Raw genomic sequence first — 226,893 nt, forward strand, 5'->3', positions numbered from 1 at the left:
GCACGATCGGGTAATCGCGCCAGCGGATCGCCTCGACCAGGAAGCGGGCGACGCCGGGGATGTTGAACACGGTTTCGGTGACGATCAGGCCGCCGATCAGGAACGCGGCCTCGATGCCGATCACGGTGATGACGGGCAGGATCGCGTTCTTCAGCGCGTGGTGATAGTTCACGGCAGCATCGGATGCGCCCTTGGCGCGGGCGGTGCGGATATAATCCTGCCGCAGCACCTCCAGCATCGAGGAGCGGGTGATGCGCATGGTCAGCGCGGCGCTGCGGAAGCCGACGGCGGCCGCGGGCACGGCATAGGTGGCAAACGCTTCGAGCCAGGTCTGCGGATTTGGATTGAAGATCGGCATCTGCCCGAACATCGCCACCGACGCGGTCAGGATCAAAAGGCCAAGCCAGAACGAGGGCAGCGACAATCCGCTGAGGCTGACGACACGCAGGGCATAGTCGAGTTTTGTGCCCTGCTTCACGGCGCTGATGACGCCGAGCGGGATGCCGATGGACGCCGAGAACAACAGCGCAAGGCCGGCAAGCCGCGCCGTGATAGGAATCCGCGGCAGGATCTCCTGCAGCGCCGGCTTCTCCGAGACGTAGGAATAACCAAAGTCGCCGCGCAGAAGACCGCCGATCCAGTGCCAATATTGCACGATCAGCGGTTGGTCGATGCCGAGCTCCTTCTCCAGATTGGCCTTGTCGGCGGGATCGACGTAGCCGGCCGCGGCGAACAGAATGTCGACGATGTTGCCGGGGACGATGCGCAGCAGGAAGAAGATGACGATCGAGATCCCGAACAGGGTCACGAGCATCAGGAAAAGGCGCCGCACCAGATAGGCAAACATGCACCGCCTCCTGTCGAACCCGTCAGCCGCCCGCGCTACTTGTCGATCCAGACGTCCTCGTAGCGAAAGCCGTTATAGGAGCTGTTCGACATGATCGTGATCCCCTTGACATAGGGCTGCCAGCAGGTGCCGGCCCGCGCATGGAAGATGATCGGCCGGGCGACGTCCTCCTGCAGCTTCTTGTCGATGTCCCAGACCAGTTGCTTGCGCTTGCCTATTTCGATCTCTTGAGACTGCACGTCGAACAGCTTCTCGATCTCCTTGTTGCAGTAATTGGTGTAGTTCCGCTCCGAACCACAGGAGTAGTTTTCGTAGAAAGACTGATCGGGATCGTCGACGGAATTGCCGGTCAAGTTCAGGCCGAGCATGTAATCCTTGCGTGCAACCTTCGGGAACCAGTTCGCCGTCTCCACGACGTCGAGCTCGCCGTCGATATAGATGCTCTTGAGCTGGTCGATCAGGATCACCGCGGGATCGCGATATTCCGCGAGATTGCGTGTCGAGACCTTCACCGCGAGGTGCTTGTCGGGGCCGTAGCCCGCCTTCTGCATCAACTTCTTGGCCTCCTCCCGGCTCGCGTTCACGTTCGGGCCATAGCCTGGAATGGTCTCCAGCTTGTCCTTGGGCATGCCCCAGATGCCCTGCGGCGGCGGGAGCATGGTGCCGCCGATATCGGCCTGGCCTTCGAACAGGATGTCGACGAAGGCTTTGCGGTCGAGCGCCATCGCCATCGCCCGGCGAATATCGATGTTGTCGAATGGCGGGGACGCCGAATTGACGATGATGTTGGTCGCAACGTTGGTCGGCTCGACGGCGCAGATCGCGTTCGGCGCCTGCGACTTGATGTCTTTGAGGAGCGGGATGGTAATGTGCGTCGGGAAGGTCATGTCGAACTTGCCGGCGACGAAGGCGAGGATGGCAGTCGAGCGGTTGGTGATGATCGTGTACTCGATGCCGTCGAGATAGGGCAGGCCCTTCTTCCAGTAGTCAGGGTTTCGCGTCAGCTTGATCGATTCATTGGCCTTGAACTCGACGAATTTGAACGGGCCGGTTCCGACCGGATGGGTGCGCATGTCGGCCGGCGAGACGTGACAGGGATAGATCGGCGTATAACCGGATGCGAGCATCGCCAGCAGCGACGGCTGTGGCCGCTTGAGGTCGAATGAGACCTCGAAATCGCCGTTCGGCGTGACGTCGTTGACCTCGTTGTACCAGGCCTTGCGCGGATTCTGCCGCAGCTTCTGCTGCGACTTGCCCATCAGGAGATCGAAGGTGCATTTGACGTCGGCCGACGTGAACGGCTTGCCGTCGTGCCACTTCACGCCCTGACGCAGCTTGAACGTCAGCTTTTTGTTGTCGCCGCTCCAGGACCAGCTCTCGGCGAGCTCTGGCCTGATGGTTTCAGGGCTGTTCTGCGCGATGTGCTGATCATAGATGACCAGATTGTTGAATACCCCCATGAACGGCACGTTGATCGAATAGGTCGCGCCCTCGAGGATGGACGCATTGGCCGGGCTATCGCGATGATACATCCGCAGAATACCGCCCTGCTTGGGCTCGCCGGCAAGCGCAATGGTCGAAAACGCCAGCAAAGATAGCGCCGCCGTCGCGGCGAGCGCCCGCACGGTCCGCATCCTCGTCCTCCCTGGACATCGGCCTTTGGCCTTTTGGCCTGTTTGAGGGGACGATAACGATGGGCGTGAAGAGAGGCAACCGGCAAGGCCGTCCACGCTCTCGACAATTCGGATGACGGATGCCGCGGCGCTGTTCTCTCATGAAGTCAGAGTGCAGTGCGAAGGGACGGTTCCTTTACCCTGGGGCAGCCAACAACCGCCGGTGTTGTCCCGGACAAGCGCGCCGAAGCGCGCGCCGGGTTTGCGACCTCGTCGCGCCCTGGGACAACAACGGAGTTTGTGGCTGCGCCTCACACGATACGCGACGCCTTGTTCCCCCAGTACCTATCCCGCAGCAGCCGCTTGTAGAGTTTCCCCGTCGGCAGCCGCGGCAATTCCTTTTCGAAATCGACCGAGCGCGGCACCTTCTGCCGCGATAGCGATTTTGCGCAGAACGCGATCAGCTCTTCCGCGAGCGCCGGGCCCGGCACCACGCCCGGCATCGGCTGCACCACCGCCTTCACCTCTTCGCCGAGATCGGCATTGGGCACGCCGAACACCGCGGCGTCGGCGACTTTCGGATGGGTGATCAGCAGATTCTCGCATTCCTGCGGGTAGATGTTCACGCCACCGGAGATGATCATGAAAGTCGCGCGATCGGTGAGGTAGAGGAAGCGGTCCTTGTCGACATAGCCAACGTCGCCGACCGTGCTCATGCTGCCGTCGGCAGAGCGCGCCTCCCGGGTCTTTTCGGGATCGTTGAAATATTCGAACGGCGAGGCCGTCTTGAACCAGATCTGCCCAGGCGTGCCGGTCGGGCACTCCCTCATGTTCTCGTCGAGAATGTGGAGGTCGCCGAGCAGCACCTTGCCAACCGTGCCGCGATGGGCGAGCCACTCCTCGCTGTTGCAGGCGGTGAAGCCGAGTCCTTCGGTGGCGCCGTAATATTCGTGGATAATCGGTCCCCACCATTTGATCATGTCGTCCTTGACCAGGGCCGGGCAGGGCGCCGCGGCATGGATCGCGATCTCCAGCGAGGATAGGTCATAGCGGGTGCGTACTTCCTCCGGCAGTTTCAGCATGCGCGAGAACATCGTCGGCACCAGCTGGGTGTGGGTGATGCCCCATCGTTCGACGAGCTGGAGGTAACGTTCCGGATCGAAACTCTCCATGATGACGACGGTCCCGCCCATGCGGATCGTGAGGTTCACGGCAGCTTGCGGCGCGGAGTGATACAGCGGTGCCGGCGATAGATAGACCATGCCCTCGCGGTAGTGCCAAAGTTTCGCCAGGAAATCGAATAGCGGCAGATTGTGCTTTGGCGGCTCCTCCGGCAGCGGTCGCAGGATGCCCTTGGGCCGTCCGGTCGTGCCCGACGAATACAGCATGGCGGTGCCGAGCCGCTCATCCGCGATCGGCGTTGTCGGCAGACCGGCGGTCACGTCGGCGAGGCCGACGATGCGCTCGCTCTCGCCAGGACCGTCGGCGACGACGCAGAGCCTGACGTCGGGGCAAGCCTGTATGGCTTCGCGCGCGATGTCGAGCTTCGCCATTGACGTGATCAGGATCTTGGACTGGCTGTTGACGAGGAGATAGGCGAGCTCGCCCGGCGTCAGGAAGGAGTTGATGCAGGTGTAGTAGAGGCCAGAGCGCTCGCCCGCGGCGCAGGCTTCGAGATAGCGCGAATTGTTCTCCATGAAGATCGAATAATGATCGAGCCGCTTCAGGCCGTGCCTACGAAACAGATGCGCGAGGCGGTTACTGCGCGCCTCCAGCTCGCGATAGGTGACAGTCTCGTCCGTCGCCGCCATGATGAAGGCAGGCTGAAGCGGGCGTAGGCGGGCATGCTGACCTGGATACATCAGTCCTCCGGCTTTGGATCATGCGGCAAGAAGCAGGATTTCGCGCACTTGCGCGGGGCTATCGATCTTGCGTGGATTGCGCGGGATCCAGTTCGTGCGCATCGCCTGTTCGGCGATGGCGTCGAAATGTTCCGGCGATACGCCCACCTCGGCGAGGCTGCGGGGCATGCCGAGCGAGCGGATGAAGGCATCGAGCACGTCGGCGGCATTTTGGCCGGGGAAGCCCATGGCGGCCGCGACGATCATCTGGCGCTCGGCATTGTCGGGCGCATTCCAGCGCATCACCGCCGGCAGCATCACGCAGGAGGTGTGGCCGTGCGGCACGTCGAAGGCTGCGCCCAGGACGTAACCGATGCCGTGGCTCGCGCCCATGGGAACGCCGGCCGAAAGCGCGCCCATCGACAGCCAGGTGCCGATCTGCGCATCCATCCGCGCGTCGAGATCGGCGGGATCGGCCTTTACCCGCGGCAGCGCATCGGCGAGCATGGCGAGCCCCTTCACCGATTGCGCATCGGCGTAAGGGTGCGTTTCGCGCGAGCAGATCGCCTCAACGCAATGGTCGACGGCGCGAATGCCGGTGGACAGAAACAGCCATTCCGGCGTGTGCACGGTGATAGCGGGATCGAGGATGGTTGCGCGCGGCACCGTGAGCGGATGCCGCAACATCTGTTTCACATGCGTGCTGCGGTCGGTCACGCCCGCGATGGCGCTGAACTCGCCGCCGGCAATCGTGGTCGGCACGCTGATCTGCCGTACGCTCGGGGCGGTCAGCTCGGGCGCAATGCCCTTGTGGACGCGGATGCGCTCGATGCCGCCGATATCATCGATGCCGTTGGCGAGGCAAAGCTGCACCGCCTTGGCGCCGTCGGTGATGGAGCCGCCGCCGACGGTGACGATCAGATCCGCGTTCACCTCGCGCGCCGCATGGGTGGCTGCGATCACAGCCTCGCGCGGCGTATGCGCCGGCATGGCGTCGAACAGGCCGGCGCAGCGCTCGCCGAGCGCCTGCCTAATCTTTTTGATTTCATCGGTCTGCCGGTTGAGCGTGCCCGAGACCATCAGGAAGGCGCGGCGCGTGCCCAGCCGGTCCATCTGCGCGACGATGGCTTCGGCCGCAGGATGACCGAACACGACCTCCTCGATCGCGCCGTAAACGACACGTCCCTGGTGCACGCCTGCCCTCCCTGGACAATTCGTCTTAGTTTTATGAGCATAATCTAGCCGAGCCGCTGGCGTCCGTCATGCGCGAAGACGCTGGCCGCTTGTCGCCGTCCAAGGGGAGGGTGGCGAGCATCGCTTTTCGTCACCCATTCGCACTGCGCGTGTGCGACCGTCTCGGTCTCTGTCAACCCACCATCCGGTCAGGGCCTCTTCCCCAGCCTTGCGTCCGCCGTCGTCTTGAAGAGTTCATCATCGCAACACATCTTGTGTCGCCCGCGGGTAGACGAGTACCCTGTCCTGCGGCTTTGATGCGAGGACCTGGGATGAGCGGACCGGACGGAAGCGAGCAGTTTGTCAAAAAGCACGATTTCGTTCAGCGCAGCGCAATCGCCGGGCTTCTCGCTGCGGCGTTCGCCCTTTCCGGCTGCGACAAGCCGGCGTCACAGGCCGCTGCCCCGCCGCCGGCGCCGGTGACAGTCGCTCAGCCGGTCAAGCGCACCGTCACCGATTGGGATGAGTTCACCGGTCGTTTCGAGGCGGTCGAGGAGGTGCAGGTGCGCCCCCGCGTCGGCGGCTTCGTCAACTCGGTCGAGTTCCAGGACGGCGCCATCGTGCGTCAGGGCGATCTGCTCTACGTGATCGATCCCCGTCCGTTCGAGGCGGTGGCCACGCAGGCGGAGGGGCAGCTGTCGGATGCGCGCGCCAGGGTGGAGCTTGCCAAGCGCGAGCTCGACCGTGGCCTCAATCTGGTGCAGACCAATGCGGTCTCGGAGCAGGTGGTCGATCAGCGTCGCCAAGCCCTGCAGGCCGCGCATGCGGCCGAGATGCAGGCCGAAGGCGCGCTGAAGGCCGCCAAGCTCAACATCGAGTTCACGCATGTGACGGCGCCGCTGACCGGTCGCGTCAGCCGCCATCTCGTCAGTCCCGGCAACCTCGTGCAGGGCAGCGACAACGGCGCTTCGACGCTGCTGACCTCGATCGTCACGCTGGATCCGATCTACATCTATTTCGACATGGATGAGGCGACCTTCATCAAATACAGCAAATTATGGTTCGAGGGGCGGCGCCCAAGCTCGCGCGACACTGCGAACCCGGTGCAGGTGACGCTGGCCGGTGAAACCAAGCCGTCGCATGAGGGCACCGTCAACTTCCTCGACAACCGCCTCGACGTCTCGACCGGTACGCTGCGCAGCCGCGCCGTGGTCAAGAACACCGACCTGTCGATCCTGCCCGGCCAGTTCGGGCGCGTCCGCCTGATTGGCAGTGCGCCCTATGATGCGCTGCTGATTCCGGACGTCGCTGTCGCAACCGACCAGTCCCGCAAGATCGTGTTCGTGGTGAAGCCCGATGACACGGTCGAGGCGCGTCCGGTGGTGCTCGGGCCGCTCGATGACGGCCTGCGCGTGATCCGCGAGGGGCTGAGGGCGGAGGATCGCGTCATCGTCAACGGCATCCAGCGCGCCCGGGTCGGCGCCAAGGTCGCCCCGCAGACGGCGCAAGCGCCGGCCGGTGGCAAGTCATGAATCTTGGCCGCCTCTCCATCAACCAGCCCATCCTGGCGATGGTGCTGTCGATCGTGCTGCTGATCGTCGGCGCGATCGCCTACACCACGTTGCCGGTCTCCGAATATCCGCAGGTGGTGCCGCCGACCGTGGTGGTCACCACGCAATATCCCGGCGCCTCCGCGCAAACCGTGTCCGACACGGTCGCAGCTCCCATCGAGCAGGAGATCAACGGCGTCGAGGACATGCTGTATCTCTACAGCCAGGCGACCTCGAACGGCCAGCTCACCATCACCGTCACCTTCAAGCTCGGCACCGATCTCGACAAGGCCCAGGTGCTGGTGCAGAACCGCGTCGCCATCGCGCAGCCGCGTCTGCCGGAGGAGGTCCAGCGCAACGGCGTCACCACGCGCAAGAACTCGCCCGACATCCTGATGGTCGTGTTCATGCTGTCGCCGGACGACACGTTCGACCAGCTCTACATCTCCAACTATGCCTTGCTCCAGGTCCGCGACCAGCTGCTGCGCCTCGACGGCGTCGGCGACATCCAGATCTTTGGCGCACGCGACTATTCGATGCGATTGTGGCTCGATCCCGACCGGATCGCCAATCTCGGCCTGACCTCGGCCGAGGTGCTGGCGGCGATCCGCGCCCAGAACGTTCAGATCGCCGGCGGCCAGATCGCCGAGCCGCCGATCGCCGACCGCGCTTTCCAGCCGAACCTCACCTTCACGGGGCGCCTGAAGGATCAGAAGCAGTTCGAGGACATCCTGATCAAGGCCGGCCCCGATGGCCGGATTGTCCGCCTGCGCGACGTCGCCCGCATCGAGCTGGGTGCCTTGTCCTACACCACCAACAGCTTCCTGCTGCGCAAATCCGCGGTCGCCATGCTGGTGACGCAGCGGCCCGGATCCAACGCGCTCGCGACGGCGAAAAACATTTCCGACACGATGACGAAGCTCAAGGAGAGCTTTCCGAGAGGTCTCGACTACAATATCGGCTACAACCCGACCGAGTTCATCGCGCAGTCCGTCCACGAGCTGATCAAGACCATCTACGAGGCGATGCTGCTCGTGGTCGTCGTGGTGCTGGTGTTCCTGCAAGGATGGCGGCCCGCGATCATTCCGATCATTGCTATTCCGGTGTCGCTGGTCGGCACTTTCGCGGTGATGGCGGCGCTGGGCTTCTCCATCAATAATCTCACGCTGTTCGGTCTCGTGCTCGCCGTCGGCATCGTGGTCGACGACGCCATCGTCGTGGTCGAGAATGTCGAGCGGCATCTCGAGCACGGCATGAGTCGGCGCGACGCCGCGCTGAAGACGATGGAAGAGGTCGGCGGCGCGCTGGTGTCGATCGCGCTGGTGCTTTGCGCGGTGTTCGTCCCGACCGCGTTCCTGGGCGGCATTTCTGGGCAATTTTTCCAGCAATTCGCCGTCACCATCGCGGTCGCGACCGCGATCTCCTGCTTCTGCTCGCTGACGCTATCGCCGGCGCTGGCTTCGCAGATCCTGGTGCCGCACGAGGAGAAGCGGCCGCCGGCCGCCTGGAACGTCATCGCGCGCGGCTGGAATGCTTTCACTGGCGTGTTCAACCGGGTGTTCGACCGGCTGGCGCACGGCTATGCGGGTCTTGCCAATTTCGTGATCCGGCATTCGGTCGTGATGCTTCTGGCGTACGTGGTGTTGATCGGCAGCGCCGGCTGGCTGATCGTGACGACGCCGCAGGGCTTCATTCCCGCGCAGGATCGCGGCTACGTCATCATATCCGTGCAATTGCCGGGCGCGGCGTCGCTGGCGCGCACCACGGAGGTCGTGCGTGAGATCGAGCGGATCTCGCTGGATACGCCGGGCATCGTCCGTGTTGCGGCATTCGCCGGCTTCTCCGGCGCCACGCGCACGCAGGCCGGCAACGCGGCGGCGCTCTTTCCGGTTTTCGATGAGCCCGAGGTGCGACTGAAAAAGGGGCTGTCCGCGAACGCCATCACGGCCGAGCTGCGCAAGCGCCTCACCGCAATTCAGGGTGCCTTCATTATCGTGATTCCGCCCCCGGCCGTGCCCGGCATCGGCACCGGCGGCGGTTTCACGATCCGCGTCCAGGATCGCCAGGGCCGCGGGCCCGAAATGCTCGCCGCTGCGACCGACGAGCTGGTCGCCGCCGCGCGCAAGGCACCCAGTCTCACCTCGGTGTTCTCGCCGTTCACGGCCAACACGCCGCAGCTCTTCGTGGACATCGACCGCACCAAGGCGCAGAAGCTCGGCGTTCCCATTTCCAACATCAACGACACGATCCAGTCCTATTTCGGCTCCACCTATGTCAACGACTTCAACCTGTTCGGCCGCACCTACCACGTCACCGCGCAGGCCGATTTCCCGTACCGCAAGGAGCCGAGCGACCTCGCGCGGCTGCGCACGCGCAACGCCTCCGGCGACATGGTGATGCTCGGCAGCGTCGTCGAGTTCAAGGATGTCTCGGGTCCCGATCGCGTCGCGCGCTATAATCTTTACGCAGCGTCCGAATTGCAGGGCGAGCCGGCGCCGGGCACCAGCTCGACCACCGCGCTCAACACCATCAAGCAGCTCGCCAACGATACCTTGCCGAGCGGCTTCACCTTCGAATGGACGGATCTGTCGTATCAGCAGGTCACAGGCGGCAATGCCGGCCTCTACGTGTTCCCGATCTGCGTGCTGTTCGTCTATCTCGTGCTCGCCGCGCAATATGGCAGCTGGACCTTGCCGTTTGCAGTGATCTTGATCGTGCCGATGTGCCTGCTCGCTGCCACCATCGGTGTGCGCATCATGGGCCAGGACGTCAACATCCTCACCCAGATCGGCTTCGTCGTGCTGGTGGGACTCGCAGCAAAGAACGCGATCCTGATCGTCGAGTTCGCGCGCGACATCGAGCTCGAGGGCAAGCCTCGGCTCGAGGCCGTCATCGAAGCCTGCCGCCTGCGCCTGCGCCCGATCCTGATGACCTCCTTCGCCTTCATCCTCGGCGTGCTGCCGCTGGTGATCTCGAGCGGCTCCGGCTCGGAGATGCGGCAGGCCGTCGGCGTTGCCGTGTTCTTCGGCATGATCGGCGTCACCCTGTTCGGCCTTCTGTTCACGCCGATCTTCTATGTGGTGGTGAGGAACCTGGCGGAGGGGCGGCGGGATAAGAAGCCAGGGGCCCCTGCGTAAGTCAGTGTCGCCACCGGCGTATCCACATCCGCGCCGTCGTCCCGGACAAGCCTAAGCGCAGATCCGGGACTCACCCCCAGTGACGCGCGCTGGCCCAAGGCGCGCTTGGTCCGGTGACGAAGCGGAGAATATAGCGCCCACCTCCATACTAACGGCCTACGCCGAAATGGATGGGCACGCGCGGGGTTCTTCACTACTATCCGCGCGATTTCACAACAGAAGACTGCTGGGAGTTAACATATGAAATCAGCATTTTTGGCCGCAGCGGCCTCGGCCGTATTGCTGGCGTCGCCGGCCGCCGCGCAGGGCGTCAAGATCGGCATCCTCAACGATCAGTCCGGCGTCTATGCCGATTACGGCGGCAAATGGTCGGTCGAAGCCGCGAAGATGGCGATCGAGGACTTTGGCGGCGAGGTGCTCGGCCAGAAGATCGAGCTCATCACGGCCGACCACCAGAACAAGCCGGATCTCGCCAGCTCGATCGCGCGGCGCTGGTATGACGTCGAGAATGTCGACATGATCACGGAGCTGACCACCTCCTCGGTCGCACTCGCGATCCACGAGCTCTCCAAGGAAAAGAAGAAGATCGACATCGTCGTCGGCGCCGCGACCTCGCGGCTGACCGGCGATGCCTGCCAGCCCTACGGCTTCCACTGGGCCTACGACACCCGCGCGCTCGCCGTCGGCACCGGCGGTGCGCTGACCAAGGCCGGCGGCGACACCTGGTTCTTCCTCACTGCCGACTACGCCTTCGGCTACGCGCTGGAGAAGGACACCAGCGAGATCGTCACCGCCAATGGCGGCAAGGTAGTCGGCTCGGTGCGCGTGCCGCTCAATTCCTCTGACTTCTCGTCCTTCCTGCTGCAGGCGCAGAGCTCCAAGGCGAAGATCGTCGGCCTCGCCAATGCCGGTCTTGACACCACCAACTCGATCAAGCAGGCGTCCGAGTTCGGCATCGTCTCCGGTGGCCAGAAGCTCGCAGGCCTTCTGATGACGCTCGCCGAGGTGAACGGCCTCGGCCTGCAGGCCGCGCAGGGCCTGGTGCTGACCGAAGGCTATTACTGGGATCTCAACGACAAGACGCGCCATCTCGGGGAACGCTTCTTCAAGCGGACGGGGCGGATGCCGAGCATGATCCACGCTGGCACCTATTCGGCGACGCTGAGCTATCTCAAGGCGGTCAAGGCCGCCGGCACCAAGGATCCGGACGCGGTTGCCAAGAAGCTGAAGGAGCTGCCGGTCGACGACGACTTCGCGCAAGGTGGCAAGGTGCTCGAGAACGGCCGCATGGTCCACGACATGTACCTGTTCGAGGTCAAGAAGCCCTCGGAATCGAAGAAGCCCTGGGATTATTACAAGCTGCTCGCTACCGTTCCCGGCGACAAGGCATTCTTCGCCGCCAAGGAAAGTGGCTGTCCGCTGACGAAGTGACGCGCAGCGTCATTCCGGGGCGATGCGAAGCATCGAACTATGGTGCGCAATTGCGCACCTGAGAATCTCGAGATTCCGGGTTCGGCGCCAATGCGCCGCCCCGGAATGACGGCGGAATTTGGAGCCGCAGATGGGCCCTCACACCAGCCGCAACGCCACCGCCCCTAACGCCCCCGCCCACAGCGCCACGGCGGCGAGGCTCTGGATCGCGAAACCCAGGCTGCGCTTTGCCGCCGCCTGGGAATAGCCGACGAAATAGAGGATGCGGCCGATGATCCAGACCACGCCGATGCTGGCTGCGATGGCGTCGCTGATATAGATGGCGAACAGCCAGAGCGCCGGCAGGAAGATCGGCATCCATTCCAGCGTGTTCATCTGGATGCGAAAGGCGCGCTCGAAATCCGGATGGCCGGACATCGCCGGCACCTTGACGCCGGTCTTGGTGCGCGAGCGCGAGACGTTGACGGCGGTGAAAAAGTAAAATGCGATCGCCAGCAGCGTGACGAGGGCGGTGAGATGATGCATCGTTATTTCCTTCGACGAGATCGCGCTTCAATAGCCCGTCAGCTCGAGATAGCCAACGCCATCATGCGTGCCGGCAAAGCTGATCGGCCCTTCCCAGTAGGAGAAGCCGGTCCCCATCCAGGCCCCTGGATTGAGCGGCTTGCACAGGATCGAGAACGATTGCGAGGGGATTGCGATCTGCCACTCCACCGGCAGCTTGCGTCCCGCAACATCCGCGGTCGCCTTCGGCATCATCTGGATGTCGCGACCTGCAATCATCCGCGTCTCGCCGGCGGCGCTGATCCAGTTGCCGAACGGATAGTTTTGGCCGTCCTTCTGCCGCAGCCGGTATAGCATCAGCTTGTCGCCGGATCCGAGATGCAGCGACAGCCAGTCCCAACCGGTCTGATCGGCATCCAGCGGCTGGCTGCTCCATTCGCGGTCCATCCAGGCCTGGCCCATCACCTCGGCCGGCTTATCGTCGATCGTGATGCTGCCGCGTGCGCGATAGAACGGCTGGCTGTAATAGTAAGATGCCTGCCCGCGCTCCGACTTGCGGCTGTAGCCGCGGTCGCCCTGCAATACCATCGGACGATCGGCCTCCAGCGTCAGTGTATAGCTGAAATCGGTCGCCGAGGCTTTGAGCGTCAGCGGCGCCAGCGTGCGATCGTCGGTGCGCTCAAGACCCTTCATTTCCCAATCGTCGATCCAGGCATCGAACGGCTTGGCCGTGACGCCGGCCTGCCCCACACCGCCGCGTGAAAACGTCTCGCTAAAGCGGTGGGTGTCGGCGCGCGTCACCGCCGCATGTCCCATCCATATCTGCTGATTGGCCCAGCCCTCGCGTTGCGGGCCTGGCTGCGCCGCCTGGCGGAACAGGGTCCATTGTAGGCCGCAAGCAGCGCCATTGGCATCGACGAGGTTGGCCGTGAGATACCACCACTCGATACGAAACTCCGGATGCGGCCCGTGATCGCCCGGAAAGGTGAAGACCTTGCCCGCCGTTACTTTGGCAAAGCCGTCCGCGGTTTCGCCGAGTCCGGCATAGCCCTGCGCCCCTGCGCGAGGTGTGAGTGCCAGCGCAGCAAAGCTGCCGACGACCGCGCGTCGTGAGATTTTCTCAGCGCTCATTGGCGAACACCTTGACGAGATTTGCCGGCTGCATGCGCGCCAGCCGTAGCATCGGCAGCAATGCGGCAAGCAGCGAGGCGAGCAGCGCGACCGCGACCAACTCGACCAATTGCAGCGGAAACACATGGAACGGCAGCCGCCAGCCGAATGCCTTCACATTGACGATCGCGATCAGGCACCACGCCACCAAGAGGCCGAGCGGCACGGCCAAGAGCGATGTGAACAGCGCCACCGATAGCGTCTTGGCCAGCTCGATCGCGGCAAGGCGCGGCCGGGTGAGGCCCATCGCCCACAGCGGCGCAAGCTGCGGCAGGCGTGAGTTGGCCAACGTCAGCAGGCTTGTGAGCAGCGCGATGCCGGCGACGCCAAGCGTAAAGGCATTCAGCGCGGACGTGACCGCAAAGGTGCGGTTGAAGATGCGGATCGATTCTGCTTTCACCGTCGCCTGGTCGGCGACGCTGCGATCGTCGAGCGCAAATTGCTTCTGCAACGCTGAGATCAGGCCGGGGATATCGTTCTTGTTGACGATCAGGCCGATCCGCGTCTGCGGCGTCTGTGGAAATTGCCGGATCAGCGCCGCGACATTGACCGCGAGCTGCCCCTTGGGATTGCCGTAATCAGCATAGATGCCGACAATGTCGAGCTCCCAGGTCCCGCCCGGCGCCGGCACCTCGACGACGTCGCCGACGCGGATGTTCAGCCGGCGGCTCAACTGCTCGCTGATGAAGGCAGCATTGCCGGGCACGAGCCGGGTCCAGGCGCGCGGCGCGGCTTCCAGCAGCGGCCAACGTTCGCGATAGAGCGCGTGGTCGGGAAGGCCGAGCAATTCCACCGGCTGGCCCTGAACTTGCGCCTCCGCGCGTGCGCCCGAGAGGATCGCCTGGACATCGCTGCGCTCGCGCAGCCAGTTCCGGATCGCAACACCTTGCGTGTTGTCGGACGCGCTGATGTAGACGTCGGCCGCCAGCCGTCCATTGAGCCAGCCGATGAAGGTGCGGCTGAAGGTCTCCACCATCGTGGACACCCCGACATTGACGGCGAGTGCAAGCAGCAGCGCCATCAGCGCCAGCGACAATCCGGAGAGTTGCTGCCGGCTGTCGGCCCAGAACCACAGCGCCAGCGGCCCTTTCGCCCAACGCTGGCCAACGAGCAGGATGAGTTCGAGAAATGCCGGAAGGATCAGGGCCGCACCGAACATCAGCGCGGCCAGCACGCCGAAGCCTGCGACCAGCGATTGCCCATAGTGAAGCAGCAGCAGCGCGACCATGAATACGGCGCAGGCGCCTGCACTTTGCAGGATCAGCCAGCGGCGCTGCGCCTGCTGCCAGGCGCGTGGTTGCGCGGTTGCCAGCACCGGCATCCTGATCGCCTTGATCAGGCTGGTTGCGGCCGCGACCAGCGCGCCGACAACGCTGATGCCGATACCGGCTAGCCACCATTCGGAACGCAGCGTGAGCTGCCCGGGGATCTGTGCGCCATAGAGCCCGCGCAGCGAGGCCGCGACGTCGGGCAACAGCGCTGCCGCGATGAAATAACCGCAGACGAGCCCGATCAGCCCGGCGATCAGCGCCAGCACCACCAGCTCCAGCACCAGCATCGTGTTGACCAGCCGCGCCGACGCGCCGCAGGCGCGCAACGTCCGCAGCATCGGCAGACGTTGCTCGAAGGCGAGGCCAACGGCTGAATTGACGATGAAGAGCCCGACGAAGAATGACAACAGCCCGAAGGCGGTGAGATTGAGATGAAAACTGTCGGTGAGACGTTCCAGCTCCGTCTCGGCATCCGGCTCGATCCGCTGCAGCTGATCGCCGACGACGCTTTGAAGCGGCGCGGGCTTGCCCTTCGCCTTGCCGATCAGCAACCGCGACACCTGGTCCGGCTTGTTGAGGAGCCGCTGCGCCACGCCGATATCGACCACCAGCACGCCGGGCACGAGCTGCGGCAGCACGCGCAGCGGCGGCAGTTTTGCGCCGCTGCTGATCGCCGGCACCGCACCCTCCTGCTCTTGCAAGTCACTCAGCGTCTCCCGCGCCACCAGCGTCTGGCCCGGCGGCGCGACGAAACTGCTGAGATCCGAGGCGCCAAGGCGCGGCGCATTGCCGACGTCGGTCGGCAGCGTCACCGGCTCGATGCCGAGCAGCCGCACCGAGCGTCCATTGATCTGGACGCGTCCCTCCAGTACCGGGGAGACCGGCCAGCCGGCGCGGCGCAATTTTATGAACAGCTCCTGGGAAAAGGTCGCGGAATCCAGCGCGACCAGCATCGCCGTACGTGCGCCGCCGAATGTCGCCGCGGCGCGGTCATAGGCGCTGCGGGCCTGCTGGTTGATCGCCTGCACGCCACTCCACAGCGCGGTCGCCGCGATCAGCCCGATCAGCAGCGTTGCGAACTGCATCTGGTGACGCCGCCAATGGCTGAGCAGCACGGCGAGGATCCACAGCGCGCGCCTCATGCGATGCGCCCGCCGTGCAAGGTAAGGTGGCGGTCGAGCGTCGCTGCCAGATGCAGGCTGTGCGTCGCCATCAGGAAGCCGCAGCCGGTGCGCGCCACGAGATCGCGCGTCAGCGCCAGCACGTCCTCGGCGGTGGCTTCGTCCAGATTGCCGGTCGGCTCATCCGCCAGCAGCAGCGAGGGCTTCGTCGCCAGCGCCCGGCCGATGGCGACCCGCTGCTGCTGTCCGCCCGACAATTGCTCGGGATAACGCTTGAGGAGAGTGCGGAGTCCGAGCCGTTCGATCAGCTCTTTGGTCCAGGCCGCATCATGCCGGCCGGCGATCCGGGCCTGGAAGGCGAGGTTGTCCGCGACCGACAGGCTCGGGATCAGATTGAACTGCTGAAAAACCAAGCCGACCCGGTCGCGTCGCAAGCTGGCGCGTCCCGCATCCGACAGCTTGGTGACCTCGATATCCGCCAGCCGGATCGAGCCGCTATCAGCCGCATCGAGCCCGGCGATCAGGTGCAGCAGCGTGCTCTTGCCGCTGCCGGATTCGCCCGTCAGCGCGACCCGCTCGCCGGCCGCGAGGTCGAGATCGACGCCGCGCAGCACGTGGACCGGCTCGCCGGCTGAGAAGAAGGTCTTCGAGAGATTTTTGATGTTCAGCACGATTAATGGCGCCGGACGGAATTAGCGGAATTGCTGCCTAGCACACTTGCTGCGGAAATGCCGGGGTTGCGTTGGCATCCACGCCGTTGTTAGCTCCAAGAAGGTCAAATCAAAAAAGTGCCAAAAAGATACATGGGGAAAATAGAAGCATGAGCGCTCAGGGAACGCCGTCCGCGGCGAGCAAGCCGACAGCGACGCCGAAGGGCGCCTGGACCATCACCTTTCTCCTGTTTCTGTTCATGCTGGTGAACTTCGCCGACAAGATCGTCGTCGGTCTTGCCGGCGTGCCGATCATGGCGGACCTCAAGCTCACGCCGGAGCAATTCGGCCTGCTCGGCTCCTCGTTCTTCTTCCTGTTCTCGATCTCGGCCATCGTGGTCGGCTTCATCGTCAACAAGGTGCCGACGCGCTGGGTGCTGCTGGCGCTCGCAGTGGTTTGGGCACTGGCGCAGTTTCCGATGGTCGGCACCGTCTCCTTCACCACGCTCCTGATCTGCCGCATCGTGCTGGGCGCCGGCGAAGGCCCGGCCTTCTCGGTCGCAGCGCACGCCATCTACAAATGGTTCCCTGACGAGAAGCGCACGCTGCCGACCGCGATCCTGTCGCAAGGCTCGGCCTTTGGCGTGATCATCGCGGTGCCGGCCTTGAACTGGATCATCGTCAACCATTCCTGGCACTATGCCTTCGGCGCGCTCGGCGTCGTCGGCCTGATCTGGGTCTGTGCCTGGCTCGCGCTCGGCAAGGAGGGGCCGTTGGAGGATGCGCAGGCCCTCGCCGCAACCGAGACGAAGATTCCCTATATTCAGCTTCTTACCTCGCGCACCTTTCTCGGCTGCGTCGCCGCGACCTTCGGCGCCTATTGGGCGCTGTCGCTCGGGCTGACTTGGTTCACGCCGTTCATCATCAAGGGCCTCGGTTTCTCGCAGAGCCAGGCCGGCTGGATTTCCACTCTGCCCTGGATCTTCGGCGCCACCATCGTGATCCTGACGGGCTGGATCTCGCAAATGATGATGGCGCGCGGCTCGACCACGCGCATCGCCCGCGGCGTGCTCGGCTCGGTGCCGCTGGTCGTCGGCGGCCTGATTCTGGCGACGATGCCGCATGTCCAGGGCGCCGGCCTTCAGCTGGCTTTGCTGGTGGTCGGAACGGGCCTGTGCGGCGCGATCTATGTCGTGTGCCCGCCCATGCTCGGCGAGTTCACGCCGACATCGCAGCGCGGCGCCATCCTCGCGATCTACGGCGCGCTTTATACGCTTTCGGGCATCATCGCACCCGCCGTGATGGGCACCGTGATCCAGCGCGCCGGCAGCATGCTCGACGGCTACATGACCGGCTTCACCATCAATGCGGCGATCATGGTCGGCTCCGGCCTGCTCGGCTTGCTGCTGCTCTGGCCGAACACCGAACGCGCCAGGTTGACGGGCGGTGCCGCCCCGCAGGCGGGCGCGCTGAAGAGTGCGGTGTCGCCGACGTAGGGGTGGCGGCGCACGCCCCAAGCAACAACCGTCGTTCCGGACAAGCGCCCCCCAAGGGCGCGCCGACCCGGGGTCATAACCGCGGGGCGATGCTTGGCGCGGGAACGGACGATTAACTTTGTGGTCGCCGCTTCCGCTCCGTGAACGGTGACAGCACCACCGTCGCCGCCATGAAGATCACGGAGGCGCCGAACACCCAATGCGGCGCGCTCTGGTCCATGATCCAGCCGAACAGCAGCGGGCTGACGATGCCGCCGAGATTGAATCCGGTGGAGACGACGCCGAAGGCACGCCCCGCAGCGCCGGGAGGAGCCGCGTTGCGCACCAGCATGTCGCGCGAGGGTGCGATCACGCCGCTGAGGAAGCCTGCGGCCGTCATCGCGGCGGTGAGAGCCCAGCCCGGCAGTGTGGCGAGTGCGATCAGCAGCACGATCGCCGCATTCGCGGCAAAGCAGGCTGCGGCGACCTGGCCGTGGCGCTCGGTCCGGTCGGCGAGCAAGCCGCCTGCGAGCACGCCGATGGCGCTGGCGCCAAGGAATGCCGTCAGCGCGATGTTGGCGGCGGAGTAGGTGGCGCCGTAGCCGCTCATCAGTGCCACCACGCCGAAATTGTTGATGCCGGCAACCGAGAGGCTCAGCAGCATGAACAGCGCGGTCAGCGTGATCAGCGCCGGCGTGATGACGGCCTGTTTTGGCGCGTTCGCGCTGCCGGGTTTGGTCTTGTGCGCACCGGCGTCGGGAATGTTCATGGCGATCAGCAGCAGCGCCACCGCGACACCGATCGCGCCGGAGGCGATCAGCGCTCCAGTGCCACCGGACAATGTGACGAGCGCAGCGACGATGGCAGGAGCGAGGGCGCCGCCGAGAAAGCCGGCAAAAGTGTGAATCGAGAAGGCGCGGCCCATCCGCGCCTCGTCCATGTGCGCGGCCAGGATCGCGTAATCGGCGGGATGGTAGACGCTGTTGGCGAGGCCCAGCAGCACGGCGCAGGCGATTAGCGAGGCGTAGCTGAGGTGCAAGCCGAGCAGGATCAGCGCGAAGCCGCCGAGCGCGAGCCCGGCCAGCAGAATTCGTCGCGCGCCAAAATGGTCGACGAGATAGCCGGTCGGCGCCTGCGTCAATCCCGACACCACCGCAAACACGGTGAGTGCGAAGCCGAGCTCGATATAGCCGACGCCGAGCTGGCTCTTGAGGAACGGGAACAGCATCGGAAGCACGAGCAGATGGAAATGGCTCACCCAATGCGCGATCGAAATCCCCGTCAGCGTGCGCAGCGCGCTGTCCGCCTTGCTTTGCTGCGGTGCGGCGAGAACGTCGACCATTGTAGTTCCGTCTTGCGTGCTAAAGGAGGCGCAAACTATCGGGCAGAGCGGTTATTTGTCCATGAACGCGGGCGCATGGCAGGTAGCGCGGGCGGCGGCACGAGGTGTGTCGCTAGCCTGCACTTCGCCGGGACGACTTTGGAGGATGTTGCGCCAGCGTGCGCTCAACCCGCGAGCACCGTCCTCACAACGGCTCGTCGTCCGGGCCGTAGCGGTCGCGCTTCGGGGTCGCGATGTCGCCGTCTTCGTAATCGTCATGGTCGATCTCGCGCGGAGGCTTGGGCTTTTTCGCCTTGTCTTGCGCTTGCTTATCGTCCGCGATCTTGTTGTCCGCGATCTTGGGCGGCTCGCTCGGCTTGCCGATCTTGGCCATGGCGGCTCCCGGATGGTGATGCTGCATCCGTCCTAGCCCGACATATGGGAACTTCCTGATCTATCTCAAGCACGGCACTCGGCCGTTCAGTGCACCACCGGCCCGCCTGCCTTCTTCCAGGCATCCAGGCCGCCGGCGATGTGCGCGCTGTTGGAGAGCCCCGCCTCCTTGGCGGCGGCCACCGCCATCGCCGAGCGTTCGCCGAAGGCGCAGAAGAACACGACGCGGCGGCCGGTCGCGGCTGCGACCTCGCGCAGCATGCCGCCGGGCTTCAGGCTCTCCTCCACGGATTGATAGGGCGTGTGCAGTGCTCCTTCGAGCATGCCGTGCTTCATCCGCTCGTTGCTCTCGCGCAGGTCAACCAGCAGGATGTCGGGCCGGCCGAGAATGCGGATCGCCTCGGCGGCACTGAGCGCGCGGCCCTCTTTCTCGAGCTCCTCCTGATGCAGGCCGACATGCATGTTGGCGGGGACCGCAACATCCATCATCTTCGGATTGGGCAGCTTCAGATTGGCCATCAGCTCGATATATTCGTCGACCGAGCGGACCTGGAGCCGCGGATTGTAGCGCTTCTCCTCGCCGATGGTGGAGACGGTATCGCCCTTGTAGTCATGCGCCGGAAACACCATCGTCTCGTCCGGCAGCTTGAGCAGGCGGTTGAAAATCGAATCGTATTGCGCGCGCGATGAGCCGTTCTGGAAATCGGTGCGGCCGGTGCCGCGGATCAGAAGCGTATCGCCGGTGAAGACACGGTCACCCATCAGATACGAATAGGAATCGTCGGTGTGGCCCGGCGTGTACATCACGTCGAGCGACAGGCCCTCGATCGTCACTTTATCGCCGTCGGCGACCCGCATCGCCACCACGTCGGCCTTGGTCTGATCGCCCATCACGGTCATGCAATGGGTGCGGTCGCGCAACTCGCCGAGACCGGTGACGTGATCGGCATGCAGATGGGTGTCGATCGCCTTGACCAGCTTGAGGTCGAGCTCGCGCAGCAACTGGCAGTAGCGGTCGACCTTCTCCAACACGGGATCGAGGATCAGCGCCTCGCCGCCTGGGCGGCTCGCAAGCAGATAGCTGTAGGTGCCCGAAACACTGTCGAAGAGCTGGCGGAAGATCATGGCAGGACCCGGCGTGTGGTGATTTCGAGGATTCTACTACGGGGCGGGCCCTAGAGAGAAGCAAATCACTGTGTAGAGAATGAACTTTAGAAGATCTTTATTGCGCGGGTGGCCGTCCCCACCCACCCCTGTCATCGCCCGCGCAGGCGGGCGATCCAGTATTCCAGAGGCGCTGAACGGGATGGAGGGGCCGCGGCGCACTAGATTCCCCCCTTCGCGGGGAATGACACCGATTGTGTTGCGCGGACGTGCGACAAGCTCGGACAGCTCCTACGGCCGCACCACCGTGTAGCCGTTCTCCGCCAGGAACAGGATCTGCCCGACGCCCACCTGCACCGGCGTTGCCGCGGGAATGAACTCCGGCCGCTTGCCTGTCTCGCGCTCGATCGTGTCCACCGTATTGAGGCAGATGTCGAAGCGCACGCCCTGTGCGATCAGGCTCTCGACCTGCTTGCGACGCTCGCTGCCGGACAGCAATAGATCGATACCGGGACCGAACGCCACCACTTCGACCGCGATCTTGTCGGGGTCGTAAGCCTTCAGCAGGTTGTTGGCGACGCTGAGCACCAGTGCCTGTTTCTTCGCATCGCCGTCGGAGAGCTGAAGTACGACCTTGTGCTCGGCGAACGGCTTGTCCTGCAGCGGCACCTGCTGCGCAAAGCCGGCGGGATCGCTGCCCAGACGAGCAATGCCAGCAGCATCGCGGATGAGATTTGCGACCGCATCATCCTTGTCCTGCAATGCCTGGATTGCCCTCGACCCCTTTCAGGGTGACGCCGGAGCCGAGCCGCTCCTGAAACATTCGTCCCGAGCGCAGATATTTGCCAACGACGTCCCACACCGGCGCGCCTTGCTGGCGGTTGACGGAGGCCCAGCCTGCGACCTTGTAGCGGTGGCTGGCGCCGAGCGCCTTGCCGCCATTGAGCTTCAGCTCGGAGATGCGGCTGCCGATCGCGGCGTCCGGCGTGCAGGTGTAGCTGAACCCGCCGGCGCGCACCATGTCGCCACCCTGCTGGTAATAGGGATCTGCGTTGAAGAGGTTGTCGCAGATGTCCTCCAGCACGTCCTTGATCTGTGCGCCGGTCATCTCCTGCACATAGGTCTCGGGATAGGTGATCGCGGTTTCCGCGAGCACATCCTCCATCGTCAGCGCCTGGCCCGACAGCGCGGTGACGCCCCAGCGGAAGCCCGGCGACAGCGCGATCTCGGCATCGAGCTCGCTGCGCAGCGCCGTGCAGATCAACTCGTCGACGGGACCGGAAAAATTGCCCCGGCGGTAGAGCAGGCGATCGGGCGTTGTGATCTTCTCCGACCAGTCGCTCACATGCGGCGCGCGCAGCCGGCCGATCAGCTCGGCCATCCCCGCATCCGGCTTCAGCAGCTCGGAAAAAACCGGCAGCAGATGATAACGAATGTCGCTGACCTTGCCCTTGCCGATTGCGAGATCGAGCACGGCCAGGAATTTTCCGTTGGAGCCGGCATTGGTGACGAGCGTGGTGCCTCCAGCGTTCTTCACGGCAATCGGCTGCGGCACGGCGTCGTGGGTATGGCCGCCGAGGATAACGTCGATGCCGGTGACGCGGCTCGCGAGTTTCAGGTCCACGTCCATGCCGTTGTGCGACAGCAGGATGACGGCATCGACCTTGTCGGTGGCGCGCAGAGCATCGACATGCTTCTGCAACTCCTCTTCGCGGATGCCAAAGGTCCAGTCCGGCGTGAACCGCTTGGGATGCGCGATCGGCACGTAAGGGAACGCCTGGCCGACGATTGCGACACGATGGCCGCCAAGCTCCTTGATGACAGACGGTTTGAACACGCGCCCGCTGGCTTTGTCGAAGGCGGGAGCATCGTTGAAGGCGGCCTCTTCGGTCAGGAAGACGTTCTGCGCCAGAAACTCGCCCTTGAAGCGCTCGAGATTGTCGCGCAGCACCTGCTCGCCATAGGTGAATTCCCAATGCCCGGTCATCGCCTCGATGCCGAGCAGGTTGGCGACCTCGACCATGTCGCGGCCCTGCATGACATTGGCAAGCCCGGTGCCCTGCCAGAGGTCGCCGCCATCGACGAGCAGCGAATGCTTTTCGCCGACGTCGCCGCGCAAGCGGTCGATCAGCGTCTTCAGATGGGCAAAGCCGCCGAGCTTGCCGAAACGGCCCGCAGATTTCTCGAATTCGAGGCAGGTGAAGGCATAGGCATCCGCGCTGTCGGACCGGATGCCGAACCGCTCCAGGAAGGCGCGGCCAACCAGGTGCGGCGGTCGTCCCGCCATCTCGCCGATGCCGATATTGACGCTGGGCTCGCGGAAATAGACCGGATTGAGCTGCGCATGCGTGTCGGTGATGTGCAGGATGCGCGCATTGCCGAAACGCTCGATGTCATAGATGCTCGCGGTGTCGGCACCGCGCGCGAGCCGCGGCAGTCCGAGCGATGCGGCGGCTAGGCCCGCGCTCTTCAGGAAATCGCGGCGGCGGATGGCCATCTTAACTTCTCCGCGCCCTCAACGCTGTCGACTGTTCCACAAGCATGATCCGGATCCGAAGGGGCCGCGTCAGCGCAAGGTGTGGTGCGGCTTTCCGACAAGATCATGCTCAAAGAATGATCTGGAGCACGATGTTCTCGCGCGCCAGGCCCAGTCTAGCGGATTTCCATCGCCTTCCAGGCCTGTTTTTCGGAATTAGCCTGGAAGATCGACGCCTTCGCCAGCGCCTCGGCCTCTTTCGCTGCGGCAAATGCGCGGTCGAAATCGCCGCCATCGGCCGCCTTCTTCGCCGCCGCCAGCGTCGCGACGGTCGTGGTCCATTGGTGGCGCAGGCTGGCCGCCTCCTTGGCTGCGGCTTCGGCGGCGGCATAGGCCGCCTTGTACTCCGCTTCCGTTGCCGCGCGTGCCGACGGTAGCGCGATGGTCAATGCAACCAGTGTGGCCAGGAGACATGCCCGCTTCATGGCCGCGCTCCCGGTCCCGAGATCGGCAGGCCGTTGGCGACGTAGGAGAGGAAATATTCGACGTCGCGATATTCGTCCGATTGCGGCTCCAGCGGAACCGCCCGGGTCTGGCTGTTGCAGGTGACGAAGCGGCGGCTGGTCGTGCCCATGCCGCTCCATTCGGAGCGGTAGATCGGCATCGCATTCAAAATGCCGAGCGCCGGCGCCAGAGTCTCGGCGCGGATGCGCTCGCCCGGGCTCTGCACGTGGCAGCTCGCGCAGGAGAAGTTCATCTGGCCGCGGCGGGTGTAGAAATACCGCTTGCCGTTCTCGAACGCTTCGAGCGCACGGGGATCATCGGGAATCTTGATGTCCATCGGCTTGCCGCGCGAGGTGTAGGCCATGTAGGCGGTGAGCGAGGCCATCTCGTCCTTGACGTAGGAATAGGGCGCCTCGCCATTGGCCTCGCGGCAGCGGTTCAGCGCGAGCTCCAGCGTGATGACCTTGCCTTCCTTGCTGTCGAAATAGGGATAGTTCTGGCGGATGCCGATGCCGCCGTTCGGGAAGCAATCGGCGTAAGTCTTGCCGTTCTTAAACGGGGTCGAAAACATTTCCTTGCCGGCGTCGAGCGCGAACTCGTAAGGCGGGAATTCTTCCTTCTCCTGCCACTGCCGCTTCATGTCCTCGTTCATGGAATAAGGACCGTTGACGAAATCCTCGCGCTTCACGTTCGGAAATTTCTGGAAGAAGAAATTCTGGAACGCCTTCGCATCAGCAACGGGATCGACCTTATCAGCCGCGACGGCTCGCGGCGAGGTGAGGGCGCACGCAACGAGCGCGGCGCTCACCGAGCCAAGCAGGAGGGAGAAGCGGGTCTTCATCACGCGATCTTCGCGGTGGTCGTATCCGACGCACCCTTGTTGTCGGTCCAGGAGATCTTGAGCTCGTCGCCCTTCTTGGCGCCCTTGAAGCTGAATTTGACGTAGGGGTCCTTGGAGACCGCCGTGCCCCAATTGGCGACAAAGACGTCCTTGCCGTTACATTCGAACTTCAGCTCCTGGATGAAGTGGGCCGGGATCAGCTCGCCCTTGGAATCCTTGACCAGGCCGGTGTCCATGGGATGTTGGATCAGCGCCTGCACCTCGGTGATGTCGCCATTGGATGTTGCGCGCACGCGAATGCTTGATGCCATCGGACCGATCCTCCTAGCCGCCGCAGCCGCCGACGGTGACCTTCACTTCCTTGGTCGCGCTGTAGAGCTTGCCGTCAGCCTCGACGATGGCGACCAATTTGGTGGTCTTGGCCATCTTCAGCCGGTTGGCAACGCCCGGAATCGTGCCGTCGGCGATCTTGTAGGACGCGGCGAGCGCGTACGGGTTCTCGGCCACGAAGAACGAGATCGAGGTCACCTTGTCGAGCGTCGTCGTCACTGAGACCGGCACCACGCCGCCGTTCTCGGCGATCTCCGGCGCATCCAGCTTGACCTTGTCGGAGGGCTCGGCGGTCCTGCCATAGAGCGCCTTGAGCGCGTCGGCCTCGCTCTTCTGCTTGAAGGCCTCTTCCGGATATTTATCGTTCGCCGCGGCGCTCGCTGGGCTGGCCGCGAACGGCAGGTTGCCGAGCCCGATCAGCGCGACAGAGGCAGCGCCCAGAAGGATCAGGCGCCGCGTCGGATGTGGGCCCGTGGTCGTGGTCATCGGAGGTCTCCTGGCGTGCCGGCCGTTTACAGCGTTTGCAGGAAGTCAACGATCGCGTTGATCTCCTGTTCGGTCAAAATCCGGTTCCGGCCGAACGGCGGCATCATGGTCTGCGGATTGCGTTTGGTCTCGTCGAAGATGATCGCGGCCAGCTCGTTGCGGTCGGGGTATCTGGCCTTGATGTCCTTCAGTTCCGGCCCGATCGTCCCCGGCAGGTCGCCCCCCTGGATGACGTGGCAGGTCAGGCAATTGCCCTTGCTGCGGTCGATGGCGAGCTTCCGGCCCTCGTTTGCCGCGGATTGGGCCTGCGCCGGGCTGGCGAGGCCGGCAGCGACGGCCAGCAGGAGGAACAGGATGGGCGTCCGGGACAAAGCAGGCAAGGCGTCATTCCGAGGCGTTATGGCGATGGTCGCGATCGCTGAAATAAAGGCGTTCCAAAGCATAAAGGACATCGCCTGACAATCGAGACTATGCACGGAGCAAAATGGAGTTAATATCTTCCGCATTGCAATTAAAGGCATTATTGGTTCGGCCGATCTGGCCCCGACAATCCCCAACAATAAGGACAATGGGCGCCGGCCGGCTGTTTCCAGGGCGTTTTCGCGCCCATCCTGTTTTCATCGCGTTCTCGTGTTTTCAAGGGGACCTCACTTGGCTGAATATGTCGTCGAATTTGGCGGGGATGGCGGACGGGTCGCGCCGGATGGGCGGCTCGATGCGCCGGCCTTCCATCGCAATCACGAGCCGATCTGGGCGGCGCTGGAAAAGCATCTCGCCGGCACGACCGGTGACGTGGTCGAGCTCGGCAGCGGAACCGGACAGCACGTGGTCCATTTCGCCCGTCATACCCCCGGCCTGATCTGGTGGCCGAGCGACCTCAACCAGCGCCATCTCAAGAGCATCGAGGCCTGGCGCGTTCATTCAGGCCTGCAAAACGTCCGCCCGCCCTTACGGATCGATCTCACCGATCCCGACTGGTGTCCGGAAATGAAAAGCGGGCAGGGGCCGACCAACCTTGCCGCATTGTTCTGCGCCAATGTCATTCACATCGCGCCATGGAACGTGGCCGAGGGTCTGTTCGCCGGCGCCGGGCGCTATTTGCGGGCAGACGGCAAGCTGTTTCTCTACGGCCCGTTCAAGCGCGGCGGCAAGCACACCGCGCTCAGCAACGCCGTGTTCGACACGTCCTTGCGCGAGGGCAATCCCGAATGGGGCGTGCGCGACATCGGCGATGTCGAGGCGCTGGCGCAAGGCATTGGCCTCCGGCTGATCGATACGATCGAGATGCCAGCGAACAATCTCACGCTCGTGTTTTCGCGCTAAGCCGCATCGGCAGTGCGCTCCCTCCCCCGCTTGCGGGGGAGGGCCGGGGAGAGGGTGTCTCGACCACGGGACAATCCCCTAGAGGAGAGAGCCCTCACCCGCCGTGCTTCGCACGTCGACCTCTCCCGCAAGCGGGCTACCAGATTCACACATCTCGAAAATGGAATCATCTTCAATGAGTTAGCAAAAGCCAGGTTTTGGACGCTCACGCGCTGCAGAATCGAGACAAGTGACTCGGATGACTCACTTTTTGGGCTTAATCGGCGAATGGCTCTGACAGAGATGTGTGAATACGGTAGCGCAAGCGGGAGAGGTGCACGGCGTCACGCGGCGCCATCTCTCCACCCGATCTTCTCCTTCAAGAAGCGATAGCCCAGCACCTCGAAGCCAGCGCGCTCCTTGTTGTCCTTGCCGTAGCCGTGGCCGCCGGCTGCCGGTTCGTAGAACCAGGCCTCGTAGCCCATCGCCTGGAGCTTGGCGGCCATCTTGCGCGCGTGGCCGGGATGCACGCGGTCGTCGCGCCGTGTGGTGGCGATCAGGATCGGCGGATAGGGCTGAGCGGCCTTGACGTTGTGATAGGCCGAGTAGGTCTTCAGCCAGTCCCATTCCTCCGGCTTGTCCGGGTCGCCATATTCCGCGATCCAGCTCGCGCCCGCGAGCAGCTTGGTGTAGCGGCGCATGTCGATCAGGGGGATGGTGCAGAACAGCGCGCCGAAACGCTCGGGGTATCGCACCAGCATGTTGGTGATGAGGATGCCGCCGTTTGATCCACCCTGTGCGGCGATGCGCTTTGACGTGGTCACGCCGCGGCGGACGAGATCGGCGGCGACGGCCGCGAAATCGTCATGCGACAGCCTCTTGCCGGCGAGCCGCCCGGCATCGTGCCAGCGCGTACCGAACTCGCCGCCGCCGCGCAAATTCGCCTGCACAATCGTGCCGCCGCGCTCCAGCCACAGCTTGCCGAGCGCGGCATTGTAATACGGCTTCACCGAATGGGCGAAGCCGCCATAGGCGCTCAGATAGACCGGCGCATCGCCGGTCTCGCCTGCAGGGCCGCTCTGGACATAGGGAATTCGCTCGCCGTCGATCGAGACGGCCTCGTGCTGCGTCACCACGAGACCATCGGCGGTGAACGTTTTCGGCGCCTGCTTCAGCACGGTCGGGCTGGCGACGCCGCGTTCGATCAGCAGCAGCGACGGCGGCGTGAGCGGATCCTGCACATTGGCGAGCAGATCGCCGTTGCTTTCGGACGGATGGCGATCGAGCGGCCAGATGTCGACAACGCCGATCTGCGGCAGGCCACCAAGCGTCTCGCGGCTCCAGCCCGCAGCGGATGGCGTGCAGATCTCGAAGCACGGACGCAGCTCGTCGAGGATCGACAGCATGAGCTTGCCCGCGGCCCAGAACAGACCTTGCAACGCGCGCCGCGGCGCTGGCTCGAACAGCACCGCGAAATTGCGGCTGCCGGCGAGGAACGCCGACAGCGCCATGCCGAGCACCGTGTCAGCGGTATAGGTCCGGCCTGCGATGGACCAGTCCTTGCGCAGCTTGATCGCGAACCAGTCGCCATGCGCCTGCATCCAGATGCCGGTCGGCAGGTCCAACTTCGTCATCGCGCCGGCCGCATCGCGCAGCCAGACGGCGTGATTGAAGAAGTCGATCTGGTCGACGATCCAGACACGCGGCGCCGCGCCGGTGTCGTCGGCCATGCCGTAGATCACCATGTGATCGGCGGTGGTCTCGATAATGATCTCTGCCTGATCGACAGGCTGGCCGCGCCGCCACAGCCGAACGGTACGTGCATATCCCGAGCTCGTGGCCATGCCCTCGCCATGCGCGCTCGACAGCAGCAGTGTGTCGGCATCGAGCCAATCCACGCCGCCCTTCGCTTCCGGCAGCGTGAACCCGCCGGCCACGAAGCTCTTGGTGTTGAGGTCGAACTCCCGCAACGTGACAGCATCGCTGCCGCCGCGCGACAGGCTCAGAATCGCGCGCGAACTTCCGGGCATCGTGGCGATCTGGCTCAGCAGCCAGTCCTCGCCTTCGCTTGCGGCGAGCTGGTCGATGTCGAGCATGGTCTCCCACGCCGGGTTGGCTTTGCGAAACTCCGCCAGCGTCGTCCGCCGCCACAGGCCCCGCGGATTGGCGGCGTCTTTCCAGAGATTGTGCAGATCGCTGCCGCGCCGGCTGACATAGGGAATGTTGTCGGGCCGGTCGTAGATCGCGGCGAGCGTGTCGCGGTCGCGCACGAACGCTGGGCCGCCGAACGCGGCGAGCGTCAGTTGATTCTGCCGCTCGACGAAATCGAGTGCCTGCTTGCCCTCGATCTCCTCCAGCCAGAGCCACGGATCATCGTCGGGAGCGCTGAGCGTAGGCCTGTCGTCGACGGTCATGAGCGAAACTCCAGGAAGACGCGGCGGATAGGATTCAATCGAGCGCAAGGCGTCAAGGACGCGGCCAGCTATCATCCGTCCGATTGCGTCAGAGGCATGGCCCGCGCCCGTTTGCGCCGGTTGCCCGCCCTCTCGCGCCCCTCCATAGTGCCGGAAATCAACGAGAGCCCCTTGAGCCCCCTTGGGGCGGAAATGCCGATGTTAGACGTGATCTCTACCGCCGAAATCGCCGACGACGCGCGCGTGCGTGCCAATGTGGTGCGCCTTGCCGCCGCGCAGGCGCTGACCGGCGCCAATTCGGCGGTGATCTTCGCCACCGGCTCGATCGTCGGCGCGACGCTCGCACCGGACATGTCGCTCGCGACCGTGCCGCTGTCGATGTACGTGCTGGGGCTCGCCGCCGGCACCTTGCCGACCGGCGCGATCTCGCGCCGCTTCGGCCGCCGCGCCGCCTTCGTCATCGGCACCGGCCTCGGCACGCTCACTGGCCTCACCGGCTCGTTCGCGATCCTGCACGCCTCCTTCGCGCTGTTCTGCGTCGCGACCTTCCTCGGCGGCCTCTATGGCGCGGTCGCGCAATCCTACCGCTTCGCCGCCGCCGATGGCGCCAGCGCGGCCTATCGCCCCAAGGCTGTGTCCTGGGTGATGGCGGGCGGCGTGTTCGCCGGCGTGCTCGGTCCGCAGCTCGTGCAATGGACCATGGACCTCTGGCAGCCTTATCTGTTCGCCTTCAGCTTCCTGGTGCAGGCGGCGGTGGCACTGGTCGCGATGGGCATCCTCGCCGGCGTCGACATGCCAAAGCCCGCGCCGGCCGATCTGCATGGCGGCCGGCCGCTGCTCGACATCGTGATCCAGCCGCGCTTCATCGCGGCCGCTTTGTGCGGCGTCATCTCCTATCCCATGATGAACCTGGTGATGACCTCGGCGCCGCTCGCCATGAAGATGTGCGGCCTCAGCGTTTCCGATTCCAATTTCGGCATTCAATGGCACATCGTCGCCATGTACGGGCCAAGCTTCTTCACGGGTGCGCTGATCGCGCGCTTCGGTGCCCCGAAGGTCGTTGCGGCCGGCCTGCTGCTGGAGGCCGGCGCCGCCGGCATCGGCCTTTCCGGAATCAGCGCGATGCATTTCTGGGCGACGCTGATCGTGCTCGGGGTCGGCTGGAATTTCTCCTTCATCGGCGCCTCCGCGCTGGTGTTGGAGACGCACCGTCCGCAGGAGCGCAACAAGGTGCAGGCCTTCAACGATTTCCTGGTGTTCGGCATGATGGCGATCGGCTCGTTCTCCTCTGGCCAGCTGCTTGCCAATTACGGCTGGTCTGCGGTGAACATGGTGGTGTTCCCGCCGGTGGTTCTGGGTCTTGTCGTGCTCTCGCTGGTCTCCTGGGCCCGCCGCCGCAAGGCGCGGCTGGACGCGGCGATGGGCGAGCTCCCGGATGCGATTTGACGCATGATCCGGAAATGTGCGCAGCGGCTTTCCGGACCTTGCTCAATAGGTGGCAGGAGGGTGTCAGCAGCGTTGATGCTTCGATCGCCGTCGAAGGATTTTCGGAGCTGATGTCGTTACATGATGCTCGTCATGAAGAGACGGGCGTGAAGCAAGGCGCTCGCGGGGGAAACAAAGGACAAGCGCAAATGCTCGACAATCCCCGGCCCGCTGCTCCAATCAACGAATCCTCCCTCCGCTACGAAGGCTGGCGCATCGTCGCGGTCTGCTTCCTGCTCGCGACCTTCGGCTGGGGGCTCGGCTTCTACGGCCAGAGCGTCTATGTCGCTGAGCTCCAGCGCGCGCATGGCTGGTCCGCGTCGCTGATCTCGTCGGGCACGACCTTCTTCTATCTGTTCGGTGCGCTGCTGGTCGTCTTCGTTGGCGAGGCCATCCAAAAGCATGGCGCGCGCCTCTGCCTGATCGCCGGCACGCTGGCGATGGCGGCGGCGGCAGTGGCGATCGGCGCGGTGCGCGAGCCCTGGCAGCTCTATCTCGCCAATGCCGTGCTCGCCTTCGGCTGGGCCGGAACCAGTCTCGCCATGATCACCAACACGATCAGCCTGTGGTTCGACCACAAGCGCGGTATGGCGATCAGTCTCGCGCTGAACGGCGCCAGCTTCGGCGGCATCGTCGGCGTTCCGCTGCTGGTGGCGCTGATCGGCCATGTCGGTTTTGCCAGCGCGATGTACGCCGCGGCCGGCGCCATGCTGGTGCTGCTCCTGCCGGTGATCCTCATTCTCGTCGGCCGGCCGCCCGATCACGGCTGGCATGCGACTGCGAAGCCGAAGCCGCAATCGTCGGCGCAGATCCGCGCGCAGGCCCTGCGCGACGTCGGCTTCCTCACCGTGACGATTGCGTTTGCATTGGTGCTGTTCGCCCAGGTCGGCTTCATCGTGCACCTGATCTCGTTCCTCGATCCCGTGATCGGGCGCGAGCGCGCCGCCGTCGCGGTCGCGGTGCTGACGGCGATGGCGGTGGTCGGCCGTGTGCTGTTCTCGCTGGTGATCGACCGCCTCGACCAGCGACTGGCGTCGGCGCTCTCGTTCCTGAGCCAGGCCGCCGCGCTCTTCGTCGTCATCAATTTGCACAATGATTACGCGCTGATCGCGGCCTGCGCGGTGTTCGGCTTCTCGGTCGGCAACCTCATCACGCTGCCGTCGCTGATCGTGCAGCAGGAGTTCGAGTCCGCCTCGTTCGGCGTGCTGATCAGCCTCAACACTGCGATCAACCAGGTCACCTACGCGTTCGGCCCCGGCGTCGTCGGCTTCCTCCGCGATCTCTCCGGCGGCTACTCGCTGCCGTTCTATCTCTGCATCGCGCTGGAGGTGATCGCCGCCGCACTGATCATGGTGCGCGGGAGGCGCGCGAACAAGTCATAGAGACGCGACGGCGTTTCCAAAAAATTCCGTCATTGCGAGGAGCACTTGCGACGAAGCAATCCAGAGCGTTTCCGCAGAGACAGCCTGGATTGCTTCGCGGAGCCTGTCATCGGGCCGCGCTGCGCGCGGACCCGTTGGCTCGCAACGACGAGGGGAGAGCGGGGGCTCACGCCTTGCGCTGCTTCAGCAAATCCTCGACATCCAACCGCTTCGTAAACATCGCCAGCTTTCCATCCGGCCCGAACGGCCATTGCTCCCTCGGCTTGTCCCAATAGAGCTCGACGCCATTCTGGTCGGGGTCGCGCAAGTAAAGCGCTTCGCTGACGCCATGGTCGCTGGCGCCGTCAAGCGCAATGCCCGCCGACAGCACCCGGTGCAGCGCGTCCGCCAGCGCCGGCCGCGTCGGATAGAGGATCGCGGTGTGATAGAGCCCGGTCGTGCCTGGCGGCGGCGGCGAGCCGCCCTTGCTTACCCAGGTGTTGAGGCCGATGTGATGATGATAGCCGCCGGCCGAAATGAAGGCCGCGCCGGAGCTCATCCGCTGCATCAGCTCGAAGCCGAGCACGCCGCAATAGAATCCGAGCGCACGATCGAGATCAGCGACCTTGAGATGGACGTGGCCGATCCGGGTGCCGGCGGCGACGGCTGAGCTTTGCGACATGTGAATGCTCCCTTGACGAACTCCACATAAGGCAGGCTTCGGGACAGTGCTATTGGCCCATCTCGAAACCCATCGTTTCCGAATGGGAAACTAGGCCAGCTCCGACACCTCGCCCTCCGGCAGGCCGAACTCGAACGTGTTCAGCGTCATCGACACCAGGGTGTAATAGCCGCACAGCCCGATCACCTCGACGACGCCGCGCTCACTGAGGAGCTTGACCGCCTCATCGTAGAGACCCTTCTCGACGCCGTGGCCTTCGTGCAGCGACTTCGCGAGGTCGTAGATCATCTTTCCCTTGGGATCGTCGAACTCAGGCGTGCGGCGGTCGCGGATCGCCTCGATGATCTCGAGCTTCATGCCGCCTGCGAGCGCGAGGCGCTTATGCGCATACCATTCGTAATGCGCGGTCCAGTGCCGTGCCGTCACCAGGATCGCGATCTCCGAAAGGCTTGCCGGAAATATGGTGTCGAAGCGGAGTACCTCGCCAAGTCGCGTGGCGTGGCGCGCCATCTCGGGGCTGCTCAGCCAGGCCATCATCGGCGCCGGCGGCTTGCCGCGCTTGCCGGCAATGGATTCATCATAGGTCTGGCGCTGGCTTTCGTTCATTTCGCCAGGCGAAAGAAGTTTCAGGCGCATCCTCGTTTCCTCTTTGTTTTCAAGCCGACATGCCCCCGATTATAGCCGAAGGCAGCGCGTCGTGCGCGGCACGGAAGTGGTTGAATTCCACGGTGCGATGGCTCAGAGTCGCGTCCAACAAGTCGATTTTGATTGATGGAAACGACCAATGGCTGAATCTAGGACCAGCGACGCTGAGAGCGCCGATCTCGAACAATTCCGCAACGAGACGCGCGCCTGGCTTGAAGCCAATTGCCCGCCGGAGATGCGCAAGCCGGTGACGTCGGATGCCGACGTGTTCTGGGGCGGGCGCAACGCAAAATTCTCGTCCGAGCCGCAGCGCATCTGGTTCGAGCGCATGCGCGACAAGGGCTGGACCGTGCCGGACTGGCCGAAGGAGTATGGCGGCGGCAGCTTGAGTGCTGCCGAACACAAGGTGCTGCGCGCCGAAATGGCAAAGATGGGCGCGCGCCCGCCGCTGTCGAGCTTCGGCATCTGGATGCTCGGGCCGGCACTGCTGAAATACGGCAACGACGCCCAGAAGAAGGAGCATCTGCCGAAGATCGCGGCGGGCGAGATTCGCTGGTGCCAAGGCTATTCCGAGCCGAACGCCGGCTCCGATCTCGCCTCGCTCCAGACCCGTGCCGAGAGCGACGGCGACGACTTCATCATCAACGGCCAGAAGATCTGGACGTCCTACGCCAACTACGCCGACTGGATCTTCTGCCTGGTCCGCACCGATCCGACCGCGAAGAAGCACGACGGCATCAGCTTCATCCTGTTCGACATGACCTCGAAGGGTGTCTCCACAAAGCCGATTCTCCTGATCTCCGGCTATTCGCCGTTCTGCGAGACCTTCTTCGACAACGTCCGCGTGCCGAAATCGAACGTGGTCGGCACCATCAACCGCGGCTGGGATGTCGCAAAGTATCTGCTTCAGCACGAGCGCGCGATGATCTCGGGGATGGGCGAGCGCGGCGTCGGCCGTCCGCTCGGCCAGATCGCCGCTGACACCGTCGGCACCGATGCGCTGGGGCGGCTCGATGATGCCATGCTGCGCGGCCAGATCGCGCGCTTCGACGTCGACGAAGCCGCGCTTGCCGCCTGTGCCGAGCGCGCGGTCGATCTCGCCAAGGCCGGGCAGGCGCATCCGGCGTTCTCGTCCGCGATGAAATATTACGGCACCGAGCTCAACAAGCGGCGCTACGAGATCCTGATGTCGGCCGGCGGCGTCGATGCGCTGGAATGGGAGAGCGAACGCTCGAAGCAGGGCGCCCGCCCGCGCGCCTGGCTGCGTACCAAGGCCAACTCGATCGAGGGCGGCACGTCCGAGGTCATGCTCGGCATCGTCGCCAAGCGCATCCTGGATCTGCCGGGGGCGTGAGGTTTTCCGTCATTCCGGGGCGCGCATAGCGCGAACCCGGAATCCGTTCATCCTCCAACTCTGCCGCCCGATGGATTCCGGGCCTGCGCCTGCGGCGCATCCCGGAATGACGAACCAAATCAGATTTTCGAATCGGAAACACGCCCATGGCCCTCGTCCTCACCGAAGAACAATCGATGCTCCGCGATTCCGCGCGCGGGCTGATCAGCGACAAGGCGCCGGTGTCGCACCTGCGCCATTTGCGCGACAGCAAGGACCCCACCGGCTTCTCCAAGGAGCTTTGGCATTCCTTCGCCGAGATGGGGTTTGCCGGCCTGCTGGTCCCTGAAGAGTTCGGCGGCTCTGGCCTCGGCTATGTCGAGGCCGGCGTCGTCATGGAGGAGATCGGCCGCACCTTGATGCCCTCGCCCTTCCTCGCCACCGGCGTGGTCGCGGCCTCGGCCCTAAATCGTGGCGGCAACGCCGCGCAGAAATCGGAATATTTGCCGAAAATCGCGAGCGGCTCTCTGCTTGCGGCGCTCGCCATCGATGAAGGCGCAAAGCATCGTCCGCTCCAGACCAGCCTCCGGGCCGTGCGCGCCGGTAACGGCTTCAAGCTCTCCGGCGCCAAGGCACTGGTCGTCGACGGGCACGTCGCCGACCTCCTCATCGTCGCCGCGCGCACCGCGGGTGCTGCCGGCGAGCGTGAAGGCCTGACGCTATTCCTGGTGGACCCCAAGGCGAAAGGGATCGCGGTCGAACGCACCATCATGGTCGATGCGCACAACGCGGCGCGGATCGAATTCGCCAATGTCGAGGTCAATGCCGACAGCATGCTCGGCGAGGTCGATCAGGCCGCCGGCCTGCTCGAGGGCGTGCTCGATATCGGCCGGGGCGCGGTCGCCTCCGAAATGGTGGGATTGAGCGAAGAGGTGTTCAATCGCACCGTCGAGTACCTGAAGAGCCGCAAGCAATTCGGCAAGCTGATCGGCGAATTCCAGGCGCTCCAGCACCGCGCCGCCGAACTCTATATCGACATCGAGATCACCCGCGCCGCCGTCATGAAGGCACTTCAAGCGCTGGATGTGGACGTCGCCAAGGCCGCATCGAGCGTCGCCGTGGCCAAGGCCCGCGCCGGCACCACCGCGACGCGCGCGGTGCAGGAAGGCGTGCAGATGCACGGCGGCATGGGCATGACCGACCAGTTCGACATCGGTTTCTTCATGAAGCGCGCAAGGGTGTGCGAGGAACTGTTCGGCGACGCCAACTACCACACTGAGCAACTGGCGCGGGCGCGGGGATATTAAGGCGCACCGTCATGTCACGCTCGGTGTCATCGCCCGCGAAGGCGGGCGACGACAGTTGAGAGTGTGGAGAGCGCTTGCCCAAAGCTCGTCATTGCGAGGGGCCCTTGCGACGAAGCAATCCAGACTGCGTCCGTGGAAAGAATCTGGATTGCTTCGCTTCGCTCGCAATGACGGCGGAGGGATCCCCTACCTCATCGGCGGTGCGTACTGCACGCCACCGGCATTCCACAGCTGGTTCATGCCGCGGGGGATCTTCAGCTTGGACTTCTCGCCGATGTTGCGGTCGTACATCTCGCCGTAATTGCCGACATGGCGGATGATGCGGGCGGCCCAGTCCTTGGTGAGGCCGAGCTGCTCGCCGTAATTGCCCTCGGTGCCGACGAGGCGCATCACTTCCGGCTTCTTCGACTTCAGGGCTTCGTCGATGTTCTCCGAGGTCACCCCCAACTCCTCGGCGTTGATCATCGCATAGAGCGTCCACTTCACGATCATCATCCAGTCGTCGTCGCGCTGGCGCACGACCGGGGCGAGCGGCTCCTTGGAGATCATGTCCGGCAGGATCATGTGGTCGCCGGGTTTTGAGAGGTTCAGCCTGAGTGCATAGAGCTGGGAGACATCGGCGCTCAGCGTGTCGCACTTACCGGTGTCATAGGCTTTCACGACGTCGTCGAGCTTGTCGAACTTCACCTCGTCATACTTCATGTTGTTGGCACGGAAGTAATCGACGACGTTGAGTGCCGTGGTGGTGCCGGACTGGACGCAGACCTTGCTGCCGGTCAGGTCGAGCGACGTCTCCTTGTTGCGCGAGCGCGGCAGCATGAAACCTGCGCCGTCATAATAGGCCACGGCCGGGAAATAGAGGTCGTAGTCGAGCTCGCGCGCCATGCTCCAGGTCGAGTTGCGGGAGAGGATGTCCACCTTCCGGCTCTGCAATTCCTTGAAGCGCTCGCTGGCATCGAGCGCGACGAACTTCGCCTTGCCCGGATCGTTGAAGATCGCCGCGGCCACCGCGCGGCAGAAATCGACGTCGAAGCCGGTCCAATTGCCCTTGTCGTCCGGGATTGAGAAGCCCGGCAGGCCCTTGTTGACGCCGCACAGCACCTCGCCACGGCGCACGGTCCGCTTCAGGGTGCGGGTGTCGTAGAATTCATAGATGATGGCCAGAACGGCGACCAGCACGGCGACCGCGAGCCCGATCAGCAGGCCGCCTCGAAAAGTGCGCATCATGTTGCTCTCTCGAAAAATCGGGAAAAGGAGTATTCGTTAAGGCGAGGAAGATCAGAGCTCAGGCTTCTGCCGGATGACAACCTTGGTCCCGACCGGGACGCGATCGTAGAGATCGGCGACGTCATTGTTGACCAGGCGGAAGCAACCCGAGGACACCTTGGTGCCGATCGTATCCGGACGGTTGGTGCCGTGGATGCGGTAGACCGTGGTGCCCAGATACATGGCGCGGGCGCCGAGCGGGTTGCCAGGGCCGCCAGCCATGAAGCGCGGCAGATAGGGCTGGCGCTGGATCATCTCTGGCGGCGGCGTCCAGTCCGGCCATTCCTTCTTGTTGGTGATGTTCACCAGCCCCTGCCACTGGAAACCGTCGCGGCCGACGCCGATGCCGTAGCGGATCGCGCGCCCGCCGGGCTGCACCAGATAAAGGTGCCGCTCGGCCGTCGAGATGATGATGGTGCCGGGCGCCTCGGTGGTGCGGAAGTAGACCACCTGCTTCTGCCATTCCGGGTCGAGCTGGTAGCCGTCATCGGCGATCAGGCCCGGCTCGTCGCCGCGATCAGGCTGCTGCGCGAAGACGTGGGGAGCCGACAGGATCAGGCCAATCGCAGCCACAAACATCCCGGTCAGGCGACGAAAATCCGTCATGTAAAAGCTCTCCCCGCTGCCACAGCGCAAATCATTTCAGAACCATCAAACCTGAGGGGCAGGTTCATGGCAAGTTGATGGCGCACCGCCCTGGTATGTCACGAGAATGCTTTGGTTTTTTGACGGACGGCGCAATCCCACAAACAGGGGATGGCGCGAAAAGCATAGGTTGTCGCCAAGGCCGCGCTGGGCTCCCTCCCCCGCTTGCGGGGCGCTTGCGGGGAGGGTTGGGGAGAGGGTGTCGCCGCGATGGGACCCTCCCTCAGAGGAGAGAACCCTCACCCGCCGCTGGGGCGGCGACCTCTCCCGCAAGCGGGAGAGGCTCGGACCGAACTCGCGGAAAGATCGCCTTCGACAAACTGACACTGATGCCAACTAAATCTTATTGCTCTCCGCCGCGATCCCCAGCCGCCGGACGATCTCGGCGCCCACGGCACGGGCCTCGAGCCGCGAGCCGATGCGGGGGCTACGAAAGCGCCGCCCGGAGTGCAACCGGATCACGACGATGCAGTGCTCGTCCTCGGATCGGCCGCGGCGCTCGACCGTGATCGCCTTCACGTCGCGGCCCTCGATATGGTCGGCGCGCGGCGTGCCGTCGCCCCACAGGCGTTCGACGCGAATATCCCCTTGCCGGATGATCCAGAAAGCGCCGGTCACGAGGTTGGCGTATCTGTGCACGGCGAACGCGGCGATCGCGCCAACCGGCAGCAGCATGATGTCGATCGGTCCGGGCGGCAGTCCGCGCCAGAGTTTGTAGGCGTAGGGAACGGCGCACAGTGCGACGGCGATCAACGCCACGATGCGGATGTCGCGCGCGGAAAACGGCTCGAGGGGTTCGCCGAGATGCATCTCGGGATTGCTGGCATCGAGCGGATTGCTAGGTGCCTCGACATTGGGAACGCCGAATTGCGCGGCGATCTGGGCCACGGTATCGCGCACATGCGTGACGTCGGAGATCGGTGGGGACGTCAGGCGTTCCCCGGAGGCCAGCGTGAAGGCCAGCTGGAAGCGGGCTTTCGCCCTCTTACTGCCGGGAACCTGCAATTCCCTGATGTGGTCCTTCGGGACGACCCGCGTTCGGAGCTTTCCGAAGGGACGCTGTCGCCCGATCAGGATCTCGTTCGGAGTGATGATCCACACCACCGCCGGCGCCAGCATGATCCCGCAGACGAATGCCGCGCCTAGGAGGAGAGCGGCCACCGAGATCGTCACTTCCAGTGCGTCGTGCGTGAACAGGCCGGGCGTGAAGCACAGCGCAACCGCGGCCGCAGAGCCGGCCATGATCAGCCGCTGCGCGATCGAGGAGCCTTCACGAAGGCGAATGTCGGTGCTGGTGGTCGCGTCGTCCATCGCGGGCGGCTGATTTCCGGGGCTGCGAAACTCCACGGACGGCTCCGTGGAGTCAAGCAACAAGGACGACAGATGAAGCCAGTGGGGCGATGCCGGCGCGGCATCAGCTGTTCACGTTCAGGAGCCGCGCCACCGTGCGGTCGATCTGGTCGTAGCTGCCTTCGCCTTCGTGCTGGAACACGATCTTGCCGGTCTTGTCGATGATGTACTGCGCCGGCCAATATCGGTTGCGGTAGGCGTTCCAGGTCTTGGAATCATTGTCCTGCGCCACCGGATAGGTGATGCCGTGGCGTTTCAGCGCAGCCTGCACGTTGGAGGCGGAACGCTCGAACGGGAATTCCGGCGTGTGTACGCCGACAACGACGAGACCTTTGTCCTTGTACTTGGCGTAGAGATCGGTGACGTGCGGCAGCGTGTTGACGCAGTTGACGCAGCCATAGGTCCAGAAGTCGACCAGCACGACCTTGCCGCGCAGCTCGGCCATGCTCAGCGGCTTCGAGTTGAACCAGGTGTTGATGCCGGTGAAGTCGGGCGCGGTCTGCTGGCTCGCGGCCGCGGTGACGAGGGGCGCAGCGCGTGCGGCCTCGTCGCAGATGCCGGGGATGACGGCGCCTGATACGGTCATGCTGATCAGGGCGGTGGCCACAGCGAGCAGTTTGAAAGCCATGGACGAGTCCTCCGGTTGAGATGCGCGATGATCACAGGCCGATCTGGCCAGTCGGGTAGAAGCCGGTGAGCCACGCCACGATCAGCGTGTCGTATTGAAAATAGGCCGCAACCGCGAAGGCGATCACAACGATGCCAAAGCCCTGCTGCAGCCGCGGCGAGATGCGGGCGAGGCTGCGCACCCGTGTGCTGGCGGCCTGCCCGCCATAGGCGATCGCCAGCATCGGGATCGCCGCGCCGATGGCGTAGGCGACCAGCAGCGTGCCGGCCCAGGTCAGATTTTTGGAGGTCGCAACCAGCGTCAGGATCGAGCCCAGCACCGGACCGGCGCAGGGCGTCCAGACCAGGCCGAGCGTGGTGCCGAGCATGAGCCCACCCAGTGCGCCCTCGCGCTGGGTGGCGCTGGAGCTGCCGAGATCGAGCCAGCCATTGAGCCGGATCGACAGCCATTCGAACGGTGCCGGCCACAGCATCAACAGGCCGAAGCCGAGCAGCAGGATGGACGCGGCCTCGCGCAACACGTTCGGATCGAAATCGAACAGCCGCGTGATTGCTCCGAGCAGCAGCGCGGTGGCCGAGAACGAGATGACGAAGCCGAGCGCGATCATCGCGGGGCGCACGTGCCCCGCGCGCCCGATCGAGGCGCCGAGCAGGATCGGCAGCATCGGCAGCGTGCACGGCGCGGCGATAGTCAGGATTCCGGCAAGGACGGCGAAGAGAAGTTCGAGCATGGAGGCACTCGTGCATGAGGTCACGAGGGCTGTTCGGGATGGATGTGTCAGACGTTACGCAGCGTCACGCCTTCGTGACGGGAGATGCCGGCCACGGCGATGGTGCGCCCTCTCCAGCGAGCGGGTGAGGCCGCCAGCCCGCGGCGATAGGCTTAACCCCAAACACAAAACGACCCGGAGGGGGGCATCCCGTCCGGGTCGCTGGAGGTCCTTGGGAGGTTTAAAGCGTATGTGAGTTTTATAGGAGGGAAGTTTTTCCGCCTGATGTTGTGCTTTGTTTCAATTGTTTCGTCGGCGGTAACACTTCCGTGTCCGGGGATGGGGCCACAGGAGCGGTCCTATCCCGTTGAATCCATCGAGCTTAGGCGGCGAAACGATCGACGCCGGCGCCCTTAAGCAAATCGGCCAGTTGTTTGCGGGCGTAGAACATCCGCGTCTTCACCGTGCTCTGGGGGATGCCGATGATCTGACCGACCTCCTCCACCGACTTCTCGTGGTAGTAGATGAGATTGATGATCTCGCGGTGGGCAGGCGACAGCTTCTGCACGCAGGCGCGGAGGATGGCGCTGGTATCGTTGCGATCGAGCGAGGTCTCGGGCGTCTCGGCATCGTCGGGGATCTGGCGCACGTCCTCCTGGTCGATGTCCTCGAAACGCCGCTGGCGCATCGCGGTCAGCGCCTTGAAGCGGGCGATCGAGAGCAGCCAGGTCGAAACCTGCGAGCGGCCTTGGAACTGGCCGGCGGTCCGCCACACGTCCAGAAACACCTGGCTGACCAGATCTTCCGCCGTGGTGGCATCGCGCACGATGCGCAGGATGAAGCGGTACACCCGAACGTTATGGCGGCAGTACAGCATGTGCATGGCCGTCCGGTTGCCGTCGGCGATGCTTTCGAGAAGCATATCGTCCGAAGTCGCCTGAACGGCAATGATGCTGTGGCTGGCTTGGGCGTTGATGGCAATGACGTTCGGCATGGACTTAGCTCCCCGTAGCGCCGCAACCGAGCGGCGTTTCCTTGAGCCGAGTGTTAATGAGCCAACGTTTCGGGACGTCTGCACGAAAAGGAGAAAATGGTTTCGTGCGTCGCCAAATTGTTTCTTCGGAAGGGGTGCGACGAAACATTCGGGGCAAAAAGTCGTGGAATTTCAATGTGCGGAAAATACGGGAATGGGGATTCGGGGCCGGACAGGCACGCCGCGGAACGAATTTCGGGGGATTGCGTTTGGTGGCGCCGTTACCCGTCATTCCGGGGCGATGCGTAGCATCGAACCCGGAATCTCGAGATTCCGGGTTCGCCCTTCGGGCGCCCCGGAATGACCAGAGCCCTTACGCCTTCTCGCCGGCCGGCGAGAACAGATAGCCGCCGCCGCGGATGGTGCGGATCACGGCGGGCTTGGCCGGGTCGGGCTCGATCTTGCGACGGATGCGCATGATGCGCAGGTCGACCGCGCGGTCGAAGGCCTCGGCGTCGCGCGCGTTGGCGAGCTCCAGCAGGCGCTCGCGCGACAGCACGCGTTTCGGATTGGCCGCGAACACTTTGAGCAGCCCGAACTCGGAGGCGGTCAGCGGATGCTCGTTGCCCTCGTCGTCGCGCAAGGCCTGCGCTTCGAGATCGAGCCATTTGGTGCCGAAGCGCACCAATTGATCCTTGTCCGACTTTGCGGCCGCGGCGTCAGGCGCCGCCGCCTTGGCCGGCCCGCTTCGCCGCAGCACCGAACGGATGCGCGCCATCAGCTCGCGCAGCTCGCACGGTTTTGCCACGTAATCATCGGCGCCGAGCTCGAGCCCGACGACGCGGTCGATCGGGCTCGCGGTTGCCGTCAGCATGATCACGGGCACGTTGATGCGGCTCTTGAGATCGCGGATGATCGAGAGCCCGTCTTCCTCGGGCATGTTGAGGTCGAGCACGACGAGATCGGGCATGCTGCCCTGGATCGCGGCGCGCAAGGACTTGCCGCCGTCGCACAGCGTCACGGTGAAGCCGTGCATCTTGAGGTAATCGCCGACCATCTCCCGGGCCGGGGCCTCGTCGTCGACGATCATGATGTGCTGGCTTTGAGTCATGGTCTTGAGATCACGGCATTTCGGTCGCGGGGAGGGTGATGGTGAAGGTCGAGCCCTTGCCAGGGCCGTCGCTGTTGGCGGTCACCTCGCCGCCATGCATGTCGATAATACGCTTGACGATGGACAACCCAAGCCCCGTCGAGCTCTCGCCGGCGGTCGGCTTTGCGGACAGGCGCTGGAACCGTCCGAACAGGCGGCCGAGATCCTCCGGCGACAGGCCGGCACCCTCGTCGCTGACGCGGACGGTGGTTTCGGTGCCCTCATGGGTCACGGCGACGGTGATCTTGCCGCCGATCGGCGAGTATTTGATGGCGTTGCTGATGAGGTTGTCGATCGCCTCGCGGATGCGGTCGGTATCGCACATGGTGACGATGTTGGGCGGTGCGGCGACGCTGATCGTCTGCTGCTTGTTGACGGCGAGCGGCTGGTTGGCATCGGCGACCTCCTTGACCAGGGCCGCGACGTCGACCGGCTCGCGGCGGATGGTGATGTCGAAAGCATCGGCCATCGCATCCGAAATCAGGTGATCGACCATCGTGGTCAGCCGCTTGGTGGCGTCGCGGATGTGATCGACTTGAGCAACCACGCCGCTTTCCGATGCGCCGGTCGAGATCAGCTCCTTCAGCATCTCGGTGCGGCCGAGGATGACGCCGAGCGGATTCTTCAGATCGTGCGCGACGGTGCCCAAAATCTCGTTCTTGAAGCCGTTGGCGCGCTGCAGCCGCAGCCATTGCGCGGACAGGCGGCGGTTGGCCTGCATCAGCGCGCGGGTGCGCTGGGCGACGCGATCCTCCAGCTGCGTATTGGCGTCCTGAAGCTGCTGATAGAGGATCACATTGTCGAAGGCGATCGAGAGCCGGCTGGAGAAGATCTCGACCAGCGAACGGTCGGTCTCCGACAGTTCGCGCTCGGCCTGGAGCAGCACCACCACCTCGCGGCCGCTTCCGGTGCGCAAGTAAATCACGCTGCGGTGGTCGGCGAATTCGTTCTTGCGGCGCTGGAACGCGGCTTCCACCATCTCGCGCAGATCGGGATCGAGCGCCTTCGATGTCGTGCTGCCGATGAAGCGGCTGTAGCAGCCGCTGCCGGCGAGCACCGAGAGCTCGGGATCGATGCCGCCATTGTCGCGCAAGACCAGGATGCCGGCGCAATCGACGTTGAGCAGCGAGGCGAGCTGGGTCAGCACGCCCTCGGCGAGCCGCTGCATCGACTTGAAGTCGTACAGCGTCGAGGCGGCGTCGATGATGATCTCGAGTCCGCGCCGCGTCTGCACCATGCGCTCGAGCTGCTGATAGGAGCGCAGCGCCGCGGTCAGCGAGGTGAACAGCTTGTCGGCGGTGAGCTCGGTCTTGGCCTTGTAGTCGTTGATGTCGTACTGCACGATCACGCGCCGCTCGGGCGCCTGGCCGGGCTGCCCGGTGCGCAGGATGATGCGGACGGTCTCGTTCTTGATCTCGTTGCGGATGAATTCGACGAGCTCGAGGCCTGCGACGTCGGTCTCCATGATGACGTCGAGCAGCACGGCGGCGATGTCGCCGTGCTCGGCCATCAGCTTGCGGCCTTCTGCCGCGGAATAGGCCGACAGGATCTCCAGGCTCTGGCCGTTGAGGCTGTAGTCGGACAGCGCGAAACGGGTGCCGTCATGCACGGCCGGATCGTCGTCGATGACGGCGATCTTCCATTTCCGGGTGTTGGCATCCTCCGACGCGGTACCGGTGTCGTCGATCAGGTGGAGGACATCGTCCTGTTCGGCCATTGAGAAGTCCCGTCACTTTCTGTGCTTTGCGCGCCGCCCTTGGCAATGCGCGGCATGATAATGCGAAAAGTAGTGCCTTGTCCCAGCTTGGATTCCAGCATCATGCGGCCGCCGAGCTGCTGGGTGACGAGGTTATAGACGATATGGAGGCCAAGTCCCGTGCCGCCTTCATTGCGCCGGGTGGTAAAGAAAGGGTCAAAGGCCTGGCGCTGCACGTCGGGGGTCATGCCGGCGCCGTCATCGGTGAAGCTGATCTCGATGTCGTCGGTCCCGCGCGGCCGCGCCGAGATGATGATGGTGCCGGCACGTCCGTCGGCGAAGGCGTGGTTGGCGGCATTGAGGAACAGGTTGGTCAGAATCTGGCCGTAGGAGCCGGGATAGCCGTCGAGCAGGAGCCCTTCGGGCACGTCGACCTGAAGCGTGATCGGCGAGCGCTTCAGCACCGGGCGCAGGCTGGCAATGATCTGCTCGGTGGCCTCGCTGAGCGAGAACTGCCGCCGCTCGGCATGGGAGCGGTCGACAGCGACCTGCTTGAACGACTGGATCAGCTCGCCGGCGCGCTGGAGGTTGGCCACCAGCTGCTGCGAGGCCTCGCGCGAGGACTGCACGAACTCTTCGAGCTGCGAGCGGCGCAGGCCCCCATCGCCCTTGAGCTGCGCCTCGAAGATCTCGCTTCGCCGGGCAAAGCTCGAGGCGACCGTCAGGCTGATGCCGATCGGATTGTTGACCTCGTGGGCGACGCCGGCAACCAAGCCGCCGAGCGCGGCGAGGCGCTCGGCGTCGATCAGATTCTGCTGTGCGGTGTTGAGCTCGAGCAGCGCACTCTCGGCTTTTTCCTTCGACGCGCGCAGCTCGTCCTCGGTCTGGCGCTTGGCAATCGCGTTCTCGCGGAACACTTCCACGGCGCGCGCCATCGCGCCGACCTCGTCGCGTGCCTTCGTGCCCTGCACCTCGCGGCCGAGGTCGCCGAGCGTGATCGCGCGCATCGCCGTCATGAGCTGCTGGAGCGGCAGGCGGATCGACAGCGCGATCAAGACGCCGGCGGCGAGGATGATGCCGAGGAAGATCACCGCAACGGAGAGCACGCGGCGAGAGATGTCGGCCAGCGTGCGGTCGAAAGTCTCCTGCGCCTTCTGCTCGCGGTGGCGCATCTTGGTCGAGAGGTCGTCGATGGCGCCGATCGCCTCGGCCTGGCTGGCGTCGATGGTGTTGCGCAACAGCTCGGTGCGGCTCGCGAGCTGCTCGGACAGTTTTGCAAAGCCCTCGCGCAAGGACGCGGTGCGGTCCGCGAGCCGCCGCAAGGCCATGCGCTGGAGGTCGTTGTCGGCGAGGTCGATCATGACCGGAATGGTCTTCTCGATCGTCTCGGTGTTGCGCCGCGCGTCGTCGGCCGCGCCTGACGACAGCGACAGATAGTAGGAATTGGCCGCGACCAGCATCGCGGTGAAAGCCTCGCGGGATTTTCCGAGCGAGGGCCAGATCAGCGCGTCGCGATGGCCGGTGGCGCCTTCGATAATGGAATACAGGCCGGCCATGTCCCTGGCCGGACCCTGCACCTGCTCCTCATAGGTCTTGGCGATGGTGGCCTGCACGCTGCGCAGCTCGCCAAAGCCGTTGAGGAAGCGGTCGGTGGTGCGCTCGAGCTCCTCGACCGAGCCTGACAGCATCGGGTCCTTGGTGGCGCGGCCCGTCAGCGTGCCCAGCACCGCCTCCCGCAGCAGCAGGATCTCGGCAAACAGGTCCGGGCTCGGCTGGTTGATGTAGCGGTGGATCAGGTTTTGCAGCCGCCCGGTCTCGCTTTCGAGCAGCGCCAGGATCCGGTCGGACTCGCGCACCTGGCGCACGTCGTCCCAGGCCGAGCCCAGCACTTGCACACCGTTCCAGATCATCGCGACCAGCACCACCACCACGGCGGAGTTCAGCGCCGCGATTGACAGGATGCGCCAGCGGATCGGCACTGCCCGGAGCGCGGCGACGATGCGCGCGCGCACCCGTCCGAGCGGGCCGGGCGGTCTTTCTGCGGTCTCGCTGTGTCCGAGCCCAGCCAAGAAGCTCTACTCCACCTTGCGAATGCGTTCGATCAGCGCGGCCGCGGCCGGATCACGCCCAGCCTTGGCATAGATTGGAGCCATCGCCTCCTCGAACGGCTTGCGGTCGACGTCCTTGATGACCGTGACGCCCGCGTCCTGGGCCTTGCGCTGCGACTGCTCCTCGAGGTCGCGCCATTTCTCGCGCATGAAGCGGCCAGAGCGCTGCGCGGCCTCCCTGAAGATCACCTGCTCCTCCGCCGAGAGGCTCTTCCAGGCCTTCAGCGAGATCACCAGCACTTCCGGGCTCATCGTGTGCTCGGTGAGCGCCAGATGGCCGGCGTGTTTGTAATGGTCTGTCGTCACGAAGGATGGCCAGTTGTTTTCGGCGCCGTCGATTAGGTGGTTGGCAAGCCCGGTGAGCACCTGCCCGTAAGGCAGCTCGACCGGTTCGGCGCCGAGCGCGCGCATCATCTGGCTCATCAACTCCGACTGCTGTACCCGGATCCGCATTCCCTTGAGATCGGCGACGCTGCGGACCGGGCGGAGAGCGTTGTAGATCGACCGCGCGCCGGAATCGTAGAAGGCGAGCCCGACGAACCCATAGGGCTCGAAGCTGCCGAGGATCTCGCTGCCGATCGGCCCGTCCAGCACCTTCTGCATGTGCTCGATGGACCGGAACAGGAACGGCATGGCCAGCACATTCATCGCCGGAACGAAATTGCCGATCAGCGCCACGTTGGTCCGGTTGAGGTCGATCGCGCCAGCGCGGGTCTGCTCGATGGTCTCCTTTTCCTCACCGAGCTGGCGGGAGTGGAACACCTTGATCTCGTGCCGGCCGCCGGTGTGCTCGGCGATCAGCGCCCCCATGTAGCGCAGCGCCTGGACGGTCGGGTAATCCTCGCTCTGGGTATCGGCGGCGCGAAATTCGCGCGCAACCGCGTCCGTCGCGCAGACGGCAAGCAGAAGCGCGACGAAGATCACCCCGGTCCGCGAGAGTTCGGCACGGCTCAGCACTGGCACACTCAACCCCTCAGTGGTGCAGTCTATGGCGGAAGGAAAAGGTTCAACGCAATCTAGCAGATGGTAAAGGGAAGGCCATCCCGCTCCGGACGGTGGCCGATTGTGCGGCGCGGCCGCCGCGCATTCCCGGTTGAAACTGCCAATGCCGCGCCTTAAGCAGGGCAGCCGCCTTTTGTCGCGCGCGCCGGGAAGAGCCATCGTGATTTCAGCATTGCGCTTTTTGCAGGTCGCCGCCGTCTTTGCGGCTGTCGCCTGGGCCACTCCAGTGCGTGCCGTCACGGACATCGCGCTGTGGCACGCGATGTCCGGCGAGCTCGGCCGGCAGCTCGACAAGCTCGCCGCTGACTTCAACGCTACGCAGTCCGATTACCGCATCGTGCCTGCGTACAAGGGCAATTACACCGAAACGGTGACGGCGGCGATCTTCGCCTTCCGCTCGCGCAGCCAGCCCGCGATCGTCCAGGTCAACGAGGTCGCCACCGCCACCATGACCGCGGCGAAGGGCGCGATCTATCCGGTGTTCAGCCTGATGCGGGACCAGGGCGAGCCGTTCTCGCTGAGCGATTACCTCCCCGCCGTCTCCGGCTATTACACCGATGCGGCCGGCAATCTGTTGTCATTCCCGTTCAATTCTTCGACGCCGATCCTCTACTACAACAAGACCATGTTCCGGGATGCGGGCCTCGATCCGGAGACGCCGCCGAAGACCTGGCCGGAATTGGGGCTGGCTGCAAAGCGCCTGCGCGAGCGCGGCGCTCCTTGCGGCTTCACCACGTCCTGGCCGTCCTGGATCCATGTCGAGAATTTCTCCGCCTTTCACAATCTGCCGCTGGCGACACGGGCGAACGGCTTTGCCGGGCTGGATGCGGAATTGACCATCAACAATCCGTCTCTCGTGCATCACATCGCAGTGCTCAGCGAGTGGCGGAAGACCAAGCTGTTCGACTACAGCGGCCGCGGACAAGCGGCCGAGCCGCGTTTCCAGAACGGCGAATGCGGCATCTTCATCGGCTCCTCGGCAACGCGGGCCGACATCAAGGCGAATTCGAAGTTCGAGATCGGCTACGGCATGATGCCGTACTGGCCCGACGTGAAGGGCGCGCCGCAGAATTCGATCATCGGCGGTGCCACGCTCTGGGTGCTGCGCGACCGGCCGCGCGAGGAATACAAGGGCGTGGCGCGGTTCTTCGCCTATCTGTCGCAGCCCGGCGTGCAGGCCGCCTGGCATCAGAACACCGGCTATCTGCCGATCACCCGCGCCGCCTTCGAGCTGACGCGGGCGCAGGGCTTCTATGAACGCAATCCCGGCTCGGCGATCTCGTTCGAGCAGATCACGCTGCATCCGCCGACGGAGAACTCCAAGGGCATCCGGCTTGGCTCCTTCATTCTGATCCGCGGCGCGATCGAGGACGAGCTGGAGCAGGCTTTTTCCGGCCACAAGAGTGCGCAAGCCGCGCTGGATTCCGCGGTCGAGCGCGGTAACAAACTCTTGCGCCAGTTCGAGCGTGCCAGCCCGGAGCGGTAGGCACCTCGGTGCCGTCGCAAAGGAGGTGCGCTCCCTCCCCCGCAGGCGGGGGAGGGCAGGGGAGAGGGTTGTCTCCGCAACGGGACAATCCCCTAGAGGAGAAAACCCTCACCCGACGCTTCGCGTCGACCTCTCCCGCAGGCGGGAGAGGTGCACGATCGCCGTGGCTTGCACCAATTCAACAAAAGAAGACTCTGCCTCTCATGAGTAAGCGCCAATGACGATCACGCAGTCGCAACAACTCCCTCACTTCACCGGCGCAGAAAGCTTCCGCGTCTATCGCGCTGATCCATCGCAATGGCTGGGAAACGCGCTCGACATCGCGCGCGGCCACGGTCTCGATGCCAGCGAGCCCCAGGTATTTTCCACCGGCACCAATCTCGTCATCGGCCTCGGTGAAAAACTCATCCTCAAAATCTTCCCGCCGCTGCTGCGCGCGCAATTCATCTCCGAGCGCGGCTCGCTGACGCAGCTTGCCGGCCGCTTGCATCTGCCAATTCCGGAGATCGTCGCGGAGGGGATGCGCGACGGCTGGCCATACCTGATCATCACGCGCCTTGCCGGCACGCTGGGCTCGGAGGCCTGGCCGCACTTGGCGGAAGACCAGAAGGAGCGCGTGCTGCACCAGATCGGCGAGACCATCGCCTCCGTGCAGCGCGCCCCGCTCGGAGAGCTCGCGCACATCGAGCCGCGCTGGGACGATTTCATGCGCCAGCAGATGCAGGGCTGTAAGGCGCGGCACTTGCGTCTTGGCCTTGCGCCGAAATTCCTCGGAGGTCTGGAAGATCTCCTGCGCGATGCGGCAAAACTCATTCCAATGGATGCGCCGCCGGTGATCTTGATCGGCGAATACATTCCGGAGAATTTTCTGCTCGCCTGTGATGACGGCCAATGGTCGCTCGCCGGCCTGTTCGACTTCGGCGACGTCCTCGCGGGATCGCGCGATTACGATCTGCTCGGGCCCAGCGCGTTCATGGCGGCGGGGCGGCCGGGCAGGGTGCGCAGCCTGCTCGACGGCTTTGGCTATGCAAAGCTCGATTTCGCGCTCAAGCGGCGCCTGATGGCCCTGATGCTGCTGCACCGCGCCAGCGACCTCAACAGCCATATCTGTGTCGAAGGCTGGCAGGAGAGGGCGAATGACCTGGTCGAATTGCAGGAGCTGATCTGGCCTGGGTGATCCCGCCCCACAGTCCGGGGCGCTGCGGAGCGGCAAGGCCGGAATCATTGTCCCGCGCATTCTGCGGCTGGATAGATTCCGGGCTCGATGCTGCGCATCGCCCCGGAATGACGGCCAATCCTCATCGCTTCAGCAGGTCGCCACGCTACCTGCTCAAGGGATTCTGCTATCGCCTTCTGAATGGGCCTCTGTATCGCCGGCCTAATATTTAGGCAATTTCCTGTCCTTGTATGCAGAAGAGGAGCGTGCCGCATCGGCTTTGAGAGGCCTCCTGTTTACATTCTCGTGGAATACCAATCTCTTAGGATCAGGCTAAGCCTCCATTAAGCCTTGGCACGAACCTTGCGAATCCGGCTCCAACCAAAAACGTTGTGTTGGAGCGATTTCATGAAGCGCCGCGATTTCCTCAAGTCCGTTTCCGGATTGGCCGCTGGCGCGGCGCTTCCGGCCATGCCCTCGATGATCTCCTCGGCCAAGGCCGATGCGCGCTCCGAGACGCTACTGATCGTCTCCGAGGGCGGCCCCAACAATCTCGACATCCACGGCGTCGGCACCAACGTGCCCGGCTATGAGGTGTCCTGGAATTGCTACGACCGCCTGATCAGCCACGAGATGAAAAGCGGACCCGGCGGCGTGCCTTATTACGACCGCGACAAGTTCAAGGGCGAGCTCGCCGAGGACTTGAAGATCGACGACATGTCGGTCACCTTCAAGCTGAAGAAGAACGCCAAATTCCACGACGGCGCGCCGGTCACCGCCAAGGACGTGAAATGGTCGCTCGACCGCGCTGTCAGCGTCGGCGGCTTCCCGACCTTTCAGATGAGCGCGGGCTCGCTGACCAAGCCGGAGCAGTTCGTCGTGCTCGACGACCATACGGTGCGCGTCGATTTCCTGAAGAAGGACAAGCTGACGATTCCCGATCTCGCGGTCATCGTGCCCTGCATCGTCAATTCCGAGCTGGTGAAGAAGAACGCCAGCGAGAAGGATCCCTGGGGCCTCGAATTCACCAAGCAGCAGACCGCGGGCTCCGGCGCCTACAAGGTGACGAAGTGGACCGCCGGCACCGAAGTCATCATGGAGCGCAACGAGGATTGGGTCGGCGGTCCCTTGCCCAAGATCAAGCGCGTGATCTGGCGCATGGTGCCGCAGGCCGGCAACCGCAGGGCCCTGCTCGAGCGCGGCGATGCCGACATCTCGTATGAGCTGCCGTTCAGGGATTTTCAGGAGATGAAGGCGAACGGCAAGCTCAATGTGGTGTCGCTGCCGTTCTCCAACGGCATCCAGTATATCGGCATGAACGTCACCAAGCCGCCGTTCGACAATCCCAAGGTGCGGCAGGCCATCGCCTATGCATTGCCGTATCAGAAGATCATGGACGCGGTGCTGTTCGGGCTCGGCAATCCCATGTTCGGCGCGCCCAAGGACAAGCCGACCGAAGTCGCCTGGCCGCAGCCGCACAAGTTCAACACCGACATGGACAAGGCGAAGGCGCTGCTCAGCGAGGCCGGCTACGCCAACGGTTTCGAGACCACGATCTCATTCGATCTCAACTTCGCCGGCGTCAACGAGCCGCTCTGCGTGCTGGTGCAGGAGAGCCTCGCCCAGCTGGGCATCAAGACCACCATCAACAAGGTGCCCGGCGCTAACTGGCGCACCGAATTGAACAAGAAGGAGATGCCGCTTTTCACCAACGTGTTCTCGGGCTGGCTCGATTACCCCGAGTACTTCTTCTACTGGTGCTATCACGGCAACAATTCCGTCTTCAACACGATGAGCTACAAGTCGGCGGAGATGGACAAGCTCATCGACGGCGCGCGCACGGCCGCAGCCACCGGCGACAAGGCAGCCTATGAGGCCGACGTAAAAGGCTTCGTCGATCTCGCCTATTCCGACCTTCCGCGCATCCCGCTGTACCAGCCCTTCGTCAACGTCGCGATGCAGAAGAACATCAGCGGCTACCAATACTGGTTCCACCGCCGCCTGGATTACCGCGCGATGGCGAAGGGGTGAGTAGGGTGAATGGCGAATAGCGAACAGTGAATAGCGTTCTGGCGAATGGCGAATAGGAGTAGCGAATGGTGTGCAACGAGGCGGACGTTCTGCTGCTCGCCACTCGCTATTCGCCATTCGCCCGAGAGCCGCGGAACGAGAGGCTTGCCGCATGTTAGCAATCATCGGCAAGCGGTTGATGTTCGCGATCCCCTCGCTGATCGGCGTCGTCATCGTCACCTTCCTGCTGACGCGCGCGCTGCCAGGCGATCCCGCCGCCTACTTCGCCGGCCCTGCCGCGACCAAGGAAGCCGTCGAGCAGATCCGCAAGAAGCTCGGTCTCGACAGGCCGCTGATCGAGCAATTCTTCCGCTACACGGGCGATCTCGCTCATGGCGATTTCGGCAACTCGCTGACCACCGGCCAGCCGGTCGCGGCCGAGATCCGCAACCGCCTGCCGGCGTCCGCCGAGCTGACGCTGCTCGGCCTCTTCGTCTCGATCGCCATCGCCATTCCGCTCGGCGTGCTGGCGGCAACGCGGCCGGGATCGTGGATCGATCATCTCTGCCGCGTCACGACGACGGCCGGCGTGTCGCTGCCGGTGTTCTTCACCGGCCTCGTGCTGGTCTATGTCTTCTATTTCCGCCTCGGCTGGTCGCCGGCGCCGCTCGGCCGGCTCGACGTGTTCTACAGCGCGCCGCCGACAGTAACCGGCTTCTACCTGATCGACACGCTGCTCGCGCGCGACATTGAGGCGTTTCGCTCCGCGCTGAGCCAGCTGATCTTGCCCGCGACGACGCTCGCGATCTTCTCGCTGGCGCCGATCGCGCGCATGACGCGCGCCTCGATGCTGGCGGTACTGGCTTCGGAGTTCGTGCGAACGGCCCGCGCCAGCGGCCTGTCGCCGGGGACCGTCATCGTCACCTACGCCTTCCGCAACGCCATGCTTCCGGTCATCACCACGTTGAGCATGGTGTTCTCGTTCCTCTTGGGCGCCAACGTGCTGGTGGAGAAAGTGTTCGCCTGGCCGGGCATCGGCTCCTATGCGGTGGAAGCGCTGATCTCGTCCGACTTCGCGCCGGTGCAGGGCTTCGTTCTGACCATGGCCGTCATGTACGTGCTGCTCAATCTCGTGATCGACATTTTGTACGGCGTGATCGATCCGCGCGTCAGGCTGGAGGGCTAGCGCATGAGGTTTGGTCGGTTGCGAGCCCCAAGGAAGGTGGGCTCCCTCCCCCGCTTGCGGGGGAGGGTTGGGGAGAGGGTGTCTCCACAATCGAGAACCCCCAAGAGGAGAGAACCCTCACCCGGCGCTCCGCGCCGACCTCTCCCGCAAGCGGGAGAGGTGAGGCACCTTCGCTACGCGTTAGCTCAATCAAGCGCTATCTGGACGACATCATGAGCACCGTTGCGCCTGCGGTCGAACCCGTCGGTCCTGCGCGGACCTCCGGCCTCGTCGCGATCCTCGATCAGACCCGGTACGTCCTTGGCGAGAACAAGGTCACGGGCTTCGCCTTCGCGCTGCTCATCCTGATCCTCCTGGCCGCGATCTTCGGCCCCTATGTCGTGCCGTATGATCCGCTCGCCTCCGATACCGCCGCCGCGCTGAATCCGCCGTCGGCGGCGCACTGGTTCGGCACCGACCAGCTCGGCCGCGACATTTTTAGCCGCGTCGTGGTGGCGACGCGGCTCGATGTTTTCATCGCGGTCGCCTCCGTCGCGCTGGTGTTCTTGATGGGCGGGCTCGCCGGCATCGCCGGCGGTTATTTCGGCGGCTGGACCGACCGCATCGTCGGCCGCATCGCCGACACCATCATGGCTTTCCCGCTGTTCGTGCTGGCGATGGGCATCGTCGCTGCGCTCGGCAACACCGTGCAGAACATCATCCTCGCAACCGCGATCGTGAACTTCCCACTCTACGCCCGCGTCGCTCGCGCCGAGGCCAATGTCCGCCGCAATGCCGGCTTCGTGCAGGCGGCACGTCTGTCCGGCAACGGCGAATTCCGCATCCTCCTGGTGCACATCCTGCCGAACATCATGCCGATCATGATCGTGCAGATGTCGCTGACCATGGGCTACGCCATCCTCAACGCCGCCGGCCTGTCCTTCATCGGGCTCGGCGTCCGCCCGCCGACCGCCGAATGGGGCATCATGGTCGCCGAAGGTGCGGGCTTCATGGTCTCGGGCGAGTGGTGGATCGCGCTATTCCCCGGCCTTGCTTTGATGATCGCTGTGTTCTGCTTCAACCTCCTCGGCGACGGCCTGCGCGACATCGTCGACCCGCAGCGGAGAACGTGATGGCTGTTGTGCGCGCGAATTTTCGACCGAAATTCTGCAATGAAATCAAGTGCCTTCTACTGTGCATGGGGTTGTTTTCGCCATTTTTGATTGGGAGGTCCTCGTGACCGCCCGGCCCCTGCTCGAGGTCCAGGACCTCACCGTCGAATTCACCACCCGTCGCGGCATCGTCAAGGCGGTGCAGCAGGTCAGCATCTGCCTCGCCAAGGGGGAGACGCTGGCGATCGTCGGCGAGTCCGGATCCGGCAAGTCGGTGACCTCCTATGCGGTGATGCGCATCCTCGATCGCGCGGGGCGGATCGCCGAAGGTTCGGTCATGTTCTCCGGCATCGACGTCAAGGCCGCGACCGAGGACCAGATGCGCGATCTGCGCGGCCGCGAGGTCTCGATGATCTTCCAGAATCCGCGCGCTGCCCTGAATCCGATCCGCAAGGTGGGCGATCAGATCGAGGACGTCTTGCGCACCCATGTGCAGCAGGCCCAGGTCGCCGATCACGGCGAGAAGGCGATCGAGGCGCTGGAGCAGGTCAAGATCGCCCGGCCGCGCGAGCGCTACCACGCCTATCCGTTCGAGCTGTCAGGCGGCATGTGCCAGCGCGTCGTCATCGCGCTTGCGCTGGCCTGCAATCCGCAGCTCCTGATCGCGGACGAGCCGACCACCGGCCTCGACGTCACCACACAGAAGGCGGTGATGGACCTGATCGTCGAGCTGACCAAACGACGTGCGATGTCGACCATCCTGATCACGCACGACCTCGGCCTCGCCGCCGCCTATTGCGATCGTGTGGTGGTGATGGAGAAGGGAAGAGTGGTCGAGACCGCGAAGGCTGCCGACATCTTCGCCAGCCCGCAGCACCCCTACACCAAGAAGCTGATGCGCGCGACGCCGCGGCTGGGTGTATCGTTGCGAGACTTGCTGCCGGAGGAGGGGGCTGGAGCGGCGCAATCCCCATTCGTCATGGCCGGGCTTGACCCGGCCATCCATCACACTTCGAAAGACCTCTCTCAGTCGATGGACCCCCGGGTCAAGCCCGGGGGTGACGAGAGTACAAAGCCCCTCCTCCTCGTCGAAAAGCTCGTCAAGGAATATTCCCGCCAGGGCGCGACCGCCGTGCTCGGCAAATTGTTCGGCCGCAAGCCGCCCGTCGAGCCGGAGGTGTTCCGCGCCGTCGACGGCATCAGCTTCTCGATTCGCGTCGGCGAGAGCGTCGGCCTGGTCGGCGAGTCCGGCTGCGGCAAATCGACGACGTCGATGATGGTGATGCGCCTGCTCGACCAGACCTCGGGCCTGATCCAGTTCGGCGGCGATGACATCGGCAGCATCGCGCCTGCCGCATTCGCCCGGCTGCCGCAGCGCAGCCGCATCCAGATGGTGTTCCAGGACCCGACCGACAGCCTCAACCCGCGCTTCACCGCCGCGCGCGCCATTGCGGACCCGATCATGCAGCTCGGCGACATCAGCGGGCGCGACGCGCTGCGCGCCCGTTGCGAGGAGCTGGCCACGATGGTCGGCCTGCCGCACAACTTGCTCGATCGCTTCCCGCATCAATTGTCCGGCGGCCAGAAGGCCCGCGTCGGCATCGCCCGCGCCATCGCCCTGCATCCAAAACTCGTGATCCTGGACGAGCCGACGGCGGCGCTTGACGTGTCGGTGCAGGCCGTTGTCCTCAATCTGCTTCAGGACCTGAAGCAGCGCCTAGGTATGAGTTATCTGTTCGTCTCGCATGATTTGAATGTGGTGCGCTTGTTGTGCGATCGTGTCATTGTGATGCGGACGGGACGGATCGTCGAAGAAGGCTCTTCCGAGAAGGTCTTGAGCGATCCGCAGGACGACTACACCAAGGAACTGCTGACGGCGATCCCGCATCCGCCGATGCAGGTTCACTGAGATAGTGTGGGAGCGTGATGGCCGAGCCGCAAGACAATCATATCGACGACTATATCGAAGCCGTATCGAAGGCGCTTGCGCTACCGGTCGAGGAGGCCTGGAGACCCGCCGTTCGCGCCAATCTCGAAGTCTCGCTGCGGCTTGGCCGCCTCGTCGACGAATTCGCGCTGCCGGACGAGACGGAGCCGGCGCCGATTTTCACGGCCTGATGTCGCCATGACCATCAAGCCAGAGATGACCGCTGCTGAGATCGCGAGCGCGGTTGCGGGCGGCAGGATGTCGGCGCTCGCTGCCACGGAAGCAGCTCTCGCGCGTATCAAGCAGCACGATACGATCCTCAATTCGTTCACCGACGTCACCGCCGACCGTGCCCGCGCCAAGGCGCGCGCGATCGATGCCGACATCGCGGCGGGAAAGAAAGTCGGTCCGCTCGCCGGCGTGCCCTTTGCAGTGAAGAACCTGTTCGACGTAGCTAACCTCGTGACGCGCGCGGGCTCGAAGATCAACCGCGACCTCGCGCCAGCCAGGCGCGACGCCACGTTGATCGAACGGATGGAAGCAGCCGGCGCCGTGCTGGTCGGCGCGCTCAATATGGGCGAATACGCCTACGACTTCACCGGCGAGAACATCCACGACGGTCCCTCGCGCAATCCACACGACACCACGCGGATGACCGGAGGCTCCTCGGGTGGATCGGGCAGCGCCGTTGGCGGCGCGCTGGTGCCGATCGCGCTCGGCTCGGACACCAATGGGTCGATCCGGGTGCCGTCCTCGTTCTGCGGCATCTTTGGTTTGAAGCCGACGTACGGTCGGCTGTCGCGGGCGCGCTCGTTCCCGTTCGTTGCGAGCCTCGATCATCTCGGCCCGCTGGCGCGCTCCGTCGCCGACCTCGCGCTCGCCTATGACGCGATGCAGGGACCGGATGCCGACGATGCCGCATGCAGCACGCGTGAGGTCGAACAGGTGGCGCCGCTGCTCGGCCAGTCCATCTCGGGCTTGCGCATCGCGATCGCCGGCGGTCACTTTCAGAAGAACGTGTTTCCGGAAGCGGTCGAAGCCGTCAGCCGCATTGCCAAGGCGCTTGGCGCGACTGAGATCGTCGACATTCCCGAAGCCTCGCGCGCCCGCGCGGCGGCTTATGTCATTACCACCACCGAAGGCGCCTCGCTGCATCTCGATCGCCTGCGCAAGCGCCCGAACGATTTTGATCCTGCCGTGCGCGACCGGCTGATTGCGGGCGCCATGGTGCCGGCGCCGCTGGTCGACCGCGCACAAAAATTCCGACGCTGGTATCGCGGCCAGCTCGCCGAAATCTTCAAGTCGGTCGACGTGTTGCTTGCGCCGGCAACGCCGTGCACTGCGCCGAAGCTTGGCCAGGTGAATTTTACGCTCGACGGCGTCGAGCTGCCGGTGCGCGCCAATATCGGCATCCACACCCAGCCGATCTCCTTTATCGGCCTTCCGGTCGTCGCCGTGCCGGTGCCGCTCGAGCCGCTGCCGATCGGCGTGCAGATCATCGCCGCGCCGTGGCGCGAGGACGTCGCGTTGCGCGTCGCGTACGCACTGGAGAAGATGGGCGTGGCATCGGCGCCGTCGCCAAGGGGACTTTGAGGATTTTGAGATGGAGATCGATCTTCCCGACGTGATCGCCGAAGTCAGAGCCGCGTTCGAGCGCTATGAGCAGGCCCTGGTCAGCAACGACGTCGCCGTGCTCGGTGAGCTTTTCCGCAACGACCCCCGCACGCTGCGCTACGGCATCGGCGAGAACCTCTACGGCTATGAGGCGATCTCCGGCTTCCGGGCCGGCCGCTCGCCGGTCGGCCTGAACCGGCGCACCGCGAAGACCGTGATTACGAGCTATGGCCGCGACACGGCCGTGGCCTCCACCTTGTTCTATCGCGACACCGTGCCCGGCAAGGTCGGCCGGCAGATGCAGACCTGGATTCGCTTTCCGGAGGGCTGGCGCGTCGTCGCCGCCCATGTCAGCATCATCGACGAGCCGAAAGAGACCGTATGACGCTTGACGACTTTCCGCACGGAGCGCTGCCGGTCGAGCCGGTGGTGCCGCGCGTCGACCGTCCCTCACAATCGCTGCACAAGGTCACGCGCGCCGAGGAGCTACGTCTTCAGCTCGCCGACGAGATCGTGCGTGGAACTTTGGCTCCCGGGGCGCCGCTCGACGAGACCGACATCGCGCGCCGCTTCAGCGTCTCGCGCACGCCGGTGCGCGAGGCGTTGCGCCAGCTGGTGGCGAGCGGTCTTGTCGAGGCGCGCGCCCATCGTGGGGCAGTGGTGGCGCAGCCCTCGATCGAGCGGCTGAAGAGCATGTTCGAGGCAATGGCGGAGCTCGAGGCATTGTGCGCCGGCCTTGCCGCAGAGCGCATGTCGGCCGCCGAGCGGCATGGTCTGGAGGCCATCCACGAGGAGCTACGGGTGCTGAGCTATGCCGGCAATCCCGAGCGTTTCCACGATGTCAACGAGCGCTTTCACAACGCGATCTATGCGGGATCGCAGAACGGCTACATCGCCGAGATCACGCTCGCCACCCGCGTGCGCGTTCAGCCGTTCCGCCGCGCCCAGTTCCGCAATCTCGGACGGCTCGCCAAGTCGCAAGCTGAGCACGACCGCGTCGTCGTCGCCATCATGCGCGGCGACAAGCAGGGGGCCGCGGCAGCCATGCGCGCGCATATCGAATTGGTGCGCGGGGAGTATGAGATCTATTCGGTGTCGGTGTAGGGCGACTCGCTCGGTGCGGTAGGGTGGGCAAAGCGAAGCGTGCCCACCATCCTAACATCCTTGCGGATGGATGGTGGGCACGGTGCTTCGCACCTTTGCCCACCCTACCGCACCTATGTCGTCGCGGCTTCCGCCATATACTTCCGCCAGCCGCCATACGCCGTGATGTCGCGTGCGTCTGGCAACGCCTCCGGCTCGACGAGAAACCCTTTCACGCTGCGGCCGTCGGTAAGCCTGATCGTGCCGATCGCCATCGGCGAAGGAATCGCATTGACGAACTTGCCGAAGGCAGAGGACGACAGGGACCAGATCTCCAGCTCGATTGCGGCGCCCTTGCCGGCTTCGACGCGCAGCATGCCCGGCTTGGGCGGCGTGGTCTTGAGTGCATAGAGCTGGTAGTCCGGCGCGGTCTTGGTCGCTTCGATCAGGCGTCCGTTCAGCGCCTTGAGCTCGCCATTCAGCGCCATGCCGGAGAGATGGGCGCCGACGACTGCGATCGGAATCTCCTCACCGCTGCTTGCGGGCAGCGGCGCGAGCGGTGCTTGCGCCACGCTCTTTGCGCCGAGACGGAGCTTCGTATCCGCATGGAACACACGGCCGATGCTGGCGAGCAACGCGTCGCATCCTGCGGGGGCGAGCAGCGTAATGCCGAACGGAATGCCGTCGGCGCGCATCGACGCCGGCACGGCAAGGCCGCAGAGGTCGAGCAGATTGACAAAGTTGGTGTAAGTACCGAGCCGGCTGTTGAGCTCGACCGGATTGGCCAGCACCTCCGCGCTCGTATAGGCGGTCGGCGCGGTCGGCAGCACCAGCGCGTCGATGTTCGCAAATGTGCGCTCGGCGATCTTGCGCAAGCCCTGCAGGCGGTAGAGCGCGGAGAAGGTCTCCTCCGCCGTCAACCGCGCGCCGGCCGCCGTGATCTCGCGCGTCACGGGGTGGATCGCATCGGGTGCGGACGCGAGCAGATCCTTGATCACGAGGTAGCGCTCGGCGACCCACGGCCCCTGGTAGAGCAGCCGCGCCGTCTCATAGAATGGCTCAAGGTCGAACTCGACGAGATCCGCGCCAAGCGCGGTCCAGCGCTTCAGCACATCGCCGTAAGCGGCTTCCGCCGCCTTGTCGCCGAAGAAGATCAGCTGCCCGTTGCGTGGCACGCCGAGGCGCAAATTCGCCGGGAACGACGTGAGCTGCTGAAGCGGCCGGTCGCGCGAGAACGGGTCGGCCTGATCCGGGCCGGCCATCACGGAGAGCGCCAGCGCAGCGTCGTCGACTGTCAGTGCGAACACCGAGATGCAGTCCAACGTGCGGCAGGCGGGCACGAGGCCCGCGGTCGAGATCATGCCGAGGCTCGGCTTCAGCCCGACGATGTTGTTGAGCATCGCCGGCACGCGGCCGCTGCCGGCGGTGTCGGTGCCGAGGGAGAGCGGCACGAGCCCGGCGCCGACGGCCACTGCCGAGCCCGAGCTCGAGCCGCCGGGAACGAGATCCTCATGGATCGAATTTTTGGGAATGCCGTAGGGCGAGCGCACGCCGACGAGGCCGGTCGCGAACTGATCGAGATTGGTCTTGCCGATGATAATGGCGCCCGCAGCGCGCAGGCGCTCCACGGCGGTGGAGTCGCGCGTTGGCGTATAGGCGAAGGCGGGACAGGCCGCGGTGGTCGGAAATCCCAGCGCGTCGATATTGTCCTTCACCGCAACCGGCACGCCGTAGAGCGGCAGGCTCGCGGCATCCTTCGTGGCAAGTCTCTCGGCCTCCGCGATCGCGTCCTCCTCGTCGCGCAGGCTGATGAAGACCGCGGGATCGTTGTGGTTGCGAATGCGCTGGTAGGTCCGTGCGACCGTCTGCGCCGGCGTCAGCGTGCCCGCGCGATGCGCGGCCACAATCGCGGCGATCGTTTCAGGCTGCTCAGCCCCCATGACGACAAAACTCCGGCAACTGGTTCACCCCGGCTCGAAGCAAGCGATGTGCCATTGTGTACAGTATAGAGGTTGGGCAAGTACCCGGATAATATCGTGAGATCAGGGCCTTGCCGCGAGCTGGGCGTCGAGCGCACGCGCTCGGTTAGGGGCATCTGCTTAAATTATGAGCAGCGGGGGTCAGGTGAAGTCGGCGAGAATCCGAAGCAGGTGCTGCCGGTTCTCCCTGCCGATCTTCGCCTCGACATGCCGCTCGTGCTCCGCGGCAAGTCGTTTGAACTTGGCCAGTTCCGTCGCGCCCTGTGCGGTGAGGTGCAACGCGTGCGAGCGCCGGTCCGTCTTCGACTTGACCCGCTTCACATATCTGCGCCTTTCGAGGCTGTCGAGCAGATGCACCAGCCGCGCGCGCTCGATGCCGAGGCGCTTGGCTACGGCCATCTGCGACAGGCCGGGATTGGCACCGATCACCGTCAGCACCGAATATTGCGTCGGCCTGATGTCGACCTCACCGAGCGTCCTGATGAAGTCCTGAAAGATCCATATTTGGAAGCGCCGCACCGCGTAGCCGGCGTGCCCGACCAGCGCATCGAGGCCGACCTCGTCGGAGTCACTCCGCTGCACTGCGCCGTTGCCGGCGCGTTTGCGTGGGGACGTCTGGGCTGCGCTGCTTGTCACATCGTGTCTCCCTCGGCGCGACCTTAGCGCCTCGACGGGCGGTGCGAAAGATTGTTGTTGACGACAACAATTGTCCCGCCCAACATTGCGGCCAAGCAGCCCGGAACGAGGCGGCCGCCGATCCCGAATCGGGGCGGAGGAGGAAACCCCATGATGACCGCCCCACGCGGTGACGCTGCAAGCCTGTTCGCAACGCCAAGGACGGTCGCAGAGCATCGCGCCGACGGCAGCATCGTGCTGCGCTCGCCCGAGCCACTTGGCGCGAGCGCGCGCTGCACCGGCGACTGGCTGGAGCAATGGGCGCGGCAAACACCCGATACGATCTTCCTCGCCGAGCACGGCAGTGCCGATGCGCCCTGGACTACCGTCACCTATGCGCAGGCGCTGCGGCAGGTGCGGGCGGCCGCGTCCTGGATCCTGGCGCAGGGCCTCAGCGCCGAGCGACCGCTCGCTATCCTCTCCGACAACAGCATCGATCACGCGCTGCTCGCGCTCGCGGCGCAGCATGTCGGCGTGCCCTCAGCGGCGGTTTCACCCGCCTATTCGCTGATGTCGAAAGATTTCGACAAGCTCAGGAGCATGATCGCGCTGCTCGCGCCGGGTGCGATCTATGTCTCCGCAACCAAGCCATTTGCGGCGGCCCTGGCCGCGATCAGGCCGTTGCACACGGCGCAGATCATCAGCGGTCATGCCGACGACGCCGATGCGCTGTCGTTCCGCACCATTGCGGAGACGCCAGAGACGCCCGACGTCGCCAAAGCCTTCGCCGCGGTGACGCCGGATACCATCGCGAAATTCCTGTTCACCTCGGGCTCGACCGGTACGCCCAAGGCGGTCATCAACACCCAGCGCATGCTGACCTCGAGCCAACAGGCCAAGGCGCAGGCCTGGACGTTTCTCGAACCGAGCCGCGGCGATCTCGTGATCCTCGATTGGCTGCCCTGGAGCCACACCTTCGGCGCCAACCACAATTTCAACCTCGTGCTGCGCAATGGCGGCTCGCTCTATATCGACGGCGGCAAGCCAGCGCCGGGTCTGTTTGCGATGTCGCTCGCCAATCTAAGAAGCGTGATGCCGACGGTCTATTTCAACGTGCCGCGCGGCTTCGACATGCTGATCGCGGCACTGCGCGGCGACGAGGAGCTGCGCCGCCGCTTCTTCAGCGAGGTGAAATTCGCTTTCTATGCCGGCGCGGCGCTGCCGCAGAATCTGTGGGATGCGCTCGAAGATCTCTCGATCAAGACCGTCGGCCGTGCGTTGCCGATGGTCTCGGCCTGGGGCTCAACCGAGACGTCCCCGCTCGCGACCGATTGCCATTTCCTCGCAGAACGCTCGGGCAATATCGGCGTGCCGATTCCCGGCACCGAGCTCAAGCTCGTCGCCGCCGGCGACAAGCTGGAAGTTCGCGTGCGCGGTCCCAACGTCACGCCGGGCTATTGGAAGGCGCCGGAGCTGACGAAGCAGGCGTTCGACGACGAAGGATTCTATCTCATCGGCGACGCCGTAAGGTTTGCCGATGCCAAGCGGCCTGAGCGCGGCCTGTTCTTCGATGGGCGCGTCGCGGAAGATTTCAAGCTAAATTCCGGAACTTGGGTCAGCGTCGGCACCTTGCGTGTCGCCGGCATTGCCGCATTGGCGCCGCTCGCGCAGGATATCGTCGTCACCGGCCATGGCGGCGACGAGGTGCGGTTCCTGGTGTTTCCGAATATCGCAGCCTGCCGCGCTCATGCCGGGCTGGGCGACGCGGCGGCTGTGAACGACGTGCTGGCGCATGACAAGGTCAGGACCGCGATCGCGCAGGGTCTGACGCGGCTGAAACAGCAGAGCAGCAACTCCTCCGGCCATGCCACGCGCGCGTTGCTGCTCGCCGAGCCGCCATTGGTCGACGGCGGCGAGATCACCGACAAAGGCTACATCAACCAGCGCGCCGTGCTGACGCGTCGTGCCGATGCGGTGGCACGGCTGAACGATGATGCGTCGCGCGAGTGGGTTGGCTTATAGCTATTAGCTAGCGAGACGAACAGGCACTCGCTTTCCACGTCGTCATTGCGAGGAGCCCTTGCGACGAAGCAAATCCAGACTGTTGCCGCGGAAGGATTCTGGATTTGCTTCGCTGCGCTCGCAAATGGCGGAGAGTGGGGCAGGAAGTGAAAGAGCTCGCCCAATACGCCAGTCACCCTGCCGCATTATCTTGTCGATTATTTTGTTGCCCAAGCAACTAATTTGTGCGAACCGTTCCAGAGAAGGATGACGGCGGACGAACCGCTGCGTCTGATCCTGGAGGAAACAATGCGCGGCCAGAATGGTGCCGTCGGCAAGTGCCGGCGCAAGCCTGGACACGAAAGGAGCAGACGGCCGGCGCGCGATCTGTCAGGCCTCAGTGCTGCCGGTGACCGCGCCGAGATTTTCGTGCAGCCGACGGAGCAGGTCGATCAGCACCTCGCGCTCGTCCTTGCTGAGGCAGGACAGGAGGCGCCGCTCGCGTTCGAGCGCCGCGATGATCACCTTGTCGTGGGTGGCGCGGCCCTTCGCCGTGAGCGAGATCGAATGGGTGCGGCCATCGTTCGGGTCGGTGCGGATCGACACCAGCCCACGCTTTTCGAGCCCCGCGAGCGTCCGGCTCACCGGGCCCTTGTCGAAGCCGATGACGTGGCAGATGCGCGAGGCCGGAATTCCGGGCTCGATCGCCAGCAGCGACATGATCCGCCATTCCGTGACGTTGACGCCGAACTGCCGCTGATAGAACGCGGTCGCGCTGTTCGAGAGCTTGTTGGCGATGAAGGTGATGAAGGCCGGGACGTAACGATCGAGATCGAGCGTCGGCCCGAATTCGGCGGGCGCAGGCTTTTGGCGGGCTCTATTCAAGGACGGCGGCATATCGGCGTTCTGAGTCGCGGCTTGTCCCATGACCTAAGGGTAAGCGCGGCCGTTTCACAAGTTCAAAATGAGGGAGGTCTTCCATGACTGCATCCGGCTCCCCTGTAGCAGCTGACGTCGCGGCCGTGCCGCATCTCGACGTCGATCCCTTCGCGATGAGTTTTTTTGCCGATCCCTATCCTACACATGAGCTGCTGCGGGAGGCAGGCCCGGTCGTCTATCTCGACAAATGGAGCGTGTACGGCGTGGCGCGTTATGCCGAGGTCCACGCCGTGCTGAACGATCCCGCGACCTTCTGCTCCAGCCGCGGTGTCGGCCTCAGTGATTTCAAGAAGGAGACGCCGTGGCGGCCGCCCAGCCTGATCCTGGAGGCCGATCCACCCGCGCACACCCGCACCCGCGCCGTGCTGTCAAAGGTGCTTTCCCCCACCGTGATGAAGCAGGTGCGCGACCGCTTTGCCGCAGCGGCCGAGGCGCGGGTCGATGCGCTGCTGGAGAAGCGCAGCTTCGATGCAATCGCGGATCTTGCCGAGGCCTATCCGCTCTCGATCTTTCCGGATGCGCTCGGGTTGAAGCCGGAAGGTCGCGAGCATCTGATTCCCTATGCGAGCGTCGTGTTCAACGCCTTCGGACCGCCGAACCAGTTGCGCCAGGAGGCGATCGAACGTTCGGCGCCGCACCAGGCTTATGTCGCCGAGCAGTGCCAGCGCGAGAATCTGGCACCCGGCGGATTCGGCGCCTGTATTCATGACCGCGTCGATGATGGCGAGATCACCGCGACCGAAGCGCCACTGCTGGTGCGCTCGCTGCTGTCGGCCGGGCTCGACACCACCGTCAACGGCATCGGCGCCGCGGTCTATTGCCTCGCGCGCTTCCCGGATCAATGGCAGCGCCTGCGCGAGGATATCTCGCTCGCGCGTGGCGCTTTCGAGGAGGCCGTGCGCTTCGAAAGCCCGGTGCAGACCTTCTTCCGCACCACCACGCGGGAGGTCGAGCTGTCCGGCGCGAAGATCGGCGAAGGCGAGAAGGTGCTGATGTTCCTCGCCGCCGCCAACCGCGATCCGCGGCGCTGGGACAAGCCCGACAGCTACGACATCACCCGCCGCACCTCGGGCCATGTCGGGTTCGGCTCCGGCATCCATATGTGCGTCGGTCAACTCGTCGCCCGCCTCGAAGGCGAGGTGATGCTGGCGGCTCTGGCGCGCCGTATCGCGAAAATCGAGATCGCGGGTGAGCCGAAGCGCCGCTTCAACAACACGCTGCGCGGGCTCGACAGCCTGCCTGTCACCATTATCCCGGCCTGACGAGGAGCTTCATGCCCGCCATCACCTTCATCCATCCCAACGGCAGGTCTGATCGTGTCGAGACCAGTGATGGCGAAAGCGCCATGCAGGCCGCGACCCGCCACGGCGTCGACGGCATTCTGGCCGAATGCGGCGGCAATGCCATGTGTGCGACCTGTCACGTCTATGTCGACGAGAGCTGGCTCGCGCGCCTGCCAGCAATGGCCGACGAGGAGGATGCGCTGCTCGAGGGCACCGCAAGCGAGCGGCTTCCGAACAGCCGGCTGTCCTGCCAGATCCACCTCACGCCCGCGCTCGACGGGCTCGTCGTGAGGCTGCCGGCGCGGCAGGTCTAAAATCTGAACCGCGACGGCAACAATCGGCGTGGCAACACATTCAACAGGGGAGGGAACGATGAAGCATCTGAAGTGGACGCTCGCACTGGCTGCGAGCCTGATGGTCGGTGCGGCAAGCGCCGAGATATCCGACAATGTCGTGCGCGTCGGCGTGCTCAACGACATCTCCGGCATCTTCCAGGACACCAACGGCATGGGCTCAGTCGAGGCGGCACGCATGGCGGCCGAGGATTTCAACGGTGGCGGCAAAGGCATCAAGGTCGAGATCGTCTATGCCGACCATCAGAACAAGGCCGATGTCGGCAGCGCCATCGCGCGCAAATGGCTCGACGTCGAAGGCGTTGATGCCATCGTTGACGTGCCGAACTCGGCGGTCGGCCTCTCCATCAACTCGCTCTTGCGCGATAGCCGCATGACGTTCCTGGCGTCCTCGACGGCAAGCTCCGATCTCACCGGCAAGGCCTGCTCGCCCAACACCATTCAATGGGTCAACGACACCTGGGCGACCGGAAACACCACGGCGGCCGCGATGATGTCACGTGGCGGCAAGGAGTGGTATTTCCTCACGGTCGACTACGCGCTCGGCAAGGGAATCGAGGCCGAGGCACAGAAATACATCGAGGCGCATGGCGGCAAGGTGTTGGGTTCGTCCAAGCATCCGCTCGGGACCTCCGATTTCGCGTCCTTCCTGTTGCAGGCGCAAAGCTCGAAAGCGCAGGTTATCGGCCTTGCCAATGCCGGCGGCGATACCATCAACGCAGTGAAACAGGCCGCCGAATTCGGCATCCAGCAGAGCGGCCAGAAGCTGGTTGCCTTCCTGCTCTTCATCAACGACGTCCACGGCATGGGCATCAAGGTCGCGCAGGGACTCCAGCTGATGGAAGCCTTCTACTGGGACATGAACGACGACACCCGCGCTTTCGCCAAGCGCTTCGCCGCGCGGCCCGGCATGAACGGAAAAATGCCGAGCGGCAATCAGGCCGGCGTCTATGCCTCCACGCTCGCCTATCTCAACGCCGTCGCCGCCACGGGCAGCGATAATGCCAAGAGCGTCGTGCCCGAGATGAAGAAGTTCAGGGGCAAGGACAAGCTGTTCGGCGACACCACGATTCGTCAGGATGGCCGGGTCGTGCACCCAATGTACCTGTTCGAGGTGAAGAAGCCCGAGGAGTCGAAATACCCGTACGATTATTACAAGTTGGTCTCGACGATTCCGGCGGACCAGGCGTTCCGCCCGCTGGCGGAGGGCGGGTGTGAGTTGGTGAAGTAGCGCGAGCTGCGCGCGCTGCTGCACCCTCTCCCCTTGCGGGCCCCCTTGTGGGAGAGGGTGGCTTCGCAAAGCGGAGCCGGGTGAGGGGTTGTCTCCTCACGAACTCCCTTTCGAGTTGAGAGAACCCCTCATCCGGCGCTTCGCGCCACCTTCTCCCACAAGGGGAGAAGGAGAACTACACCACCTTGCTACTGCCCTGCGTGATCAGTCGCGCCGCCCGCTGGTCGCGGGCGTAGATCCAGAGCCAGCTCAGCGCGACGCTGAGGCGGTGGCGGAGGCCGATCAGAAAGTAGATGTGGGCGATGCCCCAGATCCACCACGCGATGGTGCCGCGCAGCTTGATGCGGCCGAAATCGATCACCGCGAGCCGCTTGCCGATCTGCGCGAGGCTGCCGGCGTGCTTGTAGCGGAACGCACCCTTCGTCTGCCCACGCAGCCGAGCCTTGATGGTCTCGGCGACATGGCGGCCCTGCTGCTTCGCCGCCGGCGCGATGCCGGGCACCGGCTTGCCCTCCCAGGCATCGATGCTGACGGTATCGCCGATCGCGAAGATCTCGGGATGCCCCGGAATGGTCAGGTCCGCCTCGACCTGCACGCGCCCGGCGCGATCGCTTGGTGCGCCCAGCCATTCGGCAGCGGGCGAAGCGCGCACGCCGGCGGCCCAGATCCTGGTCTTGGCGTTGAGCCGCGTGCCGCCGAACACCACGCCATCGCGGTCGATCTCGGTCACGGGTTGCCCCAGCACGACCTCGACCCCGATCTTTTCCAGCGACGCCTGCGCGTAAGCCGAGAGGTCGTCGGCAAAGCCCGCGAGCACGCGCGGGCCGGCCTCGATCAGCACGACACGCGCCTTGGTCGTGTCGATGTTGCGGAAATCGCCGGGCAGAGTGTGGTGCGCCATCTCGGCGATGGTGCCGGCAAGCTCGACGCCGGTCGGGCCGGCGCCGACGATGACGAAGGTCAGCCGCGCCGCGCGCCTCTCCGGATCCGTTTCGCGCTCGGCACGCTCGAATGCCACCAGGATGTGCCGGCGCAGCGTTGTCGCGTCCTCCAGCGTCTTCAGGCCGGGCGCGAATTGCTCCCATTCGTCGTGGCCGAAATAGGCGTGCCGCGCACCGGTGGCGAGCACCAGTGTGTCGTAGGGCACCTCGCTGCCGTCGTCGATCAGAACGCAGCGACGTGCCGTGTCGACGCCGCTCACTGTGGCAAACAGCGTTGTCACCTCACGGCGATCGCGCATGAGATGGCGAATTGGCCAGGCGATCTCGCTGGTCGCCAGCGAGGCGGTCGCGACCTGATAGAGCAGCGGCTGGAACAGATGATGGTTGCGGCGGTCGATCAGCGTGATCTCGACCGGCGCGCCCGCGAGCCGATAGGTCGTCTCCAGCCCGCCAAAGCCGGCTCCGACGATGACGACGCGGTGCGGTGTCGTGGTCATGATGCGTCCCTCGAATCGCGCTGCTCTATTTGTTCATTTAAGTGCGGTTCTGGGGCCGCGGTCCAATAGGCGTCATCAATCGTCGAATAGGCCAAGTGTATCGATGTGGCGCGAAAAAGCGCCGCAGCCTTGACCATGACTTGGCCGAAGTGAGTAGAACTATATTTCTTGCCATCTCCAATTGGGGCGAAATATGGTGCAGGGGCGGGCCCTGAGCCATTGGCGGCTCGACAGATTTTGCGTCAATAGAGACTGGCCCGAGGGGCGGCGATCACCCCGCCTCCGGGACCGATAATCAAGGAGGGGAGTGGCTATGAGGACGGCATTCTGGCTGGCGGGCGCAGCGGCGCTGGTGCTGGCAAATCCGGCGTGCGCCGGCGACACCATCAAGATCGGCTTCGTCTCGACCTTCAGCGGCCCGACCGCCGTGATCGGCAATGACATGCGCAATTCTTTCGAGCTCGCGCTCGATCATCTCGGCCGCAAGATGGACGGCAAGCCGGTCGAGGTGATCTACGAGGACGACGGGCAGAAGCCGGATGTCGGCAAGCAGAAGACCGAGAAGCTGGTGCAGTCCGACAAGGTCGATTTCATCGTCGGCTACATCTGGTCGAACGTGCTCCTGGCCTCGCTCAAGACCGCGGTGGACTCGCAGACCTTCCTGATCTCGGCCAATGCCGGTCCCTCGCAGCTCGCGGGCGAGCTGTGCTCGCCTTACGTGTTCTCGACCTCCTGGCAGAACGACCAGACGCCGCAGGCGATGGGCCTCTACATGAACCAGAAGGGCGTCAAGAGCGTGTTCCTGATCGGGCCGAACTACGCTGCCGGCAAGGACATGCTCGCCGGTTTGAAGAGCACGTTCAAGGGCGAGATCAAGGGCGAGGAGTACACGGTCTGGCCGAGCCAGCTCGACTTCTCCGCCGAGCTCTCCAAGGCGCGCGCCTCCGGCGCCGAGTCGATCTTCGTGTTCTACCCCGGTGCCGCCGGCGTGCAGTTCCTCAATCAATATGCCCAGGCCGGCCTCAAGAGCACCATGCCGCTCTACACCGTCTTCACCATCGACGAGCTGTCGCTGCCGCTCCAGAAGGAGAATGCGCTCGGAGTGCCCGGCGCGCAGGAATGGGTCAATGATCTCCCCAACGAGCAGAACAAGCGCTTCGTCGCCGATTATCGCAAGAAATATCCCGGCCTGCGGCCGACCTACTACGGCGCACAATCGTATGATGCCGCCCAGCTCATCAACAGCGCCGTGGTCGCGGTGAAGGGCGACACCAGCAAGAAGGATGCGATGAAGGCCGAGATGGAAAAGGCCAACTTCAAGTCGCTGCGCGGCTCCTTCAAGTACGGCAACAATCACATCCCGATCCAGAGCTTCTATCTCCAGGACGTGGTCAAGGACGCCGAAGGCCAGCTCGCGCTGAAGACCGTCGCCACCATCGTCGAGAACGACCAGGATCGTTTCCACGACAAGTGCAAGATGAAGTGAAGCCTCTACTCTCCTTCTCCCCGCCTGCGGGGAGAAGGTTGGGGTGAGGGGGAGTCTCCGCGAGTTGCATGAAAATTGGGAGAAGCGCTCTCTCAACACGTCATTGCGAGCGCAGCGAAGCAAATCCAGAATCCCTCCGCGGACAGATTCTGGATTGCTTCGTCGCAAGGGCTCCTCGCAATGACGTGGAGAGAGTTTTACAGTCTCGGCATGCTCGCAGGCCGTACCTCGCGGGCCTGCGCTGCGAGCCTGATGCCGGCATTGGCCGCGCCAAAGCCCTGATAGCGCCGCCGTTCGACGATCTCGAAGAAGAAGCGCTCGTCGAAGATGTGGGTGTAGACCTGGAAGAATTCGCCGTCACCCTCGCGGTCGTAGAGGATGTGGTTGGCGCGCAGTTGCGCCATAAGCTCGGGCGAAAGATCGTATTTGGCTTCGATGTCGTCGTAGTAATTATCAGGGATGTCGAGGAAATCCGCGCCGCGCTTGCGCATCTCCGCGACCGTCGCAAAGATGTTGCGGCACGAGAATGCGACGTGCTGCACGCCCGAGCCGAAGAACTCGGAGATGAAGCGCGACGGCAGCGTGCGGTTGGCGGAGGAGCCGTTGAGCACGAAGCACAGGCTCTGGTCTGCGTTGATGATGGCTTGGCTCTGCACCAGGCCTCTGGGGTCGACGATCTCCATCTGCGGCAGCCGCGTCAGGTCGAGAATGCCGGTGTAAAACAATAGCCAGGACAGCATCTCGTCATAGGGCATCGACTGCGCGATGTGATCGACCGCCAGCAGCGCGTCCGGGCTCGCCTCGCTCGGTACCGGCTCGAAATCGGTGTCCCAGTTCTTGCCGGCCTGATCCAGAAAATAGAGCAGGCTGCCGCCGACGCCGTGGATCGCTGGGATCTCGAGTTCGCCCGGCCCGACCGGCTGGTAGAAGGTGCGCGCCTTCAGCGCTTCGGCGCGCTGCATGGAAAGGCCCGCATTGTCGACGTCGAGTGCGATCGCACAGACGCCGGGGCCGTGGGTGACGTAATGCGAATGCGCAAAGCCGTCGGTCTCGCAATTGATGACGAGTTCGATCTTGCCTTGCGACCAACGCTCCACCGCCTTGCTGCGGTGCTTGCCGGTCTTGCGAAAACCGAGCTGCGCGAACAGGCGAGCAAGCTCGCCGGCCTTGGTCTCGTTGACGGCGAACTCGACGAAGCCGGTACCGTGGGTTCTGGATTTCGGCGCCAGCGGCTCGCGGACAAGCTTTGGCCAGTCCGGTGCGAGCTGGTCCTCCAGCAGGATCAGCGAGCGCAGGCCGTCGACCGCCGTCTGGGCCGCCGAGCCGGCGCGGAACTGGTCGTTGAAGATCTCCAGCGACAGCGGCCCGGCATAGCCGGTCGCCGCCACCGCCGCCATGAACTCGCGGACCGGGAGGTCACCCTGGCCCGGGAAAGAGCGGAAGTGCCGGCTCCAGGAGAGGATGTCGAGCTCGAGCTTCGGCGCGTCCGCAAGCTGCACCAGAAAGATCTTGTCGCCGGGGATCGAAGCCATCGCGCGGGTCGGAAAGCCGGGCGCCAGCGCATGAAAGCTGTCGAGGATGATGCCGATTGCCGGATGATCGGCGCGGCGCACGATCTCCCAGGCGTCGCGGTAGTCGTTGACGTGCCGTCCCCAGGCCAGCGCCTCGTAGCCGACGCGCAAACCACGTTTCACCGCACGTTCGCCGAGCTCGCGAAAATCGTCCGCGGCACGGTCGATGCCGCCAAGCGAGACGGGCGAAACGTTGGAGCAGATCAGCAAGAGATCGGTGCCGAGCTCTTGCATCAAGTCGAACTTGCGCATCGCGCGGGCAAAGTTGCGCGAACGCTGCGGCTCCGGCATGCCTTCGAAATCGCGGAACGGCTGGAACGCGCAGATCTCGAGATTGAGGTCCTTGCAGAGCTGTGCCACGTCGCGCGGGCCCGCGCCGAACGACAACAGATCGTTCTCGAAGATCTCGACTGCGTCGAAGCCGGCTGAGGCGATGGCGCGCAGCTTTTCGTCGAGGGCGCCGGAGAGAGACACGGTTGCGATCGAACGCTTGTTCATGCGGCGCTCTCCTCCATGGCGCCGCCCAGGAACAATTGCCCGATGCGGGGATCGTTCAGAATGCGCTTGGCGTCGTCGATCATCCGGGTCTGGCCGAGCTCGAGCACGATGCCGATGTCCGAGATCTCCAGCGCCGAACGAGCGTTTTGCTCGATCATCAGGATCGTGACGCCGCGTTCGCGCAAGCTTTTGAGGATATCGAAGGTCTGCTGCACCATCAACGGCGACAGGCCGATCGAGGGCTCGTCGATCAGCACCAGCTTGGGTTCGAGCAGCAGCGAGCGGGCGATCTCGAGCTGCTTCTGCTCGCCACCGGACAGCGTGGAAGCCTGCTGAATCGTTTTTTGCCGCAGCGCCGGAAACAGGTCGAGTGCCGCCTCGATCCGCTTGGGAAGATCGAGGCCCTTGTCCGCAGCGACGCCGCCGAGTTCGATGTTGTGGCGCACGGACAGCTCGGGAAAGATGTTGCGGCCCTGCGGCACGTAGCAGATGCCGGCATTGAGCAGCGCGCGCCGGCTCAGGTTCGTGACGTCGCGGCCGGCAAAGCTGATCTTGCCCTCGCGCAGCTTGAGCAGGCCGAAGATTGCCTTGAAGACGGTGGACTTGCCGGCGCCGTTCGGGCCGATGATCGTCGTGATCGTGGCTTGAGGCACGGCGAAGGTCGTGCCGTTCAAAATCGTCATCTTGCCGTAGCCGCCGACGAGATTGTGAACAGAGAGGATCGGGTCGCTCATGGCTCGCGCTCCCTAATGTCCGAGATAGGCTTCGATCACGGCGAGGTTTTTCCGCACCTCATCCGGCCGTCCCATCGCCAGCACCTTGCCTTCCGCCATCACCATCACCCGCGAGCACAGCGACATCACGAATTCCATGTTGTGCTCGATCACGACGAAGGTGGCGTTCTTCTCGCGGTTGATCGCAACCAGGCGGTCCTTGAGGTCCGCCAGCATCGACGGGTTGACGCCGCCGGCGGGCTCGTCGAGCAGCACCAGGCGCGGTCCGCCCATGAAGGCCATGGCGGCATCGAGCAGTTTTTGCTGGCCATAGGAGAGGCCGCCGGCCGGCTCGTCCGCGAGATGGTCGAGCTTGAAGAAGCCGATCATCTGGTTGGCGGCGTCGGTCAGCCCGGCATCGGAGCGGCCGACGAGGCGCGAGGCCATGTTGCCCTGGTGCTCCTGTCCGGCCAGAATCAGGTTCTCCCGCACCGAGAGCTTTGGAAAAACCTGCAGGAGCTGGAAGGTGCGGCTGACCCCCAGCTTGTTGAGTTCGGAGGGCCGCAGGCCCGTCACCACCTTGCCGTCCAGCCTGACCTCGCCGCCTGACGGCGTGAGCTGGCCGAGGATGCAGTTGAACAGCGTCGACTTGCCGCAGCCATTCGGTCCGATCAGGCCGAGGATCTCGCCCTCGCGCACGTCGAAGCTGACGCCATCGACGGCGCTGATGCCGCCAAAGTTCTTCTTGATATTGGTGACCTCGAGGACTGCGCTCATTGCACCGTCTCCAGGCGTGACTTTGCGACGGCGCGCAGCGCGGACGCCGCCTTGGTCCGTCGCGCTGCCATCGCGCGATCGAGGATTCCCAGAATGCCCGTCGGCGACCAGATCAAGAGCAGCATCACCGCAACCGCATAGAGCATGAGATAATAGCCTTCGGTGAAGCGCAGCCATTCCGGCAGCAGCACGGCAATCATCGCGCCCAGGAACGGACCGAAATAGAAGCCGGCCCCGCCGACGATCACCATCATCAGCAGGTCGAGCGAGAGCGACAGGTTGAACGGCACGGGATCGATATATTGCGTCAGCGGCGCATAGAGCGCGCCGGCGACGCCGCCGAGCGCCGAGCCGATCGCAAAGGCCATCAGCGTGTAGCGCCGGGTGTCGACGCCGAGCGATTGCGCGCGCAGCGGATTCTCGCGCAGCGCCATGAAGGCGCGGCCCCAAGGCGAGCGGATCAGCCACCACACCGCAAGCGACACGATCGCGAGCGAGCCGAGGCAGAGATAATAGAAGGGCAGCGGCTTGTTGGTCGCTAGCCCGAAGACGTGCGGGCGCGGGATGTTGGAGATGCCGTAGATGCCGCCGGTGAGCCAGCTCTCGTTGCGGAACACCAGGAAGGCGAGAGTGGAGAAGGCGAGGGTGACGAACGCGAGGTAGTGGTGCTGCACGCGCAGCGCGGGATAACCCAGCACCCAGCCGACCGCAAAGCTCAAGGCGATCGCGACCAGAATCGCGGCCGGCAGCGGCCAGCCATGGGTGGTCATGATCGCCGCCGCATAAGCGCCGATGCCGACGAAGGCGCCCTGCGCCAGCGAGACCTGGCCGGCATAGCCGAGCGTAAGGTTGAGCCCCATCGCGGCGATGCTCATCACCGCCCATTGGCTCAGGATGAACAGACCGTAACGATTGAAGTTCATGGGGACGATGATCAGCGCGGCGATGGCGATGAGGCCGAGCGCAATCTGCAGGGGTTTGCCAAAGCTGATCATACCGTGCGCTCCTCGGCGCGGCCGAGCAAGCCCTGCGGCCGAAACAGGATGACGGCGATCAGGAAGATCATCGGAACGGCGGCGCGATATTGCGTCGAGACATAGGCGGCCGCGAGATTGTCGAGCACGCCGATCAAGAGACCGCCGGCGATTGCGCCGCGCACCTGGTTGAAGCCGCCGACGATCGCGGCGATGAATGCCGCCTGGCCCAGCACCTCGCCGGAGGAGAACTTGGCGAGATAGATCGGCGTGATCAGCAGTGAGGCCAGCGCGACCAGGAAGGCGTTGATCAGGAAGGTCAGCAGGATCATGCGCTCGACCGGCACGCCGATGATCCGCGCCACCGTCGGGTTCTGCGCCGCCGCCTGCATCTGGTGGCCGAGCGAGGTGCGGTTGAGCAGTGCGGTCAAGCCGAAGACGGCGAGGATGGCGAGGACGAGGACGCCGATACTTTGCAGCGACACCGCATGGCCGAGGATGGAGATGTCGCCTGTCGGCACGATCGACGGGAAGGGCGAGGCCTCGGCGCTGAAGAACTGCTTGACGGATTCCTTGATGCCGATGGCCAGCGCCATGGTCGCGATCGCCAGCGGCAGCACGCCGTGGCGCATCATCGGATCAACCAGCAGCAGCTTGAAGGCGAGACCGAGCAAAATCATCGAGAGCAGGATGCCGAGGATGATCGCGAGCCAGAACGGGGCGCCGGCATGCATCGCCGCCAGCATCAGGAAAGCCGGCAGCATCACGAACTCGCCTTGGGCGAAATTGATGGTCTGCGAAGTCTGCCACAGCAGAGTGAAGCCGACCGCGACCAGCGCATAGATCGCGCCGGTGGCAAGTCCCGCGACCAGAAGATCGAACAGACTGGACATTTTCCCCTCTCGCCGTTCTGCCTTCCCGTTCGTCATGCTTGCGGGGAGAGGCGTAGGCGGCCTATCGCCGCCGTTCTTAAGAATGCCGATGCGAAGCATCGGCTACGGTGAGGGCGAGCCTTCGCGAGCACGGTAATAGTTGGACTCGCGGAAGCTCCCCCTCACCCGGAATTTGCTGCGCAAATTCCGGTCTCTCCCCGCAAGCGGAGAGAGACGAAAGAACCTCACTTCACTTTCGGCAGCACCTGCTTCACGACCTGCTTGCCTTCGACCACCTCGACCAGGAAGCTCTGACGGTCGATGTCTCCGGTGTCGCTGAAGGTGACGTCCATCAAAATACCCGGCTCGTCGGCGGCCTTGATGGTCAGGCCATGCAGCGTGTCGGCAAACTTCTTCGGGTCGACCTTGCCCATCTTCTCGGTGGTGGCTTTGACCATGTAGACGGCGAGATAGCCCTTCAGGCCGTTATGATCAGGCACGTAATTGTACTTCTTGGAAAATTTCTCGCGGAACGCCTTGATCAGATCGACCGGGGCATCGGTGGTGAGGCCGACATGGCCGCGCGCGCCGTTGGCGGCATCGCCAGCGAGCTCGATCACCTTCTGGCCGATCAGCGTGGTCTCGCCCATCAGCGGTGCGGTGACGCCCTGCCGCTTCAGTTCTTTCAGGATGCGCGCGCTCTCTTCCTCATTGAGATAGACGAACACGGCATCGGGATTGGCAGCCTTGATCTTGCCGACGTCGGCGGCGAAATCGGCCTGGCCCGCTTCGGTGGAGAGATCGGCAACCACCTTGGAGCCGAGCCGGTCGAGCTCCTTGACGACGACGTCGCGGCCGCCGCGGCCGAAGTCGTTGTTAACCCAGACCACCGCAACCGTCTTCGCCTTTATCTCGTCGTGAATGTATTTGGCGACCTTCGGCATCGAGGATTGCTGGCCGAACGAGGTGCGGAACAGGAACTTGTTGCCCGCCTGCGTCAGCTCGGCGGCTTCGCCGCCCATGATCTGCGCGATACCGGCTTCGGCCGCGAGCGGCGCGGTGACCTTCACCGAGCCGGAATAGCCGGGACCGAGCAGCACATAGGGCTCGGCGTCGAGCGCCTTCTGCACCTGGGCGCGGGCGACGCCGGGGTTCGACTGCGAGTCGGCGTGGGTGACCTCCAGCTTGCGGCCGAGCACGCCGCCCTTGGCGTTGATCTCCTCGATCGCGAGGTCGATGCCGTTCTTCCAGTTGGTGCCGACGGTGGCGCCGCCGCCGGAGAGCTCGGCGACGTCGGCGAGCTTGATCGCCTGGGCAAGGGCGCTCGTTGCCGACATGGCGGTGAGCAGCGCGCCCACCAGTAGCGTTGATTTCATCGTCCTCTCCTCCCGTTTCAAATCTTGCAAGCGGCCTTGTTTCCGGCCGCTTCGTCTCAAGCTGCCTGATAGGCGGCGGTGCGCGCAACCATCACGGCATCAAAAGCCTCTCCCATGATCTCGGTCGATGGAGCAAGGCCGGTGAACAGTTCAAAGGCGTCGGCGGCCTGATAGATCGCAAGCTGCCGCCCGGTCATGATCCGAGCGCCTTTCTGTCGCGCTGCGGCAAGCAGCGGCGTGATCAGCGGCGAATAGACGGCATCGGCGACCCACAGGTCTGCCCTGAGCAGCGCCGCCGGCACCGGGGTGTCTCGGTTCGGCAGCATGCCGACCGGCGTACCATTGACGAGACCGGTTGCACCATCGAGCGCGTCCTCGACGTTTCCGGCCACCCTCGCGCAGCCCCGCCTGGCAAGCAGCGAGGCGAGTTTCTCGGCGCGCGCCGGCTCGCTGTCGAAGATGCGGATATCGGTCACCTCCAGGCTCGCCAGCGCAAACGCGATCGCCTTGCCGACGCCGCCTGCGCCGATCACGGCGACGGAGTTGGCTGATGGTGCCAGCAGCGGGGCCACCGCGCGCGCAAAGCCTGTGGTGTCGGTGTTGTGGCCGGTCAGCTGGCGGTCCCTGACGACGACGGTGTTGACCGCGCCCATGGCGGCAGCGTCCGGCGCCAGCGCATCGAGCAGTGGGACCACCGCTTCTTTGTAAGGGTAGGTGACATTGACGCCGGCAAAGCCGAGCCGGCGCACGCCTTCGAGCATCATGCGGAGCCCGGCCGCATCGGCACCGGCCACTTCGATGAGCTGGTAGTGGCCGCGCAGGCCGAGCGCCTCGGCGGCGCGCTCATGCATGGCGGGGGACGCGGAATGCGCGATCGGCGCGCCGATCAGGCCGGTGAGAAGCTTCCTGCTGGCGGCGTATTCGCGCTTCGACATGGTTCGCTATCGTTTCGTTGGGAGCGTCCGGTCCCGGCCATTAGCGGGGAAATCCGCGCAATTCCAGCCGCGACGATAGCCTTTCCCCTGCCTAACACAATTACCCTTTTATCCGGCAAACCTAACATAGTGTTATTTCTTCCGCCCGCGTGCCGAAACGGCCTTGCCGTTGCCGCGGGACGGCTCGACCGCGCGCATCTCGGCGCGCAGGGCATCAATGAAATACTCGGCATGGAGCGACAGCGGCGCGCCACGCTTCACCGCGATATAGGTGTCGAACCGCGTCGGCTCGGTGATCTTCAAGAGCTCGATTCCGGGATAGCCGCCATGGGCCACCGTGAACTGGTCGATGATGGCGATGCCGAGCCCCGCCTTCACCAGGGCGCAGACGGTGGTGCCAAAGCGCGCGCGGATGGTAATGTTGTAGTCGAGGCGGTTGCGCGCAAAGATCTCGGCCATGATCCGTCCGTAAGGGTCGTTCGGGTCGATCCCGATCAGCGGATAGCGGGTGATCTCGGCGGCGGAGACCTGCTTGCGGCCGGCGAGCTCATGTCCCGGCGGCACGATGCAATAGAGCTCGCCCGAGGCGAGCGGCATGAAGTCGAGCCCGGAATGTTCCAGCCGGTAGCTCATCGCCACGCACTCGCCGCGGCCGAGCATCAGATAGTCGATGGCTTCCTCGAGTTTGAGGATGTTGATGTCGATGCCGAGGTCCGGGTAGCGGCGGCGGACGCGCTCGATTGCGCGCGGCACCATCACCTGCGAGATGCTCGGCACCGAGCCGATGCGCAGCTCCGACAATCCGCCGCGGCCGATCTTCGAGATGATCTCGGAGAGGTCGTCGACCTTCTTGTAGACGCCGTTGATCTGCTCGAAGATGTTCTCGGCTTCCGGCGTTGGGAAATAGCGCCCGTTCTGGCGCTGGAAGAAGCGGATGCCGAGCGAGCGCTCGGTGTATTTGACGAGGCGGCTGATCCCCGGCGCCGAGACGTTGAGCAGCTTCGCCGCGCCGCCGATGGTGCCCGTCACCATCACGGCACGTATCACTTCAACCTGGCGCAGCGTCATCATGTCCGGGCGTCCGAAGGATGATCGTGATCTCGATCATCTCACGAGAGCCGAGATGTCATCGAGCGGCAAGTGTCTGTCAACATGGACGGAGGAGGCAAGTTGCTCGAAGAGACGTTGAGCCGCGTCCGGGGCACGAGAGTGCGGCTGGGATCCTCAAGCTTCCCGCTCGGGAGCCGGGAGAAGGCAACGGCCAAATTGTTTTCGACGAAAATCGGCACGCTCAAATGGAAGCGCGTCGCTCGGACGCATGCGGTCGCGATCGCGATCCGCCACAGAATCATGGGCAGCGCTGGAGGCCTCGACGGTCAACGGCGTGCTCGCTGAACCGGACGACCTTCACCACCAGATGACGTCGCACTAGACGCATCTCTCGCTAAAGCTTCAACGACATTCCCACCCTCCTTCGGCTTGCCCGGGGGAGATGATCGTTTGGGTGCGGCAGGTTGCCCCATACCGCACGGCAACCTTCTTGCATTGCAAAGCAGGTGTCGGCCACGTGCGCCGGGATGCAACAAAGTGCATGTTTGCTGTCAAATCGCACTTGCCTCGGAACGATACTGCCATTACCCATTTTTCGGCCTTGAACAGGCAGGGGGAGCTCTTTCACTGATGGCGACCGTGTTCGAACATCGGCGCGACACTGCGTGCGCCTGAAAGAGTCTTGATGCTGCTCGTCGTCGAACAGTTCTTGAACGGATTGCAGTTCGGCCTGCTGCTGTTCCTGCTCGCCGCCGGCCTGACGCTGGTGTTCGGGATCATGGATCTCGTCAACCTCGCGCACGGCTCGCTCTACATGATGGGCGCCTATTTCGCCGCGACCTTCGCGGCGTGGACCGGCAGCTTCCTGCTCGGTGCGCTGATGGCGCTTGGCGCAACGCTCATGCTCGGCATCGTGCTCGAGATGACTGCGCTGCGGCATCTCTACGGGCGAGACCATCTCGACCACGTGCTCGCGACCTTCGGCCTGATTCTGTTCTTCAACGAAGCCGTGCGGCTGATCTGGGGCCCGGCCGGCCTTGCGTTGCCGCTGCCGGCCTGGCTCACCGTGCCGGTCCCGATCCTGCCCGGCATTCATTATCCCGCCTATCGCCTCGCCATCATCGCGGTCGCGCTGCTGGTCGCGCTGTTGCTCTATCTCGGCGTGATGCGCACCCGCATCGGCATGCTGATCCGGGCCGGGGCCTCCAACCGCGAGATGATCGGCGCGCTCGGCATCAACATCAAGCTGCTCTACACGCTGGTTTTTGGCTTAGGTGCCGCGCTCGCAGGCCTTGCCGGTCTGATGCAGGCGCCGATCCTCACCGTGCAGATCGGCATGGGCGAGAACATCCTGATCCTCGCCTTCGTCATCATCGTGATCGGCGGCATCGGCTCGATCCGCGGCGCGTTCCTGGCCGCAATCTTCGTCGGCATGATCGACACGCTTGGCCGCGCCTTCCTGCCGAACCTGCTCCGGCAGGTGCTGAGCGGCGCCGCGGCCTCCACCGCCGCGCCCGCGCTGTCATCCATGCTGATCTATCTCCTCATGGCGATCGTGCTGGTGGTGCGGCCGGAGGGGCTGTTTCCGGCCAATCGTCGATGAAGGCTTTCACTGTGAGCAAGGCCGTCACGGCCCTGATGCTGGCGGGCCTCGTGCTGCTGCCGCTCTATTCGCACCTGACCGGCAACATCTTCATCCTGACGCTGTTCACCCGCATCATCATCCTGGCGCTGGCGGCGGCGAGCCTCAACCTCATCATGGGTTTCGGCGGCATGATGAGTTTTGGTCACGCTGCCTATCTCGGCATCGGCGGCTACGCAGTCGGGATGCTCGCGCAGGAGGGCGTCGGAAGCGGCTTCATCCAGTTTCCCGTCGCGCTTGCGGCCTCCGCGACTTACGCGCTGGTGATCGGCGCGCTGTCTTTGCGCACGCGCGGCGTCTATTTCATCATGATCACGCTCGCCTTCGCGCAGATGGCCTATTACGTCGCCTCTGGCCTGGCGCGCTACGGCGGCGACGACGGTCTCACCGTTTACAAGCGCAGCGACTTCTCCGGACTGATCAATCTCGGCGACCGCACGCAGTTCTATTATCTCTGCCTCGCCTGCCTGCTCGGTGTCATTTTCCTGATCTGGCGCATCGTCAACTCGCGCTTCGGCCTCGTCGTGCAGGGCCTGCGCTCCAACGAGCAGCGCATGCAGGCGATCGGCTTCCCCGCCAAACGCTACCAACTCGTCTGCTTCGTCATATCAGGCACCATGTGCGGCCTTGCCGGCGCGCTGCTTGCCAATAACACCGATTTCGTCAGTCCCGCCGTGATGTACTGGACCCGCTCCGGCGATCTCATGGTGATGGTGATCCTGGGGGGCATGGGCACGCTGTTCGGTCCGGTCATGGGCGCGGTGGTGTTCCTGCTGCTGGAAGAGTTCTTGTCGCAGATCACCGAATATTGGGCGCTGATCATGGGCCCGCTCTTGCTGCTCATTGTCCTGTTCGGCCGCGGCGGCATCATGGGCGCGCTCGGGAGGGCTGGCCGTGGCTGAACCCCTACTCCGTGTCGAAAAGCTGGTGCGCCGCTTCGGCGGCATCGTCGCGACCGACAACGTCTCGCTCGAGGTCGCTAGCGGCGAGTTGCACGCCATTATCGGCCCGAACGGTGCCGGCAAGACCACCCTGATCAGCCAGCTCACGGGGCACCTCGAGCCGCATTCCGGCAGCGTCTCGCTGGCGGGGCGGGACATCACCTATCTGCCGGCCTATCGCCGCTGCGCGCTGGGCCTCGCCCGTTCGTTCCAGATCACCTCGCTGCTGCTCGACTTCACCGCCGCCGACAATGTCGCCCTGGCAGCCCAAGCGCATGCCGGTACGTCGTTCCGCTTCTTCGCCAATGCGCGCAAGGAGAAGAGCCTGCGCGATGCCGCCCATGCCGCGCTCGATCGCGTCGGCCTGTTGCACCGCGCCGATGTCGTGGTGTCCAGGCTCAGCCATGGCGAGCGGCGCGAGCTCGAGCTCGCGGTTGCGCTCGCGAGCAAGCCGAAGCTCCTGCTGCTCGACGAGCCGATGGCAGGCCTCGGCGTCACCGAATCGCAGCGCATGGTGAAGTTGCTGCAGGAGCTGCGCAAAGAGGTCTCGATCGTGCTCGTCGAGCACGACATGCCGGCGGTGTTCGCGCTCGCCGACCGGATCTCGGTGCTGGTTTATGGCCGCGTCATCGCCTCCGGGAATCCCGCCGCGATCCGCCAGAACGAGGATGTCAAGCGGGCCTATCTCGGCGATCAGCATGTGGTGACGCATCATGGCTGACACGCTGCTGGGCGTCGAGGGCATCGAGACCTGCTACGGCCTGTCCCAGGTGCTGTTCGGCTTGTCGCTGTCGATCAAACCGGGCGAGATGGTCTCGCTGATGGGCCGCAACGGCATGGGCAAGACCACCACCATCCGCTCCATCATGGGCCTGACGCCGGCGCGCGCAGGCAGCATCCGTTTCGCGGGCGCCGAGGTGCGGCAGCTTCCGTCATACCGGATCGCCCAGCTCGGCGTCGGCATCGTGCCGGAGGGACGCCAGATCTTCCCGAACCTCACCGTGCGCGAAAATCTCGTGGCCGCCGCCGCCGATCGTTTCGCTAGTCCCAATCCCTGGACGCTGGCCGCGATCTACGTGCTGTTTCCGCGCCTCGCCGAGCGCGCCTCCAACATGGGCAACCAGCTCTCCGGCGGCGAGCAGCAGATGCTCGCCATCGGGCGTGCGCTGATGACCAACCCGAAGCTTCTGATTCTGGATGAAGCGACCGAAGGCCTCGCGCCGCTGATCCGCGAAGAGATCTGGAACTGCCTGTCGCTGCTCAAGAGCCGCGGACAGTCGATCCTGGTGGTCGACAAGAATGTCGATCACCTCGCCCGCATCTGCGACCGCCACTACATCATCGAGCGCGGCAAGACGGTCTGGAGCGGCACCTCCGACGAGCTGATGGCCGCGCCGGATCTTCAGCATAAATATTTGGGAATCTGAGGCCCCTGAGGAGCGCGACGTCCGCCCCCAGCTTCGCCGTTGCGAGCAGGATCCTCGGCGGCAGTCTGGATTTGCTTCGCTTCGCTGGCAATGGCGGTCGTGAGAGCTGCGCCCTCACCAATAAATCCCGTGGCGATGCAGTTCGCGGATCACGCGCGCTTCGAAGGAGGGCTGGCGTCGCTTCGCCTTGCTGCTGCCGGTCGTGTCGCTCGCGGGCGTTGCAGTCGACTGCGCGGCCGTTGCGGCGGTTGCAGCAGGTGCGGCTGGTGGCGGCGTGGGCGTCGTCGTTGTGGTCTGAACGGCAGCCCGCCCTTCTGGAGCCTGGGTCGACTGCGGCGCGACCGTCGCGGCGGGCTGCTCAGCCGCCTGTTGGCTCGCATCGGTTGCGGCGAGGCTCAGGCTTCGCGGGCCAGCAGCAAAGGCTTCTGTTGCAACCAGCGACAGGACCGCGATCAGAATCAGCTTGCGCATGGAAGTGCCCATTTTGGCCAATGCGTATTACCTATTCGGTCCGGCAGGGAAGCTAACGCGCTAGCCGATGCGTCCCGATCTCAATCAGGGTGGTCCGGCAGGAGAGGTGATAGATCAGGCTGAATAATTGGTCCCACATGATCGAACTCCGTTGTTCATCACGGGCTAATCTAGACCCGGCGTCTTTCCGCCGGTTTTCGAGGGATGGGGAAAATGACTTCGTCGGACGGCAGTCAGATGTCGTCGGAACAGGTAGGACGAAGTCGCCTCACGGAGGCGTGAGAGCCTCGATTAAAACATCTCGAAATATTCGCGGTGCTCCCAGTCGGTTACCTCAGACAGGAAGCGATCGATCTCGGCGTTCTTGATGTGGGTGTAATAGTCGACGAACTCAGGCCCGAGCTTTTCGCGGAAGAACGGATCGTCCTTCAGCGCAGTGACCGCGTCGCGCAGCGACTTCGGCAAGAGCGGCGCCTTGGTCTCGTAGGGGGTGTCCGCCGATGGGCCGGGATCGAGCTTGCGGTCGACACCGTCGAGGCCGGAGAGAATCTGTGAGGCCATGTAGAGATAGGGATTGGCGGCGGGCTCGCCGATGCGGTTCTCCAGGCGCGTCGCAGCATCGCCGGGCGCGCCGAGCACGCGGATCATCACGCCGCGATTGTCGCGGCCCCAGATCGCGCGGTCCGGCGCCAGCGAATAGGAGCGGTAGCGCTTGTAACCGTTGATGGTCGGCGTGGTGAACAATGTGGAGGCGCGGGCGTGGTCGAGCAGGCCGGCGAGGTACGCCTGGCCGAACGCGCTGAGCGGCTCGCCGCCGTCCTTCGCCGCTTCCTTGGCCATGAACAGGTTCTCGCTATTTCCGCGCGAGACGATCGATTGGTGCAAGTGCCAGCCGCTCGCGAAAACGTTCGGCAGTTTCGGCCGGCACATGAAGGTGGCGTGATAGCCATGCCGGCGCGCGATCTGCTTTATGGCGGAGCGGAACAGCACCATGTTGTCGGCGGGCTCCAGCCCCTTCTTCGGCGCGAAGGTGAACTCACACTGGCTGGGGCCGAACTCGACCTCGACCGAGCGCAAGGGCAAGCCGAGCGCGACGATGTCACGCCGCAAAATCTCCAGCACCGGCTCCATCTGATCGAAGCGCTGCTCGGTGAGATATTGATAGCCGTGGCTGAGCAGGCCGACCGAGGGCGGCGTGCCGGGCTGGCCGGCGTCCTCGGGCCGCATATGCGCGTCGTCGAGCTTGAAGATGTGGAATTCGACCTCGAGCCCAGCGACGAAATCATGGCCGCGGCTTGCGAGGTCATCGAGAACCTTGCGATACAGCGCCCGCGTTGCGAACGGCACGGCGCGGCCATCGTTGAAATAAAGGTCGCACAGCACCCAGCCTGTGGCGGGCGCCCATGGCAGCACGCGAAAAGTGCTGGGATCGGCGACCATCAGCACGTCGGCTGCGCCCTCCATCTCCTTCATGCCGAAGCCGCCGCCGGAGGTGAACACCGGAAACACCGTGCGATGCGAGCTGTCCTTGGCAAGCATCGTCGTGGTGATGGAGCAGCCGCTCTCCAGCGACGCGAGAGCTTCAGCGGCGATGATGGTCTTGCCGCGCAAGATGCCGTGCTGGTCGGGGAAGGCGAGGCGGATGACCTCGAGGCTCTTTTCCTCGACGACGCGGCGCATGCCCGCCGCCGCGTCCCTCTGCTCATCCGACCACAGCGCATGGCGCGCGACGAAAGTCACTTTGATCGTTCCTTCTCGCCCGGTGAGAGGATAGCCCACGCTGTCATCGTCCGCGAAGGCGGACGATCCAGTATTCCAGAGACGGTCGTGTGTCCACGAGAGGCCGCGGCGTACTGGATGCTCCGCTTTCGCGGAGCATGACAGTGGAGAATGTGGAGGCGCGGTCGCGACCCGCCGGCGGCGAAAGGCATCGTCACTCCGCCGCCGTCAGCCGGTGCACGTTGTCGGCGATGTCCTTCGGCACCGGCGCGGTCCATGGCGCGCCGCGGCGGCGCTTTACGTCGACCTCCATCCAGTAGGTCTCCCAGCCCCGCGTCGGGCCAATGCCGTCCATGGTCGCCGGTCCCTGGATGCTGCGCGCGTTGGCCTCGTCCAGGAACAGCATCGGCTTCTCGCCGCCCGACACCTTCTCGATCTCCTGCCGCAGCAGGCGGCGATATTGCACGATCGCCTTGTCGCTCTGACCGAGATGCTCCTTGGTGCGGTCCTGGATCGCGCCCATCGATTCCACCGCCCACTGGTCGTGGACGTTGATGTCGGTGCCCATGCCGGTGTAGGTCGCGGTCTGCTGTTCGTGCGGATCGAAGCCGTAATCGTTGCTGCGGTTCTTGCGCGATTTGTAGTCGGGCAGCTCATAGAGCTCGAGCCGCTGCTCGCGCATCTTCGTCTTGTCCACCGGGTTCGTGTAGCTGGTGAAGATCGCGTACCAATAGCAGTTCTCGTCATCGATCGGCACGTGCCACTGCGTGATCGTCATCTCCGTGCTCATGGGGATGACGAAGCCGTGCGGGAAGAGCTGATTAGTGACGCGCACATGGGTGCGCTCCTCGTCGATCTCGCGCAGCGCGATCAGCCTCAGACCGTATTCGGTGTGCTCGACATTGATAATTGGACGGTCGTATTCGCGCAGGATCTTCGTCATCGGCAAGTCAGAGCCGGCGGAGGCACCGCGGAATTGCTTGCCGTAGGCGGTGGACGTGTCCTCGTCCTCGAAGAAGCGGTGCAGATAGGAGGCGTGCGCGGGGTCGATGCCGACCTCCAGCGCCTGGAGCCAGTTGCAGGCCATGTGGCCCTTGAAGGCGAACGTGTGCGTGCCGGGCGCAACAAAGCAGTCGAGCTCCGGGAATGCCGGCGGCGCACCTTCGCCGAGATAAGCCCAGAGGATGCCGCTCTTCTCGACCACGGGATAAGAGCGCTGGCGAATGTTCTGACAGAGCTTGGAATCCTTCGGCTCGGCCGGCGTCTCGATGCACTGGCCGGTGGCGTCGAACAGCCAGCCATGGAAGGCGCAGCGCAGGCCGCCATGTTCGAGCCGACCGAAGGCGAGGTCGGCGCCGCGATGCGCGCAATGGCGGTCGATCAGGCCGTACCGTCCGGTCTCGTCGCGGAACAGCACCAGGCTCTCGCCGAGCAGTTTTACGGGACGGATCGGCCGCGCACCCTCTAGCTCGTCCACCAGCGCCGCCGGCTGCCAGTAACTCCGCATCAGTCTGCCGCAGGGGTCCTTGGCCCCGGTGCGGGTGATCAGGTCGTTCTGCTCCTGGCTCATCATGGCGCGTACGTCCTTGTGCAGGGAGTTTGTTCGCCTATTGAACTAGTGGGCGAATTATGACATGCCTGGGCGCGGCAGCAAGCACTATTTTGCAGGATCATCCGAAGCCATGCCCAAGCTGAAGCGGAGCGAGAGCGAGGAGCGCGCGACGGATTTCGTCGAGAGCCTCGATCGCGGTTTGCGGCTGCTGCAGTGCTTCGGCACCACCGCCGGCCCGATGACGCTGAGCGATCTTGCCCGCGCCGCCGATCTGCCCCGCGCCACCGCGCGGCGCATGCTGTTCACGCTTCAGCGCGGCGGCTTCGCTTCCGGTGACGGAAAGCTGTTCTCGCTGACGCCCCATGTGCTGACGCTGGCAGCGTCCTACCTGCGCTCGAACCAGCTCGTCGTGGTCCTTCAGCCGGTCCTTGATCGCATCGCAACCGGCGCGCAGGAGATCGCGTCGCTCGCGGTGCTCGATGGCGATGACGTCGTATTCATCGCGCGCGGAAGCCCTGCGCGCGTTTTCTCCGGCGGCCTCGAGATCGGCTACCGGCTTCCGGCCTTCTGCACCTCTGTCGGTCGCGCAATGCTCGGCCAGTTCGATGACGCCGATCTTGCAGCGCGACTGAAGACCATGAAGCGCGAGGCGCTGACGCCGCAGACCGAGGTTGATCCAAAAGCGCTACTCGCGCGCATCACTGCCGACCGCGCGCAGGGCTATTCGCTGGTCGACCGCGAGGCGGAGCCGCATTTCCGCTCGATCTCGGTTCCCGTCCGCCGCTATGACGGCGTGATCGTCGCCGCCATCAACATGGGGGCTCACGTCGACCGGGTGCCGGCACAGGAGCTGCTCGACCGTTTCCTGCCGCTGTTGCGCGAGGGCGCGGAATTGGTGCGCTCGCAGCTTCTGTAGCTGCATTCCCGTCGTCTCGAAAGCGGTGCTATAATGAGCAAGCACAAGAGAACAGGGAGGACGCCATGCACCATACCATGGTTCCCAGCGATCGCGTGGAGCACGTCGCCGTGTACGGACGCGACGGGACGAAGCTCGGCACGATCGAGCGACTGATGCTGGACAAGATGAGCGGAATGGTCGCCTATGCCGTGATCAAGACGGGCGGGCTGCTCGGCACCCGTCACCATTATCCTCTCCAGTGGAGCGCGCTGAAATACGATCCAAGCCGGCAGGCGTTCCAGACCGAGTTGACGCTGGACGAGCTCAGCAGCGGCCCATGCGAGTTCGACGGCGATGCTTTCGACTGGGGCGACCGCTCGCGGTCCTACCCGCATCCGCATTACTGGTCGGTCTAGCCGCGTCGCAGCTCGTGTGGGCGGGCTAAAGGTCGGCAGCACCACGCTCGATCAGTTCGGGTTGCGCATCCAGTCGGCGAGACCGGACAGCGCCTTGGCGAGGTCCTGCCGCGCGTTCGTGTCAGTGACCGTCTCCTCCAGCGCGCTGCGCATGCAGGCCATCCATGCGTCGCGCTCGGCATCACCGATCGCAAAGCCGATGTGGCGCTGGCGCAGCCGCGGATGGCCTTTCTCGACGGAGTAGAGCCGCGGGCCGCCGGTCCATTCGGTCAGATAGCGCTTCAGCACGTCCCTGATCAGACCGAGGTCGGCCGCATGCATCGCGCGGATGACTTTCGCTTCCGGCAGGATGTCCATGCGCTCGTAGAAGCCATCGACAAGGCGCTCGATCGTGGCACTGCCGCCGATCCGCTCGAACATGGAGATTGCGACGTCGCTATCGCTCATCGGTCTTCCCAAAGCTTGCTGTTGGGCTGGGATATAGCGAAATTGGAGGGTGTAGATGCAGCGAGAAAGGGATCCTACAGCGCGAGGCTGCGGAGGCCGAAGCTGCGCGCTTCGTTCTGCAGCACCGGGCGGACCGCGTCGATCAGCCGTGCGGCCGCGGCATCGACGGACAGGCCCGCGGTATCCACCACCGCGGTGGCGCGCGAATACAGCGGTTCGCGGCTGAGCAGGATGTTGCGCAGCTCGGCCATCGCCGAGCGATCATCGGCCATCGGGCGCAGATCGCCCTGGCGGCGGACGCGGGCCATGTGCTCCTCCGGCTCGGCCTTCAGCCAGATCGTGTAGAACGACGACAGGATCTGGTCGAAGGTCAGAGGCTCGGAGACGATGCCGCCGCCGGTCGCCAGCACCATCAGCTCGTTGCGCGCAAGCAGCTGCTGCAGCGCCGCCTGCTCCATGCGGCGAAAGCCTTCTTGGCCGTACAGCGCAATGATCTCGGCGACCGAGAGCCCGTTCTGCTGCTCGACCTCCTTGTTGAGCTCGACGAAAGTCCAGCCGATCTTCTTCGCCAGCATCCGGCCGAGAGTGGATTTGCCGGCGCCGCGTAGGCCGATCAGCGCAATGCCGCAGAACGGCGCGCGCCGCGGTGCAGACGCGCTGCCGCCGGCGAGCAGATCCTTGGCCTGCGCAATCTGCGCCGGTGTCGCCTTGCGCAGGAGATCGCGGAAAATCTGCCAGTCTGGCGTCGGATCGGCGCTAGGAAGCAGGTCTTCGAGATGTGCGCCCATCGCGTCGGAGACGCGGCGGAGCAGCACGATCGAGACATTGCCCTTGCCGCTCTCGAGTTGCGCGATGTAGCGCTCCGAAATCCCTGATACTTTGGCGAGCACTTTGCGCGACATGCCGCGCAGCGCGCGCATGGTGCGCACGCGCTGGCCGAGCTGTTCGAGAAATCGGGATTCGGCGTCGGGACTTTCGATCATGAGTCTTCTTTAGCGGATGTCCTGCGGCGCGTTTTAATGAAACATAATGCCTGCTGGCATTGACAGCAAGCCGCCACGGTGTCTTTCTATGAATTATAATTCTAAATTGGGGAGACGTCCGTGAGCGAGGGATCCTACAACGCGGTGACCTGGCTGCTCGACCGTAACGTCGAAGAGGGCAGGGGAGGCAAGCCCGTCTTCGACGACACCGTCTCGCGGCTCACCTATGGCGAACTGCAGCACCAGACGCGCCGCGCCGCGAACATGCTGCGCCGGCTCGGCATCCGTCGCGAGGAGCGCGTGGCGATGATCATGTTGGATACGGTCGACTTCCCGATCGTGTTCCTCGGCGCGATCCGCGCCGGCATCGTGCCGGTGCCGCTCAACACGCTGCTGACCTCCGATCAGTACGCCTACATTCTCGCCGATTGCCGCGCCCGTGTGCTGTTCGTGTCCGAGGCGCTCTATCCCGTCATCAAGGACGTCGTCGGCCGCATGCCCAATCTCGAGCACGTTGTGGTCTCCGGCGCCAAGCAGAACGGCCACAGGCAGCTCGCCGAGGAGCTCGCGGGCGAGAGCGACCAGTTCACCACCGCCGCGACACATCCGGACGAGCCGGCGTTCTGGCTCTATTCGTCGGGCTCCACCGGCATGCCCAAGGGCGTGCGCCATCTGCATTCGAACTTGCAGGCGACCGCGGATACCTACGCGAAGCAGGTGCTCGGCATCCGCGAGAGCGACGTCTGCCTGTCCGCCGCAAAACTGTTCTTCGCCTATGGCCTCGGCAATGCGCTGACCTTCCCGATGTCGGTCGGCGCCAGCGTGATCCTGAACAGCGAGCGGCCGACGCCGGCACGCATGTTCGATCTGATGAACCGCTACAATCCCTCGATCTTCTACGGCGTGCCGACGCTGTTCGCGGCCATGCTCAACGACGAGACGATGAAGGCCGAGCGCTGCGGCAAGGCGTTGCGCATCTGCACCTCGGCCGGCGAGGCGCTGCCGGAATCCGTTGGTCTTAGCTGGAAGGCGCGCTTCGGCGTCGACATTCTTGACGGTGTCGGCTCGACCGAGCTGCTCCACATCTTCCTGTCGAACGCGCCCGGCGACATCAAGTACGGCTCCTCCGGCAAGCCGGTGCCGGGCTATGCAGTGCGGCTCGTCAACGAGGCCGGCGAGGACGTCGCCGATGGCGAGATCGGCGAGCTCCTGGTCGATGCGCCCTCCGCTGGCGAGGGTTACTGGAATCAACGCCACAAGAGCCGCCGTACTTTTGAAGGCCCGTGGACCCGAACCGGCGACAAATATGTCAGGGATGCCGAGGGCCGCTATACCTTCTGCGGCCGTGCCGACGACATGTTCAAGGTCTCCGGCATCTGGGTCTCGCCCTTCGAGGTCGAGAGCGCACTGATCACACACCCCGCCGTGCTGGAAGCCGCTGTCGTGCCTGAGGCCGATCCGGAAGGGCTATTGAAGCCAAAAGCCTTCGTCGTGCTGCGTCCGGGTGCGAAGACGACGGACTTGCAGGAGATGCTGAAGGAGCACGTCAAGCAGAAGATCGGCCCGTGGAAATATCCGCGCTGGATCGACGTGGTGGATTCGCTGCCGAAGACGGCGACCGGGAAGATTCAGCGGTTCAAGCTGCGGGAGGGCGCGCATTAGTCGCTCGTCATTCCGGGGCGATGCGAAGCGTCGAACCCGGAATCTCGAGCCTCCAAGACAATCTCGAGATTCCGGATCAGCTCGCGCTGCGAGCTGTCCGGAATGACGCAAAGAACGGGAACGACAGCATGACCAACCTCGCCCTCACCGGCTTCCTCGACATCGGCACCGCCAGCCTCGAATACAAATGGCTCGCGCCATCGTCCACCGAGGCTCCCACCATCGTCATGCTGCACGAAGGCCTCGGCTCGGTCGGCCTCTGGGGCGACTTCCCGGACAAGCTTCAGCAAGCCACAGGCGCCGGCATCTTCGTCTATTCGCGCGCAGGCTATGGCCAGTCGAGCAAGGTCACGCTGCCGCGGCCGCTCGATTACATGCAGCGCGAGGCGCTCGACGTGCTGCCGAGGCTGCTCGACATGATCGGCTTCAAGCGCGGCCTCCTGCTCGGCCATTCCGACGGCGCCTCGATCGCGACGATCTATGCCGGTGCGCATCAGGATCATCGCCTCAGCGGCCTCGTGCTGATCGCGCCGCATTTCATCGTCGAGGACGTCTCGGTGAAATCCATCGCCGCGATCAAGACGGCCTTCGAGACCACGGACCTTAGGGCCAAGCTCGCGCGCTGGCATCAGGACGTCGACAACGCCTTCTATGGGTGGAACGGCGCCTGGCTCGATCCAAAATTCCGCGACTGGGACATCTCGGAATACCTCGCCTACATCCGCGTTCCCGTCATGGTCCTGCAGGGCGTGGAGGACCAATACGGCACCCTGCGTCAGGTCGAGATCGCGCAGGAGGAGTGCTACTGCCCGGTCGATGTGAAAATCATTTCAAGTGCGGGGCATTCCCCGCATCGAGAGGCGCCGGCGGCGACGCTCGAGGCGATCGCGCAATTCGCGAAAGCGGCCCTGCGCGACGATCAGGGCCTGCAAGGACGCGCCGCATGATGGCGGCGGCGTGACAGGTCCGAGGCCCGTAGGACCGGAACGGGCTCGTAATATCAACGCGGCCATGGCCGGCATTGGCATGAAACAAAGTGCATGACGTGGCGGCCAAGGGCTAGACGCATCCAAAAAGATGCATTATTGTGCATCTAACGCTACGCGAAAATGCATAATCAAGCTTAGGGTGTGACCCATGGCCGGGGAAGATCGGCGCCTCGCAGGCGGCGCGACGTTCATCGATTTCCAGACAGACCCGTCCCGCTACCGGCATTGGAAGCTCGCATTCGACGGCGAGGTCGCGACGCTGACGATGGATGTCGACGAGAATGGCGGTCTGTTCGAAGGCTATCTTCTCAAGCTCAACTCCTACGATCTCGGTGTCGACATCGAGCTCGCGGATGCGATCCAGCGGCTGCGCTTCGAGCATCCCGAGGTGAAGGTCGTCGTGATGCGCTCGGCCAAAAACCGCGTGTTCTGCGCCGGCGCGAACATCCGCATGCTCGCCGGCTCCACCCACGCTCACAAGGTCAATTTCTGCAAGTTCACCAACGAGACCCGCAATGGCATGGAGGATTCCTCGGAGAATTCCGGCCAGCGCTTCATCACCGTGGTGAACGGCTCAGCGGCCGGCGGCGGCTATGAGCTCGCGCTTGCGACCGACTACATCATCCTCGCCGATGACGGTTCGTCTGCCGTTGCCCTACCCGAGGTGCCTTTGCTCGCCGTGCTGCCCGGCACCGGCGGACTGACCCGCGTCGTCGACAAGCGAAAAGTGCGCCGCGACCACGCCGATTTCTTCTGCACCATCGAGGAGGGCGTGAAGGGCAAGCGCGCCGTGCGATGGCGCCTCGTCGATGAGATCGCGCCGAACTCAAAGCTGGAGGCGAGGATCGCCGAGCGGGCCAAGGAATTCGCGGCCGCCTCGAAGCGCAAGGGAAGCGGCAAGGGCGTCGCGCTGACGCCGCTCAAGCGCCTGATCGACGAGACCAGCATCCGCTACGGCTTCGTCACGATCGACATCGATCGCACCGCGCGCATCGCTACGATCTCCATCAAGGCGCCGGAAGCGGCGCCGCCGGCCGACATTGACGGCATGATGGCACAAGGGGCTTCGTTCTGGCCGCTCCAGGTCGCGCGCGAGCTCGACGACGCCATCCTGCATCTGCGCATCAACGAGCTCGAGATCGCCATGCTGGTGTTCAAGAGCCATGGTGACCGCGCCCATGTGCTCGCCAGCGACGTCTTCCTCGAAGCCAACAAGGCGCACTGGCTGGTCAACGAAATCAGGCACTACTGGAAGCGAGTCCTCAAGCGCATCGACGTCACCTCGCGCACGCTGGTCGCGCTGGTCGAGCCCGGCTCCTGCTTCGCCGGCACGCTCGCGGAACTCGTGTTCGCCGCCGACCGCTCCTACATGCTGATCGGCACGCGTCAGGGCGACAACCGTCCGCCGCCGTCGATCGAACTGTCCGCGATGAATTTCGGTCCCTATCCGATGAGCCACGGGCTGACGCGGCTTCAATCGCGCTTCCAGGCCGATCCGTCCGATGTCGCGCGCGCGGAGGCGACACTCGGCACCGCGCTCGACGCCGAGCAGGCGGAAGAACTCGGCCTCGTCACCTTCGCGCTCGACGACATCGATTGGGACGACGAGGTCCGCGTGTTCCTCGAGGAGCGCGCCAGTTTCTCGCCCGACAGCCTCACCGGCATGGAAGCGAGCCTGCGTTTCGTCGGTCCTGAGACGATGGAATCAAAAATTTTCGCGCGCCTCACCGCGTGGCAGAACTGGATCTTCCAGCGCCCCAACGCTGTCGGCGAAGAAGGCGCGCTGCGCCGTTACGGCAGCGGTCAGAAGCCGAAATTCGATATGACGCGAGTCTAGCGAATAGGAGTGGCGAATGGCGACTAGAAGAGTCCATTCGCTGCTCACCATTCGCTACTCGCGAGCCCGCAAGATGATGACAGTTGTCAAGTAATCAGTCCCCCACGGGAGGTCCACCATGAACATCATGAACGTCGACTACTCGACCAAGATCCCGAACAACGTCAATCTCGCCGAAGACCGCCAGGTCCTCAAAGCGCTGGAAGGCTGGCATCCCGGTTACATGGATTGGTGGAGCGATATGGGCCCGGAGGGCTTCCAGGAATCGCTGGTGTACTTGCGCACCGCTTATTCGGTCGATCCGCGCGGCTGGGCCAAGTTCGACTATGTCCGCATGCCCGAATATCGCTGGGGCATTTTGCTGGCGCCGCAGGAAGAGAACCGCGTCGTGCCGTTCGGCGAGCATTACGGCGAGCCGGCCTGGCAGGAAGTCCCGGGCGAGCATCGCGCCATGCTGCGCCGCCTGATCGTGATCCAGGGCGACACCGAGCCCGCCTCGGTCGAGCAGCAGCGCCATCTCGGCAAGACCGCGCCGTCGCTCTATGACATGCGCAATCTGTTCCAGGTCAATGTCGAGGAAGGCCGCCACCTCTGGGCGATGGTCTATCTGCTCCAGAAATATTTTGGCCGCGACGGCCGCGAAGAAGCGGACGATTTGCTGCGCCGGCGCTCCGGCGATGCCGATGCGCCGCGCATGCTGGGCGCCTTCAACGAGGCGACGCCGGACTGGCTGTCCTTCTTCATGTTCACCTATTTCACCGATCGTGACGGCAAGATGCAGCTGCATTCGCTGGCGCAGTCGGGCTTCGATCCGTTGTCGCGCACTTGCCGCTTCATGCTCACGGAAGAGGCGCACCACATGTTCGTCGGCGAGACCGGCATCACCCGCGTCGTGCAGCGCACCTGCGATGCCATGCGCGAAGCCGGCATCTCCGACCCCACCGACATCGCAAGAGTCCGCGCGTTAGGGGTGATCGACCTGCCGACCATCCAGAAGAAGCTGAATTTGCACTATACCCTATCGCTCGACCTGTTCGGCTCGGAAGTGTCGACCAATGCGGCCAATGCCTTCAACGCCGGCATCAAGGGCCGCTATCACGAGACCCAGATCGAGGACGATCACCAGCTCAAGAACGCCACCTATCCGGTGCTCAAGTTCATCAACGGCGAGATCAAGCTGGTCGACGAGCCGGCACTGACCGCGCTCAACATGCGCCTGCGCGACGATTACAGCCAGGACTGCGTCAAGGGCATGCTGCGCTGGAACAAGGTGATCTCGACCGCGGGCTACGACTACAAGCTGACCCTGCCCAATGTCGCCTTCCACCGCCACATCGGCGAGTTCAAGGATATCCATGCCACGCCCGACGGCATCCTGATCGACGATACGACCTGGGCCAAGCGCAAGGACGAATGGCTGCCGTCGGCAAGCGACGGCGACTTCATCACCTCCTTGATGCAGCCCGTCACCGAAACCGGCAAGTTCGCCTCCTGGATTGCGCCGCCAAAGGTCGGCATCGACAACAAGCCCGGCGATTTCGAGTATGTGAAGATCGAGTCGTAACCGCCAGGGCCTGAGGCTCGCGCAACACAAACGGTGTCATCACCCGCGAAAGCGGGTGATGCAGTATTCCAGAGGCGTCGGTGTTGAACCGAGAAGCCGCGGCGTACTGGATGCCCTGGTCAAGCCGGGGCATGACGGCGCGAAAACATCGAGCCCCCGCAGCCCCTCAGCTATCCCATCCGCTCCCCTTGATCCCCGGATTCGCATAGACGATGCCGCCGTCGACCGCGATGGTGGTGCCTACGACGTAATCCCCCGCGCGCGAGGCGAGATAGATCGCGGCGCCCGCCATGTCCTCGTCGGTGCCGATGCGCCCGGCGGGCACCCGCGTTGCGACCTCGTCGCCATGGTCGCGCGCGGCGCGGTTCATGTCGGACTGGAACGGCCCCGGCGCGATCGCCGTGACCACGACGTGGTCGGAGATCAGCTTGACCGCCATGCGCCGGGTCAGATGGATCAGTCCGGCCTTGCTCGCGGCATAGGAATAGGTCTCCATCGGATTGACGAAGATGCCGTCGATCGAGGCGATGTTGATCACCTTCGCCGGCCGTTCGGCGGAGGCTGCCGCGCGCAAGGGGCTGGCCAGCGCCTTGGTCAGGAAGAACGGCGCCTTGACGTTGAGGTTCATCACTTTGTCCCAGCCGCTCTCCGGAAACTCGTCGAAATCCGCACCCCAGGCCGCGCCCGCATTGTTGACGAGGATGTCGAGCTTCGACTCACGCTTGCTGAACTCGGTCGCCAGCAGTTCGGCGCCGGCAACCGTCGAGATATCGATCGGCAGCGCGATGCATTCGCCCTCATATCGCGCGGTGAGCTCCTTGGCGGTCTGCTCGCATGGTCCTGCCTTGCGCGCGGTGATGTAGACCTTCGCAGCACCTGCACTGAGAAAGCCCGCCGCGATCATCTTGCCGATGCCGCGCGAGCCACCGGTCACGAGCGCAACGCGGCTATTGAGCGAAAACAGATCGTTGAACATGGTGCCTCCCTTCGGTTGTCACGCGTTGTGGGCGCGGCCGGGAGGGGAGTCAATCTTGTCGTCTCGGAGCGCTTGGGCGCATTGATCCGCTCGGTGTCGTCCCGGCCGCCGCCCGGACGGATGCGGTTGATGCTAGGCCGCCGCAATCCTGCGAAAGCCGTTCCACATCGCGGTCGCGGCGCCCGAGGTCAGCACCGGCAGAATTCGTGTGTCCTGGTAGTTGCCGTTGAGCGAGACGCGCGGCAGCGCGGTCATTTGGCCGGCGTTTTCGGCGAACAGCATGCCGGGCCGCGTGGTCACTGCCGTCTTGAACCCGGCTGCCGCAGCGAGCGCGAATTCACGCGCGCCCGCCGCTTCACGGTCGCCATAGGGATAGGCGAAGTGCTGCACGGGACGGCCGAGGGTTTGCTCGATCCGTGCGCGGCTCACCGCCATCTCGTGCGCGGCGATCCCCTCTGCCTGTTTGGCGAGATTGCAATGGGTGATGCTGTGTGCGCCGATCGTGACCAGGGGATCGGCGGCCAATGTCTTCACCTCGTCCCACGACAGGCAGAGGCTGCGGCAGAGAGCTTCCATGTCGACGCCGTAATTCGTGCAGAGGCCTTCGATCTCGCGCTTGAGATCGTGTTCGCCCGGCAGCGCGCGCAGCCAGTCGTGCAAGCGGTTGAATGCCGCCTGCTTGGCGGCGGGCGTCGTCGCATCCAGCCGCAGCGTGGAATGGCCTATTTTCACGTCGATCTGCTCGGCCTTGGCGATCACCGCTTCCAGCGCCGTCCACCACAGACGTCCGGTGCCCTCGGCGAAATCGCTCGCGACATAGACCGCGAGAGGCGCGTCAAATTCGCGCAGCACCGGCAGCGCATGATCGAGATTGTCGCGATAGCCGTCGTCGAGAGTGAAGGCGGCGAAGCGGCGATCGAACCGGCCCTGCACCAGCCGCTCATGCAGCTCGTCCATGTCGATGATGTCGATGTCGCGCGCGCGCAGATGGCACAGCGTGGCGCGCAGGAATTCGGGCGTGACCTCGAGATGACGGTTCGGCTGGAATGCGGCCTCGCGGGCCGGCCGCACATGGTGCAGCATGAAAATGGCACCGACGCCCGACAAAAGCGGGCGCAACAGATGGTGCGCCCCGCTGAAATAGAGTGCTTCCAGCCCGGCGCGGATGACGTTGTTACGCAGTTGCTTCATGGCCGGCTGGCGGACTCTGGCATTCCGCCTTCAACTTACGGGAGAACCCTTGAACAAAAAGTTATTCCAATTGTCGACGCCGGGCCGCCAGAAGGGCACCATTTCCGGTTTGACAGCCTGCCAAGGGTTTGTTTTGTCTCCGGTTCCAGAGTTCGGGTCGTCGAATGCAGAAGCTTTTCAGGTGGGCCAGCAAATGGTGGCCGGGGCTGATCCCCCTTGTCGTCATGTGGGGATTTGCGGCCTGGAACAACACGTTGCCGGTCGAGGCGGACCTGTCGGCCCGCAGCGCGGCGGCGCTCAAGGATACCGTTTTGGACAAGACCTGGATCGCGGTCGACGGCCGCGACGTCAGCCTGGCGGCGGATGCGTTCTCCGAGGAGGGACGCCGCGACGCCGTGATGGCGGTCGAAGCCGTCCCCGGTGTGCGGCTGGTCGACGACCGGACCCGTCTTGTTCCCGAGGCCAAACCCTTCGTCTGGAATGCCGAACGTGACGTGGTGCGGGTGACCCTGTCGGGCTCCGCGCCGCTGCCCTCGATGCGGGCGCGTCTGACCGAGGCAGCGCGCAAGGAAGTCGCCGGCGTCGAGGTGACCGATCGGATGGGCCTGGCGCGCGGTGCGCCGCCACGGTTCGAGGCCGCCGCGACCTTGCTGCTCGATCAGATCGGCAAGCTCAAGGACGGCAAGATCACGATAACGGACACCAAGGTCAACCTGTCGGGCATGGCGCGCGAACTCGGTGGTCGCGAGGCGATTGCGGCCGCACTGAAAAACCTGCCAGAGGGTTTTTCGATCGCCGCCAACGACGTCAAGGCGCCGCCCTACATCTTCCAGGCCTACAAGGATCCGGTGGCCGCGACGGTGACGCTGACAGGCTATGTCCCGGACAGCAATGTGCACGCGGCAATCGCAACCAGCGCCTCGCGAAAGTTCTTCAACGAGAAGGTCGTGGACAATCTCAAGGCCAGCATCGGCGCGCCCGGCTCGTTCAACACCGCCGTTGTCGCAGCGCTCGGCGCGCTGTCGCGGCTGTCCACCGGCACGCTCGTGGTCACGGATCGCGAGGTGAAGCTGTCGGGCGATGCACTCTATGAAGGTGCCGCCAACGACATCCGCGCAGGGCCAGGCAAGGACTTCCCGAAGAACTGGCAATACAAGCCGGAGATCACGGTGAAGCCTGCGGCAGGCCCCGTCGACGGCACCGTGTGCCAGCAATTGTTCTCGGATCTCCTGGCCAAGGGCAAGATCCGCTTCACGGCGAAGCGCGCCGATATCGATCCGGATTCCGCCGGCATTCTCGACCATCTGATCGAGACGGCGTTGCGCTGCCCCACCGCCAATATCGAGGTCGTCGGGCATACCGACGGCGACGGCGAGGATTCCTTCAACCTGGCTCTCTCGGAGAAGCGCGCGCAGGCGGTGATCGATTATCTGGTCAAGGCAGGCCTGCCCGCCAGCCGCTTCACTGCGGTCGGCCACGGCAGCACGCAGCCCCTCGCCGGCAACGACACCGACGAGGGCAAGGCGCAGAACCGCCGCATCGAATTTCTGGTGAGGTGATGATGCCCTACCTGGCTTCGTTCCATATGGGTTGGCTGGTCGGCTCGCTGCTGCTGGGCTTCTGCATGGGCTGGATCTCCGTGGTCCAGCGCGGCAACGGCACCTCGAAGGTGACCGCGCGGTGGCTCGCCGCGCTTGCCGCCGCCATGGTCGCGGCTTCGTTTGCGCACGTGGTCCCCGGCCGCTTCGGCTATTGGCTCGACCTCGGCCTGATCATGTTCGCGTGTTATCTCGTGGGTTGCACCATCGGTGCCTGGCTGCGCGACAGGGTGGTCTCGCGAAGCACGCCGCCAGCGGCCTGAAGCCCCTGACCGATTGGCGGAGCTTGCCTCTGTCATCACTATCTTCAGGAGGATCACGCTGAAGCGATTGGCCGCTCGGTCGCCGGCTGGATCGCCGGCATCGAAGCGGTGCGTCCGCAACTCGCGGCTTGAAGGAGGACGAGATGTCTGACGTGACCATCATTTGTTGCCGCCCGTGCGGATACGAGAAGCGCGCCAGAGACGTGGCTGCGGCGCTCCGCCGGCAACTGGCGCTGGAGTCGGACCTCGTCCCCGGCAAGAGCGGGATCTTCCAGATCAGGCTCGGCGACCGGATCGTCGCCAGCCGCAGCAAGGGGCACTTTCCCGACGACGATGATATCGTCGCGGCGGTCGCGGCCGCGCGGCACTGACGCGGGGAGGGCTTTGCAAATGTCGATTGCCTGGACCGACGATCTCGCCGCCGTGGATTGGCATGAGCTTTCCGAGCTCTATCGCATCGCGCCGCTCGGCCACAAGACGCCGGCCGATCTTGCGCTCGTGTTCGGCAACAGCATGTTTCGCACCTTTGCCTGCGACGAGGGGCGGCTGATCGGTGCCGGGCGCGTGCTGGCCGACGGTCGCGACTGCGCCTATCTCTGCGATGTTGCCGTGCACCCTGATCGTCAGGGACAGGGCCTCGGCCGCGAGATCATCGAGCGCTTGCTTGTGCGATGCCGGAGCCATCGCAAAATCATCCTCTACGCGGTCCCCGGCAAAGAGGGTTTTTACGAACGTCTGGGCTTCCGGCGGATGACCACGGCCATGGCGATTTTCGAGGATCAGGCCGGCGCTCATCGCCGCGGCTATGTAACCGCGCCTTGAGTCCATTCTGCGCCCAGCACCCTCCGGCGCATTCGAATCCGTGAACAATATCCGGGTCGGCCCCTCTTTCAACAGGCCGGCGTGCCCAATAGATTGACGTCGGCTTAAGCCGTGACGGAACATTGTGCGGTTGAAATCATCAAAACTTCATGGCGTCTGCGCAGGATTGCCAAGGAGATTCGCATTAAGCCTTGCCGCCGAAAGCGCCAAACCTTGCATCAGGAGCCCCCAACCTGCCTAAAACATTGAAGGCACGTGTTTTTGTTCGAATTGGCGAATTCCACTTCGTCCGAAAACGCGCTAGTGGAGGGGCAGGGGGCATGCGCGATGCCGGAGCCGGCGGCGAGGCTTCGTCGAGTGCCCGTGCGTCGTCCGCCTGTCCGCCGGCCACCCTGGCCGCTGAAGCGTTGTTCGAGGTCTAGATGCTGGAAGCCATCCGCAGGGCGATGACGTTTCTGCGCCAGAAGCAAGTCCTGCATAAGCTTGGAGTTGCGATCAGCGTCGCGGTCATCGGCATCGCTTGCTATGTGCTCTACCACATGCTGCGAGGCATCGATCGCAACGAGGTCATCGAGGCGATCAAAAGCACCGAGCCGAGCCAGATTGCGATGGCGGCGCTGTTCGTGGCCGCGGGCTATTTCACCCTGACCTTCTACGACATGTTCGCCACGCGGGCGATCGGGCACGCCCACGTGCCCTACCGGATTAACGCGCTTGCCGCCTTCACCAGCTATTCGATCGGCCACAATGTCGGCGCCAGCGTCTTCACTGGCGGTGCGGTGCGCTACCGCATCTATTCGGCCTATGGGCTGAACGCGATCGACGTCGCCAAGATCTGCTTCCTCGCCGGCCTGACCTTCTGGCTCGGCAATGCCGCCGTGCTCGGCCTCGGCATCTCCTACCATCCGGAGGCCGCCGCCGCGATCGACCAGCTGCCGGCCTGGCTGAACCGGACGCTGGCGCTGATGATCATCGTGGGGCTGGTCGCCTATGTGGTCTGGGTCTGGACCCAGCCGCGGGTGGTCGGCCGCGGGCCTTGGACCGTGGTGCTGCCGGGCGGCCCGCTGACGCTGCTCCAGATCGCGATCGGCATTGTCGATCTCGGTTTCTGCGCGCTCGCGATGTACGTGCTGGTCCCGGACGAGCCCAATCTCGGCTTCGTCGTGGTCGCAGTGATCTTCGTCTCGGCGACACTGCTCGGCTTTGCCAGCCATTCACCCGGAGGTCTTGGCGTGTTCGACGCCGCCATGCTGGTCGGCCTCTGGCAGATGGACCGGGAGGAGCTTCTGGGTGGGATGCTCCTGTTCCGCGTCCTCTATTATCTGTCCCCCTTCGTCATATCTGTAATCTTGCTGACGTTTCGCGAAGTTATAATCGGCGCACGTTCGAAGCGCTTGCAGCAGGCGGCGCTCAAGCTCGACCCCGGACCGGCGCGTGAGGCCGCCTATGTGAGAGAGCGCAGCGACAGCGGCGCCTGACCGGCGCAGGCCTTTTAGGAGAAGCCCTCCCCGATGGCGATCGACGCCCCATCTTCTCCCTCCAGCCAGCCCTGGTCCGACCGGCTGCGACACTCGACCATCGTCCTGATCGCCGCGGCGCTGGCGCTGTCCGTCGTGGTTTCGCTCGGCGAATTGTCGGTGCTGCACGCTGCCATCGTATTCCTCTGCATTGCAGCCGCGGCGCTGATTCCCTGGCGCCTGCACGATCCCGCCGCCTCGCGCGACGACGTCAGGCGCATCAATCCGGTCGAGAGCGCGGCGGTGGCCGCAGTCGTCGCCGGCATGCCGGATCCTGCGGTGCTGCTCGACCGCGCCGGCCGCGTCATCCACCTCAATGCCGCCGCCGCCCAGCTCGCGCCGGCGCTGCGCAGGAACGAGCTTGCCCAATTCGCGCTGCGCTCGCCGGAGATTATCACGGCCTTGCGCGAGGCGATCGCGACCACCGAGCCGCGGCGCGCGACCTATCTCGATCATGTTCCGGTCGATCGCTGGATGGAGCTCATGATCACGCCGGTGCCGGTGCCGACCACCTTCGGCGGCGCCGACAAGTGCATGCTGATGACCTTCCACGACCAGACGCCGCTGCGGCGCGTCGAGGAGATGCGGGCCGATTTCGTCGCCAATGCCAGCCACGAGCTGCGCACCCCGCTCGCCGCACTGTCGGGCTTCATCGACACACTCCAGGGCCAGGCCAAGGACGATCCAAAGGCGCGCGAGCGCTTCCTCGGCATCATGCACAACCAGGCCACCCGCATGGCGCGCCTGATTGACGATTTGCTGTCGCTGTCGCGGGTCGAGCTGTCGGCCCATGTCCGCCCCGACACCCTGGTCGACCTCTTGCCGATCATCCGCCAAGTCGCGGACGGGCTCGAACCGCTGGCGCGGGAGCGTCAGGTCGATGTCGAGACCCATCTGCCGGAAGCCGCCGTGATGATCGCGGGCGACCGCGAGGAGCTGCTCCGCCTGTTCGAGAACCTGATCGAGAACGCGCTCAAATACGGCGCATCGGGCGGACGCGTCATTGTGTCGCTGACCTCAAGCGCGGTCACTGATGGGGCTCAGGAAATCCGCGTCATGGTCCGGGATTTCGGCCCCGGCATCGCACCGGAGCACCTGCCCCGGCTGACCGAGCGCTTCTATCGGGTCGACGTCGGCGACAGCCGCGCGCAGGGCGGAACCGGGCTCGGATTATCGCTGGTGAAACATATTCTTAACCGTCATCGCGGCCGGCTTCTGATCGAAAGCGTCCCCCGGCAGGGCGCCACTTTTACAGCCTGTTTTCCCCAGACTAGGACTTCGGTTCGTAAAAATCAAGCGATTCCAATCGCTTGAGGGTGTCATCCAGCTGTCACGAAACCTTCGTAAAAGCACAGCCGACCGCTCCTAAAGGGGCGGCGCGGGGAGCGCGATCGGGCGCGGATGGCGCTTCGCTCCCCTGTATGGAGACCAGCATGAATTTCCTCAAAACGATCGTCGCGGCCGGCTTGGTCGCCGCCTCGGCGACGGCGGCCTTTGCTGCCGATATCACGGGTGCCGGTGCGACGTTCCCGTTCCCGGTCTATTCGAAGTGGGCTGATGCCTACAAGAAGGAGACCGGCAACGGTCTGAATTACCAGTCGATCGGCTCCGGCGGCGGTATCAAGCAGATCCTGGCGAAGACCGTGACCTTCGGCGCCAGCGACGCGCCGCTCAAGGCCGAGCAGCTCGAGAAGGACGGCCTCGTGCAGTGGCCGATGGTGATGGGCGCCATCGTCCCCGTCGTCAACCTCGAGGGCGTGAAGCCCGGCGAGCTGGTGTTCGACGGCGAGACGCTGGCCAACATCTATCTCGGCAAGATCACCAAATGGGACGACGCCGCGATCAAAAAGCTCAACCCGAACGTGAAGCTGCCCGCGGAGGCGATCACCGTGGTCCGCCGTTCCGACGGTTCGGGCACCACCTTCAACTTCACCAACTATCTCTCCAAGGCCAGCGCGGACTGGAAGAGCAAGGTCGGCGAAGGCACCGCAGTGGAGTGGCCGGTCGGCGTCGGCGCCAAGGGCAACGAAGGCGTGTCGGGCAACATCAGCCAGACCAAGAACTCGATCGGCTATGTCGAGTACGCCTATGCCAAGCAGAACAAGCTGACCTACACCGGTCTCGTCAACAAGGCCGGCAAGCCGGTGCAGCCGACCGTCGAGGCCTTCCAGGCCGCCGCCTCCAACGCCGACTGGGCCAAGGCTCCTGGCTATTACGTCATCCTGACCGACCAGCCGGGCGAGAAGTCCTGGCCGATCACTGCGGCGACGTTCATCCTGATGCACAAGTCTGCGACCGACAAGGCCGCCTCCCAGGAAGCCATCAAGTTCTTCCGCTGGGCGTTCAAGAACGGTGGCAAGGCGGCTGAAGAACTCGACTACATCCCGATGCCGGACAGCGTCGTCCAGCTGATCGAGAAGACCTGGGCCGCCGAGATCAAGAGCTGAGGCGAACGGCTCTCATGTCCCGGACGCGCAGCAGCGTGAAACGCTGCTGCGCAGCGCCGGGACAACAACCGGGCCCCGATCAGCGTCGTGCTGTGTCGGGGGCGCGGGACCGGCAACAAGCGTCTATAAATCTGGGTACAGGGGATCGGCGTGGCAGAGATGGCCGTTCAGAGCGATGTAATCGACGACGCCGGACCATATGACCGCGCCAAGGCCTTGAGCGCGTTCAAGCTCGGCGACGTCACCTTCTACTGGATCACGCGACTTTCCGCGATCTCGGTGCTGCTGATCCTCGGCGGCATCATCATTTCGCTGATCGTCGGCGCCTTCCCCGCGATGAAGGAATACGGCCTCTCGTTCCTGTGGACGCAGCGCTGGGCGCCGTCGGCCGATCCGCCCGTGCTCGGCGCGCTCGGGCCGATGTATGGCACGCTCGTCACCTCCTTCATCGCGATGCTGATCGCCATTCCGGTCGGTCTCGGTATTGCGATCTTCCTCACCGAGCTTTGCCCGCAATGGCTGCGCCGCCCGATCGGCATGGCGATCGAGCTGCTCGCCGGCATTCCCTCGATCATCTACGGCATGTGGGGCTTCTTCGTGCTGGGCCCGTTCCTGGCCAACACCTTCCAGCCCTTCATGATACGGGTCTTCGACGGCGTCCCCGTGCTGGGGGCGATCTTCGCAGGTCCGCCGTCCTATCTCAGCCTGTTCAATGCCGCGCTGATCCTCGCCATCATGGTGCTGCCCTTCATCACCTCGATCTCGGTCGACGTGTTCAAGACGGTGCCGCCGGTGCTGAAGGAAGCCGCCTACGGCGTCGGCTGCACCACCTGGGAAGTCGTCCGCAGCGTGGTGATCCCCTACACCCGCATCGGCATCATCGGCGGCGTCATGCTGGCGCTAGGTCGCGCGCTCGGCGAGACGATGGCGGTGACCTTCATCATCGGCAACTCGTTCCGCATCTCCTCGTCGATCTTCGCTCCGGGCACCACGATCTCGGCGGCGATCGCCTCCGAATTCGCCGAGAGTGACGGCCTGCACCAGTCCGGCCTGATCCTGCTCGGCCTGCTCCTGTTCGTACTGACGTTCTTCGTGCTCGCCGCCGCGCGGCTGATGCTGATGCGGCTGGAAACCAAGGCCGGAAAGTGACGCCATGAACCCGATCTATTCGCGCCGTCGCCGCTGGGACATCGTCATCCGCGGTCTCTGCATCGCAGCCGCCGCCTTCGGCGTCACTTGGCTCGCGTTGATTTTGATCACGCTGCTTTACAATGGCCTGGCCGGGCTCAACTACCAGGTCTTCACCGAGAACACGCCCCCGCCCGGATCGAACGAGGGCGGTCTGCTCAACGCCATCGTCGGCTCGCTGATCATGACCGTGATCGGCGTCGGCATCGGCGCGCCGCTCGGCCTGTTCGCCGGCACCTATCTCGCCGAGTACGGCCGCAACGACAAGCTGACCTCGGTGATCCGCTTCATCAACGACATCCTGCTCTCGGCGCCTTCGATCATCATCGGCCTGTTCATCTACGGCGCGGTGGTGGTGCCGATGCGCGGCTTCTCGGCGATCGCCGGCGCGCTGGCGCTCGCCGTGATCGTGATCCCGGTCGTGGTGCGCACGACCGAAGACATGTTGCTGCTGGTGCCGAACCCGCTGCGTGAAGCCGCCAGCGCGCTCGGCCTGCCGCGTTCGCTGGTGATCAAACGGATCGCCTATCGTGCCGCGCGCTCCGGCCTGATCACGGGCGTGCTGCTGGCGACTGCGCGCGTCGCCGGCGAGACCGCGCCGCTGCTGTTCACGGCGCTATCGAACCAGTTCTTCAGCCTCGGTCTCGACAAGACGATGGCCAACCTGCCTGTCACCATCAACAACTTCGTGCAGAGCCCCTACGCCTATTGGAAGCAGCTCGCCTGGAGTGGGGCGCTGCTCATTACCCTGACCGTGCTTGCCCTGAACATTGGCGCGCGCATCCTTGGCGCCGAGAGGACTGCAAAATGAGTGAAATGTCTGTTTCCGTAAGTGCGCCGACCGTTCATCCCGGCTCACAGCCGCTACCCGAGGCGCCTGCCAAGGTGACCGCGCGCAACCTCAATTTCTACTACGGTGAGCACCACGCGCTGAAGAACATCAATCTGGCCCTCGGCACCAACCGCGTCACGGCCTTCATCGGCCCGTCGGGCTGCGGCAAGTCGACCCTGCTGCGCATCTTCAACCGGATGTACGATCTCTATCCAGGCCAGCGCGCCACCGGCCAGCTGTTGCTCGACCAGACCAACATCCTTGATCCCAAGCTGGACCTCAACCTGCTGCGCGCCCGGGTCGGCATGGTGTTCCAGAAACCGACGCCGTTCCCGATGACGATCTACGAGAACATCGCCTTCGGCATCCGCCTCTATGAGAAGATCTCGAAGTCCGAGATGGACGACCGCGTCGAGAAGGCGCTGCGCGGCGGCGCGCTGTGGAACGAGGTCAAGGACAAGCTCAACGCGTCCGGCCTGTCGCTCTCCGGCGGCCAGCAGCAGCGCCTCTGCATTGCCCGCACGGTCGCGGTACGGCCCGAAGTGATCTTGTTCGATGAGCCCTGCTCGGCGCTCGACCCGATCTCGACCGCCAAGGTCGAGGAGCTGATCCAGGAATTGTCCGAGAACTACACGATCGCGATCGTCACCCACAATATGCAGCAGGCGGCGCGCGTCTCTGATAAAACCGCCTTCATGTATCTCGGCGAGCTGATCGAGTTCGATGACACCAGCAAGATCTTCACGTCGCCGAGCGATCGGCGTACGCAGGATTACATCACCGGCCGGTTCGGCTGAGGAGACGGGACATGGGTACTGAACATACCGCAAAGGCCTTCGATACCGACCTCCAGGAGCTCACTCGCCTCGTCGCCGAGATGGGCGGCATCGCCGAGCGCATGATCGTCGATTCCGTCGACGCGCTGATCCGCCGCGACGTCGCGCTCGGCCAGCGCGTCGTCACCACCGATGCCGAGCTCGACGCGCTTCAGAAGCGCATCGAGGAGCGCGCCGTGCTCACCATCGCCCGCCGCCAGCCGATGGCGGTGGATTTGCGCGAGATCGTCGGCGCCATGCGCGTTGCCACCGATCTTGAGCGCATCGGCGACCTCGCCAAGAACATGGGCAAGCGCGTTGCGGCGCTGGAGACAGACTTCCATCCGCTGAAACTGTTCCGCGGCCTGGAGCACATGACCGACCTCGTGCAGCAGCAGGTCAAGTCGGTGCTTGATGCCTATGCCGCGCACGATTTGCCGGCGGCGATGGCAGTGTGGAAGGGCGACGAGGAAGTGGACGCCATCTGCACCTCTCTGTTTCGCGAGCTCCTCACTTATATGATGGAGGATCCGCGCAACATCTCGTTCTGCATCCATCTGATGTTCTGCGCCAAGAACATCGAGCGGATCGGTGATCACGCCACCAACATCGCCGAGACCGTGTTCTACATGATCGAGGGGCAGGCGATCACCGACAAGCGGCCGAAGGGCGACATGACGACCTTCGCCACGACGGTACCGAATACCTAGGGAGCGACGACAACATGGGCGCACGCATTATGGTGGTTGAGGACGAGGAAGCTCTCACCGAGCTTCTGCGTTACAACCTCGAAGGCGACGGCTATGACGTGGAGACGGTGATGCGCGGCGACGACGCCGACACCCGCCTTAAGGAACACATCCCCGATCTGATCGTGCTCGACTGGATGCTGCCGGGACTGTCCGGCATCGAGCTGTGCCGGCGGCTGCGCACCCGTCCCGAGACCAAGCAGCTCCCGATCATCATGCTGACCGCGCGCGGCGAGGAGAGCGAGCGGGTGCGGGGTCTTGCGACCGGCGCCGACGACTACATCGTCAAGCCGTTCTCGGTGCCGGAGCTGCTCGCGCGCGTGAAGGGCCTTCTGCGGCGCGCAAGCCCCGAGCGGCTCGCCACCGTGCTCGCCTATGGCGACATCGAGCTCGATCGCGACAAGCGCCGCGTCGCGCGTTCGGGCCGGCCGATCGATCTCGGCCCGACCGAATATCGCCTGCTGGAGTTTTTCCTGGAGCATCCCGGTCGCGTGTTCTCGCGCGAGCAGCTGCTCGACAGCGTCTGGGGCCGCGACATCTACATCGACGAGCGCACCGTCGACGTCCATATCGGCCGCCTGCGCAAGCTGCTCAATCTCGGCCGCGAGCAGGACCCGATCCGTACCGTCCGCGGCGCGGGTTATGCGCTGGATGATCGGTTTGCAAAGGCGGAGCAGACGTAGGCCCAGCTGCGTCAACAATCTCGGCCGTCGTCCCGGACAAGCGTAGCTCCGGCAACGCGCAGCGTTGTCCGGAGCGAAGCGCCGATCCGGGACCCGGGCCCATTGTTGCGCGAAAAAGGTAACTCCGAGGCCCCGTAACCACGGCTTGCGGTGGCTATCGGTCCCGGATCGGCGCTACGCTTGTCCGGGACGACATCGGGTTTGTTGCGCCGTCACCGCGTGACGGCTGCCGGCTCGATCTCAGGAAATAATCACCGCGTGCTCGGCTTCGGTGCCGCCCGCCGGCGATCCGCTGCCGGCTGATAGGCGACGCGCGAGTGCTGGGCGCAGTAGGGCAGGCCTGACAGCGCCTTGCCGCCACAGAAGAAGAAGTCCGGGCTGGAGGGATCGCCGACCGGCCAGTGGCACGTCGCCTCGTTCAATTCCAGCAGCGACAGCCGCTGGCTCATCGGCACCACGTTGTCGTAGGTGACCGGTTCGGCCTCCACCTCGACCTCGAAGGCCTGCGCCAGCGCGGTGTTGCCGCGCGAGATCGGCCGGGTCACCCGCATCATATGCTGCGCGGGCCGCGCCTTGCGCGGCCGCGGCGCTGCCGATGAAGGGCTCTTGGCGCGGCCCGACAGGCCAAGCCTGTGCACTTTGCCGATCACGGCATTGCGGGTCACATTGCCGAGCTCGGCCGCGATCTGGCTGGCCGAAAGTCCGGCCTCCCAGAGCTTCTTCAGCTGCTCGACGCGATCATCGGACCAGGTCAAAACCGTCATTGCACCCTTTCCCTCGTTGCGCGCCGCCATCCTGGGGCCTCACAGCGAATGCTTAAGCCTTGAAAAACCCGTGCCGTCAGAATCCCTTAAGGCTCGCCGGGCGCGTGACTGACGCCCGAACGTTTACGCCGGTACATGAGGACTCTTGGGATCAGAACCGCTGCACGAGATGTCGTATCTGACAGTCCAAACGCTACAATATGGCGTGACTCCCGCGCAAGAGTCCGCCGACTCGCTTCCACATGTTCCGTGGTGAAAACCCTGCAAGATCGGCACCGCAAGACTACGGATTCGGCGTTTCGCGAGGCTTTCCGGGCGGCATTGACACCCGTCTTGCCAGGCATAAGATGGTGACGCGTGCCGCCCTTAAAAGGCGGCACGTTTCGTTTTCCGGACCGGTCAATGGTGCGCTGCGCAAGGCATGCCAGGCAGGTCTCAACGTCCAAATGCAACATCCAAGTGATGGTCATGACCAACAGCGCCGCGCCGCATCTGCTTCCCGTTTTCGCCAGGGCGGACCTTGGCTTCGAGCGCGGCGAAGGCTGCTGGCTGATCGCGACCAATGGCGATCGCTATCTCGATTTCACCTCGGGCGTCGCGGTGAACGCGCTCGGCCACGCCCATCCCGCATTGGTCAAGGCGTTGCAGGAGCAGGCGACCAGGCTCTGGCACATGTCGAACCTGTTCCAGAGTCCCGATGGCGAACGGCTTGCAACGCGTCTGTGCAACGAAAGTTTCGCGGACTTCGTGTTCTTCTGCAATTCCGGCGCCGAAGCGTTGGAATGCGTGATCAAGGTCGTGCGGCGCTATCACGCCGCCAAGGGCCATCCCGATCGCTATCGCATGATCACCTTCGAAGGCGCCTTCCACGGCCGCACGCTGGCGACGCTGGCGGCGACGGGCTCGGCAAAATATCTTGAAGGTTTCGGCCCGCCCATGGATGGCTTCGACCAAGTCCCGCATGGCGACATCGAGGCCGTGAAGAAGGCGATCGGTCCGCAGACCGCCGGCATCCTGATCGAGCCGATCCAGGGCGAGGGCGGCGTGCGTTCGTCAACACCCGCCTTCCTCAAGGCGCTGCGTCAGCTCTGCGACGAGAAGGGGCTGTTGCTCGCGTTCGACGAGGTGCAGACCGGCATGGGCCGCACCGGCGATCTGTTCGCGCATCGCCGTCTCGGCGTTACCCCCGACGTGATGTCGCTGGCGAAAGCGCTCGGTGGCGGCTTCCCGATCGGCGCTTGTCTTGCCACCGCGGAAGCGGCTTCCGGCATGACGCCCGGCTCGCACGGCTCGACCTTCGGCGGCAATCCGCTCGCGATCTCCGCTGCGAACGCCGTGCTCGACGTCATGCTCGAGCCCGGCTTTTTCGATCACGTGCAGAGGATGTCGCTGCTGCTCAAGCAGAAGCTCGCCTCGGTGATCGATCGCTATCCTGATATCGTCAGCGAAGTCCGCGGTGAGGGGCTCCTGATCGGCATCAAGGCGGTCGTGCCTTCGGGTGATCTCGTTGCCGCCCTGCGCAACGAAAAGCTGCTCACCGTCGGCGCCGGCGACAATGTCGTGCGCTTCCTGCCGCCGCTGATCGTCACCGAAGCCGAGATCGAGGACAGCGTCGGGCGGCTCGAGCGCGCCTGCGCGGCGATCTCGTGCAGTCAGACCAAGCGGGCGGCAAGCTGATGAGCAAGTCGCCAAAGCACTTCCTCGACATCAACGAGCTCCCGCTGTCGGAGCTCAAGCGCATGCTCGCCGCATCCTCCGCCATGAAGGCGAAGCAGAAGGCGCATCAGCCGGTCAGGCCGCTCGAAGGCAAGACGCTGGCGATGATCTTCGAGCGCCCCTCGACGCGGACGCGGGTGTCGTTCGACGTCGCCATGCGCCAGCTCGGCGGCGAGCCCATCATGCTCACCGGCGCCGAAATGCAGCTCGGCCGGGGCGAGACCATCGCCGACACCGCGCGCGTGCTGTCGCGCTATGTCGACGCCATCATGATCCGCATCCTCAATCACGAGGCGCTGCTGGAGCTTGCGGCCTATGCGACCGTGCCCGTCATCAACGGCCTGACGCGCCGTTCGCACCCTTGCCAGGTGATGGCCGACCTCATGACCTATGAGGAGCATCGCGGCCCGATCGAGGGCAAGACGGTGGCCTGGACAGGCGACGACAACAACGTGCTGGCGTCCTGGGCCCACGCCGCCGAGCGCTTCAAGTTCCAGCTCAACGTCGCAACGCCGCCGGAGCTCGCGCCGAAAAAGGCGATGCGCGACTGGATCAAGATGACCAATGCGCCGATCGTGCTCGGCACCGATCCGGAAGCCGCCGTAAAGGGCGCCGACTGCATCGTCACCGACACCTGGGTGTCGATGGGCGACAAGGAAGGCGAGCACCGCCACAACGTGCTCAAGCCCTACCAAGTCAATGCCAAGCTGATGTCGCTGGCCAAGCCCGACGCGCTGTTCATGCACTGCCTGCCTGCCCATCGCGGCGAGGAGGTCACGGATGAAGTGATCGACGGCCCGCAATCGGTCGTGTTCGACGAGGCCGAAAACCGCCTGCATGCGCAGAAGGGCATATTGGCCTGGTGCTTTGACGCGGTGAAGTAGCGCAGCCTGGTGAAGGCGAAGTGGGTTTGGTTCGTCGTCCTGGCGAAAGCCGGGACGACCCCGAATTAGCAGTATCGTGTGTGATCATAACTGCCTCGGGAACACTCCCTCGCGCCCCCTTCCATTTCCCACCTCCGACCCCAGATACACGGCCATGGTTTCCCAATCCCCTGACATGAAAACCGGGCCAGAAGGCCCGGTTCGCGCGCCATCACCGGTTCCGATCGATGACGCCGTGCTGCCCTACGAGGTCGACGCACTCGACGTGCGCGGCCGCCTGGTGCGGCTCGGTCCGGCGCTCGACGACATTCTCACCAAGCACGATTATCCCGCTCCCGTCGGCAAGCTGCTCGGCGAGGCCATCGTGCTGACGACGTTGCTCGGCTCGGCGCTGAAATTCGAGGGCCGCTTCATCCTTCAGGCCCAGACCGACGGTCCGGTGTCGTTCCTGGTCGTCGACTACATGGCGCCGGATCGCCTGCGCGCCTATGCGCGCTTCGATGCCGCGCGTCTGGGTGACGCCAAAGATTCCGGCACGCTGCTCGGCCGCGGTCATCTCGCCATGACCATCGACCAGGGCCCCGACATGAGCCGCTACCAGGGTCTGGTCGCGCTCGACGGCGGCAGCCTGGAAGAGGCCGCTCACGAATATTTCCTCCGCTCCGAGCAGATCCCGACGCGCGTGCGTCTTGCGGTCGGCGAGGAATGGCGCAGTAGCGACGGCGGCAAGCATCGCTGGCGCGCCGGTGGCATGTTGATGCAGTTTCTGCCCAAGGCGCCGGAGCGCGCGCGGCAGGCGGACCTGCATCCCGGGGATGCGCCCGAGGGCAGCGAGGTGCACAGCGTCGCCGAAGACGACGCCTGGGTCGAGGCGCGCTCGCTGATCGAGACCGTCGAGGACGTCGAGCTGATCGATCCCGAGCTCTCCGGCGAGCGGCTGCTATTCCGCCTCTTCCACGAGCGCGGTGTGCGCGTATTCAATTCGCAGGTTCTCGAAGCGCGGTGCTCCTGCTCGCGCGATGCGGTTGCCTCCATGCTCAAGAGCTTCTCGCCCGACGATCGCGCCGCGATGGTCAAGGACGACAAGGTCGTCGTCACCTGCGAGTTCTGCTCGTCGGTCTACCAGTTCACGCCGCACGAGGCGGGCGTGGAGGACGCCTAGGCATCGCGCATAGCTAGGCTAGGAATGACGAGGCTGGGGAGGCTGCTCGCACGTACTCGCTGTCATCGCCCGGCCGTGATCGGGCGATCCATTAGTCCGAGACGACAGTGATTGAGCCGAACAGTGATTGAACCGATAGGCCGCGGCTTGCTGGATTCTCCGCCTTCGCGAGCAATGACATCGGAGGCTAGTTCAACACCCGCTTGTTGTCCGGACTGTCCAGCGAGAACGTCGGCACGTCGATCTCGAAGCGCTCGCCGCTTTCGCTGACCATCTGGTAGCGGCCGGTCATGAAGCCGGAGGCGGTCGTGAGCGGCACGCCGGAGGTGTATTCGAAGCGCTCGCCGGGGGCCAGGATCGGCTGCTCACCCACGACGCCCTCGCCCTTCACCTCCTGCTGGCGGCCGGAGGCGTCGGTGATGATCCAGTGCCGCGTCTTCAGCTGCACGGTCTCGTCGCCGGAATTGGTGATGACGATGGTGTAGGACCAGAAATAGCGGGAGCGGTCGGCCGACGACTGCTCCGGAACAAAGCTCGGCTCGACGGTCACTTCGATCTGGCGGGTCACGGCGCGGTACATGATGGCCCATCATAGCGAAATCCTCCTGGGGAACCAAACGCCGGAGACGGCTTTGGCGACATCGTCCCGCCAGAATTCGCGGGGAAGGGACTCCCAAGGGGAGACAACCTTATGTGATCCGGCCGCTTTGCGAGACGACGGCCGGACCGGTAAACTCCATTGAACGTCGCGATTTGCGGAAGGGTTTTTGGCCCCGATGACCATTGCCGACCAAGTGACGGGATCGACGATCGCGGGAACCGCCGGTGCCAAACCCGCAGGAACCAAGCCGCGCGCCGCCGCGCCAGCCATTACGCTGCCGGCGATCGGCGAGCGCGAGCTCCGGCTCGATCTGTTCCGCGGGCTGGCGCTGTGGCTGATCTTCATCGACCATCTGCCAACCAGCCTGCTGACGTGGTTCACCATTCGCAATTACGGCTTCAGCGACGCCACCGAGATCTTCATCTTCATCTCCGGCTATACCGCCGCCTTCGTCTACGGCCGGGCAATGCTGGAGAGCGGCGCCGTCATCGCCACGGCGCGCATCCTGCGCCGCGTCTGGCAGATCTACGTCGCCCACGTCTTCCTGTTCACGATCTTCCTCGCCGAAATCTCCTATGTGGCGACCAGCTTCGAGAACCCGCTCTACACCGAAGAGATGGGCATCATGGATTTCCTCAAGCAGCCCGACGTCACCATCGTCCAGGCGCTGCTGCTACGCTTCCGGCCCGTCAACATGGACGTGCTGCCGCTCTACATCGTGCTGATGCTGGCGCTGCCGTTGATCCTGTGGTCGATGAAGTGGAAGCCCGACGTCACGCTCGGCCTCTCGGTCGTGCTCTACGCCGTGACCTGGGAATACGACCTCTACTTCTCGGCCTATCCGAACGGCTTCTGGGCGTTCAATCCGCTGGCCTGGCAATTGCTTTTCGTCTTCGGTGCATGGTGTGCGCTCGGAGGCGCGCGGCGCATGTCGCGCATTCTGGCATCACCCGTGACGATGTGGATCTCGATCGCCTATCTCGCCGCGGCGTTCTACGTGACGCTGACCTGGTACGTGCCGCAGCTCGGCCACCTCATGCCGAAGCGGCTCGAGCAGTGGATGTATCCGATCGACAAGACCGATCTCGACGTGCTGCGCTTCACCCATTTCCTGGCGCTGGCCGCGCTCACCGTGCGCTTCCTGCCGCGGACCTGGCCGGGCCTGAAATCGCCCTGGCTGCGGCCGCTGATCCTGTGCGGGCAGCATTCGCTCGAGATCTTCTGTCTCGGCGTCTTCCTGGCTTTCGCCGGCCATTTCATCCTGGCCGAAGTTTCCGGCGGGGCAGCCATGCATGCGTTGATTAGTCTCTCCGGAATCCTGATCATGTGGGGGGTGGCGTGGGTGATTTCGTGGTACAAGCGCGTGGCTGACAAGAGCGGTGCGAAAACCAAAAACGCCGTCGGCAACGCCGATCTGGCGGGAGGGGGCTGATGAAGGCGAAGGTTCTCCTGAGCCTGATCCTGCTATGCGGTGGCCTCGCCGCGGCCACGGCGCGCGCGGGCGATGCTGCGCCTGCTGCCTCGGCCGCGCCCGCGGCCTGCGAATTGCCGTCCTATCTGCTTACCAGCGAAAGCCAGCTGCCCAAGGTCGCCGATGCCATCAAGGCCGGCAAGCCGCTCGAGATTCTGGTCATCGGAAGCCGCTCAACCACGATTCCATCCTCGGAGAGCAGCTCATATCCGGCACGCATGGAGACGATCCTCAAGGAGAAGCTGCCCGCGTCCGAAGTGGTGCACGTCTCCGTAGAAATACAGAGCAAGAAAACGGCAGGGGAGACCGCGTCCACTTTCGTTAAGCTGATGGAAGCAAAAACGCCTACTTTGGTCATCTGGCAGACCGGGACCGTGGATGCTATCCGATCCATCGATCCCGACGATTTTCGCGGCGCGGTAACAGAAGGGGTTACTGCATTGCAAAAGGCAGGGGCTGACGTCGTCTTGATGAATTTGCAGTACAGTCCGCGCACTGAAACCATGATCGCGGCGCAGCCTTTTCTCGATAATATGCGTGTGGTGGCGCAGGAGCACGACGTCCCGCTGTTCGACCGTTTCGCGATCATGCGACAGTGGAATGATCAGGGCCAGTTCGACTTGTTCAACCCGTCCCGCGGGCCTGAACTGGCGAAACAGGTCCATGATTGCCTTGGCCGGGCGTTGGCACAGTTCGTGATTGATGCTGCCCATCTGGAGCCGGCCCAGCAGCAAAATTGAGGTCTAGTGTTAATGAGTTCTCCCCGCCCTTTTTGCCTGACGTCATGGCTGGCGGTGCCCGCGGCGGCGGCGCTGCTGCTGCTGATGCCCGCTTCGCAGCCGCGCGCGCAGACGCAAGCCGCTCAGGCGACGGCCGCGCAGCCGGCTGATCCCGCTGCCGCACCGCCCTCCCAGACCACCGTCGCCGCGACGTCCCCCGAGCAGCGCGGCGTCACGGCGCGCGCCCTCGACAAGGTGAAGGAAGTCGCAAAGTCGGCCGGCGACATCTTCAGCCGCGTGCCCTGCCTGCCGCCGAAGGGCGGCCCGAAGGCGATGGGCTCGCTGCCGCGTGTCGCAAGCAAGCTCGTCGCCGGCCAGCCCGTCGTCATCGTCGCGTTCGGCTCGTCGTCCACCGCAGGATTCGGTGCGAGCTCGCCGGAGTTCAATTATCCGAACCGTCTCGCCGCACAGCTGCGCCGGCACTATCCGACCGCCGACATCACCGTCATCAATGCCGGCGTCGGTGGCGAGGATGCGCCCGAGATGATGAAGCGCCTCCAGACGCAGGTGATCGACGTGCATCCGGATCTCGTGATCTGGCAGGTCGGCACCAACGCCGTGCTGCGCAACCTCGATCCCGCCGATACCGCAAAGCTGGTCGAGGACGGCATCAGCCGCATCCAGGCCGCCGGCGGCGCCGACATCGTGCTGGTCGATCCGCAATATTCGCCGGCGGTCAACCAGCGCGCCGAGAGCGCCGGCAAGATGGTGAAGCTGCTCGGCAAGGTCGCCGAGCTCCGTCACGTTGGCATCTTCCCGCGCTTCGAGGTGATGCGCGACTGGCACGAGAAACAGGCAATCCCGGTCGAGAGCTTCGTCATCGCCGACGGCCTGCACATGAACGATTGGGGCTACGCCTGCTTCGCCCAGCTCCTCGCCGACGACATCATCCGCTCCGTCGGCCAGATCAAGCTCGGTGTGAACGTGCCCGCTGATGTGCGCACGTATCGGCCGATGTAGGGGCGAATAGGGAATGGCGAATAGCGAATGGGGTCTATTCGCCACTCACTATTCGCCATTCGCCCGTCACGCCTTCTCCAGCGCCGCGGTCAGATCCTCGATCAGATCTTCCGCATGCTCGAGGCCCGCGGAGAAGCGGATGAAGCCCTCGCTGATGCCGAGCGCGGCGCGGTCGTCCGGCTTCAGACGCTGATGCGTCGTAGTGGCCGGATGCGTGACGAGGCTCTTGGCGTCGCCGAGATTGTTCGAGATCTTCGCCAGCTTCAACTCATTGAGCACGCGAAACGCCGCCTGCTTGCCGCCCTTCACCTCGAAACCGACCAGCGTCGAGCCGCCACGCATCTGCTTCTTCACCAGCGCGGCCTGCGGATGATCGGCGCGGCCGGGATAGACCAGCCGCGAGATCTTGGGATGGCTCGCCAGCACCTCGGCAATGCGCGCTGCGGTGTCGGTCTGCGCGCGCACGCGCACGCCCAGCGTTTCCAGGCCCTTGAGCAGGACCCAGGCGTTGAACGGCGAGATCGACGGGCCGGTCTGGCGCATGAAATTGTGGATGTGCTCCGCGATGAAGGCTTCCGAGGACAGGATGATGCCGCCAAGACAGCGGCCCTGGCCGTCGATGTGCTTGGTCGCGGAATAGACCACGACGTCGGCCCCGAGCGCGAGCGGGCTCTGCCAGATCGGGGTTGCGAATACGTTGTCGACGACGAGTCGCGCACCGCCCTTGTGCGCGATCTCGGCGATCGAGGGAATGTCCAGCACATCTAACGTCGGATTGGTCGGGCTCTCCAGGAAGAACGTCTTGGTGTTCGGCTTGAGGGCGCGCTGCCATTGGTCGAGGTCGAGGCCGTCGACCAGCGTGGTCTCGATGCCGTAGCGCGGCAGCAGATCCTGCACCACATAGAGGCACGAGCCGAACAGCGCGCGCGACGCCACCACATGATCGCCCGCCTTCAGGGGCGCCAGGATCGCCGTCGTCACCGCGGCCATGCCGGTTGCCGCCGAGCGAGCGGCTTCGGCGCCTTCGAGTTCGATCATGCGGCGCTCGAACATCGCGACGGTCGGATTGGAATAGCGCGAATAGATGAAGCCGGGGTCCTCGCCCTTGAACCGCGCCTCGCACTCCTCGGCGCTGTTGTAGACGTACCCTTGCGTCAGGAACAGCGCCTCCGACGTCTCGCCATATTGCGAGCGCAGGGTGCCGGAATGGACCAGGCGGGTTTCGGGACGGTAAGTGGCAGGCGACTTCGACATAGGACCTCCGACATGACCATTCGAGCAAAAATGGTCACAAAAAAACCGGCCTGGATATCTCCACGGGCCGGGATCACAGAGGTCCCCGGCCTGTTTAGCGACTTATTTAACGTGGCTGCAAGCCGGCCGGCTCAAATCACCACGGGATAAGTGATGCTCATATTCCGCAATGCCCTTTCCGTCAAGGCGTCCATCGGATAGCCGTAAAAGGCTAGTATTTCCCGTATCTCGGGATGCGTTTGCCCCTTGATGAGGACCCCCGGTTGACGTTCACGGTCGCTGCCGATGCCAATGGTATCCTGCCTGACCGCATGATTGCGGCGATGGCAGAGGCGGGGCTGATCCTGCCCGCCTACGACTTCGTCGAAAGCCAGATCCAGCCGGCGAGCCTCGATCTGCGCCTCGGCGACATCGCCTATCGCGTCCGCGCCAGCTTCCTGCCCGGTCCCGGCGCCACCGTCGCCGAGCGCATTGACGAATTGAAGCTGCACGAGTTCAGTCTTGCCGACGGCGCGGTGCTCGAGACCAACTGCGTCTACATCGTGCCGCTGCTGGAGAGCCTCGCGCTCCCGCCGGAAATCGTCGCGGCCGCGAATCCCAAGAGCTCGACCGGCCGGCTCGACGTCTTCACCCGCGTGATCGCCGACGGGACCCGCCGCTTCGACATGATCGGCGCCGGTTATCACGGCCCGCTCTATGCCGAGATCAGCCCGAAGACGTTTCCGGTGCTGGTGCGCGAGGGCTCGCGTCTGTCGCAGGTGCGCTTCCGCACCGGTGACGCCATCCTCAATGCCGACGAACTCGATGGCTTGCATGCGACCGAGCGCCTCGTCGACATCGACGATGCCGACCTGGCCGGCGGCGTCGCCGTCTCGGTCGACCTCTCCGGCGAGAAGGCCAACGGCTTCGTCGGTTACCGCGCCAAGCGCCACACCGGCGTCGTCGACGTCGACCGTCGCTCCGGCTATGCGGTGGAAGATTTTTGGGAGCCGATGTCGGCCCGTCCCGATGGCAGCCTGATCCTCGATCCCGGCGAGTTCTACATCCTGGCCTCGAAAGAGGCCGTGCAGGTTCCGCCCGATTACGCCGCGGAGATGGTGCCGTTCGATCCCTTGGTCGGCGAATTCCGCGTGCATTATGCCGGGTTCTTCGATCCCGGCTTCGGCTATGCCGGTGCCGGCGGGCAAGGCGCGCGCGCCGTGCTGGAGGTGCGCTCGCGCGAGGTGCCCTTCATCCTCGAGCATGGCCAGATCGTCGGCCGCCTCGTCTACGAGAAGATGCTGGCGCGTCCCGATGCGATGTACGGCCAGCGCATCGGCTCGAACTACCAGGCGCAGGGGCTGAAGCTGAGCAAGCATTTCCGGGTGTAGCGCTAGTCCCACGCTCCGCTGTCATGCCCCGGCTTGTCGGGGGCATCCAGTACTCTGCGGCGGTAGTTCGTTTCAAAAATGTCCGCCGCGGAGTACTGGATCGCCCGATCAAGTCGGGCGATGACACCGAGTATGTGTCAGGATGCGGGCCGAGATCCGGGCTACATGCGAGGTGGTGTCATGAGCAATCCATCCCAACTTGACGCGAGAATCATCGACGACGTCGCGGACGCGCTGATCTATTCGGATCGCTCCGGCACGATCACGCGCTGGAATCGGGCATCGGCCGCCTTGTTCGGTTTCTCCGCCGCGGAGGCGCTCGGCCAGAACCTCGATCTGATCATTCCCGAGCATCTGCGCGCCGCGCACTGGAAAGGCTTCGAGGCTGCGCTGGCCAGCGGCACGATGAAGCTTGCAGGCAAGCCGACATTGACCCGCGCGCTGCACAAGAGCGGGCGCAAGCTCTACATTGAGATGACCTTTGCGCTAGTACGGAATGCTGGCGCAGCCGTGCTCGGATCGGTCGCGATGGCGCGCGACGTGACGGAGCGCATTGAGCGCGAGCGCGCGGCCAAGGCTGCGCAAAATTCGTGATGCGGAATTGACGGGCCGTCGTGCAGGGCGGCCTGCATGCGTGGCATGTTGCCTGTCACCCGGTGCAGTGACACATTCGATCAAAACAATGATCGGGAGCGAACATGACCGCCATATCAGACACAGCGCAGGAAGCCCAATGGAAACGCTGGCGCGCGGTCGCCGATCTCTATCACGCCTACTTCACCGGCCTGATCCTCACCGTGGTCACGCGGCGCGGCACGGCGGATGCCGCTGAATTCGTCTTCCGCGTGTTCCGCCGCCAGCAGCAGGAGCGCTTCCTGCCTGGCTTGCAAAAGCTCGGCCTCCGTCATCTGCCGCCGGCGGTGGCTGCCGCGCAATATCACTATCTCTCCAACTGGATCGGCGGCGTGCATGTCGAATACATGTATGAGAGCGACACCAAGGCCTGGATCCGCTACCCGCCGCCGCGCTGGATCTGGAGGGGCACCGCAATCTGCGGCGTGCCCGGCGAAGTCTCTCGCGCGATGCTGCGTGGCTGGCACGCCAACAACGGCGTAGCGCTCGGCGATCTCCGCCTCGGCTTCGTCTGCACCAAGCAGAGCGTCGACGGCCAGGATGGGCTCGAAGGCTATTATCATCAATACGACCATCCGCTCGATCTCGACCAGCGCCTGGTGTTCGCGCGGCATCTGGAGGCCCCTACGTTCGATGCGAAGACCGCGCCGGCTTTGCCGGTGACGAGCTGGCCGAAACCGCGGCTCGAGAAAGCCTATCGCAACTACGCCATGGAATATGTCCGCACCGCCGCGCCCGTGATGGTGCAGCTGTTCGGCCCCGAGGACGCCGGCTATCTCCTGCATCTCACCGGCAAGCTGATCGGCATGCAATATTTCGACGAGGTCGCGGCGGCGCTGGCGATGGGCCGCGGCCGCGGTGGTGCGGGCGAATTCGCATCGTTCCTGAGCGCGCTGTTTGCCGCGCAGGACGATGCCGCCGAGACCTCGCAATCCGAAGGCGCCTTTGCAATCCATCAGCGGAGCTGGAAGCTGATGGACGATGTCGCCGACTATCACCCCACCTGCGCCAAGGTGCTGGAAGGATTGTTCGAGGGCCTCGCTGCAGGATGCGGAAGAAACATAGGCGTGCGCATGCGGACCGCGAAGGGCGGCCGCCCGCCGCTGGTCTGGACGATTGAATAGGCGAGGGTGACAAGCCGCTGCCGCAGGGCACGCCTGCACCTGACGCAGGAGGAATCGGCGCCCGCCATGCTAACAAGCCCTGCCGCGCCCTGCGCGCGAATAGATTTATTGGCACACCTGTTTATTGCCGCGCCGCAAATGGCGCTCGTGTCCGGGAGAAGACATGTCCGACATCGCCGAAATCCCGGTCGATGAACAGGAGCGCCCGCTGCCGCCGCCTCCGCGTCCCGTCAGGAGCGCGCTGACCGACGGTCCGATTCTGCGCACCCTGCTTGGGCTCGCTTGGCCGAACGTGATCGGGTTGTCGGCCGGCATGTGCGTGGTGATCGCCGAGACCTCCTATGTCGGCCGGCTCGGCGTCGAGGCGCTGGCCGCGATGGCGCTGGTGTTTCCGACCGTGATCCTGACCATGACGATGTCGGGCGGCGCCATGGGCGGCGCGGTGGCCTCCGCCATCGCGCGTGCGCTGGGCGCCGGGGATCGCGAGCGCGCCGGAAACCTCGCCGTGCACGCGATTCTGATCGGCATCAGTTTCGGTCTCGTCTTCATGCTGGGCATGCTGATCTTCGGGCCGCGCCTGCTGGAATTGCTCGGCGGCCGTGGCAATGTGCTGACCCACGCCATCGCCTACACGCAGGTGTTTTTCGGCGGCGCGGTGCTGCCCTGGCTGCTCAACACCCTGGCGGGCGTCCTGCGCGGCACCGGCAACATGAAGCTGCCGTCGCTGTTGATCCTCAACTCGGCGGTCTGGCAGATCGTGCTGGGGGGCACGCTGGGCCTTGGGCTCGGGCCGGTGCCGCAGCTCGGCATGCGCGGCGTCGCGGCCGGCGCGCTGATCGCCTATTGCATGAACATCGGCGTGATGGGCTGGTACCTGTTCTCCGGCCGCGCCCGAATCGTCCTGAAGCTGCGCGGCCTGCGCATCCAATGGGCGATGTTTTTCGACATCCTGAAGGTCGGCGCCATCGCCTGCTTCTCGCCGTTGCAATCGGTGCTGACGATCTCGATCTTCACTCACATGCTGGCGCAGTTCGGCACCGCGATCCTCGCCGGCTACGGTATCGGCGCGCGGCTGGAATTCCTGCTGACCTCGATCGCATTCTCGTTCGGCATCGCCTGTGTGCCGATGGTCGGGATGGCGATCGGCGCGGGCCGCATCGCGCGCGCCCGGCGCATCGCCTGGATCGCCAGTGCTGCGGCTTTCGTGGCAGTCGGCGCGCCGGCATGCCTCGTTGCGATCTTCCCCGATCTCTGGGTCAACATCTTCACCGACAGCGTGGCCGTGCGTGCGGCGAGCCATCAATATCTCTCGACGGTCGGACCGTTCTACGCCTTCTTCGGCCTCGCAACGACGATGTATTTCTCCTCGCAGGGCGCCGCCAAGGTGATCGGGCCGGTGCTGGCGCAGACCGCGCGATTGATCTACATCGCCGCTTGTGGCTGGTGGCTGTCGGCCCACGACGCCAGCGCGCAGAGCTTCTTCTGGCTCGCCGCAAGCTCGATGGTCGTGCTCGGCCTGCTGTCGTGCTCCAGCGTGGTGCTGACCCGCTGGGGACCGCGCAAGACGAAACCTGCGATCAGGCCAGCTCTGTCAGCTGTTGCCGACTAGCGATGCCTGTGGCGGCGATGGCCGCCGCCGGCATTGGCGAGCCGCATCAATTGCGGGATCATCGCCATCATGTCTCCGCCTCCGGCGCCACCGAGCATGCCCATAATGTCGCCGCTGCCCATACTGCCGATCCCGACTGGCATATAGCCGCCGCTCATCGGCGTGTAGCCGCCGTAGTTCGGCGCACCGAAGCCTCCGCCACCCATCATGCCACCAAGCCCGCCGCCGTTCTCCATCATGCGACTCATCATCGGGCCCATGGTCTGCATCAGCATGGCGAAGCGGCGCTTGCCCATCTTCGCCTTCATCATCTCCAGCATTGGCGCCATCTGGGTCATCATGTCCTCGCCGCCGGCACCGCCACCAAAACCCGCAAGCTGCGCCTTCGCCGGCGTGCTCGCGACGGAAAACAACAGCAGCACGGCGGCCGCCTGGCAGATCACCTTGTCCGCACCTCTCATGGCATGCTCCTCGCGTGCGCGGCTCCGCCGGGAGAGCGGAGCCAACCGGACGCACGTCGCCATGGTTACGGCTGGCGAGGGCGGATCGCTGTGAGAAAGGTCACGCCGCGGCGGGCGGAAAGGCCTTGTGCAACGCGATCACGGCTTCGCTGGTCTGCCCCTGAACATAGGACGCAAGCTCGTTCGGCAACATGTCGATGGTCCAGACCAGACGGCACCTCGTCTCGCCCTCGGCGATCACCTGCACGCAGGCGCTGTAGTGCTTCAGCCGCTCGTTGTTGATCGCATAGACCAGCCGTCGCCGCGCGTCGTCGCAATCGACCAGCACCTCGCGTGCCACCGAACCGTTGGCAAAGGTGACGATGCGCGCATCGCCGTCGAGGTTGCAGGCGGTGACGAAGCCCGGCACCAGCCGCTGATGCAGCGCGCCGAAGTCGCGCACGGCGTCCCAGACGTCGCGCGCGGAGGCGGGAAGGGGAATGTCATTGTGGATGGAGGCCATGGGGATTCCTATTTCCTATAATGTGGAGAGGCGGGCGATAGGGCCGTCATCGCCCGACTTGATCGGGCAATCCAGTATTCCAGAGACCGACGTGATAGGATCGCGAAGCCGCGGCGTACTGGATGACCCGGTCCCGGCTCCGCCAACGCTACGCCGGGGCCTCAAGGGCGCTCGGCCGCCGAAGCTTTAGCGAAGGCGGCAAGCCGGGGCATGACGGCTTGTAGCGAGGCGCGAGCACGCTCACGCACAAACCGCCTCGACATTGTTGCCATCAGGGTCGATCAAAAACGCCGCATAATAGGTCGGGCTGTAATCCTTGCGTGGGCCGGCGCCGCCATTGTCGCGACCGCCGCTCTTCAGCCCTTCGCTGTGGAACGCCTTGACCGCGTCGTGATCCTTGGCGCGGAAGGCGATATGCGCGCCATCGGCCTTGCGTCCCTTGTTCAGGTGCAGCCACAGCGCCGGCTCGCCCTTCGGCCCGAAGCCGGCATAGCCGTCGCCGCTTGAGCACAGGATATAGCCGAGCGGCGCCAGCACTGCGCTGTAGAAGCGCGTGGCGGCATCGAGGTCGGCAACGCGCAATCCGATGTGGTCGTACATGATCGTCTCCATTTGCACTGCGCGCCGCTTGATGGCGCGCGCCGGAGACGAACCTAGTCAGTTGAGGGCAAGCTGCTCTTGGAGAATCTTGCGCTCCCCCTTCGAGGCCTGCCGGAACTTGGTCGGGGATACGCCGGCGGCGCGATGGAAGGTGCGGACGAAGTTGGAGAGATCGCCAAAGCCGACGTCATAGGCGATGTCGGTGACCGCGGTATCGTCCTCGGTGAGCAGCCGCGCGGCATGTCGCAAGCGCGAGCGCACCAGATATTGATGCGGGGTGACGCCGAGCACCGCCGAGAACAGCCGGAGAAAATGAAACGGGCTGAGGCCGGTCTGCTTTGCTGCCTGCTCGAGGTCGAGCTCGGATTGCGAGTTCTCGTCGATCCACAGCGCGGCTTCCACCGCGCGCCGGCGGTCGCGCGCGGTGGGCGGCGCCGGCTTGCGCGTCTTGCCTGAGACGACCTCAATGAAGCGGCCGGCCAGGATTTGGCCGACTTCGTCGAGGCCGAGATCGCTGTTGCCATCTGCCGCCGTCTGGGCCAGCTCGCCCAGCACCATCAGCTCGGGCAGCGGCGGCGTCGCGCCGACGTGCCAGACCTCACGCCGCCCGCCGAGAGTCTCGACCAGGTCCTCGCTCAGGAAGAACGAAAGGCAGATATCGCCGCACACGTGCTCATGCGTGCAGGTGTATTCCTCGCCGGGCGTGCCGACCAGCATTGATCCCGCCACCAGTTCGAAGAAGCCGGCGCGGCAATGGCAGCCGAAGCTGCCGGAGCGGACATAGGCGATGGAATGCCCGGTGCGGCATTCTGCAAAGGGTGTGTCCTCCGGTCCCGCATCGCAGCGAAATTCGGAGACCGTCATCGATGGCGTCGTCAGCAGCGTGGTCGCGTCCATGCCGCCTATCTAGGTGGGAACGCGTGGCGGGGCAACCGGCAGCAGCACCTCGAACAGCGTCTTGCTGGCGATGGGATGGGCGCCCTCGAGCGCCAGCAGCCGTCGCTTGGAGATCACGCCGGCGTAGGGCGAGCGCCGGTCGGTGTAATTGCTGGCCTCCAGCACCCGGTGGCAGGGGACGATCAGCATGAACGGATTTTTCGCGATCGCCTGCGCCACCGAATGCGCGGCACCGGAGGCGCCCAGCGCCTTGGCAATCTCGTGATAAGTGCGCGTGTCCCCGCGCGGAATGGTGCAGGCGTATTCGTAGACGCGCCGGTTGAAACCGGGCACGCCGCCGGCGTCCAGGCTGACGTTGGAAAAATCGGGGTCGCTGCCCTGCAGCAGACCCACGATGCCCTCGATTGCAAGCTCGGCGTTTTTGGACGGCCGTTGCTCACGCGCCTCGGGATGGAGCGCAAAAATCCGGCGTCGGGTGTCGATCTCCCGCGCCTCCGGCAATTGCACGGCGACCACGCCGGTGCTGCTCCAGACGATGCCGCAGCGCCCTATGGCCGTGTCGAAGATCGCGTAACCACGCCCCACCATGCACACGCCCCACTCAGTGCACGTCTCCCCAGACACGAAATCATAACACCGCCACAATCCGGCGCACCTGGAATCTTGCCAAACCGTTAAGAAGCGTCAGGTTGCCTGCGCCAAAGCGCTTGGCGCGCGGCGCTGTCTCGGCTAATCAGGAGGTGCGCGAAGCACCCGCGCGCGGGCGTAGTTCAATGGTAGAACGGCAGCTTCCCAAGCTGCATACGAGGGTTCGATTCCCTTCGCCCGCTCCAGGCTTCAGTTCGGCAGGCTTCGCAGGAATTCCACGATCGCCGCGTTCACCTCCGCCGGCCGCTCCTGCTGCGTCCAATGTCCGCAGCCCGGCAGCATCTTGATCTCGCGCAGCTGCGGCACCCATTGTCTCATGTTGGCGAGATGCTCGGCGGCACCGGGAAAGGCAATGACCATGTCACGATCGCCGGCGATGAAGAGTGAGGGCACGGTCACCTTCACCCCCTCGAAGGCCGCCATCAGCTCCCAGTTGCGATCGATGTTACGGTAATAGTTGAGCGGCCCGCGAAACCCACTGCGGGCAAATTCGACGCCGTAATGGTCGAGGTCGGCGACGCTCAGCCATGAGGGGAGCGGCACCTGCACCTTCGGCAACATGCCATCCTTGCGCGAGACCATCCCGACGCCGACGGTCCTGCCGGCACGCTCGGCATTGGCGCGGATCGCCGCCGCCCCTTCGCCGGAACCGCCGAAGAGCATGGCGCCGAGCGTTGCGCGCGGATCGCCGCCGCCCCTTCGCCGGAACCGCCGAAGAGCATGGCGCCGAGCGTTGCGCGCGGATCCCGTTCGAACTCCGCTTCGGCGACACCGGGCTCTTGAAAGTACAGCTGATAGAACTGCGCATCCGCTGTCCGCGGCATGACGCTGGTCGGCCGCACGGGACTGCGCGGGCGATAGGGTACGCTGAGAATGGCAGCGGCACGGAAGCGATCGGGACGCAGGCGCGCCGTGTGCCAGGCGATTGTCGCGCCCCAATCATGCCCGACGATCACGGCGTCCTTCGCCTCGAACGCGTCGAGCACGCCGACGAGATCGCCGACCATGTGCAAGATCGTATACTGGTCGATCGCTTCGGGCCGGTCGCTCTTGCCATAGCCGCGCATGTCGGGCGCAACAGCGCGGTAGCCGGCCGCTGCCAGCGCGTCGAGCTGGTGGCGCCAGGAGTACCAGCCTTCCGGAAAGCCGTGGCAGAGCAGCACCATTGGCCCATCGCCCTGCTCGGCGACGTTGAGGCTGATACCGTTGGCCTTGATCGTCCGCTGCGTCGGCTCGCCCACGTCGCCTCCCGGTCGTGATTATGGGAAGCATCCTAATCGGGTGTCCTGGCTGCGCAAAGATTCTAATATATTGGACTGGCGCTCCCCGCATTCGCCTCTCGCCCGGCTTAGGTTGGTCGAGGCGGCATGCGGTCCTTGCACTGGGCAATGTTTGGATGAAGGCCGGGGCTGAAAAAAATGGACCAGCAGAAACTCGATCGCGCGATCGGCCGCCGCCTGAAGACGCTGCGGACCCAGGCCGGCATGACGTTGAACGAACTGGCGGCTCGGTCCGGCGTCAGCCGGGCCATGATCGGGCGGGTGGAGCGGGCGCAGAGCAGTGCGACGGCTGCGCTGCTCGGAAAACTCTGCGCAGCGCTCGACGTGTCGCTCAGCGATGTCGTTGCGCTGGCCGAGAAGCCGCCCGAGCGCTTGGTGCGACTTGCCGATCAGCCGCATTGGCGCGATCCCGACAGCGGCTATCGAAGGCGCCACGCCTCGCCGACCGATGCGGCGAGCGGGATCGAGATCATCGTCGTCGACCTGCCGGCCGGCGCGCGGGTGCCATACAGTCCCTGGGGCCGCAACGCGTTCACCCAACAGCTGTTGATGCTGGAGGGCGCCATCGCCGTGCATATCGACGCCAAGGCGGTGCGGTTGCGCGAGGGCGATTGTCTGGATTTCGACGTGATGCGCGCGGTGATTTTCGAGAACGAGACCCGGCAGGATGCGCGCTACGTTGTCATCACGCGGCGCGGCGCTTCCTACGGCAAGATGTGAGGGCACCGATGCGAGACCCTGGAGTGAGGCCCTGACGATGCACATCCGCCCCGGCGACACCTTTGATCCCCGCGTCATCGCGCTGCTCGATCACCACGTCACGGCGGCGCGGGCGCAGACCGCGCCCGGTAGCGCCCATGCACTTGATCTCTCCGGTCTTCGTGGACCCGACATCGCATTCTGGACCGGCTGGGACGGCGAGACACTGGTCGCCACCGGCGCGCTGAAGACGCTTTCGGCCGACCACGGCGAGGTGAAGTCGATGCACACGCTGCAGACCACGCGCCGGCGCGGCTTCGGCGGCCAGATGCTCCGCCACATCATCAGTGAAGCCCGCATGCGCGGCATGACGCGGCTCAGCCTGGAGACCGGCTCCTGGGATTATTTCAAACCCGCGCACGCCCTCTACCAGGCCCACGGCTTCGTCGCCTGCGGTCCATTCGAAGGCTATGTCGAGGATCCCAACAGCCTGTTCCTGACGCTGGATCTAACCACCAGCTGAGCCTGCCGACTGGCGCAAGGTGCATGCAGCCTCAACTTCTTCGCGTCTCCTCGATCTTGTCGAGCACGCGTTCGGGGGCGATGTCCCGGGCCGCTTCCTCCAGATCGCGCTTCGAGTCAGGTTTGACGTCGAGCCGCTCGGCGATCTGCGTGAGCAGGCGGGCAACCTTGGTCAGTTCATGCTCGGCGAGCAGGCTGATCTGGAGGTCGAGATCGGCGCGCTTGTCCGCGGCGGCGGTCATGCGGTTCTGCGAGATCAGCACGAAGGTGGAGAGGAAAATCGCTTCCACCGAGGCGATCATCGCCAGCACCACAAAACTCTCGTCCCAGGCCCGGATCCCTGGCAGCCAATTCAGGTTGGCGATGATCCAGAAACCAAATATGGCCAGGTGGAGATAAACAAACGGCATGCTGCCGGTGAAGGCCGTGATCGCGTCGGCGAGTTTTTCCTGGCCCGTCGCAGCCCGCTGCTCCCCACGCCGCCGCGCGACCAGCGCCTTGATGTTGCGCTCGAGCGTCGGGCTCAGGCCCTCGCCGGGATCATGGGTGATGTCGTTACGCACGCGGCGGCAACGGCCAAGTGAAGGTCCTGTTCCTGGGAGGAGGGAGCCAAATGATTATCGTCCATCAAAATGAGTTGCGTACCTCAAAACACCTCTGCTAGCCTTCAGCCATGGCCGAGACGCTCACCCCGACTGCGCTGACGCTGAAGGATATCGCCCGCGAGGCCGGCGTCAGCCTCGCCACGGTCGACCGCGTCCTCCACAACCGCCCGGGCGTGCGCCCGGACACGGTGCGGCGCGTCAAGGCGGCGATCGAGCGCAATTCGTTCCAGCCGCACGTTGCCGCCGCCGAGCTCGCCCGCAGCCGCGCCCGGCGCTTCGCTTTCGTGATGCCGTCCGGCTCGAACCCGTTCATGCAGCAGATCGAAGCCTATCTCGGCGAAATGTCGGCCTGGCTGTCGGCCCGCCGCCTCAGCGTCGAGATGGTGGCGACCGACGTCTTCGACCCCTCCGCGCTCGCAGGCACGCTGGAGGCGCTATCGGGCGATTACGATGGCATCGCCGTGGTGGCGCTGGACCATCCGGGTGTCCGCGCCGCCATCAACGATCTCGTCGATGCCGGCGCCAAGGTGGTGACGCTGGTCTCGGACGTGCCGTCCTCGCGCCGCCATCATTATGTCGGCATCGACAACATCGCTGCGGGTCGCACCGCCGGCGCGCTGGTCGGGCGGCTGGTCGGCCAGAGGTTCGGCAAGGTCGCGATCGTCGCGGGCTCGCAGGGCCTGCGCGACCACGCCGAGCGCATCTTCGGCTTCAACCAGGTGATGGCGACGGAATTCCCGGATCTCAGCGTGCTGCCGGTGCTGGAAGGGCGCGACGAGGACGAGCGTTCGGAGCAAGTATTGGCGCGGCTGTTCGGCAGGCATGCTGACATTGTCGGCCTTTATAACGTCGGCGCCGGCACGCAAGGCGTCGCCAAGGCTTTGACCGATGCCGGCCGCGATAAGCAAGTGGTGTTCGTCGGGCATGACGTCACCGCGTTGACACGGCGGCTGCTGTTGCAGGGCGTGATGGATGCGGCGATCTCGCAGAACCCGGGCCATGAGGCGCGTGCTGCCGTGCGCGTTCTGCTCGCGCTCGCCCGCGGCGAGCCGATCTTGCGCGAACAGGAGAAGATCAGGATCGACATCGTGATGCGGGACAATCTGCCCTAGTGGCAGCTGGATTTCAAAATGGTCGGCAGCGGTGAATGCGACGTCAAGCTCGCGCACCGCGACAGGTAAAGGGAGGATGGCGTGTATCTCGGACTAGACATCGGCACGTCCGGTGTGAAAGCGGTGCTCGTGAGCGAAGCCGGCGCGATTGTCGCGACGGCCGCGCGCGAGCTTGCGCTGTCGCACCCGGCGCCGCTGTGGTCCGAGCAGGATCCGGACGCCTGGGTCGATGCGGCGATCGGCGCGGTGGACGATCTCGCCGCCCGCCATCCGCGCGAGGTCGCGCGGGTCGCCGGCATCGGGCTGTCGGGCCAAATGCACGGCGCGACGCTGCTTGGCGAGGATGGGCGGCCGCTGCGTTCCGCGATTCTCTGGAACGACGGCCGCTCGCACGCCGAATGCGCCATGCTGGAGCGGCGCTGTCCGTCGTTGCACGCGATCGCCGGCAATCTCGCCATGCCTGGCTTCACCGCGCCGAAGCTGCTCTGGGTGGCGCGGCATGAGCCAAAGATCTTCGATCGCGTCGCAAAGGTGCTGCTGCCCAAGGCCTATGTCCGCTATCGCCTCACCGGCGAAATGGTCGAGGATATGTCGGACGCCGCCGGCACGCTGTGGCTGGATGTTGGTCTGCGCCGCTGGTCGGCACTGTTGCTGCATGCCACCGGGCTCGATCTGCATCACATGCCGCGCCTGGTCGAGGGCAGCGAGGTGAGCGCGGTGCTTGCGTCGGAATACGCGCAGCGCTGGGGCATGACTGCGGATGTCGTGGTCGCCGGCGGCGCCGGCGACAATGCGGCGAGCGCGATCGGGCTTGGCGCGATCGCGCCGGGCAATGCCTTCCTGTCGCTGGGCACGTCGGGCGTGGTCTTCCGCGTTACCGACCGCTTCGCGCCGGCGCCGGCTTCGGCCGTGCATGCCTTCTGCCATGCGCTGCCCGGCCTCTGGCATCAGATGGGGGTGATGCTGTCGGCCGCGGCCTCGCTCGCCTGGCTGTCTGGCGTGATGGAGACTCCCGCCGCAGCGCTCTTGGCGCCGCTCGGCGAGCGTGTCGACGGGCCCAGCCCCGTCTCTTTCCTGCCGTATCTCGATGGCGAGCGTACGCCGCACAACGATGCCGCCGCCAGCGGCGCCTTTGTGGGCTTGCGCGGTGCGACCGGGCGATCGCAGATCGTCCAGGCCGTGCTCGAAGGCGTCGCCTTTGCCGCGCGCGACAATCTGGCCGCGCTGAGCGCGGCGAGTGGGCCGCTTGCTGAGCTCGATCTGGTCGGCGGTGGCTCGCGCTCGCCGCTGTGGGCGCAGATCTGCGCCGACGTGCTCGGCATTCCCGTTCATCGCGTTGAGGAAGGCGAAGTGGGCGCCGCGCTCGGCGCTGCGCGGCTCGGCCGTATCGCCGCGACCGGCGAGGACCCCGCAGCGGTCTGCAAACCCCCGCGGCGGCTCGCGAGCTTCACACCCCGCCCGTCCGTCACTGCGGCCTATGACGAGGCCTATCTGCGCTGGCGGGCGCTTTATCCTGCATTGAAGGAGACTGCCTGAGTGAACGCGTCAGCCAAATTCTTCGAGGCCAGCAGGCCTGTCGCCTTTGCCGGCAAAGATGCGGACAACACGCCCGCCTTCCGCTGGTACGACAAGGACCGCCTCGTGCATGGCCGCCGGCTGGAGGACCACTTACGATTTGCCGTCTGCTATTGGCATTCGTTCTGCTGGCCGGGCGCGGATCCCTTCGGCGGCGAGACCTTCCTGCGGCCCTGGCACCACGGCACCGATGCGATGGCGCTGGCGCGGGCGAAGGCCGATGTTGCCTTCGAGCTGTTCCGCCTGCTGGACGTGCCGTTCTTCACCTTCCACGACGTCGATGCGGCGCCGGAAGGCGCCTCGCTCAGCGAGTCCGTCGCCAATCTCAACGCGATTGCCGATCTGTTCGAGGCGAAGATGGCTTCCGCGAAGGTCCGTCTGCTCTGGGGCACGGCCAATCTGTTCACGCATCGTCGCTACATGGCGGGCGCCGCGACCAATCCGGACCCCGATATCTTCACCTATGCCGCCGGCCAGGTCCGCGCTGCGCTGGAGGTGACGCACCGGCTCGGCGGCCAGAATTACGTGCTATGGGGCGGGCGCGAGGGCTACGAGACGCTGCTCAACACCGATCTCAAGCGCGAGCTCGACCAGCTCGGCCGCTTCGTCTCGCTGGTGGTCGAGCACAAGCACAGAATAGGCTTCAAGGGGCCGATCCTGATCGAGCCCAAGCCGAAGGAGCCGACCAAGCATCAATACGATTTCGACGTCGCCACCTGTTACGGCTTCCTCGAGCGCTACGATCTCCTGAACGACGTCAAGCTCAACATCGAGCAGAACCACGCCATCCTCGCCGGTCACTCCTTCCATCACGAGGTTGCGCTCGCCGAGGCGCTCGGCGTATTCGGCTCGCTCGACGTCAACCGCGGCGACGATCTGCTCGGCTGGGACACCGACCAGTTCGCGATGAACGTGCCGGAGCTCGCCTTGGTGTTCCACGAGATCCTGAACCACGGCGGCTTCACCGCGGGCGGGCTCAATTTCGATGCCAAGATCAGGCGTCAGTCGATCGATCCCGACGATCTGATCCACGCCCATGTCGGCTCGATGGATGCCTGCGCGCGCGCCTTCCTTGCCGCCGCCGACATGCTCGACGCCGGCGTGCTCACCACACCGCTTGCCAAGCGCTACGAAGGATGGGCCAGGCCCGAGGGCCGGGCCATTCTCGGTGGCCAGCGTTCACTCGCCGATCTCGCCGACCGTGCGCTCGGCCCCGGCTTCGACCCGCAGCCGCGCTCGGGCCGGCAGGAATATCTGGAATCCCTGGTCAACCGTCATGTCTGAGGAAGGCCGCTGATGACAAGCGCTGAAGCAACGCCGGTGCTCGAGCTGACTGGCATCGGCAAGGAGTTCGGCGCGATCCGGGCACTGCATGACGTCGACATGCAGGTGTTCCCGGGCGAGGTCGTCGGCCTGATGGGCGACAACGGCGCCGGTAAGTCGACGCTGGTCAAGATCATCGCCGGCAATTTCCGCCCCAGCCATGGCGAGATCCGCTTTGCCGGCAGTGCGGTCCATTTCAACCGGCCGGTCGATGCCCGCGCCGTCGGCATTGAGGTCGTCTACCAGGACCTCGCGCTATCAGACAATCTGACCGCCGCCGCCAACGTCTTCCTCGGCCGCGAGCTGAAGCGCAAATTCGGACCCATTGCATTGCTCGACCACAAGGCGATGGCGGCGCGTGCGCTGGAGCTGTTCGGTGAATTGCGTTCGGAGACCCGCCCCGATGATCTCGTCAAGCAGATGTCGGGCGGCCAGCGCCAGGCGGTCGCGATCGCGCGGACGCGGCTCTCCAATGCGCGGCTGGTGATGATGGATGAGCCGACGGCCGCGATTTCGGTCCGCCAGGTCGAGCAGGTGCTCGGCCTGATCCACCGGCTGAAGGAGCAGGGTGTCGCCGTGATGCTGATTTCGCACCGCATGCCCGACGTGTTCGCGGTGTGCGACCGCGTGGTCGTCATGCGCCGCGGCGAAAAGCGCGCCGACAAGCCGATCCACCAGACCTCACCCGAGGAGGTCACCGCCCTGATCACCGGCGCGAAGGAGGCGGCGTGATGGCCATGCCTATGGAATCTCCGATCAGCTTCACCAATGTCGGCCGGATCAGATGGTGGCAGCGCGGCATCTTCGCGTCACAGACCGGCTATGTGCTGCTCGCTCTGGCGGTGTTGCTGGTGATCATGCATTTCGCCAGCCCGTACTTCTTCACCGAAGGCAACATGCAGAACGTGGCGAAGAACTTCTCCTTCATCGCCATTGCCACGCTGGGCGTGACCTTCGTGATCATCACCGGCGGCATCGACCTCTCGGTCGGCTCGATGATGTGCTTCTCCGCCATGATCACCTCGATGGTGATGACCGAATTGTCGGCGCCCGGCTCGCCGGCAGGCGCGCTGTTCGTGCACATGGCGGCCGACGGCAAGACCGTGCTCGCCAACGTGCCGGGGCTGATCCTGCTGGTCTCGATCCTCGCCGGCCTCGGCGTCGCGCTGGTCGCCGGGCTCGTCAACGGCTTCTGCATCGCCGTGCTCGGCCTGTCGCCGTTCGTGACCACGCTCGGCATGCTCTCGATCGTACGCGGGCTCGGCTACGTCGTCTCCAACGGCCGTGGCAGTTTTCCGGGCGGACCGGATGCAGATTATTTCTATGCGCTCACCTCCGGCGACGTGCTTGGCGTGCCCGTGCCTTTCATCTATCTGGTGATCCTCGCGCTGGCGATGGCCGTGGTGCTGCACCATACCTCGTTCGGCCGCCACGTCTTCGCGCTCGGTGGCAACGAGAAGGCGGCCGAGCTCACCGGCATTCCGGTGGTGCGGGTGAAGATCGAGGTCTACGTGATCTGCGCGCTCGCCGCGGGGCTCCAGGGCATCATCATCTCCGGCTGGCTTGGATCGGCGCCGGCCAACATGGCGACGTCCTACGAGCTCAACGTGATTGCGGCGGCCGTGATCGGTGGCGCCAATCTCGCCGGCGGCATCGGCGGTCCGTTGGGGGCCATCGTCGGCTGCGTGCTGCTGGAGGTGATCCGCAACGGCCTCGTGCTGGCGCAAGTCAGCTCCTACTGGCAGCAGACGCTGGTGGGCGTGATCATCATCCTGGCCGTGCTGGTCGATCGCATCCGCTCGCGGATGATCTGACGTGACGTCGTTCCGGGGAGGCAACGAAAATGCCGCCTGTCCGCTTCCCGGACGAATCTCGAAAGGATGGGCGCAAGAGAAGGGTGGAGGAGACAATGAGGAAACTTCTTCTTGCCGGCATCACCGTTGCCATGATGGCGACGCCGGCGTTCGCTGCGAATTACCGCTTCATCATCGTGCCCAAAGCGATGAACAATCCGTTCTTCGACTTCGCGCGCGACGGTTGCCTGAAGCGCGCCAAGGAGCTCGGCAACATCGAGTGCATCTACAAGGGTCCGGTCGAGCATGAGCCAGCGACGCAGGCCCAGATCATCCAGGACTTCATCACGCAGAAGGTCGACGGTCTCGCCATCTCGGTCGCCGACGTCGCGGCAATGACCAAGTCGATCGAGGCGGCGACCGCGGCCGGCATCCCCGTCATCACCTTCGATGCCGATGCACCGGGCTCCAAGCGCATTGCCTATATCGGCACCAACAACAAGGAGTTCGGTGTCGCGCTCGGCAAGCAGTTGCTGAAAATGCGGCCCGAGGGCGGCAAATATGCGATGGTTTCGGGTGGTCCCGGCGCCAAGAACCTCGCCGAGCGCGTCGACGGCGTGCGCGAGGCTCTGAAGGGCTCGAAATGGACCGAAGTTGCGGGCTCGCCGACCTTCTGCAACGACGATCCCGCGCTCGCGGTCCAGCAGATGACGGACATGCGCACCGCAACGCCCGATCTCGCCGCCATCGTTCCCATCGGCGGCTGGCCGATGTTCGCGCCTGAAGGCTTCAAGGCGTTCGCCTCCAGGAACAAGAAGGACATCGACTCCGGCAAGTTCACGCTGGTGGTCGCCGATACGCTCAAGATGCAGCTTGAGCTCCTGCGCGACGGCTATGCCAATGCGCTGGTCGGCCAGCGCCCGTTCGAGATGGGCGAGAAGGCGATGGACACGCTGCTCGCCATCAAGAAGGGCGAGAAGGTGCCGGAGATCGTCTACACCGGTCTCGATCTCGTGACCAAGGACAACGTGGCACAGATGTTGAAGTAGGAGCGCGCCGCCAGCCCCGCGCTCCTGCGCGCCTCCCCCGCTTGCGGTTTCCGCGAGCGGGGGAGATGATTTGGGCCGCTGGAAAGACGACTCTTGGAAGGCAATGGAATGAAACGGTCGCGCCTCGGCTCTCTCGACGTCACCTCGATCGGCCTCGGCTCCGCCCCGCTCGGCGGATTGTTCGCACCCGTCAGCGATGCCGATGCGCAAGCGACGGTCGCGCGTGCCTGGTCGCTCGGGATCCGCTTCTTCGATACCGCGCCGCTTTACGGCTTTGGCCTGGCCGAGCGGCGGCTCGGCGCGTTCCTGCGGCAGCAGCCGCGTGAGTCCTATGCGATCTCGACCAAGGTCGGGCGTCTTTTGCGCGCGCCCGAGGGCGCCGCCGCCGAGGACGAGCACTACAAGGGCACGCCGCGTGAGCGGCCGGTGTTCGATTTCAGCTATGACGGCGTGATGCGTTCGCTGGAGGAAAGCCTCGCCAGGCTCTGGCTCGATCGCATCGACGTCCTGCTCGTGCATGATCCCGACGACCACTATGACGATGCCGTCAGCGGTGCCTTCCGCGCGCTGCAGCGTCTGCGCGAGGACGGCACGGTCAAGGCGATCGGCGCAGGCATGAACCAGTCGGAAATGCTGGTCCGCTTCGCCGACGCCGTGCCGGTCGACTGCTTCCTGCTCGCCGGCCGCTACACGCTGCTCGACCAGGGCGCGCTGGATGCGCTGTTTCCGGCCTGCCAGGCCAGGAACATCGGCATCCTGCTCGGCGGCGTCTACAACAGCGGCATCTTGGCCAATCCGCACACGAGCGCGAAGTTCAATTATCAGGATGCTGACGCGGCGCTTGTCGCGCGTGCGCTGGAGCTCGACGCGCTCTGTCGCAAGCACGGCACCGAGCTAAAGGCCGCGGCGCTGCAGTTCTGCATGGCCCACCCGGCCGTGACCGTCACGGTGATGGGCGCGCGCAATGCCGCGGAGGCGGCCGAGAACATCGCGATGTCGGAGGCTGCGGTGCCGCAGGCCTTCTGGCAGGAGCTGCGCGCGCGAAACCTCGTCGATGCGCGGGCGCCGCTGCCGGGCGGAGCGTGAGCCATGATCATCGACGGTCACCAGCATTTCTGGGATCCGGCGCGTGCCGACTATCCCTGGATGGACGCGGACGAGCTCACACCGATCCGCCGCGCCTTCGGCCCTGGCGATCTTGCGCCGCTGCTGAAGGCAAACGGCATCGATGCGAGCATCCTGGTGCAGTGCCGCTCCGCGCTCGAGGAGACCGAGGAGTTCCTGCGCATCGCGCATGCGACGCCCTTTGTCATCGGTGTCGTTGGCTGGGCTGATCTGACCGACGGCGCGCTTGACGAAACGCTCGATCGACTGCGCGCTGCGCCGGGTGGCGACAAGCTGGTGGGCATTCGTCACCAGGTCCACGATGAAGCCGATCCGGATTGGTTACTCCGCGAAGACGTCCAGCGCGGCCTTACCGCGGTGTTCGCCCGCGATCTCACCTACGACTTCCTCGTCCGCACCCGCGAGTTGCCGGCTGCTATCGCGACTGCGCAGGCCTTCCCACAAGCACGCTTCGTGCTCGACCACGCCGCCAAGCCGCCGATCGCTGATGGCGCAAGCGACGAATGGGCCGATGGCATCGCGGCGCTGGCCGCTTGCGGCAATGTCTGGTGCAAGATTTCGGGCTTGGCGACGGAAGCAGTCTGGAGCGATTGGAATGCGGAGCGTCTGTTTCCGTTCGTTCAGCATGCCGCGACATGCTTTGGCGAGGATCGGGTGATCTTCGGCTCGGACTGGCCGGTGTGTCTGCTTGCGGGGAGCTACGGCGAGATCAAGGGTGCGCTGGAGGCGTGCCTGATGAGGTTGGGCGCACACGTGCGCGAGAAGGCGCTCGGTGTGAATGCGAAGGCTGCGTATCGGTTGGCTTGACTGTTCAGTCGAGGGTTGCGCTCTTTCCCTCTCCCCTTGTGGGCCCCCTTGTGGGAGAGGGTGGCTCGCCGCGTAGCGGCGAGACGGGCGAGGGGTATCTCTCCGCGCACGACCCTCAAGCAGCAAGGATCGCGGAAGGAACCCCTCATCCGGCGCTTCGCGCCACCTTCTCCCACAAGGGGAGAAGGAAGAAGGCAGCGTGCCCGCCCTTCACGCGCCGGCTGGCACCTGATCCAGAAATCCCGTCACGCTCCTAATCCGGCCGTCCTTTAGGACGGCAAAATCCGTTCCCTTGATCGGGCTGTCGACGCCGTCAGGACCAAGTCCCCACGCGAAGCGCACATGGTCGCCGTAGCCGTTGGGCTCGCCGATCAGCTTGAAGGTGAAATCGGGAAAGCGCTGCTGCACGCCTGCGATCAGCGCGTCGATCCCGTCCTGGCCGTCGCCCTTCATCAGGGGATCGACATAGCTCGCATCCGCTGTCCAGTCTTGGCTGAGCAGTTCGCGCCGGCGGCCGGCGGCGCGTTCGTTCCAGAGTTCGATGTAGCGGCGGGCGATGGTGTTGGGATCGGTCATGATGTTCTCCTTCGACAATGCCGTGTTGGCTGACCGTAACTATCGAAGGAATGCGCGCGCCGATCGATTACCTCGGAGGTCATCGGCGCACGCATAATCTCATGCAGCCGTCACTTCGCCGCGGTCACCATGATCTCTACGGTGTATTGCGGCGCCGCCAGCTTGGCTTCGACGGTGGCGCGGGCCGGCGTGTTGCCAGGCGAGACCCAGGCGTCCCACACCGCGTTCATCTCGCCGAACGTTTTCATGTCGGTGATGTAGATCGTGGCCGAGAGCAGCTTCGATTTGTCGGTGCCGGCCTTGGCGAGGTGGCCGTCGATGGTCGCCAGGATGTCCTGGGTCTGCTTCGTCACGCTTTCGCCGGCAGCCTTGTTGGCGACGACGCCGGCGAGATAGACGGTGTTGCCGTGCACGACAACCTGGCTCATGCGCGGGCCGGTTTCAAAACGCTGAATGCTCATCTGGGATCTCCTGGTGGAAGGGCGGCCCTGTCTAGCCCAGCGATTCGCGCTGTGCCAGCCCGGGCACGCATGCGTTGCCAGACCCGCATGCGTTGCCCAGGCACGCATGCGTTGCCTGCGGCGATGCGCCGCTCAGCGAAACTGGCTGAAGAAAGCCCAGATCGTCTCGGCGCCGTCGATGTCACTGTTCTGTGGCCCGAGCAGGCCGGTCGCGACTTTCGGGAAACGCGCGTCAGGGGCAAATCCGGGCATGCGATGGCCGCCTCGATTGACGCGATAGAGCACGACGTCGTGTCCGGCCGGACAACGTGAGGAAATCTGCGTCACGGTGGATTGGTCGGTGGGACTTCTGTCGGGCAGGTCGGCTTCGGTCAACTCATCCGCGTCGCAGCCATTGAGCTTGCGCCAGAACGCCAGCGTCTCGTCGGTCGACCAGAACCCGTCTGCGGCATAATAGCCCGATCCGCGTCCACCTTCATAGGGCACCAGCGGGTCGGCCGTGCCGTTCATGATCAGGATCGGCAGCGGCCGTGACGGATGGCACGTGATAGCAGCCTCATCGGTGAGATTCATGATCACGCTCGCAGCTGCCGCGAACAGATCGGCGCGGGCGCAAGCCAGCGTCATCGCCATGGCGCCGCCGTTGGAGATGCCCGTCACGTAGACACGCTTTGCATCGGCGGTGCCGTCGGCCACCAGCTTCTCGACGAGCTTTGCGATAAACGCGACGTCATCGGTGCCCTCGGGCGGGCCGCGGAGCGCGGGTCCCGCCTTGGTCCTCGCATCGGCCCAGGCGTGGTTGAGTCCGTCCGGAAAGACAACGGCGAGGCCCTCGCGCCTGGCAAGCTGCGGCCACGCCGTCCGCGCGACCATGTCGGCACCGCGCTGGGTCTTGCCATGCAACACGACAACTAGCGGGGCAGGCTTTTTCGCCGGCAGCAGCGCGGTGTAGGAGCGCTTCACGCCGTTGACGTCGACCGTATCGGCAGACGCCGCCGTGACGGCGGTGAGTGCCACCAGGAACGCCCCGATATGCATCCACCGCCGCATGATCTAGCCCACCGCCTTCGCCGCGGAGCGGCCGGCATTGCGCCCGGAGAACAGGCAGCCGCCGAGGAAGGTGCCTTCCAGCGAGCGGTAGCCGTGCACGCCGCCGCCGCCGAAGCCGGCGGCTTCGCCGACCGCATAAAGGCCGGGAATGACGCTGCCGTCCTCACCGAACACGCGCGACTCGAGATCGGTCTCGAAGCCGCCCAGCGTCTTGCGGGTGAGGATGTTGAGCTTCACCGCGATCAGCGGTCCATGCGCGGGATCCAGGATTCTGTGCGGGGAGGCGGTGCGGATCAGCTTGTCGCCGATATAGCGGCGCGCATTGTGGATGTTCATCACCTGCGCGTCCTTGACGTAAGGGTTGGCGATCTCTCGGTCGCGCGCTTCGATTTGCATCCTGATGTGCTCGAGCCTGACGAGATCGCTGCCGGCAAGCTTGTTCATGGCCGCAACGAGCTCATCGAGCTTGTCGCGCACGATGAAGTCGACACCGTGGCTTTTGAACGCCTCCACCGGCCCCGGCGCGCCTTTGTTGGTGGCGCGGCGCAAGGTCATGCGCCAGCTCTTGCCGGTGAGGTCGGGGTTCTGCTCCGAGCCCGACAGCGCAAATTCCTTCTTGATGATGCTCTGCGTCAGGATGAACCAGGAATAATCGTAGCCCGTCGACATGATGTATTTGAGCTGGCCGAGCGTGTCGGAGCCCGGGAATAGTGGCGCCGGCAGCCGCGTGCCCGTGGCGTCGAACCACATCGAGGACGGGCCGGGCAGGATGCGGATGCCGTGGCGCGGCCAGATGGGTGACCAGTTCTGGATGCCCTCGACGTAATGCCACATGCGGTCGCGATTGATCAGCCGCGCGCCAGCCTTCTCCGTGATGCCGATCATGCGGCCGTCGACATGCTCGGGCACGCCCGAGATCATGAATTTCGGCGGCTCGCCGAGCCGCTTCGGCCAGTTCTGCCGCACCAGCTCATGATTGCCGCCGATGCCGCCGGAGGCGACGATCACCGCTTGCGCCTTCAGCGAGAACTCGCCGACGGCGTTGCGTGACGAGCTCTTGCCCCGCTCGATCGTATCGGGGGCGAGAACGGCGCCGCTGACGCCATCCACCGTGCCGTTGGTGATGGAGAGCGCATCGACGCGATGGCGGAATCGGAAGCTCAGCCGGGCGCTTTGGGCGGCTTCGCGCGCGCGGCGCTCGAATGGTTCGACGATGCCGGGGCCGGTGCCCCAGGTAACGTGGAAGCGCGGCACCGAATTGCCATGGCCCATTGCATCGTAGCCGCCGCGCTCGGCCCAGCCCACCACGGGGAAGATGCGATGGCCCATCGCCCGCAGCCAGCCGCGCTTCTCGCCGGCCGCGAACCCCACGTAAGCCTCGGCCCATTGCCGTGGCCAGAAGTCCTCGTCGCGGTCGAAGCCGGCGGCGCCGATCCAGTCCTGGAGCGCGAGCTCGTAGGAATCCTTGATGCCAAGTCGGCGCTGCTCCGGCGAATCGACCAGGAACAACCCGCCGAACGACCAGAACGCCTGGCCGCCGAGCGACTGCTCGCCCTCCTGGTCGACCACGATGACGCGCTTGCCCGCGTCCGCAATCTCCGTTGCGGCCACCAGTCCGGATAGTCCGGCTCCGACGACGATGACGTCCGTCTCTTCAGTCATGTGTCTCCCCCTCCTCGGGTTCCCCCCTGTAGTTGTCCGGATTGAAGCCAGCGGTTGCAACTGAGATCAAGGGTGTGGCCGGTAAGACATCATTAACTTGTTCCACTTTGGGATAGAGACCAGCCGAGTGCAGCGCGGACGCAACACTGGATTTGAATTTGTTTTGAGCAAGCCGGCGTGCCTAGACAAAACCGCAGACTCGACCGACGCTAGCCGCGCATCACCACCTGACACGCAGATTCGAATACGACTGGGGCGGGGGACAATGAAGGTTCTGACGGGGTTGCTTGCGGCGATTCTGCTGATCGCCGGCATGGGGGCTTCTCACGCGGTGGTTCGAATTGCGGATGACCGCGGCGGCAGGATCGGAACCTACGTCGACAAATACCAGGGCCTGCGGCAATCAGGCGAAACCGTCATTATCGACGGCCTCTGCGCGTCCGCCTGCACCATCGTGCTCGGCGCCATCCCACGCGACCGGATCTGCGTGACCTCGCACGCAACGCTCGGCTTCCATGCGGCGTGGGATTTCGGCAGGAACGGCCGCGCCATCACCAATCCAGAAGCTACCCAGATGCTCTATGCGATGTATCCCTCGCAGGTGAAGCGCTGGATCGCCCAGCGCGGCGGCCTCACCCCGCACATGCTCTTCCTGAGGGGCAAACAGCTCCAGGCCATGTACAAGCCCTGCTACCTGGACGCGCAGGCCTCGACCAATAAGCCGTCGTCAAGGTAGGCCCAACCTCTCCGGTTTTGGCAAACTTGCACCACGATTGAGGTGCTCTCCCGCTTGGCTTGCGGGAGTGGCGACCCTGCGGCAAGCTCGCGCTGCTACACGCTTATCGTGATCTCTGCCCCACCCCTGCGCTTGCCGGGTCGCGCGTCAGCGCCTATTTGAAAGGCAGGGAACCCTTCGCCCCGATCATGACCATGGTTCAACCACTGCACCCGGCCCATCCAGTATCGGACAATTCGCCCAATGCCGGCCGGATGCCGTCCGTGCTGCTGTGGGTGGGCGCGGGTCTCGGCGCGCTCGTCGTGGTCGCCGCCCTCACGCTCTGGTTTCACTACGGCACCCAGGTGTTCTTCGAAATGATCAGGACCGGTTTCGCCGCCTGCTTCTGATCTCGACAGGAAGTGTTCCGCCAATGAGCTCCATCGCCCGTCCGCTGGTGATCGCAACTGCCTTCGCCGCAAGCCTCATCGTCGGGCTCCTGATCATGTTCTGGGCCATGGGCGGGATGAGCAAGGTGGCGCAGCCGGCCGCGATCGGCGGCCCGTTCCAGCTCACCGATCAGAACGGCAAGACCGTCACCGACAAGAACATGAAGGGCAAGCCGACCCTGATCTTCTTCGGCTACACCCATTGCCCCGACGTCTGCCCGACCTCGCTGTTCGAGATCTCGGAAGTGCTGCGCGCGATGGGCAAGGATGCCGACAAGGTCAATGCCATCTTCATCTCGGTCGACCCCGAGCGCGACACGCCGGAAGCGATGAAGGACTATCTGTCGAGCTTCGATCCGCATCTCGAGGGCCTCTCCGGCGATCCCGCCGAGATCGCCAAGGTGATCACGTCCTACCGTGTCTACGCCAAGAAGGTCCCGACCAAGGACGGCGACTACACCATGGACCACACCGCGCTGATCTATCTGATGGACCGCGACGGCCGCTTCGTCTCGCCGTTCAATTTGAAGCGGACGCCGGACGAGGCGGCGGCAGAGCTGAAGCGGTATCTCTGAGAAGAGCGCGATCGCACCGCGACCTCACCTCCCGCCTGCGATGAAACACTCTCTCCTCCGCCTTCCCCGCACTGGGGGTAGGAGCGCACCGTCACCTTGTCCGCATTCCGCGCTCGCGTTCCGGGCCGAATGGTCTATAAGGCCCTCCGATCTCAACGATATCAGTTCATTTCCGGCCGATGACATCATCGCAACAGGCGAAATCGTCGAAATCTGCCCGTGGCTTGCTGCGCCGGCTGGCTATCGGCGGGTGCCTGCTCGCGGGCCTATCCGGCGCGAATGCCCAGACACCAGCCAAGCGGCCGCCCACCGCGCCCCAGGCCACGGCGCAAACCGCGCCCCAGGCCGCCCCCCAGGCCGTGCCCGGCTTTTGGGACCCGCGCCGCCGTCCGGAGCGGCCGGACCTCTCACGCCTGACCGTGATCCGTTTCCTGACCGAGACCGACTATCCGCCCTTCAACTTCACCGGCGCCGACGGCAATCCGGCCGGCTTCAACGTCGACCTCGCCCGCGCATTGTGCGACGAGATCAAGGTGACCTGCACGGTGCAGATGCGCCGCTTCGAGACGCTGGTCGACGCGCTCACCTCTAACCGAGGCGATGCCATCATCGCCTCGATGGCGGTGAGCCCGCAGCTCCGCGCCCGCGTCGATTTCACCGATCCCTATTACCGGGTGCCGGCGCGTTTCGTCTCGCGCAAGGACGCGGTGATGCCGGAGATCCGGCCCGAATATCTCGAAGGCAAGAAGGTCGGCGTCATCGCCGGCTCCGCGCACGAAGCTTATCTCAAGGCGATGTTCACCGACGCCGAACTGCACGCCTATCCCAATGACGATGCGCTCCGCAGCGCCTTACGCAAGGGCGAGGTCGATTTCATCTTCGGCGATGCCATCTCGCTCGCGTTCTGGATCAACGGCACCGATTCCGGCGATTGCTGCGCTTTCTCCGGTGGCCCCTTCGTCGAGAGCCGCTTCTTCGGCGAGGGCATCGGCATCGCCGTGCGCAAGGGCAACGACGTGCTGCGCCAGGCCCTGAACTGGGCCTTGTTCCGCGTCTGGGAAAAAGGCCGCTACACCGATCTGTGGCTGCGGTATTTTTCGGTGAGCCCGTTTTAGGTTCTTCGCTGCGCTCAGATCCTCATCCTGAGCGCTTGCGTAGCAAGCCTCTCGACGGATGAAGGCCCCACTGATGGCCTCGCCCCTCAAGACGCGCGCGAACAGCGCGCTCCTCAGGGTGAGGTCTGATACTCGCTCACAAAATTGCATTCTGCCCGGAAATCGCTATTTTCCGCGGCCCGGAGGCCCTGATGTCCGTTATCGATCTTGCCGCGAACCCGAGCGACCTGCGTGCGCTCGCCGAACAATCCAACGCCTGGCCGTTCGAGCAGGCGAAGGCGATCGTCGCGCGGCTGAAGAAAAGCCCGAAGGACGAGGTGCTGTTCGAGACCGGCTACGGTCCCTCCGGCTTGCCGCATATCGGCACGTTCGGCGAGGTCGCGCGCACCTCGATGGTGCGCCATGCTTTCCGCGTGCTGACCGAGGACAAGATCAAGACGCGCCTGCTCGCCTTCTCCGACGACATGGATGGGTTTCGGAAGGTGCCCGACAACGTTCCCAACAAGGAGATGCTCACCGCGCATCTCGGCAAGCCGCTGACGCGGGTGCCGGATCCGTTCTCCAACGAGCACCCCTCGTTCGGACACCACAACAATGCGCGCCTGCGCGCCTTCCTCGACCATTTCGGTTTCGACTACGAGTTCGCGAGCTCGACCGATTACTACACATCGGGCCGCTTCGATGCGACGCTGCTTAAGATGCTGGCCGCCTACGACAAGATCATGGCGATCATCCTGCCGACGCTCGGGCCCGACCGCCGCGCCACCTATTCGCCATTCCTGCCGATCAGCAAGACGACAGGCGTGGTGCTGCAGGTGCCGATGATCCGGCGCGATGTCGCGGCCGGCACGGTGACCTATGTCGATCCTGACACCAACCAGGAAATCGAAACGCCGGTCACCGGCGGCAACGTCAAGTGTCAGTGGAAGGCCGATTGGGCGATGCGCTGGGTCGCGCTCGGCGTCGACTACGAGATGGCCGGCAAGGACCTCATCGATTCCGTGAAGCTGTCCGGCGCGATCGCCAGGGCGCTTGGCGCCACGCCGCCGGAAGGCTTCAACTACGAGCTGTTCCTCGACGAGAAGGGCCAGAAGATCTCGAAGTCGAAGGGCAACGGCCTCACCATCGACGAATGGCTGCGCTACGCCTCGCCGGAATCGCTGTCGCTGTTCATGTACCGTGAGCCGAAGGCGGCCAAGCGGCTCTATTTCGACGTCATCCCGCGCAATGTCGACGATTACCAGCAATTCATCGACGGTTTTGCCAAACAGGACGCCAAGCAGCAGCTCGGCAATCCGGTCTGGCACATTCATAATGGCCATCCGCCGAAGGGCGACATGCCCGTCACCTTCCAGCTCCTGTTGACGTTGGTGTCGTCGTCGAACGCGGAGAATGCCGAGACGCTGTGGGGTTTTATTGGCCGCTACCGTCCCGGCGTGAGCCCGCAGACGCATCCGAAGCTCGATGCCATGGTCGGCTATGCCATCAACTACTACCGCGACTTCGTCGCGCCCACGAAGCAATTTCGGGTGCCGACTGATAGCGAGCGCGCCGCGCTACAGGACCTGCGCGATGCGCTGTCGCAACTGCCGCAGGACGCCTCGGCCGAGGACATCCAGAACGTCGTCTACGAGGTCGGCCGCCGCGAGCCGTTCCTCGATCAGGTCAAGAAGGGCAAAGATGGCCGTCCCGGCGTCACGCTCGATTGGTTCAACATGCTCTACCAGGTGCTGCTCGGTCAGGAGAAGGGCCCGCGCTTCGGCTCCTTCGTCGCGGTCTACGGCATCCAGAACGCGGTCAACATGATCGACGGCGCGCTGGCGCGGAGTGCGTAAGTCGTAGTCCCGATTGCTTGTACTTGATGTTGCCGAGCATCAAGGGGCTGCTTTTGGCGAAGTTGAGCTGGATCGTATGCCCGTGGTTGACGATGGTGTCGGCGCGCTTGCCCCAGTTCAGCAGACGGGCAATTGCGAGAGGGACGGTGAGTCGCAAGGTCGCGGCGAAACGCGGCGTGGGTGATGTCATCGCCTGGTCACCACGCCAGGCGGGGCGCAATCACTGGCTGGCCCAGACGATCCGCGCCATCCAGGCGACATCGCTCACCGCGATCGTCCGCTCCGCCTGTGACGCATCGAACGGCTGCAAGTCCAGCACCTTTGCCGTGCGGCGCTTCAGCGTCGCCACCGTCACCTCGCCCGCTTTGGTCTTCACCACCACGCGATCGCCTTTGCGGATCGGCGTGACGGGCGAGACCAGGATGACGTCGCCATCGCGATAGGCAGGCTGGAGCGCATCGCCGGAAATCTCCAGCGCGAAGGCGTGGCCGTTCTCGGGGGTGGGAAGCGCGATTTCGGTCCAGCCCTTGCCGGATGGAAGGCCGGACTCGTCGAATGCGCCGCTCGCACCGGCGAGTGCGAAGCTGAGCAGCGGCACCGAGTGAGGCTCGCCGGCGTCCCCGTCGATCAGCCTCGCAAAGCTGTCGATCGAGGCGCCGGCCGCCGCCAACGCCTTCGCGATCGATTCCGTCGAGGGCCAACGCTCGCGGCCGTCGGAGGTGACGCGTTTGGACCTGTTGAAGGTGGTGGGATCGAGCCCCGCGCGCTTGGCAAGGCCGGATGGCGAAAGCCCGGCGCGCGCCGCCAGCCGATCCAGCGCGACCCAGATCTGGTCGTGAGTCAGCATCCTCTGCGCTTTGGCCTGTTTGACCATCGAAGCAACTCAGGAAAACTGTCCTCAAATCAAACCGGTTTTCCGTTTTTCGCGCAAGGGGTGGTGGGCAGAAGCGTTTTCAAGCGAAGTGGGTACCGGTTCGCGTCAAGAAGACGCGTCAAAACAAGAATCTAGAGCCCCGTTCCGATTTCATCGGAACGGAAAGGCTCTAGGTCTTGAGTTCGGAAGGGGGCGCCTTTACGGTCGCGGCCGGGTTTTGAGGACCCGCGACAGACGAAAAATCCCAAAAGACTCAAAGAGCAAACAGGACTGCGGTAGCGGTGGTCAAGATCTACAAAATCTGTCCGGCCTCGGCCTGGCGCGAGGCGGAACGGCAGGGTGTCTACCGTGGCAGCGCCGATGATGCGCGCGACGGTTTCATCCATTTCTCGACCGCCGCCCAGGTTCCCGAGACCCTGCGCAAGCATTATGTCGGGCAGCGCGCGCTGTTCCTGGTCGAGGTCGACGGCGATGCGCTCGGCAGCGAATTGCGCTGGGAGCGATCGCGCAATGACGAGCTGTTTCCGCACCTCTATGGCGAGCTCGATCTCGGTGCGGTGATCGCGGTGATGAACCTCAATATCCGTTCCGACGGGGGTCACGATGTTCCGGAGCTTGCCCCGTGATCCGCGCTTTCGACGCGTTTTCGCTGCCGGTGCTGCGCTGGCTCGACCCGGAGGATGCGCATCGCCTCGCGATCCAGGGCCTGCGCTTCTTGCCACCGGTGAAGCCGCGCCTTGATGATCCCAAGCTCGCGGTGCGCGCCTTCGGGCTCAACTTCCCCAATCCGATCGGCATGGCCGCGGGCTTCGACAAAAGCGCCGAGGTGCCGGATGCGCTGCTGCGGCTCGGCTTCGGCTTCGTCGAGATCGGCTCGGTGACGCCGAAGCCGCAAAGCGGCAACCCGCGGCCGCGGCTGTTCCGGCTGGAGCGCGACGAGGCCGTCATCAACCGCATGGGCTTCAACAATGACGGCGCGGACATCGCCTTGCGCCGGCTCGCGGCGCGCGCAGCGCACGGCGGCATCGTCGGCGTCAATGTCGGCGCCAACAAGGATTCACCCGATCGCGTCGGCGACTACGTCAAGCTGATCGAGACCTTTGCGCCGGTCGCGAGCTATTTCACCGTCAACGTCTCCTCCCCGAACACACCGGGTCTGCGCAATTTGCAGGAAGGCGCACTGCTAGACGATCTTCTCGCACGCGTGATCGACGCGCGCGAACGGGTGCGCCAGAAGGCCGGCGACACGCCGGTGCTGCTCAAGATCGCGCCTGATCTCAGCCTTGCTCAGCTCGACGATGTCGTGCAGGTGGCGCGCTCGCGCCGGGTCGACGGCATGATCGTGTCGAACACGACCATCGCGCGACCGAGCACGCTGCGTGAGGAGATGCGGGCCAGGGAGCAGGGCGGTCTGTCCGGACGACCGCTATTTCGCCTGTCGACCCGTATGGTCGCGGAGACCTATGTGCGGGTCGAGGGCGCATTTCCCCTGATCGGCGTTGGTGGCGTCGATTCGGGCGGGGCCGCGCTGACCAAGATCCGCGCCGGTGCCAGCTTGATCCAGCTCTATTCGTCGCTGGTCTACAAGGGGCTCGGCCTGGTCGACGAGATCAAGCGCGACCTGACTTCGACGCTGCTCCGCACCGGGCGGGATTCGCTCTCCGAGATCGTCGGCGCGGATGCGGCGACGCTCACGGCGGAAGATTGGCCGGGGATGTAAGGTGGATTCCGCGCAGCGCGCCGCCTTGTGCGGTGCGCTGCTGATCGGGGCCCACAGGGTCCCGGCTCTGCGCAGCAGCGTATCACGCTGCAGCGCGTCCGGGACACGAACATCTCGGCTACGATCTTTCTACGGCTTCGAAAACGTCGCCCTGAACTGCGCCGGATAGCGCACGGCCTGCAAGCCGCCGCGCGAGACGTAGGAGGCCATCAGGGCGCTCCACAGTCCGGCATTGCCGAACGATTGCAGCGCCCACCAGGTGCCGAGGAAGATCGCGAGCGAGGCCAGCATCAAATTGCGCATCTCGCGCGCCCAAGTCGCGCCGATATAGATGCCGTCGAACCCGAAGGCGAAGACGCCGGGTAGGGGCGCGAGTACGACGAACGGCAGGAAGTCCCGCGCGGTACGGCGGACGTCTTCGCTCGCCGTCATGAAATCGATCAGGGCCGGCCCGAACAGCGCGAACAGCACCGCGACGACGATTGCAAAGCCGAGCCCCCACAGCAGCACCAGCCGGGTCGAATCGGCAAATCCCTTGGCATCGCGTGCGCCAAGGGTACGGCCGCAGAGCTGCTGGGCCGCGTTGGCGAGACCGTCGAGGAAGAAGGCGCTGACCAGCAGGAAGTTGTTGAGCACGGAGTTGGCGGCCAGCATGACGTCGCCGGCCTGTGCGCCCTTGGCGGTGAAGAACAGGAACACGGCGATCAGCGCTGCGGTGCGGATCAGGATGTCTGAATTCACCGCCAGCATGCGCAGGAGCTTCTCGCGGTCGAGCAGCGTAGCGTACGGGACGGCAAAGCCGCCGTCGGCAAAATAGCGGCAGACGATCACGCCAAGGGCGAACCCGACGGCTTCCGACAACAGCGCGGCGCTCGCGGCGCCGGCGATGCCGGTGTCATAGACCAGCACCAGCAGGATCGTCGCCGCCATGTTGACGAGATTGATGACGACCTGAAGCAACAGAGCCGAATTGGCGCGGGCCTGGCCGATCAGCCAGCCGAGGATGACGTAATTGGCGAGCGCGAACGGCGACGACCAGATCCGGATCTCGAAGTACGTCTTCGCGGCCTGCGTCACGCCCTCGCTGCCGCCCATGAGGTCGAACAGCACCGCGGCCAGCGGCAGTTGCAGTGCGATCAGCGCGGCGCCGATCAGGCCAGCAACGATGAAACCGCGCGCCAGGATCGCGGTCGGCTCGCGCGCATCACCCGCGCCCAGCGATTGCGCGGTGAAGGCGAGCGTGCTCATGCGCAGGAAGCCGAACAGCCAGAACAGGCAGTCGAAAATCACTGACGCGATCGCGACGCCGCCGAGCAGCGCCGCATCGTCGAGCCGTCCGATCGCCGTGGTCGAGACCACGCCGATCAGCGGCGTGGTGAGGTTCGCGACCATCGCAGGGCCGGCGATGGCGAACACCTGGCGGGAACCGATCCTGGGGTGAACGGGCGCGTGCATGTCAGAACACGAGCACCATGCCGTCTTCGGCGGCGAGATGCTCGATGTCGTCCAGGCGCGACAGCATGTCGTCGCTCATATGGGTGAGGACGAGGCGCTTTGCGCCGATCGCGGGCAGATGCTGTTCCAAGGTCTTCAGGCTGAGATGGTTCTTGACCGCCTTCTCGTACATATAGGCTTCGGCAATGAAAAGATCCGCGTCATGCGCCAGCGGAATGAGCGTCTCCGTCCATTCGGTATCGGCGCTGTAGGCGAGCGTGCGGCCCTCAGCCTCGACGCGATAGGCCAGGAATGGCCCGCCGGATTGGCCGTGCACGACCGGGTAGGGCGTCACTGTCACTTCGCCGAAGCTTTGGCTTTGCCGAGGCGCGAGTTCGACGACGGAGAGCTCGAAACGTTGTTCTGTCTTCGAGGAGTGCTCGAACAGCGCTTTCCATCACCTGCGTCAGTCGCATCTCGATGCCTTGCGGGCCCGCAATCGTCAGCGGCCGCGTCCGCCGCGAGAATTGGGCGTCGAGCAGGAAGAATGGCAGCCCGGCGAAATGATCGCCGTGGAAATGCGTGATGAGAATGAGATCGATGTCATTGCGCTCGATCTCCAGCCGTTTCAGGGCCGGCAGAGCCGACGCGCCGCAATCGATCAGGAAATTGGTCTCGCGCCCCGAGATGTGGAAGCAGGTGTTGAGCCTGCCACCGGAGCCGAAGGCGTCACCGCAGCCGACAAAGCGTAGTTGCATCGGCTGCGGGCCCCTAAATCCTTACCTGCCGCGCGGCGCGCCGAACACGCGCGACAGCAGCCAGATCGGAATAACGATGACCGCGCCCAGCAGGAAGTAGCGCCACAGCCAGTTCACGGCATCGAAGCCGAGATCCCACAGCCGCTGGAATAACAGGCGGATGCTGGTGATGATATTCCAGGGGTCGAAGCCGATCGCGGCCAGCACGACGCCGACCAGGATCGAGAGCAGGACCAGCCGAAACGCGACCGCCAGCGGCGTGCCGCCGAGAAAGCGGTTCAGGCCATCGCTGCGGCCAGCCGGCAAATCTCTGACGTCGTGGGCCATCGCAAGAAACTCCTCAACGGGGATTCGCCCCGATTATAGGTCACCGCGGGGCACATGGGGAACCCGCAACGGTGCGTCAATCAGCTTACCGCATTTTAATTCGGGCAGCGCCAGGGCCACGATTTGGGCGCGCCGCCCGCCGCGGGCGCGGTGCAAACCTCTTCCGCTTGCGGGAGAGGTCGGCGCGTAGCACCGGGAGATGGCTCTATCCTCCCAGGCAATCCCAATGCGGAGACACCCTCTCCCCAACCCTCTCCCGCAAGCGCCCGCAAGCGGGAGAGGGAGCGCACCTCTGCCTCGGCGAGAAACGAGCCTCGATTCAGCGCGCTTTCACGCCTCGATCTCCGCCGCCTCCGCCTTCAGCATCCTTTCCAACGTTTCCAGCCGGTCGGCCTCGCGCGGCGGCTTGTCCCAGCGCAAGCGGCTGATGCGGGGAAAGCGCATGGCGACGCCGGATTTGTGCCGCGGCGAGCGCTGGAGCCCTTCGAAAGCGACCTCCAGCACCAGCCCCTTGTCCGGCTCGTGCACGACATGGCGAACGGGGCCGAATTTTTCGGTGGTGTTGCGGCGGACGAAGCGGTCGATCTGCAACAGCTCCTCGTCGGTGAAGCCGAAATAGGCTTTCCCGACCGGCACCAGCTCGTCGCCGCCATCGCCTGCGGTCCAGACGCCAAACGTGTAGTCGGAATAATAGGACGAGCGCTTGCCATGACCGCGCTGCGCATACATCAGCACGGCGTCGATGATGTGCGGGTCGCGCTTCCACTTCCACCATTGTCCCTTCGGCCGCCCCGGCATATAGGGCGCATCGCGCCGCTTCAGCATCACGCCTTCGACCGCGTCCGCATCTTCGCCCGCGCCGGCGCTGGCAGGATCGGCGCGCGCAGCGGTCAGCGCCTCCCAGCTTGCGAACGGAATGGTGGGCGACAGGTCGATGCGGGGATCGTCAAGCTTTGCGATGAAGCTCTCCAGCCGCTCACGCCGTTCCGCGAACGGCAGCTCGCGCAGATCGTTCTCGTCGTCGCCCAACAAATCGTAGGCACGCAAGTGGATCGGAAATTCTTTGATCAACTTCGGCGAGACCACCTTGCGGTTCAGCCGCTGTTGCAGGACGTTGAAACTCTGCACGCGGCCCTCACGCAGGATCAGCAGCTCGCCGTCGATGGCGCCGGGCAAGCGCAGCGCCGGCACGAGGTCGGGAAAACTTCCCGTAATGTCCTCGCCGGTGCGCGAGTAGAGGCGCGCCGTGATGTCGCCGCGATCATCGCGCCCTGCCACCGCCTGCACGCGGATGCCGTCCCATTTCCATTCGGCGATGTAATCGGCGGGATCGAGTGCGGCGAAATCCGTGTCCTCGATCGCATGCGCCAACATCACGGGCCGAAACGGCGCCGGATCGCGATTGACCGGCTTTTCGGCGCGCCCCTCGAGCCACGCGAAGAGGTCGAGATACGGCGGGGCGAGCCCCGGCCAGATCAGCTCGATCTCGTGCGGATCCTTGTCACCGAGCGCCGCTACCGCGGTCTTGGCAAGACGCGCGGAGATGCCGATGCGAAGCCCACCGGTGACGAGCTTCAGCAGTGCCCAGCGGCCGGTCTCATCGAGCTCGTCAAGCCAGCGTTCGAGTTGCCTTGGCAGCTCGGTCTTGCCGAGCGTGCGCAGTGTGGTGACGACTTCGGTGAGGCTCGGCGGGGGTGGGTTGTTGTGGGCGGCGAGCGCGGCCTTCGGCCACATCAGCGCCACCGTCTCGGAGAGATCGCCGACGTAATCGTAGCTCAACCCGAACAGCACCTCATCCGTGCGCGAGGCAATCAAATCGCGGATCAGGGCCGGCTTGGCGTGCTTGAAGCTCAGCGCGCCGGTCAGCGCGGCCAGCGCGTAGCCGCGGTCGGGATCGCCGACCTCGCGAAAATAGCCGGTGATCAGCCGCAGCTTGTTGTTGCGGCCGGGCTCGTAGGCGAGACGGTCCAGAAGCTCGGCGAAGCGGTTCATGCCTCCGCCTCGCCTTCAATTGGCGTCTCGCTCTCCTCCTCGTCGCCATAGCCGACGAGATCAAGCGGCCGCGCCTTCAGGCCCTTGCTTTGGCACCAATGCACCAGCGCGTCTTCCTGGCCGTGGGTGACCCAGATCTCGCCGGCACCTGTCGCACCGATCGTGGAGGTGAGGCCATCCCAGTCGGCATGGTCGGAGATCACCAGCGGCAGCTCGACGCCGCGCTGCCGCGCTCGGGCGCGCACGCGCATCCACCCGGAGGCGAAGGCGGTGAGGGGATCGGGGAAGCGCCGTGTCCAGAGATCGGACGTTGCCGACGGCGGTGCCAGCGTGATGGTGCCGGCGAGCGCCGCTTTCTTCACGCCTTTCGCGGGCCTGAGCTCGCCGAGTTCGATGCCGCGGCTCTGATAGTAATGCGTGATCGTCTCCATCGCGCCATGTAGGTAGATCGGCGCGTCGTAGCCGGCTTGGCGCAAGAGCGCGATCACGCGCTGGGCCTTGCCGAGCGAATAGGCGCCGACGAGATGCGCGCGCTCCGGAAACAGTGCGACGGAGGCGAGCAGCTTCTTCACCTCGTCGGCGGCGTCGCCATGACGGAATACCGGCAGCCCGAAGGTCGCCTCAGTAATGAAAACGTCGCAGGGCACGAGCTCGAACGGCGGGCAGGTCGGATCGGGTGCGTCCTTGTAATCGCCGGAGGCGACGATGCAGGTGTCTTTGCAGGTCACCGCGATCTGCGCCGAGCCCAAGACGTGTCCGGCCGGGTGAAATTTGACGGTGACGTCGCCGAGCCGGATCTCCTCGCCATAGCGGATCGCTTGCGTCGAGCCTGCAAATTGATCGCCATAGCGCAGCCGCATCATGTCGAGCGTTTCCTGCGTCGCCAGCACCGCGCCATGGCCGGCGCGGGCATGATCGGAATGGCCGTGGGTGATCACCGCCCGCTCAACCGGGCGCACGGGGTCGATATGGAAGCCGCCGGGCTTGCAGCACAGGCCGGCAGCAACTGGCAGCAGGATGTCTTGCGGGCGCATGGAGACGATATAGGAGGCAGGCGCCCCGAATTCATCTGTCATGCGCGGGCTTGCCGTCTCCGCAAGGCTTCGCCGGCCCGGCGGCGTAAAAGCCCGCCGAAGCCAATGAGCGGAGGCTTGACCCGCGCATCCATCCACTTAAACAGTCTTTTTTTTGATGGATTGCCGGGTCCGCCGGCAATGACGAGCCGAGTTCCTATGCCCCTGCGCTTGTTCCTGACCTCCGGCGATCTCATGGCCGACCGCCGCTTCGAGTTCGCGCGCGACCTCCAACTCAAGGGCGATCTGGCCGCGGCCGCGGACCTGCTGGAGCAGGCGATCGAGCTCGCGCCGAACTTCACCTCGGCCTGGTTCACCCTCGGTGAAATCCGTCAGCAGCTCGGCGAGCGCGACAAGGCCATCGCGGCGTTTCGTGAAGCGCTCAGGTCCGATCCCGCGGATCAGCACGGCGCCGGCCTGCATCTGATGCGGCTCGGTGACGCCGAGATGGCGGAGATGCCGAAGGCCTATGTGCAGGCCCTGTTCGATCAATATGCGCCGCGCTTCGAGCACACGCTGATCAACGATCTCGGCTATCGCGCCCCGAGCCTGATCTTCAAGGCGGTGCTGGCCTCACGCGCGGCCGCCAAGAAGCCCGCTTTCTTCAAGCGCACCATCGATCTCGGCTGCGGCACCGGGCTCGCGGCCGCCGCCTTCGCCAAGCAGGTCGATCATTTCGTCGGCATCGATCTGTCGGCCGGCATGATCAAGCAGGCGCGCGCCACCAATCTCTATGCCGAGCTCGAAGTCGCCGACATGATCGAAGGCCTGCGCGGCAAGAGTGATGCGAGCGCGAACCTCGTCGTCGCCGCCGATGCCTTCGTCTATCTCTCTGATCTTGCGCCGGTGCTCACCGAGGCAAAACGCGTGCTCGCAGCCGGCGGCGTGTTGGCCTTCACGCTGGAGACGCATGACGGCAGCGGCATCGTGCTCGGCGAAGGCCTGCGCTATGCCCATTCCGCGGAATATGTGCGCGGCGCCATCGCGAAAGCCGGGCTCAAGCTGCTGACACTGGAGCCGGCCTCGCCGCGCAACGAGAACAACGAGCCGGTGCGCGGCCTCGTTGTCGTTGCCGAGAAAACTTGAGTCTAGGCGCTAATCGCCGGGCGATTTGAGCGTCATTGCGTCGCAAAGCTGCGACTTCCCGCTTGCGAGCCGCGCGGCGGTGCCAGCACAATGCGCGCACAGGGAGAAACAAACATGACCAAGAATCCATCGCGGCGCGACTTCAGCGCCGCCGCGCTCGCCACAATCGCCGCATCCACTTTGCCTGCGCCCTATGTCTGGGCCGCGGAGAAGAAATACGATGCGGGCGCCAGCGATACCGAGATCAAGATCGGGCAGACCGTGCCGCATTCCGGCCCCGGCTCGCTCTACGGCGTGCTCGGCCGTATTGGCGAGGCTTATTTCCAGATGCTGAACGAGAAAGGCGGCATCAACGGGCGCAAGATCAAGTTCCTCACCATGGACGATGCCTACAGCGCGCCGAAATGCGTCGAGGCGACGCGGCGCCTGGTCGAGCAGGAGGAGGTGCTGGCGCTCTACGGCTCGCTCGGCACCGCGCCGCAGACCGCCGTGCACAAATACCTGAACTCCAAGGGCGTGCCGCAGCTCCTGCTCAACACCGGCGCGTCGAAATGGAATAACCCGAAAGAGTTCAAATGGACCATGGCGGGCCTGCCGCTCTATCCGACCGAGGCGCGCATCCTGGCCCGGCACGTCGTCAGCGTGAAGCCGAACGCCAAGATCGGCATCCTCTACCAGAACGACGATTTCGGCCGCGACTTCCTGGGTCCCTTCAAGAAGGTGCTGACTGACGCCGGCGGCACCGCGCAGGTGATCATGGAGCAGACCTACGATCTCACCGAGCCGACTGTCGATTCCCAGCTCATCAACCTGTCGAAGTCGGGCGCCGATGTCTTCTACAACATCTCCACTGGCAAGGCGTCGTCGCAGTCGATTCGGAAAGTAGCCGAGCTCGGCTGGAAGCCGCTGCAACTGCTGTCGGCCGGCTCGACCGGCCGCTCCATCCTCAGCGCCGCGGGCCTCGAGAACGCCGCCGGCATCGTCGCCATCCGCTACAACAAGGAGGTCGGTCTGCCGAAATGGGAGAAGGACCCCGACGTGATGGCGTTCGAGGAGCTGCGCAAGAAATACACGCCGGCGATCGATCCCGACAACACCATTGCCTTCGCCGGCTACGGCCAGGCGGTGACCATGGGCGAGATCCTGCGCCGCTGCGGCGACGAGCTCACACGCGCCAACGTGCTGAAGCAGGCATCAAACCTCAACGGTTTCCACTCGCCCTATTTCCTCGACGGCGTCACCTACAGTTACACGCCCGAGAATTACACGCCAATGAAGACGCTGTTCATCTCGACGTTCACCGGCAAGGACTGGGACATCTCCGACAAGCCGATGTCGGAGTAGGTCTGTTTTCTTCCCTTCTCCCCTTGTGGGAGAAGGTGGCGCGAAGCGCCGGATGAGGGGTCCTCTCCGCGTTCTCGAGAGAGAATGACGTGCTGAGAGAAACCCCTCACCCGTCTCGCCGCTAGCGCGGCGATCCACCCTCTCCCACAAGGGGCTACCGTATTCACACATCTCTGTCGGAGCCATTCGCCGATTAAGCCCAAAAAGTGAGTCATCCGAGTCACTTGTCTCGATTCTGCAGCGCGTGAGCGTCCAAAACCTGGCTTTTGCTAACTCATTGAAGATGATTCCATTTTCGAGATGTGTGAATCTGGTAGCCCACAAGGGGAGAGGGGACAGCGGTGTCCCGCCATTGGCAGCACTGCACCCCTCGACGAACCCGCGCGCACGGCTTACCTCTTATGCCGTGCCGCCCCGCATCCTCAAATCCCCGGCCGAGCCGCCTGCGCTGCTGCCGGACCGCTTCAACGCGTGGTTCGCAGCCCGCGGCTGGTCGCCGCGCGCCCATCAATTGGCGCTCTTGGAGAAGGCACGCGAGGACCGCTCGGCGCTGCTGATCGCGCCGACCGGTGCCGGCAAGACGCTGGCGGGATTTCTGCCGACGCTGGTGGAGTTGTCTTCTGATGCAGCTCGGCGGGAGGCTAGCGCGAAGAAGAGCCTCGTCTCCACCGGACGCAGCCTGCAGCGCAGCGGCGGTCTCCACACGCTCTACATCTCGCCGCTGAAAGCGCTCGCCGTCGACATCGCGCGCAATCTGGAGCGGCCGATCGCCGAGATGGCGCTGCCGATCAAAGTCGAGACCCGCACCGGCGACACGCCGGTGTCGCGCCGGCAGCGGCAGCGGCGCTACCCGCCTGACGTTCTGCTGACCACGCCCGAGCAGCTTGCGCTGTTGCTGTCCTCCGACGACGCGCCATTCCTGTTCTCCTCCTTGAAGCGCATCGTGCTCGACGAGCTGCATGCGCTGGTGACGTCGAAGCGTGGCGATTTGCTCTCACTCGGGCTGGCGCGGCTATGGCGGCTGGCGCCGCAGCTGCGTGCGATCGGCCTGTCGGCGACTGTCGCCGAACCGGAGCAGCTCGCGCGCTTCCTGGTGCCGCAGCCCGAAGGCAGGGAAGCTGCCGCCGACATCGTCGTCGCCGGTGGCGCCGCGCCGCCTTTGGTCGAGATGCTGGATACGCGCGAGCGATTGCCCTGGGCCGGTCACAGCGCGCGGCACGCGCTCCCTGAGATCTACGAGCTGATCAAGGCGAACAAGACCACGCTGGTTTTCGTCAACACCCGCAGCCAGGCCGAGATGCTGTTCCAGAATCTCTGGAGCATGAACGATGACGGCCTCGCCATCGCCCTGCATCACGGCTCGCTGGACGTCGCCCAGCGCCGCAAGGTCGAGGACGCGATGTCGACGGGCAGGCTGCGTGGCGTGGTCTGCACCTCCTCGCTCGACCTCGGCGTCGACTGGGGCGACGTCGATCTCGTCGTTAATATCGGCGCTCCCAAGGGATCCTCGCGCCTGATGCAGCGCATCGGCCGCGCCAACCACCGCCTCGACGAAGCCTCGCGCGCGGTGCTGGTGCCCGCCAACCGCTTCGAGGTGCTGGAGTGCCGCGTCGCGATCGATGCCATTGCGGAGAATGCGCAGGACACGCCGCCGCTGCGCACTGGCGCGCTCGATGTGCTCGCCCAGCACGTGCTCGGCTGCGCCTGCGCCGAACCGTTCTTCAGCGACGAGCTCTACGGCGAGGTTCGCACCGCCGCGCCCTACGCAAACCTGTCGCGGCAGGATTTCGACGACGTGGTCGATTTCGTCGCTTCCGGCGGCTATGCGCTGAAGACCTATGAGCGCTTCGCCCGTATCAAGCAGGACAAGGAAGGGCGCTGGCGCGTCGCCAACCCAAAAGTGCGGCAGAGCTACCGCATGAATGTCGGCACTATCGTCGAGGACGACATGCTGAAGGTGCGGCTGGTGCGCTCGCGCGGCGGTCAAGGAACAGCAGGCGGCTCGACAGGGGTGATCGCGCGCGGCGGCAGGCTGCTTGGCGAGATTGAGGAAGCCTTCATCGAGGGCTTGAGCCCCGGCGACACCTTCGTGTTCAGCGGCGAGGTGGTGCGCTACGAGACCCTGGTCGAGGACCAGGTTTATGTCTCGCGCGCGCATGACAAGGATCCGAAGGTGCCGTCCTATATGGGCGGCAAATTCCCGCTCTCGACCTATCTCGCCGAGCGCGTGCGCCGGCTGCTCGATGACGGGCGCGCATGGGCTGGCTTGCCCGAGCAGGTGCGCGATTGGCTGTCGCTGCAAAAGGATGTCTCCCGCGTGCCCGCGGTGCGCGAGCTCCTGGTCGAGAGCTTTCCACGCGCCAACAAGCATTATCTCGTCTGTTATCCGTTCGAGGGCCGTCTCGCGCACCAGACCCTCGGCATGCTGCTGACGCGTCGTCTCGAACGCGCCCGCGCCCGGCCGCTCGGCTTCGTTGCCAACGAATATGCGATCGCGGTCTGGGCGCTTGGCGACATGTCGTTCATGATCCGGGACGGCCGGATCGATCTCGATGCCCTGTTCGACCCCGACATGCTCGGCGACGATCTCGAAGCCTGGCTGGCCGAATCGGCGCTCATGAAGCGCACCTTCCGCAATTGCGCGATCATCTCCGGCCTGATCGCGCGACGCCATACCGGCGAAGAGAAAAGCCGCCGCCAGGTGCTGTTCTCCACCGATCTGGTCTACGACGTGCTGCGCAAGCACCAGGCCGATCACGTGCTCTTGCGCGCCGCCCGCGCCGATGCCGCCACCGGCCTGCTCGACCTGCGCCGTCTCAGCGACATGCTGATGCGTATTCAGGGCCGGATCACGCTTCGGGAACTCGACCGCGTTTCTCCGCTCGCCGTCCCCGTGATGCTGGAAATCGGCCGCGAGTCAGTTTATGGCGAAGCTGGCGACGAGCTGTTGGCCGAAGCCGCCGACGAGCTGGTCAAAGAGGCGATGGGATAAGAGCAGGTTCGGACGTGACGGCAGGCGCGCAGGTTTCAGGAGATGTCGAGGACATGCGCGTTTCGAAGGTTACCATCAGCGGTGTGACGTTCGCGGCCGACCTCGCCGGTGCATTGTTCTGGGAGGAGCAGCGCCTGCTCGTCGTCTCCGACCTGCATCTGGAAAAAGGCTCCAGCTTCGCCACCCGCGGCGTGCTGCTGCCGCCCTACGACACGCTGGCGACGCTCAGCCGCCTTGCTGCTGTCATGTCCCGCCATGATCCACGCATTGTCATCGCGCTCGGCGACAGTTTTCACGACCGCACCGCGCATGAGCGTTTGTCGCCGGAAGATCGCGAAGCTGTCGCCGCACTCCAGACCGGCCGCGACTGGATCTGGATCTCGGGCAATCACGATCCCATGCTGCCGCGTGATCTCGGCGGCACCGTCGCCGACGAAGTCGCGATTGGCCCGATCGCCTTCCGCCACGAGCCGACCGGCGCAAGCGGCGAGATTGCCGGCCATCTGCATCCGAAGGCCCGCGTCTCCACCCGCGGCCGCTCGATGGAGCGCCGCTGCTTTGCCAGCGACGGGATGCGCGCCGTGATGCCGGCCTTCGGCGCCTATACCGGCGGCCTCAGCATTCGCGATGCCGCCTTCGCAAAGGTCTTTCCGACCAACGGCTTTGTCGCCCATCTGCTCGGCGACCGCCGCGTCCACGCGATCGCCGCGTCGCGGTGTTATTAGGCCGCCTTCGCCTGCACATCATCGCAGAACTCGGCGAGCCGATCGGCCAGCCGCAGCGTCGCGGGGCTGGCGCCGGGCGCGGCCATCAATGCCACCTCCGTGCGGTTGATCGGCGCAAAGCCGTCCTTGGCGGTCAGCACGCGGTGGTCGGACTGGATGGCCATCTCCGACAGGATGCTCAGCCCCATGCCGGCGGCGACCGCGGCCTGGATGCCGGCGAGACTGGATGACGTGTAGGCGGTGTGCCAGGCGCGGCCCGCGCTTTCCAGCGCGTGGATGGCGCCGGCGCGATAGATGCAGCCGAGCGGAAACCCGATCAGCGGCACCGAGGGCACGTTGACGTCGACCGGATGGCTCTTGCTGGTGACCCAGTGCACCCGCTCGGGCCACACCGCGATTGCGTCCTTGGCGCCGGCCTCGCGCTTGTACAGCGCAAGATCGAGTTCGCCGCGTTCGAGATCGCGGGCCAGATGCTTGCTCTGGTCGGCGCGCACGTCGAGCCGCAGGCGCGGATGCGAGCGTGAGAACGCACCCAGCAGTTTCGCCAGTCGGTACGCCGCGAAATCCTCGGGAATGCCGAGCCGGATCGCGCCTTCGCCCTCGGGCTGGCGCAGCACGTCGCGCGCCTCCTCGGCCAGCGAGAGCAGCCGCCGCGCGTAGGACAGCAGCCGCTCGCCGGCCTCCGTGGGGCGGACATCTTTGCCGTCGCGGTGCAGCAGCACCTGGCCGACGTCCTCCTCCAGCCGCTTGATCTGCTGGCTCACGGTCGACTGCGTGCGGTGAACGCGCTCGCCGGCGCGGGTGAAGCCGCCGGCCTCGACCACCGAGACGAAGCTGCGCAGCAGCTCGAGATCGAGCATGCCGGCCTCCATTCGAAAATCCACTGAATTGAAGTTAATCATTTAATTTCCAAATGGCAAGCTGCGTTCTTAGATCGAGGGCTCAGGAGAATGTCATGTCGCTCGCCCCATCGATCGCCGTCCCCCGCAGCCGTTTCAATCCGCTGCCGCTCTATATCGGCCTGTTCTGCCTGCTCTGGAGCTACGCCTTCGTCGCCGGCAAGATCGGCGTCACCTATTGCCCGCCGCTGATCCTGCTCGCCGCGCGCTTCTCGCTCGCCGGCGTTCTGATCCTGGGCGCGACCTGGATCCGCGGCGACGGCTGGTCGCTGTCCTGGCGCGACGCCGCGATCTTCGCCGTGCTCGGCATCGCCAACAACGCGCTCTATCTCGGCCTCGGCTATACCGGCCTGCAATCGGTCTCCGCCGGCCTCGGCGGGCTGATCGTCTCGGCCAATCCGGTGTTCACGGCTGCGCTCGCCGCGCTGCTGCTCGACGAAGGCATGACCTGGCGCAAGGCGGCGGGCCTGCTGCTCGGCATCATCGGCGTCACCTTCATCGTCTGGCATCGTTTGTCGGTCGGCACCGACAGCCTGCACGGCATCCTGTTCACGCTGGCCTCACTGGCCTCGATCGTCGCCGGCACCATTCTGTTCAAGCTGCTGGCGCCGAAGGGCTCGTTGTGGATCGGCAACGGCATCCAGAATCTCGCCGCCGGCATCGTGCTGGCGCCGGTCGCGCTCACCTTCGCCGACGTTCACGCGATCGTGGTCACCCCGAGCCTGATCGGGGCCTTTGCCTTCCTCGTGCTCGGCGGCTCGATCCTCGCCTACCTGCTCTGGTTTCATCTCCTGAAAGTGTGTGGCGCCACCGCCGCCAGCGCCTATCATTTCCTGATGCCGCCACTGGGCATGCTGTTCGCGTTCCTCGTGCTCGGCGAGCATGTCGAGGCCCGCGATTTGCTCGGGATCATTCCAGTCGCGCTCGGCATCTATCTGGTGACGCGTCCTGCAAAGCCCGTCTCGTAAACAGGAGTTCATCATGCCCGTTTCCATCACCCTGATCGGCGGCCCCACCGCGCTGATCGAGATCGACGGCTTTCGCCTGCTCACCGATCCCACCTTCGATGCGCCCGGTGCCTATCAACTGCCGCATGTGAAGCTGGAGAAGACGATCGGACCTGCCGTCAGGCCTGACGCAATCGGTCCGATCGACGCCGTGTTGCTCAGCCACGACCAACACTCCGACAATCTCGACAATTCCGGCCGTGAATATCTCTTCAAGGTCAAGCGCGTGCTGACGACCGAAGCCGGCGCAAAGCGCCTCGGCGGCCATGTCGAGGGCCTTGCGCCCTGGAGCGCCGCGCATCTCAGGGACGGCGACGGCAATGCGCTGACCATCACCGCAACGCCCGCGCGCCATGGCCCGGCCGGCATCGAGCCCCTGTCCGGCGACGTCATCGGATTCGTGGTGTCGTCGAGCCGGAAGGACACACGTCCGGTCTATATCAGCGGCGACACCACCTGGTTCGACGGCGTCGCCGAAGTCGCGCGCCGCTTCAAATGCGGTGTGGTGCTGCCCTTCGCAGGCGCGGCGCAAACGCGCGGACCGTTCCATCTCACCATGGACACCAACGACACCATCGAGACCGCGCGTGCCTTTCCCGAGGCAACGATCGTGCCGCTGCACACCGAAGGCTGGGCGCATTTCCGCCAGGGCAGCGAGGATCTGCGCAAGACCTTCGACGTGCTCGGCTTCGGGACGCGCTTGCGCCTGCTGGAGCCAGGCGTGCCGACGGTGATCGAGGCGCCGTAGTCTCAAACTGTCATGCCCCGCCACCGGGTCTCGCCTTCGGCGAGCCCGATGACAGGCTCCGGCGGGGCATCCAGTACGCCGCAGCAGTTGTCGTGAGAGCGAGACACCTAACGCCGGTCTCTGGAATACTGGATCGCCGGTCAAGCCGGGCGATGACGAGCGGCGAGAGCGGCGCGCCCAACTGCCCCTCAATCCTTCCGAAACACGATCGACGCCATCCAGCCCGTCATCAGCGCCATCGCTGCGGTGGCGAGGCCATAGAGAAGCCCATGTTGTCGCGCGCTGGTGGCGACGAACTGCTCGAAGCCGACCTTGACGATCTCGAACGCGGTCTCGGTTTTGCCAATGAACGCACCGTTCGCAAACAGCTTGATCTCCACCTCATAGGTGCCGATCGGTACCTCCGCCGGCAGCGGAATGCCGGTGCGGAACAGCGTCGGCGTCAGGAATGTCACCGCGCTCGCATCCTCGCGATAGAGCCCGTCCTGGGTGCGCAGGCGGATGAAGGCGGAGCGGAACGCATCGTTCGGCACCACGTCGGCATAGTCGCCGCTGACCCGCTGGGTCAGCAGCACGTTGTTGAGCCCGATCTGCTGCCGCCGCGCGATTTCGGGCGAGGTGATCACATCGAAGGGGCGGTTGGCGAACAGCGCCAGATAGCTCGGCACCTCCAGGAATTGCCGGTAGTCGGTGTTGATCCAGATGCCGAAGGTGCGCTCCTTGCGCCGCGTCACCATGTCGGCGCGCGGGCCCAGCACGGTGACGACGAGATCGTAACTCGTGCGATCGGCCGGGGTCGTCGCATCCTTTTCGACCGAGCCGAACAGCACCAGCTCCTCGCCTGAATAATTCGGCGTCACGGTGACGCGGTGGTTGGAGACCGACACGATCAGCCGCTCGGCGCGCGCGCCGCCGACGAGCAGCAGGACGAGAAGCAGTGCGACAATCGCGCGCGTCATCCGCTCACTCCCAGCTCACGGATGGTGAAGAGGTCCGCAGGTTGGATCACCAGCTCGATCGCGAAGCGGATGCCGACCGAGAGGATCAAAAGGCCGAGCAGCAGCCGCAGCTGCTCGCCGCGGATCTTCTGGCCGGCGCGGGCGCCGAACTGCGCGCCGGTGACGCCGCCGACCATCAGGATCAGCGCCAGCACGGCGTCGACGAGGTGATTGGTCACCGCGTGCAGCATGGTCGCGAACAGCATCGTGACCAGCGTGAGGACCATCGAGGTGCCGATCACGGTCGAGGTCGGCACCCGCAACAGATAGATCATGATCGGCACCAGGATGAAGCCGCCGCCGATGCCCATGATGGCGCCGATGAAGCCGATCATGATGCCGACGACCACGACGGGAATCACCGAGAGGTAGATCTTCGAGCGCTTGAACCGCATCTTCAGCGGCAGGCCGTGGATCCAGTTGTGCGTCCGGCGTGGCGGCACCGCGCCGCGTCGGGTCCGCATCAGGGCGCGCAGGCCCTCGGAGAACATCAGGCTGCCGACGGTGCTGAGCAGCACGACGTAAGAGAGCGCGATCATCAAGTCGAGCTGGCCGAGCGCACGGAGCTGGGTGAAGGTCCACACGCCGAGCGCCGTGCCGGTCACGCCGCCGCAGAGCAGGACGCTCGCAAGTGCCGGATCAATCGCGCGCCGCCGCCAATAGGACAGTGCGCCGGAAAAGGAGGAGGCCGCGATGTGGCTCGCGACGGAGGCGACCGCGACCGCCGGCGTGATGCCGATGAAGATCAGCAGCGGCGTCATCAGGAAGCCGCCGCCGATCCCGAACATGCCGGACACGAAGCCGACCGCGGCGCCCATCGCGAGCACCAGGAAGACGTTGACCGGAAGATCGGCGATCGGAAGGTAGAGCTGCATTGAACCACGCGCCGGGCGGGACGGATCGATTGCCGCGGAATGCTCGAGGGAAGGTCGGAAACGATTGCCGCGCCCCTCCATAGCGGAATTCGCCGGCGTGCGGGACCGGGAATTTCGCGCGTGGTGAATGGGCATGACGAGAGCGTGGTGATATCCGCGATCGTCGCCATAATGGAGATGCGCTCCCTCCCCCGCCTGCGGGGGAGGGTTGGGGAGAGGGTGTCTCCGCAGTGGGACTCCCCCAGAGGAGAAAACCCTCACCCGGCGCTCGGGGTCGATGCTTCGCATCGCCCGGGAGCGCCGACCTCTCCCGCAAGCGGGAGAGGTGCACCGAGCTCGTGGCTCGCTTGGTCTGATCAAATGCTGCGCGGCTTAATGCGCCGCCGACGCCGACTTCCTGGTCGCGACCGGCTTCGGCGCCGGCTTGGCGCTCGCCTGCGGCGCGCTGTCCCAGCCGCCGGCGGGCGTCGCGACATTGACGGCATCGTCGGGCTGCGGTTCGGCGCTGAAGGTCTGGATTGCGAGCTTGGCGGCGGCGAGCGATTGCGGGTCGAGACGTTTGGCGACGTCATCGCGCTTGCCGGCCGCATCGGCATCGCCCTGGGCGGCGGCCAGGCTGAACCATTTGTAGGATTCGGCGAGGTTCTGTTCGACGCCGATGCCGCGTGCATAGAGAATGCCGAGGTTGAACTGGCTGTCGGCAACGCCGCGGTCGGCCGCTTTGCGGAACCACAGCGCCGCGCTCTTGTAATTGGCGCCACGTCCGCCGCCATCGGCATCGAGCACCGCGAGATTGTGCATCGCCTTGGCGTTGCCGCGCTCGGCGGCCTGGGTGTAGTAGCGGCGGGCAATATCGGCGTCCTTCTTCACGCCAAGGCCCTTCTCGTAGAGCGTGCCGAGACGGAAGGTCGCGGGCACCACGCCGGCCTGCGCCGCGCGGTCGTACCATTTGGCGGCTTCGTCGTAGTTCGCAGCGACACCCTTTCCTTCCGCAAAGCGCACGCCGATCTCGTAGGCCGCGGTCGCATCGCCCTTCATCGCGGCGGTGCGCAGGCCCGGGCCGCCGATGCCGTCGGGCAGCTTCTCGCTCGGCGGCACCTGGATGAGGCCGAGCTTGCCCCGGCTCGTGCCCGACAGCGCGCCGGTGACGTCGCTGGAGACAGGCGGGGCCGCGGCAGGCGCCGGCGGAATATCGACCGAGGCCGAGCTGCCCGGGTTGGCGGCGGGAGCCGGCGCGGCATTGTTCTGGGATTGTCGTCCGATCGGCGTCGGCGAGGTCATCGAGGGTGTGACCTGCTCGGGCGTCGCGGGCTTGGTCTCGACCGAGGGCGGCGGGGCCAGCGGTGTGGGCTGGCTCGACGAATTCTCCATCGTTTGCGGCGCCGGCGGCGCGCTGCCGCCTTCGAGCAGGCCCATCGCCATCTTGAAGGTGCCGAGCACGATCACGACCACGCTCGCGCCGACCAGCAGCGAGCGGATCTTCGACGTGATGGTCGAACCGCCGTCCTTGCCCTTGTCCTTGGAGCGATCGGCCCCCGCCTTGGCGGCGCGGCCGGTCTTTTCCGGCTGCGCGGCGGCGGCCTGGGCGGCGCGGCGCGCCGCGGCGATGAAGCTGGACGATGACACCGGCTCTTTCGGAGCGGTGGGAATTCCGCTGATTGCGCTCTCGGAGGCGGCGATGCGCTCCGACGGCGTGGCGACGCGTCCACCCGGCCGTGTGCCCGGCTCGAGCGGATGATCCGGCGGCAATTCCGGCGCGAGTGCAGCGCGCGCGGGCGCGGTGTGCGGCTCCAGGATTTCGCTGATCGCACGCGGCGGAACGGGCGGTGCCGACGGCACCGGCGGCGCGGCATGGAATTCGCGCGGCGCGGCGGCGAAGGCGGCCTGCGCCTGCGCGGCGGCCGGGTTCGGCAGCTCCGGCTTCAGATCGTATTTCGGCTGCTGCTGCGGCGGCCGCGGCTCGCGCGCCACTGGCGCGGGCTCCATCGGGGCGGCCACCATCGGAGCGGCCATGGGCATCAGCGGTGCCGGCGCGGTGCGCACGGCGCGCAGATCGCCCTCGATCATGGAGAGGCGGTCGACGACATGGCCGAGCGTGTTGTGAACGGCTTCGAGCGAATCCTGTGTATTCCGGTTGGTCTCGGCCTGGCTGAAGCGGATGTCGGAGAGCTCGCGCTTGACGAGATCGACCACGCCCGAATCGGGCGGCGGCGGCGAATTGCGGCTCTCGGCCAGCGCGGAATAGGTCGCCTGCTGCCGCTCCAGGTGCCGCAGGATGTCGTGCAGCCCATCCTCGACGCGGCTCAGATTGCCGCTGCGTGGATCGGAAGCGGCCTCGATCCGCTCCAGCAGATAGGAGACTCGCTGCTCGAGATGGGCGAAGGTCGAGGCCGAATCGTTGCCGACATGCATGCGATCGAAGCGGTCCGACAGCGCGCGGATCGCAGCTTCCAGATGCTCGGTGCTCTCGGACGGCTGGGGCCGCTCGCGGGTTTCCAGCGCCGCCGTGAGCGCCGCGATGCGCTGCTCCAGCACCGCAAAGCTGTCACTCGGGCCGGTGGCGCGGGTGATCTGGTCGACCTTGGACGACAGCAGCTGCACGTCTTCGGACAAACGCGCCAGCGCTTCGTTGGAGGCCACGTTGGAGACGATGCTGCGCAGCGCCGAGATCGCGTCTTCGAGCTGGCGCACTGTCGAGGGATCGTCATTGGCGCGCAGGATCAGATCGAGCTTGGCGCCGAGATTGCGGATCGCCTCGTCATAGCCGGTGAGTTGCTCGGCCGGCGTCAGCGTGCGCAGCACCTGCTTGATGTCGGACAGCGCGCGCTCGATGCCTGATAGGACCTGGCCGTCGGTGCCGTTGGAGCGGGTCTCGTCGATGCGACGGTGCAGCGAGCGGATCTCGTTCTCGATCGATTCGATCGCGCGCCGCGGCATCGCCTCGGTGATGGCGTGACGGATCTCGGCAAGCTCGCTGCGGAAGGCGGTGATCGCCTGCTCGGTATTGTCGGGGCGCTGGAGCGACTCGATCTGGCTCGTGATCTTGAGCAGATGGCGCTCGAGCGAGGAGAAATCCGGCCCCGACGGTTGCGGCGGCGGCGCGTAGGCGGGGGCGGGTGGCGCCGCCATCGGCGCGATCGGCGGCGCGGCGCGCGGCGGCATTGGCCGCGGTGCAAAGCCATCGAGCTCGCTCTGCCGCGCCGTGATCTCGGCGACCGCGACGTCGAACGACGCCGGGCTCAGGGGAGGCGAGCTGCGATAGACCTGGGCTGCCGCGCGCTCGACCGCATCGGCATGGCGCTGGCGCGTCTCGACCGGTGACGGTGGCGGCCGCTGGGTCTGAGGCTGCTGCTGCGGCTTCGAGATTTGCGACAGCCGTGCATCGAGCCGCGAGATCGCATCATTGAGCTGGCGCGCGACGCCCTGCTCGCGCGAGATGTCCTGCCGCGAAGGGTCCTGGCGCGAAGGGTCCTGGCGCTGGGCGGGTTTTGAAATCCGTTCGATCTGCTGGGTGATCGCGTCGAGCCGCTGGTGGATGTCGGCGACTTCGCGGCTTTCCTGGCTCGGTCCGTGCGGCTGGCTCGGTCCTTGCGGAATGTGCTGCGAACGCTGCTCGTAAGTTGCGCGAAAGTTCGGCGCGGCAGTCTCGCCGAGCGTGGAGTTCAGCCAATCGTTGAGTGACATGCCGGCTCTGCGCGCAGCAGCTTCGGCCCGCTCCCGGACGGATGGATCGATGCCGTCAACACTCCACGATACGCGCGAATTCATGACTCTGTCCGGTTCCGACTCCGGCGCCCCACCCGGCGCCTCCAGCCTTCCCTCGCGTGCCGGTTGCAAACACAACCGAATTTGGCGCGGGTCGTCTGCCTCGAAAACCGACTTTTTCCTGTTACGGTAAATAACGGGTTAAGGAACGCTGGCCTGATGTCCTAAAGTTGGGCGGAGGAGCTCAGCCACGAACGAGGTGCGCTCCCTCCCCCGCTTGCGGGGGAGGGCTGGGGAGAGGGTGCTTCAACAACGAAGACTCCCCAAGAAGAGAAAGCCCTCACCCGGCGCTACGCGCCGACCTCTCCCGCAAGCGGGAGAGGTGACCGGCACTGCCTATGCGTCTCAGCCCTTCTCCCGCTTCCCCTCCTCCAGTGGCACCACACTGGTCTTGCCGCTCATCGCCGAGAGCGCCTCAAGCGCCTCCTCGCAGAAGTCGGCCACCATCCGCTCGTGCCGGGCGCCGAGCTGAAGCAGGAGCAGATTGCCGAGGTCGAGCCGGCCTTCCGCCGTTCCCTCCGGAAAACGCTTCTTCAGGATGCGCTCGTAATTGGCGTGGCGGTCGCGGTGATGCTCCAGGCGGGCCATCAGATCAGTGCGCATGGGCTCGATGTCGATGCTGTCGAGCGCATGCAGCCGCACCAGGAGGTCGTCCTTGATCGAGGGCGGCGTGCTGGGCCGCGCGGCCCAGTGCCGCAGTGCTGTTCGGCCCTCGGGAGTAAGGGTATAGATCAGCTTATTGGGCTTGCCTGACTGCACGACCTCGCGGCCTTGGATGTAGCCGCGGTCGCGCAGCTTGGAAAGTTCGCGGTAGATCTGCTGGTGGTCGGCCTTCCAGAAGAAGCCGATCGATGAATCGAACGTCTTGGCGAGCTCGTAGCCCGTCATCGGACGTTCCGTCAGGCAAGCGAGGATTGCGTCGCCCAATGCCATGACCGGCCTCCCTTCGCGAATTTGACCGACTTACTTGACTTTATGCGCATCGGCGCATATGCGTCAATGTGCATATGAGGCAGCTTGCGCACGGGGCCAAAGACCCCGACGGAAAATCCAGCGGAATCAACCTCCTCGCTACTGTGCATGGGGTTGTTTTCGCACTTTTTGCCCTTGCCCTTAGGGAGGCACCTGAGAATGACCGGTCTCGATTCCTGGTACGCCTACATGAAGTCTCACGACCGCGCCGCGCTCTGGGACCTTCTGCACCCGGATGCCGTGTTCGAAAGCCCCGTCGTGCATTCGCCGCAGCGCGGGCGCGACATCACCTTCAAATACCTCTCCAGCGCCGAGAAGGTGCTCGGCGGCCCGGGCTTCACCTATGTCGGTGAATGGCGCAGCGACACTGGAGCCGTGCTCGAATTCAAGAACGTCATCGACGGTATCGAGATCAACGGTGTCGACATCATCAGTTTCGACAGCGACGGACGCATTACCCATTTCAAGGTGATGGTGCGTCCGCTCAAGGCGATCAACATGCTGCACCGCCTGATGGCGGAGCAGTTGGCCGCCCAATCATGACACTGCCCTGACGTTGCGGAAGCCGCTAAGCTCGCCACTGCGCCGCAGGGACTTCACGAGAAATCCACCACCTCAAGGCCCAACCAATTCGAGGCCCGTGCCGGGAGAACGCCATGCCGATCTATAAAGCCCCCGTCGACGATGTGAACTTCCTGCTCAACGACGTCTTCCAGATCGATCGCTACGACAATCTGCCGGGCTTCTCGGATGCGTCGAGCGACGTGCGCGAGGCGATCCTCGGCGAGGCCGCCAAGCTCGCTGAAGAGGTGCTCCAGCCGCTCAACCGTATCGGCGATCTCGAAGGCTGCAAGCGTGCCGATGACGGCAGCGTCACCACGCCGAAGGGGTTCAAGGAGGCGTTCAAGCAGGTCGCCGAGGGCGGCTGGCTTGGTCTGTCGGCGCCGACCGAATATGGCGGGCAGGGGTTGCCGGTGACGCTCTCCCAGGCGGTCAATGAATTCCAGATCTCCGCCAACATGGCGTTCTCGATGTATGGCGGCCTCACCATGGGCGCGACCGCGGCATTGCTGGTGCACGGCACGCCCGAGCAGAAGCAGACCTACGTGCCGAAGATGGTCGCCGGCGAATGGACCGGCACCATGAACCTGACCGAGCCGCATTGCGGCACCGATCTCGGCATGCTCCGCACCAAGGCGGTGCGCCAGGCCGACGGCAGCTTCAAGATATCAGGCACCAAGATTTTCATCTCGGCCGGCGAGCATGACCTCGCCTCCAACATCATCCACCTCGTGCTCGCCCGCATCGAGGGCGCGCCCGCCGGCATCAAGGGCGTATCGCTGTTCGTGGTGCCGAAATTCCTGGTGAACGCCGATGGTTCGGTCGGGCAGCGCAATGGCGTCGTCTGCGGCTCGATCGAGCACAAGATGGGCATCCACGGCAATTCCACCTGCGTGATGAACTACGACAACGCCACCGGCTGGCTCATCGGCGAAGAGAACAAGGGCATGCAGGGCATGTTCGTGATGATGAACGAGGCTCGCCTCGGCGTCGCCGTGCAGGGCCTCGCGCAATCCGAGGTCGCCTATCAAAACGCGGTTGCTTATGCCCGCGAGCGCATCCAGGGCCGCGCGCTGACAGGCGCCAAGGCGCCGGACAAGCCGGCCGATCCGATCATCGTTCATCCCGACGTGCGCCGCACGCTGCTCTCGATCCGCGCCTTCAACGAAGCCGCGCGCGCCTTCGTGATCTGGACCGCGCTGAAGAGCGACGTCGCGCATCGCTCGGAGGATCCCAGGGATCGCCAGGCCGCCGACGACCACATGGGCCTGATGACGCCGGTGCTGAAGGGCTTCCTTACCGATTACGGCTTTGCCAATGCGGTGCAGGCGCAGCAGATGTATGGCGGCCACGGCTACATCGCCGAGCAGGGCATGGAGCAGTTCGTGCGCGATGCCCGCATCGCGATGATTTATGAAGGCGCCAACGGCATCCAGGCGCTCGACCTCGTCGGCCGCAAGCTGCCGCGGGATGGCGGCCGCGCCATTATGGCCTTCTTCGGCGAGGTCATGGCTTTCGCGAAAGAGAACGGCGGCGACGAGGCGCTAAAACCGTTCATCGCCCCGCTCTCGACCTCACTCGGCCATCTCCAGCAGGCCACCACCTGGCTGATGCAGAACGCGATGGCGAAGCCGGACAATGCCGGCGCCGCCGCAACCGATTACCTGCATCTCTTCGGCTTCGTCGCGCTCGGCTACATGTGGGCGAAGATGGCGAAGGTGACGCTAGGGAAGATTGCCGAGAGCGGGGCCACGCCCTATCTCTCAACCAAGCTCGTCACCGGCCGCTTCTTCATGGAGCGGATGTTGCCGGAGACCGCGGCCAATCTCGCGCGCATCCAGGCCGGCTGCGCCACCATCATGGAACTGCCGGCGGAAGCGTTCTGACCTGCTTCCGCCGCCTGCTCCCAATCGTTGAACATCACATCAGGAGGGCGTCATGCCTGAGGCATTCATCTACGACCACGTTCGCACCCCGCGCGGCCGCGGCAAGGCGGACGGCGCGCTGCACGAAGTCACGGCGCTGGCGCTCGCGACCGTGCCACTGAAGGCGCTGAAGGACCGCAACAACCTGCCCGAGGACTCGGTCGATGACGTCGTGCTCGGCGTGGTCGATCCCGTAGGCGAAGCGGGCAGCGACATCGCGCGCTTCGCAGCGCTGAAGGCTGGTCTCGGCCAAGCCGTGCCCGGCGTGCAGATCAGCCGCTTCTGTGCCTCAGGTCTCGACGCCGTGAACTTCGCCGCCGCCCAGGTGATGAGCGGCCAGCATGAGCTGGTGATCGGCGGCGGCGCTGAATCCATGAGCCGCGTTGGCATCGGCGCCTCCGGTGGCGCCTGGCCGATGGATCCCTCAATCGCGGTGCCGGCCTATTTCATGCCGCAGGGGGTCTCGGCCGATTTGATCGCCACCAAATATGGTTTCTCGCGCGACGACGTCGATGCCTACGCGGTGCAAAGCCAGCAGCGCGCGGCCAAGGCGTGGGACGAGGGCCGCTTCGATAAGTCGGTGGTGCCGGTGAAGGACATCAATGGCCTCACCATCCTCGCCAAGGACGAGCACATGCGGCCCTCGACGACGATGCAGTCGCTGGCCCAGTTGCAGCCGTCGTTCACGATGGTGGCGCAGATGGGCGGCTTCGACGGCGTCGCGGTGCAGTCGCATCCGGAGATCGAGCGCATCAACTACGTGCATCACGCCGGCAACTCCTCGGGCATCGTCGATGGCGCCGGCGCCGTGCTGCTCGGCAGCAAGGAGGCAGGCGCGAAATACGGCCTGAAGCCGCGTGCCAAGATCCGTGCCTTCACCAATATCGGCTCCGAGCCGGCGATGATGCTGACCGGTCCGGTCGACGTTACCGAGAAACTGTTCGCGCGCTCCGGCATGAGGAAGTCCGACATCGACCTGTTCGAGCTGAACGAGGCCTTCGCCTCCGTCGTGCTGCGCTACATCCAGGCCTTCGACATCGACAGTGCCAAGATCAACGTCAATGGCGGTGCGATCGCGCTCGGCCATCCGCTTGGCGCCACCGGTGCGATGATCCTCGGCACCGTGCTCGACGAGCTCGAGCGCACCAACAAGTCCACTGCGCTGGTGACGCTGTGCATCGGCGGCGGCATGGGCACCGCAACCGTCATCGAGCGCGTGTAACGCGCTGCTGTAGGGTGGGCAAAGCGAAGCGTGCCCACGACTGCGGTCTTCGAAAATGATGGTGGGCCCGGCGCAAGAGCGCCTTGGCCCACCCTACGAGATCTCAAGTCAACCGCCAGCGCCTGAGATCGGCAGCCGGCACCGAGGAGCAACCAATATGTCGTACAAGAACTTCAAGGTTGAGACCGACGCAGACGGCATCGTGCTCGTCACCTGGGACATCCCGGCCCGTTCGATGAACGTGCTCGACGAGACCTCGACCAATGAGCTCGACGCGATCGTCAAGGCGACCACGGCTGATGCCGCGGTGAAGGGCGTCGTCATCACCTCAGCGAAAGAAGCGTTTTGCGCCGGCGCAGATCTCTCGATGCTCGAAGGCATGAACCAGGCCTATGCGAAGGTCTTGAAGGAGCAGGGCGAGACCGCGGCGAACCAGATGCTGTTCGAGCAGAGCCGGCGCTTCTCGCAGGTCCTGCGTTCGATCGAGACCTCCGGCAAGCCGTGGGCGGCGGCGATCAACGGCCTCGCGCTCGGTGGCGGTTTCGAGATCACGCTGTGCTGCCACTATCGCGTTGCCGCCGACAATCCCAAGACTCGTCTCGGTCTTCCCGAGGTCAAGGTCGGCCTGTTCCCCGGCGCTGGCGGCACGCAGCGCGTACCGCGTCTGGTGCCGCCGCAGGACGCGATGACGATCCTGCTCAAGGGTGATCCTGTCACGATCGAGAAGGCGAAGGCGCTGAACCTGATCCATGCCATGGTTCCCGCTGCCGACCTCATCAAGGCGGCCAAGGACTGGATCAAGGGCGGTGGCAAGGCGGTCGCACCCTGGGACGAGAAAGGTTTCAAGCTGCCCGGCGGCCCGGTGTTCTCAAAGGCCGGCATGATGATGTTCCCGGCCGGCAACGCAATCTATCGCCGCGAGACCTACGACAATTATCCGGCCGCGCGCGCGATCATGAGCTGCGTCTATGAGGGCCTGCAGCTGCCGATCGACGCCGCCTTGCGCGTCGAATCGCGCTATTTCACCTCGGTGCTGCGCTCGAAGGAGGCGGCCGCGATGATCCGCAGCCTGTTCCTGTCGATGCAGGAGCTCAATAAGGGCGCGCGCCGTCCGAAGCACGTGCCGCCGACCAAGGTGAAGAAGATTGCCGTGATCGGCGCCGGCTTCATGGGCGCGAGCGTCGGCTACGTCTCGGCTCGTGCCGGTCTCGATGTCGTCCTGATCGATCGCGACCAGGAGAGCGCCGACAAGGGCAAGGCGCATGCGCAGAAGGTGATCGAGGAGCAGATCAAGAAGGGCCGCGCGAAGCCTGGCGATGCCGAGGCGCTGCTCGCCCGCATCACCGCGACGGCGGACTACGCCGCGCTGAAGGACGTCGACCTCGTCATCGAGGCTGTGTTCGAGGACCGCAAGGTCAAGGCGGAGACCTTTGCCAGGGCGCAGGAGTACCTGAAGTCTGACGTGATCTTCGCGTCCAACACCTCGACGCTGCCGATCACCTCGCTGGCCGAGAGCTTCAACGACCAGGGCAAGTTCGTCGGCATCCACTTCTTCTCCCCGGTCGAGAAGATGATGCTGGTCGAGATCATCCTGGGCAAGAACACCGGCGATGTCGCGCTTGCCACCGCGCTGGATTACGTCCGGCAAATCGGCAAGACGCCGATCGTCGTCAACGACAGCCGCGGCTTCTTCGCCAACCGCTGCGTCGGCCGCTACGTCGCCGAGGGCAACGAGATGTTCCTGGAAGGCGTGCCGCCGGCGATGATCGAGAACTGCGCCAAGATGGCCGGCATGCCGGTCGGCCCGCTCTCGCTGTCGGATGAAGTCGCGCTCGACCTCGGTCTCAAGATCATGAAGGCGACGGAAGCCGATCTCGGCCCCAACGCCATCAATCCCGAGCAGAAGAAGCTGATGGTCGAGATGGTCGAGAAGCAGGGCCGGCTTGGCCGCAAGAACAGCAAGGGCTTCTACGACTATCCCGAGAAGGGCAAAGGCCAGAAGAGCCTGTGGCCGGGTCTCTCGGCCTTGCAGCCGAAGCAGCTTGACCCTGACACGCTCGACGCCGAAGAGCTGAAGCAGCGCTTCCTGGTGGTGCAGGCAGTGGAAGCCGCGCGCACGGTGGAAGATCACGTCATCACCGATCCGCGCGAGGCCGATGTCGGCTCGATCCTCGGCTTCGGCTTCGCGCCGTTCACCGGCGGTACGCTGTCCTACATCGATTTCATGGGTACGAAGAAGTTCGTCGAACTCTGCCACAAGCTGGAGGCCAAATACGGCTCACGCTTCACGCCGCCGAAATTGCTCGAGGAGATGGCCGCAAACGGCGAGACCTTCTACGGCCGCTTCGCGCCGAAGAAGGCGGCGGCCTGATACAAAGTCGTCAGTCCGGGCAGTCCGCAACGCGGACTGATCCGGAATCTCGATTGGCGTCGCGCGGTCATGCAACAACTGCGAGATTCCGGGGTCGCCGCGTCGCGGCGCCCCGGAATGACGAACAATCACTTCGCCTGGACCAATCCTTCCTTCCTCAGTGCCTCCTGCACCTGCGGGCGCGCCGCGACGCGGGCCTTATAGGCGGTCAGGTTAGGCATCGCCGAGAGGTCGAACTTCATGCGGTCGGCCCAGGTCAGCATCGTGAACAGGTAGCCGTCGGCGACCGTGAACTGCCTGCCCATGAGGTAGTCGCGGCCGGCAAGCTGGCTGTCGATATATTTCAGCTTGCCCATGACGCGGTCCTTGAAGAAGGCCTTGGCCTCCTCGTTCAGCGCCGGGGCGAACAGGGGGCCAAAGCTCTTGTGCACCTCCGAGGTGAGGAAGTTGAGCCATTCGAGCAGCTTGTAGCGCTCGGAACTGTCGCGGGCGGGGACCAGCGCCTTGCTTGATGCCTGATCGGCGATCATCTGGACAATCACCGGGCCTTCGGTCACGATCTCACCGCTGTCCAGGCCTAGCGCAGGCACCTGGCCCTTGGGGTTCAGCTTCAGATAATCCTCACCATTTTCGAGCTTCTTGGCCCGGATATCGACCTTGACCAGCTCATAGGGCAGGCCGGCTTCCAGGAGCGCGATGTGGGGGGACAGGGAGCAGGCGCCGGGCGAATAATACAGTTTCATGGAATTTCCTCCTCATGATGCTTGGTTCGAGCGAAAGAACGACTACATGCGCTTGCATGAAATAGTCAAGATTGATGCAGGTGCATCGAATGAGGTAAAGAGCGGGCGACGAGCTTGAGCGGGACCATGAAGCGCAAACCATCAACCGAGGCAACTTCGGCCTGGATCCGCCTGATGCGGGTGCAGAGCCGCGTGCTCGATTGCGTCGAGCAGGATCTGAAAAAGGCCGGGTTCCCGCCGCTCGCCTGGTATGACGCGCTGCTCGAACTGTCCCGCGCCCCCTCTGGCGAGTTGCGGCCGGTGGAGCTTGAACGTCAGATGTTGATCCCGCAATACTCGACCTCGCGGCTGATCGACCGCCTGGTCGACGAAGGTCTCGCCTTGCGGCGCGAATGCAAGATCGACAAGCGCGGCCAGTTCGTCGAGATCACGGAAGCCGGCCGCGAGTTGCAGAAGCGGATGTGGGGCGCCTATTCGGCCGCAATCGAGAAATATGTCGGTTCGAAACTATCGGATGCCGACGCCGTCAAGCTCAGCGGTCTGCTCGATCGCCTGGGCTGCTCGTGCGGCGAGATGAAACTGCCGCCCGTCGCCAACGCCAACGAAAGCACACCGTCGCGATGATCGCGCGGCAAACCAGCACGTCCGCGCGCCCGGCGGGTTCGCGGACGCTCCCCGTCACCCGCGCGTTCGGTCGAAGCGCTTTTTGATTAGAGTTTGATATGGCGCGAGACCAGATCGACATGACGCCACTGCAATCGCGCGACGAGCTCGTTGCGTGGTTCGAGGCCGGCTGCAAGGATCCGTCCGAATTCCGCATGGGGACCGAGCACGAGAAGACGCCGTTCACGCTCGAAGGCCACCGACCGGTGCCTTATGAGGGGGCGCGGGGCATCGGCGCGCTGCTCGAGGGCATGAAGCTCCTGCTCGGCTGGGAGCCGATCATGGAACAGGGCAATATCATCGGCCTCTACGACGTCACTGGCGGCGGTGCCATCTCGCTCGAGCCCGGCGGACAGTTCGAGCTCTCCGGCGCGCCGGTCGAGAACGTGCACCAGACCCAGAGCGAGCTGATGGCGCATCTGGCGCAAGTGCGCGAGATCGCAACCCCGCTCGGCATCGGCTTTCTCGGGCTCGGCATGACGCCGTCCTGGTCGCGCGCGGACATCCCGGTGATGCCCAAGGGCCGCTACAAGATCATGACCAATTACATGCCGAAGGTCGGTCAATATGGCCTCGACATGATGTACCGGACTTGCACCGTGCAGACCAATCTCGACTTCTCCTCGGAAGCCGACATGGTCAAGAAGCTGCGCGTCTCGCTCGCGCTCCAGCCGGTCGCGACCGCGCTGTTCGCCAATTCGCCGTTTACCGAAGGCAAGCCGAACGGCTTTCTCTCCTTCCGCTCCGAGATCTGGCGCGACACCGACAACGCGCGTTCGGGCATGATGCCGTGGGCGTTCGAGGACGGCATGGGCTTCGAGCGCTATGTCGACTACGCGCTCGACGTGCCCATGTATTTCGTCAAGCGCGGCGAGCAGTACATCGACGTATCGGGCTCCTCGTTCCGCGCCTTCTTCGACGGCCGCAACAACAATCTCCCCGGCGAGCGACCGACGCTGTCGGACTGGGCCAATCACCTCTCGACGATCTTCCCGGAAGTCCGGCTCAAGCGCTATCTCGAGATGCGCGGCTCCGACGGTGGTCCGTGGGGCCGGTTGCCGGCGCTGCCGGCGTTCTGGGTCGGGCTGCTCTACGACGATGTCTCGCTCGACGCCGCTTGGGAAATCGTGAAGCACTGGAGCGCGCCTGAACGTCAGGCCTTGCGCGACGACGTGCCGCGCTTCGGCTTCAAGTCGCGGATCAGGGATCGCTATCTCTTCGAGGTCGCCAAGGAGTGCCTGGTTCTGGCACATGCCGGCCTGCGCCGGCGTGGCCGGCTCGACCAACTCGGCCGCGATGAGACGAGGCATTTGGAGCCGCTCGATCGCATCATCGAGTTCGGCCGGACGCCGGCTGAGGAGATGCTGGACAAGTTTAATGGTCCCTGGAAGGGCTCGGTGGAACCTGCCTACGCGGAATACGCTTTCTAGACCAGGCTAATAGCAGGCAATTGAGCCGTTCATCGCCCGTACAGGTTTGCGGCGATCAAATGATCGGCTGGAAAAACCTGTGCATCGTCAATAACTCGAAAGCTGTTCCGATGGGAAAGGGCCGCCTGCCTGGGGTCGTCATGGCCCGCGTCCTGGCTTGCGTCGCGCTGCTCTCGCTCCTGTTTGCGAGCGCGCCGGCGCCGGCGCAGACGGCGTTCGACCGCCCAGGCGGCGACTATTTCAACACGCCGGTCACCTCAGGCGACCCTGAGGATTGCGCGCTGCTGTGCGAGCGTGACCGCCGTTGCCGCTCCTGGAGCTTCAACTATCCCGACGTCGAAGGCGGCTCGGCGGTGTGCTGGCTCAAGAACACGGTGCCGACGCGGGTGCCGGGCAATTGCTGCATCTCCGGGGTGCGCGGCGCCGGCGTGATCGAGCCGCGCATCGAGGGTGTGGAAACGTCGATCGATCGCCCGGGCGGCGACCTGCGCAATTTCGAGCTCAAGGTCGGCGAGGGCGAGGAGACCTGCAAGGCCGCCTGCACCGCCGACAACAAATGCCGCGCCTTCACCTATGCCCGTCCCGGCTACACCGGGCGCGAGGCGCGCTGTTTCCTGAAGAAGGAAATCAAGCCGCCGCGGCGGAAGGCTGGGTTCACGTCGGGCGTTGTGAGATAGGCCTGTCTTGTCCGGGACACGAGAAGGTTACGCGCCCGCTGCAATCACGGTAAGCTCCGGCCACAGCGCCTTCCATCGCGCGGATTTTGCCTCGTAATTGGCGGCGGAAAAACTCAGCGCCCGATTGGGCCGTACGATCAGCCTCGCGACGTCGTCGAACCCGTGCGGCGCATAGACATCGAAACCGTCGCCCGCGCGTCTCCCTCCGATTTGCGTGTTCTGCGTCAGGAAGCGGTCGATGCCGTCGGTCGAGCATGTCAGCGGTGGATAGGGCAGACCGTGCTTGTCGGGGTACCACAGATGCACGCGCGCCTGGTTACGAATCGCGACCTTGGCGGCGAGATGCGCGAGCCGCGCATGCAGCGTGCGGATCACCGCATCCTCCGCCTCCCAGGAGGTATCGGAATCGAAATGGAACACGTCGTAATCGGCGATACCGTGATCGATCGGGCGGCTCGTGAGCGCGTTCCACACCGATTGCACCAGGCAGCCTGCGACCAGCCACGCATCCGGCAGCGCGAGTCGGCCGAGCTCATCGACGATCGCGGCGTTGACAGGGTTTTGCAGAGCGAGAGCGAGGAATTCGTCTTTGCTCATGGCAAACCGTAGGAATCGTAAGGTGGGCAAAGGCGCGCGCTCCTTCGCGCGTCGTGCCCACCATCACTTACGATAGAAGTGGTGGGCACTTTGCCCACTCTCCGATCTACACTCTACTCAATGCACGGCGGTGAAGAACCGTGCGAGCCTGAAGCCGGAGAGCCAGGTCCACACCGGCTGGCCGCGGATGCCGAGATCCCAGGAGCCGAGCACCGCGTCCGCGCGGCCGACCAGATTGTCGATCGGCAACAGGCCGACGCCGCCGGAGCGCAAAGGTACGCGGCTGTCGGCGGAATTGTCACGGTTGTCGCCGAGCACGAAGAGATGGCCTGCTGGCACCGTCACCTCCGGCGTGTTGTCGAGCGGGCCGTTGTCGCGCATCTTGAAGATCAGGTGCGACACGCCGTTCGGCAACGTCTCGACATAGCGGTAGGCTGGCTCGCTGCCGCCCTTGTCGTCCTCGGCAGCGCCAACGCCATCGGGCTTCAGCTCGGCGGGACGGTCGTTGATGAAGAGCTGGCCCTGCCGCATCTGGATGCGGTTGCCAGGCAAGCCGACGACGCGTTTGACCCAGGCCTGCGAGCGATCACCTGGCCAGCGGAACACGACGACGTCGCCGAGTTTCGGCGTCTCCGCGAACACGCGGCCAGTCTCCGGCAGGTTGATCTGAATCGGTAGCGACGAGGTGCCGTAGCCATAGGGGAATTTCGAGGCGAGCAGCGCATCGCCGATCAGCAGCGTCGGCTCCATCGAGCCCGACGGCACGTAGAACGGTTCGGCGAGCGCGCCCTTGGCAATGAACACGGCGGCGACGATGCCGGCGAGCTGCATCAGCTGTCCGCCCCAGCCACTGCTCTTCCGCTTGGTGGTGACAGTGACCTTTTCTTCAACGCTCATGCGCCCGTCCCACCTACCGTGATGCGTTCCATCAGAAGCGACGGCTGGCCGACGCCGACAGGCACGCCCTGGCCGTTCTTGCCGCACGTGCCGATGCCGGTGTCGAGCGCGAGGTCGTTGCCGATCATGCGGATGCGGTGCAAGTCGGTCGGCCCGTTGCCGATCAGCATGGCGCCCTTCAGGGGCGCCCCCAGCCTGCCGTTTTCGATCTTATAGGCCTCGGTGCACTGGAACACGTATTTGCCCGAGGTGATGTCGACCTGGCCACCGCCGAAATTCGCGGCGAACACGCCGTTCTTCACGGAGGAGAGGATCTCGGCGGGATCGCGGTCGCCCGCGAGCATGTAGGTGTTGGTCATGCGCGGCATCGGCACATGGGCGTAGCCCTGGCGGCGGCCGTTGCCGGTCGGCTTCATGTTCATCAGGCGCGCGTTCTGGCGGTCCTGCATGTAGCCGACCAGGATGCCGTCCTCGATCAGCACGGTGCGATTGGTCGGCGTGCCCTCGTCGTCGATGGAGAGCGAGCCGCGGCGCGAGGCGATGGTGCCGTCGTCGACCACGGTGACGCCCTTGGCCGCGACCTGCTGGCCCATCAGGCCGGCAAAGGCCGAGGTCTTCTTGCGGTTGAAGTCGCCCTCAAGGCCGTGGCCAACCGCTTCATGCAGCATCACGCCGGGCCAGCCGGCGCCCAGCACCACATCCATCTCGCCGGCGGGAGCCGGAATCGATTCCAGATTGACCAGCGCCTCGCGCAGCGCGCCGTCGGCGGCTTCCCGCCAGGACCTGCTCTCGATGAATTCGCCATAGCCGGCGCGGCCGCCATAACCCTTGCTGCCGCTCTCCTGGCGGTCGCCCTGGCCGGCGACGACGGAGATGTTGACGCGCACGAGCGGGCGGACGTCGCGATAGCTCTCGCCATCAGGGCGCAGGATCTCGACCACCTGCCAGGTCGCGCCCAGGCTGACGCTGACCTGCCGCACCCGCGGATCCTTGTCGCGCAAGTAGGCATCGATCTCGGCGAGCAGCTTGACCTTGGTCTCGAAGCCCGGCGCATCCAGCGGATTGTCGTCGCCATAGAGCCGCACATTGGTGTGCGGGGGCGGAGCCGCAAAACTGCCGGAATAGCCGCCGCGCACGGCCGCGACCGCATCTGCGGCGCGAATCAGCGCCGGCAGCGACACGTCGGAGGAATGCGCATAGCCGACCGCGTCGTCCTTGACGGCGCGCAGGCCAAAGCCTTGCGAGGTGTCATAGGTCGCCTGCTTCAGCCGCCCATTGTCGAACATCAGCGCTTCGGTCTGGCTGTATTCCAGGAACAATTCGCCGTCGTCGGCACCGGCCAGCCCGCGCGCAACCTCGTTGCGAACCTGGTCGCGGTCGAGATTGGCGCGGTCGAGCAGGGAGGTTGTGGCAGGGTTGGTCATGCGTCCGTCCATTATCGGGAGGTGTGGGGCAAGATAATGTTTTCGGAACGGTTCCGCGAGGGCACGAAGCCTCACATTACGGAAACAATAGGATCGCCCTCGATCTCACAGCTTACGGCAGCTTGTCATATCCCTCACCCAGCCCATTCAGGCTGAGCGGGAAGCCGATGCCCTCTTCCGGGGTCTCGAAGATGATGAAGGTGGCGGTCTTGGCGCCGCGGAGCTGACCCAGCAGCTTGTCGTCCATCACCACCTCGGCCACGCAGCCATTGGGCAGACATCTGACAAAACCGGCGCGGCCGACGTCCTGGTTGTCGAGCTTGAGGCCGAGGCCCGAGGGCAAGAGCACGCCGAGCGGGGCGACCACCCGCATCAGCCGGCTCTTCTGGTCGGCGGTCTTGAGCACGATCACGGTCAGTCCGGCATTGGAGCGGTCTTCCGCCACCACGCTCTGGATCAGGGCGCATTGCTCGGTCTGGGCGCCGGGCGGGGTGTCACAGCGGATCTGCCAATCGCCATGGACGGAGCGCACCGCGCCCTGCGCATGGGCCAGGCCGGGCAGCGCGAGGACGGCGACCGCCGCCAGCAGGGCGGCCAGCATCGTGGGCCCGCCAGCCTGCCTTGCCATGCTTCTCGAAAGCCCCATCGGGTCGGTCCCTCTGCTCGCCTGGTTCGCTCGCACCTGGCGGACTGATACGGGAATGACGGCGTCTTGAAGGCAATTCCCAAGCAAATATCGCGCCGCCGCGCGCCACCATCGCCCGCACGAATCAGGTTCCTGCGCGGCCGTCTGTCAGTGCCTACCGCGGGCAATCTCGCTGTCAAGCCGCAGCATACCGGGAAACGGTAATTTTGTCTGATGTTACTAGGAAATATCTTGCGGGTGATGCCTGGCAAATGAGGCCCAAGACTGCATTGCGATAGATCAAGAATTATGGTTTGAGAGGCTTGATTTCGGCGTTCTAGCGATCTGGCCCCAATTCCTCTTAGAGGTATTCTTGCGCGGCGGTTTGTCAGACGGGCGGATGGAATAAGCGTTTCCCGGAAATAGGGAAATGCACGTGGGGTGATTTCGTAAGGGGAGCGCGAACGGCATGAGGATGTCGATGGGCCGGATGGGCCGGCAGTTGCTGGGATTGGCCGTGGCGGGTCTGACGCTGGCGACGGGCGGTGTGGCATTCGCCGAGCTCGGGCAACCGGCGCCGTGGGAGTGGACGCTCCAGCAATCCGGCTCGCCGGTGATGGACAACATCGTCTGGTTCCACAACTTCCTGTTCGTGCTGATCACCCTGATCACGCTGTTCGTCCTGGCGCTGCTCGTGGTGGTGGTCGTCAAGTTCAATGCGAGGGCCAACCCGGTGCCGTCGCGGACCACCCACAACACGCTGATCGAGGTGGCCTGGACGCTCGTTCCGGTGCTGATCCTGGTCGGCATCTCGGTGCCGTCGTTCCGGCTGCTGTTCCTCGAGCTCGACGTGCCGAAGGCGGATCTGACGATCAAGGCGACCGGCAAGCAGTGGTATTGGTCGTATGCCTATCCTGATAACGGCAAGTTCGAGTTCGACTCGTTGATGGCCCAGGACAAGCAGCCCCGCCTGCTCGGCGTAGACAACGAGATGGTAGTGCCCGTCAACAAGGTGGTTCGGGTCCAGGTCACCGGCGCGGACGTCATCCACGCCTTCGCGCTGCCGGCTTTCGGCGTCAAGATCGACGCCATTCCAGGCCGGCTGAACGAGACCTGGTTCAAGGCGGCCAAGACCGGCATGTTCTACGGCCAGTGCTCGGAGCTGTGCGGCAAGGATCACGCCTTCATGCCGATCGCGATCCGCGTGGTCGACGACCAGGAGTTCGCCTCCTGGGTCGAGACGGCAAAGAAGAAATTCGCGAGCGGCGGCACCAGCACCTACGCCTCCGCGGCCGGCCCGACGCAGTAAGCGCCGGGCGGAAGCTCGAGGGACTGAAAGCGATATGAAGGGCGGGACCGCATACGGTCCGAATGGGACGCAAGGCAGGATTTGAATATGGCAACGAGCGCAGCGGCACATAGCGATCACGCGCATCATGACGAGCACGCCCATCCGACCGGATGGCGGCGCTACGTCTATTCGACCAACCACAAGGACATCGGCACGATGTACCTGATTTTCGCGGTCGTCGCCGGCGTCATCGGCGCCGCGATGTCGATCGCGATCCGGGCCGAGCTGATGTATCCGGGTGTGCAGATCTTTCACGAGACGCACACCTATAATGTGTTCGTGACCTCTCACGGCCTGATCATGATCTTCTTCATGGTCATGCCCGCGATGATCGGCGGGTTCGGCAATTGGTTCGTGCCGCTGATGATCGGCGCGCCCGACATGGCGTTCCCGCGCATGAACAACATCTCGTTCTGGCTGCTGCCGGCCTCCTTCGCGCTGCTGCTGATGTCGACCTTCGTCGAGGGCGAGCCGGGTGCCAACGGCGTCGGCGCCGGCTGGACCATGTATGCGCCGCTGTCGAGCTCCGGTCACCCCGGCCCCGCCGTCGACTTCGCGATCCTGTCGCTGCATCTGGCGGGCGCCTCGTCGATTCTCGGCGCCATCAATTTCATCACCACGATCTTCAACATGCGCGCACCGGGCATGACTCTGCACAAGATGCCACTGTTCGTGTGGTCGATCCTGGTGACAGTGTTCCTGCTGCTGTTATCGCTGCCGGTGCTCGCCGGTGCGATCACCATGCTGCTCACCGACCGCAATTTCCACACGACGTTCTTCGCGCCCGAGGGCGGCGGCGATCCCGTGCTGTTCCAGCACCTGTTCTGGTTCTTCGGTCACCCCGAGGTGTACATCCTGATCCTGCCCGGCTTCGGTATGATCAGCCAGATCGTCTCGACCTTCTCGCGCAAGCCCGTGTTCGGCTATCTCGGCATGGCCTACGCCATGGTCGCGATCGGCGGCATCGGCTTCGTGGTGTGGGCGCACCACATGTACACGGTGGGCATGTCCTCGGCGACGCAGGCCTATTTCGTCGCCGCCACCATGGTCATTGCGGTTCCGACCGGCGTGAAGATCTTCTCCTGGATCGCCACGATGTGGGGCGGCTCGATCGAATTCCGCGCGCCGATGATCTGGGCGGTAGGCTTCATCTTCCTGTTCACGGTTGGTGGCGTCACCGGCGTCGTGCTGGCGAACGCGGGCGTCGACCGCGTGCTCCAGGAGACCTATTACGTCGTCGCGCACTTCCACTACGTGCTGTCGCTCGGCGCCGTGTTCGCGATCTTTGCGGGCTGGTACTACTGGTTCCCGAAAATGTCGGGTTACATGTACAATGAGTGGCTGGCCAAGCTGCACTTCTGGGTGACCTTCATCGGCGTCAACCTGGTGTTCTTCCCGCAGCACTTCCTCGGCCTGTCGGGGATGCCGCGCCGCTACGTCGACTATCCCGACGCGTTCGCGGGCTGGAACCTGATCTCGTCCCTCGGCTCCTACATCTCCGGGTTCGGCGTGCTGATCTTCCTCTACTGCGTCCTCGACGCCTACATGAAGAAGGTGCCTGCCGGTAACAATCCCTGGGGTGCGGGCGCAACCACGCTGGAGTGGACGCTGCCCTCGCCGCCGCCATTCCACCAGTTCGAAGTGCTGCCTCGCGTGCAGTAAGCCATCGCCCGCGGCGCCCGTGACGGGCGCCGCGGCTCTTTCAGGAAGCGAGCTGAATTAAGTGTCCGTCCTCGACCACAATGCCGTCGACATCAATCCTCGCATCTCCGAAGCGGAGGTCGGCGATTACATCGCGCTGCTCAAGCCGCGCGTGATGTCGCTGGTGATCTTCACCGCGCTGGTCGGGATGGCGATGGCACCCGGGCATTTCCATCCCGTGCTGGCGATCACCTCGCTACTCTGCATCGCCGTCGGTGCCGGCGCCTCCGGCGCGCTCAACATGGCGCTCGAGGGCGACATCGACGCCAAGATGTCGCGCACGGCGAACCGGCCAATCCCGCGCGGCCGCGTCACCCGCCCCGAAGCGATGGCGTTCGGCATGACGCTCGCCTTCTTCTCGGTGATGACGCTCGGCATCCTCGTCAACTGGATCGCGGGCGCGCTGCTCGCCTTCACCATCTTCTTCTACGTCGTGATCTATACGATGGGTCTGAAGCGTTGGACCGCGCAGAACATCGTGATCGGCGGCGCTGCCGGCGCGCTGCCTCCGGTGGTGGCCTGGGCCGCCGTGACGGGCACGGTCGACGTCGAGCCACTGCTGCTGTTCGCCATCATCTTCTTCTGGACGCCGCCGCACTTCTGGGCGCTGGCGTTGTTCCGCTCCGACGATTATGCGCGCGCCGGCATTCCGATGCTACCCAACGTCGCCGGTCCCGATGCGACGCGGCTCCAGATCCTGCTCTACACGATCGTGCTGATCGCGGTCGCCGCCGCACCCTGGGCGCTCGGCTATTTCGACGCCGTCTACGGCATCGTTTCGCTGATCCTCGGCGCCGGCATGCTGGTGCTCGCCATCAACGTCTACATGCGTCGCGAGCGCAGCCAGTCGCTGCGTGCCACCCGCAAGCTGTTTGCATTCTCCATCCTTTATCTGTTTGCGCTGTTCGCCACCCTGCTGGCCCAGGTTGTATTCCGGGCGCTTGCTCCGATGGCATGGGGCGCATGAGGCGGGGATGGCCGACAAACCCGAGCCAGATGGAATCGTCCTCACCGAGGCGCAGAAGAAGAGCCGTCGTCAGCGCTCCATTGCCATTGCTTTGGCGCTCGGCGTGCTCGTGGTGCTGTTCTTCGCCGTCACCATGGTCAAGGGGCCGGCGGTTCTAGTGCGGCCGATGTAGGAAACATGGATCACGAGCCGACCATATCGCAGGATCAGAGCCGGACGGCGGGCAAGGGCCGCATCGGTGGTCTTGGCCGCGACGCGCTGGTCGCCTCGATCTGCGGCGGCGTAGTGGCGCTGATGGTGGGGGCATCCTACGCGGCGGTGCCGTTCTACAACTGGTTCTGCCGCGCCACCGGCTTCAACGGCACGACCCAGGTCGCGACCTCCGCACCGGCCACCGGCCCGATCGCCCGAAAGATCTCGGTGCGGTTCGATTCCAACGTCGCGCCGGGCCTGCCCTGGAAGTTCGAGCCCGAGCAGAGCGAGATCGAGGTCAATATCGGTCAGGTGACGACGGTCTACTACACCGTGACGAACCAGGCCGCGCGCACCACCGCGGGCCAAGCCGCCTATAACGTCGCGCCGCTGACGGTTGGGTCATATTTCCAGAAGATCAACTGCTTCTGCTTCACCGAGCAGACCATGGCGCCCGGCGAGAAGCGGGAGATGCCGGTCGTGTTCTATGTCGATCCGTCGATTGCCGAGGATCGCGAGAACGACGGGCTGAACACGATCACGCTGTCCTACACGTTCTATCCGGTGAAGGATCCCGTGGTGAAGCCGCTGGCATCGGGTGACGACGACAAACGCAAGGGAAATCTCTGATCGCCGGGCGCACGCTCGGGGGATTGGACGCAAGGGGATAAGTGCCTGACAGGCACGGGATTGAGGAGAGAGACCGCAAATGGCAACGGCGCACACCAAGCATCACGACTACCATCTGGTCGATCCCTCTCCCTGGCCGGCCGTCGGTTCGCTGTCGGCCTTCATCATGGCGGTTGGCGCGATCGCCTGGATGCACCACATGTTCTCGGCTGCGCCGATCGTGTTCGGTGTGGGCACCGTCGGCGTGCTCTACACCATGGCGAGCTGGTGGGGCGACGTGATCAAGGAAGCCCAGTACAAGGGCGACCACACCCGCGTCGTGCAGCTCCATCACCGCTACGGCATGATCCTGTTCATCGCCTCCGAGGTGATGTTCTTCGTGGCCTGGTTCTGGGCCTATTTCAACGCCGCGCTGTTCCCGGCTGACGCCGTCCATGCCACGCGTGATGCGGTGTTCGGCTGCGGCCTTGGCACGCAGGCCGGCGCCTGCTCCGTTCCCGGCACCTGGCCGCCGAAGGGCATCGAGACCTTCGATCCCTGGCATCTGCCGCTCCTGAACACGTTGATCCTGCTCACCTCCGGCACCACGGTAACCTGGGCGCACCATGCGCTGCTCGAGAATGACCGCCAGGGTCTGAAATACGGCCTGATCCTCACCGTCGTGCTGGGTGCGCTCTTCACCTGCGTGCAGGCCTATGAGTACAGCCACGCGGCGTTCTCGTTCGGCGGCAACGTCTATGGTGCGACCTTCTTCATGGCGACCGGCTTCCATGGCTTCCACGTGCTGGTCGGCACCATCTTCCTGCTGGTCTGCCTGTTTCGCGCCTATGCCGGCCACTTCACGCCGACCCAGCATCTCGGCTTCGAGTTCGCCGCCTGGTACTGGCACTTCGTCGACGTGGTCTGGCTGTTCCTGTTCCTTTGCATCTATGTCTGGGGACACGGCGCCGAGACCATGGCTCACGGCGCGCACTGAGCTGCGAGGCAGATGATTCAGAAAGGGCGGCCGCAGGGCCGCCCTTTCGCTTTCCGGCCGCCGGAAGCCTTGGCCGAAACTGTGATAGAGTTTGCCATCATGAACGACATCGCCGGCCCATCGGAGTCTCAAACCACGGTCCTGCAAAGCGCGCTGCGCGGGCTCGCCTGCAAATGTCCGCGCTGCGGCGAGGGCAAGCTCTATGCGGGCTTCCTGACACTCGCGCCTCGCTGCGAGCGCTGCGGTCTCGACTATGCTTTCATCGATACCGGTGACGGTCCGGCGATCTTCATCATCATGCTGGCCGGCGCGATCGTGGTCGGCTGCGCGCTCGTCGTCGAGGTCAAGTATCAGCCGCCGTTCTGGCTGCACGCGGTGCTCTGGCTGCCGCTGATTCTCGCCACCACGCTTTTGCCGCTGCGCGCGATGAAGTCGCTGCTGATCGCGCTGCAATTCCACCACAAGGCGGCGCCGGGCCGACTCATCGACCGCGCGAAATGAACCGGACCGTGCGCAAGCCTCGCGTGGCCGGCTTTGCGCTGTTCACGCTGCTCCTGACGGCAGTGTTCGTCGGGCTTGGCTTCTGGCAATTGCAGCGCCGGACAGCCAAGCACGAGCTGATCGCTGCTCTCACCGAACGGCTTGCGACCGCGCCGGTCGCGCTGCCGGCGCCCGCGCAATGGGCGGCGCTCAATCGCGCGCGCGACGAATTCCGCCGCGTCAGCTTCTCTGCAACTTACGTCCCGCTGCCCGATGCGATGGTCTATTCCTCCGGCTCGGCCGTGCGCAAGGACGCCTCCGGTCCCGGCACCTGGGCGTTCCTGCCGGCGCGGCTTCCGAGCGGCGAGATGGTCGTGATCGATGCCGGCTTCGTCGAGAACACGATGCAGGATCGCGGCGTCGAGGATCGCGCGGTGAAGCAGCTCGTCACGGGCCAGCCGGTCGTGCTCACCGGCTATCTCAGGTTCCCGGAAGCACCGGGCTGGCTGACACCTGCGGAGAACCGCGAGAAGCGGCTCTGGTTCGTGCGCGATCATCTGGCAATCGCGAGCGCGCTCGGCTGGGGAACGGTTGCGCCGTTCTATGTCGACCTCGAGCAGCCGGTGCCCGAGAACGGCGTTCCACGTCCCGGTCCGCTCGACGTGCATCTGAAAGACGATCACCTGCAATACGCGATCACCTGGTTCACGCTCGCGGGCGCCCTGCTGATCGCCTTCGCGGTGTGGGCGAGGGGGCGGCAAGACCGAACTCATCCGTAGATCAACCGAGGGAACCCGGTATCGTCCGGGCTTTACCGTTCAGCGCACATTCACGAGTGTGGTCCTAAGCCGCCACTGGTGTCCGCGGCAGAACAGGATTGCAGCGTGAGCGATTTCGACCAGATGGGAATTGTCGTTGACTGGGTAGATGCCTGCCGCAAGGGCGACCTCGCGGCGCTGCTCGATCTATATGCGGACGACGCCGAGCTTGAATGTATCTGCAACGGAACGCAGCGCCATCGCGGCCGAAGCGAGCTCGAAAGCTATTGGAGGCCGCGACTTGGCGCCTTGTCGTCGGCGGGCTTCAGGCTGGAAGAGATCGATCCAGTGTCCAACGGCGTCGATCTCGAATATTCCATCGCTGGCGCGCTGCGCATTCGCGCCTCGTTTCGCTTCAGCACGGAAGGCAAGATCCGCAGCACGCTGTGCGAGCCGGCGCGACAGAACGCGCATGTTGGCTGCGCGTGCTAGCTAGGGCATGATCCGGAAAAGTGTGTAGCGGTTTTCCGAAAAGATCATGCTCAGCTAGACCGGCGCCTCCCGGGTTGGCGCAGCCGGAAGACGGCATCGGACATAGGTTCGTTCATTCGCGCGCAGCAGTGACAGCGATCCGCTGAGCGCGCGAACGCGCTCATGCATGCCGGTCAGGCCCCGGCCAAAGACGTTGTCGGCGGGAAAGCCGCCGCCATCGTCGGAGATCTCGATGACGAGCGTCTCACCGGTGATGGTCGTCTGCACATGGGCGTTGCTCGCTTTGGCATGGCGCAGCACGTTGGTCAGCGCCTCCTGGATCAACCGATAGACGGTCCGCGCCAGCGGCCCGTCTAGTCCGTTGAGGCCGGGGTCAATCGTGTCCGTCAGACCGATATGCGGTGCCTGCTTGCGAAAGTTTTGAAGCAGTGTCTGGACGCTGCTTGCGAGGCCCAGTTCCTCAACATAGAGCGGCCGCAGCCGGTCGAGAATACGGCGGTTGGCCTGCTGGAGCGCCTCGACCGATTGCAGCACCTCCTGCACCGAATTGCCGAGATTTCCCACGGCAGGCGCGGCCTCGATCAGCGCGACCGCGCCGGCGCGGATGCCGAACAGAAGCGGGCCGAGTTCGTCGTGCAATTCGCGGGCGAGGTCGCGCCGCTCATCGTCCTGAAGCGACACCAGCCGATGCAACAGGTCGCGATTGTCCTGGCTTAGTTGCGCCAACGTCCCCGCCAGCGCGTTCGCCGCCGCGCAGCTCTGCCGGATCTCCGGCGGCCCTGCCACCGGGATCGGCTTTGTGTAGTCGCCGCGTCGCATCCGCGTCAGTCCTTCGCCGAGCTGTTGTAGGGGGCGTAGCGCCGACGCCGCCAGGACGTAGGCGATGGTTCCGGTAAGCGCCATCAGCCCGGCGATCAGGCCGGTGAGCGCGAGGAAGCCGATCCATTTCTCGAACAGCTCGGCGGACAGGTCGGGCACGAAGACGATATCGCCGACACGCTCGCCGTCGATCGTCACCGGGGATGCCGCGTCCATCTCGGGGATGGTGATCAGGTCGATGAACCATTGCGGCACGCTATGCGGCGTGCGCGGGTCGTCCTTCGGGGAGCGCGCGGGACCCGCTTCCACGGAACGGAATTGGATATCAGAGGAGGTGTCCAACGATTGGACAAACGCATCGAGCGTCCGCCGTGGATTGTCGGAAGCGCGCAGCGTGTTGTTGAGCGCGGTGGCGATGGCCCGGGTCGAACGCCGGCCCGGCTCATTCTCCTCAACGAGCTGGCCCCCTGCGAAGGTCTGAAGCAGCACGCCGCCCAGGATCAGTGCCGCGAGAAGGCTCGCGCCGAGCGGAAGAAACAGTTGCGTCCTGAACGAGAGTCGTTGCCACATTAGGTCAATTCTAACGTGTTTTGACGGAATTCTCTCTTTCCATTTGTTCCCGCCGGTCTATGAGTCGAGAAAGCAAGTGAGCCTGCGATGCAAGATACCGCCAAGCCGGCAACCAAGGTCCTGATCGTCGACGACCACCCTGTGGTGCTGTCCGGTTGCCGCACCCTGTTCGCGTCCGACCAGTCGATCCGTATCGACGAGGCGAACGATGCCAAATCCGGGCACCGCGCCTATGTCAGCAAGCGGCCCGATGTTACCGTGATCGACATCAGCCTGCCTGATGTCTCGGGCTTCGAGCTGATGCGACGCATTCGGAAGGACGATCCGGACGCCAAGATCATCATGTTCAGCATGAATGATGATCCGGCCTTCGTGGTGCGGGCGGTCGAGCTTGGGGCCCAGGGCTATGTCTCCAAGGGTGACGATCCCAGGATACTGCTGAAAGCGGTGCGCAAAGTGGTCGCGGGCGACAATTTCATTTCTCCGCAGCTTGCGGAAGCCGTGACGTTTTCCGGTGCCGCAATCAAGGCCAATCCAGCCTCGCAGATGACGCCGCGGGAGCTCGAGATTCTTCGCCTGCTCGGACGCGGCGACAAAATCGTCGAGGTCGCCAAGGCGCTCGGCATCTCCTACAAGACCGTGGCGAACACGACGTCCCTGCTCAAGCAGAAGTTAGGGGCCAAGAACCATTCCGACCTGATCCGGATCGCAGTGGAAATCGGGATGAATTGACCTGTCGCCAACGACCGAACCGGCTGCTCCAGGAGGCAGCGGTTCGGTCGACGGATCGGCGTAGCCATCAGCCGGGCAATGCATGGGCGATGGCCGGCACCGTCCGCCGACCCAATCGGTCGCCACGGCATTCGTTCCCCAGGGCAGGCCAAAGGTTCGGGAAAAGACGGCAATATCACGCAAGTCATTGCTCATATCCGCGAAAGAAGGCCCTGAGCACGGCGGGAAAAACAGGAACATTTTCCGCCGCCTGCCGTTTTGGCTCTTGACGATTTGACGACAGCTGACGAAAGCTTGGGTGAACAGTTTAGCGGGTCGAACGACCCGACGAGGCAATCGGTCTGCACACAACGACAGACCTTCCAAGAGAAGGGCTGCGGCAATGCCGCAGCCCTTTTTCATTGGGCTGCGGGGCGAGCGGAAGCGGTTTCCCGATGCCGCAAAACACTTTATGGTGGCTCAACGCCTCTGGCTGTTAACAAGTAATTTCGTAAAATCAAAGGCTTAACGAGCGAGCTCAGACTCGGTTGGCCTTTGGAGGGCAGTTTGACTCGTTATATCTCGACCCGGGGCGAAGCCCCCGAACTCGGCTTCTGCGACGTGATGCTGACCGGGCTAGCCCGCGATGGCGGCCTGTACGTGCCGGCCGTTTGGCCGCAGCTTTCGGCGCAGACCATCGCCGGCTTCTTCGGCCGCGCCTATTGGGAGGTCGCGGTCGACGTGATTCGCCCCTTCGCGGGCGGCGAGATCACGGACGCCGAGCTTGGCCGCATGGCCAACGAGGCCTATGCCACCTTCCGCCATCCCGCGGTGGTGCCGCTGCGCCAGATGTCGCCGCACCAGTTCGTGCTCGAGCTGTTCCACGGCCCGACGCTCGCCTTCAAGGACGTGGCGATGCAGCTGATCTCGCGGCTGATGGACCATGTGCTCGCCAAGCGCGGCCAGCGCACCACCATCGTGGTCGCAACCTCCGGCGATACCGGCGGCGCCGCGGTCGAAGCCTTTGCGGGTCTGGAGAATGTCGACCTGATCGTGCTGTTCCCGCATGGCCGCATCTCCGAGGTCCAGCAGCGGATGATGACGACGACTGGTGCGGCCAATGTGCATGCGCTCGCCGTCGAAGGCACTTTCGACGACTGCCAGGCGCTCGTGAAGGGAATGTTCAACAACCATCGCTTTCGCGATGCGACGTCGCTGTCCGGCGTCAACTCGATCAACTGGGCGCGTATCGTCGCCCAGGTGGTCTACTATTTCACGTCGGCCGTTGCCGTCGGTGCACCGGCGCGCGCGGTGGATTTCGTCGTGCCGACCGGCAATTTCGGCGACATCTTTGCCGGCTACGTCGCCAAACGCATGGGGCTGTCGGTGCGCACGCTGCACATCGCCGCCAACGTCAACGACATCCTGGCCCGCACGCTCAAGACCGGGATCTACGAGGTGCGCGAAGTGCACGCCACGGCCTCGCCGTCGATGGACATCCAGATCTCCTCGAATTTCGAGCGGCTGCTGTTCGAGGCCGGCCGGCGCGATGCGGCGGGCGTGCGCCGCCTGATGGATTCACTGAAGCAGTCGGGGCGTTTCGTGCTGCCCGATGCCACGCTGGCCGCGATCCGCGAGGTGTTCGACGCAGGCCGTGCCGACGAGACCGAAACCGCGGCCGCAATCCGCGCCGCCTGGCGCGAGGCGGGCGAGCTGGTCGATCCCCATACCGCGGTGGCGCTGGCGGTCGCGGACCGCGACACCACCGACACGACGGTCCCGAGCATCGTGCTCTCTACGGCCCATCCGGCCAAATTCCCCGACGCGGTCGAGGCGGCCTGCGGCCAGCGGCCGCAACTGCCCGCCTGGCTCGACGGATTGATGACTAAATCCGAACACGTGAAGGTGATGAAGAACGATCAGGCCGAGGTCGAGCGGTTCGTGCTGTCGATCAGCCGCGCCGCAAAGCAAGGAGTTGCCGGATGAGCGTCGAGATTTCCAAGCTTGCTTCCGGCCTCACCGTCGTCACCGACAAAATGCCACATCTCGAGACTGCGGCGCTCGGCGTCTGGGCCGGGGTCGGCGGGCGCGACGAGAAGCCGAACGAGCATGGCATCTCGCATCTCCTGGAGCACATGGCGTTCAAGGGTACGACCAAGCGCTCCTCGCGCGAGATCGTCGAGGAGATCGAGGCGGTCGGCGGTGATCTCAATGCCGGCACCTCGACCGAGACCACGTCCTACTACGCGCGGGTGCTGAAGGCCGACGTGCCGCTCGCGCTCGACGTGCTCGCCGACATTCTCGCCAATCCTGCCTTCGAGCCGGACGAGCTGGAGCGCGAGAAGAACGTCATCGTGCAGGAGATCGGGGCTGCGCAGGACACACCCGACGACGTCGTGTTCGAGCATCTCAACGAGCTCTGCTATCCCGACCAGCCGATGGGTCGCTCGCTGCTCGGCACCGCCAAGACGCTGCGCGGCTTCAACCGCGACATGCTCCGCGGCTATCTGTCGACGCATTATCGCGGGCCCGACATGGTGGTGGCCGCCGCCGGCGCGGTCGATCACAAGCAGGTGGTCGCCGAGGTCGAGCAGCGCTTCGCGAGCTTCGAGGCGACACCGGGACCGAAGCCGCAATCCGCCCAGTTCGGCAAGGGCGGCGCCAAGGTGGTCCACCGCGAGCTCGAGCAGGCGCATCTGACGTTGGCGCTCGAAGGGGTGCCGCAGACCGACCTCTCGCTGTTCTCGCTCCAGGTCTTCACCAACATTCTCGGCGGTGGGATGTCGTCGCGGCTGTTCCAGGAGGTGCGCGAGAAGCGCGGCCTCTGCTACTCCATCTACAGCTTCCACGCGCCCTACACCGACACCGGCTTCTTCGGCCTCTACACCGGCACCGATCCCGCCGACGCGCCGGAGATGATGGAGGTCGTGGTCGATGTCATGAATGATTCGGTGGAGACCCTGACCGAGGCCGAGATCGCGCGTGCCAAGGCGCAGATGAAGGCGGGCCTGCTGATGGCATTGGAGAGCTGCTCCTCCCGCGCCGAACAGCTCGCCCGGCATGTGCTGGCTTATGGCCGGCCGCAGACGGTGCAGGAGCTGGTGGCCCGGATCGACGCCGTCAGCGTCGAATCGACCCGGGATGCCGCGCGTGCGCTGCTTTCGCGCAGCCGCCCTGCGGTTGTTGCATTGGGCAGTGGCAGGGGTCTGGACACCGCGGTATCTTTTGCGGAAGGATTGACGCGGGCGCGTGCCAAGGCGCGGCTGCATTAAGAGCCGTCGCCCAGGGGCGCCCGCTCCGGGAAGCATCACCATGGCCCTGTTCCGCCTGCCATCCAGTGGACCCGCCGCCCTCGCGCCGCGCGGCAACGGGCTGTTGCTGCGCGCCCCGCAGATGTCGGACTTCCTGCAATGGGCTCACTTGCGCGAAAGTAGCCGCGACTACCTCACCCCCTGGGAGCCGATCTGGCCGTCGGACGATCTCACCCGGTCCGGCTTTCGCCGCCGCTTGCGCCGCTATTCCGAGGACATTGCCGCGGACCGGTCCTATCCCTTTCTGATCTTCCGCGAACTCGACGGCGCCATGGTCGGCGGCATCACGCTGGCCAATGTCCGGCGCGGCATCGTGCAGGCCGGCACCATCGGCTACTGGGTTGGGCAGCCCTACGCCCATCGCGGCTACATGACCGCTGCGCTGCGGGTGCTGCTGCCGACGCTGTTCGGCGAGCTCAACCTGCACCGCGTCGAGGCCGCCTGCATCCCCACCAATGCACCATCGATCCGGGTGCTGGAGAAGTGCGGCTTCTCGCGGGAGGGGCTGGCGCGCCGCTATCTCTGCATCAACGGGATCTGGCAGGACCACCTGCTGTTCGGCCTGCTGCATGAGGATTTTCGCGGTTGAGCCGCCACGTCCTGCGGCCAAAGTCTTGATCGTCTCGCCTTGTTTGCTGCCGTAATTTGCCTGCCTTGGGTTCGCCGATTTTGGCGATATAACGGCGCGGGCTGGCCAGCGATCGGCCGGAGTGCTGTCATGGAGTATGGGTGTTGATGGTGAAGGAGCTTCGGTCGTCGCGAAATGCGTTGCGGCGGGGGACGGTGGTAGCTTTGACGTTGTCGGTTGCGCTCGCGTCTGTCTCGCCGGTGGCGGCCCAGTCCTTGAGCGACCGCTTCAAGAGCCTGTTCGGCGGCAAGTCCGACGAACCGGCCCAGCCCAAGCCGCCGCCCGCGCCCGGCCAGCCGGCCGACGACGACGTTGATTGCCCGCAGGTCACGGTGCGCGCCGGCGCCTCGACTTATGCGGTCGGCGCGAGCGGCAAGCAGGCTGTCGGCAACGACATCCGCTTCCAGGCCACAATCACCAAGATGGCGCGCGAATGCGCCCGGAGCGGCGGCGATATCACCGCGCGGATCGGAATCCAGGGCCGTGTCATCGCCGGTCCCGCCGGCGCGCCTGCGACGGTCGAGGTCCCCTTGCGTGTTGCCGTGGTGCAGGGCGGCGTCGGCGAGAAGGTGATCGCCTCAAAGGCCTACCGGACCACGGTCGAGATGTCGGAGGGCGGCAGCGTGCCCTTCACGTTCGTGGCCGAAGATCTGGCCTACCCGATGCCCTCGGCCGCGGCCGCCGATTCCTACATCTTCTATGTCGGCTTCGACCCGCAGGCGCTCGCGCCCGAGCCGAAGGGACGGAAGAAGAAGTAGGGTTCAAGGTCGGCTGTCACTACAATTACGGCTGTCATCACCCGCAAAGGCGGGCGATCCAGTATTCCAGAGAGGTGAGTGATCTATCGAGAGGTCGCGGCGTACTGGTTGCCTCGCCTGCGCGGGGCATGACACCGGACTTGTGGCTATAGATCGGCCAACAAAAAAGCCGGCGCTCATCGCGCCGGCTTTTGAGTGGTGAAGGCAGAGTTCTCAGTTCAGCTTCTGCCGGACTTCGTTGATGCCCCTGGCGAGCAGGTCGTCGGCGACCTGGCCCTTGACCGACTGCGACAGGATCGTGGAAGCGGCCTGAACGGCGGCTTCCGCGGCTGCGGCTCGGACATCGGCCAGCGCCTGGGCCTCGGCGAGCGCGATCTTGCTCTCCGCGGTCTTGGTCCGGCGGGCGACGAAGTCTTCCATCTTCGCCTTGGCGTCGGCTGCGATTCGCTCGGCTTCGGCCCTGGCATTGGCGATGATGTCGGCAGCCTCGCGCTCGGCCATGGCGCTGCGCGCCTTGTAGTCGGCGAGCACCTTGGCCGCCTCCTGCTTGAGGCGCGCCGCGTCGTCGAGCTCGGCCTTGATGCGATCGGCGCGATGGTCAAGCGCGGTCATCGCCGTCTTGAAGATCCCGAGATAGCCGAACACGACCATCAGGATCACGAAGGCGACGGCGACCCAAAATTCAGGTTCGAAGAACATCTCAACTAACCCTTCAAGGACGCGTCGACCGCGGCATTGACCGACGCTGCATCGGGAACGACGCCCGTGAGCTGCTGCACGATCTGGCCTGCCGCATCCGCCGCGATGCCGCGGACGTTGCTCATGGCGGCGGCGCGGGTCGAGGCGATGGTCTTCTCCGCCCCGGCCAGCTTGGCCGCCAATTGCTCTTCCAGCGCCTTGCGCTCGGCATCCGCCTGCGCATTCGCCTTGTCGCGGGATTCGTTGCCGATCGCCTGTGCCCGCATGCGCGCCGAAGCGAGCTCGCTTTCATAGGCCTTCAGCGCCGCGTCGGACTGGTCCCTCAGCTTCTGCGCTTCGGCGAGGTCGCCCTCGATTTTGTTCTGCCGCGCCTCAATCACACCGCCGACGCGCGGCAGAGCGAGCTTGGACACGATCACGTAAAGCAGGACGAAGAAGATCGCGAGCGACACCAGCTGCGAAGCAAAGCTGCTGCTCTCGAACGGCGGAAAACCGCCACCGTGGTGACCACCGTCAGCCTCGGTGTGAGCGCTCGCCGGACCTTTCGCGCCGCCATGACTCTCAGCCATGGAGTTCTCCTGTTGCTGTCACGCGCGCCGTCCCAGAGGCTGGAACGGCGCGAAAAAACGTCGTTCTCAGAGCGGAACGAACAGCAGCAGCAGCGCGATCAGCAGCGAGAAGATGCCGAGCGCTTCGGTCACGGCGAAGCCGAAGATCAGGTTACCGAACTGGCCCTGAGCCGCCGACGGATTGCGAACGGCTGCGGCGAGGTAATTGCCGAAGATCACGCCCACGCCGACGCCCGCACCGCCCATGCCGATGCACGCGATGCCCGCGCCGATAAGTTTTGCTGCTGCCGGATCCATTTTAGTCTCCTTGGAAGAAAGATGGGTTGTGGGTGGAAATTCCCCGGACCGCTCAGTGTCCTGGATGAATGGCGTCGTTGAGATAGATGCAGGTCAGGATCGCGAACACATAGGCCTGAAGGAACGCGACCAGGATCTCGAGCGAGGTCAGCGCGACCGTGAGCGCCAGCGGCAGCACGCCGCCGACCCAGCCGAGGGCGCCGAGCGAGAAGCCGAGCATGGCGACGAAGCCGGCGAACACCTTCAGCGCGATGTGGCCGGCCAACATGTTGGCGAAGAGGCGGACGCTGTGGGAGACCGGCCGCAGGAAGAACGACAGGACCTCGATGAACATGACCAGCGGCAGGATGTAGATGGGGACGCCGTGGGGAACGAAAATCTTGAAGAATTTCAGGCCGTTCTTGTAGAGGCCGTAGATCAGGACGGTGAAGAACACCAGGAGCGCGAGCGCCGCGGTGACGATCAGGTGGCTCGACACCGTGAAGGTGTAGGGGATGATGCCCACCAGATTCGAGACGCAGATGAACATGAACAGCGAGAAGATCAGCGGGAAGAACTTCATGCCTTCCGCGCCGGCCGTCGAACGGATGGTCGAGGCGACGAATTCGTAGGAGATTTCAGCGACGGACTGGAGGCGTCCGGGAACCAGCTGCGTGCCGCTGGCGAGCATCAGGATCGAGATGATCGCGACCGCCACCAGCATGTAAAGCGACGAATTGGTGAAGGCGATCGTATGATTGCCGATATGGCCCAGGGTGAAGAGAGGCTCGATGTTGAACTGGTGGATCGGGTCGATTTTCATCAGCGCGGCATCTCTTGGTCTGCCGGCAATGCCGGCGGGTCTCGGTCTGCCGGCCGGGCCGGCCCGTACCGGCAAAGCCGGCACGATCATTCCTCTGCTGGGCGGATCGCTTAAGAACCACCGCGCCTGTTTTGACCCGCGCCCGCCGTTCTCACCACATTCACCACGCCGGCGACGAAGCCCAGCAGCAGGAACACGATAAATCCGAAAGGCGACGTCGACAGCAAGCGGTCGAACCCCCAGCCAATCCCCGCTCCGACAACGACGCCGGCGATCAACTCCGAGGATAACCGGAAACCAAGCGCCATCGCCGAGGCTCTGGCCGCTCCGTCTTCACCGTCACCTGCGGGTTGCTCGGTCTTGCTCCGCCGGTCCCGAAGTTCGGACAAGCGTTGATCAAGATTTCCGAGCCGTTCGGAAAGCGCAGCTTCCTCGGACGATCTATCGCGATCTCCATTCCCGCCGTGCTCCGTGCCCTGTGTCATGCAACGAAGACCCGAAACGCCGCGGCTGAATGGAAATTACGCCCGCCACCCTCAAAAGCCGCGCGGACCATACTGATGGCCTATTATCAAGTCAAGCCAAGTCACGATTGCGTCGCTTTCCGTTATGTGTCTGATTTCTTTGCTGATATTGGCGCGCACAGCAGTGCTGCACACAGCGTGACGCCGCACCGCAGCAGCTCTCCGCATGATCGACGAATGCAGCCGCCATTTCGCCGCGCTGCCGGGATCAAGGGACGGTCGCGGTCGTTGATATCGGTGGTGCGTTTTGGGCGGCGGATTGCCTCGGCGGGGTGTAGAATTGCGAAAGTGCCACCTGCACGTCGTGGCGGAGCGCAAGATGAGACCTGTGACGTCATCCACAACATCATGGTTTGCGGTAGCGACGTTCGCCGTGGTGATGGTCGTCAGCGGCGGCTTCGTCGCCGCGCAATCCGCTCCTGACAGCGAAAACGGCCGCTACAGCATGACGCCGATCCCGGAGGGCGTGTTGCGGCTCGACACCCGCACCGGCACCATGTCGACCTGCACCAAGAACGGCGCCGGCTGGGCCTGCTACGCCTTGCCGGACGAACGGGCCGCGCTCGATACCGAAATCGGCCGGCTTCAGGCCGAAGTCGAGAAGCTGAAGGGCCAGCTCGCGGCTGGGCCGACCGTATCGGGCAAGGTCGACGAGCCGCTGCCGAAATCCGATCCGCTCAAGAAGGCGGAGCCGAAGGCCGCCGAGGGCGAGCGCAAGATCGAGATCCCGCTGCCGAGCGACCAGGATGTCGACCGCGTGATGTCGTTCCTGGAAAGGGCCTGGCGCCGGCTGATCGACATGGCCAACCGCGTGCAGAAGGACGTGTCGGGGAAGATTTGATTCGGCTCCTTCGAGGTCGTCCTGAAGCCGTGCCGCAGCCTCTCTGTTTTTCTCGACGCGAATTGCCACTTTTCGCCATCACGAGCATTCGGGGTAATGGGTCCTGGCTTTCGCCGGCCTTCGCCAGGACGACGAGAGGCTCTTGATGACATCAGGCAAATCCGTAACGCGTTCGGCGCCATCATTCGTGCAAACCACCACGCTCGCATCGTCGCTGCTCACCGTGCAGACGCCCGGCCGCGGCTTCACCGATCTGACCAGCGAGGCAGCCAGGTTCATCGCCGAAGCGCACGCGCGTGAGGGCGCGCTGACATTGTTCATCCGCCACACCTCGGCCTCGCTGACGATTCAGGAGAACGCCGATCCGTCCGTGCTCGTCGATCTCACCACGGCGCTGTCCCGGCTTGCACCGGAGAATGCCGGGTGGACGCATGACACCGAGGGGCCGGACGACATGCCGGCGCACGTCAAGACGATGCTGACGGGGACCTCGCTTCAGGTGCCAGTCCTGAAAGGCAAGCTCGCGCTCGGCACCTGGCAGGCGATCTACCTGATCGAACATCGCAGCCGGCCGCATCGGCGCGAGATCGTGCTGCAATTCGTCGGCAGCCATCAGTAGGGACAAAACAAAACCGGCCGCGGAGACAGCGGCCGGTTCGTGTTGTCGACTGTGCTTTCGATCAGGTCGCCTTGATATCGACGTCCTTGGTCTCGGGCAGGAACAGGAAGCCGATCACCACGGTGATGGACGCGAAGATGACCGGATACCAGAGACCTGCATAGATATCGCCCGTCGAGGCCACGATGGCGAAGGCGGTCGCAGGCAGGAGGCCGCCGAACCAGCCGTTGCCGATGTGGTAGGGCAGCGACATCGAGGTGTAGCGGATGCGGGTCGGGAATAGTTCGACCAGCATCGCCGCGATCGGGCCGTACACCATGGTGACGAACACCACCAGAATGAACAACAGCCCGACGACTGCCGCCACCTGCGGGCGGAAGATGTCGAACGGGTGCGCCATCTTCACGATACCCGCATCGCCCGCCTTCGGGTAACCGGCGGCCTGCACGGCGGCGAGGACGGCCGGGTTGCTGTCCTTGGCGTTCGTGTACGGAACCTCCTTGCCGTTCACCATGACCTTCACGCCGGAGCCGGCCGGGCCTGGTGTGGTCGAGTACTTGACCGACGACTGCGACAGGAAGGCGCGTGCGGTGTCGCAAGGCGCGGTGAAGACGCGGGTGCCGACCGGGTTGAACAGGTCGCCGCAGCCTTTTGGATCTGCCACCACCTCGACCTTGGTCTGCTCGATGGCCTTTTCCAGCGCCGGATTGGCGTTGGTGGTGATCATCTTGAAGATGGGGAAGAAGGTCAGCGCCGCGATCAGGCAGCCGCCGAGGATAATCGGCTTGCGGCCGATCTTGTCGGAGAGGATGCCGAACACGATGAAGAAGCCGGTACCGAGCAGCAGCGACCAGGCGATCAGGAGGTTGGCGGTGTAGCCGTCGACCTTCAGGATCGATTGCAGGAAGAACAGCGCATAGAATTGGCCGGTGTACCAGACCACGCCCTGGCCCATCACGCCGCCGAGCAGGGCGAGCAGCACGAGCTTGCCGTTCTGCCAGTTGCCGAAGGCCTCCGTCAGCGGCGCCTTCGAGCTCTTCCCCTCGTCCTTCATCTTCTGGAAGATCGGCGACTCATTGAGACGCAGCCGGATCCAGACCGAGATGCCAAGCAGCAGCACGGAGACCAGGAACGGGATGCGCCAGCCCCAGGCCGCAAAATCGGCTTCGCCGGTCGCGGTACGGGTGAACAGGATCACCAGCAGCGACAGGAACAGGCCGAGCGTCGCCGTGGTCTGGATGAAGGAGGTGTAGTAGCCGCGCTTGCCGTTCGGGGCGTGCTCCGCGACATAAGTCGCCGCACCGCCATACTCGCCGCCGAGCGCCAGACCCTGGGCGAGGCGCAGCGCGATCAGGATGATCGGAGCCGCGATGCCGATGGTCGCCGCGTTGGGCAGCAGGCCGACGATGAAGGTCGACAGACCCATGATCAGGATGGTGACGAGGAAGGTGTATTTGCGGCCGACGATGTCGCCGATGCGGCCGAACACGATCGCGCCGAACGGGCGCACCAGGAAGCCGGCGGCGAAGGCCAGCAGCGCGAAGATGTCGCGGGTTGCGGGCGGATAGGCCGAGAAGAACTGGGCGCCGATGATGCTCGCCAACGAACCGTAGAGGTAGAAGTCGTACCATTCGAAGACGGTACCGAGCGAGGAGGCGAGAATGACGAACCGTTCGTCCTTCGTCATCCCTCCCGCGCCCGTCTGAGACACTGCCATTGTCGACATGTTGAGTCGCTCCCCGAAATGCGTTTCCTCGCGCCCCAGATGCCCGGACGTGCCGGATCAATCCAGGTCTTGCTTGCAAGGTAACATCGGCGTGAAACCCGCCCCAATACGACTTTCGGCTTTGCGCACTGACCCGCGCCTGACGCTCCGGTCTCGGGCGCCGGTGCGCAACCGTAAAGGCTGGGATTAACCCCTTTGCGACAAAGGGATAATGTGCACTTGCATGCCATGGCCGCTCGGGGAAGAATTGACCGCCGCGGCGTTGACACGCCTCCCGCCGCGAACGACAGCAAGAGAACGATGAACGCTCCCTCAACCCATCTCGTCATTGCCGATGATCATCCGCTGTTCCGCGACGCGCTGCGGCAGGCGGTGGCGGGCGTCCTGACTTCGGCCAGGATCGACGAGGCCGGATCGTTTGAGGAGCTGACCAAGCTGCTGGAACAGGCCTCCGACGTGGATCTGGTCCTACTCGACCTCTCGATGCCTGGGATCTCCGGCTTTTCCGGCCTTATCTATCTACGGGCGCAATACCCGGCGATTCCGGTCGTGATCGTCTCGGCTTCCGACGACAGCGCCACGATTCGCCGCTCGCTCGATTTTGGCGCCTCCGGCTTCATCCCCAAGCGTTTCGGCGTCGAGACGCTGCGCGACGCCATTCTCAAGGTGATGGAGGGCGACGTCTGGGTTCCCGCGGACACCGATCTGTCGGCCGCCGCCGACCCCGACATGACGCGCCTGCGCGACCGTCTGGTGACGCTGACGCCGCAACAGGTCCGGGTCCTGATGATGCTGTCGGAGGGCCTCCTCAACAAGCAGATCGCCTATGAGCTCGGCGTCTCCGAGGCCACCATCAAGGCGCACGTCTCGGCCATCCTGCAAAAGCTCGGGGTCGAGAGCCGCACTCAAGCCGTCATCGCCGCCGCGAAGATCGCCGGTGGCCAGTGGAAGCAGGGCACGCCGACGGGGTGAAGCGTCCCCGGGGGTGCGCACAGTCCGGCCTACATCATCGCCAGCAGCCTGTTAGCGGCGGTGATATCCGTCGTCTCGGAGCCCTTGGCGAAGCCATCGAGCGCTGATTGAAGCAGGCGTTTCGCGTGCTCTCGCCGGCCCCGTTCCGCAAGGATCTCGGCGAGATCGATGGCCGCCCGCAGCTCCCAGGCTTTTGCACCTCTGTGGCGGCTCAAATCCAGCGACTGCATGAAATGGGCTTCTGCTTGCTCAGCGTTGGGCTCTGGCAGCGACAACAGGACTCTGCCCTTCATGCGCAGCAGCTCAGGCATGTAGAGGTGGTCGCCGCCTCGCTCGACAAGGCGAATCGCCTCGTCGACCAGGCGCGCACCCTGCTCGATCTGTCCGATTGCCAAGAAGCCCTGAACCATCGCGGCGTTGAAGGTCGTAGTGAGCAGCTCGTAGCGGGCATCGTGGAGCTCGTGCAGACAAGCCCTGATCGTCTCGAGGCCGTCAGCGGCGTTTCCCCGCCGGATTGCCAGCTCGCCTTTGACGCCGCGGCCGACCGCGAGATACGGGCCCATCGAGCGCGATTCGGCGTGTGCGATGAAGCGGTCGATGTTCGCTTCCGCGTCGTCGAGGTCTCCGTTCCAGAGGTCGATCGAAACCGCCCAGATCAGCGCGATGCAGAGCGTGATCGGATGATCCATTTGCGCGGCTTCGGTGACCGTCTGTCGCGCCAGCTGCTGCGCCTGCGCCGGCCGGCCCTGCAACCAAAGCTCTCGTGCAAGCGAAATGCCGGCCCGGTTGCGATGATCGAAGCCGTAGACCGTGCTGATCCGTTCCGTGCCTGGCCCCAGCCAGGCAGCCTCCAGCATGGTCAGCGCATCGTGATGCTCGCCGGCCAGATGCAGCGAGACGCCCAGAAGCGAATGGGCAAGTGCGGTCGAAGCCGCATCGCCGAGCGCCTCGGCAACGGTGAGGCTCTGCTGGGCGTAACGGAGTGCGGCATCGAACTCTCCCATCCGCTCGTGGAAGATATGCATGCGGCCGAGCAGTTGGAGCTGGTTGATCTCGTCGCAACGGCCCTCGGCGATCGCAAGGCTCCGGCTCAAGGCGGCGCGCGCCGCTTCGCTGCCGCCCCGCGTGAACATCAAGGTGAGGCCGAGGGCAGCCTGGATGTGCATTTCCTCGGCGCTACCGCGCGAGGAGGGATCGATCGCAAGCAGCGCCCGCTCCGACCAGCGCCGGCATTCGATCAAGAGCGACATTGCGAGGAAGATCGGTGCCGCCGCAGCGACGAGCGCCATGCCGATGCCGACGTTGCCGTCCGTGCCGAAGCACCAATCCAGCGCGGCGCGCACGTTGTGAAGTGCGGAGAGGTGGATCGCCCGTTCGTCGGCGCTCGGCACGGTGGCCCAGGTCGAGCCTGCCTGCTCCAGCCATTGCCGGTAGTAGGTGGCATGGCGTCCGGCGAGCCCCGCGTCGTTCGGCTCGATCTCGAGCAAATAGGCGCGCGTGGTGTCGAGCAGCCGGTAGCGCATCATGGCGCCAATCGGTCGCGGCGCCACCATGGACTTGGCGACGAGGCTGTCGATGGCGTCGAACAGGTGGGAGCGATCGACGCGTTCGTCCGGGACGACCTCGAGCGCCGCGTCGATGGTGAAGTGCCCGGCGAACACCGCAAGTCGGCGCAGCACCAGGCGCTCGGTGTCGGTCAGGAGCCCGTAGCTCCAGTCCAGGGTCGCCTGCAACGTCTTCTGCCGCGGCGGCGCGGTGCGCTGGCCCTGCCAGAGCAGATTGAGGCGTTCGTCTAGCAGCGTAGCCGTCTGCTCCAGGCCATAGGCCTCGACCCGGCCGGCAACGAGCTCGATCGCCAGGGCCATGCCGTCGAGCGTGCGGCAAATCCTTGCGATGATCGCGGCATTGGCATCGTCGAGCGCGATCTGCGCGCCGCTGGCCGTGGCACGTTCGAGGAAGAGTTGAAGTGCGGGATAGGTCCGCGCCGCAGCGACTGTTAGTCTTGAGCCATCCGGCGGAACAGCGAGCGGCGCCAATCGATAGACTTGCTCGCCCTCGACGCGTAGGGCTTCGCGGCTCGTGGCCAGGATATGGACATGCGGCGCGGCGTGGAAGATCTCCGCAGCCAGCGGGGCCACAGCAGCGATGACGTGCTCGCAATTGTCGAGGATCAGCAGCATCCTCTTGTTACCGAGGTGCGCGAGCAGCGGGGGTAAAGGATCGTCGGTCTGCGCCGGCAAGCCCAGCATCAGCAGGATCGAGGTGATCACGAGATCGGGATCGCTGAGCGCGGCAAGATCGACGAAGTGTGCGGCATCGGCGAAGGTCTCGAGCAGGTCATGAGCGATCGCGACCGCCACGGCCGTCTTGCCGACGCCGCCGGGACCGGCGATCGTGACGAAGCGCGAGGCGATGAGCTTGTCCGAGACGGCGGCGATCGCATCGTCGCGTCCGACCATCCGTTGCAGCCGGTTCGGCAGCTTCACCGGCGACAGGCCGCCTCGCGATGCCAGGCGCCGCTCTGCCGGGATGGCCGCCCGCGAGATCGGCGCCACAAAGCAATAACCGCGGCCGGAGAGCGTGGTGATGTAGCGTGCGCCGTCCCTGCCGTCGCCGAGCGCCTTGCGAAGGGCTGCGATTTGAAAGCGCAAACTGGCTTCTTCCACGGTCAGGCCGGGCCACACCAGCGCCATCAGATCCCACTTGCTGACGACCTCGTTCGGCCGCGACATCAGCGCGATGAGCAGGTCGAAGGCTTTCGCGCCGAGCGGCAGCGCGACGCCGTCGCGCGTCACCATCCTTGCGTGCGGTGTCACGGTGAATGGCCCGAACGATAGGGTTTTTGCCGCAGACCCGGCCGGTTCAGTCATGACGAATCCTGATGCTTTCCAATGGACCCGGTAGCAGATGGCTGCGATCCAGCAAGGCGCCTGCCTGCATCGGCATCAGACCGTGGATGCAGCCCTTGTGAGGCGAGCGAGCTGAGACCTCACAACTTCTCACAACTCCAAACGGGTGTCCTGCAGCAGCCGCTGCTAGTCAGTTGCGCAATGGCAAGGAGGCCTTCATGACGCAGGCGGCAAAACTGCTTTACACGGCGAAGACACACACCAGCGGCGGTCGACACGACGGCATGTCGCGCAGTTCCGACGGTCGGCTTGACGTCAAGCTGTCGCCGCCGGGTAGCGCAGGCATCGGCACCAATCCCGAGCAATTGTTTGCGGCCGGCTGGTCGGCCTGTTTCGAAGGCGCGATGGAGATCGCGGCGCGCAAGCGGAAAATCGATCTTCCCAGGAAATGCGCGATCGATGCGGAGATCGACCTCGTGCTCGACGAGGACGCTTACTCGCTGAGGGCGCGCCTCAATATCAGTCTGCCGGGTCTCGATCGCGAGGTCGCACGCGGCATCATCGATGAAGCGCATCAAACCTGCCCCTATTCCAAGGCCGTCCGTGGCAACATAGACGTCACGGTCGCGCTGATCTGACGCACTATCACCCACCATCAGCAAGGTAGCCACCATGAAGCAGATCATCGACCAACATCGCCGCCAGTTTCTCGGCGTCGCCGCGGGAACCGTTGCCGCCGGTCTCGGCGTGATCGAACTCGCCCGCGCCCAAACGGAAGCGTCGCGATCCCAAGCATCGAACGCGTCCTTCGGTACGATCAAGCAGACCGATGCCGGCGTCCTCAATGTCGGCTATGCGGAGGCGGGTCCCTCCAACGGGCCCGTGGCGATCCTGCTGCACGGCTGGCCCTACGACATTCACGCCTTCGTCGATGTCGCGCCGATCCTGGCAAAGGCCGGCTATCGTGTGATCATCCCTTACCTGCGCGGCTATGGTACGACGCATTTCCTCTCCAGCGAGACGCCGCGCAACGGCGAGCCGGCGGCAATGGCTGCCGATATCATTGCGCTGATGGACAAGCTCGATATCAAGACGGCCGTCGTCGCCGGCTTCGACTGGGGCGCGCGCACCGCGGACGTCATCGCCGCGCTGTGGCCGGACCGCTGCCGGGCATTGGTATCGGTCAGCGGCTATCTGATCTCCAGCCAAGCCGCGGGCAACGCGCCGCTGCCGCCGCAGGCCGAACTGCAATGGTGGTACCAGTTCTATTTCGCGACCGAGCGCGGCCGCGCCGGATACGAGAAGTACACGCATGATTTTGCCAAGCTGATCTGGAAGCTCGCCTCGCCGCAATGGAAGTTCGACGACGCCACCTTCAATCGAAGCGCAGCAGCGCTCGACAACAAGGATCATGTCGCGATCACGATCCACAATTACCGCTGGCGGCTCGGGCTTGCCCATGGCGAGACGAAATACGAGCATCTCGAAAAGAAGCTCGCGGCAGCTCCCGTCATCGACGTGCCAACGATCACGATGGAGGGCGACGCCAACGGCGCGCCGCATCCCGACCCGAGCGCCTATGCCAAGAAGTTCTCAGGCCGATACGAGTTTCGCCTGATCACCGGCGGCGTCGGCCACAATTTGCCGCAGGAAGCACCGCAAGCCTTTGCCAAGGCCGTCATCGACGCCGACCGCGCCTGAGCATTTGTCAGCACCTCGGTCCAGCCAGGCTGGACCAAGGATCGCCCCTCGTTCCAGCTTGATGAAACGTCATGACAACAACCGAACCTGAAAAGAAGAAGTCTCCCTACCCCACGATGGTCGTTCTGGCGGTGGTCCTCCTCGTCGTGCTCCTGACCTGCGTGCCGTATCTCGTCACGGTCGCCTTCGCGGAAGGTCCGGCGGACCGCAGCGCGGCGGACGCCTCGCCGATCTTCGGGGTCACGATTCCGCCGGGCTACAAGCAATGGGAGCTGATCGCGCCGGCCGAAGAGGCGGCGCCGCTCGACGAGCTTCGCGCTGTCGTCGGCAACCAGATCGCGATTGACGCTTACCACACGGGAAAGCTTCCGTTCCCGGACGGCACCGTTCTGGTCAAGCGCGCCTGGAAGCGGAAACAGTCCCCTGAATTTGCGTCCGCGACGATTCCCGGCGCCGCAACTACGGTTCAGGTGATGGTCAAAGACTCCAAGAAATACGCCTCAACCGGCGGCTGGGGTTTTGGTCGCTTCGTCGACGGCAAGGCGGTCGATGAGGCCCAGCACCGCACCTGCTTCTCCTGCCACGAAGCCCGTGCCAAGAGCCGAGACTACGTCTTCACGCGGCTGGCCCCCTGAAATGTCCAAGATCTGGTTCATCAGCGGCGGCTCGCGCGGGCTCGGCCGCTCCATCGTGGAGGCGACGCTCGCGGCGGGAGATCGCGTCGTCGCTTCGGCCCGGGACCCAAAGCCGCTCGAACCGTTGCTTGGGCGCTTCGGCGAAAGGCTTCGGCTTGCAACCCTCGACGTGACCGACGAGGCGGCAGCGCAAGCGGCGCTCGGCCTGGCCGTGGAAGCCTTCGGTGGCGTCGATGTTGTCGTGAACAATGCCGGTTACGGCGATCTCGGATCGGTCGAGGACACGAGCCTGGACTCGTTTCGTCAGCAGATCGAGGTCAACCTGATCGGCACCATCATCGGTACCAAGGCGGCGATCCCCGTCCTGCGCCGGCAAGGCCGCGGGCACATCGTGCAAGTCTCATCCGTTGGCGGGCGCATTGGTGCTCCGGCTCGCGCGGCCTATTCGGCCGCGAAATGGGGGATCGAGGGCTTTTCGGAGTCCTTCGCGAGAGATGGCGCTGATCGGTGTGCAGGTGACAATCGTCGAGCCCGGCGGCTTCCGCACCGGCTTTGCCCAGACCGCGCATGCGACCGGCGAGGGGCGAGCCGAGTACGACCTGGTTGTCGGCGCAGCCGTCAGGATGCAGCGCGATTACGATGGCCGCCAGCCCGGTGACCCGGCCAAGGCTGCAGCACTTGTGCTGAAGCTCGTCGACATGAAGCGTCCACCTCTGCGGATCGCCCTCGGAAGCGACGCGGTGAACGCGATCGCGGCGACGGACAGGCTTCGGCTCGAAGAGCTAGAGAAATGGCGCGCTCAGTGTGTCGACCGACTACTGACCGGCCCCGCATTCATTCCGCCGCGACCATCTGCTGCGTGCGCCACTGACCGAGCAGGGCGCGCAGCGAGGCCGGCTTGACCGGCTTGTTGAGCACCGCGACCTTTTCATCCCGCGCGGCGACCTGCACGGCGGGGCTGCGGTCGGCGGTGATCAGGATCGCGGGGATGCCGTCGCCGAAGCGGCGGCGGATGTCGCGGATGGCGGCAATGCCGTTACCGCGATCGAGATGATAGTCGACGAGCAGGCCGGTGACGCGCCGTCCCGCGGCTTCGATCGCCGCCATCGCGCCCTCGGGATCGGCGACGGCGATAACCTCGGCGTCCCACGCTTTCAGCAGCGTGCGCATGCCGTCGAGGATCGCCGCATCGTTCTCGATGCAGACGATCAGTGCGCCCGAGATCGGCGTGCGTGCCAGCGGCGTCGCGCTGGTCACCGCCGCCGTGTGGGTGATCGCCTTCGCCGTCGGCACCGTCACGGAGAATACCGAGCCGCCGCTTGCATTGCTCTCGATGGCGATGCCGTGCTTGAGCACGCGGGCCAGCCGCTCGACGATCGAGAGCCCCAGGCCAAGGCCGCGTGCGATTCGCGCCCCCTGCTCGAGGCGATGGAATTCTTTGAAGATCTCGCCGCGCTTGACCGGCGGGATGCCGACGCCGGTATCGTAGACGCAGATCTTGAGCGAGGCGCCGTGACGACGGCAGCCGACCAGCACGCGGCCTCGGGGGGTGTACTTGATCGCGTTGGAGATCAGATTCTGGAGCAGGCGCCGCAGCAGCAGCCGATCCGACTCAACGGGCAACGAGCAGGGCACGAAGGCAAGCTCCAGGCCCTTGGCGCGCGCGATCGGCGCGAACTCGATCTCCAGCGAGCGCATCAGATCGGCCATCTTGAAGCTCGTGATCGAGGTCGTCATCGCGCCGGCGTCGAGCCTGGAGATGTCGAGCAGCGCGCCGAGGATCTCCTCGATGGCCTGAAGCGACTCGTCGATGTTCTCGACCAGCCGGGTCTCCTCGCCATTGTGCTGGCGCTCGACAAGGCTGGTGACGTAGAGCCGCGCCGCGTTCAACGGCTGGAGAATGTCGTGGCTGGCGGCGGCGAGGAAGCGCGTCTTGGAGATGCTGGCGTCCTCCGCCGTGCTCTTGGCCAGCGCCAGCTCCGAGTTCAGCCGCGTCAGCTCCTCCGTGCGGTCGCGGACGCGCTTTTCCAGCGTCGCATTGGCGCGCTCCAGCGCTTCCGCCGCCTCGAAGGTGGGCGTGACGTCGGTGAAGGTGATGACGAAGCCGCCGCCGGGCATGCGGTTGGTGAGCACCTCGATCACCATGTGGCGTTCCGGCAGGCGTTCGAGATAGGGCTCGCTGTCGGTGGTGTAGGCGGCCAGCCGCCGCTCCAGCATGGCCTCGCGCTCGACCGGGTCGTCCGGATCGCTGACGCCGATGAACTCCAGGATTTCGCGAAGCGGAGTGCCGAACTGAATGAAATGCGGAGGAACGTTGAGGAGATCGCCGAACTGCCGGTTGGAGCAGATCAGTTGCAGATCGGCGTCGAAGACCGCGATGCCCTGGCGTACATGGTTGAGCGCGGTCTGAAGGATCTCGCGGTTGAAGTGCAGCGCTGCATGGGAATCGTCGAGCAGTTTCAGCGCGGCCTTCGCCGAGACCGTCCGCTTGCGCAGCAGGAGCGACATCACGAGCCGCGAGGACGCGGCTCCAATCGACGAGGCGATCAGGTGCTCGGCATGCTGCAACAGCTCGAAATCGGCGGGCGCTCCGGGTTCGAGCCGGACATTGCGCCGCGCCGAGAAAGCCTCAAACGAATGGCGGGCGCGGTCGGGCCCGAGATATTGCGCGACCGTGGTCTGGATGTCCTGCACGGTGACGGTGGTGCGCCAGCGGCGCAAGCTCGGGGAGATCGGCGCGAGCGTGTTGGGGACAAACAGATCGGCCTGCACCAGCTCGATCGAAGATGGCCGGCGCGCGAGCGAGAGCAGCACATAGGTGAGAATATTGAGCGACAGCGACCAGATGACGCCATGCATCAGCGGCGGCAGGTCGGCGCCGAACAGCGCCTGTGGCCGCAGCGCCTCGATTCCGAACGGGCCGTGCTGGAGCAGCAGGATTCCCGTCGTCGAGGAATCCATGAAGCTCGGAACGAACAGGGTGTAGAGCCACACCACGAAGCCGACCAGCATCCCGCCGATCGCACCGCGCGCCGTCGCCCGTCGCCACAGCAGCCCGCCGAAGAAGCTTGGTGCAAGCTGGGCGATGGCGGCAAAGGACAACAGGCCGATCGCTGCGAGCTGGGTGTTGCCGAGCGCGCGATAGTAGAAATAGGCCATCACCATGATGGCGAAGATCGCAAGTCGCCGCGAGCGCAGCAGGAAATCGCTGAAATCGGCGCCGCCGGTGCGTCCCTCCGGCCGACGTTGCAGCACCAAGGGCACCACGAGGTCGTTCGAGACCATGATGGAGAGCGCGACGCACTCGACGATCACCATCGCGGTCGCCGCCGACAGGCCCCCGACGAAGACGGCGACGCTGAGCAGATCCGCGCCGCCCTCCATCGGCAGGGCCAGGACGTACATGTCGGGGTCGGCGGCGCCGAACGGGAAGGTCACGAGGCCGGCAATCGCGATCGGGATCACGAACAGATTGATGGCGACGAGATAGAGCGGGAATAGCCAGCGCGCGCGGCCGACTTCGGCGTCGGACGAATTTTCGACGACGCTGACGTGGAACTGGCGCGGCAGCAGCATGATCGCGCACAGCGACAGCAGCGTCATAGTCAGGAAGTTGCCGATCGACGGCGAGTAGTTGATGGCGCGCACCGCCTCCGGCGTCTTCATGGCGCGCTCGATCAGTTCCTGCGGCGAGAACATCCAGAAGGTGACGAAGATGCCGGCGGCGAGGAAGGCGACCAGCTTGATGATGGATTCGGTCGCGACCGCCAGCATCAGGCCGTGCTGATGCTCGGTGGCGTCGGTCTGGCGGGTGCCGAACAGCACGGCGAAGGCCGCCATCGCCAGCGTCACCATCAGCGCCATGTCGCCGAGGATCGGGATGTGGGAGAAGGCCTGGTCCTCGCTCAGGATCGTGCCGAGCGATGAGGCGACCGCCTTGAGCTGCAGCGCGATGTAAGGCACCGAGCCGATGATGGCAATCAGCGCCACGGTGGCTGCCACCGCTTGGCTCTTGCCGTAGCGCGCGCCGATGAAGTCGGCGATCGAGGTGATGTTGTGGGCTTTGGCGAGCTGGATGACGCGCCGGAGCACGCCGGCGCCCAGTCCGATCATCAGGATCGGGCCGACATAGATCGCCAGGAAGTCGGTCGAGGTTCGGGTGGCGAAGCCGACCGAGCCGAAGAAGGTCCAGGAGGTGCAGTAGATCGCCATCGACAGCGGGTAGATCAGCCCGGAGGCGCGGCCGGGCCCGGCCGGCGAGCGACGGTCGCCATGGCTCGCCACCAGGAACAGAAAGCCGATGTAGCCGAAGGCGGCGGCGATCACGCCCCAGTCGTGCAGCATGGCGAGCGCGCTTCTCCCTGGGCGCTGGCAGCGCCCGATCTCATTTTCCTAGCAAATCTAGCGCGTTGCGCGGTCGCAAGCGACAGCGAAATGCCCGGTGGAGCCCGGAACTGGAGTTGTCGTTAAGGTGCTTGCGGCAGGGCTCCCCTTCAGGGGAGGGTGGAAGCGAAGCCTACTCCGCCGCCAGCGGCTTTTGGCGCAGCGGCAGGCCCAGGCGGTCCCACACTTGCAGCAGGGCTTCGGCGAGCTGATCGATCAGACCGTCGTCGTGATAGGGCGAGGGCGTGATGCGCAGCCGTTCGGTGCCTTTGGCGACGGTCGGATAGTTGATCGGCTGGATGTAGATGCCGTGCTCCTCGAGCAGAAGGTCGGAGGCCTGCTTGCACTTCTCGGGATCGCCGACGAACAGCGGCACGATATGGGTGTCGCTCGACATCACCGGCAGGCCGGCGGCATTGAGGATCGCCTTGACGCGGGCGGCGCGGTCCTGGTGGCGCTCACGCTCCCAATTCGAGGTCTTCAGGTGCTTGATCGCGGCGGTCGCGGCCGAGCAGATCGCCGGCGGTAGCGCGGTGGTGAAGATGAAGCCCGGCGCATAGGAGCGCACGGCGTCGATGATCTGACCGTTGGCGGCGATGTAGCCGCCGAGGCAGCCGAAAGCTTTCGCCAGCGTGCCTTCGAGGATGTCGATGCGATGCATGACGCCGTCACGCTCGGCAATGCCGCCGCCGCGCGGGCCGTACATGCCGACCGCGTGGACCTCGTCGACATAGGTGATCGCGCCATACTTTTCAGCGAGGTCGCAGATCTTGGCGAGCGGGGCGATGTCGCCATCCATCGAATAAAGGCTCTCGCAGGCGATCAGTTTCGGCCGATTCGGGCCGGCCACTTTCAGCAGCTCTTCAAGATGGGCAAGGTCGTTGTGGTGGAACACAACCCGCTCACAGCCGGACTGCCGGATGCCCTCAATCATCGAATTGTGGTTGAGCTCGTCCGACAGGATCAGGCAGTTCGGAATGAGTTTTGCGATGGTGGCGATGCCGGTCTGGTTCGAGACGTACCCCGAGGTGAACAGAAGTGCGGCTTCCTTGCCATGGAGGTCGGCCAGCTCGGCCTCGAGCTGGACCAGCGGATGATGCGTGCCGGCGATGTTGCGGGTGCCGCCGGCCCCGGTGCCGACGCGGGTTGCGGTCTCGACCATGGCGCCGACCACCTTCGGGTGCTGACCCATGCCGAGATAATCGTTGGAGCACCAGATCACGACGTCGCGTTTGCCCTTCGGCGAATGCCAGACCGCGTGTGGGAACCGGCCGGCCGTGCGCTCGAGGTCGGCGAACACGCGGTACCGCCGCTCGGTGTGAAGACGGTCGAGGGCGGAACTGAAGAACTCGTTGTAATCCATCGGCAAACCTGCAGCGGAACCCGGCCCAAGGCGGCCGTTCAATTTTTAGAGCTTTTCCAGCTCCGATGTCCATGCACCTGCTCACATTTGCGGCAAGGCGGAGCGTGCCAATTGATAACGCCGGCCCAGCCGCGATTGTTGATTTGGATCAAGTGCCTAGCGCACGCGGGCGGCCGGGACCGGATTGTCGGGAAGGTGTGGCTGCCGTGGACATTTTGTCCATGGTGCACGCTCCTGTATCATTGCGGAGCCGGCCGCGCCGACGCCATCGCCTCAAGCTGCGCTTCAATTCGGCGTCTCCCCGCAAGCGGGGTGCAGGCGGGGAGAGGCGAAGGCAACTCAGGTCGTCCTGAACTGCAACACGCCGTCTTGCGTCTCCGCCCTCAGCCGGCCCTCGACGATCATGTAGTTGACGTGGGCGACCAGTTCGCCGGCGGCAAAGCCCATCTGATGCTCGTCCAGCACATGCTTGTTGAACACGACGGGCACCAAGGCGCGCGAGGTTTGCGGCACCTCGCGGCAGGCTTCCGCGATCAGGCGGCAGCGCTCCTCGTGATGGTCGGCGAGCTGTTTGATGCGGGTCTTCAAGCCGTAAAACGGCACGCCGTGGCCAGGCAGCACCAGCACGTCGTAGGGGAGCGTCGTGGTGAGGCTGGCGAGCGAGGCCAGATATTCGCCGAGCGAGTTCTGGTCGGGCTCGACCGCCCAGACGCTGACATTCGGCGAGATCTTGCTCAGCACCTGGTCGGCGGAGAGGAACAGCTTGTCGTCGGCGCAATACAGCATCACCTGGTCGAGCGCGTGCCCGCCGCCGGTGATCACCTTGAAACGGCGTGAACCGATCACGACGTCGTCGCCATGGGAGATGCGGCGGTAGGACGGCGGCAGCACGGAGACGCGCTTGAGATAATCCTGACCGCGGCCGAGCAGTTTCTCGGTGAGCGATTCGTCCATGCCATGGCGGCGGAAGAACAGCCGCTGCGCCTCGCGTCGCTCCTCGGTGCCGCGGTTCTGGTGATAGACTGATTGCAGATATTCGACCTGCGACATCACCAGCGGGCAGTTGAACCGTTCGACGATCCACCCGGCGAGACCGACATGATCGGGGTGCGAGTGGGTGACGATCAGCCGCGTGATGTTGACGCCTTTCAGCGGGCCCTCGAACAGCTTTGTCCAGGCCTCGATCGTCTCCTGGTTGCCGAAGCCGGCATCGATCATGGCATAGCCGTCGACGTCGGCGAGCAGGTAGATGTTCACGTGATTGAGGCGGAACGGCAGTTTCAGCCGCGCCCACAGCACACCGGGCCGCACCTCAACCACCTCTTCGGGGCCGGGATGCTGTTCCCAGGGGTAGCGCAAGGCCTCGGCCGAGGACTGCGCGGTGTCGGTTTTCGAATTCATGCTACCGGCTTAAACCCGCGGCGCGCGGGGCGCCAGCCGAAAAGGATGGGAGTCGACCGTCGCATGGCCGTCATACCGGTGGTTTTCCGTGATGTGGGACGCTCGTGCTCCGAACTCGGTCACCTCTCCCGCTTGCGGGGGAGGTCGGCGCGTAGCGCCGGGTGGGGGCTCTCTCCGCACGGGGATATTCTCGACACGCGGCGACAACCCCGTTGCGAAGATACCCTCTCCCCAGCCCTCTCCCGCAAGTGGGAGAGGGAGCGCAGCCCCGAGCCGCAGGCGTCTACGCCGCGCGCATGTTGTTGAGGAACGCGTCGATCTCCCCGCGCAGCATGTCGGCCTCGCGGCGCAGTGCATCGGAGGCGTTCAGCACTTCGCCTGCCGCAGCGCCGGCCTCGGCAGACGCCGTGGAGACGCCGACGATGTTGCTGGAGACCTCGCTGGTGCCGCCGGCGGCGTGCTGGATGTTGCGGGCGATCTCGCGGGTAGCGGCGCCCTGTTGCTCGACCGCAGCCGCAATCGTCGTGGTGACGTCGTTGATCTCGCCGATGATCCGGCCGATGCCCTGGATGGCACCGACCGCCGAGGTCGTTATCTCCTGCATGCTGGCGATCTGGGTGCGGATTTCTTCCGTCGCCTTGGCGGTCTGGCTCGCAAGGCTCTTGACCTCGGACGCGACCACTGCGAAGCCGCGGCCAGCCTCGCCCGCGCGTGCCGCCTCGATGGTGGCGTTGAGGGCGAGCAGGTTGGTCTGCGAGGCGATGGTCTGGATCAGATCGACGACGACGCTGATGCGGCTCGCGCTGTCGGCGAGACTCTGCACCGTCGCGTCAGTGGCGCCGGCCTCGTCGACCGCCTTCTTGGCGATCTCCGCCGAGGTCACCACTTGACGGCTGATCTCGGCGATCGAGGACGACAGCTGCTCGGTGCCGGCTGAGACCGTCTGCACATTGACCGAGGTTTCCTCCGCGGCGGAGGCGACCGCGTTCACCAGCGCGTTGGACTGGTCGGCGGTATTCGACATGCTCTGCGCCGTCGATTGCATCGAATTGGCCGATTGCGCGAGATTGTCGAGCGCGGAGCGCACCGTGCTTTCAAACTCGGCGATCTTCGCCTCCATGCGCGCGGCACGTTCGGCTTTCGCGGCACGATCCTTGTCCTGCTCGCTGGCCAGCGACCGGGCTTCGATCATGCTGTCGCGGAACACGTGAAGCGTATCGGTCATCGCGCCGATCTCGTCATTGTGCTTCGCGCGTGCGATCTCGGTTTCGAGATCGCCGGCCGAGAGCAGCTGCATGGCGCGCTGCAGGCCGCTGATGCGGCGGAGGATGTTGCGGCCGACATAGAGCCAGACGAACAGCGCCGAGCCGACCAGCATCATGGCGCCCAGAGCTAGCATCGCGGTCGTAGCGAGCGAAATCTCCTGCTGCGCCTGGAAGGTCGACGTGTTGGTCTCTTTCTGCACGGCGTCGACGAGCTGCTGCACGCTGATGCCGAGGCCGACATTGAGCTTGCGGGTCTCGTCCAGGATGGTCTGGCCGTAATCGACGGAATCGAGCTCCTTCTCGCGCAAATTGAATACGCCGGTCCTGCCGGTGCCGAGCGCGAGCAGCTTTTCTGCCGTCTCGCGCAGCATCTTGTTGCCCTGATTGTCTGGCAACAGATCGAGGTTGGACCGCAGGCGCCCCTGTGCCGTCTTGAATTCCTTCTGGATGTCGTCGAGCTTGTCGCTCGTGTTCGCCGAGAGCGCCGCGCTCATATCGGCGGCTGCGAGATTGCCGCTGGCGACGACGTTGCCGAGCTGGCCGACGGTCTGCGCGGCGTCGGTGGCATCTGCAGCGGACAGGTCGGCAGAGCCGAGAATGGCGTTGACTCGGGTCTGCGCGTCCAGCATCGCCGGACTGGCCGCGCCGACGAACGCGCCCTGCGCGTTGCGTAGCGCGTCATATTGCTTGTCATGCAGGGCCGCAATGTCCAGCCGTTCGCGGGCAGCCTTGGCCAGGCTCTGGGCCGCTTCGTTGATGCTCTTCATCGTCTCGCTGAGACCAGAGACGACGGCCTTGTCGCCGCCGAGCTCGATGATCTCGTTGAGTTTCTGCTGCGTCTGCTCCTGCAATTCCTTCAGCTTCTTGGTGCGCTCGTTCAGGGCGTCCTCGGTTTGAGCCGCAAGCAGGGCAGGTCCCTGTGCCGCAAGGCTGGCGCTCAAGGCCGACAATTGCAGGCTCGCGGCAAGGCGCGGAATGTCCCGTCCGCTCAGTTCAGTCATGCGCCCGCCGAGTTTCTGCAGCGCCAGGCCGGCGCCGGCCGAAATCACGAGGCCCATGCCGGCGATCACTGCGAAGGCCGCGAACAGGCTGCCGCGCACGCCCCATTTCGGCAGTTTGAAACGCGGCTTGAATCGGCCGAGACTGAAACGGATCGCCATCGAAATTCCCCCACGCCCTTGCTTCTGTTTTGTGGCCGGGAGTATCGGGCACGCCGGTTAAAAAATCGCAATCTGTGCAATCGGTTGCGCGCGTTCCGCAGGGCGAAAAAAAGAAGGGCCGGCAACATCGCCGGCCCTTCGTGATGATAACGTTTTGCTAACGCTCAGTAGCGCGCGACGGCCGGGCTGGCCCAGTTGAAGCGGTAGTTGATCCCCGCCTTGACGGTGTGGTCGTCGGTGGTGAAGTTGCCGGTGCCGACCAGCGGGCCCGCGGTGAAGTGCGCGTCGCCGAAATTGTAGTACTGGTACTCGGCCTTGGCCGACCAGTTCGGTGCGAACATGTATTCGAGGCCGGCGCCGACGGTGTAGCCGTTGCGGTGATCGCCATCGATGATGAAGCCGGACGGTACGCCGCCGACCATCACTCTCTCGTTGTTGTCCGAATAGGCATAGCCGCCCTTCACATAGAGGAGGCCCGGACCCCAGGTGTAGCCGACCCGGCCGGTGATCGAGCCGAGCCCGCGCTGGTCGTTGGTGTAGGCGATGCCGCCCGGGAACACCGCGCCGACGCTGCCGGAGAGCCAGGAATACTGGCCTTCGACGCCGACCACGAAGTTCGGGTTGAACTGCCAGTCCGCACCGACCTGCACACCGCCGAGGAAACGGCCGTTGCCATTGTTCCCCGTGGAGAGACCGTTTAAATTGTTGTCGCTGGAGAACGCGCCGCCGACATGGCCGCCGATGTAGAAACCGGTCCAGTTGTAGATCGGTGCCGCATAGGCCGGCGCGGGTGCCTTGTAGTAGTTGCGGTTACCGAGATCGGCCCCCACGGCCGGCGCGGCCGCGCCCAGCACGAGCAGCGCAACGGTCGCAAACAGAATCTTCTTCATCGTCTTGAACTCCAACACGTAAGGTCCCCGGCAGGCGCGCTTTCGCGCCGTCGTTGGTTTTGCAGATAGCTCGCTTTTGACGAAAATGCTGTCACATGCGTGACACAGCGGGCCCCAACCTAACCTATTGGGCCCCAAATGATTTTCGTGCTTAATGGCGGCTTAAGAAATGCTGAAGGAAGGCTTAACTTCGCCCGTCGCCGGTAACTTGCGGGCGCCTCCTCTTAACCAAGACGTCGCCGCGCCTCGTCGCGCATCTGCGCGCGAAAGGCCGCGCGCTTTGCCGGGCGGTCTTCCTCGCGCACGTCGTGACGATCGAAGATGTCGAACTTTTCCAGGATCGGATACCGCTCGCTCGCCATCGCGAGCACGCGCAGCACCTTGGTCGCCGCCGGTGTCGGGCCGCTGACCTCCCAGCGCCTTATCGTCTCGGCGCCGCCTTTCTCCGGCAGCCCGCATAGCCTGGCCATGTCGGCCGCGGTGAGCTTGCGCTCAAGGGCGTCGGAGAGGTCGTTGCGGAGTTGCTTCAGTTCGGCGCCGGTCATGCTGCTTGCGTCCAGGAAAGTCACTGAAGCCAATGCACTAGCGCTGATTCGGGTTCATCCGAAGGCGGCGAGCGCGCAGCCCCCGGCACGTTCGCGCGCGCACGGAGTTATGAACGCAGACCTATGGAAATTTTCCGATGAATGAACACTTGGCATACCGGGCACGGGGCGAAAGGATCAGGCCATGACAACCATCAAACTCGCCATTGCCGCACTCGTCACTGCCGGGCTGCTTGCCGTGCCCTTTGCGGCCGAAGCGAAGAAAGCCCGGTCGAGCCGACATTACAGCACCGGTGTGGTGGCGCCGACCAATAGCGGTGCCGGAACGCCGTCAGCGCAGCCGAGCGCGTCCTATGGGTCGTCCGGACAGACGGTCGGCACCGTCACGGCGCCGTCAGTCGGCTCGTACAATTGGCCCTCGGTCGGCGTGACCAACTCGGTCCCCACCTGGAGCAACACCACGAGATAGACCGATGCCGGTCAGCGGGGCGCCAATCGCGAGGCCGGAGAGCAGATAGAGCGCGACCAGCAACGTTGCGATGGACAGCATCGTCGTGATCGAGACCGTGGCCGCAACCAGCTTCTCCTCGACCTTGTGCTCATGCGCGAGGACGTACACGGTTTTCGCCGTCGGCACGGCCGCGCAGACGACGGCGGCGACCGTGTAGAGAGGATCGAGGCCCAAGATCACGCAGAGTCCGTAGACGATCAGAGGCATGATCACCAGTTTCACCGCCGCGAGCGCAAACGATGCCTTCAGGTTGGATCGCAGGCCCTCGACGGACAAACCAAGCCCGATGGCAAACAGCGCGCAAGGCGTGAGCGCTGCAGCGATCATGTTCAGATAGGTCGCGACCGGCGCCGGAATCGGCAAGCCCGTGATCGCCCACACCAGCCCAATGAGCTTCGACAGCACCATCGGGTTGAGCAGGATCTGCTTTGCCAGTCCCGTGGGATGCGCGGGCTGGTGCGGGTCGCGTCCTTTCAGGAGGATGACCGTGATCGGAAACATTACGGCGGCCACGAACACTGTCGCTACTGCGGCGGGCAGGACGGCGGGCTGGCCGTAGATCGCGTGCAGGATCGGCAGCGCGACAAACCCGGTATTGGTCATTGCCGCCGCCATCCCATGAATGGTGCTGCTGGCGATATCGTGCTTGCCACCCGCGCGGACTGCCAGAAACACCAGCCCGAAGCAGATCAGTGAACCGCCGCCGAATGCGAGCAGGAAGCGCCATTCCAGCAGGTTGCGGGCCGGCTCCCGCGCGATCGTGACGATCAGCAGCGCCGGCATCGCCACGTTGTAAGCAAAGTGCACCAGCGCATCGGCAAGCGAGCGGGAGAGATAGCCGAACTCGCCTGCGAGCCAGCCGGTGACGATGATCGCGAATACGGGAAGAACGAGGCTGGCGACCTCCATCCGGCTTCCCCTCATTGACGAACGGCGGCGAGGTTAGCCCAGCGATGGATTGTCGTCACTGCGGGATTTAATGGAGCCGTCCCGGGTGATCGTCAATCGCAAAGGACGAAATCTTCCTCGTTAGATTCCCCTCCGGTCCTGCTTCCCAATTACGCAACGCCATGCCGCCAGGCGCTCAGCCGGATGCTGGTTCATCCATTCCGCAAGCTGCGGGGCGCCCATCAGGCAGGACTGCACCGAGACCTGAGCAAAGTCCGAGCTGGTGACAATCTGCTCGTGGCAATTGGTCGGGGAGGAGAGACTGCAAAGCACGGCAATGATCTTGATCACGAGAGGTTATCCCTGTCGCCGCCGCTGATCGTGCGGCCCGTTGCTTTATCCTGCCCATCACTGACCGGATCGGATGGCGGAAAGATGCTGTCGTAGATTGCGCGTGCCTCCTGAATGAGGCGCGCGCGCTCGCGCTCGGATCTTGAGACAAATCGAATAATTTCGCCCATGTTGGCTCCGAATATCAGTGGGGCAAGCAGGTCATGAGATGACGATGATCATCCTAATCGCATCTATGGCGTCCCCTCGGCTTTGAAACGGCGTCCCGTTCACGACGGAATAAAAAACCTGTGACCGCGCGGGCATCCCAACGCCGGGGTGTTCTTGCGCCAGGTACGGGGGCCGTTCACCGCTCTTATCGCGCTGCTGCAATTACCGCGCGAGCGGACGCCGATGACAGCTTACTCTTGCCGCACCGGCAAGGCAGTCTCTGCAAAGCAAATGCCGATCGACCAAATATGTTTCGCCGGCATCACGTGCAAGTTTTTGGAACAATCTTGCAGCTCGGCGAACTGGTCACGACCATCGTTCATGCCGCCGGCGCGCGCGCCTTCCGCCCCGGTACCGCCGCCAGCAGTTCACGCGTATAGGCGTGCTCGGGCGCGGCGAAGAGCTGCGCGGTCTGCTTGAGTTCGACGATGGCGCCGCGCTGCATCACCGCGATGCGGTCGCAGATTTGCGCCGCGACGCGCAGATCATGGGTGATGAACAGCACCGAAAGGCCGAGGCGCGCCTTGAGGTCTTCGAGCAGCTTCAACACCTGCGCCTGCACGGAAACGTCGAGCGCGGAGACGGCTTCATCTGCGACGATGATCTCGGGCTCGAGCGCGAGCGCGCGCGCAATGCCGATACGCTGGCGCTGGCCGCCGGAGAATTCGTGCGGATAGCGCTCGAGGGCGCCGGCGTCGAGGCCGACCATCCTGAGGAGATCGCGAGCGCGGTCGAACGCGACCTTCGGATCGGTGCCGGCCGCGATCGGGCCGTCGGCGATGATGTGGCCAATCTTGCGCCGCGGATTGAGCGAGGCGAACGGATCCTGGAAGATCATCTGGATGCGATGCCGTTCGGCGCGCAGCGCCCTGCCCGAAAGAGAGGTGAGATCGGTGTCGCCGATCCGCACCGTGCCGCGGTCGGCTTCGATCAGCCGCATCACGAGCCGTGCCACCGACGACTTGCCGGAGCCGGATTCGCCGACGAGGCCGAGCGTCTCGCCCTTGAGGATGTTGAAATTGACCTCGCGCGCCGCCTCGACGCGGCGGTCCTCGCGAAACCAGCCGCCCGACGTGACGTAGGTCTTGTCCAGTCCGTTCACCTCGACGGCGTGGGCCTGATCGTCGAGCGGTTTGCGCACCGGCGGGTCCATCGACGGCACGGCGGCGAGCAGCGCCTTGGTGTAATCGTGCTGCGGATCGTGGAAAACCGTCGCAGCGGGACCTTCCTCGACCACCTTGCCGTGTCGGAGCACCACGACCTGGTCGGCGATGTCGGCGACCACGCCGAAATCGTGGGTGATGAACATCACCGCCATGTTGCGGTTGCGCTGGAGATTGCGGATCAGATCGAGAATTTGTGCCTGCGTGGTGACGTCGAGCGCGGTGGTCGGCTCGTCGGCGACCAGCACCGCGGGCTCAAGCGCGAGCGCCATCGCGATCACGGCGCGCTGGCGCTGGCCGCCGGAGAGCTGGTGCGGGTAGGCGCGCACGATCCGCTCGGGGTCGGGCAGGCCGACCTCGCGCGCCAACGCGAGTGCTCTTGCGCGCCGCTCCTTCGGCGTGAGCAGGCCATAGGCCTCGAACATCTCCACGATCTGGTCACCGATCCGCATCAACGGATTGAGCGCGGTCATCGGTTCCTGAAAGATCATCGCGAGCCTGCGGCCGCGCAGATCGCGCCAGCCGTCGTCGCCCAGCTTGAGCAGGTCGCGACCTTCGAACTGGACCTCGCCGGAGGCGACCGACACGGTGTCCGGCAACAAGCCCATCAGCGCATGCGCGCACATCGACTTGCCGGAGCCGGACTCGCCGACGACGCAGACGATCTTGCCGGGCTGCAAATCGAGCGAGACGCCGTCGACGGCGAACGGACGCTCGGCGCCCTTGGGCAGCGCGATCCTCAGGTTCCTGATGGAGATGGCGGGCGGTGCGGTCATCGTCAGCGCCCCTCCCGAGAGAGTCGCGGATTGAGCGCGTCGTTGAGGCCTTCGCCGATCAAATTGAGGCCGAGCACCGAGATCAGGATGGCCACGCCGGGAAAGACCGTGATCCACCAGGCCTGGCGGATCACGGTGCGGCCGGCGCCGACCATGTAGCCCCAGGAGATCAGATTGGGATCGCCGAGGCCAAGGAACGACAGCGAGGATTCCAAGAGGATTGCGGTCGCCACCATCAGCGAGGCCAGCACGATCACGGGCGACAGTGCGTTCGGCAGGATCTCGCGCAAAATGATCCAGGTGTTGCTCTGTCCCGTGACCACCGCGGCCTGGACATATTCGCGCGTGCGCAGCGACAGCACCTCGCCGCGCACGAGGCGGGCGACCGGGGGCCAGCTCACCACCGCGATCGAAGCCACGATGGAATAGATCGAGGGCTGCAGGATCGCGACCAGCACGATCGCGAGCGCGAAGCTCGGAATGGTCTGAAAGAATTCGGTGAAGCGCATTAAGGCATCGTCGACTTTGCCGCCGAAATAACCGGCCATCGCGCCGATCGGCACGCCGACGATCAAGGCTACGAGCGTCGAGACGAGGCCAACGAGCAGCGACACGCGCGCGCCAAAGATCATGCCGGCGAACACGTCGCGGCCGAGCGCATCGGTGCCGAGCGGCACGGCCTGCAGCGTGAAGGGCGGCAGGAACGGCCGCTGCACCATGCGCCAGGGCGAGTTCGGGAACAGCATCGGCCCGAACACCGCGACCGAGATCGCAAGCAGCAGGATGACGAGCCCAATGACGCCGCTCGGGCTCTTCAGCATCGATTTCCAAAACTGTTTCATGAAGCGAATTCGATGCGCGGGTCGACCAGGCGGTAGACCAGGTCGGTGATGAGGTTGAAGATCAGCACCATGGCGGAGCAGATCACGAAGACGCCGAGCAGCAGGTTGTAGTCGCGTTGGAGTAGCGCGTCGTACATCAGCCGGCCGATGCCGGGCCAGGCGAACACGGTCTCGGTGATGACGGCGCCCCCGATCAGCGTGCCGGAATGCACGCCGGCGAGCGTCACGACCGGCAGCAGCGCGTTGCGCAGCACGTGGCGGCGCTGGATCACGGCGTCGGACAGGCCCTTGGCGCGCGCGGTCTTGACGAAGTCGAGCCGCTTTACCTCGAGCATCGAGGCGCGCGTCATGCGGGTGTAGGTCGCCATGAAGAACAGCCCGAGGGTCATCGCCGGCATGATCAGGTGCTTTGCGACGTCGATCGCGCGGGCAAGGCCGGTGAGATTGGCGCCGACCGTCTCGTAGCCGAAGCTCGGCAGCCAATCCATGGTGACCGAGAACAGCAGGATCCCCATCAGCGCCACCCAGAAGATCGGCATGGCGTAGAAGATCAGTGCAAAGACGGTGATGGCCGTGTCGAGGAAGGTTCCGGCAAAGCGCGCGGCGAAGGTGCCGAAGAGAATGCCGAGCACGAGCGAGATCGCGAATGCGGTCAGTGTCAGCAGCAGCGTTGCCGGCAGCCGTTCGCCGATCAGCTTTGCGACCGGCGCCTGCTGGCGGAAGGAAAAGCCGAGGTCGAGAGTGACGACGCCCTTGACGTAGATGAAGAGCTGCTCGGGCGTTGGCTTGTCGAGGCCGAACTTTTCCCGGAGCTGCTTGACGAAGATCGGGTCGCTGGCGCCGGCTTCGCCCGCCATCACCACCGCAGGGTCGCCGGGCGCAAGTCGGATCAGGAAGAAATTGAGGACGATGATCGCGAGCAGGACGATCACGCCCTTTAGGACACGCTGAGCGACGAAGGAGAGCATAATTAGATGGCGATCAGATCAGGTTGAACGCAGCGGCGATCGCGGTGCGCTCCCTCTCTCGCTTGCGGGAGAGGGTAGGGGAGAGGGTATTTCCGCAGAGAGGACACCGGGTGGAGAAAGCCCTCTCCCGCCGCGCTCTGCGAGCGCGTCGACCTCCGCCGCAAGCCGGGAAGGTGAAACAAGCGTGCGGCGTGCACCATCACTTGTCGAGCCATGCGTCCTTGAAGCCATCATTGACCCCGATCCCCGTGGTGATCAGGTTCTTGACCTTGCAGCGCATGATGGTCGGGAATTGCAGCTCGAGCATCCAGGCCACCGGCACGTCTTCGACCAGGATCTTCTGTGCCTTCTCATAGATCTCCTTGCGCTTGGAGTCCGGGGTCGCGACGGCGCCGTCGGCGAATAGGTTGTCGATCTCCGGGTTGGAGTAGCCTTCGACGTTATTGAAGACTTGGCCCTTGGCGATGGCGCTGGAGACGTAATTGCGTCCTACCCCGAGTGCGGGATCGCCGTACTGATAGAGATAGGTAAAGGCGATGTCATAG

Annotated in this window: 207 protein-coding genes, 1 tRNA gene, 5 pseudogenes and 1 riboswitch (2 of these 214 running past the window's edge); of the genes and pseudogenes, 110 read left to right on the forward strand and 103 right to left on the reverse strand. The window is 64.7% G+C overall.

Features of this window, described 5'->3' with window-relative positions:
* From IVA98_RS11180 to IVA98_RS11195, 4 genes are all read right to left on the reverse strand, one after another.
* Positions 1 to 847, reverse strand: the 5' portion of a protein-coding gene (locus IVA98_RS11180) for an ABC transporter permease (RefSeq protein ID WP_247303622.1). It extends 101 nt beyond the left edge of the window; 847 of the gene's 948 nt are visible here — the first part of the coding sequence; the start codon lies at positions 845 to 847; its stop codon lies beyond the left edge, outside the window.
* Positions 848 to 882: 35 nt separating this feature from the next.
* Positions 883 to 2,481: an ABC transporter substrate-binding protein gene (locus IVA98_RS11185; protein WP_247354851.1), complete on the reverse strand. Its 1,599-nt coding sequence runs from the start codon at positions 2,479 to 2,481 to the stop codon at positions 883 to 885.
* A 290-nt stretch (positions 2,482 to 2,771) separates the two neighbouring features.
* Positions 2,772 to 4,322: an AMP-binding protein gene (locus IVA98_RS11190; protein ID WP_247303617.1), complete on the reverse strand. Its 1,551-nt coding sequence runs from the start codon at positions 4,320 to 4,322 to the stop codon at positions 2,772 to 2,774.
* An 18-nt stretch (positions 4,323 to 4,340) separates the two neighbouring features.
* Positions 4,341 to 5,495, reverse strand: a complete 1,155-nt coding sequence (locus IVA98_RS11195) for an iron-containing alcohol dehydrogenase (protein ID WP_247303616.1) — start codon at positions 5,493 to 5,495, stop codon at positions 4,341 to 4,343.
* 311 nt (positions 5,496 to 5,806) lie between these two features.
* Here IVA98_RS11195 and IVA98_RS11200 point away from each other — a divergent pair, with 311 nt between their 5' ends.
* From IVA98_RS11200 to IVA98_RS11210, 3 genes are all read left to right on the forward strand, one after another.
* On the forward strand, positions 5,807 to 7,006 hold the full coding sequence (locus IVA98_RS11200; protein WP_247303614.1) for an efflux RND transporter periplasmic adaptor subunit: 1,200 nt from the start codon (positions 5,807 to 5,809) through the stop codon (positions 7,004 to 7,006).
* Positions 7,003 to 10,161: an efflux RND transporter permease subunit gene (locus tag IVA98_RS11205; protein ID WP_247303612.1), complete on the forward strand. Its 3,159-nt coding sequence runs from the start codon at positions 7,003 to 7,005 to the stop codon at positions 10,159 to 10,161. The genes IVA98_RS11200 and IVA98_RS11205 overlap by 4 nt, the downstream gene beginning before the upstream one ends.
* Before the next feature lie 240 nt (positions 10,162 to 10,401).
* Positions 10,402 to 11,592, forward strand: a complete 1,191-nt coding sequence (locus IVA98_RS11210) for an ABC transporter substrate-binding protein (RefSeq protein ID WP_247303609.1) — start codon at positions 10,402 to 10,404, stop codon at positions 11,590 to 11,592.
* Between the two features lie 138 nt (positions 11,593 to 11,730).
* Here IVA98_RS11210 and IVA98_RS11215 read toward each other — a convergent pair whose 3' ends face one another.
* The 4 genes from IVA98_RS11215 to IVA98_RS11230 are packed head-to-tail and all read right to left on the reverse strand — an operon-like array spanning position 11,731 to position 16,329.
* On the reverse strand, positions 11,731 to 12,117 hold the full coding sequence (locus IVA98_RS11215; RefSeq protein WP_247303607.1) for an MAPEG family protein: 387 nt from the start codon (positions 12,115 to 12,117) through the stop codon (positions 11,731 to 11,733).
* A gap of 27 nt (positions 12,118 to 12,144) precedes the next feature.
* The gene (locus IVA98_RS11220) at positions 12,145 to 13,227 is read right to left on the reverse strand and encodes a lipocalin-like domain-containing protein (protein ID WP_247303604.1); all 1,083 of its coding nucleotides are present in this window, start codon (positions 13,225 to 13,227) and stop codon (positions 12,145 to 12,147) included.
* On the reverse strand, positions 13,217 to 15,679 hold the full coding sequence (locus tag IVA98_RS11225) for an ABC transporter permease (protein WP_247303602.1): 2,463 nt from the start codon (positions 15,677 to 15,679) through the stop codon (positions 13,217 to 13,219). The genes IVA98_RS11220 and IVA98_RS11225 overlap by 11 nt, the downstream gene beginning before the upstream one ends.
* Complete coding sequence (locus tag IVA98_RS11230) at positions 15,676 to 16,329, reverse strand: ABC transporter ATP-binding protein (protein ID WP_247303600.1); 654 nt, start codon at positions 16,327 to 16,329, stop codon at positions 15,676 to 15,678. Before IVA98_RS11230 ends, IVA98_RS11225 begins: the two co-directional genes overlap by 4 nt.
* Before the next feature lie 149 nt (positions 16,330 to 16,478).
* Here IVA98_RS11230 and IVA98_RS11235 point away from each other — a divergent pair, with 149 nt between their 5' ends.
* Positions 16,479 to 17,804, forward strand: a complete 1,326-nt coding sequence (locus IVA98_RS11235) for an MFS transporter (RefSeq protein ID WP_247335672.1) — start codon at positions 16,479 to 16,481, stop codon at positions 17,802 to 17,804.
* Between the two features lie 112 nt (positions 17,805 to 17,916).
* Here IVA98_RS11235 and IVA98_RS11240 read toward each other — a convergent pair whose 3' ends face one another.
* The 10 genes and pseudogenes from IVA98_RS11240 to soxX all read right to left on the reverse strand — a co-directional run bounded on the left by IVA98_RS11240 (position 17,917) and on the right by soxX (position 25,618).
* The gene (locus IVA98_RS11240) at positions 17,917 to 19,125 is read right to left on the reverse strand and encodes an MFS transporter (RefSeq protein WP_247354853.1); all 1,209 of its coding nucleotides are present in this window, start codon (positions 19,123 to 19,125) and stop codon (positions 17,917 to 17,919) included.
* A gap of 184 nt (positions 19,126 to 19,309) precedes the next feature.
* Complete coding sequence (locus IVA98_RS11245) at positions 19,310 to 19,498, reverse strand: hypothetical protein (RefSeq protein ID WP_247281912.1); 189 nt, start codon at positions 19,496 to 19,498, stop codon at positions 19,310 to 19,312.
* 86 nt (positions 19,499 to 19,584) lie between these two features.
* Positions 19,585 to 20,622 carry an MBL fold metallo-hydrolase gene (locus IVA98_RS11250; RefSeq protein WP_247281911.1) on the reverse strand — a complete coding sequence of 346 codons (1,038 nt, stop codon included), beginning with the start codon at positions 20,620 to 20,622 and terminating at the stop codon, positions 19,585 to 19,587.
* Between the two features lie 270 nt (positions 20,623 to 20,892).
* Positions 20,893 to 21,350, reverse strand: a pseudogene (locus IVA98_RS11255) (DsrE family protein).
* Positions 21,347 to 23,098, reverse strand: coding sequence for a thiosulfohydrolase SoxB (gene soxB, locus IVA98_RS11260; RefSeq protein WP_247303593.1), 1,752 nt, complete (start codon positions 23,096 to 23,098; stop codon positions 21,347 to 21,349). Before soxB ends, IVA98_RS11255 begins: the two are co-directional and overlap by 4 nt.
* Positions 23,099 to 23,253: 155 nt before the next feature.
* Positions 23,254 to 23,562: a hypothetical protein gene (locus tag IVA98_RS11265; protein ID WP_247354854.1), complete on the reverse strand. Its 309-nt coding sequence runs from the start codon at positions 23,560 to 23,562 to the stop codon at positions 23,254 to 23,256.
* Entirely contained in the window at positions 23,559 to 24,422 is an 864-nt protein-coding gene (gene soxA, locus IVA98_RS11270; protein ID WP_247303590.1) for a sulfur oxidation c-type cytochrome SoxA, read from the reverse strand. The genes IVA98_RS11265 and soxA overlap by 4 nt, the downstream gene beginning before the upstream one ends.
* Positions 24,422 to 24,733, reverse strand: a complete 312-nt coding sequence (soxZ, locus tag IVA98_RS11275) for a thiosulfate oxidation carrier complex protein SoxZ (RefSeq protein ID WP_247303589.1) — start codon at positions 24,731 to 24,733, stop codon at positions 24,422 to 24,424. Before soxZ ends, soxA begins: the two co-directional genes overlap by 1 nt.
* A gap of 13 nt (positions 24,734 to 24,746) precedes the next feature.
* Positions 24,747 to 25,238, reverse strand: a complete 492-nt coding sequence (gene soxY, locus IVA98_RS11280) for a thiosulfate oxidation carrier protein SoxY (protein ID WP_247303588.1) — start codon at positions 25,236 to 25,238, stop codon at positions 24,747 to 24,749.
* Between the two features lie 26 nt (positions 25,239 to 25,264).
* Positions 25,265 to 25,618 carry a sulfur oxidation c-type cytochrome SoxX gene (soxX, locus tag IVA98_RS11285; RefSeq protein WP_247303587.1) on the reverse strand — a complete coding sequence of 118 codons (354 nt, stop codon included), beginning with the start codon at positions 25,616 to 25,618 and terminating at the stop codon, positions 25,265 to 25,267.
* Between the two features lie 271 nt (positions 25,619 to 25,889).
* Here soxX and IVA98_RS11290 point away from each other — a divergent pair, with 271 nt between their 5' ends.
* Entirely contained in the window at positions 25,890 to 26,561 is a 672-nt protein-coding gene (locus IVA98_RS11290) for a DUF938 domain-containing protein (protein ID WP_247303586.1), read from the forward strand.
* Positions 26,562 to 26,884: 323 nt separating this feature from the next.
* On the opposite strand, the gene IVA98_RS11295 is transcribed toward IVA98_RS11290, so the two are convergent.
* Entirely contained in the window at positions 26,885 to 28,954 is a 2,070-nt protein-coding gene (locus tag IVA98_RS11295; RefSeq protein ID WP_247354856.1) for a prolyl oligopeptidase family serine peptidase, read from the reverse strand.
* A 198-nt stretch (positions 28,955 to 29,152) separates the two neighbouring features.
* Between IVA98_RS11295 and IVA98_RS11300 the strand changes: the two genes are divergently transcribed.
* Positions 29,153 to 30,400 (forward strand): MFS transporter, encoded by a 1,248-nt coding sequence (locus tag IVA98_RS11300; protein WP_247303584.1) that lies wholly within the window; start codon positions 29,153 to 29,155, stop codon positions 30,398 to 30,400.
* A 188-nt stretch (positions 30,401 to 30,588) separates the two neighbouring features.
* Entirely contained in the window at positions 30,589 to 31,821 is a 1,233-nt protein-coding gene (locus IVA98_RS11305) for an MFS transporter (protein WP_247303583.1), read from the forward strand.
* Positions 31,822 to 31,987: 166 nt separating this feature from the next.
* On the opposite strand, the gene IVA98_RS11310 is transcribed toward IVA98_RS11305, so the two are convergent.
* Both IVA98_RS11310 and IVA98_RS11315 read right to left on the reverse strand, forming a co-directional pair.
* Positions 31,988 to 32,482: a VOC family protein gene (locus IVA98_RS11310; protein ID WP_247303581.1), complete on the reverse strand. Its 495-nt coding sequence runs from the start codon at positions 32,480 to 32,482 to the stop codon at positions 31,988 to 31,990.
* Positions 32,483 to 32,572: 90 nt separating this feature from the next.
* Positions 32,573 to 33,118, reverse strand: coding sequence for a carboxymuconolactone decarboxylase family protein (locus IVA98_RS11315; protein ID WP_247303579.1), 546 nt, complete (start codon positions 33,116 to 33,118; stop codon positions 32,573 to 32,575).
* A gap of 148 nt (positions 33,119 to 33,266) precedes the next feature.
* On the opposite strand from IVA98_RS11315, the gene IVA98_RS11320 reads away from it, so the two are divergent.
* Complete coding sequence (locus IVA98_RS11320; protein ID WP_247354857.1) at positions 33,267 to 34,481, forward strand: acyl-CoA dehydrogenase family protein; 1,215 nt, start codon at positions 33,267 to 33,269, stop codon at positions 34,479 to 34,481.
* 146 nt (positions 34,482 to 34,627) lie between these two features.
* Positions 34,628 to 35,767 (forward strand): acyl-CoA dehydrogenase family protein, encoded by a 1,140-nt coding sequence (locus IVA98_RS11325; protein WP_247303575.1) that lies wholly within the window; start codon positions 34,628 to 34,630, stop codon positions 35,765 to 35,767.
* Positions 35,768 to 35,953: 186 nt separating this feature from the next.
* Here the strand turns inward: IVA98_RS11325 and IVA98_RS11330 are convergent, their stop codons facing one another.
* The 10 genes from IVA98_RS11330 to IVA98_RS11375 all read right to left on the reverse strand — a co-directional run bounded on the left by IVA98_RS11330 (position 35,954) and on the right by IVA98_RS11375 (position 47,255).
* A complete protein-coding gene (locus IVA98_RS11330; RefSeq protein ID WP_247303951.1) occupies positions 35,954 to 36,991 on the reverse strand; it encodes an amino acid ABC transporter substrate-binding protein in 1,038 nt (345 codons plus the stop codon).
* Positions 36,992 to 37,045: 54 nt separating this feature from the next.
* Positions 37,046 to 37,639, reverse strand: a complete 594-nt coding sequence (locus IVA98_RS11335; protein WP_247303573.1) for a L,D-transpeptidase — start codon at positions 37,637 to 37,639, stop codon at positions 37,046 to 37,048.
* Positions 37,640 to 38,014: 375 nt separating this feature from the next.
* The gene (locus IVA98_RS11340; protein ID WP_247335803.1) at positions 38,015 to 38,989 is read right to left on the reverse strand and encodes a hypothetical protein; all 975 of its coding nucleotides are present in this window, start codon (positions 38,987 to 38,989) and stop codon (positions 38,015 to 38,017) included.
* Positions 38,990 to 39,092: 103 nt separating this feature from the next.
* Entirely contained in the window at positions 39,093 to 39,656 is a 564-nt protein-coding gene (locus IVA98_RS11345; protein ID WP_247307622.1) for a thioredoxin family protein, read from the reverse strand.
* 31 nt (positions 39,657 to 39,687) lie between these two features.
* A complete protein-coding gene (locus IVA98_RS11350; RefSeq protein WP_247335801.1) occupies positions 39,688 to 40,386 on the reverse strand; it encodes a cytochrome c biogenesis CcdA family protein in 699 nt (232 codons plus the stop codon).
* 361 nt (positions 40,387 to 40,747) lie between these two features.
* The gene (locus IVA98_RS11355) at positions 40,748 to 41,359 is read right to left on the reverse strand and encodes a sigma-70 family RNA polymerase sigma factor (protein ID WP_247307626.1); all 612 of its coding nucleotides are present in this window, start codon (positions 41,357 to 41,359) and stop codon (positions 40,748 to 40,750) included.
* Between the two features lie 352 nt (positions 41,360 to 41,711).
* A complete protein-coding gene (locus IVA98_RS11360; RefSeq protein WP_247281892.1) occupies positions 41,712 to 42,449 on the reverse strand; it encodes a response regulator in 738 nt (245 codons plus the stop codon).
* 10 nt (positions 42,450 to 42,459) lie between these two features.
* Positions 42,460 to 44,205 carry an ATP-binding response regulator gene (locus IVA98_RS11365; protein WP_247307628.1) on the reverse strand — a complete coding sequence of 582 codons (1,746 nt, stop codon included), beginning with the start codon at positions 44,203 to 44,205 and terminating at the stop codon, positions 42,460 to 42,462.
* A complete protein-coding gene (locus tag IVA98_RS11370) occupies positions 44,175 to 46,253 on the reverse strand; it encodes a sensor histidine kinase (protein ID WP_247281890.1) in 2,079 nt (692 codons plus the stop codon). Before IVA98_RS11370 ends, IVA98_RS11365 begins: the two co-directional genes overlap by 31 nt.
* Positions 46,254 to 46,259: 6 nt before the next feature.
* Positions 46,260 to 47,255: a TRAP transporter substrate-binding protein gene (locus IVA98_RS11375; protein ID WP_247307632.1), complete on the reverse strand. Its 996-nt coding sequence runs from the start codon at positions 47,253 to 47,255 to the stop codon at positions 46,260 to 46,262.
* A 142-nt stretch (positions 47,256 to 47,397) separates the two neighbouring features.
* On the opposite strand from IVA98_RS11375, the gene ugpB reads away from it, so the two are divergent.
* The 10 genes from ugpB to IVA98_RS11425 all read left to right on the forward strand — a co-directional run bounded on the left by ugpB (position 47,398) and on the right by IVA98_RS11425 (position 58,868).
* The gene (gene ugpB, locus IVA98_RS11380; protein WP_247307635.1) at positions 47,398 to 48,780 is read left to right on the forward strand and encodes a sn-glycerol-3-phosphate ABC transporter substrate-binding protein UgpB; all 1,383 of its coding nucleotides are present in this window, start codon (positions 47,398 to 47,400) and stop codon (positions 48,778 to 48,780) included.
* Between the two features lie 217 nt (positions 48,781 to 48,997).
* On the forward strand, positions 48,998 to 49,957 hold the full coding sequence (locus IVA98_RS11385; protein WP_247354859.1) for an aminoglycoside phosphotransferase family protein: 960 nt from the start codon (positions 48,998 to 49,000) through the stop codon (positions 49,955 to 49,957).
* 387 nt (positions 49,958 to 50,344) lie between these two features.
* On the forward strand, positions 50,345 to 51,967 hold the full coding sequence (locus IVA98_RS11390; RefSeq protein WP_247307642.1) for an ABC transporter substrate-binding protein: 1,623 nt from the start codon (positions 50,345 to 50,347) through the stop codon (positions 51,965 to 51,967).
* Between the two features lie 151 nt (positions 51,968 to 52,118).
* Positions 52,119 to 53,132 (forward strand): ABC transporter permease, encoded by a 1,014-nt coding sequence (locus IVA98_RS11395; protein WP_247307644.1) that lies wholly within the window; start codon positions 52,119 to 52,121, stop codon positions 53,130 to 53,132.
* Between the two features lie 212 nt (positions 53,133 to 53,344).
* Complete coding sequence (locus tag IVA98_RS11400) at positions 53,345 to 54,244, forward strand: ABC transporter permease (RefSeq protein WP_247354860.1); 900 nt, start codon at positions 53,345 to 53,347, stop codon at positions 54,242 to 54,244.
* A 103-nt stretch (positions 54,245 to 54,347) separates the two neighbouring features.
* On the forward strand, positions 54,348 to 56,132 hold the full coding sequence (locus tag IVA98_RS11405) for a dipeptide ABC transporter ATP-binding protein (protein ID WP_247332408.1): 1,785 nt from the start codon (positions 54,348 to 54,350) through the stop codon (positions 56,130 to 56,132).
* Between the two features lie 17 nt (positions 56,133 to 56,149).
* Positions 56,150 to 56,341, forward strand: coding sequence for a DUF4089 domain-containing protein (locus IVA98_RS11410; RefSeq protein ID WP_247332407.1), 192 nt, complete (start codon positions 56,150 to 56,152; stop codon positions 56,339 to 56,341).
* Between the two features lie 7 nt (positions 56,342 to 56,348).
* Entirely contained in the window at positions 56,349 to 57,743 is a 1,395-nt protein-coding gene (locus IVA98_RS11415) for an AtzE family amidohydrolase (protein WP_247307652.1), read from the forward strand.
* 10 nt (positions 57,744 to 57,753) lie between these two features.
* Positions 57,754 to 58,149, forward strand: a complete 396-nt coding sequence (gene hpxZ, locus IVA98_RS11420; protein ID WP_247307654.1) for an oxalurate catabolism protein HpxZ — start codon at positions 57,754 to 57,756, stop codon at positions 58,147 to 58,149.
* Positions 58,146 to 58,868: a GntR family transcriptional regulator gene (locus IVA98_RS11425; RefSeq protein ID WP_247307656.1), complete on the forward strand. Its 723-nt coding sequence runs from the start codon at positions 58,146 to 58,148 to the stop codon at positions 58,866 to 58,868. The genes hpxZ and IVA98_RS11425 overlap by 4 nt, the downstream gene beginning before the upstream one ends.
* 113 nt (positions 58,869 to 58,981) lie before the next feature.
* Here IVA98_RS11425 and atzF read toward each other — a convergent pair whose 3' ends face one another.
* Both atzF and IVA98_RS11435 read right to left on the reverse strand, forming a co-directional pair.
* Positions 58,982 to 60,787 (reverse strand): allophanate hydrolase, encoded by a 1,806-nt coding sequence (gene atzF, locus IVA98_RS11430; RefSeq protein ID WP_247332406.1) that lies wholly within the window; start codon positions 60,785 to 60,787, stop codon positions 58,982 to 58,984.
* 180 nt (positions 60,788 to 60,967) lie between these two features.
* Positions 60,968 to 61,462, reverse strand: a complete 495-nt coding sequence (locus tag IVA98_RS11435) for a MarR family winged helix-turn-helix transcriptional regulator (protein WP_247307661.1) — start codon at positions 61,460 to 61,462, stop codon at positions 60,968 to 60,970.
* 150 nt (positions 61,463 to 61,612) lie between these two features.
* Here IVA98_RS11435 and IVA98_RS11440 point away from each other — a divergent pair, with 150 nt between their 5' ends.
* On the forward strand, positions 61,613 to 63,463 hold the full coding sequence (locus IVA98_RS11440) for a feruloyl-CoA synthase (RefSeq protein ID WP_247354861.1): 1,851 nt from the start codon (positions 61,613 to 61,615) through the stop codon (positions 63,461 to 63,463).
* A gap of 369 nt (positions 63,464 to 63,832) precedes the next feature.
* Here IVA98_RS11440 and IVA98_RS11445 read toward each other — a convergent pair whose 3' ends face one another.
* On the reverse strand, positions 63,833 to 64,339 hold the full coding sequence (locus IVA98_RS11445; RefSeq protein WP_247307665.1) for a MarR family winged helix-turn-helix transcriptional regulator: 507 nt from the start codon (positions 64,337 to 64,339) through the stop codon (positions 63,833 to 63,835).
* Positions 64,340 to 64,422: 83 nt separating this feature from the next.
* On the opposite strand from IVA98_RS11445, the gene IVA98_RS11450 reads away from it, so the two are divergent.
* From IVA98_RS11450 to IVA98_RS11460, 3 genes are read left to right on the forward strand one after another with little or no spacing between them, the layout of a single operon-like run.
* Entirely contained in the window at positions 64,423 to 65,643 is a 1,221-nt protein-coding gene (locus tag IVA98_RS11450) for a cytochrome P450 (RefSeq protein WP_247307668.1), read from the forward strand.
* 11 nt (positions 65,644 to 65,654) lie between these two features.
* Complete coding sequence (locus tag IVA98_RS11455) at positions 65,655 to 65,978, forward strand: 2Fe-2S iron-sulfur cluster-binding protein (RefSeq protein WP_247332405.1); 324 nt, start codon at positions 65,655 to 65,657, stop codon at positions 65,976 to 65,978.
* A 58-nt stretch (positions 65,979 to 66,036) separates the two neighbouring features.
* Entirely contained in the window at positions 66,037 to 67,248 is a 1,212-nt protein-coding gene (locus IVA98_RS11460; RefSeq protein WP_247307674.1) for an ABC transporter substrate-binding protein, read from the forward strand.
* A gap of 175 nt (positions 67,249 to 67,423) precedes the next feature.
* Here IVA98_RS11460 and IVA98_RS11465 read toward each other — a convergent pair whose 3' ends face one another.
* Entirely contained in the window at positions 67,424 to 68,686 is a 1,263-nt protein-coding gene (locus IVA98_RS11465; RefSeq protein WP_247307677.1) for an NAD(P)/FAD-dependent oxidoreductase, read from the reverse strand.
* Between the two features lie 313 nt (positions 68,687 to 68,999).
* Here IVA98_RS11465 and IVA98_RS11470 point away from each other — a divergent pair, with 313 nt between their 5' ends.
* Entirely contained in the window at positions 69,000 to 70,172 is a 1,173-nt protein-coding gene (locus IVA98_RS11470; RefSeq protein WP_247281870.1) for an ABC transporter substrate-binding protein, read from the forward strand.
* 197 nt (positions 70,173 to 70,369) lie between these two features.
* Here the strand turns inward: IVA98_RS11470 and IVA98_RS11475 are convergent, their stop codons facing one another.
* From IVA98_RS11475 to IVA98_RS11510, 8 genes are all read right to left on the reverse strand, one after another.
* Complete coding sequence (locus IVA98_RS11475) at positions 70,370 to 72,241, reverse strand: bifunctional sugar phosphate isomerase/epimerase/4-hydroxyphenylpyruvate dioxygenase family protein (protein ID WP_247307681.1); 1,872 nt, start codon at positions 72,239 to 72,241, stop codon at positions 70,370 to 70,372.
* On the reverse strand, positions 72,238 to 72,975 hold the full coding sequence (locus IVA98_RS11480) for an ABC transporter ATP-binding protein (RefSeq protein WP_247354864.1): 738 nt from the start codon (positions 72,973 to 72,975) through the stop codon (positions 72,238 to 72,240). The genes IVA98_RS11475 and IVA98_RS11480 overlap by 4 nt, the downstream gene beginning before the upstream one ends.
* A gap of 12 nt (positions 72,976 to 72,987) precedes the next feature.
* Positions 72,988 to 73,731: an ABC transporter ATP-binding protein gene (locus IVA98_RS11485; RefSeq protein WP_247307687.1), complete on the reverse strand. Its 744-nt coding sequence runs from the start codon at positions 73,729 to 73,731 to the stop codon at positions 72,988 to 72,990.
* Complete coding sequence (locus IVA98_RS11490) at positions 73,728 to 74,726, reverse strand: branched-chain amino acid ABC transporter permease (RefSeq protein WP_247307690.1); 999 nt, start codon at positions 74,724 to 74,726, stop codon at positions 73,728 to 73,730. The genes IVA98_RS11485 and IVA98_RS11490 overlap by 4 nt, the downstream gene beginning before the upstream one ends.
* Positions 74,723 to 75,598, reverse strand: a complete 876-nt coding sequence (locus IVA98_RS11495; RefSeq protein WP_247307693.1) for a branched-chain amino acid ABC transporter permease — start codon at positions 75,596 to 75,598, stop codon at positions 74,723 to 74,725. Before IVA98_RS11495 ends, IVA98_RS11490 begins: the two co-directional genes overlap by 4 nt.
* A 224-nt stretch (positions 75,599 to 75,822) precedes the next feature.
* A complete protein-coding gene (locus tag IVA98_RS11500) occupies positions 75,823 to 76,953 on the reverse strand; it encodes an ABC transporter substrate-binding protein (protein WP_247307697.1) in 1,131 nt (376 codons plus the stop codon).
* A gap of 56 nt (positions 76,954 to 77,009) precedes the next feature.
* Complete coding sequence (locus IVA98_RS11505) at positions 77,010 to 77,888, reverse strand: shikimate dehydrogenase (RefSeq protein ID WP_247307700.1); 879 nt, start codon at positions 77,886 to 77,888, stop codon at positions 77,010 to 77,012.
* A 132-nt stretch (positions 77,889 to 78,020) separates the two neighbouring features.
* Complete coding sequence (locus IVA98_RS11510) at positions 78,021 to 78,959, reverse strand: LysR family transcriptional regulator (protein ID WP_247307702.1); 939 nt, start codon at positions 78,957 to 78,959, stop codon at positions 78,021 to 78,023.
* A 664-nt stretch (positions 78,960 to 79,623) separates the two neighbouring features.
* Here IVA98_RS11510 and IVA98_RS11515 point away from each other — a divergent pair.
* From IVA98_RS11515 to IVA98_RS11530, 4 genes are read left to right on the forward strand one after another with little or no spacing between them, the layout of a single operon-like run.
* Positions 79,624 to 80,541 (forward strand): branched-chain amino acid ABC transporter permease, encoded by a 918-nt coding sequence (locus IVA98_RS11515; protein ID WP_247307705.1) that lies wholly within the window; start codon positions 79,624 to 79,626, stop codon positions 80,539 to 80,541.
* Positions 80,538 to 81,482 carry a branched-chain amino acid ABC transporter permease gene (locus IVA98_RS11520; protein WP_247307708.1) on the forward strand — a complete coding sequence of 315 codons (945 nt, stop codon included), beginning with the start codon at positions 80,538 to 80,540 and terminating at the stop codon, positions 81,480 to 81,482. The genes IVA98_RS11515 and IVA98_RS11520 overlap by 4 nt, the downstream gene beginning before the upstream one ends.
* Positions 81,475 to 82,242, forward strand: coding sequence for an ABC transporter ATP-binding protein (locus IVA98_RS11525; protein WP_247307709.1), 768 nt, complete (start codon positions 81,475 to 81,477; stop codon positions 82,240 to 82,242). The genes IVA98_RS11520 and IVA98_RS11525 overlap by 8 nt, the downstream gene beginning before the upstream one ends.
* Entirely contained in the window at positions 82,235 to 82,948 is a 714-nt protein-coding gene (locus tag IVA98_RS11530; RefSeq protein ID WP_247307711.1) for an ABC transporter ATP-binding protein, read from the forward strand. The genes IVA98_RS11525 and IVA98_RS11530 overlap by 8 nt, the downstream gene beginning before the upstream one ends.
* A gap of 114 nt (positions 82,949 to 83,062) precedes the next feature.
* On the opposite strand, the gene IVA98_RS11535 is transcribed toward IVA98_RS11530, so the two are convergent.
* The 3 genes from IVA98_RS11535 to IVA98_RS11545 form a co-directional block, all read right to left on the reverse strand.
* On the reverse strand, positions 83,063 to 83,419 hold the full coding sequence (locus IVA98_RS11535) for a hypothetical protein (RefSeq protein WP_247354865.1): 357 nt from the start codon (positions 83,417 to 83,419) through the stop codon (positions 83,063 to 83,065).
* A 291-nt stretch (positions 83,420 to 83,710) separates the two neighbouring features.
* Complete coding sequence (locus tag IVA98_RS11540; RefSeq protein WP_247307712.1) at positions 83,711 to 85,159, reverse strand: glutamine synthetase family protein; 1,449 nt, start codon at positions 85,157 to 85,159, stop codon at positions 83,711 to 83,713.
* A 193-nt stretch (positions 85,160 to 85,352) separates the two neighbouring features.
* Complete coding sequence (locus IVA98_RS11545) at positions 85,353 to 86,711, reverse strand: aromatic ring-hydroxylating dioxygenase subunit alpha (protein WP_247307713.1); 1,359 nt, start codon at positions 86,709 to 86,711, stop codon at positions 85,353 to 85,355.
* Positions 86,712 to 86,820: 109 nt separating this feature from the next.
* On the opposite strand from IVA98_RS11545, the gene IVA98_RS11550 reads away from it, so the two are divergent.
* Both IVA98_RS11550 and IVA98_RS11555 read left to right on the forward strand, forming a co-directional pair.
* Positions 86,821 to 87,606, forward strand: a complete 786-nt coding sequence (locus tag IVA98_RS11550; protein ID WP_247307714.1) for an IclR family transcriptional regulator domain-containing protein — start codon at positions 86,821 to 86,823, stop codon at positions 87,604 to 87,606.
* A gap of 65 nt (positions 87,607 to 87,671) precedes the next feature.
* Positions 87,672 to 88,004 (forward strand): PRC-barrel domain-containing protein, encoded by a 333-nt coding sequence (locus IVA98_RS11555; RefSeq protein ID WP_247307715.1) that lies wholly within the window; start codon positions 87,672 to 87,674, stop codon positions 88,002 to 88,004.
* Positions 88,005 to 88,055: 51 nt separating this feature from the next.
* Here the strand turns inward: IVA98_RS11555 and IVA98_RS11560 are convergent, their stop codons facing one another.
* Both IVA98_RS11560 and IVA98_RS11565 read right to left on the reverse strand, forming a co-directional pair.
* Positions 88,056 to 88,451 (reverse strand): group II truncated hemoglobin, encoded by a 396-nt coding sequence (locus IVA98_RS11560; RefSeq protein ID WP_247307716.1) that lies wholly within the window; start codon positions 88,449 to 88,451, stop codon positions 88,056 to 88,058.
* A gap of 74 nt (positions 88,452 to 88,525) precedes the next feature.
* On the reverse strand, positions 88,526 to 89,434 hold the full coding sequence (locus tag IVA98_RS11565; protein WP_247307718.1) for a helix-turn-helix transcriptional regulator: 909 nt from the start codon (positions 89,432 to 89,434) through the stop codon (positions 88,526 to 88,528).
* 120 nt (positions 89,435 to 89,554) lie between these two features.
* Here IVA98_RS11565 and IVA98_RS11570 point away from each other — a divergent pair, with 120 nt between their 5' ends.
* The 4 genes from IVA98_RS11570 (at position 89,555) to boxB (ending at position 95,486) form a co-directional block, all read left to right on the forward strand.
* Positions 89,555 to 91,096, forward strand: coding sequence for a benzoate-CoA ligase family protein (locus IVA98_RS11570; RefSeq protein WP_247332398.1), 1,542 nt, complete (start codon positions 89,555 to 89,557; stop codon positions 91,094 to 91,096).
* Positions 91,097 to 91,224: 128 nt separating this feature from the next.
* Complete coding sequence (locus IVA98_RS11575; RefSeq protein ID WP_247307722.1) at positions 91,225 to 92,043, forward strand: alpha/beta fold hydrolase; 819 nt, start codon at positions 91,225 to 91,227, stop codon at positions 92,041 to 92,043.
* 190 nt (positions 92,044 to 92,233) lie between these two features.
* Positions 92,234 to 93,922 carry a 2,3-epoxybenzoyl-CoA dihydrolase gene (gene boxC / locus IVA98_RS11580; protein WP_247307723.1) on the forward strand — a complete coding sequence of 563 codons (1,689 nt, stop codon included), beginning with the start codon at positions 92,234 to 92,236 and terminating at the stop codon, positions 93,920 to 93,922.
* A gap of 127 nt (positions 93,923 to 94,049) precedes the next feature.
* Positions 94,050 to 95,486: a benzoyl-CoA 2,3-epoxidase subunit BoxB gene (boxB, locus tag IVA98_RS11585; protein WP_247308150.1), complete on the forward strand. Its 1,437-nt coding sequence runs from the start codon at positions 94,050 to 94,052 to the stop codon at positions 95,484 to 95,486.
* A 166-nt stretch (positions 95,487 to 95,652) separates the two neighbouring features.
* Here the strand turns inward: boxB and IVA98_RS11590 are convergent, their stop codons facing one another.
* Together IVA98_RS11590 and IVA98_RS11595 are read right to left on the reverse strand one after the other, a co-directional pair.
* A complete protein-coding gene (locus tag IVA98_RS11590) occupies positions 95,653 to 96,462 on the reverse strand; it encodes an SDR family oxidoreductase (RefSeq protein ID WP_247307724.1) in 810 nt (269 codons plus the stop codon).
* 132 nt (positions 96,463 to 96,594) lie between these two features.
* Complete coding sequence (locus IVA98_RS11595) at positions 96,595 to 97,653, reverse strand: polysaccharide deacetylase family protein (protein ID WP_247307726.1); 1,059 nt, start codon at positions 97,651 to 97,653, stop codon at positions 96,595 to 96,597.
* 164 nt (positions 97,654 to 97,817) lie between these two features.
* Between IVA98_RS11595 and IVA98_RS11600 the strand changes: the two genes are divergently transcribed.
* From IVA98_RS11600 to phoB, 13 genes and pseudogenes are all read left to right on the forward strand, one after another.
* A complete protein-coding gene (locus IVA98_RS11600) occupies positions 97,818 to 99,212 on the forward strand; it encodes an OmpA family protein (RefSeq protein ID WP_247307728.1) in 1,395 nt (464 codons plus the stop codon).
* A 2-nt stretch (positions 99,213 to 99,214) separates the two neighbouring features.
* Positions 99,215 to 99,514 carry a hypothetical protein gene (locus tag IVA98_RS11605; RefSeq protein ID WP_247308152.1) on the forward strand — a complete coding sequence of 100 codons (300 nt, stop codon included), beginning with the start codon at positions 99,215 to 99,217 and terminating at the stop codon, positions 99,512 to 99,514.
* A gap of 36 nt (positions 99,515 to 99,550) precedes the next feature.
* Positions 99,551 to 99,646: pseudogene (locus IVA98_RS37565) on the forward strand (haloalkane dehalogenase); the annotation flags it as partial.
* Positions 99,647 to 99,657: 11 nt separating this feature from the next.
* On the forward strand, positions 99,658 to 99,885 hold the full coding sequence (locus IVA98_RS11610) for a SelT/SelW/SelH family protein (RefSeq protein ID WP_247307731.1): 228 nt from the start codon (positions 99,658 to 99,660) through the stop codon (positions 99,883 to 99,885).
* Positions 99,886 to 99,904: 19 nt separating this feature from the next.
* A complete protein-coding gene (locus IVA98_RS11615; RefSeq protein WP_247354867.1) occupies positions 99,905 to 100,336 on the forward strand; it encodes a GNAT family N-acetyltransferase in 432 nt (143 codons plus the stop codon).
* Between the two features lie 422 nt (positions 100,337 to 100,758).
* A complete protein-coding gene (locus IVA98_RS11620; RefSeq protein WP_247307737.1) occupies positions 100,759 to 101,814 on the forward strand; it encodes a putative bifunctional lysylphosphatidylglycerol flippase/synthetase in 1,056 nt (351 codons plus the stop codon).
* A gap of 33 nt (positions 101,815 to 101,847) precedes the next feature.
* Complete coding sequence (locus tag IVA98_RS11625) at positions 101,848 to 103,167, forward strand: ATP-binding protein (RefSeq protein ID WP_247354868.1); 1,320 nt, start codon at positions 101,848 to 101,850, stop codon at positions 103,165 to 103,167.
* A gap of 119 nt (positions 103,168 to 103,286) precedes the next feature.
* Entirely contained in the window at positions 103,287 to 104,300 is a 1,014-nt protein-coding gene (pstS, locus tag IVA98_RS11630; RefSeq protein WP_247354869.1) for a phosphate ABC transporter substrate-binding protein PstS, read from the forward strand.
* A gap of 159 nt (positions 104,301 to 104,459) precedes the next feature.
* On the forward strand, positions 104,460 to 105,449 hold the full coding sequence (pstC, locus tag IVA98_RS11635) for a phosphate ABC transporter permease subunit PstC (RefSeq protein WP_247308154.1): 990 nt from the start codon (positions 104,460 to 104,462) through the stop codon (positions 105,447 to 105,449).
* A 4-nt stretch (positions 105,450 to 105,453) separates the two neighbouring features.
* Positions 105,454 to 106,299 (forward strand): phosphate ABC transporter permease PstA, encoded by an 846-nt coding sequence (pstA, locus tag IVA98_RS11640; RefSeq protein WP_247281832.1) that lies wholly within the window; start codon positions 105,454 to 105,456, stop codon positions 106,297 to 106,299.
* Entirely contained in the window at positions 106,296 to 107,117 is an 822-nt protein-coding gene (gene pstB / locus IVA98_RS11645; protein ID WP_008541003.1) for a phosphate ABC transporter ATP-binding protein PstB, read from the forward strand. The genes pstA and pstB overlap by 4 nt, the downstream gene beginning before the upstream one ends.
* Before the next feature lie 11 nt (positions 107,118 to 107,128).
* Positions 107,129 to 107,845, forward strand: a complete 717-nt coding sequence (gene phoU, locus IVA98_RS11650; protein ID WP_091884957.1) for a phosphate signaling complex protein PhoU — start codon at positions 107,129 to 107,131, stop codon at positions 107,843 to 107,845.
* A 14-nt stretch (positions 107,846 to 107,859) separates the two neighbouring features.
* Positions 107,860 to 108,567, forward strand: a complete 708-nt coding sequence (gene phoB / locus IVA98_RS11655) for a phosphate regulon transcriptional regulator PhoB (RefSeq protein WP_008143479.1) — start codon at positions 107,860 to 107,862, stop codon at positions 108,565 to 108,567.
* Positions 108,568 to 108,818: 251 nt separating this feature from the next.
* Here phoB and IVA98_RS11660 read toward each other — a convergent pair whose 3' ends face one another.
* Positions 108,819 to 109,331 carry a GcrA family cell cycle regulator gene (locus tag IVA98_RS11660; protein WP_247281831.1) on the reverse strand — a complete coding sequence of 171 codons (513 nt, stop codon included), beginning with the start codon at positions 109,329 to 109,331 and terminating at the stop codon, positions 108,819 to 108,821.
* Between the two features lie 468 nt (positions 109,332 to 109,799).
* Here IVA98_RS11660 and IVA98_RS11665 point away from each other — a divergent pair, with 468 nt between their 5' ends.
* From IVA98_RS11665 to IVA98_RS11675, 3 genes are all read left to right on the forward strand, one after another.
* On the forward strand, positions 109,800 to 111,008 hold the full coding sequence (locus IVA98_RS11665; RefSeq protein ID WP_247307744.1) for an aspartate aminotransferase family protein: 1,209 nt from the start codon (positions 109,800 to 109,802) through the stop codon (positions 111,006 to 111,008).
* Positions 111,008 to 111,931, forward strand: coding sequence for an ornithine carbamoyltransferase (argF, locus tag IVA98_RS11670; RefSeq protein WP_247307747.1), 924 nt, complete (start codon positions 111,008 to 111,010; stop codon positions 111,929 to 111,931). Before IVA98_RS11665 ends, argF begins: the two co-directional genes overlap by 1 nt.
* Positions 111,932 to 112,085: 154 nt before the next feature.
* Positions 112,086 to 113,093 (forward strand): Hsp33 family molecular chaperone, encoded by a 1,008-nt coding sequence (locus tag IVA98_RS11675; protein ID WP_247307750.1) that lies wholly within the window; start codon positions 112,086 to 112,088, stop codon positions 113,091 to 113,093.
* A 187-nt stretch (positions 113,094 to 113,280) separates the two neighbouring features.
* Here IVA98_RS11675 and apaG read toward each other — a convergent pair whose 3' ends face one another.
* The gene (gene apaG / locus IVA98_RS11680) at positions 113,281 to 113,673 is read right to left on the reverse strand and encodes a Co2+/Mg2+ efflux facilitator ApaG/CorD (protein ID WP_247307753.1); all 393 of its coding nucleotides are present in this window, start codon (positions 113,671 to 113,673) and stop codon (positions 113,281 to 113,283) included.
* A gap of 196 nt (positions 113,674 to 113,869) precedes the next feature.
* Between apaG and IVA98_RS11685 the strand changes: the two genes are divergently transcribed.
* Genes IVA98_RS11685 through IVA98_RS11695 form a run of 3 tightly spaced genes read left to right on the forward strand, consistent with a single transcriptional unit; the run spans position 113,870 to position 116,904 of the window.
* Entirely contained in the window at positions 113,870 to 115,126 is a 1,257-nt protein-coding gene (locus IVA98_RS11685) for an OpgC domain-containing protein (RefSeq protein ID WP_247307757.1), read from the forward strand.
* Positions 115,126 to 115,905, forward strand: coding sequence for an SGNH/GDSL hydrolase family protein (locus tag IVA98_RS11690; protein WP_247307760.1), 780 nt, complete (start codon positions 115,126 to 115,128; stop codon positions 115,903 to 115,905). The genes IVA98_RS11685 and IVA98_RS11690 overlap by 1 nt, the downstream gene beginning before the upstream one ends.
* Before the next feature lie 12 nt (positions 115,906 to 115,917).
* Positions 115,918 to 116,904, forward strand: a complete 987-nt coding sequence (locus IVA98_RS11695) for an SGNH/GDSL hydrolase family protein (protein ID WP_247307763.1) — start codon at positions 115,918 to 115,920, stop codon at positions 116,902 to 116,904.
* A gap of 66 nt (positions 116,905 to 116,970) precedes the next feature.
* On the opposite strand, the gene IVA98_RS11700 is transcribed toward IVA98_RS11695, so the two are convergent.
* Entirely contained in the window at positions 116,971 to 118,158 is a 1,188-nt protein-coding gene (locus IVA98_RS11700; protein ID WP_247332385.1) for an O-succinylhomoserine sulfhydrylase, read from the reverse strand.
* A 73-nt stretch (positions 118,159 to 118,231) separates the two neighbouring features.
* A riboswitch (SAM riboswitch) is annotated at positions 118,232 to 118,311 on the reverse strand.
* Between the two features lie 80 nt (positions 118,312 to 118,391).
* Between IVA98_RS11700 and IVA98_RS11705 the strand changes: the two genes are divergently transcribed.
* The 4 genes from IVA98_RS11705 to IVA98_RS11720 all read left to right on the forward strand — a co-directional run bounded on the left by IVA98_RS11705 (position 118,392) and on the right by IVA98_RS11720 (position 122,894).
* Positions 118,392 to 119,528, forward strand: coding sequence for a 2'-deoxycytidine 5'-triphosphate deaminase (locus IVA98_RS11705; protein ID WP_524536366.1), 1,137 nt, complete (start codon positions 118,392 to 118,394; stop codon positions 119,526 to 119,528).
* Positions 119,529 to 119,708: 180 nt separating this feature from the next.
* Positions 119,709 to 120,122: a PAS domain S-box protein gene (locus tag IVA98_RS11710; protein WP_247307771.1), complete on the forward strand. Its 414-nt coding sequence runs from the start codon at positions 119,709 to 119,711 to the stop codon at positions 120,120 to 120,122.
* A gap of 104 nt (positions 120,123 to 120,226) precedes the next feature.
* Positions 120,227 to 121,285 (forward strand): hypothetical protein, encoded by a 1,059-nt coding sequence (locus tag IVA98_RS11715; RefSeq protein WP_247307773.1) that lies wholly within the window; start codon positions 120,227 to 120,229, stop codon positions 121,283 to 121,285.
* 163 nt (positions 121,286 to 121,448) lie between these two features.
* The gene (locus IVA98_RS11720) at positions 121,449 to 122,894 is read left to right on the forward strand and encodes an MATE family efflux transporter (RefSeq protein WP_247307775.1); all 1,446 of its coding nucleotides are present in this window, start codon (positions 121,449 to 121,451) and stop codon (positions 122,892 to 122,894) included.
* Here IVA98_RS11720 and IVA98_RS11725 read toward each other — a convergent pair.
* The 5 genes from IVA98_RS11725 to IVA98_RS11745 all read right to left on the reverse strand — a co-directional run bounded on the left by IVA98_RS11725 (position 122,891) and on the right by IVA98_RS11745 (position 125,942).
* Positions 122,891 to 123,355 carry a hypothetical protein gene (locus IVA98_RS11725; RefSeq protein WP_247307777.1) on the reverse strand — a complete coding sequence of 155 codons (465 nt, stop codon included), beginning with the start codon at positions 123,353 to 123,355 and terminating at the stop codon, positions 122,891 to 122,893. The two genes, IVA98_RS11720 and IVA98_RS11725, sit on opposite strands and share 4 nt — an antisense overlap.
* Positions 123,356 to 123,455: 100 nt before the next feature.
* Positions 123,456 to 123,857 (reverse strand): SRPBCC family protein, encoded by a 402-nt coding sequence (locus IVA98_RS11730; RefSeq protein WP_247307779.1) that lies wholly within the window; start codon positions 123,855 to 123,857, stop codon positions 123,456 to 123,458.
* A 240-nt stretch (positions 123,858 to 124,097) separates the two neighbouring features.
* Positions 124,098 to 124,457, reverse strand: coding sequence for a VOC family protein (locus IVA98_RS11735; RefSeq protein ID WP_247307781.1), 360 nt, complete (start codon positions 124,455 to 124,457; stop codon positions 124,098 to 124,100).
* Between the two features lie 57 nt (positions 124,458 to 124,514).
* The gene (locus IVA98_RS11740; RefSeq protein ID WP_247307783.1) at positions 124,515 to 125,354 is read right to left on the reverse strand and encodes a helix-turn-helix transcriptional regulator; all 840 of its coding nucleotides are present in this window, start codon (positions 125,352 to 125,354) and stop codon (positions 124,515 to 124,517) included.
* A 9-nt stretch (positions 125,355 to 125,363) separates the two neighbouring features.
* A complete protein-coding gene (locus tag IVA98_RS11745; RefSeq protein ID WP_247354870.1) occupies positions 125,364 to 125,942 on the reverse strand; it encodes a methylated-DNA--[protein]-cysteine S-methyltransferase in 579 nt (192 codons plus the stop codon).
* 171 nt (positions 125,943 to 126,113) lie between these two features.
* Between IVA98_RS11745 and IVA98_RS11750 the strand changes: the two genes are divergently transcribed.
* Positions 126,114 to 126,187, forward strand: a tRNA-Gly gene (locus IVA98_RS11750).
* 4 nt (positions 126,188 to 126,191) lie between these two features.
* Here IVA98_RS11750 and IVA98_RS11755 read toward each other — a convergent pair.
* Both IVA98_RS11755 and IVA98_RS11760 read right to left on the reverse strand, forming a co-directional pair.
* Entirely contained in the window at positions 126,192 to 126,545 is a 354-nt protein-coding gene (locus IVA98_RS11755; protein WP_247354872.1) for an alpha/beta fold hydrolase, read from the reverse strand.
* On the reverse strand, positions 126,524 to 127,243 hold the full coding sequence (locus tag IVA98_RS11760; protein WP_247354874.1) for an alpha/beta fold hydrolase: 720 nt from the start codon (positions 127,241 to 127,243) through the stop codon (positions 126,524 to 126,526). The genes IVA98_RS11755 and IVA98_RS11760 overlap by 22 nt, the downstream gene beginning before the upstream one ends.
* Before the next feature lie 177 nt (positions 127,244 to 127,420).
* Between IVA98_RS11760 and IVA98_RS11765 the strand changes: the two genes are divergently transcribed.
* Positions 127,421 to 128,002, forward strand: a complete 582-nt coding sequence (locus IVA98_RS11765) for a helix-turn-helix domain-containing protein (RefSeq protein ID WP_247307786.1) — start codon at positions 127,421 to 127,423, stop codon at positions 128,000 to 128,002.
* 37 nt (positions 128,003 to 128,039) lie between these two features.
* The gene (locus IVA98_RS11770; RefSeq protein WP_247354875.1) at positions 128,040 to 128,504 is read left to right on the forward strand and encodes a GNAT family N-acetyltransferase; all 465 of its coding nucleotides are present in this window, start codon (positions 128,040 to 128,042) and stop codon (positions 128,502 to 128,504) included.
* Positions 128,505 to 128,535: 31 nt separating this feature from the next.
* On the opposite strand, the gene IVA98_RS11775 is transcribed toward IVA98_RS11770, so the two are convergent.
* Positions 128,536 to 129,066 carry a DUF1003 domain-containing protein gene (locus tag IVA98_RS11775; RefSeq protein ID WP_247307789.1) on the reverse strand — a complete coding sequence of 177 codons (531 nt, stop codon included), beginning with the start codon at positions 129,064 to 129,066 and terminating at the stop codon, positions 128,536 to 128,538.
* A 110-nt stretch (positions 129,067 to 129,176) separates the two neighbouring features.
* Between IVA98_RS11775 and IVA98_RS11780 the strand changes: the two genes are divergently transcribed.
* The 8 genes from IVA98_RS11780 to IVA98_RS11815 all read left to right on the forward strand — a co-directional run bounded on the left by IVA98_RS11780 (position 129,177) and on the right by IVA98_RS11815 (position 137,892).
* Positions 129,177 to 130,220, forward strand: coding sequence for a LacI family DNA-binding transcriptional regulator (locus IVA98_RS11780; RefSeq protein ID WP_247307790.1), 1,044 nt, complete (start codon positions 129,177 to 129,179; stop codon positions 130,218 to 130,220).
* Positions 130,221 to 130,301: 81 nt separating this feature from the next.
* Positions 130,302 to 131,756 (forward strand): xylulokinase, encoded by a 1,455-nt coding sequence (gene xylB, locus IVA98_RS11785; RefSeq protein WP_247307791.1) that lies wholly within the window; start codon positions 130,302 to 130,304, stop codon positions 131,754 to 131,756.
* Positions 131,757 to 133,079 carry a xylose isomerase gene (xylA, locus tag IVA98_RS11790; RefSeq protein ID WP_247307792.1) on the forward strand — a complete coding sequence of 441 codons (1,323 nt, stop codon included), beginning with the start codon at positions 131,757 to 131,759 and terminating at the stop codon, positions 133,077 to 133,079.
* Positions 133,080 to 133,091: 12 nt separating this feature from the next.
* Entirely contained in the window at positions 133,092 to 133,850 is a 759-nt protein-coding gene (locus tag IVA98_RS11795) for an ATP-binding cassette domain-containing protein (RefSeq protein ID WP_247307794.1), read from the forward strand.
* On the forward strand, positions 133,850 to 134,932 hold the full coding sequence (locus IVA98_RS11800; RefSeq protein ID WP_247307797.1) for an ABC transporter permease: 1,083 nt from the start codon (positions 133,850 to 133,852) through the stop codon (positions 134,930 to 134,932). Before IVA98_RS11795 ends, IVA98_RS11800 begins: the two co-directional genes overlap by 1 nt.
* A gap of 95 nt (positions 134,933 to 135,027) precedes the next feature.
* Positions 135,028 to 135,960, forward strand: coding sequence for a sugar-binding protein (locus tag IVA98_RS11805; RefSeq protein WP_247354877.1), 933 nt, complete (start codon positions 135,028 to 135,030; stop codon positions 135,958 to 135,960).
* A 108-nt stretch (positions 135,961 to 136,068) separates the two neighbouring features.
* Positions 136,069 to 137,046, forward strand: coding sequence for an aldo/keto reductase (locus IVA98_RS11810; RefSeq protein WP_247307800.1), 978 nt, complete (start codon positions 136,069 to 136,071; stop codon positions 137,044 to 137,046).
* Positions 137,047 to 137,049: 3 nt separating this feature from the next.
* Positions 137,050 to 137,892, forward strand: coding sequence for an amidohydrolase family protein (locus tag IVA98_RS11815; protein WP_247307801.1), 843 nt, complete (start codon positions 137,050 to 137,052; stop codon positions 137,890 to 137,892).
* Between the two features lie 210 nt (positions 137,893 to 138,102).
* Here IVA98_RS11815 and IVA98_RS11820 read toward each other — a convergent pair whose 3' ends face one another.
* From IVA98_RS11820 to IVA98_RS11835, 4 genes are all read right to left on the reverse strand, one after another.
* Positions 138,103 to 138,468, reverse strand: coding sequence for a nuclear transport factor 2 family protein (locus IVA98_RS11820; protein ID WP_247307803.1), 366 nt, complete (start codon positions 138,466 to 138,468; stop codon positions 138,103 to 138,105).
* A gap of 110 nt (positions 138,469 to 138,578) precedes the next feature.
* Positions 138,579 to 138,929, reverse strand: coding sequence for a RidA family protein (locus tag IVA98_RS11825; RefSeq protein ID WP_027575148.1), 351 nt, complete (start codon positions 138,927 to 138,929; stop codon positions 138,579 to 138,581).
* A gap of 132 nt (positions 138,930 to 139,061) precedes the next feature.
* Complete coding sequence (locus tag IVA98_RS11830; RefSeq protein ID WP_247307805.1) at positions 139,062 to 139,979, reverse strand: extracellular catalytic domain type 1 short-chain-length polyhydroxyalkanoate depolymerase; 918 nt, start codon at positions 139,977 to 139,979, stop codon at positions 139,062 to 139,064.
* Between the two features lie 3 nt (positions 139,980 to 139,982).
* On the reverse strand, positions 139,983 to 141,641 hold the full coding sequence (locus IVA98_RS11835; protein WP_247307807.1) for an FAD-binding dehydrogenase: 1,659 nt from the start codon (positions 141,639 to 141,641) through the stop codon (positions 139,983 to 139,985).
* Positions 141,642 to 141,906: 265 nt separating this feature from the next.
* On the opposite strand from IVA98_RS11835, the gene IVA98_RS11840 reads away from it, so the two are divergent.
* The 5 genes from IVA98_RS11840 (at position 141,907) to IVA98_RS11860 (ending at position 146,330) form a co-directional block, all read left to right on the forward strand.
* Positions 141,907 to 142,377 carry a hypothetical protein gene (locus tag IVA98_RS11840; RefSeq protein WP_247307809.1) on the forward strand — a complete coding sequence of 157 codons (471 nt, stop codon included), beginning with the start codon at positions 141,907 to 141,909 and terminating at the stop codon, positions 142,375 to 142,377.
* A 188-nt stretch (positions 142,378 to 142,565) separates the two neighbouring features.
* Positions 142,566 to 142,766: a hypothetical protein gene (locus IVA98_RS11845; RefSeq protein WP_247307811.1), complete on the forward strand. Its 201-nt coding sequence runs from the start codon at positions 142,566 to 142,568 to the stop codon at positions 142,764 to 142,766.
* Between the two features lie 23 nt (positions 142,767 to 142,789).
* Positions 142,790 to 143,380, forward strand: coding sequence for an SCO family protein (locus tag IVA98_RS11850; protein WP_247307814.1), 591 nt, complete (start codon positions 142,790 to 142,792; stop codon positions 143,378 to 143,380).
* Between the two features lie 179 nt (positions 143,381 to 143,559).
* A complete protein-coding gene (locus IVA98_RS11855) occupies positions 143,560 to 144,495 on the forward strand; it encodes an ABC transporter substrate-binding protein (protein ID WP_247307817.1) in 936 nt (311 codons plus the stop codon).
* 191 nt (positions 144,496 to 144,686) lie between these two features.
* A complete protein-coding gene (locus IVA98_RS11860) occupies positions 144,687 to 146,330 on the forward strand; it encodes a lysine--tRNA ligase (RefSeq protein ID WP_247307819.1) in 1,644 nt (547 codons plus the stop codon).
* A gap of 16 nt (positions 146,331 to 146,346) precedes the next feature.
* On the opposite strand, the pseudogene IVA98_RS37570 reads toward IVA98_RS11860, so the two are convergent.
* Positions 146,347 to 146,451, reverse strand: a pseudogene (locus IVA98_RS37570) (carbonate dehydratase); the annotation flags it as partial.
* A gap of 99 nt (positions 146,452 to 146,550) precedes the next feature.
* Entirely contained in the window at positions 146,551 to 147,204 is a 654-nt protein-coding gene (locus IVA98_RS11865) for a S24 family peptidase (protein WP_247307821.1), read from the reverse strand.
* A 281-nt stretch (positions 147,205 to 147,485) separates the two neighbouring features.
* Between IVA98_RS11865 and IVA98_RS11870 the strand changes: the two genes are divergently transcribed.
* Together IVA98_RS11870 and IVA98_RS11875 are read left to right on the forward strand one after the other, a co-directional pair.
* Positions 147,486 to 147,830 carry a DUF952 domain-containing protein gene (locus IVA98_RS11870; protein ID WP_247307823.1) on the forward strand — a complete coding sequence of 115 codons (345 nt, stop codon included), beginning with the start codon at positions 147,486 to 147,488 and terminating at the stop codon, positions 147,828 to 147,830.
* The gene (locus IVA98_RS11875; RefSeq protein ID WP_247307825.1) at positions 147,827 to 148,924 is read left to right on the forward strand and encodes a quinone-dependent dihydroorotate dehydrogenase; all 1,098 of its coding nucleotides are present in this window, start codon (positions 147,827 to 147,829) and stop codon (positions 148,922 to 148,924) included. Before IVA98_RS11870 ends, IVA98_RS11875 begins: the two co-directional genes overlap by 4 nt.
* 129 nt (positions 148,925 to 149,053) lie before the next feature.
* On the opposite strand, the gene IVA98_RS11880 is transcribed toward IVA98_RS11875, so the two are convergent.
* From IVA98_RS11880 to IVA98_RS11900, 5 genes and pseudogenes are all read right to left on the reverse strand, one after another.
* Positions 149,054 to 150,379 carry an MATE family efflux transporter gene (locus tag IVA98_RS11880; protein WP_247332355.1) on the reverse strand — a complete coding sequence of 442 codons (1,326 nt, stop codon included), beginning with the start codon at positions 150,377 to 150,379 and terminating at the stop codon, positions 149,054 to 149,056.
* Position 150,380: 1 nt separating this feature from the next.
* Positions 150,381 to 151,116: pseudogene (locus IVA98_RS11885) on the reverse strand (MBL fold metallo-hydrolase).
* Between the two features lie 21 nt (positions 151,117 to 151,137).
* Positions 151,138 to 151,443, reverse strand: coding sequence for a DUF6460 domain-containing protein (locus IVA98_RS11890; protein ID WP_247307829.1), 306 nt, complete (start codon positions 151,441 to 151,443; stop codon positions 151,138 to 151,140).
* 330 nt (positions 151,444 to 151,773) lie between these two features.
* Positions 151,774 to 153,435 carry a cisplatin damage response ATP-dependent DNA ligase gene (locus IVA98_RS11895; RefSeq protein ID WP_247354879.1) on the reverse strand — a complete coding sequence of 554 codons (1,662 nt, stop codon included), beginning with the start codon at positions 153,433 to 153,435 and terminating at the stop codon, positions 151,774 to 151,776.
* Positions 153,432 to 154,469, reverse strand: a complete 1,038-nt coding sequence (locus IVA98_RS11900; RefSeq protein ID WP_247308157.1) for a ligase-associated DNA damage response exonuclease — start codon at positions 154,467 to 154,469, stop codon at positions 153,432 to 153,434. The genes IVA98_RS11895 and IVA98_RS11900 overlap by 4 nt, the downstream gene beginning before the upstream one ends.
* Before the next feature lie 198 nt (positions 154,470 to 154,667).
* Between IVA98_RS11900 and IVA98_RS11905 the strand changes: the two genes are divergently transcribed.
* The 4 genes from IVA98_RS11905 to pdeM all read left to right on the forward strand — a co-directional run bounded on the left by IVA98_RS11905 (position 154,668) and on the right by pdeM (position 160,655).
* A complete protein-coding gene (locus IVA98_RS11905; RefSeq protein WP_247307834.1) occupies positions 154,668 to 155,594 on the forward strand; it encodes a class I SAM-dependent DNA methyltransferase in 927 nt (308 codons plus the stop codon).
* A gap of 114 nt (positions 155,595 to 155,708) precedes the next feature.
* Positions 155,709 to 156,938, forward strand: coding sequence for an ABC transporter substrate-binding protein (locus tag IVA98_RS11910; protein ID WP_247307835.1), 1,230 nt, complete (start codon positions 155,709 to 155,711; stop codon positions 156,936 to 156,938).
* A 406-nt stretch (positions 156,939 to 157,344) separates the two neighbouring features.
* Positions 157,345 to 159,930, forward strand: a complete 2,586-nt coding sequence (locus IVA98_RS11915; RefSeq protein WP_247332413.1) for a ligase-associated DNA damage response DEXH box helicase — start codon at positions 157,345 to 157,347, stop codon at positions 159,928 to 159,930.
* 53 nt (positions 159,931 to 159,983) lie between these two features.
* Positions 159,984 to 160,655, forward strand: coding sequence for a ligase-associated DNA damage response endonuclease PdeM (gene pdeM / locus IVA98_RS11920; RefSeq protein ID WP_247307838.1), 672 nt, complete (start codon positions 159,984 to 159,986; stop codon positions 160,653 to 160,655).
* On the opposite strand, the gene IVA98_RS11925 is transcribed toward pdeM, so the two are convergent.
* Positions 160,652 to 161,515 (reverse strand): LysR family transcriptional regulator, encoded by an 864-nt coding sequence (locus tag IVA98_RS11925; protein ID WP_247307839.1) that lies wholly within the window; start codon positions 161,513 to 161,515, stop codon positions 160,652 to 160,654. The genes pdeM and IVA98_RS11925 overlap by 4 nt on opposite strands.
* A gap of 95 nt (positions 161,516 to 161,610) precedes the next feature.
* On the opposite strand from IVA98_RS11925, the gene IVA98_RS11930 reads away from it, so the two are divergent.
* Together IVA98_RS11930 and IVA98_RS11935 are read left to right on the forward strand one after the other, a co-directional pair.
* Complete coding sequence (locus IVA98_RS11930; protein WP_247307842.1) at positions 161,611 to 162,522, forward strand: DMT family transporter; 912 nt, start codon at positions 161,611 to 161,613, stop codon at positions 162,520 to 162,522.
* 13 nt (positions 162,523 to 162,535) lie between these two features.
* Positions 162,536 to 163,309, forward strand: a complete 774-nt coding sequence (locus tag IVA98_RS11935; protein WP_247307845.1) for an MBL fold metallo-hydrolase — start codon at positions 162,536 to 162,538, stop codon at positions 163,307 to 163,309.
* A gap of 188 nt (positions 163,310 to 163,497) precedes the next feature.
* Here IVA98_RS11935 and IVA98_RS11940 read toward each other — a convergent pair whose 3' ends face one another.
* The 4 genes from IVA98_RS11940 to IVA98_RS11955 all read right to left on the reverse strand — a co-directional run bounded on the left by IVA98_RS11940 (position 163,498) and on the right by IVA98_RS11955 (position 169,880).
* Entirely contained in the window at positions 163,498 to 164,268 is a 771-nt protein-coding gene (locus IVA98_RS11940) for a TIGR02186 family protein (protein WP_247354881.1), read from the reverse strand.
* The gene (locus tag IVA98_RS11945; RefSeq protein ID WP_247307851.1) at positions 164,265 to 165,182 is read right to left on the reverse strand and encodes a sulfite exporter TauE/SafE family protein; all 918 of its coding nucleotides are present in this window, start codon (positions 165,180 to 165,182) and stop codon (positions 164,265 to 164,267) included. The genes IVA98_RS11940 and IVA98_RS11945 overlap by 4 nt, the downstream gene beginning before the upstream one ends.
* 372 nt (positions 165,183 to 165,554) lie before the next feature.
* A complete protein-coding gene (locus tag IVA98_RS11950; RefSeq protein ID WP_247354883.1) occupies positions 165,555 to 168,950 on the reverse strand; it encodes a tetratricopeptide repeat protein in 3,396 nt (1,131 codons plus the stop codon).
* A 342-nt stretch (positions 168,951 to 169,292) separates the two neighbouring features.
* Entirely contained in the window at positions 169,293 to 169,880 is a 588-nt protein-coding gene (locus IVA98_RS11955) for a PadR family transcriptional regulator (RefSeq protein ID WP_247335310.1), read from the reverse strand.
* 198 nt (positions 169,881 to 170,078) lie between these two features.
* On the opposite strand from IVA98_RS11955, the gene IVA98_RS11960 reads away from it, so the two are divergent.
* The 4 genes from IVA98_RS11960 to IVA98_RS11975 all read left to right on the forward strand — a co-directional run bounded on the left by IVA98_RS11960 (position 170,079) and on the right by IVA98_RS11975 (position 175,998).
* Positions 170,079 to 170,462: a nuclear transport factor 2 family protein gene (locus tag IVA98_RS11960; RefSeq protein WP_247307861.1), complete on the forward strand. Its 384-nt coding sequence runs from the start codon at positions 170,079 to 170,081 to the stop codon at positions 170,460 to 170,462.
* A 113-nt stretch (positions 170,463 to 170,575) separates the two neighbouring features.
* Positions 170,576 to 172,366 carry an acyl-CoA dehydrogenase C-terminal domain-containing protein gene (locus IVA98_RS11965; RefSeq protein WP_247307864.1) on the forward strand — a complete coding sequence of 597 codons (1,791 nt, stop codon included), beginning with the start codon at positions 170,576 to 170,578 and terminating at the stop codon, positions 172,364 to 172,366.
* 52 nt (positions 172,367 to 172,418) lie between these two features.
* Positions 172,419 to 173,627, forward strand: a complete 1,209-nt coding sequence (locus IVA98_RS11970; RefSeq protein WP_247307865.1) for an acetyl-CoA C-acetyltransferase — start codon at positions 172,419 to 172,421, stop codon at positions 173,625 to 173,627.
* Positions 173,628 to 173,784: 157 nt separating this feature from the next.
* Positions 173,785 to 175,998, forward strand: coding sequence for an FAD-dependent oxidoreductase (locus IVA98_RS11975; protein ID WP_247307867.1), 2,214 nt, complete (start codon positions 173,785 to 173,787; stop codon positions 175,996 to 175,998).
* Between the two features lie 128 nt (positions 175,999 to 176,126).
* Here IVA98_RS11975 and gstA read toward each other — a convergent pair whose 3' ends face one another.
* On the reverse strand, positions 176,127 to 176,741 hold the full coding sequence (gene gstA / locus IVA98_RS11980) for a glutathione transferase GstA (RefSeq protein WP_247307870.1): 615 nt from the start codon (positions 176,739 to 176,741) through the stop codon (positions 176,127 to 176,129).
* Positions 176,742 to 176,867: 126 nt separating this feature from the next.
* Between gstA and IVA98_RS11985 the strand changes: the two genes are divergently transcribed.
* The 3 genes from IVA98_RS11985 (at position 176,868) to IVA98_RS11995 (ending at position 179,511) form a co-directional block, all read left to right on the forward strand.
* Complete coding sequence (locus IVA98_RS11985) at positions 176,868 to 177,365, forward strand: MarR family winged helix-turn-helix transcriptional regulator (RefSeq protein WP_247307871.1); 498 nt, start codon at positions 176,868 to 176,870, stop codon at positions 177,363 to 177,365.
* Between the two features lie 98 nt (positions 177,366 to 177,463).
* Complete coding sequence (locus IVA98_RS11990; protein WP_247281770.1) at positions 177,464 to 178,834, forward strand: glutamate--cysteine ligase; 1,371 nt, start codon at positions 177,464 to 177,466, stop codon at positions 178,832 to 178,834.
* A 110-nt stretch (positions 178,835 to 178,944) separates the two neighbouring features.
* The gene (locus IVA98_RS11995; RefSeq protein ID WP_247282045.1) at positions 178,945 to 179,511 is read left to right on the forward strand and encodes a PAN domain-containing protein; all 567 of its coding nucleotides are present in this window, start codon (positions 178,945 to 178,947) and stop codon (positions 179,509 to 179,511) included.
* Positions 179,512 to 179,538: 27 nt separating this feature from the next.
* On the opposite strand, the gene IVA98_RS12000 is transcribed toward IVA98_RS11995, so the two are convergent.
* From IVA98_RS12000 to IVA98_RS12015, 4 genes are all read right to left on the reverse strand, one after another.
* Positions 179,539 to 180,108, reverse strand: coding sequence for a nucleotidyltransferase family protein (locus tag IVA98_RS12000; RefSeq protein WP_247307872.1), 570 nt, complete (start codon positions 180,106 to 180,108; stop codon positions 179,539 to 179,541).
* Between the two features lie 117 nt (positions 180,109 to 180,225).
* Positions 180,226 to 181,005 (reverse strand): signal peptidase I, encoded by a 780-nt coding sequence (gene lepB / locus IVA98_RS12005; RefSeq protein ID WP_247307873.1) that lies wholly within the window; start codon positions 181,003 to 181,005, stop codon positions 180,226 to 180,228.
* A complete protein-coding gene (gene tldD, locus IVA98_RS12010; RefSeq protein ID WP_247307874.1) occupies positions 181,002 to 182,429 on the reverse strand; it encodes a metalloprotease TldD in 1,428 nt (475 codons plus the stop codon). Before tldD ends, lepB begins: the two co-directional genes overlap by 4 nt.
* Before the next feature lie 112 nt (positions 182,430 to 182,541).
* Positions 182,542 to 183,075, reverse strand: coding sequence for an invasion associated locus B family protein (locus IVA98_RS12015; protein WP_247307875.1), 534 nt, complete (start codon positions 183,073 to 183,075; stop codon positions 182,542 to 182,544).
* Positions 183,076 to 183,523: 448 nt separating this feature from the next.
* On the opposite strand from IVA98_RS12015, the gene coxB reads away from it, so the two are divergent.
* From coxB to IVA98_RS12060, 9 genes are all read left to right on the forward strand, one after another.
* Positions 183,524 to 184,363 (forward strand): cytochrome c oxidase subunit II, encoded by an 840-nt coding sequence (gene coxB, locus IVA98_RS12020; protein WP_247307877.1) that lies wholly within the window; start codon positions 183,524 to 183,526, stop codon positions 184,361 to 184,363.
* A gap of 87 nt (positions 184,364 to 184,450) precedes the next feature.
* Positions 184,451 to 186,067 carry a cytochrome c oxidase subunit I gene (ctaD, locus tag IVA98_RS12025; RefSeq protein WP_247281764.1) on the forward strand — a complete coding sequence of 539 codons (1,617 nt, stop codon included), beginning with the start codon at positions 184,451 to 184,453 and terminating at the stop codon, positions 186,065 to 186,067.
* A gap of 61 nt (positions 186,068 to 186,128) precedes the next feature.
* Positions 186,129 to 187,073 (forward strand): heme o synthase, encoded by a 945-nt coding sequence (locus tag IVA98_RS12030; protein ID WP_247335307.1) that lies wholly within the window; start codon positions 186,129 to 186,131, stop codon positions 187,071 to 187,073.
* Between the two features lie 7 nt (positions 187,074 to 187,080).
* Positions 187,081 to 187,245 (forward strand): cytochrome c oxidase system small membrane protein, encoded by a 165-nt coding sequence (locus tag IVA98_RS12035; RefSeq protein WP_018644977.1) that lies wholly within the window; start codon positions 187,081 to 187,083, stop codon positions 187,243 to 187,245.
* A 5-nt stretch (positions 187,246 to 187,250) separates the two neighbouring features.
* Positions 187,251 to 187,895: a cytochrome c oxidase assembly protein gene (locus IVA98_RS12040; protein WP_247307881.1), complete on the forward strand. Its 645-nt coding sequence runs from the start codon at positions 187,251 to 187,253 to the stop codon at positions 187,893 to 187,895.
* Between the two features lie 79 nt (positions 187,896 to 187,974).
* Positions 187,975 to 188,871 (forward strand): cytochrome c oxidase subunit 3, encoded by an 897-nt coding sequence (locus IVA98_RS12045; RefSeq protein WP_247281760.1) that lies wholly within the window; start codon positions 187,975 to 187,977, stop codon positions 188,869 to 188,871.
* Between the two features lie 99 nt (positions 188,872 to 188,970).
* On the forward strand, positions 188,971 to 189,372 hold the full coding sequence (locus IVA98_RS12050; RefSeq protein ID WP_247307906.1) for a DUF983 domain-containing protein: 402 nt from the start codon (positions 188,971 to 188,973) through the stop codon (positions 189,370 to 189,372).
* Positions 189,369 to 190,130 (forward strand): SURF1 family protein, encoded by a 762-nt coding sequence (locus IVA98_RS12055; protein ID WP_247307909.1) that lies wholly within the window; start codon positions 189,369 to 189,371, stop codon positions 190,128 to 190,130. Before IVA98_RS12050 ends, IVA98_RS12055 begins: the two co-directional genes overlap by 4 nt.
* 105 nt (positions 190,131 to 190,235) lie before the next feature.
* Positions 190,236 to 190,601, forward strand: coding sequence for a nuclear transport factor 2 family protein (locus IVA98_RS12060; protein WP_247307911.1), 366 nt, complete (start codon positions 190,236 to 190,238; stop codon positions 190,599 to 190,601).
* Positions 190,602 to 190,655: 54 nt separating this feature from the next.
* Here the strand turns inward: IVA98_RS12060 and IVA98_RS12065 are convergent, their stop codons facing one another.
* Complete coding sequence (locus tag IVA98_RS12065) at positions 190,656 to 191,990, reverse strand: histidine kinase (protein ID WP_247307914.1); 1,335 nt, start codon at positions 191,988 to 191,990, stop codon at positions 190,656 to 190,658.
* A gap of 87 nt (positions 191,991 to 192,077) precedes the next feature.
* Here IVA98_RS12065 and IVA98_RS12070 point away from each other — a divergent pair, with 87 nt between their 5' ends.
* From IVA98_RS12070 to IVA98_RS12090, 5 genes are all read left to right on the forward strand, one after another.
* Complete coding sequence (locus IVA98_RS12070; RefSeq protein ID WP_247307918.1) at positions 192,078 to 192,722, forward strand: response regulator transcription factor; 645 nt, start codon at positions 192,078 to 192,080, stop codon at positions 192,720 to 192,722.
* A gap of 546 nt (positions 192,723 to 193,268) precedes the next feature.
* On the forward strand, positions 193,269 to 194,687 hold the full coding sequence (gene thrC, locus IVA98_RS12075) for a threonine synthase (protein ID WP_247307919.1): 1,419 nt from the start codon (positions 193,269 to 193,271) through the stop codon (positions 194,685 to 194,687).
* Positions 194,684 to 195,973, forward strand: coding sequence for a M16 family metallopeptidase (locus IVA98_RS12080; protein ID WP_247281753.1), 1,290 nt, complete (start codon positions 194,684 to 194,686; stop codon positions 195,971 to 195,973). Before thrC ends, IVA98_RS12080 begins: the two co-directional genes overlap by 4 nt.
* A 40-nt stretch (positions 195,974 to 196,013) precedes the next feature.
* Positions 196,014 to 196,601, forward strand: coding sequence for a GNAT family N-acetyltransferase (locus IVA98_RS12085; protein ID WP_247281752.1), 588 nt, complete (start codon positions 196,014 to 196,016; stop codon positions 196,599 to 196,601).
* A 146-nt stretch (positions 196,602 to 196,747) separates the two neighbouring features.
* A complete protein-coding gene (locus IVA98_RS12090) occupies positions 196,748 to 197,398 on the forward strand; it encodes a hypothetical protein (protein WP_247307942.1) in 651 nt (216 codons plus the stop codon).
* 213 nt (positions 197,399 to 197,611) lie between these two features.
* On the opposite strand, the gene IVA98_RS12095 is transcribed toward IVA98_RS12090, so the two are convergent.
* The 5 genes from IVA98_RS12095 to IVA98_RS12115 all read right to left on the reverse strand — a co-directional run bounded on the left by IVA98_RS12095 (position 197,612) and on the right by IVA98_RS12115 (position 200,250).
* Positions 197,612 to 198,097: a F0F1 ATP synthase subunit B family protein gene (locus IVA98_RS12095; protein WP_247335304.1), complete on the reverse strand. Its 486-nt coding sequence runs from the start codon at positions 198,095 to 198,097 to the stop codon at positions 197,612 to 197,614.
* A gap of 5 nt (positions 198,098 to 198,102) precedes the next feature.
* A complete protein-coding gene (locus tag IVA98_RS12100; RefSeq protein ID WP_247307948.1) occupies positions 198,103 to 198,666 on the reverse strand; it encodes a F0F1 ATP synthase subunit B in 564 nt (187 codons plus the stop codon).
* Between the two features lie 66 nt (positions 198,667 to 198,732).
* Positions 198,733 to 198,963 (reverse strand): F0F1 ATP synthase subunit C, encoded by a 231-nt coding sequence (locus tag IVA98_RS12105; protein WP_007599451.1) that lies wholly within the window; start codon positions 198,961 to 198,963, stop codon positions 198,733 to 198,735.
* A gap of 52 nt (positions 198,964 to 199,015) precedes the next feature.
* The gene (locus IVA98_RS12110; protein ID WP_247307951.1) at positions 199,016 to 199,765 is read right to left on the reverse strand and encodes a F0F1 ATP synthase subunit A; all 750 of its coding nucleotides are present in this window, start codon (positions 199,763 to 199,765) and stop codon (positions 199,016 to 199,018) included.
* A gap of 110 nt (positions 199,766 to 199,875) precedes the next feature.
* Positions 199,876 to 200,250, reverse strand: coding sequence for an AtpZ/AtpI family protein (locus IVA98_RS12115; protein WP_247281747.1), 375 nt, complete (start codon positions 200,248 to 200,250; stop codon positions 199,876 to 199,878).
* A 358-nt stretch (positions 200,251 to 200,608) separates the two neighbouring features.
* Here IVA98_RS12115 and IVA98_RS12120 point away from each other — a divergent pair, with 358 nt between their 5' ends.
* A complete protein-coding gene (locus IVA98_RS12120) occupies positions 200,609 to 201,130 on the forward strand; it encodes a hypothetical protein (protein WP_247307956.1) in 522 nt (173 codons plus the stop codon).
* Positions 201,131 to 201,275: 145 nt separating this feature from the next.
* Positions 201,276 to 201,749, forward strand: coding sequence for a secondary thiamine-phosphate synthase enzyme YjbQ (locus IVA98_RS12125; RefSeq protein WP_247307959.1), 474 nt, complete (start codon positions 201,276 to 201,278; stop codon positions 201,747 to 201,749).
* 61 nt (positions 201,750 to 201,810) lie between these two features.
* Here the strand turns inward: IVA98_RS12125 and IVA98_RS12130 are convergent, their stop codons facing one another.
* Positions 201,811 to 203,436 carry an MFS transporter gene (locus IVA98_RS12130; protein WP_247281744.1) on the reverse strand — a complete coding sequence of 542 codons (1,626 nt, stop codon included), beginning with the start codon at positions 203,434 to 203,436 and terminating at the stop codon, positions 201,811 to 201,813.
* Between the two features lie 339 nt (positions 203,437 to 203,775).
* Between IVA98_RS12130 and IVA98_RS12135 the strand changes: the two genes are divergently transcribed.
* Positions 203,776 to 204,447 carry a response regulator gene (locus tag IVA98_RS12135; protein WP_247307965.1) on the forward strand — a complete coding sequence of 224 codons (672 nt, stop codon included), beginning with the start codon at positions 203,776 to 203,778 and terminating at the stop codon, positions 204,445 to 204,447.
* 29 nt (positions 204,448 to 204,476) lie between these two features.
* Here the strand turns inward: IVA98_RS12135 and IVA98_RS12140 are convergent, their stop codons facing one another.
* Positions 204,477 to 207,317 (reverse strand): ATP-binding protein, encoded by a 2,841-nt coding sequence (locus tag IVA98_RS12140; protein WP_247354885.1) that lies wholly within the window; start codon positions 207,315 to 207,317, stop codon positions 204,477 to 204,479.
* 197 nt (positions 207,318 to 207,514) lie between these two features.
* Between IVA98_RS12140 and IVA98_RS12145 the strand changes: the two genes are divergently transcribed.
* From IVA98_RS12145 to IVA98_RS12160, 4 genes and pseudogenes are all read left to right on the forward strand, one after another.
* Positions 207,515 to 207,934: an organic hydroperoxide resistance protein gene (locus IVA98_RS12145; RefSeq protein WP_247307969.1), complete on the forward strand. Its 420-nt coding sequence runs from the start codon at positions 207,515 to 207,517 to the stop codon at positions 207,932 to 207,934.
* A gap of 34 nt (positions 207,935 to 207,968) precedes the next feature.
* Positions 207,969 to 208,997, forward strand: a complete 1,029-nt coding sequence (locus tag IVA98_RS12150) for an alpha/beta fold hydrolase (RefSeq protein ID WP_247335299.1) — start codon at positions 207,969 to 207,971, stop codon at positions 208,995 to 208,997.
* 71 nt (positions 208,998 to 209,068) lie between these two features.
* Positions 209,069 to 209,632 (forward strand): cytochrome P460 family protein, encoded by a 564-nt coding sequence (locus IVA98_RS12155; protein ID WP_247307975.1) that lies wholly within the window; start codon positions 209,069 to 209,071, stop codon positions 209,630 to 209,632.
* A 1-nt stretch (position 209,633) separates the two neighbouring features.
* A pseudogene (locus IVA98_RS12160) lies at positions 209,634 to 210,454 on the forward strand (SDR family oxidoreductase).
* Between the two features lie 12 nt (positions 210,455 to 210,466).
* Here IVA98_RS12160 and IVA98_RS12165 read toward each other — a convergent pair.
* The 6 genes from IVA98_RS12165 to IVA98_RS12190 form a co-directional block, all read right to left on the reverse strand.
* Positions 210,467 to 213,976, reverse strand: a complete 3,510-nt coding sequence (locus IVA98_RS12165) for a PAS domain-containing hybrid sensor histidine kinase/response regulator (RefSeq protein WP_247307977.1) — start codon at positions 213,974 to 213,976, stop codon at positions 210,467 to 210,469.
* Between the two features lie 172 nt (positions 213,977 to 214,148).
* A complete protein-coding gene (hemA, locus tag IVA98_RS12170; RefSeq protein WP_247307979.1) occupies positions 214,149 to 215,378 on the reverse strand; it encodes a 5-aminolevulinate synthase in 1,230 nt (409 codons plus the stop codon).
* Positions 215,379 to 215,717: 339 nt separating this feature from the next.
* On the reverse strand, positions 215,718 to 216,779 hold the full coding sequence (locus tag IVA98_RS12175; RefSeq protein ID WP_247307981.1) for an MBL fold metallo-hydrolase: 1,062 nt from the start codon (positions 216,777 to 216,779) through the stop codon (positions 215,718 to 215,720).
* A gap of 283 nt (positions 216,780 to 217,062) precedes the next feature.
* Entirely contained in the window at positions 217,063 to 219,204 is a 2,142-nt protein-coding gene (locus tag IVA98_RS12180; RefSeq protein ID WP_247335293.1) for a methyl-accepting chemotaxis protein, read from the reverse strand.
* Between the two features lie 164 nt (positions 219,205 to 219,368).
* Positions 219,369 to 220,094, reverse strand: a complete 726-nt coding sequence (locus IVA98_RS12185) for an outer membrane protein (protein ID WP_247354887.1) — start codon at positions 220,092 to 220,094, stop codon at positions 219,369 to 219,371.
* Between the two features lie 224 nt (positions 220,095 to 220,318).
* Positions 220,319 to 220,639, reverse strand: a complete 321-nt coding sequence (locus IVA98_RS12190) for a helix-turn-helix domain-containing protein (RefSeq protein WP_247281732.1) — start codon at positions 220,637 to 220,639, stop codon at positions 220,319 to 220,321.
* Between the two features lie 184 nt (positions 220,640 to 220,823).
* On the opposite strand from IVA98_RS12190, the gene IVA98_RS12195 reads away from it, so the two are divergent.
* Positions 220,824 to 221,108 (forward strand): hypothetical protein, encoded by a 285-nt coding sequence (locus IVA98_RS12195; protein WP_247307991.1) that lies wholly within the window; start codon positions 220,824 to 220,826, stop codon positions 221,106 to 221,108.
* Here the strand turns inward: IVA98_RS12195 and IVA98_RS12200 are convergent.
* The 7 genes from IVA98_RS12200 to IVA98_RS12230 all read right to left on the reverse strand — a co-directional run.
* Positions 221,034 to 222,059 (reverse strand): AEC family transporter, encoded by a 1,026-nt coding sequence (locus tag IVA98_RS12200; protein ID WP_247354889.1) that lies wholly within the window; start codon positions 222,057 to 222,059, stop codon positions 221,034 to 221,036. The two genes, IVA98_RS12195 and IVA98_RS12200, sit on opposite strands and share 75 nt — an antisense overlap.
* A gap of 120 nt (positions 222,060 to 222,179) precedes the next feature.
* Complete coding sequence (locus tag IVA98_RS12205) at positions 222,180 to 222,389, reverse strand: hypothetical protein (RefSeq protein ID WP_247281729.1); 210 nt, start codon at positions 222,387 to 222,389, stop codon at positions 222,180 to 222,182.
* Positions 222,386 to 222,559, reverse strand: coding sequence for a hypothetical protein (locus IVA98_RS12210; protein WP_247307996.1), 174 nt, complete (start codon positions 222,557 to 222,559; stop codon positions 222,386 to 222,388). Before IVA98_RS12210 ends, IVA98_RS12205 begins: the two co-directional genes overlap by 4 nt.
* A gap of 359 nt (positions 222,560 to 222,918) precedes the next feature.
* Positions 222,919 to 224,538, reverse strand: coding sequence for an ABC transporter ATP-binding protein (locus IVA98_RS12215; RefSeq protein WP_247354891.1), 1,620 nt, complete (start codon positions 224,536 to 224,538; stop codon positions 222,919 to 222,921).
* A 2-nt stretch (positions 224,539 to 224,540) separates the two neighbouring features.
* On the reverse strand, positions 224,541 to 225,380 hold the full coding sequence (locus IVA98_RS12220; protein WP_247281726.1) for an ABC transporter permease: 840 nt from the start codon (positions 225,378 to 225,380) through the stop codon (positions 224,541 to 224,543).
* Entirely contained in the window at positions 225,377 to 226,348 is a 972-nt protein-coding gene (locus tag IVA98_RS12225) for an ABC transporter permease (RefSeq protein WP_247308001.1), read from the reverse strand. Before IVA98_RS12225 ends, IVA98_RS12220 begins: the two co-directional genes overlap by 4 nt.
* A 199-nt stretch (positions 226,349 to 226,547) precedes the next feature.
* A protein-coding gene (locus IVA98_RS12230) for an ABC transporter substrate-binding protein (protein WP_247308004.1) crosses the window boundary here: on the reverse strand, positions 226,548 to 226,893 show its end. The gene runs 1,205 nt beyond the window's last position; 346 of the gene's 1,551 nt are visible here — the last part of the coding sequence; its start codon lies beyond the right edge, outside the window; the stop codon is at positions 226,548 to 226,550.

Origin of the sequence: Bradyrhizobium sp. 160 (genome assembly GCF_023073735.1) — a bacterium.
Taxonomy (GTDB): Bacteria; Pseudomonadota; Alphaproteobacteria; order Rhizobiales; family Xanthobacteraceae; genus Bradyrhizobium.

Coding starts and splice junctions, on each gene's coding strand:
- IVA98_RS11185 (WP_247354851.1), bottom strand. CDS start 2,481: ATGCGGACCGTGCGGGCGCTCGCCGCGACGGCGGCGCTATCTTTGCTG.
- IVA98_RS11190 (WP_247303617.1), bottom strand. CDS start 4,322: ATGTATCCAGGTCAGCATGCCCGCCTACGCCCGCTTCAGCCTGCCTTC.
- IVA98_RS11200 (WP_247303614.1), top strand. CDS start 5,807: ATGAGCGGACCGGACGGAAGCGAGCAGTTTGTCAAAAAGCACGATTTC.
- IVA98_RS11205 (WP_247303612.1), top strand. CDS start 7,003: ATGAATCTTGGCCGCCTCTCCATCAACCAGCCCATCCTGGCGATGGTG.
- IVA98_RS11210 (WP_247303609.1), top strand. CDS start 10,402: ATGAAATCAGCATTTTTGGCCGCAGCGGCCTCGGCCGTATTGCTGGCG.
- IVA98_RS11215 (WP_247303607.1), bottom strand. CDS start 12,117: ATGCATCATCTCACCGCCCTCGTCACGCTGCTGGCGATCGCATTTTAC.
- IVA98_RS11220 (WP_247303604.1), bottom strand. CDS start 13,227: ATGAGCGCTGAGAAAATCTCACGACGCGCGGTCGTCGGCAGCTTTGCT.
- IVA98_RS11225 (WP_247303602.1), bottom strand. CDS start 15,679: ATGAGGCGCGCGCTGTGGATCCTCGCCGTGCTGCTCAGCCATTGGCGG.
- IVA98_RS11235 (WP_247335672.1), top strand. CDS start 16,479: ATGAGCGCTCAGGGAACGCCGTCCGCGGCGAGCAAGCCGACAGCGACG.
- IVA98_RS11240 (WP_247354853.1), bottom strand. CDS start 19,125: ATGGTCGACGTTCTCGCCGCACCGCAGCAAAGCAAGGCGGACAGCGCG.
- IVA98_RS11245 (WP_247281912.1), bottom strand. CDS start 19,498: ATGGCCAAGATCGGCAAGCCGAGCGAGCCGCCCAAGATCGCGGACAAC.
- IVA98_RS11250 (WP_247281911.1), bottom strand. CDS start 20,622: ATGATCTTCCGCCAGCTCTTCGACAGTGTTTCGGGCACCTACAGCTAT.
- soxB (WP_247303593.1), bottom strand. CDS start 23,098: ATGGCCATCCGCCGCCGCGATTTCCTGAAGAGCGCGGGCCTAGCCGCC.
- IVA98_RS11265 (WP_247354854.1), bottom strand. CDS start 23,562: ATGAAGCGGGCATGTCTCCTGGCCACACTGGTTGCATTGACCATCGCG.
- soxA (WP_247303590.1), bottom strand. CDS start 24,422: ATGAAGACCCGCTTCTCCCTCCTGCTTGGCTCGGTGAGCGCCGCGCTC.
- soxZ (WP_247303589.1), bottom strand. CDS start 24,733: ATGGCATCAAGCATTCGCGTGCGCGCAACATCCAATGGCGACATCACC.
- soxY (WP_247303588.1), bottom strand. CDS start 25,238: ATGACCACGACCACGGGCCCACATCCGACGCGGCGCCTGATCCTTCTG.
- IVA98_RS11295 (WP_247354856.1), bottom strand. CDS start 28,954: ATGACCGTCGACGACAGGCCTACGCTCAGCGCTCCCGACGATGATCCG.
- IVA98_RS11300 (WP_247303584.1), top strand. CDS start 29,153: ATGTTAGACGTGATCTCTACCGCCGAAATCGCCGACGACGCGCGCGTG.
- IVA98_RS11305 (WP_247303583.1), top strand. CDS start 30,589: ATGCTCGACAATCCCCGGCCCGCTGCTCCAATCAACGAATCCTCCCTC.
- IVA98_RS11310 (WP_247303581.1), bottom strand. CDS start 32,482: ATGTCGCAAAGCTCAGCCGTCGCCGCCGGCACCCGGATCGGCCACGTC.
- IVA98_RS11315 (WP_247303579.1), bottom strand. CDS start 33,118: ATGCGCCTGAAACTTCTTTCGCCTGGCGAAATGAACGAAAGCCAGCGC.
- IVA98_RS11320 (WP_247354857.1), top strand. CDS start 33,267: ATGGCTGAATCTAGGACCAGCGACGCTGAGAGCGCCGATCTCGAACAA.
- IVA98_RS11325 (WP_247303575.1), top strand. CDS start 34,628: ATGGCCCTCGTCCTCACCGAAGAACAATCGATGCTCCGCGATTCCGCG.
- IVA98_RS11330 (WP_247303951.1), bottom strand. CDS start 36,991: ATGCGCACTTTTCGAGGCGGCCTGCTGATCGGGCTCGCGGTCGCCGTG.
- IVA98_RS11335 (WP_247303573.1), bottom strand. CDS start 37,639: ATGACGGATTTTCGTCGCCTGACCGGGATGTTTGTGGCTGCGATTGGC.
- IVA98_RS11340 (WP_247335803.1), bottom strand. CDS start 38,989: ATGGACGACGCGACCACCAGCACCGACATTCGCCTTCGTGAAGGCTCC.
- IVA98_RS11345 (WP_247307622.1), bottom strand. CDS start 39,656: ATGGCTTTCAAACTGCTCGCTGTGGCCACCGCCCTGATCAGCATGACC.
- IVA98_RS11350 (WP_247335801.1), bottom strand. CDS start 40,386: ATGCTCGAACTTCTCTTCGCCGTCCTTGCCGGAATCCTGACTATCGCC.
- IVA98_RS11355 (WP_247307626.1), bottom strand. CDS start 41,359: ATGCCGAACGTCATTGCCATCAACGCCCAAGCCAGCCACAGCATCATT.
- IVA98_RS11360 (WP_247281892.1), bottom strand. CDS start 42,449: ATGACTCAAAGCCAGCACATCATGATCGTCGACGACGAGGCCCCGGCC.
- IVA98_RS11365 (WP_247307628.1), bottom strand. CDS start 44,205: ATGGCCGAACAGGACGATGTCCTCCACCTGATCGACGACACCGGTACC.
- ugpB (WP_247307635.1), top strand. CDS start 47,398: ATGCCGCGCCTTAAGCAGGGCAGCCGCCTTTTGTCGCGCGCGCCGGGA.
- IVA98_RS11385 (WP_247354859.1), top strand. CDS start 48,998: ATGACGATCACGCAGTCGCAACAACTCCCTCACTTCACCGGCGCAGAA.
- IVA98_RS11390 (WP_247307642.1), top strand. CDS start 50,345: ATGAAGCGCCGCGATTTCCTCAAGTCCGTTTCCGGATTGGCCGCTGGC.
- IVA98_RS11395 (WP_247307644.1), top strand. CDS start 52,119: ATGTTAGCAATCATCGGCAAGCGGTTGATGTTCGCGATCCCCTCGCTG.
- IVA98_RS11400 (WP_247354860.1), top strand. CDS start 53,345: ATGAGCACCGTTGCGCCTGCGGTCGAACCCGTCGGTCCTGCGCGGACC.
- IVA98_RS11410 (WP_247332407.1), top strand. CDS start 56,150: ATGGCCGAGCCGCAAGACAATCATATCGACGACTATATCGAAGCCGTA.
- IVA98_RS11415 (WP_247307652.1), top strand. CDS start 56,349: ATGACCATCAAGCCAGAGATGACCGCTGCTGAGATCGCGAGCGCGGTT.
- hpxZ (WP_247307654.1), top strand. CDS start 57,754: ATGGAGATCGATCTTCCCGACGTGATCGCCGAAGTCAGAGCCGCGTTC.
- IVA98_RS11425 (WP_247307656.1), top strand. CDS start 58,146: ATGACGCTTGACGACTTTCCGCACGGAGCGCTGCCGGTCGAGCCGGTG.
- atzF (WP_247332406.1), bottom strand. CDS start 60,787: ATGGGGGCTGAGCAGCCTGAAACGATCGCCGCGATTGTGGCCGCGCAT.
- IVA98_RS11440 (WP_247354861.1), top strand. CDS start 61,613: ATGATGACCGCCCCACGCGGTGACGCTGCAAGCCTGTTCGCAACGCCA.
- IVA98_RS11445 (WP_247307665.1), bottom strand. CDS start 64,339: ATGCCGCCGTCCTTGAATAGAGCCCGCCAAAAGCCTGCGCCCGCCGAA.
- IVA98_RS11450 (WP_247307668.1), top strand. CDS start 64,423: ATGACTGCATCCGGCTCCCCTGTAGCAGCTGACGTCGCGGCCGTGCCG.
- IVA98_RS11455 (WP_247332405.1), top strand. CDS start 65,655: ATGCCCGCCATCACCTTCATCCATCCCAACGGCAGGTCTGATCGTGTC.
- IVA98_RS11460 (WP_247307674.1), top strand. CDS start 66,037: ATGAAGCATCTGAAGTGGACGCTCGCACTGGCTGCGAGCCTGATGGTC.
- IVA98_RS11465 (WP_247307677.1), bottom strand. CDS start 68,686: ATGACCACGACACCGCACCGCGTCGTCATCGTCGGAGCCGGCTTTGGC.
- IVA98_RS11470 (WP_247281870.1), top strand. CDS start 69,000: ATGAGGACGGCATTCTGGCTGGCGGGCGCAGCGGCGCTGGTGCTGGCA.
- IVA98_RS11475 (WP_247307681.1), bottom strand. CDS start 72,241: ATGAACAAGCGTTCGATCGCAACCGTGTCTCTCTCCGGCGCCCTCGAC.
- IVA98_RS11480 (WP_247354864.1), bottom strand. CDS start 72,975: ATGAGCGACCCGATCCTCTCTGTTCACAATCTCGTCGGCGGCTACGGC.
- IVA98_RS11485 (WP_247307687.1), bottom strand. CDS start 73,731: ATGAGCGCAGTCCTCGAGGTCACCAATATCAAGAAGAACTTTGGCGGC.
- IVA98_RS11490 (WP_247307690.1), bottom strand. CDS start 74,726: ATGATCAGCTTTGGCAAACCCCTGCAGATTGCGCTCGGCCTCATCGCC.
- IVA98_RS11495 (WP_247307693.1), bottom strand. CDS start 75,598: ATGTCCAGTCTGTTCGATCTTCTGGTCGCGGGACTTGCCACCGGCGCG.
- IVA98_RS11500 (WP_247307697.1), bottom strand. CDS start 76,953: ATGAAATCAACGCTACTGGTGGGCGCGCTGCTCACCGCCATGTCGGCA.
- IVA98_RS11505 (WP_247307700.1), bottom strand. CDS start 77,888: ATGTCGAAGCGCGAATACGCCGCCAGCAGGAAGCTTCTCACCGGCCTG.
- IVA98_RS11510 (WP_247307702.1), bottom strand. CDS start 78,959: ATGATGACGCTGCGCCAGGTTGAAGTGATACGTGCCGTGATGGTGACG.
- IVA98_RS11515 (WP_247307705.1), top strand. CDS start 79,624: ATGCTGCTCGTCGTCGAACAGTTCTTGAACGGATTGCAGTTCGGCCTG.
- IVA98_RS11520 (WP_247307708.1), top strand. CDS start 80,538: ATGAAGGCTTTCACTGTGAGCAAGGCCGTCACGGCCCTGATGCTGGCG.
- IVA98_RS11530 (WP_247307711.1), top strand. CDS start 82,235: ATGGCTGACACGCTGCTGGGCGTCGAGGGCATCGAGACCTGCTACGGC.
- IVA98_RS11535 (WP_247354865.1), bottom strand. CDS start 83,419: ATGCGCAAGCTGATTCTGATCGCGGTCCTGTCGCTGGTTGCAACAGAA.
- IVA98_RS11545 (WP_247307713.1), bottom strand. CDS start 86,711: ATGATGAGCCAGGAGCAGAACGACCTGATCACCCGCACCGGGGCCAAG.
- IVA98_RS11550 (WP_247307714.1), top strand. CDS start 86,821: ATGCCCAAGCTGAAGCGGAGCGAGAGCGAGGAGCGCGCGACGGATTTC.
- IVA98_RS11555 (WP_247307715.1), top strand. CDS start 87,672: ATGCACCATACCATGGTTCCCAGCGATCGCGTGGAGCACGTCGCCGTG.
- IVA98_RS11560 (WP_247307716.1), bottom strand. CDS start 88,451: ATGAGCGATAGCGACGTCGCAATCTCCATGTTCGAGCGGATCGGCGGC.
- IVA98_RS11565 (WP_247307718.1), bottom strand. CDS start 89,434: ATGATCGAAAGTCCCGACGCCGAATCCCGATTTCTCGAACAGCTCGGC.
- IVA98_RS11575 (WP_247307722.1), top strand. CDS start 91,225: ATGACCAACCTCGCCCTCACCGGCTTCCTCGACATCGGCACCGCCAGC.
- boxC (WP_247307723.1), top strand. CDS start 92,234: ATGGCCGGGGAAGATCGGCGCCTCGCAGGCGGCGCGACGTTCATCGAT.
- boxB (WP_247308150.1), top strand. CDS start 94,050: ATGAACGTCGACTACTCGACCAAGATCCCGAACAACGTCAATCTCGCC.
- IVA98_RS11590 (WP_247307724.1), bottom strand. CDS start 96,462: ATGTTCAACGATCTGTTTTCGCTCAATAGCCGCGTTGCGCTCGTGACC.
- IVA98_RS11595 (WP_247307726.1), bottom strand. CDS start 97,653: ATGAAGCAACTGCGTAACAACGTCATCCGCGCCGGGCTGGAAGCACTC.
- IVA98_RS11600 (WP_247307728.1), top strand. CDS start 97,818: ATGCAGAAGCTTTTCAGGTGGGCCAGCAAATGGTGGCCGGGGCTGATC.
- IVA98_RS11605 (WP_247308152.1), top strand. CDS start 99,215: ATGCCCTACCTGGCTTCGTTCCATATGGGTTGGCTGGTCGGCTCGCTG.
- IVA98_RS11610 (WP_247307731.1), top strand. CDS start 99,658: ATGTCTGACGTGACCATCATTTGTTGCCGCCCGTGCGGATACGAGAAG.
- IVA98_RS11615 (WP_247354867.1), top strand. CDS start 99,905: ATGTCGATTGCCTGGACCGACGATCTCGCCGCCGTGGATTGGCATGAG.
- IVA98_RS11620 (WP_247307737.1), top strand. CDS start 100,759: ATGCTGGAAGCCATCCGCAGGGCGATGACGTTTCTGCGCCAGAAGCAA.
- IVA98_RS11625 (WP_247354868.1), top strand. CDS start 101,848: ATGGCGATCGACGCCCCATCTTCTCCCTCCAGCCAGCCCTGGTCCGAC.
- pstS (WP_247354869.1), top strand. CDS start 103,287: ATGAATTTCCTCAAAACGATCGTCGCGGCCGGCTTGGTCGCCGCCTCG.
- pstC (WP_247308154.1), top strand. CDS start 104,460: ATGGCCGTTCAGAGCGATGTAATCGACGACGCCGGACCATATGACCGC.
- pstA (WP_247281832.1), top strand. CDS start 105,454: ATGAACCCGATCTATTCGCGCCGTCGCCGCTGGGACATCGTCATCCGC.
- pstB (WP_008541003.1), top strand. CDS start 106,296: ATGAGTGAAATGTCTGTTTCCGTAAGTGCGCCGACCGTTCATCCCGGC.
- phoU (WP_091884957.1), top strand. CDS start 107,129: ATGGGTACTGAACATACCGCAAAGGCCTTCGATACCGACCTCCAGGAG.
- phoB (WP_008143479.1), top strand. CDS start 107,860: ATGGGCGCACGCATTATGGTGGTTGAGGACGAGGAAGCTCTCACCGAG.
- IVA98_RS11660 (WP_247281831.1), bottom strand. CDS start 109,331: ATGACGGTTTTGACCTGGTCCGATGATCGCGTCGAGCAGCTGAAGAAG.
- IVA98_RS11665 (WP_247307744.1), top strand. CDS start 109,800: ATGACCAACAGCGCCGCGCCGCATCTGCTTCCCGTTTTCGCCAGGGCG.
- argF (WP_247307747.1), top strand. CDS start 111,008: ATGAGCAAGTCGCCAAAGCACTTCCTCGACATCAACGAGCTCCCGCTG.
- IVA98_RS11675 (WP_247307750.1), top strand. CDS start 112,086: ATGGTTTCCCAATCCCCTGACATGAAAACCGGGCCAGAAGGCCCGGTT.
- apaG (WP_247307753.1), bottom strand. CDS start 113,673: ATGTACCGCGCCGTGACCCGCCAGATCGAAGTGACCGTCGAGCCGAGC.
- IVA98_RS11685 (WP_247307757.1), top strand. CDS start 113,870: ATGACCATTGCCGACCAAGTGACGGGATCGACGATCGCGGGAACCGCC.
- IVA98_RS11690 (WP_247307760.1), top strand. CDS start 115,126: ATGAAGGCGAAGGTTCTCCTGAGCCTGATCCTGCTATGCGGTGGCCTC.
- IVA98_RS11695 (WP_247307763.1), top strand. CDS start 115,918: ATGAGTTCTCCCCGCCCTTTTTGCCTGACGTCATGGCTGGCGGTGCCC.
- IVA98_RS11700 (WP_247332385.1), bottom strand. CDS start 118,158: ATGTCGAAGTCGCCTGCCACTTACCGTCCCGAAACCCGCCTGGTCCAT.
- IVA98_RS11705 (WP_524536366.1), top strand. CDS start 118,392: ATGCGTTTGCCCCTTGATGAGGACCCCCGGTTGACGTTCACGGTCGCT.
- IVA98_RS11710 (WP_247307771.1), top strand. CDS start 119,709: ATGAGCAATCCATCCCAACTTGACGCGAGAATCATCGACGACGTCGCG.
- IVA98_RS11715 (WP_247307773.1), top strand. CDS start 120,227: ATGACCGCCATATCAGACACAGCGCAGGAAGCCCAATGGAAACGCTGG.
- IVA98_RS11720 (WP_247307775.1), top strand. CDS start 121,449: ATGTCCGACATCGCCGAAATCCCGGTCGATGAACAGGAGCGCCCGCTG.
- IVA98_RS11725 (WP_247307777.1), bottom strand. CDS start 123,355: ATGAGAGGTGCGGACAAGGTGATCTGCCAGGCGGCCGCCGTGCTGCTG.
- IVA98_RS11730 (WP_247307779.1), bottom strand. CDS start 123,857: ATGGCCTCCATCCACAATGACATTCCCCTTCCCGCCTCCGCGCGCGAC.
- IVA98_RS11735 (WP_247307781.1), bottom strand. CDS start 124,457: ATGTACGACCACATCGGATTGCGCGTTGCCGACCTCGATGCCGCCACG.
- IVA98_RS11740 (WP_247307783.1), bottom strand. CDS start 125,354: ATGGACGCGACCACGCTGCTGACGACGCCATCGATGACGGTCTCCGAA.
- IVA98_RS11745 (WP_247354870.1), bottom strand. CDS start 125,942: ATGGTGGGGCGTGGTTACGCGATCTTCGACACGGCCATAGGGCGCTGC.
- IVA98_RS11765 (WP_247307786.1), top strand. CDS start 127,421: ATGGACCAGCAGAAACTCGATCGCGCGATCGGCCGCCGCCTGAAGACG.
- IVA98_RS11770 (WP_247354875.1), top strand. CDS start 128,040: ATGCACATCCGCCCCGGCGACACCTTTGATCCCCGCGTCATCGCGCTG.
- IVA98_RS11780 (WP_247307790.1), top strand. CDS start 129,177: ATGGCCGAGACGCTCACCCCGACTGCGCTGACGCTGAAGGATATCGCC.
- IVA98_RS11795 (WP_247307794.1), top strand. CDS start 133,092: ATGACAAGCGCTGAAGCAACGCCGGTGCTCGAGCTGACTGGCATCGGC.
- IVA98_RS11800 (WP_247307797.1), top strand. CDS start 133,850: ATGGCCATGCCTATGGAATCTCCGATCAGCTTCACCAATGTCGGCCGG.
- IVA98_RS11805 (WP_247354877.1), top strand. CDS start 135,028: ATGAGGAAACTTCTTCTTGCCGGCATCACCGTTGCCATGATGGCGACG.
- IVA98_RS11810 (WP_247307800.1), top strand. CDS start 136,069: ATGAAACGGTCGCGCCTCGGCTCTCTCGACGTCACCTCGATCGGCCTC.
- IVA98_RS11815 (WP_247307801.1), top strand. CDS start 137,050: ATGATCATCGACGGTCACCAGCATTTCTGGGATCCGGCGCGTGCCGAC.
- IVA98_RS11820 (WP_247307803.1), bottom strand. CDS start 138,468: ATGACCGATCCCAACACCATCGCCCGCCGCTACATCGAACTCTGGAAC.
- IVA98_RS11825 (WP_027575148.1), bottom strand. CDS start 138,929: ATGAGCATTCAGCGTTTTGAAACCGGCCCGCGCATGAGCCAGGTTGTC.
- IVA98_RS11830 (WP_247307805.1), bottom strand. CDS start 139,979: ATGCGGCGGTGGATGCATATCGGGGCGTTCCTGGTGGCACTCACCGCC.
- IVA98_RS11835 (WP_247307807.1), bottom strand. CDS start 141,641: ATGACTGAAGAGACGGACGTCATCGTCGTCGGAGCCGGACTATCCGGA.
- IVA98_RS11840 (WP_247307809.1), top strand. CDS start 141,907: ATGAAGGTTCTGACGGGGTTGCTTGCGGCGATTCTGCTGATCGCCGGC.
- IVA98_RS11845 (WP_247307811.1), top strand. CDS start 142,566: ATGACCATGGTTCAACCACTGCACCCGGCCCATCCAGTATCGGACAAT.
- IVA98_RS11850 (WP_247307814.1), top strand. CDS start 142,790: ATGAGCTCCATCGCCCGTCCGCTGGTGATCGCAACTGCCTTCGCCGCA.
- IVA98_RS11855 (WP_247307817.1), top strand. CDS start 143,560: ATGACATCATCGCAACAGGCGAAATCGTCGAAATCTGCCCGTGGCTTG.
- IVA98_RS11860 (WP_247307819.1), top strand. CDS start 144,687: ATGTCCGTTATCGATCTTGCCGCGAACCCGAGCGACCTGCGTGCGCTC.
- IVA98_RS11865 (WP_247307821.1), bottom strand. CDS start 147,204: ATGGTCAAACAGGCCAAAGCGCAGAGGATGCTGACTCACGACCAGATC.
- IVA98_RS11880 (WP_247332355.1), bottom strand. CDS start 150,379: ATGCACGCGCCCGTTCACCCCAGGATCGGTTCCCGCCAGGTGTTCGCC.
- IVA98_RS11890 (WP_247307829.1), bottom strand. CDS start 151,443: ATGGCCCACGACGTCAGAGATTTGCCGGCTGGCCGCAGCGATGGCCTG.
- IVA98_RS11895 (WP_247354879.1), bottom strand. CDS start 153,435: ATGAACCGCTTCGCCGAGCTTCTGGACCGTCTCGCCTACGAGCCCGGC.
- IVA98_RS11900 (WP_247308157.1), bottom strand. CDS start 154,469: ATGCGCCCGCAAGACATCCTGCTGCCAGTTGCTGCCGGCCTGTGCTGC.
- IVA98_RS11905 (WP_247307834.1), top strand. CDS start 154,668: ATGCCCCTGCGCTTGTTCCTGACCTCCGGCGATCTCATGGCCGACCGC.
- IVA98_RS11910 (WP_247307835.1), top strand. CDS start 155,709: ATGACCAAGAATCCATCGCGGCGCGACTTCAGCGCCGCCGCGCTCGCC.
- pdeM (WP_247307838.1), top strand. CDS start 159,984: ATGCGCGTTTCGAAGGTTACCATCAGCGGTGTGACGTTCGCGGCCGAC.
- IVA98_RS11925 (WP_247307839.1), bottom strand. CDS start 161,515: ATGCTCGATCTCGAGCTGCTGCGCAGCTTCGTCTCGGTGGTCGAGGCC.
- IVA98_RS11930 (WP_247307842.1), top strand. CDS start 161,611: ATGTCGCTCGCCCCATCGATCGCCGTCCCCCGCAGCCGTTTCAATCCG.
- IVA98_RS11935 (WP_247307845.1), top strand. CDS start 162,536: ATGCCCGTTTCCATCACCCTGATCGGCGGCCCCACCGCGCTGATCGAG.
- IVA98_RS11940 (WP_247354881.1), bottom strand. CDS start 164,268: ATGACGCGCGCGATTGTCGCACTGCTTCTCGTCCTGCTGCTCGTCGGC.
- IVA98_RS11945 (WP_247307851.1), bottom strand. CDS start 165,182: ATGCAGCTCTACCTTCCGATCGCCGATCTTCCGGTCAACGTCTTCCTG.
- IVA98_RS11950 (WP_247354883.1), bottom strand. CDS start 168,950: ATGAATTCGCGCGTATCGTGGAGTGTTGACGGCATCGATCCATCCGTC.
- IVA98_RS11955 (WP_247335310.1), bottom strand. CDS start 169,880: ATGGCATTGGGCGACGCAATCCTCGCTTGCCTGACGGAACGTCCGATG.
- IVA98_RS11960 (WP_247307861.1), top strand. CDS start 170,079: ATGACCGGTCTCGATTCCTGGTACGCCTACATGAAGTCTCACGACCGC.
- IVA98_RS11965 (WP_247307864.1), top strand. CDS start 170,576: ATGCCGATCTATAAAGCCCCCGTCGACGATGTGAACTTCCTGCTCAAC.
- IVA98_RS11970 (WP_247307865.1), top strand. CDS start 172,419: ATGCCTGAGGCATTCATCTACGACCACGTTCGCACCCCGCGCGGCCGC.
- IVA98_RS11975 (WP_247307867.1), top strand. CDS start 173,785: ATGTCGTACAAGAACTTCAAGGTTGAGACCGACGCAGACGGCATCGTG.
- gstA (WP_247307870.1), bottom strand. CDS start 176,741: ATGAAACTGTATTATTCGCCCGGCGCCTGCTCCCTGTCCCCCCACATC.
- IVA98_RS11985 (WP_247307871.1), top strand. CDS start 176,868: ATGAAGCGCAAACCATCAACCGAGGCAACTTCGGCCTGGATCCGCCTG.
- IVA98_RS11990 (WP_247281770.1), top strand. CDS start 177,464: ATGGCGCGAGACCAGATCGACATGACGCCACTGCAATCGCGCGACGAG.
- IVA98_RS11995 (WP_247282045.1), top strand. CDS start 178,945: ATGGGAAAGGGCCGCCTGCCTGGGGTCGTCATGGCCCGCGTCCTGGCT.
- IVA98_RS12000 (WP_247307872.1), bottom strand. CDS start 180,108: ATGAGCAAAGACGAATTCCTCGCTCTCGCTCTGCAAAACCCTGTCAAC.
- lepB (WP_247307873.1), bottom strand. CDS start 181,005: ATGAGCGTTGAAGAAAAGGTCACTGTCACCACCAAGCGGAAGAGCAGT.
- tldD (WP_247307874.1), bottom strand. CDS start 182,429: ATGACCAACCCTGCCACAACCTCCCTGCTCGACCGCGCCAATCTCGAC.
- IVA98_RS12015 (WP_247307875.1), bottom strand. CDS start 183,075: ATGGGGCTTTCGAGAAGCATGGCAAGGCAGGCTGGCGGGCCCACGATG.
- coxB (WP_247307877.1), top strand. CDS start 183,524: ATGAGGATGTCGATGGGCCGGATGGGCCGGCAGTTGCTGGGATTGGCC.
- ctaD (WP_247281764.1), top strand. CDS start 184,451: ATGGCAACGAGCGCAGCGGCACATAGCGATCACGCGCATCATGACGAG.
- IVA98_RS12035 (WP_018644977.1), top strand. CDS start 187,081: ATGGCCGACAAACCCGAGCCAGATGGAATCGTCCTCACCGAGGCGCAG.
- IVA98_RS12040 (WP_247307881.1), top strand. CDS start 187,251: ATGGATCACGAGCCGACCATATCGCAGGATCAGAGCCGGACGGCGGGC.
- IVA98_RS12045 (WP_247281760.1), top strand. CDS start 187,975: ATGGCAACGGCGCACACCAAGCATCACGACTACCATCTGGTCGATCCC.
- IVA98_RS12050 (WP_247307906.1), top strand. CDS start 188,971: ATGAACGACATCGCCGGCCCATCGGAGTCTCAAACCACGGTCCTGCAA.
- IVA98_RS12055 (WP_247307909.1), top strand. CDS start 189,369: ATGAACCGGACCGTGCGCAAGCCTCGCGTGGCCGGCTTTGCGCTGTTC.
- IVA98_RS12065 (WP_247307914.1), bottom strand. CDS start 191,990: ATGTGGCAACGACTCTCGTTCAGGACGCAACTGTTTCTTCCGCTCGGC.
- IVA98_RS12070 (WP_247307918.1), top strand. CDS start 192,078: ATGCAAGATACCGCCAAGCCGGCAACCAAGGTCCTGATCGTCGACGAC.
- IVA98_RS12080 (WP_247281753.1), top strand. CDS start 194,684: ATGAGCGTCGAGATTTCCAAGCTTGCTTCCGGCCTCACCGTCGTCACC.
- IVA98_RS12085 (WP_247281752.1), top strand. CDS start 196,014: ATGGCCCTGTTCCGCCTGCCATCCAGTGGACCCGCCGCCCTCGCGCCG.
- IVA98_RS12090 (WP_247307942.1), top strand. CDS start 196,748: ATGGTGAAGGAGCTTCGGTCGTCGCGAAATGCGTTGCGGCGGGGGACG.
- IVA98_RS12095 (WP_247335304.1), bottom strand. CDS start 198,097: ATGTTCTTCGAACCTGAATTTTGGGTCGCCGTCGCCTTCGTGATCCTG.
- IVA98_RS12100 (WP_247307948.1), bottom strand. CDS start 198,666: ATGGCTGAGAGTCATGGCGGCGCGAAAGGTCCGGCGAGCGCTCACACC.
- IVA98_RS12105 (WP_007599451.1), bottom strand. CDS start 198,963: ATGGATCCGGCAGCAGCAAAACTTATCGGCGCGGGCATCGCGTGCATC.
- IVA98_RS12110 (WP_247307951.1), bottom strand. CDS start 199,765: ATGAAAATCGACCCGATCCACCAGTTCAACATCGAGCCTCTCTTCACC.
- IVA98_RS12115 (WP_247281747.1), bottom strand. CDS start 200,250: ATGACACAGGGCACGGAGCACGGCGGGAATGGAGATCGCGATAGATCG.
- IVA98_RS12120 (WP_247307956.1), top strand. CDS start 200,609: ATGAGACCTGTGACGTCATCCACAACATCATGGTTTGCGGTAGCGACG.
- IVA98_RS12125 (WP_247307959.1), top strand. CDS start 201,276: ATGACATCAGGCAAATCCGTAACGCGTTCGGCGCCATCATTCGTGCAA.
- IVA98_RS12130 (WP_247281744.1), bottom strand. CDS start 203,436: ATGACGAAGGACGAACGGTTCGTCATTCTCGCCTCCTCGCTCGGTACC.
- IVA98_RS12135 (WP_247307965.1), top strand. CDS start 203,776: ATGAACGCTCCCTCAACCCATCTCGTCATTGCCGATGATCATCCGCTG.
- IVA98_RS12140 (WP_247354885.1), bottom strand. CDS start 207,317: ATGACTGAACCGGCCGGGTCTGCGGCAAAAACCCTATCGTTCGGGCCA.
- IVA98_RS12145 (WP_247307969.1), top strand. CDS start 207,515: ATGACGCAGGCGGCAAAACTGCTTTACACGGCGAAGACACACACCAGC.
- IVA98_RS12150 (WP_247335299.1), top strand. CDS start 207,969: ATGAAGCAGATCATCGACCAACATCGCCGCCAGTTTCTCGGCGTCGCC.
- IVA98_RS12155 (WP_247307975.1), top strand. CDS start 209,069: ATGACAACAACCGAACCTGAAAAGAAGAAGTCTCCCTACCCCACGATG.
- IVA98_RS12165 (WP_247307977.1), bottom strand. CDS start 213,976: ATGCTGCACGACTGGGGCGTGATCGCCGCCGCCTTCGGCTACATCGGC.
- hemA (WP_247307979.1), bottom strand. CDS start 215,378: ATGGATTACAACGAGTTCTTCAGTTCCGCCCTCGACCGTCTTCACACC.
- IVA98_RS12175 (WP_247307981.1), bottom strand. CDS start 216,779: ATGAATTCGAAAACCGACACCGCGCAGTCCTCGGCCGAGGCCTTGCGC.
- IVA98_RS12180 (WP_247335293.1), bottom strand. CDS start 219,204: ATGGCGATCCGTTTCAGTCTCGGCCGATTCAAGCCGCGTTTCAAACTG.
- IVA98_RS12185 (WP_247354887.1), bottom strand. CDS start 220,094: ATGAAGAAGATTCTGTTTGCGACCGTTGCGCTGCTCGTGCTGGGCGCG.
- IVA98_RS12190 (WP_247281732.1), bottom strand. CDS start 220,639: ATGACCGGCGCCGAACTGAAGCAACTCCGCAACGACCTCTCCGACGCC.
- IVA98_RS12195 (WP_247307991.1), top strand. CDS start 220,824: ATGACAACCATCAAACTCGCCATTGCCGCACTCGTCACTGCCGGGCTG.
- IVA98_RS12200 (WP_247354889.1), bottom strand. CDS start 222,059: ATGGAGGTCGCCAGCCTCGTTCTTCCCGTATTCGCGATCATCGTCACC.
- IVA98_RS12210 (WP_247307996.1), bottom strand. CDS start 222,559: ATGGGCGAAATTATTCGATTTGTCTCAAGATCCGAGCGCGAGCGCGCG.
- IVA98_RS12215 (WP_247354891.1), bottom strand. CDS start 224,538: ATGACCGCACCGCCCGCCATCTCCATCAGGAACCTGAGGATCGCGCTG.
- IVA98_RS12220 (WP_247281726.1), bottom strand. CDS start 225,380: ATGAAACAGTTTTGGAAATCGATGCTGAAGAGCCCGAGCGGCGTCATT.
- IVA98_RS12225 (WP_247308001.1), bottom strand. CDS start 226,348: ATGCTCTCCTTCGTCGCTCAGCGTGTCCTAAAGGGCGTGATCGTCCTG.